The organism is Ilumatobacter coccineus YM16-304 (genome assembly GCF_000348785.1).
GTDB classification, from domain to species: domain Bacteria; phylum Actinomycetota; class Acidimicrobiia; order Acidimicrobiales; family Ilumatobacteraceae; genus Ilumatobacter_A; species Ilumatobacter_A coccineus.
In genome coordinates this window covers 1895851-2126536 of sequence record NC_020520.1, presented here as the reverse complement: position 1 = coordinate 2126536, position 230686 = coordinate 1895851, and the positions used below count along the sequence as shown (strand labels likewise).

Sequence of the window (230686 nt, the reverse complement as noted above, 5' to 3'; positions counted from 1 at the left end):
GAGCGTGGGCATCTCGGCGAACTGTTTCCGACGGGCCACGTTCGCAGCGTACGCGACACCTGTCGTGCAGCGGCGGTGGCCGGTGACCGCGCCTCGGGCCGGCGCCGTGGCGGAGCGCTCAGGCCATGGCGTGCACGTCGGCGCTGTCGAACTCGCGCTGGCTCACGAACACGGGGTCGTCGTCGACGAGCCCGGCTCGCCCGAACATGCCGACCGCTCGATCGACGGCGGAGACGGGCATATGGAGCGGCACCGGTTGGAGATCGATCGGACCGTCGTCGTTCGCCAGCAGGTGCGACACGATGCAGTCGGTGCAGGCCGTGGTGTTGGCGGCCTGGCAGGTGTGGCAATCGAGGGTGAAGTCGTCCTGGGAGAACATGCGACCATCATGCGCACGGGGGTGTCACAGAGTTGCGGGGCCCGTGTTACCCAGCGCGTCAGGCCAGGTCAGCGGCAGTGCAGGGGGCCGCTCGGGCGATCTCGAAGTCGACGGTGATGTCGAGCGAGTCGACGCCGTTCGAGACGACCCCCGAGTAGCCGAGCCGCCCCTCGCTCTCGAAGCTGAGCGCGGCAGGGTCGACGTACTCGGCCTCACCGGTGTCGGACCGGTAGGTGAGCGTCACCGTGTCGTCGCCGTTGGCCTGCGCGGTGAAGCGGCCGCCTTCGGATGCGGTGCCTGCTGCGAACAGGTCGCTCCCCTGCGACCCGTCCGCGCACACGAACATCACGATCTGTGTGTACGGGAAGGCGAACTGCGCCGGCTCGTTGGTGACGATCGAGTCGGAGCAATCGCTGTCGTGCTCGGCACCGGGGTTGACGGCGACGTCGACGGTGTTGCCGTCGGCGTCGCGGAACGTGGCCACGAAGGCCCCGTTGGATCCGAGGTCGTCGACGCTGACGAACTCGGCGTCGACACCGGTCAGCCGGGCACCCTCGGCGTCGAGTTCGCCGAATCGACGGTCGATGACTCGCTGTTCGCCGCTGTCGGTGCGGAAGAAGTACGACGACACCTGCGTGTCGGAGTCGGCCGGAGCGAGTGGGAGGTGCGTCGCACATCCGGATTCGATCGCGAACGCCGTGCCATCGATGCTGGCGAATCCCAGATCGGGCAGGCGTGGGTCGTCGAGCGAGTGGTCGTCGGCGGGGGCGCTGTCGGTGGGCTGGGCGTCGATCGGTGTCTCGGCCGGGCCCTGCTCGATCTCGACCGGGGTCTCGTCGACCGTCGTGTCACCGGCAGGCGTGTCGGACGCCGACTCGTCGGCTGCGGGCGCCTCGACGTTCGTCGGTGCGTCGGCGTCGGCGGTACTCCCGGTGGTCGCAGGGTCGTCGCGGGTGATGGCCACGGTGACGAGTCCCGAGATGAGCGCACAGAACGCGGCGAAGAAGATGCCGATCACCCAGGCGGGGCGGTCGTCGCCGGGCCGTTCGATCGCCCCGGTCTCGCCGGTGGCGACGATCGGGTGGACGATGAGCGGGTCGAAGCCGGCCGGAAGCTCACCCGGGTCGAACGGCAGCGGCGTCTGTTCGTACGAGGGACTCGATCCGCTCGCGGTGTCGTCGTCCGGCGTCTCGTCGTGCTCGTCGTGGGTGGGAGTGTCGTCGAGCATGTGTCGGAGAGGCAGAGGCGAGCGGCGGGAAAGTAGTGGCGGGCGGCGGGTGGCGGGTGGCGGGAAGGAGTCGGCGGGAGAGTTCGGCGTGGCGTCGTGTTGTGACAGGGCGAACGTCGATGTCAGAGGATGGCGATGAACGCGTTGCTCGGCAACGTGTTGGCACCCTCGGCTCGAACATCGCGGATGATCTCGTTGTCGTTGGTGACCACCACGACCGCACGGCTGGTCGGCAGACGCCGCACCTCGTCACGGATCAGGTCGTCGGCGATGACCCCTTCTGGTGAGTAGACGACCCGCACGAGTCGGCGGCGTGCGGCATGGGCGCCGACGATCGACGCACCGTCGAAGATCACGGTGATGTCGGTGCCGAAGCGTCGGGCCAGGTTCTCGACGGCGTCGAGCAACGCGTTGCGCTGCTGCTCGAGTGTGCGCGACTGCCACGCCAGTTTCGACACGTTGTAGCCGTCGACCACGATCGCCGCATCGGAGCGAGCGAAGTGCTCTCCCGCCTCGGCTGACGACGAGAGCACACCACCCGGCAGCGACATCGGCGTGCGCTGGGCGGGGCGGGCGATCGCCTCGGACGCGGCGTCGTCGGGTTGCTGAGGCAGGAGTGATTCGAGTCGGTTGGCGAGCGCTTGGGCCGCTTCGGCTGCTTCGGTGATCTGGGCGATCTCGACGACCGATCCGATCGAGTCGACACGGGTTGCCAACACGTCGTCGCGCACCGCCGTGGCGTCACGTCGATCGTCGAGCGCTCGATCGCGATCGCGAATGGCCGCTTCGAGTTTCCCCGCAGCAGCCCGCTCGCGATCACGCGCGTGACGGACCTCGTTGCGACTGTCGATGAGTTCGGCACGCAGTTCCGCCGCCTCCTCGGCGACCTTGGCCAACTCGGCTCGCAACTCGTCGATCTCGGTGGCGTGCCCCGCGATGATCTCGTCGCGCTGCACGAGTTCGGCACGGGTGCGCACCGCTGCCAGTTCGGCAGCGTCACGACGCTTCTCGGCACGCTTGAGCGCCTGCACCGCGTCGCGAGACGCCTTCGCCTCGTCTGCGGCAGCGATCAACGACGCGACCTCGACTTCCCAGCCGGCGGGCTGCGTGAGCCAGAGACGGCCGACCTCGTCGACGAGTTCGGGGATCGCACCGTGCGAGAGCACCCGTCGGAACTCTGCGTCGGACTCGATGGCGCGACGCACTCGACCGAGCGCCGACGTGGGGACGCGCCGCTTGTTGAAGAACGGTTTGAGTTCTTTGGGGAACGGAATCGGCGGGCGTCGCTTCTGCCCTTCGGCGGCGATCATGACCGCGAAGTCGAGCGCCGACCGCAGGTGGCGGTGCTCGATGTCCGTCATGACCTCACGCTACATGGTCGTTCACGCCGACCCCCGAGTTGATCTTGACGTGGGTACATCTGTTCGTGTTGACTGACCGGGATGCCAGTTGGGGCCGGTTCTCACCAAAATCTGCAACGTTCGTTCGATGAACTGGGCGTACCTCTCTGCGAGGTCACGTTCTGCGTGCTCGACCTCGAGACCACCGGCGGCAACCGCAACGACGACATGATCACCGAGATCGGTGCCGTCAAGGTACGCGGTGGCGAACGTCTCGGCACGTTTCAGACGCTCGTCAATCCGGGCAAGGCGATCCCGCCGCAGATCACGGTGCTCACCGGGCTCACGAACTCGCTCGTCGCACCGGCACCTCGGATCGAGAGCGTGTTGCCGTCGCTGCTGAGCTTCATCGGTGATTCGGTGATCGTCGCCCACAACTCGGCGTTCGACATGGGGTTCATCCGCGCCGCGCTCCGCCGGGCCGATCGACCGGCGTGGTCGGGCACGGTCATCGACACCGTGCCCCTCGCTCGTCGCCTCGTGCGTGACGAGGTGCCCAACTGCAAACTCGGCACGCTCGCCTCGCGCTACCGATTCGAGCACCAGCCCAGCCACCGAGCGCTCGACGACGCGCTCGCCACCGTCGACCTACTGCATCTGCTCATCGAGCGAGCCGCGGGTCTGGGCGTGCTCGGTCTCGACGATCTGGTCGCGCTGGGCAAGATCGGCGGGCATCCCAACGCGGCCAAGCTGAAGCAGACGGCGGCACTCCCCCGCACCCCGGGTGTCTACATGTTCCGCGATCCGGCCGACCGTGTGCTCTACGTCGGCAAGGCGACCAACCTGCGCCAGCGGGTGCGGAGCTATTTCGGAAGCGACGACCGGCGCAAGATCGGCCCGATGCTGCGCGAGATGAAGACGGTGACGCACATCGAACTCCCCGATCCGCTGACCGCCGAGATCGTCGAGACACGCATCATCGGCACGTCGATGCCGCGCTACAACCGGCGCGGCACCACGGCGGCGAAGTACTGCTACGTCAAACTCGACACCGAATCGCCCTGGCCACGGCTGTCGGTCGTGAAGAACCCGGCGAAGACCGGCGTCCACCTCGGCCCGCTCCCGTCACGCAAGATGGCCGCCCTGGTGGTCGACGGGCTGCACACGGCACTGCCGCTACGCCGGTGTACGCAACGGTTGGCGCGCGATCACCGGCCCGATCCGAGTGCCCCGGTGTGCAGCGCCGCTCAGTTGGGTGTGGCGCACTGCCCGTGTTCGGGCACGGCCGACGCCCGCGAGTACGCAGCGTGCGTCGAGCAGGCGAAGCGAGCGATGTTCGGTGATCCGGCGTACGTCGTCGACGCGCTCCGGAGCCGGATGACCGACCTGGCGGGCCAGCAGCGATTCGAAGAAGCGGCGATGACACGTGACCGCTTGTCGGCCGTGTTGGGAGCCATTCGACGAACCTCACTGCTCCGGGCGCTCGGCGAGATCGGTGATGCCGAGGTCACGCTCGGCGACACGACGTGGGTCGTGTCGGCCGGCCGGTTGGTCGACGTCCGTGCGGCCGGGCGCCTCACGGCTGCGCTCCCGATCGAAGCGCTCGACGTGATCGAGTCGGGCCGCCCCACGCCCCGCGTGCACGCCGACGAGGCGCTGTGCTTGGCCAAGTTCTTCGACAAGCGGGCCGAGCAGTTGCACGTCTCGTGCAGCGGCGCCTGGTCGTTCCCCGTCCACGCCACCACCGAGATCCCGCCCATCCCCCGCGCCGCCTGACCGCCCGCTTTGTCTCAGAGACAAACCGGGCGGACGGTTTGTCTCTGAGACAAAGCGTCCGTCAGGTGAGGAGGTGGGCGCCGTTCGGGTCGATGGGGAGCACCTTGGTGTGGCCGCCGTCGGGAAGGCTGGCAGCCACCTCGTCGGCGACCTCGGGGCCGGCCAGCATCCCGACCGTCGGCCCGCTTCCGGAGAGCCACGCACACCAGGCTCCCGCTGCGACACCGGTTGCGATGGCCTCGGCGGCGCCGGGGACGAGCGGGAGTCGCGCCGATTGGTGCAGGCGATCAGCGGTGGCGTCGACGAGCATCGCCGGGTCGTCGTGCGCGAAGGCGAGCGCGAACTGGACGGCCCGTCCGATGTTGAACACCGCCGAGGCCCGATCGACCATCGGCGCGAGCGTCTTGCGTGACTTGTCGGTCGAGGTCGTCACGTCGGGGATCCAGGCCACGAACCGGGCGGACCCGAGGACCGGCCCGACGGCGAACGGCCGTGCTTCGGGGTCGACGTAGGCGGTGACGCCACCGAACAGCGAGGCGGCGACGTTGTCACCGTGGCCTTCGAGTCGGGTCGTGACGTCGAGGATGTCGTTCGAGCGTTCGGCGACGGCCTGGGTCGGGTCGGCTGCGAGTTGGCACACCGCGAGCGCGGCACCCGCCACACGGACCGCACCACTGAACCCGAGACCGCGTGCCATCGGAATGTTGCAACGCAGCCAGATCGGCCCGGTGCCGCCGAGCAGCGCGAAGGCCTCACGGGCGGGATGGTGCTCGTCGATCTGCTGCGCTCCGTCGGGAGCGTCCCCCGTGCCGATGTCGGCATGGAGACCGACGGCCATGCCGAAGATGTCGAACCCGGCGCCGAGGTTGGCCGACGACGCCGGGGCCCTGACCGTGAGACCGGAGGTGGTCAACTCGCCGCCTGCGGTTGTGCCTGCGACACGGTGACGAATGCGTCGAGCGACCGCTGCGCCGCTCCGCTGTCGATCGCTGCTGCAGCTTGGTCGAGTCCGGCGACGAGATCGTCGGCGCGGCCCGCCACGACGAGCGCTGCCGCTGCGTTGAGGAGGACGACGTCGCGGTGCGGACCGGCGTCACCGGCGAGCACGCGGCGCACCGCCTCGGCGTTCTCCTCGGGTTCGCCGCCACGCAGATCACGAGCGGTGGCCGGGGCCAGGCCGAGCGCCGACGGGTCGACGGTGAACGACGAGATCTCGCCGCCGCTCAGTTCGAGTACGTCGGAGGTGCCGGCGGTCGTGAGTTCGTCGAGTCCGTCGCCGTGCACGACCCAGGCCGAGGTGAGGCCCTGTGTGCGCAGCGCTTCGATCATCGGTCGGGCGAACGCCGGGTCGGCGACGCCGATCAACTGCCGCTTGACGCGGCCCGGGTTGGCCATCGGGCCGAGCAGGTTGAAGACGGTCGGCACGCCCATCTCACGGCGCGGTGGGCCGGCGAAACGGAATGCCGGATGGAACATCGGCGCCATGCAGAACGCGATGCCGGCTTCGCGCAGGCACGCGGCCACGCCGTCGGGGGTCTGCTCGATGGCGACGCCGAGCAACTCGAGCACGTCGGCCGTGCCGCACTTCGACGACGCCGAACGATTGCCGTGTTTGCACACCGGCACGCCGGCGCCGGCGGCGACGATGGCCGCCATGGTCGACACGTTGATCGAATGCGATCCGTCGCCACCAGTGCCGACCACGTCGATGGCGTCGGCGCGTTCGGCTTCGGTGAGCGGCACGGCCGCACCGGCGACGAGTGCGACGCGCAGCATCGCTGCCAGTTCGTCACTCGACTCGCCCTTCGCGCGCAGCGCGACCACGAATCCGGCGATCTGTGCCGGGGTCGCCGATCCCGACAGGATCTCGGTCATCGCCGCACCCGCAGCATCGGCACTCAGGTCGTTTCCGGCGAGCAGGTCACCGATCAACCGCGGCCAGCCACCATGTTTCTCGAGTGCAGACATACGGGCAGATGGTAGGCCGCCGGAGCGGAGCCCCGGTGCATCGATTCGGGCGCGACGATGGGCAAGTTCGCGGGCAGTGCTGATCTCGACGGCCGGGCGAACGAGCGGTTCGACGGCCGGTGACTGGCTAGGCCGACTTGCGGCGCTGGCGCACGATGCGTCGGCGGTCGCGCTCGGTGGCGCCGCCCCACACGCCGGCCTTCTCCCGGTTGGCGAGCGCGTGCTCGAGACACGACACCTTCACGTGGCAGGATTCGCAGACGGCTTTCGCCGAGACTGCACTCTCTTCGTCATCTGGATAGAAGATCGCCGCTTCGAGACCTCGGCAAGCACCGAGATCGAACCACTTCGCTTCGTCCACCTGTTGTAGCGACACGTTCCAAGACCCCCATTGGTCATCTGGCTGTAGGTGGCGAGCACCCCCTGCTCGCCTTGATGAAACGCGACCATAGATCGCGATTCGCCCGCGCGCCAGAGGAAACTTTGAGACATTCTGACGACAGTCCGGCACTTGTCGGGGCGTCGCACCGACCGCGCTGAGCTGGGCCGACCGCCCGAGATGGCCCTGAGGGCGTCGGATGTCGGCGCCGTGCGGCCGCTCCGCTCGACCCGTTCGCTCCCGTCAGCCGACGCGGCGACGCCGCACCGATCACGACGTCCGGCGCGATCAGGAGGAGCCGGGGATGCCGTACGCGCGAGCGATGATCTGAATCGGGTGCACGGCGACGAGCTCGGTGTGTTCGGCGATCACCGTGTTGGCGAGATGGCAGTCACCGGCGACCGCGCCCGACTGTTGCGCGTGCACTCGTTCGACGGCGCTGATGAACCGTCGCGCCTGATCGCTCGCGATGGTGTCGTCGGCGGCCCGATACCCCCACAGGCTCTCGATTCCGGCGCTCTGCTGGATGACTGCGATGCGCGCCCCGGTGAGCCGCATGAGGTCGCGACTCGTGAGACCCGTCTCCTGCGAGCGGAGGTGACTCGGAGCGTGATACGTGATCGTCCGCGGGACGGAACCGGTGAAATCGGTGTCGAGCACGTAGTCGTCGCCGCGGTGCAACATCATCAGGTACTCGGCGGCGTCGTAGGTGTGCGCCGCGACGAGTTCGGCGTCGGCGCGTGACGACTCCGGCACGTGCTCGGCGTAGTGGTGTTTGACGACGTGGCTGCACGTCGGCTGCGGCACCACGATCGGGGTGCCCGAGCGGACCTCGTCGGCGAGGGTGGCGACGTTGTGCGCTGCCAACTTGGCGAAGCGGTCGACCTCGCCGGCGTGGAGCCACGGGGCTCCGCAGCACTTGGCGTTCGACACACCGCATTCGATGCCGTTGCGCTCGTACACCTTGACGAGATCCTTGCCGACGTCGGTCGCCTGGTACTCCACGAGGCAGGTCGGGAACAGCGTGACCGAGGCCTGCTTCTTCTGCATCGTGATGCGCGGCCGGCGAGCGAACCAGGTGCTGAAGCGCTCGGTGGCGTAGGTCGGGAGCCGTCGGGTCGCCGTGATGCCGGTGAGGCGGGAGTGCAGTCTGCGGAGCCACGAGCCGGCAGGGGCTTCGACGACCTTGTTGGCCGCCGCAGCGGTGCGGGTGTTGAGCCGACCCACGAGGTCGGCGCGCCCGAGGAACTGTGCGGTGATCTTGTCTCGGGTGCCTCGGTGCCCGTTGTCGAGTTGCATGGCCGTGGCACGGAGCATCAGCCGCGGCATGTCGACGGCGTCGTCGGTGCCGGGACCGTGCGGGCAGCCCACCGAGCACAGCGTGCACTGGAAGCAGGCGTCGACCACCGCGTCCTGCTGGGCGGGCGTCATGTTGCCGGCCGCGTGGTCGTCGAAGCGGTCGAGCATCTCGAACAGCGTCGGGAACGACGAACACAGGTCGACGCACCGGCGACAGCTGTTGCACACGTCGAAGACCCGCGCCATCTCGCTACGCGTCGCGGCCTCGTCGAGGTACAGGTCGTGGTTCGGGTCGTCGACCGGGGTCATCGGATACTCGCTGGTGGCACTGGCGATCAGCGTACGGCAGCGATGCCCCGAGTGTCACCGGATCACGGCCGGATCACCGCGAAATCGGCAACTTCTTCGTCACGAACCGTTGTTCGGGCTCGACAGCTTGCTCGCGTGGCGCTCGGCGGCCTCCGAGAGCGTGACGAACCAGTCCGCGACGTCGGCGAATCCCTCGTCTCGCGCGGTGGAGGCAGCGGCGGCGAGCGCGTCGCCGGCGAGTCGTTCGCCGGCGACACCGGCCGCGAGGTGTTCGTCGGTGTCGTCGATCGGGAGCCCGGTGAGCGGGTCGCCCACGTCGGCGAGATGTTCGAGGAGTCCGAACGCATTGCTGGTGACGTCGTCGGCAGTGGAGCGGAAACGACGCGCGTCGGCGGGTCGCCCCTCGACGTCGGCCTGCTGCGCGAACCAGAGCAGCCGGAGTGCGGTGACTCCGGCGGAGGCGAGCGCATCGGTGAGGTGGCCATGAGTGCGCGAGTCGGACAGCGGGAGATTCGGAGGGCGTGACGCGGGGGAACTCATCTGGTGTCGAGTCTGCCGGATTCCGTCAGGCTCCGACCGGCTCGGCGCCGCAGTGGCCCGCGTCGCGTTCGGGTGACACGCCGGATCGACGTGAAAGTTCGAGAGTTCGACGAGAAAGTTCGCTCCGGCGGTCTCGGGGTGACACGATCGGGGCGTGGACGACCCCAACGCCGAGTCCGAGCGCCTCGACACGATCCGATCGGTGATGCCCGGACGGTGGGATCTCGACGCGCTGCGCGCCGGGGCGATGGTGTGCGTCACCCTCGCGGTGCCGTTCCGCGTGTTGGCCGCGGTCGTCGGGAGCGACAGCGGCGGACTCAACGGTCTGTTCTTCGTGATCTTCCTGTTCTTCTTCGTGGTCGGCGCCGGATGCGCAGCATGGGTACAGCGCACCGGTACGCCGCTGAGTCATGCGGTGGTCACCGCCGCCGCCACGTTTCTGGTCGTCGAGGTCGTGTTCGTCGTCGTCCGACTCGCACGCGGCACCGAGGTGCCGTGGTTCGGCATCTTCTTCACCTTCTCGGTGGTGCTGCTGTGCGGCATCATCGGTGGGTTTCTGGGCAACCGACTGCAGATGCGCGGCGTGGTGCCGTCGTCACGCCGATGACGACGCCATCGGCCGCCCGGATCCTCGTGATCGACGTCGGCACCACGGGGCTGCGCGCCGCGGTGGTCGACGAGCAACTGCGCATCGTCGACATCGAGTACCGGCCCAATCCGCCGTCGGTTCCGTTCGACGGCCTCGTCGAGTTCGACGCTCGGCTGATGGCCGACAAGGTGCTCGAAGCGGCGCACAGCGTGCTGGGACGTCTCGACCGACCCGTCGACGCCGTGGGCATCACGTGTCAGCGCGCGTCGACCGTGGTGTGGGACCGAGCGAGCGGCGAGCCCGTCGCGATGGGGTTGGGGTGGCAGGATCTGCGCACGATCACCGAGTGCATCACGGCCAAGGCCGAACGCGGCTGGAACATCGCTCCGAACCAGTCGATCACCAAACTGGCGTCGATTCTCGGCGGGCTCGGCGACTCCGCCCCGACCGATCTCGCATTCGGCACGGTCGACAGTTGGATCGCGTGGGTCCTGACCGACGGTGCCGTGCACGTGTCGGACGGGACCAACATGTCGACCACCACCACCGGCATGCGCACGGCCGACGGGTCGTCGTGGGCCGATGATCGCCTCGACGCGTTCGGCATCCCGCACAGCGTGCTCCCTCAGGTGGTCGACTCCTCCGGTGTGATCGCCGCGGCGGCCGCGCTTCCCGGTTCACCGCCGATCGCGGCGCTCGTCGGCGACCAGCAGGGTTCGTTGATCGGGCAGGCGTGCACTCGTGCCGGGCTGGCCAAGTTGACGCTCGGCACCGGCGGCATGCTCGACATGTTCACCGGCGCCCCAGCTCCCACCGAGATCGCCCGCAACGACGCCGGAACCTACGCCCTGCCCACGTGGCAACTCGACGGCGCGCTCTCGTGGGGCGCCGAGGGGATCATGCTGTCGGCGGGCACCAACATCGAGTGGCTCCGCGACGACCTCCGGCTCATCGACACTCCCGCCGAGAGTCACGACGTGGCATCGGGTTGCGCCGATGCCGGCGGCGTCGTCTACGTCCCGGCGCTGCTCGGGCTGGGCACGCCCCGGTGGGACTACGGCGCACGCGGAACACTGCTCGGCCTCACGCGAGGGACCGAGCGGTCGCACATCGTGCGGGCCGTGCTCGACGGCATCGCTCAGCGCAGCGCCGACCTGCTCGACGCCGCCACCTCCGACACCGGCGTCGAGGTCGACACACTGCGGATCGACGGCGGCATGTCGGCCAATCCGACCCTCGTCCAGACCCTCGCCGACGTGACCGGCAGGCAGGTCGAAGTGTCGCCAGTGTCCGACGCCACGACCGTCGGAGCGGCATTCCTCGCCGGGCTCGCCATCGGCACCTGGACCGACGTCTCCGACATCGAATCACTGTGGAACCCGGCACACACCGTCGCTCCCGCCCCCACCGTCGACCGCGCGGCACTGCGCTCACGCTGGGGCGATGCCCTCGAACGGGCCGGCGAGTGGCATCCGGAACTCTCGGCGTTGGAGTTCTGATTCCCCTTGGATGAATCCCCTGATCCGACCATCGTTCACCCTAGAATTGGTCGACAGCCTCCCCAGGGGGAAGGCTGTCAGTCGCATGACCTCGAAAGGACCCTCCCACGTGGATCTCGAAATCGCTGAGCCTGCCGCCAACGCGGCCATCGGGCGACGCAACCTGATCGGCATGGCAGGCGTTGCCGGACTCGCCGGTGCCGCAGCTGCAATGCTCTCCGCTCAGACCACTCTGGCCGCTTCCGACCAGGCCAACCAGCCGACCGATGCCGACATGGCGCTGCTCGCCGAGGCACTGGGCCTCGAGCTCACCGCTCGTGACCTGTACCGGTCACAGGTCGCCGCCAACCCGTCGGGCGATCTCGCCTCCGCTGTGAGCATCATGGCCGAGAACCACGAGGCGTACGCACAGGCCATCGCCGGTGCCACCGGTCTGTCGGCCAGCGACGACAAGCGCAACGCCGAGGTCTTCGACGCTCTGGCCGCCGACTTCGCCGGGAGCGACTTCGCTGCTGCGGCGCACGGCCTCGAGCAGACCGCCGTGGCCACGCACACCGCGCTGCTCGGCGAGTACGAGAGCGCCGATGCGATCACCCTGACCACGTCGATCCTGGTCACCGAAGCACGTCATGCGACGGTGCTCGCCGCCGTGCTCGGCGTCGACGACCTCGACACGCTGTTCGGCAACGACCAGCCCGCTCTCGCACTCGGAGGCGACGCCTGATGCACATCTCGACCCCCACGACCCGCCGCGATGCACTCAAGTTCGGCGGACTCGCCGTGTCGCTCGGCGCGCTCGTCGCCGCGTGCGGCGAGAACGTCGGTGGCAGCGACGAAGCGGGCCGAGTCGGCAACGCTCCGGTCGTCGAACCGCTCCCCGACCTCGCAGTCGACGAAGCCGTGCTCCTCCGCACCGCGTCGTCGCTCGAATACACCGCGGTCGCCGTGTTCGAGACCGTCCTCGGTCTCGACGGTGCGCTGCCCGACGCCCTTCGACCCACCGTCGAGCGCTTGATCGAAGACCACCAGGCCACGGCCGCCGAGATGGTCTCGCTCACCGAAGCCGCGGGCGGCGAAGCCTGGGACTGCCCGAACGACTGGTTCATGGAGCGTCTCGTCGCTCCGCTCGTCGAGGCGCTCGGAGCGCACGACGATCCGGCCCTCGTGACCGCCGACGTCCTGGCCATCGCCACGGCACTCGAGAGCTTCGCTGCTGCGTCGCATCAGGAGTTGGCATCGTCGGCCGAGTCGGTCGAGGCCCGTGTCGCGCACGCCGAGGCCGCTGCGCTCGAAGCACGCCACGCCGCTGTGCTCGCCATCGCCGCCGACGGCCCCGACGCCTACATCTCGCCGGCGCTCGTCGGCGAAGACGTCGCTCCCGACGTCAACGGCCAGATCCGTCAGTTCGCGGTGCCGTCGACGTTCGCGCAGACCTCGCAGGTCGAGATCAAGGCCGGGCCTGCCGACGCGAACGGCGTTCGCACGAGCTATGTGTTCCAGACGCCGGCCGACAACAGCTTCGTCTACAACGAACTCTCCTGCTCCGCCTGATCCGCTCCTGACTTGGTCTGACCCGGCCTGACTTGCACAGCGCTGCCGGTACGCTCCGGGCTGCAATGGTGAGGTGACCGGGTGGTCGCGGCACGACGGTTCGTCGACGTGTCGAGGAAAGTCGGGGCTCCACCGGGCAGAGTGCTGGCGCGAGCCAGGTCGGGGCGACCTGACGGACGTGCAACAGAGAGAGACCGCCGATGGAATCGTTCGCCTTTCGAGGTGAACGGTTCACAGGCAAGGCTGAAACGGTGCGGTAAGAGCGCACCAGCGGCGTCGGTGACGGCGTCGGCTCGGTAAACCCCACTCGGAGCAAGGTCGAGCAGGAAGATGGGCGGCCCGTCCGTTTCTTCCGGGTAGACCGCACAGATGGATGGCCACCGGGCGCCGGACTTCGGTCCGACACCTACAGAACCCCGCTTACAGGCCACCTCGCCATTGCACTCACCGGACGGTTTGTCTCTGACAAAGCGTCCGGTCGCAACGCTCAGCCGAGCCGGTACGGTGAGCGTGTCGGCGGCCTCCACGGGCTTCCGGCCAGACCCCGGGCTGTTGTAGCAGCGCCGGGGTCACCTGTTCTTCCGGCGAGTTCGTCATCACCGCAGGTAGATGCCCGTTTCTCAACTCTGATACACCCATCGCGTACGTTGAGAACATGAGTTCGGTGGTGATCGGCAAGCGGGTGGCAAACGTGGCCGCGGTGCTCGCTCATGCAAATGCCGAGCGCGTGCAGGTGGCTGCGGCGTTGGTCGATGTGCGTTCGATTCGGGCATGGGCTGATGCGCACGAGGCGCGTCTGGTCGCCCAACTGTCACGGGTCGATTCGTTTCCCGAGGCGACTATTGCCGACACCAATCGATGTTCGGTCGGTGCTGCCACCAAGACCAAAGAGCGATCCGACACCTTGGCCGCCACACCCACGCTTGCCGACTCGCTCGCCGAGGGTGCGATCACCGCCGGTCATGTCGATGCGGTCACGCGTGGGTCGAAGCGGCTCGACGACGACGAGCAGCGCGCCGAGTTCCTGGACCGTGCTGATCAGCTCGCGGGGGTTGCCGAGCACGGCACGATCGAACAGTTCGGCAAGCGCCTCGATCTCGAGATCAAGAAACTCCAATCCGACGACGGCGACGATCGCCTCGCCCGCCAGAAGAAGAACACTCGACTGTCGACGTGGGTCGACCTCGACGGCATGTGGAACATCCGCGGCCGATTCGACCCCGTCACCGGAGTGTCGCTCGCCGCCAAACTCGACACCGCCACCCAATCCTTGTTCGCTGAGCGGGTGCCAGAGCACTGCCCGACCGACCCGGTCGAGAAGAACAAGTTCCTCGCCGCCCACACACTCGCACACCTCCTCGACGGCAAGGGCAGCCCCGCCGGGAGCGGTCGCCCCGGGTACGTGGCCGTCATCGACGCCGACGCCCCACCAGCAGGTAACGGGCCAGCCGTGGAATTCGCGATTCCGGTCGAACTCCCGCCGCGGGTGCTCGCCGAACTCGCCGGAGCGGCCGACGTCACCGGCATCGTCGTCCGCAACGGCGTGGTCATCCACGCACCCGGTCGCCTCGACCTCGGCAGATCCACCCGTCTCGCCAACCGAGCGCAACGACGGGCGCTGCGAGCGCTGTACTCGGGTTGTGCGATACCCGGCTGCGCCACGAGCTACGACCGCTGCAAACTCCACCACATCGTGTGGTGGCGCAACGGCGGCCGCACCGACCTCGACAACCTGCTTCCCGTCTGCGCCGTCCACCACACCAAGATCCACAACAACGACTGGATCGTCGAACTCGGACCGAACCGCGAACTCACACTCACCCTCCCCGACGGCCGGATCCAGACAACCGGCCCGCCAGGCCGACAAACCGCCGCCTGATCCACCACGGGTCGGGCAAGCAGGCGCAGGTTGTGAGGTGCAGATGAGATGTGATCAAGCATCGAGAGATGCGCGCATCTCGCTGTGTTCGCGTGCCAGCGACGTGGCCTCGTCACCCTCGACTCGACTCCGAATCGCCAGGGCACCGAACTGGCTCACCCTGGGTACGGAACGGTGTTCTGACGTACGACGCGGTTTTCGAAGGGAACGAGCCCTGCAGCGCCGGGCTGGCAGCCCCGGACAGCGTCAGGCGGTGTGGTTGAAGGTCTGCAGGATCGGGCGTCGACCGCGGAACCCGATGGTGCAGATGCTGGCGTGGTCGAGATGGCAGTTCCACGAGATGCCGATGTCGGTGCCGAGCGCCCAACCGACGGCCGACTTCATCGGCGACACGTGGCTCACCACCACGATGTTCTGATCGACGGCCCGCTCGATCAGGTCGTCGCAGGCGCCGCGCACCCGAGCGTCGAGCGTCGACAGCGACTCTCCCCCATCGGGCACGAAGTCGAAGTCGTTCAGCCAGGTGTTCCACACCTCCGACGGGACGTCGGCATGCGGCACACCTTCGTACACGCCGTACGAGAGTTCGATCCACCGCTCGTCGGTCTCGACCGGCTTGCCGAACGCCGCAGCGGTCTGCTGTGCCCGTTTGAGGGGGCTGGCGATCACCGCGTCGACGTCGGCATCACCGAGGATCTTCGCTGCCGAGCGCTCGGCCTGGAGACGGCCGAGGTCGTCGAGGTCTTGGTCGAGGCGACCCTGGAGCAGCCCCGCCTTGTTGGCTTCGGTTCGCCCATGACGCAGCAGGATCAACACATGTCGAGTGTGCCATATCCAGGAGCCGGCGCCGACAACGACGACCGATCAACCGAAGCGTTCGGGCACCGCCGAGAGCTGCCCGGTCGAGAAGAAGTGGCGCCGGCGAGCGGCGTCGCCGAGCTGGTTGTGACGAAGCAGCCACACGCACCCGGCGACTCCGAGCGCCTCGAGCACCACGCTCCACCAACCGCGGGCCGCGATCGGGAACTCGGCGTCGGCGAACTCGAAGCCGGTGAACGGCCACCAGAACGTGTCGGTGTCGTTCCAAGCGGCGTCGAACACGAGGTGCATGAACATGCCGATCGGGATGCCGAGCAGCATCTTGCGGATCGGTTTGCGGCCCGATGTGGCCAGCATCAGCACGACGAGGAGCGCGATGCTCACCGTGATCGAGTGCAGCGCCCGAGCGCCGCCGAAGATGCCATCGAGCAACGGCAGCACCGAGCCGACGATCAACAGTCGATTGTCAAACCTCGGGTCCCGGAAGACGAAACCGACCGCGAACACGGCCGTGGCGATGAACCAGAAGAACACGGCAGGCCTCGCTCAGACGACGAGCATGCGGCCGCACTGCGGGCAGTCGGCAATGCCGCCGTTCGCAGCCGCTTCGTCCTTGACATCGTCGATCTCGGCGGCCGACAGGTCGAGGTGGCATCCCTCGCACCGGTGCCCGCTGAGCGTCGCCACCGCGACGCCTGACGCGGTGCGAACCCGGTCGTAGCGCGCCAACAGCCCGTCGCTCAGCTCGGCGCGGGCGGCGTCACGGCGCACCGTGATGGCGGCGATCTCGGCGTCGATCTCGGCCACCACACCGGCGAGCACCTCGTCGGCGCGGCTCATCGTGTCACGATGCGCTGCCTCCAACCCGAGGTGAACCGTGAGATCGTCATCGAGCGCCGCTTGCTCCTCGAGCGCTTCGAGCTCGACGGTCTCGACCGCATCGCGCTGCTCGTCGAGCGTCGACATCTCGTGCATCAGCGCCTCGGCTTCGCGTGGGGCGATGACCGTCTTCATCTGGGCTTCGAGGCGTTCTTTGTGCTGTCGGAGTTCGGCGGCTTCGCTCTCGGCCTTCTCGATCACGCCGGTGAGTTCGTCGAGGCGGTTGCGCATCGATGCACGCTTCGCTTCCCACGCCTTCATCGCCGCCGACGCGGTCGCGAGCGACTCGCGTTCGGGCAGTCGTTCACGACGGTGGACCAGCTGGTCGATCTCGGTGTCGGCCGCCTGCAACGCAGCGATGCGCTCCGCCGGGCTGACCTCGGCTGCTGGCTCGGACGATTCGGTGGCCTCGGGATCGGTCGTCATCGCTCGCCATCATGCCAGGTCGACGGACGACCTGCGACGGCCGGTTGCATCAGAAGCAGGGATCGACCTGCTGCGAGGCCGGCACCGACGGGAGCGGGTGGTTCGGGTCGAGGATGTCGGGCGGGATGGTGGTGCCCAGATCGTCCTTGACCGTGATCGGCACCAGCTCGGGCTCGACCGGTTCGGCGCCTTCGACCGTGGTGGTCGGCTCGGCATCGGGGTCGACCTCCACCTCGACGGGCTCGAATCCGACGACGGTGACCGAGCACTCGGTGCCCGGAAGCACCAGTCGCGCGTTCGCCCGCTCGGGCGGTGCCGGGTCGTCCCAGTCCTCGACGGGCAGCGCGGCGTGCGCCGGGTCCATGAACGCCTTCCAGATGTCGGCCGGGAACGTGCCGCCCTGCACCTTCGGAACGCCGACCTGCTGGAACTCGGGAATGCCGACCATCGGCGTGTAGGCGTCGGGGTCGCCGACCCACACCGCCGTGGCGAGCTGCTTGGAACCGCCCACGAACCACGCATTGGTGTTGTCTTGCTGGGTACCCGTCTTGCCGAACGCCGGCCGGTCGAGTTCGAGCGCCGCATCGCGTCCGGTGCCACCGCGGATGACGCCCTTCATGATCTGCACCGTTTCGAGCGCCGCGTCACGATCGAGCACCGACGTACCCGGATCGAAGTGCGTGTAGCGACGCTCGCCGTCGGCGCTGTTGATGTACTCGACGAAGAAGGGCTCCTTGTGCACGCCCTCGTTGGCCACGGTCTGGATCCCCGACGCCATGTCGAGCGGCGTCATCTCGTTGGCGCCCGTTGCGAAACTCGCGAACGGCTCGATCGGAAGCCGCTCGTCGGCCGGCTGCCCGGCGTAGAGGTAGGCGGACTCGGCCATGCGGTACGTGGTGTCGACCACGCGGTTGAGGCCGACGATCTGCGACAGGCGAGCGAACCCACAGTTGATGGAGCTCGCCGTGATCTGGTTGAGGTTGCCGATGAACCCGGAGACGCCACCGTTGATCTGGAACACCGGCTCGTCGGGGTTGTTGGTCGGGAGGCGGCAGCCACGACGACCGTCGATGAGGTCGCCCGCTTGCGCGCCGGCCTGGACGGCCGCGGCGAGGATGAAGAACTTGATGCTCGAGCCGGTCTGGCGAGGGCTGAGCGCCATGTTGACCTCGCGCTCGTTCGGCTTGAAGCCGGCACCGCCGACCATCGCCCGGACCGCCCCGGTCTCGACGTCGAGCGACACGAGCGCCGCGTCGAACTGTCCGGCGGTGTCGGGCAGCTTGTCACGGCGAGCGATCTCGGCCGCCTGTTGCATCGAGGAGTCGAGCGTCGTGTGAATCCGCAACCCGCCGCGGAACAGCTGGTTGTAGCGCTCGGCGTACGTCTCACCGAGGATGTCGGTCTTGTTGAGCAGGTAGTCACGCAGCGCTTCGGTGAAGTAGGTGCGCTCGTTGGAGCGGGTCGGGATCGACTTGACGCGCGACGGGATGTCGAAGCTCTCTTCGAGCTCGGCGCCGAACTCCTCGGTGATGAACTGACCCGGAACCTCGGTCTCGACGCCCTCGTCGACGAGCCGATCGAGCACCTGCAACCAGCGAGCACGGCTGCGCTCGGGTTCGTTGATCGGGTCGAAGCCCGACGGCGACCGGACGAGACCGGCAAGGAACGCCGCCTCGACGAAGGTCAGTTCGGCGGCCGTCTTGCCGTAGTAGGTCTCGGCAGCCGCTTGGATGCCGTAGGAGTTGTTGCCGAAGAACACCGTGTTGAGATAGCGCTCCATGATGGCTTGCTTGCCCAGCTCGCGCGACCCCATCTCCTCGGTCATCTTCTTCTCGAGCATGCGCGCGTAGTGAGCCTGCAGCAGCTTGTAGCGGCCGTCTCGTTCGAGGCCGGCGAGGAAGTCGTTCTTGACCACCTGCATCGTGATGGTCGATGCACCCTGCTGCGGCGCATCGGAGGCGAAGTTCGACAGCGTGGCCCGGAAGAGGCTGCGCACGTTGACGCCGTCGTGGTTGAAGAACTCCTTGTCTTCGACGGTGAGGAACGCCCGCACGACGTGCTCGGGGATCTCGTCGTAGTCGATGGGCTGGGAGTTCTCGAGCTCGTACAGCGCGATCTCGATGCCGTTGGTGTCGTACACGTAGGTGCGCTGCGCCAGCGGTTCGAATTCGGGCAGCTCGACGGGATCCTCGGAGTGAGCGTTGGCGACCGCCCACAGGCGAGGCGCGATCGCGATCACGACCGAGGTCATCAGCAGCGCACCGGCTGCGATGATCAGGGCGAGGCGAGGGATCCAGCCGAGACGTTGCACAGTGCCCCGACGCTACATGCCGCGGTGGGCCCGACGAGGTCAAGCCCGCCGATGTTTCGAACCGGCGGAGGCTATGTTCGGCAACGATGAGCGACGCACACAGCCCCTTCCCGATCAAGCCGTTTCGCTTCGGTGTCCAGCTCCGGAACGCTCCCGACGGCGTTGCCTGGACCGAGCAGGCGAAACGCATCGAGAGCCACGGCTACAGCACCGCCACGATGCCCGATCACTTCGACGACCAGTTCGCCCCCATGCCGGCATTGCAAGCCATGCTGTCGGCCACCACCACGCTGCGCGTCGGTGCGCTCGTGTTCGACAACGACTACAAGCATCCGCTCGTCCTCGCCAAGGAACTCGCCACGATGGACGTCTTGTCGAACGGTCGTGTCGAGATCGGTCTCGGTGCCGGTTGGATGATCGCCGACTACGAGCAGGCCGGGATGCAGTACGACCGGGCGGGCGTGCGCATCGACCGCTTCGTCGAAGGCCTCGCCGTCATCAAGGGCCTCATGGGCCAGGAGCCGTTCTCGTTCGACGGCGACCACTACACGATCCGCGAGCACAACGGATTCCCGAAGCCGGTCCAGGCACCGCACCCGCCGATCATCATCGGTGGCGGCGGGCCCCGTGTGCTCGACATCGCGGCGCGCGAGGCCGACATCGTCGGGGTCAACGGCACGCTGCACGCCGGGGTGATCGGCCCGGAGGCGATCGCCACGATGACCCGCGATGCGGTGATCGAAAAGGTCGGCATCGTCGCCGACGCCGCTCGTGCCGCCGGCCGCCTCGATCACATCGAGATGAACGTGCGGACGTTCTTCGTCAGCGTCACCGACGACCGTGACGCGCAGACCGCGGCCATGGCCGAGATGATCGGCGTCGACGAGCAGATGGTCCGAGAGTCGCCATTCGCGCTCATCGGCAGCCCCGAGCAGATCGCCGACGACCTCGTCGCTCGCCGTGAGGAGTTCGGGTTCAGCTACGTGATCGTGGGCGCGAACGAGATCGACGACTTCGCCCCGGTCGTCGCCCGACTCGCCGGCACCTGATGGCGCGATCGAAGCGAACTCGGTTCGTGGTCGCCGGAGACACCGGCACCGCCATGTTCGCTGCGGCCGCCGATCGACTCGACTGGAAGGTCGCCGCCGCCGCTGGTGCCGACGCCGCCGAGATCAAGGCCGAGACCCGCGCCAAGGTCGTCGACCTCGATCGTGTCGTCGACTCGATCGACGCCGACGTCGCGGTCGTCGGCACGCCACCCGATCGGCGGCTGGCCGACGCGGCCCGACTCATCGACCGAGGCGTGGGGGTCGTGCTCGTCCCCGACGGCCTCGCCCACGGCCAGGCACTTCCGACGGCGAGCGGACGGTGGGTCCTCGGCGACCCGATTCCGATGGCACCGGCGGTCCAGCGATGGATGCAGGTCGTGCAAGCGTTCGGGCAGGTCGATCGCGTCTGGATCACCACCACGCCGTCGCGGACCATCTCGGCCGCGAGCCTGGCGGTGCTGGTGGCACGAATCGTCCGCTGGCCCGACCCCGATCGCGTCGAGATCCAAGTCGTCGACGACGCGCTCCCCCGCTTCGAGGCGCAGGCGGCCGGGCCGACCGATGCCGCCACGCTCACGCTGTTCCCCGACTCCCGTGTGGAGCACAACGGCGACGACGTGTCACCGCCGCCGATGCGACACCCGGCCGACGCATTCGGCGCCACCGATCTGTTGCGTCGGTTCGCCGCCGACCTCGCCGCGGGCACGACACCGATCCTCGGCGCCGACTTCCTCCGCTCAGCGCAGGCCCGTCAGCTGAACTTGTAGTCCTTCGGCAGCACGACGACGCCTTCATCGCTCACCGTGAACTCGGCGCGGTCGAGTTCGGCTTCGTGTCCGATCCGTCGGAAGTCGGGCACGGCGACGTTCTTGTCGACGATGCAGCGGTGCAGTCGAGCACCTGCACCGATGCGTACACCGGGGAAGATGATCGACTCGGTGACGTGGGCGTCGTGATCGATGTACGTGCCCGGCCCGATGATCGAGTTCTCGACGTGAGCTCCGGAGATGATCGATCCCTGGCAGAGCAGGCTGCCGTCGACGAACGCCGGCTCTCCACCCCGTCCCCGCGACACCTTGGCGGGCGGCAGCGCCTTGCGGGTGGTGAACACCGGCCACTTGTCGTTGTAGAGGTTGAAGTGCGGAACCGGAGCGATGAGGTCCATGTTGGCGTGGAAGAACGCATCGAGCGTTCCGACGTCACGCCAGTAGCCCCGCTCGCGAGCGTCTTGGCCGGGGATGACGTTCTTCGAGAAGTCGTAGACGCGAGCGTCGCCGGTCGCGGTGAGCGCCGGAATGACGTCGCCGCCGAGGTCGGTGAGCGTGCTCTTCTCGTCGGCGACCCCCTGCGGGGTGACGATGTCGATGAGCGTCTGGGTGTTGAACACGTAGTTGCCCATGCTCGCGAGACACATCTCGTCGTTGCCAGGCATGGTGGGCGGATTGTCGACCTTCTCGTGGAAGGCGATGATCTTGCCGTCGGCGTCGGATTCGATCACGCCGAACTCGCGCGCTTCGTGCTTCGGCACCGGGATCGCCGCGACGGTGACGCCCGCTCCGTTCTCGCGGTGTTCTTCGACCATCTGGCGCGGATCCATCCGGTAGATGTGGTCGGCGCCGAACACGCAGACGATGTCGGGCTTCTCGTCGTGGATGAGATTGAGGTTCTGATAGATCGCGTCGGCCGACCCCTGGAACCAGTACGGACCACGCCGCATCTGGGCCGGCACCGGCGTGACGTAGTCGTCGAGCATCGCCGAGAACCGCCAGGTCTGCGTGATGTGGCGGTCGAGGCTGTGGCTCTTGTACTGCGTGAGGACGACGATCTTGAGGTAACCGGCGTTGGCGAAGTTCGACAGGGCGAAGTCGATCATCCGATAGGTCCCGGCGAACGGGACCGCTGGTTTGGCACGGTCGTTGGTGAGCGGCTGCAAGCGTTTGCCCTCGCCTCCGGCGAGGACGATGACGAGAACGTTCGGGTCGGTTGCCATTGGCTCTGAACCTACAACGTGTCCACCGACCACGTCAGGCCTCCCGGCGAGATCAGCCTCGTTCGGCGACGAGTTCGTCGTACAGCGCGGCGTATTCGGCCGCTGGAGCCGTCCACGAGTGGTCGATCGACATCATGCGCTTCTGCAGTGCGGTGCGTCGTCGCTTGTTGGTCACCCGGCGAGCCGCTCGGAACAGCGCCGCGAGGAGGTGCTCGGACGAGACCTCGGCGGCGACGAAGCCCACACCGGTCGGCGAGGCATCGGCGTCGGGCACGGTGTCGACCAGACCGCCGACCGCGGTCACGACCGGGATCGTGCCGTATCGCATGGCCTGCATCTGCGTGAGACCGCATGGTTCGAACCGACTCGGCACGAGGAAGAGGTCGCCGCCGGCGAAGAGCAGGTGCGACAAGGTCTCGTCGTAGCCGTCGACGAACGCGAACACGTCGGGGAAGCGAGCGGCCAGTTCGGCGAGGCGGCTGGCGAGCACCGCATCGCCCGACCCGAGGATCGCCAGTCGCATGGGAATCTGATCGAGCAGCGGGATGAGCGGAACGAGCAGGTCGATGCCCTTTTGCTCGGTCAGGCGGGTCACCACGGTGGCGATCGGAGCGTCGCCGCCTTCGGCGGACCACCCGAACCGCTCGACGAGCGCGTCACGGCTGGCCTGCTTCGCGTCGAGGGTGGCGGCGTCGTAGTTGGCCGCGATGTGCGGGTCGGTCGCAGGGTTCCAGACGTCGGTGTCGATGCCGTTGAGGATGCCGACGAGTGCGTCGGCTCGGTTGCGCAGCGGGCCGTCGAGACCGAACCCGTTGGCGGCGGTCTGGATCTCCCCGGAGTAGTTCGGGGAGACCGCGACGATGCGGTCTGCCAGGGCCAACGCGCCCGACAGTGGATTCGTGTCGCCCCACCACTCGTAGTGCGAGGCGTTGAGTCCGATGCGGTCGAGCCACGCTCCGTCGGCGACGCCCTGATACGCCAGGTTGTGGATCGACACCACGCTCGGCGGCGGATCGTCGAGCGCGGCGAGTGCGGCGCCCGTGTGCCAGTCGTTGAGGTGCAGTACGTCGGGCTGGGTGCGCTCGCAGTACGCGGCGACCGCCCGGGCGAAGCGGAAGAACCGCTCGGCGTTGTCGGGCCAGCCGGCGCCGTCGGGCTGCAGGTAGGGATGCGGGCGAGCCATGCCCGGCACCCCGATGAGGGTGAGTGGCCCGACCGCCGGGTGGCGTCCTTGCCGGGCGACCGCGGCACCCACCCAGTCGGGAACGTCGAGTTCGACCGTGGTCTCGTCGACGAGCGCGATGTCGCCGTAGTCGGGCATGACGAGGTCGAGATCGACGCCCGAACGGCGGAGTTCGGCCCCGAGACCTGCGGCCGCCGCGGCGAGTCCGCCGACCGTTGCGACGGGAGACAGCTCAGCGGTGGCGAACAGGACGCGCATGTCTTCATCATGGCGCGGAATCCGGCGCTCACTCCGCAGCTACCGTCGACGGCGTGCATCGTCGCCTCGCCATCGCTTGTTTCTCCGTCGTCGCCCTGTCGGCGCTGAGCGCCTGCGGCGGCTCGGATGAGCCCACCGCGGCCGTCGCCGAGTCATCAGCCGACGCGACCGAGCCGACGGCGCAACCCACCACCGAACCAGCCGAGCAGACCGAGGCGAGCGAAACAGTCGCCGACGAACTGTTTCCCGACGTGATCGACGCAACGGCCACGCTCGACGGCGGCACCTGGACCGTGTCGGCCACGCTCTCGGCGCCGTACGACAGCCCCGAGCGCTACGCCGACGCGTGGCGCGTGGTCGGCCCCGACGGCACGGTCTACGCCGAACGCATCCTCACGCACGACCACGCGTCGGAGCAGCCGTTCACGAGAAGCCAGTCGGGCATCGAGATCCCCGACGACGTCGCGACGGTCACGATCGAAGGGCGCGATCAGATCAGCGGATACGGCGGCCAGACGTTCGAACTCGCACTCCCCCGCTGAACCGGGCACCGCCGCGTCACGAACAGTTCACGACGCTCACCCGCGGAGCCCGCTCACATCGTGTTGACTGGAACGGTGAGCACTCCTGACACGTCCGGATACGAAGAACTCGGCAACGACATCCGTCTGCTCGGGCGGCTGCTCGGCGACGTGGTGCGCGAGCAGGCGGGCGACGACACGTTCGAACTCGTCGAGTCGGTCCGCCAGATCGCCGTCGAGGGTCGACGCAGCGGCACCAGCTCGGTCGACGATCTCCAACGAACGCTCGGCGAGCAACCGATCGACCAGCAGCTCCACGTCATTCGGGCGTTCGACTGGCTCTCGCTGTTGGCGAACACCGCCGAAGACGTCCACGTCGAGCGTCGTCGTCGTCACCACCGGCGAAGCGGGAGCGGCCCACAGCCCGGCAGCCTCGAGGCAGCTCTCGACGCGATCTCCTCGACGGGCACGCCGATCGACGCCATCGCCTCGGTCGTCGCCGACCTCCAGGTGAGCCCGGTGATCACCGCGCACCCGACCGAAGTGCGCCGCAAGACCATCCTCGACGTGCTCGGCGTGATCGCCGACCTGCTCGAAGAACGTTCGCTGCTCGACGACAGCGATCCGGCCAGAGCCGAGATCGAAGCAGCGCTCGACGTGAAGATCCTCACGCTCTGGCAGACCGCGATACTTCGGCTGTCGAAGCTTCGTGTGTCCGACGAGATCAACGAGGCGCTGCGGTACTACGACGCCAGTCTTTTCGAGACGATCCCGACCCTCGAGCGAGATCTCGAACGCCTCGCCGCCGACCGTCTCGGCGTCGACGACCTCGACGCGTCGAGCGTGGTCAGCATGGGCTCGTGGATCGGTGGCGACCGCGACGGCAACCCGTTCGTCACCGCCGAGGTGATGCGCCTCGCGATCCAGCGTCAGGCCGAGACCGCCCTCGGTCACCATCTCGACGCGCTGTACGCGCTGTCGACCGAGTTGTCGATGTCGGCCCGCCTCATCACGCCGACGCCCGAGCTCGAAGCGCTGGCCGAGGCGTCCGAAGACGAGTCGCGGTTCCGAGCCGACGAGCCGTACCGGCGGGCGCTGCGCGGCATGTACGCGCGCCTGTACGCGTTTGCCGACCACGTGCTCGACGCCGGGGCCGGTGCGCTCGGCGGCCCGCCCCCGAGGGTCCCGCTCGAGGCGTACCCGTCGCTCGACCAACTGCTCGCCGACCTCGACGTCGTCGCCGCCTCGCTCCGCTCGCACGGGGCCCGAGACCTGGCCGAGGCATCGGTCGAACCGGTCCGCCGAGCGGTGGCGACGTTCGGCGCACATCTGTGCGGTCTCGACATGCGGCAGAACTCCGCCGTGCACGAAGCGGTCGTGGCCGACCTGTTCGCTCAGGCCGGGGTGTGCCCCGACTACCTCGAACTCGACGAAGACGCCCGGGTCGAGATCCTGAGCGCCGAACTGACGAGCCCTCGTGGGCTCCGTCACCGCACTGCGGTCTACTCCGATCAGACCCGACAAGAACTCGCCGTCCTCGATGCCGCCGCCGAAGCCGTGGCCGAACTCGGTGCGCGAGCGGTGCCGCACTACGTCATCTCGATGGCCACGGCCGTCAGCGACGTGCTGGAGGTTGCGGTCCTGCTCAAGGAAATCGGTCTGATGACGGTCGCCACCGACGACGCTCCGGCCTCGGCGCAACTCGACATCGTCCCGCTCTTCGAGACGATCGGCGACCTCGCGGCATCGGCCGCGACCGTCACGGCGCTCATGGAACATCCGACCTACCGCGACCTCGTGGCGTCGCGGGGCAATCGCCAAGAGGTGATGATCGGCTACTCCGACTCGAACAAGGATGGCGGCTACCTGTCGTCGCAGTGGAACCTCTTCCACGCGCAGGCCTCGCTGCTCGCTGCCGCCGACGACGCCGGTGTGCGACTGCGACTGTTCCACGGTCGCGGCGGCACCGTCGGCCGCGGTGGCGGCCCCGCCTATCAGGCCATCCTCGCTCAGCCGGCCGGTTCGGTCGACCGAGCGATCAGAGTCACCGAACAGGGCGAGATGGTCGCCGCCAAGTACGCGCAGCCCGCGCTCGCCCGCCGCAACCTCGAAACGCTCGTGGCCGCCACCCTGCACGCCTCGTGCCGCTCGGCCGACGCAGCCGACGCCCCCGATCCGAGATACGTCGCTGCGATGAACGACATGGCCTCGACCGCGTTCGACGCCTATCAACGGCTCGTCTACGGCGACGACCGGTTCGTCACGTTCTTCCGTCAGATCACGCCGACCAACGAGATCGCGACGCTCAACGTCGGCAGCCGACCGGCATCGAGGAAGAAGTCGCAGGCCATCGAAGACCTCCGCGCGATTCCGTGGGTGTTCGGCTGGACGCAGTGTCGTCTGATGATCCCCGCCTGGTTCGGGGCCGGGTCGGCGTTCGACACGTTCGCCGCAGCCGACGACGCGAACGCCGACCTCCTCACCGAGATGTACGGCTCGTGGGGATTCTTCCGAACGATCATCGACAACATGGGCATGGTGTTGGCGAAGGCCGACATCGACATCGGTCGCCGCTACGCCGACGTGCTGGTGGAAGACGACAGCACCCGCAGTGACATCTTCGGACGCATCGAGCAGGAGCACGCCACCACGCGCACCTGGCACGCGCACATCACCGGCTCGCCCGACCCGCTCAACGACAACCCGTTGCTCGCCCGCAGCCTGCGCAACCGGTACCCGTATCTCGACCCGTTGCACGTCATGCAGGTCGACCTGCTGCGGCGCTTCCGCGACGGTGACGACGACGAACTGGTGCAGCGCGGCATCCAGCTCACGATCAACGCGATCGCCACGGGAATCCGCAACTCGGGCTGACCGCCCGGCCGCTGGCCACCAAGCGACCCGGCTGCCTGGCTGCCTGGCTGCCCGGCCGCTGGCCGATCGGTACGCTGGGCGGCATGCACAAGCACGTGATCTCCATCACCTACTGCGTCCCTTGAGATTATTCGTCCCGCGCCGTGAGCGCGGTCGACGATCTGCTCTCGAACTATCAGCACGTCATCGAGTCGCTCACGCTCGTCACCGGGTCGGCCGGAGTGTTCGACGTCGTGGTCGACGGCGAGACGATCTACTCGAAGGCGGTCACGGGCCGGCATGCCGAGCCCGGCGAGGTGCTCGACCTGTTCACCGAGCGATTCGGTGACGGCGTTGCTCGCTACGGCACCTGACGACACTCCGCGGCCAGCGCGTCGGCGCAGGTAGACACCCCACTTCGCGACTTTGTGGACGTGCGTGCGCCACATCCAGCCGAGCACGGTTACGATTCCCGACTGAAAGCATCGGGATTAGGTCCCGCCACCGTGATGACTGCGATCGGAGCCTGCCATGGCCATCGTCGAATACTCAGAACTGCAGCCGCTCGACGACGTCGTGGAGCCGAACTGGTGGGCGGGTGAAGCCGCCGTCGACCCGGAGAGCTACACCATCGACTGTGCCGGCATGGGCCTCGGTGCCGCCGACCTGCGCCGCGGGAGTTCGTTCGCTCAGCTCGTGCGCGACACGTACGACCGCGTCGGGCTCGTGCACCTCACCAACACCGGCTTGACCGAGTTGGTCGACATGCGTGCCGCCGCCAAGCTCATCATCGACGACGAGATGTCGTACGAGGGTGGAGCGAACCCCCGCGGCAACATCGAGCCCAACGTCTACGAGATCGGTGCACCACTCTCGGCATGGCTGCACTACCACCACGAGATGGCCTACGTGGGCCGCAGCACGCGCGTGATCAGCTTCCTCGCCAAGGAGACCCTCCCGGTTCCGGACGACGGGTCGCCGAGCCGCGGAGCGACCTGGGTGTCGGATTCGGTCGCCGTCACCGACAAGCTGCTCAGCACGCCACTCGGACAGAAGCTGAAGGATCTCGGGGTCTGCTACCACCGCAACCTCACCGACCAGGAGCAGTTCCTCGGCAAGACCGAGTTCGGCGTCTACAACCACTGGCAGAAGTCGTTCGGCACCGACGACCCGAACCTGGCGGCGAGCCGGGCGCGTGATCAGCGTCTGGCCGTCGAATGGGGCGACAACCGCCTGCTCAAGACCCGCTTCTACTGCCCGGCGTTCGAGTACTTCCCAGGGCTCGATCGCAACGTGCTCTACAGCAGCCTCGCCGACCACGGCATGTGGTTCGACACCTGGCCGCTCGTGCAGCACCTCCCCTACGACGAACGGCCGCTGCACATGACGTTCGGCGACGACAGCGAGATCTCCCGCGACGAGATCCAGCAGTGGATCGACCTGTACGACGAGTTCGGCAGCCCGATCAACTGGCGCCAGGGCGACGTCGGCATCATCTGCAACTATCGCTTCGCTCACGGACGGCCCGGCATCAGCCTCCACGACGGTGAAGCACGCAAGCTCGGTGTCGTCCTCGGCAACCAGTACGACCGCGTCGGGGTCCGCACCGACGCCTGGTGATCACTGCCTCACGATCGTGTGGTAGCACAGCGCTGTGAACGCCTCGTCCGACTCCTCGTCACCTCGATTTCCCGAACTCGGCTTCTACACCCTCGCCGGTGGCGCCCAAGATCCTCGCGAGCTGCTGAGCGAGTGCCGCGACGCCGAGGACCTCGGTCTCGGAGCGGTGTTCATCAGCGAACGCTTCAACGTGAAGGAAGCGGTGACGTTGTCGGGCGCCGCTGCAGCGGCGACCTCGTCGATGCAGATCATCACCGGCGCCACCAACCACAACACGCGACATCCGATGGTGACCGCGTCGTATGCCACCACGATGCACCGGCTCACCGGCGGGAGGTTCGTCCTCGGCATCGGACGCGGCATCAAGCCGATGTTCGACGCGTACGGGCTCGATTCGATCACCACCGCACAGATGGAGGACTTCGCCGGCGTGATGCGTCGGCTGTGGCACGGCGAGACCGTGGTCGGACACGATGGCCCGATGGGGTCGTACCCGGCGCTCCGGCTCGACCCCACGTTCGACGAAGACATCCCGCTCGGCCTCGTCGCGTTCGGACCGAACTCGCTCGCGTTGGGCGGGCGCTGCTTCGATCATGTGATCCTGCACACGTTCTTCACCGACGAGACGTTGCAGCGGTGCGTCGAGACCGTGAAGCGTGCCGCCGAGAAGGCCGGGCGAGATCCGGCGAGCGTCACGGTCTGGTCGTGTTACGCCACGATCGGCGACCACCTGCCCGAGCCGTTGCGGCTGAAGAAGACCGTCGGCCGGCTCGCCACGTATCTCCAGGCCTACGGCGACCTGATGGTCGAGACGAACCGATGGGACCCGGCCGTGCTCGCAGCGTTCCGCTCCGACGAGATGGTTCGTACGTTCCCGGGGGCGATCGATGCAAAGGCCACGACCGAGCAACTCGAGCACATCGCCACGCTCATTCCCGACGAGTGGCTCGCTCCGGCGGCCAACGGGTCGGCGTCGGAGTGCGCACGTGCGGTCCGTCGACAGATCGACCTCGGCGCCGACAGCGTGATCATGCACGGCGCGAGCCCGGCCGAACTCGCGCCGATCGTCGACGAGTACGCCGCACTCCCCCGTCCCTGAGCAGCGTCACAACCGCTGTGCGAGCAACTTGCTTCGATGACCGACGTGGGTGACCCGTCCAGCGCACCGGTCCTTCGGGTCGGTTGCCCGATGTGGGCGCACCAACCGTGGGTCGGCACGTATCTGTCGCCGGGCAACAAGGGGCGGGAACTGGCGGAGTACTCACGACGCTGCAACGCCGTCGAGGGAAACACGACGTTCTACGCCGAGCCGAACGAGCGAACGGTCGCCCGATGGACCGAGCAGGCTCACCCCGACTTCTCGTTCGTGTTCAAACTGCCCCGCACGATCACGCACGAACACCGGCTGCGCGCCACCGACACGTTGGTGGCGTCGTTCCTCGATCGGATCGAGCCACTCGGCGATCGGATCGGCCCGGTCCACATCCAGCTCCCGCCGTCGCTGGGGCCCGACTCGATCGCCACGCTCGACGCCTTCTGCCGCTCGCTGTCGCGCCACGTCGCCTGGGTCGTCGAGTTGCGGCACGCCGGGTTCTTCGCCGGTGGGGCGCAGCGCGCCGTCGACGAGTTGCTCGCCCGTCACCACATCGGCCGCGTCGTGCTCGACACCCGTCCGCTGTACGCCGCTCCCCCACGCTCCGAGGCGTCGCTCGACGAACGCACCAGCAAACCGAAGCTTCCGGTGCTCGTCGACCACGTCGGGCGCTCCCCGGTGATCCGGGTGATCGGGCAGGACGATCCCACCGGCACGCTCGACGGGTTGCGTACGTGGGTCCCGCAGATCGTGGCGTGGCTCGATGCGGGCAGGGAGCCGTACCTGTTCGTGCACCAGCCCGAGAACCTCGACTCACCGCGCCTGGCCCGCGAGATCCATGCCGAGGTGGCAGCGCTCCGCCCCGACCTCGCTCCGCTTCCCGAGCCACTCCCGATCGCACCTCGATCCGAGATCGTCGGTCAGGATTCGCTCTTCTCGTGACGGCGAGTGGCCGAACCGATGCCGCCCCCTCGTCCGAGCGAGGCGGTCGGTCTAGCATCGCCGTCGTGAACTTCGACAGCAAGACGCTCAACCTCGCCGCTCCGATCCTCTGCACGATGGGCAGCCTCGTCGCGCTCCTCTCGGTGTTGCGACGCGGACCGCGCACGATGGGCACGCTGCTCTCGAGCGTGTTCGGTCTGGTCGGGTCGGCCGCGTGGGCCATGTCGGCCTACCAGGATTCGCTCGACGGCGACATCGAGCTCGATCTCGACGCCGCCTGATCGGGATCGGCCGCCTCGACCTCAGCTGCTCCCGAACACGAGTCGGGCCGCGGCCACGTCTTCGAGCGCGATGCCCGCCGACTTGAACACCGTGATCTGGTCGTCGTCGTCCCGCGCCGGGCAGTCGCCGACGATCAGCTCGCGTAGGTCGCCCCGGATCTCGTCGAGGTGCAGCACGCCAGCGGCCAACGGCTGGGCGAGGTCACCGGCGAGCACGCCGTCGTCGTACGAGTCGACCCACACCGCGCCTCGGCGGATCACATCGTCGTCGGTCTCGCGCATCTCCGGCGTGAACGAGCCGATGAGATCGACGTGCGTTCCCGGTCGGAGCAGCGACCCACGGACCAGTGGCGTCGTCGAGGCGGTCACGCACGAGATCACGTCGGCAGCCGCCACAGCCGCGTCGAGATCGGCACACACCGACGCCTCCACGCCACACCGCCGTGCTGTCTCGACCGCCGCTGCGGCCTTCACGTCGTTGCGCCCCCACACCTCGACCGACGCATAGTCGTGTACCGAGCAATGCGCCGCAGCCACCATCGGAGCGAGCGCTCCGGTACCGACGACGAGCAGTCGCTGCGCGTCGTGCCGAACCAGTCGCTTCGCGGCCACGGCACTCGCCGCCGCGGTACGGCGCGTCGTGAGCTCGTTGCCGTCGCACGCGCCGATCATCGTCCCGTCGACGCCGCTGAAGAGCACGACCCCGGCGTTCACGGTCGGTAGATCGCGAGCGCCGTTGTCGGGGAAGAAGGTCGCCACCTTCACCGCGATCACGTCACCGATGACCCATCCTGGCTTCAGGAGCAGCAGCGCCTCGGTGCCGTCGGTGGTCGCCACCGGGTGCACCGTGCGTTCCGGCGCTCGCGCACCCGGGTCGGCGACGGTGTGCTCGATCGCCTCGACCAGTGCGAGCCACGGCAGCGCGTCCGCGACCTGAGCGGGTTCGAAGAACTGCATCGGCCCAGTCTGCCGGACGCAGCGCCGCAGCCGGGGCCGGCCCGCGTCGCCTCGCCTCGGGTCCGTCGTTCAGATGTCGAAGAGGCTGGCCTGGCCCGGCTCGTCGAGCGGCGGGGCGTCGGCATCGGTGGGTGGCGGCACCTCGTCGATCGACGCCGGCTCGACCGCCGGGCTCATCGGTTCGGATGATGCGGTCGGTGCCGGGCGACTCGGATCGATTCCGGCAGCGACGGCATCGCGTACCCGCTGCTTCGCCCCGGCGAGGTCGTCGACCGACCGCTCGATCGCTCCGTTCGACTTGCAGAACACGAACCGACACTCGGCCACGTCGAGACCGGTGCTCGCTTCGAGTGCGACGGCGTAGGCCGCTCCCTGGAGTTCGTAGGCGGCGAGCTTCTCGTCGATCTCCCTCGGCGACGATGCGCTGTCGGACTTGTAGTCGACGATGACCAGCCCGTCGGGCGTCTCGACGAGCAGGTCGATGTAGCCCTCGACCATCACGTCGCCCAACGGTGCAGCGACGTACAGCTCTCGGTACGACCGATGTGCCCGCGCCAGCTCGACGGCATCGGAATCGAGCGCCGACGTCACCAGCGCCAGCACGACGTCGATGGCATCGGGAATGGCGTGCAGCTCACACTGACGGGTCGTGAGCGCGGCAAGTTCGGCACGCGTGTGGAAGTCGACGAACTCGAGCGTGGCGTGCACGGCGCTGCCGATCGCCGATCCGGCGCGGCCCTTCTTGCGTACGACCGCCGGCCCCTCGCCCGGGGACGGTTCGACGGTGTCGTCGTCGGTGTCGGCGACGGTGGCATCGACGCTGCGAGCGATCGCGGTGGCCGACAGGGTCCGCGGGCGGTCGAACGGCGCCACGAGCGCTGCCCGCTCGTCGATCCAACGCTGCCGCTCGGTCAATGCAGCGGTGGGGTCGGCGCCGGCCGCTGAGCCGGCTGCCGCATCGCTGGTCGTCGTGGCCCCCGTGGGAGATGTGGTTTCCGTGGAGGCAGTGCGGTCGCCTGGCTCATCGCGTTGTCGACCCGCTCCGTCGAGACCGGTGAGGTCGACGGTGCGGCACAGCTCGGGGTGTGTCGCACCGAACATGGCCATGCGGGTCGCGAACGACGCCTGCTCGTTGTTGCTCGCCTTGTGATGGCCCGACACGATCAGGTGATCGCGAGCGCGGGTGGCTGCCACATACAGCAAGCGCAGCTTCTCGTGATCGTCCATCTCCTCTTCGATGTCGGCGCGCGTCGAGTGTTCGGCCGTTGCGACGCCGGCGCGCAACTTCACCTCCGGCGGCCCCGAGGCTCCCCACAGCACGCTGACGCCGTTGCGGCGCCCCGCGGCAGCGGTGGTCATCCCCGACAGGATCGTGATCGGGAACTCGAGCCCCTTCGAACCGTGGATGGTGATGATCTGCACGGCGTCGTCATCGGTCTCGGGCAGCATCGGCTCGTGCACGCGTGAACCGTCGGACGACTGCAACGCCGCCCAGTCGAGGAACGAACGCAGCCCGCCACCGTTCGATTCTTCGAACGAGCGCGCCTGGTCGACGAGGAACCGAAGCCGTCGCCACACCTCTGCCGGCCGTCGTGTGCCGTAGCCGAGCAGGAACCCGTGGCGCTCTCGCAGGACGCGCTCGAGCATGTTGGCCGGGGTGATCCACCAGCGCTGTTCCCACAGCGTGCGCAGGTGCGCCAGGGCCGACACGACGGGATGGTCGTCGCCGAGTTGGTCGGGCGTGTCGTTGCGCAGGCTCCACCGGCGATGCGCCTGGTGGTACTCGTAGAGGTCGACGTCGGAACATCCGTAGAGCGGCGACCGCAACGCCGCGATGAGACTCAACGTGTCGTTGGGGTCGTCGATGGCCCGCAGCACGGCGAGCGCATCACGCACCTCCTGCGTGTCGTAGACGAGCGTGCCCGTTGCCAGGCGATACGGCAGCGAGCGTTCGTCGAGCGCTTCACGCAGGTAGGTGAGCGAGGTCCTCGTCGGGATGAGGATCGTCACATCGCTCAGGCGAGCCGGGCGCCACGTGCGATCGTGCTCGTCGAAGACCGGCCAGTCGCCGGGCGACGACTCGATGTGGGCGACGATGCCGGCGACGTCGGCAGCTTCGGTGGTGCGCAGTTCGCCCGCCTTGACCTTCGGATCGGGGTGCTCTCCGCCGAGCACGACGGGCCGGTGGTCGGCGTCCGAGTCGAACGAGCGACCGGCGTGCAGCGGCTCGTACTTCGGCTGCGCTCCCGGAACCTCCTCGGCCATGGCGTCGGAGAACAGACCGTTGACCCAGTCGATGATGGGCGGCACGGTGCGGAAGTTGGTGTCGAGTCGCACGGCTCCGTTACCGGCCTCGCCGTACGCATCTCGTGCTTCGAGGAACAGTTCGATGTCGGCTCGCCGGAACCGATAGATCGACTGCTTCGGGTCGCCGACGAAGAACAGTCGTCCGCCGTCGACGGCGTGTTCCTGCCACCGCGCCGGTTGCTCGTCGGCCGGGGTGGCGGCGATGAGCGACGCCAACTCGATCTGGATCGGGTCGGTGTCTTGGAACTCGTCGAGGAGCACGTGGCGGTAGCGCGCGTGCAGCGCTCGCCGGACCTCGGCGTTGTCACGCAACACCTGGCGGGCCAGCACGAGCAGATCGTGGAACTCGAGCCCGCCGTTGCTGCGGCGTTCTTGCGCGGCGTGGTGGACCTCGCGTGCCACCAACCGCATCAACCGATCGAGCACATCGTGGCTGACCTGATCGAGCACCGCGGCCAACGCATCGTTGACCTCGTCGATGAGGCCCTTCACCTCCTTGACGTCGGTCGACCACTTCCCCTTCGCTCCCCCCTTGCCGCGACCCCAGGCCGCTCGGCTCGCACCACGCCGGTAGGCGCCCGCCCGGTACAGCGCCTGGAGGCGCCGCAGCTTGCGATGCGGGTCGGCGACGGCGACCGCGGCCTGCATCTCGGGGAGCACGGCCTGGAGGTGTGCGTACAGCAGGTCGGTCGTGTCGGTGCAGTCGGCCGGCGCTGCGGCGAGCGTGGCGACCGCCCGGTCGAACGGCCCGAAGTCGATCGGACCCAGCGGCGCCGGGGTTTCGTCGATGAGTTCGCCGAGCCGGTCCCAGTTCTGCGCGAAGTTGGCGGCGACGTCCTTGAACGACGCCTGGCCGGCGAAACGCGGGGTCAGCGGCACGTCGATCAGCGCTGCCCGATACAGCAACTCGTCGTAGCTCGGCTCGGCGTCGAGCATGTCGACGAAACGGCCCCACCGTTCTTCGTGCGCCAGTTGCGAAGCGACCTCGTCGAGCACGCTCACCCGAGGCGGGAGCCCGGCCGCCACGGCGAATTCGCCGAGGATTCGGCTGGCGAACCCGTGCACCGTGGAGATGGCGGCGAGGTCGGCATCGGCGATCGCCTGCATCGCCCGGCTGCGAACGACCGGGTCATCGGTGTCGGCAGCTCGCTCGAACTGCACGCGGATGCGCGCCTGCAGTTCGCTGGCGGCGGCCTCGGTGAACGTGATGGCCGCGATCTCGGACAACGGCACCTCGCGTTCGAGCACGGTGCGCACGATGCGGTCGACGAGCTGTGTGGTCTTTCCGGTACCTGCACCGGCTTCGACGAAGAGGGTCTGGTCGAGGCCGGTCGAACTGATGAGGTCACGGGCGGGTTGGTCGCTCAGCACGTTGCTCATCGTTCGACCTCGTCGTCGTCGTCGTTCGGCTCGGGGGGCGTGAGGGCCACGCGCACCGCGAGTTCGGGCGCCGACGCCTTCGCAGCGGCGTGGTCACCGCGGTCGCGGACGCACACGCTGTCGAAATCGCAGTAGCCACAGTTGTCGTTGGTCAGCCGGAACGTGTCCCAGTCGCCCGGCGCCGCGGCGAACACGCCGGATGCGATGCCGGTGGTGATCGCCGTGAGCACCTCGTGGAATCGGGTGCGCTTCTCGTCGGTCCACTCGTAGCCGTGGTGCTGCTGCCCGGCTCGTTCGACCAACCAGTAGTGCGCCGATGCCGACGAGGCGCCGGTGGCCTGCATGGCGCCCTCGGCGTACATCCCCAGTTGCAGTGTGGTTCCCGCCAGGAACGGGTCGTCGGTCAGGTCGTCGTACTTCTTGCCCTTCCCCGACTTGTAGTCGTTGATGAGCACGCGACCGTCGGCGGTGGTGTCGACGCGGTCGATCATGCCGCGCAGCGTGATCGCGTCGCCGTTGGGCAACTCGATCGGCACCACCTCGCCCGACTTCACTCCGAGGTCGAGTTCGACGAACGCCGGGGTCGCTCCGTGGCTCGCTCGGTACGCGTTGTCGGCGTGGACGAACGCATCGAGCAGATCGTGCAGGTCGTCGCGCTGCACCCGCCAGTTCGCCCGTCGCCCGGTCCGGCCGATCGCCACGTACTCGTCGCACAGATCGTCGGCGATCTCGTGCAGGCGGACCACCGCCTCGGTTGGCCACGGTTCGGACGGAGCCGGCGGCCCCGACTCGATCGCTTCGCTGATGAACTGCTCGAGCGCCTTGTGGATGAGCGACCCACGGTCGAGCGCCGACAACTCCTCGTTGCGTTCCGGGTCGTCACGATCGCTGACCTCGAGGACGTAGCCGAGGAAGTATCGGAACCCGCAGCTCGCCCAGGTCTCGAGGCGGGAAGGCGACATCGCTCGGTCGCCGACGCCCGGGAGTGGGAAGTTGTCGGCTCCGACGCGCGCACCGAGGTTGCCGTCGAACTCGGTGAACGCCGACCCCGCCCGTTGCACTTGTGCGGCGAATCCTTTGCCCACCAGCTGAGCGAGCCCGTGCTCGACGGGATCGGCTCCGTCGGTGACGTCGGTGCCGAGCGTCGCCAGGTCGCGTTCGGCCACACAGCTGACACCGCCATCGCGGAGCGCCGAGGCGAATGAACTGACGTGACGCACCACGTTCTGGTCGAGTGTGTCGAAGTCGGTCGCGACGACGCGATGCCCCACCATCGCCGATGCCGAATCGAGCAACCAGCGCGAGGGCAGCGCTCGTCGATTGGATCGGAGGTCACCCCGCGCGAACGTGAGGACGCGACGCTCGGGCGGCGCTGCGGCGAGCGCGGCCAGGAACGCTCGATGCTGATGGTGCAGCCGAGCCGCCCGCGGTTCGAGCTGGTCGAGCGCACGCAGGCGCAACGCGTCGGGCAGGATCGCATCGTCACGGCGTGGAACCGGCAGGACGCCCTCGGCGCAACCGACCACGAACACGGCGTCGAGATCGTGCCCGACCGCCGTGGCGATGGGCCCGTACACGACTCCGTGGCCGAAACGACCGTGTCGGGCGCGAGCCACGTCGAGTTCGGCGCCGAGGGCTCGCTGGAAGACCGCGGTCGACGGCGTGGGTTCGATCTGATCGAGCGCGGCGAGACGAGAGAGGGCGTCCTCGACCCGGGCGAACGCCTCCTGCTCCTGGTCGGGCCACGTGCCATGCGTGCGTTCCGAGCCCAGGAGCGAGTGCAGCAGGTCGCGTGCGGCCGCGCACTTCTCGGTCCAGCTCGTGGCGATGTCGACCGCTCGGACCGAGCGATGCAGCTCGTCGACGAACTCCACCAACCGCTTCCCGTCGGCCACGCGGTCGCGAAGCCGTCGGAGGCGATACTCGGTGCTGTCGCTCGCAGGCTCGTCGGCGAGATCGGCAATCCACTGCTCGGTGCGGGCCTGATCGTGTTCGATCTTGCGGCGCCAGTCGGCGTGGTCGATCACGACGCCCGCCTCGCGTGAGAGCTGGTCCCAGATCGTCGGCCGGATGGGCTCGTCGGCGAAACGAAGCGGCCCGCCACTCACGACCTCCATCACCCGGTCGCGACGCCAACGTACGGCGGGCAGCCCCAGCGCGCCGAGCAGCGTTCGCCCGGCCACCGAATCGGAGAGGCGACGCGGGTCGGGCCCGTTGATCGGGATGCCTGCCGCCCCGAACTGCTGCTCGATGATGCGCACATACGGGTCGGGGGTGGGGAAGAACACCCCGATGCGATCGAGTGCGACGCCGTCGGCGACGAGCTCGGCGACCGCGCTGCACACCTCACGGATCTCTTCGGGGCCGTCGGTGACCGACACGATCGACGAGGCGACCGGCGCCGACACCTCCCCGCTGGTGCGTGGCACGCCTGCGGCTTCACACGCCCGCCACACGGGCTCGTCGGCAGCCTCGACACCCGTGAGACCGACGATGACCGACGACGACGATGCGGCTCGCAGCGCCTCGCCGAGGAAGCGGCCGATCGCCGGCGTGACCGGAGCGGGCAGATACCACACCAGGTGCCCCATCGGTGCGAGTCGTTCGGCCAGGTCGAGACGTTCGGCTGCCTCGGTGGCGAGGTCGTGTTCGGTGTGGAACGCCGCGAGCTTCTCGGCGATCCGCCGATGGAAGGTGACCGCCAGACGAGCGGCCGTGGAGCCCTCCTCCTCGATCGATTCGAGACCCGCCTCGTCGACGTTGGACAGCTCGGCGAAGAGCGCGGCCAGCGCCGCTTCGGTCGCTTCGTGTTCGGCGACCGCCCGGTACACGTCGGGGTCGTCGGCCAACACCTGTCGGACCGCGGCACCCAGCACCGGGTTGGTGATCGGTTGCCGATCGAGCAGCAGGTCGGCGGCGACGAGTTCGGCGAGACGGAACGGGGTGACGAACGAGACGTTGGCGATGCCCTGGCGGCTCCCGGCCCGCAGTTCCCCCGAACCGACCAAGCGCCGCGCCGAGAGTCCGACGAAGTTGCTCGGCACGATCACCGTGACCGGAGCGAGCGGACCCGACGCCTTGGCCTGAGCGATCGCCTCCGAGAGCGCCTCGGAGGCACGGCGCCCGTACTCGGTTGCTTCGATGGAGTCGATCACTACGTCGAACGTACTCAGCGGGTGTCACAGAGTTGCAAGAAGACAGGCCCCACCTCCCCCGGTGCCCCGGTTTGTGTGACCGAAACCGACGGAGGCTCGCGCAATCGGTCACACAAACCTCCGTGCGGACGGCCATCCCCGGTTTGTGTAACCGAAACCGACGGAGGCTCGCGCAATCGGTCACACGAACCTCCGTGCGATCGGAGTCAGGTCGAGTTGGTGGCGGAGACCAGGTCGTCGTCGCTCGCGAACTCGTCGTCGGCCGATTCGTCGGCGTCACGGTGCGCGCGGATGCGGGCAGCGCGATGATCGGGTTTGGGGGTCACCGCTTGTCGGCCGAGGGCGAAGACTCCCTTGAAGCCGATCTCGAGCAGGCGACGCAGCAACACCAGCGCCACCAGTACCGCCCCGGTCACCGCTGCGGGCACACCGATCACCGCCAGCAGCAGACGACGATCCTCGAAGAGCGGCGACAACAGACCGGAATCGACCGGGGTGCCGTCGAGGTTGAGCGTCTGCACCGGATCGTCGAGCGTCGGACACTCCACCTCGGTGTCTTCGAGCCCGACCACGGCGTCACCGCCGAACAGTGGCGTCTCCGGCGAGACCTTCGACGCGAGCACACCGATCGACGGGTCGACAGAGGCGCCGACGAGGTACTCGCTACCGATGTCGAGGTACTTCGAATCGGGGCCGTAGCGAACGTCGATCAGACCGTCGACCGAGAACGGACCGGCGGCTCCGGAGCGCACCTGGTCGATCTGGAAACGGACCGTGCCCTTCTCGATGAATGCGTCCTTGTCGAGCACGGTGCCGACGAACGCGACGTCGGCAGGCTCGGGCACCGCGCAGCCGACCGGCACGGGAATGAGCGAGGTGGGGGCGTCGTCGACGGGAACCGGCTCAGGGGCGGGCGTGGCGTGGGCCGGCGCTGCCGAGCACAGCACGATGCCGACGGCGACAGATGCAGTTCGCAAGAGCCTCCGGAGCATCTTGACGAGAGTATCGGCCGCGAGCCGCTGGCCCGCGGCACGCGAGCCGGTACTCGCCGCGACGCCGGAGCACCTACTGGCCGCGGAAGTTCGGGCTGCGCTTCTCGAGGAAGGCGCGCACGGCCTCGGCGGTGTCTTTGGTGCCGAAGTTGACCGTTTGCGACAGACCTTCGTCGTCGAGCGCTTCTTCGAGCGTGACGTTCATCGAGTTGCCGAGCAGGCGCTTGGTCATCGCCAACGCGATCGGCGGGCCGGCGGCGAGACGCGTGGCCCAGTCGTCGACGAACGCGTCGAGTTCGCTGCTCGGGACGATGCGGTTGACCAGGCCGATCGCCTCGGCTTCCTTTGCGTCGATGATGTCGGCGAGCAGCGCCAACTCCTTGGCCTTGTGCATCCCGACGCGTCGCGGCAGGAAGAACGAACCGCCGAAGTCGATGCTGAGTCCACGGCGGGCGAAGATCTCGGAGTAGCGCGAGGTCTCGTCGCCGACGACCATGTCGCATGCCAGCGCCATGTTGAGCCCGGCGCCCACGGCCACCCCGCGGACCTTGGCGATCGTCGGCTGCGGAATGCGATGCAGCGCCAACGCGATGTCGGTGATGTTGCGCATGGCCGCGAGTTGGTGCCGCGGCGGTTCGGCGCTGTCGGCTGCGTCGTCTGACTTCTTGTCCATACCGCCGACGTCGGCGCCCGAGCAGAAGTCGCCGTCGGCCCCCGTCAGTACCAGGACTCGGTCGGACGTGCTCGATGCGACCTCGCGGAATGCCGTGAGCAGTTCGCTCCACATGACCGCGTCGGCCGCGTTCTTGCGGTGTGGCCGGTTCAACGTGATGGTCACGATGCCCTCGGATCGGTCGACGATGATGGTCTCGTAGGTGTCAGACGCCATTCCAGCGACGATACTGACCTCGATGGGCTTCAATCCGTACCGGAAGTTCAAGGCCAAGCCGGCCGACTACGCGTTCGTCGCTGCCGGCATCGTGGCGGCCGTGAGCCTCACCGTCTGGGCGTTCTTCGGCTGACCGTCGCCCGAAGACGAGCGCGGCGCGAGCAACGAAGCGTCGACGCGGCGTCAGAACGCTCCTTCGTAGAGCTTGATCTCGACGCCGGTGATCGCCACGACATCGAAGCGCGTGGTGCGCCGGCCGAGACCGTGCGCGTGGAGCCAGTCGAGCCCCAGGAGCCGAATGCGCCGCTGCTTGTCAGGGCCGACCGCTTCGGCCGGACTCCCGTACCGGGCCGTTCGTCGGGCCTTGACCTCGCTGAAGACGATCGTGCCGTCGAGTTCGAGCACCAGGTCGAGTTCACCTCGTGGTGATCGCCAGTTGCGGTCGAGCACGGTGTACCCGCGACGCTCGTAGAACCGTGCAGCGAGGTCTTCTCCCCAGCGGCCGCGGGCGATCTTCGACTGGTCGGTGTGGGCGCGCATGAGCCCCTCCTCGGTGTGTTGCCGTGTGGAGGGGCCGCGTCAGGCCCGAAACAGGCGCCAGCGGCGCCGAACGCTCAGAAGTCGCGCTTCTCGCGGATCTTCGCGGCCTTGCCCTTGCGGTCACGCAGGTAGTACAGCTTCGCACGACGGACGTCGCCACGCTTCACCACTTCGATCTTCTGGACCGTCGGGGTGTGCAGCGGGAACGTGCGCTCGACTCCGACGCCGTAGCTAAGCTTGCGGACCGTGTAGGTCTCCTGCAGGCCGCCACCCTGGCGAGCGATGACGTCGCCCTGGAACACCTGGACGCGCTCCTTGCCGCCTTCGACGACGCGCACGTGCACCTTGAGCTCGTCACCCGCCTGGAAGTCGGGGATGTCGTCGCGGAGCGAATCGTTGTCGATGAGGTCGGTGGCTTGCATGGCGTCTACCTACTAGTGAGAGCTGTCGGAGTGAGAGCAGTGAAGGCCTGAGCGTCTGTGCTCGACGGCCTGCCCGTGTGGGCCGGTCAATGATACGGGTCCGCGGGGAACTCTTCCAACAAGCGTGTGTCATCAGCCGTGAGACCGCCGCGCGCCTCGATGAGGTCGGGACGGTCGCGCAGCGTGCGATGAAGGCGTTGGGCTTGCCGATATCGCTCGATGCGAGCGTGATCGCCGCTCAGCAGAATCGGCGGCACCTCGTGATCGCGGTACGTCGCAGGGCGTGTGTACTGGGGTTCTTCGAGCAGACCGGACGCGCCGAAGCTCTCGGTGACCGGGCTCTCGGCGTTGCCCATCGCTCCGTCGCGAAGCCGCGTCACCGCTTCGATGATCAGACACGCCGCGACCTCTCCCCCGCTCAGCACGACGTCGCCGATGCTGATCTCGTCGTCGATCAACTCGCGACGAACGCGGTGATCGACCCCTTCGTAGCGACCGCACAGCAGGCTGAAGCCGTCGAGGTCGGCGAGTTCGCGCGCCATCGCCTGGTCGAAGCGGCGCCCTCCCGGGCTCATCAGGAAGATCGGGCGAGGTGGGTCGGCTGCTTCCACCGACGCGAAGATCGGCTCGGGACGCATCACCATGCCGGCGCCGCCGCCGAAGGGGGCATCGTCGACCGTTCGGTGCTTGTCGGTCGCGTGGTCACGCAGGTCGTGGCAGCGCAGGTCGAGCAGCCCGTTGGTGCGGGCCTTGCCGAGCAGGCTCTCGGAGCAGAAGTCGTCGACGAGCGCCGGAAAGATCGAGAAGACCTCGATCCGCAGCGCGTCGGACGGGTCAGGCATCGTCGTCGAGTTGCACCGAGAACAAGCCGTCGGGCACGTCGACCGTGATGACGCCGTCGGTGAACGAGGTGACGAACGTCGAGGGCACCAGAGCGCCGCTGTCGAGTTCGATCAGGTCGGAGGCGGGGTTGGCGACCACGGCAGTGCACACGCCGTGAGCGGTACCGTGCTGGTCGACCAGGGAGGCGCCGATCATCTCGTGGACCCACAGCGCATCGGGGTCGTCGATCGGAGCACCGAAGAGTTCGACGTTGGTCAGCCGCTCGGCCGCGTTGCGGTCGTCGACGCCCTCGAGCTTGGCGATGATGCGTCCGTTGCCAGCGCGCCGACTCGATGCGATGACGAACATCCGGCCGTTGCCGAACAGCTCGGTGCCGGGGTCGGCTCGATCGGTTCGATCGGTCGTGAGCTGCAAGAAGATGTCGCCGCGCAGTCCGTGCGGGCGGCGGAGATGGCCGACGGTGAGCCAGCCTTCGGGGGGAGATGCGACGCGTTCAGCCATCGACGGCCTCCTTCACGATCTGCGGTGCTCGCTGCACGGATGGCGCCTCGGCGCCGGGCCGTTCAGTCGAGGAATTCGATGTCGATCTCGACATCGTCTTTGCTGGCAGCTGCACGAGTGACGGTGCGGATGCTGGCAGCGGTGCGGCCACGACGGCCGATGACACGGCCGAGGTCGCCATCGCCCACGCGCACGTTGAGCGCTGGGCGGTTGCCCGACTCGTCGACCTCGACGGTGACGGCGTCGGGATCGTCGACGATCGACTTGACGATGTGAGTCAGAACCGCAACAGCGGTACCGGCGAACTCGTCGCTCACTTGCCGGCTGCCTTGGCGGCCTCGTACTGCTCTTGAGCGCCCGAGATCTTGATGATCTTGGCCACGCGCTCCGACGGCTGTGCGCCTTCGGACAGCCACTTCACGATCTTGTCGTTGTCGACGTTGATGAGCGAAGGCTCTTCGCGGGGGTTGTACTGACCGAGAATCTCGATGAAACGGCCGTCGCGAGGCGAGCGAGCATCAGCCGCGACAATGCGGTACTGAGGCTGCTTGGTCTTGCCAACACGTGTGAGTCGCAGCTTTACTGCCATCTTTGATCGTCACTCCTGTATTCGATTTGAGAACGTCGCAAGACTAGCGCCGTCGTGGCCCGACCCCACCGAAATCGCCGTCACATACCGCCGACAGCGGAGGTGAGGTGGCGAACCGTGATGAGCGGGTCGGGGTGGATGTGCTCAGCGGGGCAGCCCGGGCAGACCAGGCATGCCGGGCGAGCCGGGCAGACCGGGAAGTTCCATACCGGACGGATCGAAGTCGACGCCGGGTCCGAGGCCCTTCGGCCGCTTGTTGCCGCCTCTCCCCTTCTTGCCCTTCTTGCCCTTCTTCCCCATGCCGCCACCCATGACGCCCATCTTCTTCATCATCTTCTGCATCTCGTCGAACTGCTTGACGAGGCGGTTGACGTCGCCGACCTGGGTGCCGGAGCCGGCAGCGATGCGCGCGCGGCGGCTGCCGTTGATGACCTTGGGGAACGTGCGCTCCTCCATGGTCATCGAGCGGATGATGGCTTCGATCGGCTTGAGCGAGTCGTCGTCGATGTCGGCGTTCTTCAGTTCCTTCGGAATGCCGGGCATCATCGACATGAGGTTGCCGAGCGACCCCATCTTCTTGATCTGCTGCATCTGGTCGAGGAAGTCGTCGAGGGTGAACTGCCCCTCCATCATCTTCGCCGCGGCCTGCTCGGCTTGATCTTGCTCGAAGGCGGCTTCGGCCTGCTCGATCAGCGTGAGCATGTCGCCCATGCCGAGGATGCGGCCGGCCATGCGGTCGGGGTGGAACTGCTCGAACTCGTTGAGCTTCTCACCCGTGGAGGCGAACGCGATCGGGCGTCCGATGACCTCCTTGACCGACAGGGCAGCACCGCCGCGGGCGTCGCCGTCCATCTTCGACATGATCACGCCGTCGATCTTGAGGGTCTCGTGGAACGCTTCGGCGGTCTGCACGGCGTCTTGGCCGGTCATAGCGTCGATGACGAGGAACGTGTAGTCGGGATCGACCGCTCCGGAGATGAGTCGAACCTGTTCCATCATCTCGGCGTCGATCGACAGGCGGCCGGCGGTGTCGACGATGAGCACGTCGCGACCGAGACGTTTCGCCTCCTCGAGCCCCTGGTGGGCCGTGAGTACCGGGTCTTCGGGGTCGGAGTAGACCGGGACGTCGATCTGAGCGCCGAGCGTGCGGAGCTGTTCGACGGCAGCGGGACGCTGCAGGTCGGCGCCGACGAGCAGCGGCTGACGGCCCTGCGCCTTGAACCACGAGGCGAGCTTGGCGGAGTTGGTGGTCTTACCCGAACCCTGCAGACCGGCCATGAGCACCACGGTCGGCGGCTTGGAGGCGTAGGTGATCGAGAGCGTTTCGCCGCCGAGCGCCCGGGTGAGCTCGTCGTTGACGGCCTTGACGACCTGCTGGCCCGGGTCGAGCGCCTGTGAACGTGTGGCGCCGATGGCGTGCTCGCGGATGCGGTTGCACACCGAGCGGACGACGGTGACGTTGACGTCGGCTTCGAGGAGGGCGGTACGGATCTCCTTCATCACCTCATCGACGTCAGCTTCGGTGAGGCGGCCCTTGCCGCGGATCTTCTTGACGATGCCTTCGAGACGGCCGGAAAGATTGTCGAACATGCGGTTCCGAGGTTACCGGCTCGACGTTGCCGACCCCGGGAACCTCCGCATCGGCGGTGTCAGCCGAGGCTGACCCACTCGATGATGCCGCCGCTCACGCCGAAGTTGACCCGGTACGGGACCAGGTCGGCGGTCATGGCGCCGTCAGGCTCGACCACTCGCACGATGTATCCGATCGACTCGAGTGCCCCTCGGGCGCTGTCGACGGGTTGGCCGATCCACAACGACTCGAAGGAGCGCAGCAGTTCCGCGCGTCCATCGGCATCGAGCCACTCATCGAGCGAGCCCTCCGCCGGGGTGATGGTCGGGTTGCTGGTCGTGGTCGGGCTGATGGTCGTGGTCGGAGGTGCGTCGGGCGGTTCCGACGTCGTGGTCGTTGTGCTGGTCGTCGTCGACGAGACGCTCGTGCCGGTCGTCGTCGAGTCGGCTGCTCCCGGGACCCACGGATCGGCGTAGACACCGGTGACGATCTCGTTGCGGTGCAGGACGTTGGCGCGATCCCAACGGAGGTCGGCATCGACGTTCTGGTCGAGGTCTTCGTCGAGGATGCGGACGGTCCAACCCGATCCTTCGAGGGTGTTGACGACCGACGCCAGGTCACGGCCGACGAGCACGTCGGCGAAGACCGAGTTGTAGTAGTCGGTCGATCCGGTGCCGTCGTACGGCGGCACGGGAATGGTGAGCGGCGTTCCGTCGTCGGCCAACAGCGTCGGCATCGGCTCGGGGGTGGGCACGTAGCCCTCGACCATCGTGGCGGGTGACGGCAGGGTGGTCGACGGTTCGATGAGCACCATCGCCGATGCATCGACCGCCACGACGCCGTACTCGCTGCCATCGTCGGCGACGAAGACGAACGTCGGCACCAACCACGGCCCGCTCGGCGACTCCCAGAACGTCTGCAGGCCGAGTTCGACACGGTCGATGCGGAGCCAGGGCGACTCGGTCCCGTCGACGGGTGGCTCCGCCCGGCTGCCCATCGGCGGTGTTCCCGGCAGGGTCGTCGGGGGCGACGTGACCCGAGGCGGCCCGAGCGACGTGGTGGTGGCGGCGGGGGCCGTCGTGGTGGCCACGAGGTCGCCGTCGACGGGTGGTGGTGGGAGTGCCGAACCCGGGACCGTGGTGGTGGTCGTGGTCGTGCTGGCCTCCGCCGGCGCCACGGGCGTCGACACCGGTTCGCTCGTGTCGGCGAGCATCGTGGTGGGCGGTGCGATCCCGCCGAATCCTGCGTAGCCAGCGTGGAGTCGATCGATCGCCGTGTCGATGTCGACCAGTGCGACGCCGACCGCTTCCTGCGGCGCGGTGAACGCTCCGTACGCAGCGGCCACCTCCCCGGATGACCCGACCGAGAACCCCCAGGTCACACCCGATCGCCAGCCGTTCGGGGCGAAGACGACGCTGAACTCGATCGACGTCGCTTGATCGAACCGCTCGACGACGTAGGCGTTCGGCTCGATGCCGAGCACGGTCATCGCGTCGGCGATCTGCTGCTCCGCTCGCTCGGTGGACGCCGGCGGCTCCGAGATCGCCACTTCTCCGTCGCAGAACCCGTCGGGAAGCGTGGGGCACGGCAGCATGCCGCCCCGCAGGTCGGACCCGCCCTCGAACCAGAACGACCCTCCGTCGCCACCGCGCGGCGCGTTGACCACCAGCAGACGACCATCGCCGTCCCCGACCTGCCAGTCGGCGTCGAGCCGTTCGACAGCGCCCGACACGCCGAAGATCGCGGCCAGCTCAGCGGCGCGCGCATCGATGACGGCATCGTCGACCGCCGCTCCTGCATTCAGATCGAAGATCGTGGCGGTGGACGCTGGAGCGACCAGATCCGTCGTCGCGAAACCGCCCGACCGCTCGACGGCGATCCCCTGTTGTTCGGCGGCGACGACCTGCCCGAACGGCGTGTCGGCAGCGACGTCGAGGAGAAACGAGCTGGTGAGTGGTGCCGGGAGCGCTTCGCCGCCCGGGTCCGGGGCACTGCTGCCGCACGCCGCGAGCATCGCTGCTGCGCCGACGAGCACGCCGATCCGAGCCGAACGAGAGCAGCGACGCGTCGAATCCATACCCATGAGACGTTTCAGCGTGGCCTTCGGTTCCCACCGCGCGCCGGACCATCGGTTCGAGGGGCCGGTGCGAACGCTGGCCCCATCTCGACGTTCAGCGCTCGAAGAGTGCGGTGACGAATTCGTCGGGGTCGAACGGGATCAGGTCGCCGATGGTCTCACCGATGCCGACCAGCTTGACGGGGATGCCCAGGTCGGTCTCGATCGCGAACACGATGCCGCCCTTGGCCGAACCGTCGAGCTTCGTGAGCACGACGCCGGTCACGTCGGTGGCGTCGTTGAACTCCTTGGCCTGGATGAGACCGTTCTGGCCGGTGGTGGCGTCGATCACCAGCAACGTCTCGGTGACCTGTCCTGCGCCCTTCTCGGCGACGCGGCGGACCTTCTTCAACTCGTCCATGAGGTTCGACTTCGTGTGCAGACGACCGGCGGTGTCGGCCATGACGATGTCGATGTTCTTCGATGCGGCACGCTCGACACCGTCGAAGATGACCGAACTCGGATCGCCGCCCTCGGCGCCGCGGACGAAGTCGGCGCCCGACCGCTCGGCCCAGGTGTTCAGCTGCTCTGCCGCTGCGGCACGGAACGTGTCGCCGGCGGCGAGCAGCACGGTGCGACCGCCACCGACCTGCTGGTTGGCGAGCTTGCCGATAGTGGTGGTCTTGCCCACGCCGTTGACGCCGACGAACATCCAGACGTTCGGCGCTCCTTCGTCGAGGGTCTCGAACGTGAGGTCCCGCTCACTCCCCCGCAGACGGCTGGCCATCTCCTCTTGCAGTGCGTCGAGCAGATCGCTGGGCTCGGTGATCTCCTTGGCCGACACCTTGGCGCGCAGCACGTCGAGGAGTTGGTCGGTGATCGAGACGCCGACGTCGGCGCGCAACAGTGCCTCTTCGAGGTCCTCGAAGCTCTCGTCGGTGATCGCGGAGCGTCCGAGAACTCCCGAGATCGCTCCGGCGAACGTCGACCGCGCCTTCGCGAGCCGGTCGCGCAGCGACGCTGGAGCGGGTTCCGGCTCCGGTTCGGGCTCCGGGGCCAGCTCGACGGGTTCGGGCTCGGCGGTGGTGCGCTCTTCGAGGATCGTGCCCGACTTGGCCGTCTTGGGAGGCGGTGCGGTCGGCGCCTTCGGCGTGACCGCAGGCGGTTGTCCGGCCTCGCGACGACGATTGAGGACCACCACGCCGACGCCGAAGACGACGACGAGAACGATCGCTACGAGCAGGAGAATCTCGACTACACCCATCACCGTCGGACGCTATCGCCACCTGGCAACGCTCCCCGGACCCATCCCCAACTCGAGGCGATTGCCGCCCAGTCCAGACATCACCCCCAAGCGACCACATCGAGCCTGGCCAGAAATCACCCTCACGCGTACACATCGAGCCTGGGCAGAAATCACCCTCACGCGTACACATCAAGCCTGGGCAAAAATCACCCTCACGCGTACACATCAAGCCTGGGCAAAAATCACCCTCACGGTCCGGGCGATCGCCGTGAGAGGGCTGGGGTCAGGAGCGGGCGGCGGCGGTGTCGGCTTTTTCGGTGACGACCTTCGACGAGCCACCGGGTTGCATCGACACCCCGAGCAGGCAGTCGCCCGCTTCCATCGTGCGCTTCTGGTGCGACACGACGATGAGCTGCGCGTCCTTGCGGAACTCTTGGATGAGCCCGAGGAAGCGGTGCAGGTTGACGTCGTCGAGCGCCGCCTCGACCTCGTCCATCACGTAGAACGGCGACGGACGCGAGCGGAACACCGCGAACAGGTAGGCGAGCGCCGTCAGCGAGCGCTCACCGCCCGACAGCAGCGACAGCTTCTTCACGTTCTTGCCACTCGGCTTCGCCTCGACCTCGATGCCCGTGTTGAGCAGATCGTCGGGATGCGTGAGCTTCAACTTGCCCGTTCCGCCGGGGAACAGCAGCGAGAACAACTCGGTGAAGTTGCCGCTCACGTCGGCGAACGCCGCAGCGAAGACGTTCTGGATCTCGGCGTCGACCGCAGCGATCACCCGAGCGAGGTCGCGGCGCGTGCTGCGCACGTCTTCGAGTTGCTCCTCGAGGAACGTGTGTCGAGTCTGCAGTTCGTTGAACTCTTCGAGCGCCAGCGGGTTGATCGGTCCGAGCAGACGCAGCTCGCGTTCGAGCTCGCGCACCCGACCGGCCGGCGTCGCGCCTTCGGGGATCTCGGGCATCTCGGCGGCCTCGGCGACCGCTGGTTCGATGTCGAGGTCGCGACGCAGCGTCTCGATCGCCGTCTCAAGTCGCAACTTTGCTTCGGCCTCGTCGAGTTCGGCCTTGCGAGCCCGCTCGCGGGTGACGTCGAGCGCCTTCTCGTTCTCGGACCGTTCGCGACGCAACGCTTCGAGTTCGGTGGTGAGACCACGGACTTCGTCGCTCTGCTTCCGCCGCTGCTCGGACAGCTCGGCGTGATGCGCCTCGACGACCGTGCGATGGCCATCGACCAGCGCGGTGAGCCTGTCGATCGCCCCGATCGCACGCTCGATGACGACCCGCTTGTCTTCGGCTGCGGCGCGAGCTTCGGCGTCGGCTTCGAGACGGCGTTCGGCCTCGGCGATGCGGCGTTCGAGGATCTGCTGGCGTTCGTGAAGACCGGCGTTGCGCACTTCGAGGTCCTTGCGCTTCGACGCCAGCGCCGCCGCACGCGATTCGAGTTCGGCGCGAAGCTCGCCGCGAGCTCGGGCCGCCTCGGCCTCGGCCTGCTCGTCGGATTCGAGCGCCGGGAGCAACGCTTCGAGCTCGGCGATGCGCTGCGCTTCACGGGCGCTGTTCTCGGTCGCTTCCTCGATGGTGCGGGCGAGCGATTCGAGTTCGGACTGGATCTCGCGGCGTTCGCCCTGGGCGCGCGCCAGGCCTTCGGACGCAGCGCTCAGCTTGGCGTCGTTCGCGTCGAGTTGGCGGCTGAGCGTCTGCTCCTTGGCTCGCGCCTCGGCGAGCGCCTTGTCGGAGGTCGCCACCTGCTCGTCGGCCTCGGCGAGGGCCAGCGTGGCCGCCTCCGACGCTTCCTGCGCCTGTTCGAGCGCGGCGGCAGTGGCTCCGCCTCCTGCCGCGCCGATCCGCCATCCGCTGAGGCCGAATCGGTCGCCCGACTCGGTCACCACGACGGCTTCGGGATGGGCGATGGCGGCGTCGAGCGCGGCGCTCACGTCGTCGAGTCGCACGGCGGAACCGAGCAGTCCGTCGAGCAGTTCGCTGACGTCGGAGTTGTTGGACCGGGCGTGTGGCCGCACCGATTCGCCGACGCTCGGCGCCTGGCCGGCGGCGGGGCGTGCTCCGAGTGCGATGACGGCGCCACTGGTGTCGGACGAGCGGAGCGCGTCGAGTGCGCTGCGAGCTGCGGCCGGGTCGGACACGACGACGGCGGTGAGCGACTCGCCCAGCGCGGCTTCGACCGCCGGCTGCCAGCCGTCGTCGATCTCGATGAGGTCGAGGAGCGTGCCGAGCACACCGTCGACGCCTTCGAGTCGTTCGGCTCCGGCACGGGCGCGTGCAGCATCGAGTGCCATCTGCAGCGCGTCGACGCGAGCCGCTGCCGACGACGCCGTTGCGGCGGCCTCGGAGCGGACGGAGCGAGCGGCCTCGACCTGAGCGATGGCTGCGGCGAGGGCTGCCTCGGCCGCTTCGACCTCGTCGTAGAGCGGTCCTTCGACCTGTCCGGCCTCGTCGCACTCGGTGCGGAAGCGGGCGGCTTCGTCTTCGACGAGCTGGAAGCGCTCGGTCAGCGACTCGTTGCGGCTGGTCGCACGACGGAGCTCGCCGTCGAAGCGTTCCATAGCTGCACGGACCGAGCGGAGCTCTCCGCGCACTTCGGCGGCAGCACTCGCAGCCTTGGCCGCCGGCTGGTCGGTACCCACTGCGTCGAGCACCTGCTGGCGTTCGGTCTTGAACGCCTGTTCCTCGTCGTCGAGCGCCTGGGCGGCCGGTTCGAACGTGCCGAGTTCTTCGATCACGCTCGCCAGTTCCTCACGGAACTTCGCTGCGTCGGCTTCGAGGTTGGCCACGACGCCGGCATCGAGCAGCTGGCCTTTGTCACGTTCGAGGGAGCGTCGACGTTCGACGAGCACGGCGTTGAGGCCACGGGCCCGCTCGCGAAGTTGCTCGACCCGCACGAGCCGGTCGCTGACGTCGCTGGCGCCGCGAGCCGAGAGTTGCGCTTCGATCGACATGACCGACGTGTCGAGCCCGGCGAGTGTCGTCTTGAGTTCGGCTTCGGCCGACGAGCTCTCGAGCTTGACGGTGGCGAGCGATTCGAGTTTCGTGCGCAGGCCCTTGATCTCCTGGCCGGCGACGAAGGTCTTGAGCGCGCTGAGTTCTTCGATCAGCGAGCCGTGGCGCTCGGCGGCCTTCGCCTGTCGTTCGAGCGGGCGCAGCTGACGGCGAACTTCACGCAGAAGGTCTTGGACCCGGAGCAGGTTGGCTTCGGTCGCGTCGAGGCGGCGCTCGGCCTTCTCCTTGCGCTTGCGGAACTTGAGGACCCCGGCGGCTTCCTCGATGATCGCTCGGCGCTCTTCGGGCCGGGCGTTGAGCACCGCGTCGATCTGGCCCTGACTGACGATGACGTGTTGCTGACGGCCGACACCGGCGTCGGACAGCATCTCTTGCACATCGAGCAGTCGGCAGGTGACGCCGTTGATCATGTACTCGGATTCGCCCGTGCGGAACAGGATGCGGGTGATCGTGACTTCGTTGAACTCGACGCCGAGCGTGCCGTCGGAGTTGTCGATCGTGATGCTCACCTCGGCACGGCCGAGCGCCGGACGGGCTGCCGTACCGGCGAAGATCACGTCGTCCATCTTCTGCGAGCGCACGGCCTTCGGCGACTGGGCACCGAGCACCCACGCCATGGCGTCGACGACGTTCGACTTGCCCGAACCGTTGGGGCCGACCACGACGGTGACGCCCGGTTCGAGCACCATGTTCGTCGAATCCGCGAACGACTTGAACCCTTTGAGGGTGAGATTCTTCAGAAACACAGCGTCCCGAATCTAACTCGCAGGAACGGCCGCTCCATCGTTTCTCGTTCAGTACTGGCAGACCGGGCAGTAGTGCGTGCCGCGGCCGCCGCTCACCGTGCGCCGGATCCACCCTCGACCGCACGTGAGGCACCGTTCACCGCCGCGGGCGTAGACACGGTGGTCGTCCTGGTACGAGCCGCCCTCGCCCATCAGGTCGACGTACTGGGCGTCACCCAGGGTGGAGCCGCCCGCGGCGATGGCCGCCGACAGCACGTCGACGATCGCCAGATGGAGCCTCGTGATCGCTCGAGCGTCGAGCGTGTTGGCCGGTCGATCGGGACGCAGCCGTGCCGCGTGGAGGATCTCGTCGGCGTAGATGTTGCCGATCCCGGCGATCTTGTGCTGGTCGAGGAGTAGCGGCTTGAGCGCTCTCGCCGTCGACCGAACGATGGCACTGAGCTGGGCCTTTGCGAAGGGTTCGGCGATCGGATCGATTCCCAGCTTGGCGAGTTCGGGGAGCTCGACGTCGACGCGGTCGGGAGCGAACACGACCACTTCACCGAACGTTCGGGGGTCGACGAACCACAGCTCGGAGTCGTTGTCGAGGTGCATCACCACATGCGTATGAGCGGGGCGGGCCGCGCCACCATCGGCGATGAGGACCTGGCCGCTCATACGCAGGTGGATCATCGCGACATCGCCCGAGTCGAGCGGCAACAGCAGGTATTTGCCGCGCCGATCGGTGCGCTCGATGCGGGTGTTCGTCAACCCGTCGACGAGCGCCTCTCTCGACGTGCGCCGCACGACTCGTTCGCGTCCGACCTCGACCCGCTCGATGCGGCGGCCTCGTGCGTGGCGGTCGAGTCCACGGCGGACTGTTTCGACTTCGGGCAGTTCAGGCATCGGCGAGCAGGGCCGCACAGGCCGCGGCAGCCGCCACCTGCTCGGCCGCCTTCTTCGATCGCCCGTCGCCGGTTCCGACGAGCCGTGATCCGACGAGTGCCCGGGCGGTGAAGACCTTGGCGTGGTCGGGACCGACCGAGGTCAACTCGTAGCGCGGCGGCTCGTCGCCCCGCTTCGCGCACAACTCCTGGAGTTGCGTCTTGTTGTCGAGTTCGACGAGTCGGTCGATGTTGCGAGCGAGTCGTGGTGCGACGTGGCGTTCGACCATGGCGTACGCCGCCTCGCTGCCACCGTCGAGGTAGACCGCACCGAGGATCGCTTCGAACGCGTCGGACAGGATGGACGGCTTCTCGGCACCACCCGCAGCGCCTTCGCCTTTGCCCAACAGGAGATGGGGGCCGACACCGATCTCTTCCGCGATCGATGCGAGCGCCGTGGCGTTGACGACACTCTTGCGGAGGTCGGTGAGTTGCCCTTCGGGAAGGTCGTCGAAGCGTCGATACGCGATGTCGGCGATCGCCCACCCGAGCACGGCGTCACCGAGGAACTCGAGGCGCTCGTTGCTCTCGGTACCGGGATGCTCGGAACACCACGAGCGATGCGCTAGCGCGCGTTGCAACAACGACGGGTCACCGAACTCGTGCCCCACCGCAGCGGCGAGCGACGCATGATCGGCTCCGGGGGCCGTGTCGGGGGAAGCCGCCGAGGTGCCTGGGGTGTCGGTGCTCGACACGGTGCGTCGTTGACTCGGTGTGGCGTTCAGCTCTTGCCGACGCGTTCGTGGACGTAGTCGACGGCGTCGCGAACGGTCTTGAGGTCTTCGAGGTCTTCGTCTTCGATGCGGAAACCGACGGTGCGTTCGCCGATCTCTTCTTCGAGGCCTTCGACCAGTTCGATCAGTGCGAGGGAGTCGGCGTCGAGGTCGTCGACGAACGAGTCACCTTCGTTGACGCTGGCTGGCTCGATCTCGAGGATGTCGGCCAACCGATCGCGCACGATCTGGAGGATCTCGTCTCGGCCGAGCGGGCCCTGTTCGACATGTGTTTCGGCTGGCATGACCGCCGAGCCTACCGCCGCCTAGTCGGGGCGAATTGCTCGGGCCATCTCGGCCACGAGATCGTGCTCGACCATTTCGCGAGCGACGCCGATGCCGTTGCGCATCGCTTCGGCATTGGACGAGCCGTGGGCGATGATGCACACGCCGTCGACACCGAGCAGTGTGGCACCGCCGTACGTGTCGGGGCTCAGCGCCGAGTAGAGCGGCAGCAACGCCGGCATGAGTGCGTCGGCGTGGGGCTTGAACTCCTCGGGTTCGAACGCCTTGAGCAGCGCACCGATCACGGCCTTCATGCCGCCTTCGAGGGTCTTGAGCACGACGTTGCCGGTGAAGCCGTCGGTGACGCACACGTCGACTTCGTCGCTCATGACGTCGCGGCCTTCGACGTTGCCGATGAAGTTGATGCCCGGGGTCTGCGAGAGCAGCGCGTGCGTGTCTTTGCGCAGCGTGTCGCCCTTCGACGCTTCCTCGCCGATCGACAGCAGGCCGACTCGGGGGTTGTCGATGTCGAAGCGATGGCGAGCGTAGATCGAGCCCATCTGGCCGAACTGCACGAGCCAGTCGGCTTGCACTTCGGCGTTGGCTCCGGCGTCGAGCAGCACCGTGGGGGTGGAGCCCGGCACGGGAATCGGCGTGGCGATGGCCGGGCGCTTGACGCCCTTGATGCGGCCCATCCGCAGCAGCGCCGAGGCCATGGTGGCTCCGGTGTTGCCGGCGCTGATCATGGCGCTCGCTCGTCCGTCACGAACGGCTTCGGCGGCGCGGACCAGCGTGGAGTCCTTCTTGCGACGCACGCCCGATGCCGGGTCGTCGTGCATGCCGATGACCTCGGTCGCCTCGATCAGGTCGAGGAGCGAACCATCGGCGGTCTCACGGCCGGCGAGGTCGGCGGGACCGACCAGCACGACGGGAATACCGTCGGCCGACGCAGCGTGCGCGGCGTCGACGTTGGGATTGGGCGCGAGGTCGCCACCCATGGCGTCAATGGCGACGGGGAGCATCGATCAGCCGATCTGCAGCAGTGTGGAGGTGTCGGTCAGGAGGACCGAACCGACTCAGCTCTTGACGTCGACGACGTAGCGATCGCGGTACCAACCGCACGATGAGCACACCGTGTGGGGGACCTTCGCAGAGCTGCAACGGGGGCAGATGCTGCGAGCCGGTGCGTTGAGCTTCCATGCGCTCGCACGGCGGCTACGGGTCTTGGATTTTGAAGTCTTCTTCTTCGGGACAGCCATCGTTTGCTCTCGTTCTCTTCAACCGACCGTTCGGGAAACCACTGGCCGGTCGTCAGGGCCGGGTTACGATATCGGGACCCGGCGTCAGTGCCACACCTCGCACCGATCGAGTCGCCGATCCCGTCGCCGACGGCTCCAGCCGCCGACTGGTTCGGGCGCTGCTGCGTCAGTCGTCGAGCTGGAGTCCGTCGAGCGCCGCCCACCGGTCGTCTTTGACCGTGGTGTCGCAGTCGCACGTCTCGTCGTTGCGGTCGATCCCGCACTTCGGGCACAGCCCGGCGCAGTCGGAGCGACATAACCGTTCCTGATCGAGTTCGAGCAGCGCCGTCTGGCGCGCCATCGGCGACAGATCGAGCTGGTTGTTCTCGATCGGATACGCCTCCTCGTCGATCACGTCGATCTGGTACAGCTCGTCGACCGGGACGCTGAGCTCGCCGCCGAGCTCTTTCAGGCAGCGTCGGCACACACCGTTCCAGGGGGCCGACACCGTGCCGCGCACCGAAATGCCGTCGTTCATCGATTCGAGGTCGACCGACACGCTGATGTCGCCGGTGAGCGATTCGTGCTCGACGTCGAGCGCCGACGCGGCGACCGTGGTGTCGATCTCTTTGACCGCGCCGGGTTGGCGGAGCAACTCCACCGCATTGACTCGTAGTTCGCGCAACCCGTCGTCAGCCATGGTTGCAGCCTACGAACCCAGCTCCGGCGATTGCATCCGGGCTCGGTCGAGCACACCTCGCGAGCCAGACCTATGGTCGACACGTGAGACGACCAGCGACGACCCGAGACATCGATGCCCCGGCGAGCGCTGTGTGGCGTGTCATCACCGACCTCGCCAGATGGCCCGACTGGGGTCCATCGGTTCGTGGCGCGACGCTCGACGGCGAGCGCTTCGAGGCCGGCGCGACCGGAACGGTGACGACATCGTTCGGCGTCACGCTCCCCTACGAGGTGACCGATTTCGTCGACGGCGAACATTGGGCCTGGAAGGTCGCCCGCGTGCCTGCGACCGGCCACTGGGTCGAGGCGATCGACGACGACCGTTGCCGCGCCGGGTTCGACGTCGCCGTGCTGGCGGCGCCGTACCTGGCGGTCTGTGCCCTCGCCCTTCGCCGCATCGAGGCGATCGCCGTAGATGATGCGAATCGCCACGAGACGGTGCGACCCGACGACACCGGCGCCCCCGACGGCACCGGCGTCGTGGAGGTCGGCCGATGAAGGTCGCAGTGATCGGAGCGACCGGCTACGTGGGCGGGCGACTCGTTCCCGAACTCCTCGAGGCCGGCCACGAGGTCCGCTGCCTGGCACGGACTCCCGCCCGGCTCGACAGCGTCGACTGGCGCTCCGACGTCGAGGTCCTCACCGCCGACGTGCTCGATCGCGACTCGCTCGACGGCGCCTTCGACGGCATCGAGGCGGTGTACTACCTGGTACACGCGATGGGTCAAGGCGGCGACTTCGAAGAGTCCGACCGCACCGGCGCCGACAACGCTCGATCCGCGGCCGAGGCGGCGGGCGTGTCGAGGATCGTCTACCTCGGCGGACTCGGCGAAGACGACCCCGAGCAACTGTCCGACCACCTCGCGAGCCGCCACGAGGTCGGCGCCGTGCTCGCCGCGGGCACCGTGCCGGTCACCGAACTCCGGGCCGCGATCATCATCGGCTCAGGCAGTGCCTCGTTCGAGATGCTGCGCCATCTCGTCGAGGTGCTTCCGGCGATGATCTGCCCGCGGTGGGTCACCCGCACCAAGTGCCAACCGATCGGCATCGCCGACGTGTTGCACTACCTGGTGGCCGTGATCGAGATCCCCGAGGCCGCCGGCGAGATCCTCGAGATCGGCGGGCCCGATGTGCTCACCTACCGCGACATGATGGATCGCTACGCGGCGGTCGCCGGGCTCAAGCGGCGACTGATCATCCCGGTTCCGGTGCTGTCGCCGCGGCTGTCGTCGCACTGGGTCAACCTGGTCACGCCGCTGCCGTACGGCCTCGCCCGCCCGCTCGTCGACAGCTTGGTCAACGACGTCGTCGTCAGCCCCGAACGCGACATCGCTCGACTCGTCGACCGCACGCCGTATGCGCTCGACACTGCGATCGAGCGTGCCCTGGCCGTGGTCGGTGACATGCGGTTGAAGACGAGTTGGATGGACAGCACCCGAGGGAGCATGTCGGCGTCACCGATGCCGCAGGATCCCGACTGGGCAGGCGGCACGATCTACGAGGCGACGCAGGAGGTGACGAGCGCGGCGTCGCCCGAGGCGCTGTTCGCCACCGTGTCGGGCATCGGCGGCGAGCGAGGCTGGTACGCGGCGAACTTCCTGTGGACGGTGCGCGGCGGCCTCGACAAGATCATCGGCGGCGTCGGCATGCGACGCGGGCGACGCCACCCCGATCAACTGCGCGTCGGTGACGCTCTCGACTTCTTCCGAGTCGAGGCGTACGAGCGTCCGAGCCTCTTGCGGCTGCGCGCCGAGATGAAGGTTCCCGGCGACGCCTGGCTCGAGTGGCGCATCACGACCGACGAGTCGGGGGACTCGGTGCTCCGACAGCTGGCTCGGTTCCATCCGAGAGGTGTGGCCGGGCGGGCCTACTGGTGGGTGCTGCTCCCGATCCACAAGGTCATCTGGAAGCAGCTCATCGAACGCCTGGCCCTCCGCGCTGCGTCATCGGGTGTCTGACACCGGATGACGTGCGTCATCGGGTGTCTGACACCGGATGACGTGTCAGATGTCTTGATCGAAGAAGGCGTTGGTGGGGTCGTCGTCGGCCTGCACCGCCGCGACCTCTTCTTCTCCCCCGCCGATCGACAGACGCTGCCGGCCGGCGTGCACCGTCTTCGACAGCTTGTCGAGGAGGATCTCGAACGATCCGAGGCGTTGGTCGAGGAAGTCTTCGGTCTCGTGCTTGAGGCGGCGGGAGTCGGCTTCGGCCGTCTCCATCACCTGGCGGGCGCGCTGCTCGGCAGCACGCACGACTTCGGTGCGCTGCACCATCCGCTCGGCCCGAACGCGAGCGGCTTCGAGCAGTTCGTCGGCTTCACGGCGCGTCTTGGCCACGAACTCCTGGCGCTCCTTCAGCATCCAGCGCGCCTGGCGGAGTTCGTCGGGCAGTCGGTTGAGCGATTCGTCGAGCAGTTCGATGATCTCGTCACGGTCGATGCGCGGCGACGACGACAGCGGCATGGTGGGCGCATTGAAGATCACGTCGATGGCACGACGGAGCAACGTCTCGGCGTCGCCGACGTAACCGCCCGGCGAACCCAACTCGGGGTAGCTGTCGTCGACCACGTCGTCGTAGTCGTTGTGGCCCCGGCTGTCGTTGTCGTCGTAGTGGTCGTAACTCATCGATACTCAGTTCTCGTCATTGCCGGCGTCATTGTTGCCGATCAGCGAACTCGGTCGCCAGTGCCTCGGCGACGACGGTTGGCACCAGGTGTGCAACATCGCCACCGTACTTCGCGATCTCACGCACGAAGCGGCTACTCACGAAGCTCAGCTCCGCGCTGCTCGGCAAATACACCGTCCGAACGCCGGCCGTCGAGTGGTTCATCTGGGCCATCTGCTGCTCGATCTCGAAGTCACCGGGTGTGCGCAGCCCCTTGACGATGAAGTCGGCACCGACGGCTCGCGCCGCCTGCGTCGTGAGCCCGGTGTGCTTCTCGACCGACACCGTCGGCAGGTGAGCGGTCGACGCCTCGACGAGTTCGACGCGACGATCGACGTCGAAGAGGCCCGAGTCCTTGGCGAAGTTGTAGAGCACGCCGACCACGACGCCGCCGAAGAGTTCGGCCGCCTGCTCGATCACGTCGAGGTGACCGAGGTGCAGCGGGTCGAAACTCCCTGGATAGAGCACTCGTAGATCTCTGGGTCCGCTCATCGGACTCACAACTTACCCATCCGCACGCTCGAGGAAGCTCACCCACGTGCGGCTGTACTTCTTCGTGCGCAGCGCGGTCCATCCGGCCGGAGGCGTCACCTCGCGGCCCGACTCGGTGACGACGAGCCCCGCGTGGATCTGGCCGAGCAGTTGGTCCCAACCGTCGAAGTCGTAGGGCGGGTCGGCGAACACGATGTCGACGTCGAGTGCGCTGGCCACCGACGTGGCATCGGACCGCATCACCCTCGATCTCGACGCGAGGTCGAGTGCCTCGATGTTGTCTTCCAACACGCGGAGCGCGTTGCGGTCGCGTTCGACGAACGTGCAGTGATCGGCACCGCGCGAGATGGCCTCGATCCCGACCGCTCCCGAGCCGGCGAACAGGTCGGCGACGACGGCGCCGTCGAGCACGCCGAGGCTGCCGAGCGCGTTGAAGATCGCCTCGCGGACCCGATCGGTCGTGGGACGCGTCGAGGTCCCTTCCGGGGAGATGAGCTTGCGCCCGCCGAGTTCGCCTGCCACCACGCGCATCAGGAGAGGATAGGGGGCCCATACTGGTGCGGTGCTCGCTCCTCCACCACAGATCACCTGCATCGATTGCGGCGGACGTTGTTTCGTGCTGACGCTGCCGCCCGAAGACGGCATCTGGGAAGTCGGCGACGCGGTCGCGTACCGCTGCGAAGACTGTCTCGATCGATGGGACATCGTGCTCGAAGACGCCGACATCGAAGCCGACGGTCGCCCCGACTGGTGACCTGCGGTCAGCGCCGCAACGAGAACCGCGACCGCGGGATCATCTCGGCCACCTCGGGCACGTTCATGTCGGAGCGCTCGTCGTCGCTCGCCTCGAGCGCTTCCGCCCAGCGTCCGTAGCGACTCGCTCCCCACGATGCCGTGGCACCGTGGAGGACCACCGACGCGGTGACCGTCACCCCGATCACGCCGAACAGATCGTCGCCGCCACCCGCGACCTCGTCGAAATCCTCCAGCAGCAACAGGCCGAAGATGATCGACGCGAGCCCACGCGGGCCGAACCAGCCGATGAAGAGTCGAGTCGGCCATCGCGTGCCGCTGCCGATCATGGCGATCCACACCGGCAACATCCGGCCGAGCGTCAGCGTGACGATCGCACACACGACGACGCCGGCCGACACGTCGTCGACCGCCTGGCCGAGCAACACGTTGCCGAACACGAAGAACGCGCCCAGAGCGAGGAGCTGCGCCGCGTCCTCGGTGAACCCTCCGAAGTACGAGGCGTGCGCGTCGTCGTCGGGCTCGCTCGCCGAGCCCGGCGTGTGCTTCGCATCGTTGCCGAACGACCCGAACGCCAGACCGGCGACGAACGCCGCGATGAACGAGTTGCCGGTCAGTGCCTCGGCCCCGAACAGCGCGATCACCGGCAGCACGAACGTGGCGAGCTGCTCGTAGCGCCCGTCGGACCAGCCCCGGTGGTGAGCGGCCCGCAGCACGGTGATCCCGACGCCGCCGACCACGAGTCCGAGCGCGACGCCCCACCCGATCTGGCGCGCCACGAAGCCGATCCAGCCGCTCGTCGACCGGTTCTCGTCGATGACCAGTGCTGTCATGATCGCCACGACCGGCACGACGAGGCCGTCGTTGACACCCGACTCGACGTTGAGCGCGAGACGGTCACGCGCCGGCACCACGGTGTCTTCGACGACCGCCGAACCGAGCGCCGCGTCGGTGGGTGCGAGGATCGCTGCGAGCAAGGCCACCTGTGCGAACGGCAGCTCGGGAAACAGCAGCGCGTTCACCAGGGCGCCGAGCGCGATCGAGAGCGGCAGCCCGATGCCGAGCAGACGCACGGGCAGGCCGAGATGGCGTCGCAGGCGTCGGAAGTCGATCCGAACCGCGTCGGAGAACAGGATCACGGCGAGCGTGAGTTCGGCGAGCAGGGCGATCGAACCGATTTCGGCGTCGATCTCGATCGCGTCGAACGCTGCCGTTGCCGCGCCCGCGGCCACGAACACCATCGGCATGGTGAGCGGCCAGTGCTCGATCCGCATCGAGACCGCGGCGAATGCGACGACCAGCGCCGCGACCAGGGTGATCTCGACCGGTCCCATCGCCGCAACCTACGTCAACGGGATTCTTCGGCGATGCGCTTCTTGGTCGCCGCCCAACTGCAGATCGGGCAGGCGGTCAGGTCGTGTCGCTTCGCCGGGCAGTACTCACGGCCGAAGTAGATGATCTGGAGATGACGATCGCTCCAGGTCTCCTTCGGGAACACCGCCTTGAGATCCTTCTCGGTGCGCTCCACCGTGGTGCCGTTGGAGAGCCCCCACCGAGCCGCGAGTCGGTGGATGTGCGTGTCGACGGCGAACGCGGGCACCCCGAACACGCCACCCATCACGACCGACGCGGTCTTGTGGCCGACACCGGCGAGTGATTCGAGGAACTCCCAGTCGCCGATGATCTCGCCGCCGGCGTCGAGGATCTGGTTGGCCATGAGCCACAGGTTCTTCGCCTTGGTCGGCGCCAGTCCGACCGTCTTGATGTAGCCGAGGATCTCCTCCGGGTCGAGCGCCGCCATCTTCTCCGGCGTGCCGGCCGCTTCGAACAACGCCGGGGTGACCTCGTTGACCTTCTTGTCGGTGGTCTGCGCCGAGAGCGCCACGGCGACGAGCAAGGTGTAGGGGTCGGTGTGATCGAGCGGCACCGGCGGGTTCGGGTAGAGCTCCTCGAGGATCTCGCCGATTCGATCTGCCTTCTCCTGACGACGCATGCGGCTGACCATAACCGCGGCGAACCGGCCACCGACCATGCCGTCAACCGTGCAATCACCTGCGCCCGGTCGCATCGAGCGCCGTACCGCCTGGCCGCATGCCGTCGCCCGGTTCACGCCCGGGTGACGGTCGACCTTCACGATCGACCACATGATGAAATCGCGCTCGATCGTCCTGGCCCTCTCGATGCTCACCGCCGGTACCGCCGTCGGCGTCGCTGCGCAGCAGTCGGCGTCGGCCGACGTGTCATCGGGTGACCGCCCGGTGCTGATCCAGATCTCTCCGTGCCGTCTCGCCGACACGCGCTCCAACCAGCAGGTGGGCCCGCAAGGCGGCAAGATCGGTGCCGGCGAGACAGTGTCGTTCGACGTGCAGCACCCGACCACCGACTGCGTCGGGCTGATCCCCACCGATGCGGTCGGGGTGTCGACCAACATCACTGCGCTCGGGGCGACCGAACTGTCGTACCTGACCATCTGGCCGGGCGGCGATCAGCCGCTCGCAGCGTCGCTGAACCCGGCGCCCGGCGAACCGCCGACACCGAACGCGGTGACGACCGGTCTCGGCGGCGGCTCGTTCAACATCTACAACAACGCCGGGGCGACCCACGTCGTGATCGACGTCAACGGTTACTACGTCAACCACACTCACGATGATCTGTACGGCTCGGGCGGAGCGACAGCCGGCACGTTCAGTGTGGGATCGGCCGCCTTCCAGCCGCGCAGCGATCGCCTCGGGTGGAGCAAGGACCTCTCACTCGGCGCGTCGTCGGGTGGTGCCTGGATCGTGTCGGACGCCGATGCCGGTGCCGCCGGTCCGCCGGCGTTGGCCGCCGAACTGTCGCTTCCCGACGGCGCGGTCATCACGGCAGCGACGGCCTACTTCAGCGACACCACCGCGTTCGGAGGTCTGAACTTCCAGATCCGCTGCGAGGAGTTCGACGGTGGATCGAAGATCGTCGCGCAGGGCGACACACTCTCGGCTCCGGCGAGCGGCACCGACGCGATGGACCTGACGACGACCAACGCCACGGTCGACAACTCGACGTGCAGCTACTACTTCATCGCCGAGGGCAGCAACTGGGCGACCGAGACCGACGACCTCCGAGTCCGCGGCGTCTCGATCACCACCGAGTAGCCGGTCCGTGACACGTTGTCGGTGGGCTTCACGACCTCGACCGCCTGAGTAGAAACTACTCAGGACTCCGTCGGCGCCGTTCGTCAGGATCGACGTCATGAGATTTCGTTCGATCGCCATCGGCATGACCCTGCTCGTCTCCGGAACGTCGGTCGGCGCGGCGACGCAGCAGTTCGCCACCGCTGGCACATCGAGCGGCAACCGGCCCGTGCTGATTCCCATCACACCGTGTCGTCTCGCCGACACTCGACCAGCGCCCAACACCGTCGGACCGCGCTCGGCACCGCTCGCTGCAGTCGACACGATGACGGTCGATGCCCAAGAACCCGGTACCGATTGTTCCGGGATGATCCCCGCCGACGCCAACGGGCTGTCGCTGAACATCACCGCGCTCAACGCCACGGCGTCGTCGTATCTCACGGTGTGGCCCGGCGGTGACCGACCCACCGCGGCGAGCCTCAATCCCTCGCCGGGGCAGCCGCCGGTGCCCAACGCCGTGACGACGGCGTTGTCGGTCGATCACGAGTTCGAGGTGTACAACAACGCCGGCAATGTCGACATCGTGGTCGACGTCAACGGCTACTACGTCGACCACGACCACGACGACCGGTACTACCCGCGATCGGAGATCGACGAGAAGTTCGCCGCGCAGGAGACCGATTCGATTCACCTCAGCAGCGCTGCGTTCACTCCCGTCGATGACGGCTGGGACATCGGGAGGTACGGCATCTACCGCGTCGACAGCGTGACCGGAGACAGGTGCGCCGTTGCGGACCTCCAACTGCCGCCCGGGGCCACCATCACGCGAATCGATGTCAGCTACTTGAACTTCGACGAAGTCGGGCCCGCCCCCGACCTCGACTTCATCGTCAGCGAACGCCGCCCTCTCGCCGACCGCACGATCATCGGAATCGGCATCGCGGGCGGAAGTATCAACCTCCCCGTCGAGCCCGATGAGCTCGAATTCGGAATCGCCGGACTCGACGTCCGCGGCCGCCCGGCGTTGCCGAATGCAGCCCACCAAGTGAGTATGTGCACCTCGGGCGTGAAGGTGTTCGTCGATTCGGTGCACCTGACTCTCTGATCCACTCCGACCGCCGCCAACCTGGTGATTTCCATCCCGGATGGGAATAACCAGGTTGGCGGGTCAGGACTTGGCGAGGAACTCTTCGTCGCGGTCGCTGAAGATCAGGTCGAGTTCGTCGGCGAGCTGCGGATGCTGGGCGAGCAGCGGATCGGCGTCGACGATCTCGAACGCCGCGTTGCGAGCGAGTTCGACGAGCTTGCGGTCGCGGCGCAGCGACGCCAGCTTCAGGTCGCTGCGTCCCTTCTGCGCGGTCGACATCAGCGTGCCTTCGCCGCGCAGATCGAGGTCGACCTCGGCGAGCGCGAACCCGTCGGTCGTCGACACCAGCGCTTCGACCCGCGGATTCTCCTCCTCGGTCTGTTGGGTGACCAACCAACACACCGACGCGTGCTCGCCGCGCCCGACGCGGCCGCGGAGCTGGTGGAGTTGGGCGATGCCGAACCGGTCGGCGTCGAGGATCACCATCACGGTCGCATTCGGCACGTCGACGCCGACCTCGATCACCGTCGTCGCGACGAGGACGTCGATGGCGCCGGCGCGAAACGCCTCCATCGTCTGCTCCTTCTCCCCCGGCGTGAGTCGCCCGTGCAACAGGCCGATGCGTAGCCCCTCGAGCTCGTCGTGCTGCAGACGTTCGAAGGTCTCCTGCGCCGATGCAACTTCGAGCTTCTCGCTCTCGTCGATCAACGGGCACACCACGTAGGCCTGTCGACCCGCTTTGATCTCGTCGCGGACCTCCTGCCACACGCCGGTCTCCATCAGCGGACCATTGGCCCAGTGCGTCTTGATCGGGGTGCGACCGGGCGGGAGTTCGTCGAGGATGCTCACGTCGAGGTCGCCGTACACGGTCATGGCGGCCGTGCGCGGAATGGGCGTCGCCGTCATCACCAGCGTGTCGGGGGTCGTGCCGTCGACGGTCTTGTCACGCAGTGCGGCCCGCTGCTCCACCCCGAAGCGATGCTGCTCGTCGACCACGACCACGCCGAGCGAAGCGAAGTCGACCTTGTCCTGGATCAGCGCGTGCGTGCCGATGGCGATGTCGACCGAACCGTCGGCCAAGCCGGCCATCACGTCCTTGCGCTCGGCACCGGTGACCCGGTTGGTGAGCAACTCGACCCTCAGCGGCCGATCACCGAACAGGTTGCCGGGATCGGGCACGGTCACGCCGGCCAAGAGCTCCGAGATTCCGGCCGCATGCTGCTCGGCGAGCACCTCGGTCGGCGCCATGAGTGCCGCTTGGTGCCCGCCTTCCACCGCGGCCAGCATCGTCGCCACGGCGACCACGGTCTTGCCGGCACCCACGTCGCCCTGCAGCAGGCGGTGCATCGGGTGCGGCGCGGCGAGATCGGCTTCGATCTCGGCGATCGTTCGCTTCTGCGCCCCGGTGAGGTCGTACGACAGCGCGGTGTAGAACCGATCGACCAGCTCACCACTGATCTGATGTGCGATGCCACGCTGCTCGCGTTCCATCAAGCGCTTTCGCAGCACCAGCACGAGTTGCACTCGGAGCAGTTCGTCGAACGCGAGCCGGCGGCGGGCGATCTCCTTCTGGCGGATCTCCTCCGGAAGATGGATGCCGTGCAGCGCCGTCGCACGATCCGCGAGACCGTGCTCACGGAGGATCGACGCGGGGACCGGATCGGCGATGCCGCGCTCGGCGCAGCGACGCAACGACTCCTCGATCCAGCCGGCCATCTCCCACGTGTTGATCTGAGCCTTCTCGCTCTGCGGGTAGATCGGGACGATGCGTCCGGTGCGGTCGCCGATCAGGTCGACGACCGGGTTCGACATCTGCAGCCCACCGCGGTAGGTGTCGGCCTTGCCGAACAACGCTATCTGCAATCCCTCCTTCAGTTGGCGTTCACGCCACGGCTGATTGAAGAACACGAGGTCCATCCGGCCCGACCCGTCGCCCACGTTGACGTTCACCATGGTCCGCCGATTGCGCGTGGTTCGCTTCGTCACCGATCGCACCGTGACGAGCACGAGCGCTTCCTCACCAGGAACGAGATCGGCGATACGCGCTTCGTTCGTGCGGTCGACCCATCGGCGCGGATACGTCGTGACGAGGTCGAGCACGTTGGTGATCCCCACCTTCTCGAGCGCAGCCTCCTTCTTGGGGCCGACACCCTTGAGCCGCCCGATCGGAATCGCCGCGAGGTCGCGCAGCGTGATCTCAGTCATCGCAGGTGAGAGTAGGCGACGGCGCTCGCCCGGTCGGACTCACGATGTCGGGCGTCGATCCCACGAGGTCAGTGAGTGCCGAGTCGCGTGCGGAGGAACGTGAAGATCAGCGCCTGCATGGTCGCCTGTTGACCGGCATCGGCTGCCCCACCGTGCCCTCCTTCGATGTTCTCCCAGTAGGTCACGTCGAGCTGGTGTTCGAGGAGACGGGCCGCCATCTTGCGGGCGTGACCGGGGTGGACGCGATCGTCACGCGTCGACGTGGTGAGCAGAATCGGCGGATACGCCGTGCCCGGCCGCACCAGGTGATACGGCGAGTACCCCTCGAGGTACGCCCAGTCCGCAGGATCGTCGGGATCGCCGTACTCGGCCATCCACGACGCACCGGCGAGCAGCAGGTGGTAGCGCTGCATGTCGAGCAGCGGCACCTGACACACGATCGCCCCGAACAGCTCGGGGCTGCGGACGTACATGTTTCCGACGAGTAGACCGCCGTTGCTGCCGCCCGACGTGCCGAGGCGCTCCGGCGACGTGAATCCTCGTTCGGTCACGGCTCGGGCGACCGCCTCGAAGTCTTCGTACACCCGCGGTCGTCGCTCGCGCAGTCCGGCGCGGTGCCAGGCCGGGCCGTACTCACCGCCGCCGCGGATGTTGGCCACCACGTACACGCCACCCGCCGTGAGCCACGACCGGCCGATCACCGCCGAGTAGGCGGCGGTGCGAGCGATCTCGAATCCGCCGTAGCCCGACAGCAGGGTCGGGACCGAGCCGTCGGTGCGACGCAGCGCATCGGCGTGCCCGACCACGAAGTACGGCACTCTCGTGCCGTCGGTGCTCGTGGCGAAGTGCTGCTCGATCAAGATGCCCGACGAGTCGAATCGATGCGGTGCCTGGCGCACTTGCTCGGGCGCACCGCCAGCGGCGGTCGATGCGAGGTAGAGCGTCTCGGACGTGACGAAGTCGTTGCCGTGAATCCACACGTCGTCGAGTTCGTCGCCGTCGACTGCCGACACGGCGAGCGACCAGACGTCGGGGGCGCCGTCGAGCGGATGGATCGACCACGCATCACCGATTCCGTCAGCCGCCGGTGGCTCCGCGACCCACAGTTGGTTGCGGACGTCGTCGAGCACGTTGACCACGACTCGGTTCCGGGTGCATGCGAAGCTCTCGAGCGCCCGGGTCGCCGTCGGCGTGAAGATCTGAGTCAGCGACGCATCCCTGGAGAGGAAGGTGTCGATCGGCGCAGCGAGCAGCGAGCCGCCGGGATACGTCACCCCACCGTGGGCGTAGTCGGATCGCGGTGTCACGAAGATCCAGCGTTCGTGGAACCGCACCTCGGCATCGTCGGGCACGTCGACGGCGACGAGTTCGCCGTCACGCATGATCCACGTCTTGGTCGTGAAGAAGTCGGGCGCACGCTCGAACACGTGGTGTTCGAAGCCGGCCATCTTCGACACGGCGACGCCGGCGGCCACGTCGGCGACGTCGCCTTCGAACACGATCTCGGCGTCGGCGAGCGGCGTCCCTCGTCGCCAGCGGCGAACGGTGCGCGGGTAGCCCGAACGGGTCAGGCTGTCGGGCCCGAAGTCGGAGGTGACGTACACGGTGTCGTCGTCGATCCAGGTGAGTCCGCCCTTGGCCAACGGCCGCACGAAGCCGCCCTCGTCCTCCGGCACGAAGCGCAGGTCGACGAGGTCGAACTCGCGGGTGACCGAGGCATCCGACCCGCCCGGCGACAGGTCGACGAGCGCCCGCCGACGATCGGAACGCCGGGTCGACGAACCGTGGAACACCCACGACTCCCCTTCCGTCTCGCAGAGCGCGTCGATGTCGAGGATCGTCTCCCATTCCTCCTCGCCACGCAGATAGTCGGCCCACCGGGCCCGCCGGAGAATGCCGCGCCGGTGCGACGCGTCGGTCCAGAAGTTGTGGACCAGGTCGCCGTGTCGCGTCGGGTAGGCGATGCGGTCATCGGCTTCGAGCACGGCCAACGTGTCGGCGCGGAGCGCTTCGAACTCTGGCCGGTCGAACAACTCCGCTTCCGAGTCGGCGTTGCGCTCGCGAACCCAGTCGAGCGCTCGGTCTCCCTCGACGTCTTCGAGCCAGAGGTACGGGTCGGCAACACCTTCGTCAGTCACGACGTGAACGGTACCGATGCGGTGCCCGGCCGGACGCTTTGTCTCAGAGACAAACCGTCCGGGCGGTTCGTCTCGAGCGGGAGCGCTATTCGACGCCGAAGAGGTAGGGATAGAGCGGCTGCCCGCCGACGTGCACCTCGACCGACACCGCGGCGTGGTGGTCGCGGAGCCACCCGGTGATCGACGCCGTGGTGGCGTCGTCGGCATCGGCGCCGGTGATGATCGTCATCAACTCGGCGTCGTCACCGACGATGCGATCGAGCAGGTTGAGCACCGCTTCGAGTTGCGTTCGGGCGGCCGAGGCGATGCCGTCGCCCTTGACGATCCCGATCCAGTCGCCTTCGTGGATCTCGCCGATGTCGGTCTTGGTGTCGCGAACCGCCTGCGTGATCTCGCCCGTGACGACCGACGCCGCGGCCTCGCTCATCTCGTCGCCATTGACGTCACAGCCGGCTTCGGGGTCGTACACGACGAGCGCTGCAAGACCTTCCGCCATCGAACGAGTCGGCACGACGACGACGCGCTTCGAGGTGAGTGCGTCGAGTTGTTCGGCGACCGGGATGATGTTCTTGTTGTTCGGCAGCACGATGACCTGGTCGGCGTTGACGTGTTCGACGGTGTCGAGCAGTTCTGCCGTGGACGGGTTCATGGTCTGGCCGCCGGTGACCACTCCCTGCACGCCGAGTTGCGCGAAGAGTTCGACGAGACCGTCACCGGTGCACACGCCGACGACGGCGGTGGTGACGGGCGGCAGACCAGCGCCGGCCGCGGCCTTGACCGGCTTCGACGGGGCAGCGGCACCGCCACCGTCGGACTGCATCTCGGCCTCGCGCTTGGCGTGTTCTTCGTCGACCTCTTCGAACAGGTCGCTCACGCGGATCTGCCGTGGACGGCCTCCGAGGTCGAGCGGTACTTCGATCGCTGCGCCGATGTCGTTGGTGTGGACGTGACAGTTCCAGAGCCCGTCGCCGCCGACGACGACGATGGAGTCGCCGATCGCTCCCCAACCCTGCTTGAAGTCGTCGATCATCGCGTCGTCGAGATCGAGGAAGTACATGACCTCGTAGCGCTGCTCGCTCACGTCGAGTTCGCCGTGTACGTCGGACGACCGGTGCGCCACCGCGTCGAACGCCGCACCGACCGCTCCCCCGGTGCCATCGTCTTCCTCGGCCTCGGGCAGCGGGTCACCGTCGACGACGTGCAACGCCGAGTCGAGCAGCAGCAGGAAGCCGGCGCCACCGGCGTCGACGACGCCTGCGTCTTTGAGCACCGGCAGTTGCTCGGGTGTGTTGTCGAGTGCGGTCTTGCCCGCCGCTCGCGCCGCGCGCACGACCTCGATGAGCGAACCGCCCTCGTCGGCCGAGGCCTTCGCGGCGTCGGCGCTCTCGCGGACGACGGTGAGAATCGTGCCTTCGATGGGCTTGAGCACCGCCTGGTACGCACCGGCCGACGCCGCTTGGAGCGCGTCGGCGAACCGTCGACCCATCGACTCGCCATCGGAGGGTTCGACCTTCATGGTCGACGCGATGCCGCGCATGATCTGGCTGAGGATGACGCCGCTGTTCCCGCGGGCACCCATGAGCGAGCCGTGGCTGATGGCGTCGCACGTGGCTTCGAGGTCGTCGACCGCCGCCGTCTCCATCTCGGTGACGACCGCTTCGAGCGTGCGCGCCATGTTGGTGCCGGTGTCGCCATCGGGCACCGGGTACACGTTGAGTCGATTGAGTCCGCCTGCGTGTGCCTTCACCGTGTCACGAAAGGTGACGACGAGATCCCGCAGCGCTTCGGTGGTGAACCGTTCCAGAGTTGGCACGAGGCGAGAGTCTACGGCGCATGGCGCCCGGGCGAGTCGCCGCCGCGCACCGGGCTGCGCCGCGGCACCGATCCGGCACGAACCGCCGGCATCGGCGCCAGGATCGACGAACGGAGTTCGAGCGCTGAATCGGCGTCAGGATTTGCGCGACCGCGTTGCGTTGGACGGCCCGATTGGGGCGATAGCGTAATCCGCCGTTCGGTGCGGCTGTCAGGTCGTCGCCGTCAGTAGGACTCGCAGGAGAATCATCATGGCAAGCAAGTGTGAAATGTGTGGCAAGGGCCCGTCGTGGGGCATGTCGGTGTCGCACTCGCATCGCCGCACCAAGCGCCGTTGGAACCCGAACATCCAGCGCATCCGCGCCTCGGTCAACGGAGCGACCAAGCGTGTCAACGTGTGCACCGGTTGCATCAAGTCCGGCAAGGTCGTCAAGGCCGGCTGAGCGCCTGACCTCGACGTCTTCACTTCTCACCACCCGACGCGGTACGTTCCTTTCTATGCAGGGCGTCATCAAGGCCTACGACCCCACCACCGGTGACGGTCTGGTCATGTGCGATACCGATCTCAACGACTACGAACTCGCGGCCGATGCGCTGCAGGGTTCGATCTTCCGCATGCTGCGCCAAGGCCAGCGTGTGTTGTTCGTCCTCGACGACGCCGGCCGAGCGACGCAGCTCAGCATGGGCTCCGAGGTCGACATGGGCACCCCCGGCCACGAACCGCTCAACTAGCGGCCAGCCCACCACACCGACTCCGACATCGCTCGACGGCCGCGTCTGCGCGGCCTCGAGCTCGGCGTCGGCGACCATGGCGCACCGCTGCTGACCTGGGGATTGCCGCGAACCGGCAGCCCGCTGCACGCCGCCAGCCGCAGCGATCACTCGTTGCGATGTGACCCCGACCGCCTATCGCTTCGAGAGATAGGGGTATGGGAAGGTCTGATGAAAGCGCTTGCAGCGCCCATCGGATTCCCGATCTCACCCGAATGTTGTTTACGGTGGGTTCACCTCGACGATCGGTTCGTCGCGGTCCATCTCAACGGGGAGCAACAACATGAGCGGTACGACGACGAATCAGCGCCTGAAGGACTGGGTGGCCGAGTGGGCAGCGATCATGCAGCCCGCCGACATCTACTGGTGCGACGGCAGCGCCGACGAGTACGAACGACTGTGCCAAGAGCTGGTCGATTCGGGCACCTTCACCAAGCTCGACGAGGCCAAGCGCCCGAACAGTTACTGGGCCCACTCCGATCCCGGTGACGTCGCCCGCGTCGAGGATCGCACCTTCATCTGTTCGGAGACCGAAGAAGAAGCCGGCCCGAACAACAACTGGTGCGACCCGGCCGAGATGCGCGAGAAGATGCGTGACCTCTACACCGGCTGCATGAAGGGCCGCACGATGTACGTCGTGCCGTTCTCGATGGGCCCGCTCGGCTCCCCCATCGCCCACATCGGCGTGCAGCTCACCGACTCGGCGTACGTCGCCACCAACATGCGCATCATGACCCGCATGGGCCAGGGCGCACTCGACGTGCTCGGCAACGACCAGTGGGTGCCCTGCCTCCACTCGGTCGGCGCACCGCTCGAAGACGGAGCGACCGACGTTCCGTGGCCGTGCGACGCCGAGAACAAGTACATCGTGCACTTCCCGCAGTCACGTGAGATCTGGTCGTACGGCTCCGGATACGGCGGCAATGCGCTGCTCGGCAAGAAGTGCTTCGCGCTCCGCATCGCGTCGGTCATGGCCCGCGACGACGGCTGGCTCGCCGAGCACATGCTCATCCTCAAGCTCACCAACCCCGAAGGTGAATCGAAGTACATCGCGGGCGCCTTCCCGTCGGCCTGCGGCAAGACCAACCTGGCGATGCTCGTGCCGACCATCCCGGGCTGGAAGGCCGAGACGATCGGCGACGACATCTGCTGGATGAAGATCGGCGACGACGGCCGGCTCTACGCGATCAACCCCGAAGCAGGCTTCTTCGGCGTCGCACCGGGCACCAGCGACAAGACCAACCACAACGCCATGGAGACGATGTGGGGCAACTCGATCTTCACCAACACGGCACTCACCGACAACGGTGACGTGTGGTGGGAAGAGATGACCGACGAGCCGCCGGCACGCGCCACCGACTGGAAGGGCAACCCCTGGAACCCCGAGGTCGACACCCCGGCCGCACACCCGAACGCACGCTTCACGGCACCGGCGTCGCAGTGCCCGTCGGCCGCACCCGAGTGGGAAGATCCCGCCGGCGTGCCGATCTCGGCGATCCTGTTCGGTGGCCGCCGCCGCACGACCGTGCCGCTGGTGACCGAAGCCGACAGCTGGGACCACGGCGTGTTCCTCGGCTCGATCATGGCCTCCGAGAAGACCGCCGCCGCCGAGGGAACGCAGGGCGAGCTCCGCTTCGACCCCATGGCGATGCTGCCGTTCTGTGGCTACAACTACGCCGACTACTTCGCTCACTGGCTGTCGATGAAAGACCGCACCGACGTGTCGAACCTGCCGAAGATCTTCTTCGTCAACTGGTTCCGTCGCGACGACGACGGCCGCTTCCTGTGGCCTGGCTTCGGCGAGAACAGCCGAGTGCTCAAGTGGGTGTTCGAGCGCGTCGACGGCAAGTCGGAAGCGATCGACACCCCGATCGGCAAGCTGCCGCCGAAGGGTGCACTCGACCTCGACGGTGTCGACGTCGACGACAAGGACCTCGACACGCTGCTGTCGGTCGACGTCGACGGTTGGAAAGCCGCCGTGCCGCAGATCCGCCAGCACTTCGCTCAGTTCGGCGACAAGCTCCCCAGCGAGCTCTCCAAGGCCGTCGACGACCTCGAAGCCGCACTGTAATTCAGCTTCGCGCACAGCGGAGTGCTCGCTGCGCTCGCTCCGCTTCGAGTGCCTGCGGCGCACCGGGGCGCGGGAGACAAGTGCCGCACCATCCAATGTGTCCAGGGAACTGGACCGAGGGAAACAATTCGACTTGTTTCCCTCGGTCCCGGTCCCAGGGAATCAAGCCGAACATAATCTGAAAACGAGAGAAGCCCCGGCCGTGAGGCCGGGGCTTCTTCAGTTCTGCGGGTGATCCCGATCAGGCGTCAGCGCTCTCCAGCGGCTTGACGTCGACCACCTTGCGGCCCTTGCGGGAACCGAACTTGACGCTGCCGTCGATCGTCGAGAACAACGTGTCGTCCTTCCCGATCTTGACGTTCAGGCCCGGGTGGAACCGAGTTCCACGCTGGCGGATGATGATCGAGCCGGCGGTGATCTTCTCACCGTCGAACGCCTTCACGCCGAGGCGTTGTGCGTTGGAGTCGCGCCCGTTGCGGGTTGAGCCGCCACCTTTGGTCTTTGACATGGGGTATCTCCTGTCTCAGCTCGTGATCGAGGTGATCTCGACCATGTGGTACTTCTGGCGGTGCCCGTACCGGCGACGGTTGTTGGTCCGGCGCTTGTAGGTGAAGCCGTTGATCTTCGGACCAGCGACACGGGCAACGATCTTGCCGGACACGGTTGCGCCCTTGAGTTCGTCGGGGGTGGAGAGCACGGTGTCGCCGTCGACGATCATGACAGGGGTGAGCGAAACTTCGCTTCCCTCGTCACCATCGAGCAACTCGACTCGGACCTGTTCTCCTTGGGCGACCTTTTCTTGCTTGCCGCCTGAAGCGATTACTGCGTACATAGCGAAAGACGATGCTAGCGCCGCCGAACCACCGTTACACCGGTTCGGCGGCCGTCACAGCCGATTCTTCCCGGACGGTTTGTCTCTGAGACAAACCGTCCGGTCAGCAGACGTTGCAGGAGCCGTCGTCGGTGCCGGGCACCGCTTGAAACTCGACCTTCAACTTCTTGCTCAGCCCACCCTTGGTCACCACACGCATCGACTCGGCCATGCCGATCAACTGCGGGGTGATGAGGATCTGAAACTTCTCGTGACGCAGCTTGCGGTACGGAGCGAGGTTCTTGCCTTTGACGTTGGTGTCGACCGACACCTCAGCGACTTTGCCTCAACCGGTGGGGCGGATGAAGTCGATCGACATCGTTCCGCCCTTCTTGGCCAAGACCTTCTGAGCGTCGTCGGTGATCTCGATCCGCATCAGACCAGCCTATTCGAGCATCGAGAAATCGACGCGCACGCCCCGACCGTCGCAGTCCGGGCAGATCTCGCTGTACTCGGTCAGCAAGCCCTCACCGATGCGCTTGCGGGTCATCTCGACGAGACCGAGCTCGCCGACATCGAACACCTGCGAGCGGGTCTTGTCACGAGCCAGCGCGTCGCGGAGCGCCCCGGCCACCTTGGCCCGGTTCTCCTTGATCTCCATGTCGATGAAGTCGATCACGATGATGCCGCCGATGTCACGCAAGCGCAGCTGCTTGGCCACCTCCTCGGCCGCCTCCATGTTGTTGTGGAAGACGGTCTCCTCGAGGTTCGACTTGCCGACGTTCTTGCCGGTGTTGACGTCGATGACCGTGAGCGCCTCGGTGTGCTCGATGATGAGCGACCCACCCGACGGCAGCCAGACCTTGCGGTCGAGCGCCTTGTGCACCTGCTCGTGCACGTGGAAACGCTCGAACAGCGACAAGCCCTCCTTGTCGGCGTCGTAGTACTCGATGCGATCGGCCAGCTCGGGGTTGAACGCCTGAACGTAGTCACGCACCTCCTCGTACAAACGCTTGTCGTCGATCATCACACCGCGGTAGTCGGCGCTGAACTCCTCACGGATCACGCGCACCGCGAGCTCGGGCTCCCGCGACAGCAGCGTCGGGCGCTGCGCCTTGGCCGCCTTCTTCTCGATCTCGTCCCACTGCTTGAGCAGGATCGTCATGTCGGCGACCAACTCGTCCTCGGTCGCGTGCTCGGCTGCCGTACGAACGATCAGGCCGTGCTGGTCGGGCTTCACCCGGTCGAGGATGTTGCGGAGCCGCTTGCGGACGTCGTCGGGCAGGCGCTTCGAGATGCCGTACGTCTTCGAGTTCGGGATCAGCACCACGAAGCGTCCCGGCAGCGACACCTCCTGCGTGAGGCGAGCGCCCTTGTGCGCGATCGGGTTCTTGGTGACCTGGCACAGGATCAACTGCTTGTTCTTGAGGATGTCTTCGATGCGCGGGTTCTTGCCCTTGACCTCGATGTCCTCGGGGTCGTACTGCACGTCACCGCGGTACAGCACCGCGTTCTTCGGCGTCGTGATGTCGACGAATGCGGCTTCCATGCCCGGCAGCACGTTCTGCACCTTGCCCACGTAGATGTTGCCGTGGATCTGCGCGACGTCGTCGGCCGGACGGCTCACGTAGTGCTCGATCAGGCTGCGACCTTCGAGCACGGCGACCTGCGCCATGCCAGGACGAACCTGGACGCACATGAAGTACCGGCCGATCGGCTTGCCGTCACGCTCACGACCCTTGCGCTGCTCGAGCAGCGCCTCGTCGAGCGCTGCGTCCTTTCCACGCCCACGACCGCGACCGCGGCCCTTCTTCTTCTGGCCGCCGCCGTCGCTCTGCTTCTGTTTCTTCTGGCCGTCGTTGCGCTGGCGCGACGATCCGTCACCCTGGCCACCACCGTTGCCACCGCCACGACCACCGCGACGGCGCTTCTTCTTGCCCTCACCGGACCCGCCATCGGCATCGCCCGATTTGGACGACGACGCTGATGCCGACGGTGGCGGCGACGTCGGAACCGGCATGGTGTCGCCGATGCGGGGGCGTTTCACCAGCGCCTTCTCGGCCGCCTCCTTCGACGCTCGCCCCTCGCTGATCTTCTCGGGCAGTTCGACGTCGTTGCGGGCATCTCCACCCACCGGGCCGTCGCCGTCGGGACGCGAGCGTTCCTGGCCGCCGCGGCGATGCTGTCCGCCGCGTGATCCCCGCTTGCTCTGTCCGCCACCGCTGCGCTTCGGCGCACCGCTGCCGCTGCCGCTGCCGCCGTCGCCGTTGGCCGGCGAGTCGCCGCTACCCGACGAGTCGTTGGTCGAACTCGACGATTCGGACGTGTCCTTCGACGGCCCGGACCCGTCTGAGGCGTCTGGTGCCATTCCCTGATCGTTGCTCATGTTGATGAAAGTCCCTTCTCGGAGGCGTGCCGAATCGGCCGTGCCCCACCACCCCGGCCGGGACACACAGGGTCCGGGTCAGGGCATTGATGTTCGTGCCGCCGCATCGGGTGATGGGGCGGGTCATGCGCTCAGACCCCTGTCGAGCGCGAGGTCGGCATCGAGCGGAATCACTTCACGCCGAACGCCGTCGGATTCGATCCACTGGTGTGTGCGCAACACGCGCACCCCGACCGCGTCGATCCCCGGAAACACCATGGTGGCGAGTTCCGCTGGTCGGAGAGCCCGACCGATCGTGACGAGTTCGGCGACCAGCTTGTGTCCCGTGTCATCGGGACGGAGGTCTCGGATCAGGGGTCGGACATCGTCGGTACGACGTTGCCCTTTGCGCTCACGTTCGACGAGCAGTTCGTCGGCGGCGAGCAAGCGCTGGGTGGCCGAGTCCAGCAGTTCGGGGTCGATCCCTGGCCCGGTCATCTCCCACGTGGTGGAAGTGACCTGTTCTTGGAGTGATCCGGTGGACGGATCACGATCCACGACTCTGGCGACGTCGATACCCACCGGCAACGCGTCACTCAACGACTCCCCGAGCGACGTGGTCCAGTCGCCCCAGTCGGACGCCGCCGGGTCGATGTCGGCGCCCTTCGCGAGATCGATGTCGATGTATTCGGCGACCGATTCGGCACCGGTCGGCAACGCGAGTCCGAAGCTCAACTTCGGACGAGGGGTGAAACCTTCGGTGTACGCCACGGGAAGATCCACTCTACGCAAGGCACGCTCCCACAGACGTGCACCGTCGCGGTGGCTCACGAAACGGACCTTGCCCAGCTTCGAGTACCGAACCCGCAGCCTCACCCCGACGTTCGATATCACCGCGCAGCACCTGTACTCGTGTGGTGTGCAACACCTGTACTCGTGTGGTGTGTCGTCATCTCGTGGCTCCGAGAGTGACGGGGACTTCGTGGCCGCGGGACAGATCCTGGCCCGTTCCCTGGCTGCCGCCGGCGGGAGCGACCGGCGAGGCCACGACGTGTTCGATGCCGTACCCGGTGCACACACCGCAGTCGTAGCACGGGGTCCAACGGCAGTCTTCGACACCGCTCTCGGCGAGCGCGTCCTGCCAGTCGTCCCACAGGAAGTCATGGTGAAGCCCTGCGGTGAGATGCGCCCACGGCAGCACCTCGTCCTCGTGGCGGTGCCGAAAGGCGTACCAGTCGAGCGACAGGTCCTCGGCGGTGAGCGCGCCGGTCCACCGATCGAGGTCGAAGTGCTCACCCCACTCCTGGAACGTGCCGCCCTCGCGCCACACGCGCTCGATCACACGGCCCAGTCGACGGTCGCCACGGCTCGCCACGCTCTCGGCGGTGCTCGCATCGGCGTCGTGCCACTTGAGGTTGACCGCACCGTTGCGGCGGGTGGCGTCTTGCAGCAGGCCGATCTTGCGACGCAGTTCCTCGCGGGTGTTCTGTCCGAACCATTGGAACGGCGTGTGCGCCTTCGGGACGAAACCGCCGACGCTGACCGTGACCGACGCCCGGTGCGTGTGGCGTTTGCCGATCTCGGCACAGTTCTTCGCCAGTTCCGCGATGCCGAGCACGTCGTCGTCGGTCTCGGTCGGCAGGCCGATGAGGAAGTAGAGCTTCATCCGCGTCCACCCTTGCGAGAACGCCGACTCGACCGCCCCGTAGAGGTCTTCTTCGAGGATCAGCTTGTTGATCACCTGGCGCAGACGCCACGTGCCGGCCTCGGGAGCGAACGTCAGCCCCGACCGGCGGCCCGAGTTGACCTCGCCGGCCAGGCCGACCGTGAACGCATCGACGCGCAACGACGGCAGGTTGATCGTGGTGCCGCATCCGATCGACATGGCATCGGGATGCGATTGGTGCGCCGCCTCTTGGTCGGCGAGCACGCCCTTGATCACCGGTTCGATGTCGCTGAAGTCGGCGGTCGACAGCGATGTGAGGCTCACCTCGTTGTACCCGGTGCGCTGCAGCCCGTCGGCGATCATCGTGCGCACCTGTTCGGCTGGGCGCTCCCGGACCGGGCGGGTGATCATCCCGGCCTGGCAGAAGCGACAGCCACGCGTGCACCCGCGGAACACCTCGACGCTGAGTCGGTCGTGGACCACCTCGGTGAGCGGCGTGAGTGGCGTCTTCGGGTAGGGCCACTCCCCCAGGTCGGCGACGGTGCGCTTGTCGACCGTGGCGGGCACGTCGTCGAACCGAGGCGTGACAGCGGCGATCCGCCCCATCGGTTCCCCATCGACCGGTTCGGCGTACGTGACCTCGTACAGCGACGGCACATAGACACCGGGCACCTTCGACAGTCGGCGCAACACCGACGCTCGATCGACCGCTCGACCGGCGGCGCGATCGACTTTCCACCCGTGCAGCACTTCGGTGATCTCGCTGATGACCTCTTCGCCTTCGCCGAGCACGGCGAGATCGATGAAGTCGGCGAGCGGTTCGGGGTTGAACGCACAGTGCCCGCCGACCACCACGAACATGTCGTCGTCGCCACGTTCGGCCTGGCGAACCGGTGCTCCGGCCAGGTCGATCATGTTGAGCACGTTGGTGTAGACGAGTTCGGCCGAGAGGTTGAACGCGAGGATGTCGAAGTCGCTCGCCGACCGATGGGTGTCGACCGAGAACAGCGGCAGATCGTTGGCCCGCAGTTCGGCATCGAGGTCGGCCCACGGCGCGTAGGTGCGCTCGGCGACCGCGTCGGAGCGTTCGTTGAGGATCTCGTACAGGATCTGCAGGCCCTGGTTGGGAAGCCCGATCTCGTAGGTGTCGGGGTACGCCAACAGCCACGAGACCTTGGCGGGATGGTGGTGCGGGTCGGCGATGCCGTCTTCGAGCCCGATGTACCGTGCCGGCTTCTGGACCCGAGCCAGCAACGGCTCGAGGTCAGCCCACACCGAAGTCATCGAACGATTCTACCGTCACCCCCTGTGCCGCAGGCCGGACCCTCCGTGCTCCACCTGGTTACGCCCATCCCGGATGGAAGTAACCAGGTTCACGCCAAAGTTGATGACATCGCTCCGGGAGCAACGTCATCAACTTGCTCGGCTGATCGGGTGAGGGTGGGGTGAACGTGTCGCACCACGACCAGGCCTCGGCGACGAAGTCGCCCCGCCGCCAGTCGCCGAGCGAAACACCGGATCTCACAGTCGAGCCGCAGGCGAGCGGCGGCGTCAGCCGTCGAAAAGGCGCATCCCCGACGCAGTCGGGGTGAGGCGACGAAGTCGCCGGGCGCTGACGGAGTCAGCGCATGCGCCGCATGTGGACGCTCTGGACGATGCCGAACATGGCGAAGTACACGATGAGACCGGAGCCGCCGTAGCTGATGAACGGGAGCGGCAGGCCGGTGACCGGCATGATCTTGAGCGTCATCCCGACGTTCTGGAACGTCTGCCAGAGGAGCATGACGAACACGCCGGCGCACAGGTAGGTACCGAGCAGGTCGCGCGACAAGTGGGCGATGCGCCAGATGCGGATGAGTGCGATGGCGATGAGGCCGAGCACCACGGCGCAGCCGACGAGCCCGAACTGCTCACCGACCGCGGCGAACGGAAAGTCGGCCCACATCACGGGGATGTCGCCATCGTTGGTGAGCGGCCCCTGGAGCCAGCCCTTGCCCCACACGCCCCCGGTGCCGAGGGCGCGCATGGCGTTGTCGGCCTGGTACGTGTCGTCGGCGCCGGCGGCCGACGGGTTGATCAGCGCCTGGATGCGAGCCACCTGATACGAGTTGACCAGGCGCCCGACGAACGCCGCTGCGACCGTGGCGATCGACAGGAACGAGATGGCGAAGATGTAGCGCACCTTCGCCCCGGCGACGAGCAGCACGCCCATCGCGATCGACACGATGACCGATGCCGAGCCGAGGTCGGGTTGCACGATCACCAGCACGGCTGGCAGCCCGACGATGATCAGCCCTCCGAGGAAGCGGGCATAGGAGACCTCTTCGCTGCGTTCTTCGGCGAGGAACGCAGCGAGCATCAGCAAGGTCGTGAACTTCGCGAGCTCGGCCGGTTGCACGTTGATGGGGCCGAGGTCGAACGAGATGCGGTCCTGTCCGCTGGCCACGCCGAGCAGGAACAGGAACACCAGGCTGACGACGGTGACGATGTAGAGCGTGCGGGCCCGCTCCTTCCAGAACTCGTAGTCGACGGCCATCACGCCGACCATCACCACCGCGGCGACGATGCCGAACACCACCTGACGGGTGACGAACGCGTACGGGTCGGACACGATGCGCCCACGCGACGTGGAGAACACGATGAAGCAACCACCGACGGCCAACACGACCTGCACGGTCATCAGGATCCAGTCGATGTTGCGACTGGGGTCGGCCGGACTCGCTTTGATGTTGCCGAGCCCGGAATCGGGCCTGCGCGTCAGGAAGGCGGTCACGAGGTCAGTATCGCAAAGCTGCGAAGCGTCGGAGGTGCCACTGGGTCACTCGGTGGTGCTCACGGCGGAGTACCGACCGGCGTAGCACGACTGATCGGTCAAGTCGTTCTCGGGCGCCGCGAAGATCGAGTTGGTGTCGAGCGGATCGGACAGCACGACCGGATCGGCCGGGGCGAGTCCCGACAACTGCATGAAGATGCACTTCACCACGGGGCCGGCGGCCTGCGAGCCGTAGCCGGCCTTCTCGAGGTAGGCGCTCACCGTGTACGGCCGCTCGGCGTCGGTGCTGTAGGCGGCGAACGCCGACGAGTCGTTCCACGGGTAGTTGTTGCGTCCCTGGGCCGTACCGGTCTTGCCGGCGAGCGGGATCGCCTCGGAGCCACGCGGGTAGTAGTAGAAGAGTTTTTCGCCGGTGGTCGAGTGGTAGTAGTCGCTGGTCGTGCCGGGGCCGTAGATCACGCGCTGCAAGCCGGTCGTGATCTCGTCTTTGAACTCCTGCGGGAATGGGATCTGTCGAACCAGATCGCCCCGCACGTTCGGTTCGACCGCGAACTGTGCCTGAGCGATGTCGGCGAAGCCGGGCTCGACGGAGTCGGGCACGCCTGGCTGGTAGATCGCCTTGACGATCTCGGGCTTCAGCACGAAGCCGCCGTTCGCGAGCGTCGAGTAGCCGGTGGCGAGGTGCAGCGGCGACGCGGACAACAAACCCTGTCCGATGGACAACTGGACGTTGTCGCCGGTGTAGTAGTCCTGACCTTCGGCCTCGGAGATCACGCCGAGCTCCGCGTAGCGCGCCTTGAGCTCCTTGTCGGGCACCGTGCCGTCGAATTCGAACGGTAGGGCGATGCCGGTGTCTTCACCGAACCCGAAGAGTCGCACCTGCTCCTGGAGGACCGGGCCGAAGTCGTTCTCGACCATGATGTTCTCGCCGATGCGGTAGAAGAACGCATCGCTCGACACCGCGAGCGCGGTCTCGACGTCGACGGAGCCGTAGACACAGGGTCGGCCGGTGCCGCTGCATGTGGCGTTCTTGAACACGCATCGCACCAATCCGGAGTTGCACCGGTCTTGGTCGATCGACGTCATTCGATACGTGCCCTCGTCGGTGTAGTAGTCGTTCACCCCCATCAAACCGGTGCTCAGCGCGGCGTACGCGGTGAACGGCTTGAAGGTCGAGCCGAGGTTGTAGCGACCCTGGATCGCTCGATTGACGAGGATCGACTCGTCGGGGTCGATCGGGTCGCCGAACTCGTCTACGGCCGGGAACAACTGCTCGAACTTGCCCCCACCGAGGTCGGACTCGAACCACCGGTTGTCGAACGTCGGGTAGCTCGCCAAGGCGACGATGTGCCCGTTCTCCCAGTTCTGGACCACGACCGCTCCCGCGGGCGCTTTGAACGGCACCTCTTCGGGGTACTCGGGGAAGAAGCGCTCGACGAAGTTCGTCTCGGGGTCGAGCCCATTGCGCGCCGTTGCCAGTCGTCGCAGCTTGAGCTGACTCTCGAGCGCCTGCTCCGCGTACTGCTGCTGGTCGAGATCGATCGTGAGTTGGATGTCGTTGCCGTTGATCGCCGGCACGCGCTCGATCTCTCGCACGATCCGACTCGACTTGTCGACCTCGTACACGACGTATCCCCACTGTCCGTGGAGCTCGCGTTCCATGCTCGCTTCGATGCCGAACTGGCCGACTCGTTCGTTGAGGAAGTAGCCGTCGCCGACGTAGGCATCTTTGGTCTCGGCGGTGATGCTGCCCATGTAGCCGACGACGTGACTGGCGAGCGGCGCATATGGATAGACGCGGCGCGCCTCTTCGATGATCTGCACGCCGGGCAGGTCTTCGACTCGTTCGAGCAGCGTTGCGGCGGTGCGCTCGTCGATGTCTTCGGCGACCGGCATCGGCAGGAACGGGCTGTAGACCTGGCTCTGGAACCGGCGTTCCATCTCTTCGACCGGCACGCCGACCCAGCCCGACACCCGGCTGAAGAGTTCGGTGCGGTTCGATTCGCTGCGCAGCACCTCCCAGTCGATGCCGACGGTGAGCACCCGCTCGTTGTCGGCGAGGATCCGTCCATCGGCGTCGAAGATGCGTCCGCGCTCGGGGAGCAACGGCACGGTGCGCCGCTTGGTCTGGTCGACCTCTTCTTGCAGCCCTTCCTGTTCGACGGTCTGCAAGAACCACAGGCGAGCACCGACGAGCCCGAAGAGCATCGTTGCGACGAGCGCCAGAACACCGAGGCGAGCGGCCCGCTTGTCTACTGCCATCGAACCATTCTGCCTGTCACACAACCGTCATACATGGCAGAACCGCGAAACTCTTCAGATCAGATCCTGGGTCGTCGGGGCGGTCCACTCGCTCCCCCGGACGCGCAGACACCATCGGGCGACCGGCACCATGATCGGACTGATCACCATCGAACTGAACGCGACGATGGGCACCACCTTCGCCATGTCGGCCGGCCACGGGTTGCGTTGGCCGATGAACAGTCGCACCACGGGCAGCAGCGCTTCGCCCGCTGCGGCGCCGAAGAACACGAAGATCGCGAGCAGCCACCACTGCGGGTCGGCGGCGATCAAGGCGAGCAATCCGGCCACCACGCCTGCGAGCGTGAACGCGATGGCCGTGGAGCCGAGCGGCGTTCCTTCGACGAGATCGAACATCATGCCGAGTGTGAACCCGGCGATGGCACCGCCTTCGGAGCCGCCGACGGCACCGGCTGCGGCGACGAGCGCCAACACGAGTTGCACGATGACGCCGCTGATCTGCAGGTCGACGAACAGCGTTCGCTGGAGGGCGAGCACGATCATCCCGACGGGGACGAGGCGGATCAGCGAACTCTGGTACAGCGCAGCGAGCACGTGCCGCTCACTGCTCGACTTCGGAGGCGGGTCGGTACAACACGACCTGCACGAAGTTGAGTCGGTCGAGGTCGGCGTTGAGCATGACTTCGAGGATGGGGCCGGCCACGCCGGGACGGTCGGCACGGTTGACGACCCGTCCGATCGGAATGTTGGGCGGGGCGAGGCTGTCGGCGCCGCCTGCCGTGGTGACCAGGTCACCCTCCTGCAGGATGGCGAGCGACGGGTTGTCTTGCAGGAACCTGATCTGCGGCAGGCGATCTTGTCCCTGCCCCTCCATCGCTCCGAACTCCTTCTGGAATTGCGGCAGCGTGGTGGTGGTGACGACGGGCGGGATCGTCGTCTGGACCGGGCTGCCGTCTGCCGGGATGGCCGGCGGGAGATCGAGCCCCTCGGGCACCGTCGTGGAGGTGACCGACGTCGTCTCGTCGGGGTCGGACGTGTCGGCCTGCGGCAATTCGAAGCGGTCGCCGAGCACGTCGAGCGCCGTCGTGGTGGTCGGTACGTCTGGGTCGACGATGTCGGCGATCTCGTCGTCGTCGAATCCCGATGGCGTGGTGGTGGAGGTCTCGTCGTCGGACCCGTCGCCGTCGACGCTGCCGGTACCGCCGAGGATCTCGACCGGCATCGCGAAACGCGGGTCGGTCACGAGCATGACCTGCGACGAGTTGAGGCGGACGCGGGTGACACGACCGATGAGCCCAGCGCGGTTGACCACCGGCATGCCGATCGCGACGTTGTCGAGGCTGCCCTTGTTGATCTCGATGATCTGGTCGATGTTGTTCGCCGAGGCGCCGACCACTTCGGCCTTCTCGGTGTCGATACCGGCGAGCGACGGCAGGTCGTTGAGCGCGAGCAACTGCTGGGAGTCGACGACGCTCGCTTCGGCCGCGGCTTGCGTGCCGATCAACTCGTCGACGCGCTGCTGCAGGATCTCGTTCTCACGTTCGAGGTCGTCGTAGTTGGAGTACGAGTCCCACGCCCGCTTCACCGGGTTGGTCACGACGTCGGCTGCGGTCTCGACCGGCGTCATCGCCACCCCGAACGCATCGCGGGCTCGGTCGAGCACCGCATTGCCCCGCAGATCGAGCGTGAGGATCAGCGCCGATGACAACAGGAGCGCGATGATGACTCGCCTCCGACCGACCGTGTAGATCGCCATGATGAATGACTGCTCCGGAAATCCGGACGGATCAGTCTTCGCCGCCCATCGACATGAGGCCGCGCATCGCGTCGATGTTCTCGAGCGCCCGGCCGGAGCCGATCACGACGCTGTAGAGCGGTTCGTGGGCGATTCGGATCGGCATGCCGGTCTCGTGGCTGAGCCGTTCGTCGAGGCCACCGATGAGGGCGCCGCCGCCGGCGATCATGATGCCGTCTTCCATGATGTCGGCAGCGAGCTCGGGCGGGGTCTTGTCGAGCGTTGTCTTCACCGCGTCAACGATTGCAGAGATCGGCTCGGCAAGGGCTTCACGGACGTGTTCTGTCGTGAGCTGGATGGTTCGCGGCAGACCCGAGATGAGGTCACGGCCGCGGATGTCGGCGGTGAGTTCTTCGTCGAGCGGCCAGGCCGACCCCATCTGGATCTTGACCTCTTCGGCCGTGCGATCACCGATCGCCAGCGAGAACTCCTTCTTCACGTACTGCAGCACCGCGTCGTCGAGTTCGTCACCGGCCACGCGGACCGATTGCGCCGTGACGATGCCGCCCAGCGAGATGACGGCGACCTCGGTGGTGCCACCGCCGATGTCGACGATCATGTTGCCCGACGGTTCGTGCACCGGCAGGTCGGCACCGATGGCTGCGGCCATGGGCTCTTCGATGATGTGCACCGGCTTGCGCGCTCCGGCGTACTCGGCGGCGTCTTGCACGGCGCGCTGCTCGACACCGGTGATGCCCGACGGCACGCAGCTGACCATGCGCGGCTTCGACCACTTCGACGCGTGCACCTTCTGGATGAAGTAGCGCAGCATCTTCTCGCACACTTCGAAGTCGGCGATGACACCGTCTTTGAGCGGGCGGATCGCCTTGATGTGGTTCGGCGTGCGACCCATCATCCGCTTGGCTTCCATACCGACCGCCACGGGGCGGCCGTCGTTGACGTTGATGGCGACGACAGACGGCTCGTCGAGCACGACACCTTGGCCGCGCACGTAGATCAGTGTGTTCGCCGTGCCGAGGTCGATGGCAAGGTCACGCCCCAGGCTGAGTGGGTTGTTGCGGGCCATGTTGTTGGCCCTCCTTCGCGAGCTGTTGATTCGAGAACTTCATTCTGGCACGCACGTTTGCGGCCGGAATTCATGATCGTTGAATGTTACAGATTCGGGAAGAAGATCCCGATTTCGCGGGTGGCCGACTCGAGCGAGTCGCTGCCGTGCACGAGGTTCTCGGTGAACAGGATGCCGAGGTCGCCGCGGATCGTGCCGGGGGCGGCGTCGCGAGGGTTGGTGGCGCCCATCATGTTCCGGACGACCTGCCAGGTGTCTTCGGGACCTTCGACGACCATCGCCAGGACCGGGCCGCGGCTCATGAACTCGACGAGCTCACCGTAGAAGCCCTTGCCGACGTGCTCTTCGTAGTGACGAGCGAGCGTGTCGGCGTCGAGCGTGCGCAGGTCCATCGCGACGATGTCGAGGTTCTTCGACTCGAAACGCGAGACGACCTCGCCGATGAGCTTGCGTTCGACGGTGTCGGGCTTGAGGAGGACGAGAGTGCGATCTGACATGGCCGAGAACGCTACCGCCCCACGAGCCCCGTCAATCGGTGTCAGACACCGATTGACGGAAGTGGCGCAGATGCTGCCCTCACCCGCCCCGCCCGTCATCCGGTGTCAGACACCGGATGACGCAGGCTCCACCTCGACGGCCAAGACCGACATGGCCCGAGCCATCAACTGCTGCAGCGATGGCGACGATTCCAGGCGGCGTTCGCACCGGGCTACGTAGCTGCGGGCCGCACCGTCGCCGAGTTCGCTCACGGTCGAGATCTCGTCGAACTCCAAGCCCGATGACCGGGCCACGAGGGTCTGGGCCGCGCGTCGCTCCGCGAGCGAGTGCACCTCCGGGCACGGCCCACTTGCCACGGTGACCGCCGCCTCGATCTCGCTGTCGCTCCAGCGGCCTGCCGCGTCGGGTTCGACGTCGCGCGCTCGCTCGACGAAACGATCGACGCGCGCTCCTCCGTGTCCGAAATGCTCGCGGACGAACGACTGGTTGAGCCACTCTCCGTCGGCGCGGTCACCGACGAGAATCCCGAGGCTCGACCATCGGTACGCCGCGAGTGGCGCATCCCAGCCCAGGTCGAGCGGGTTCGCATGGATGTACCGCACGAGCCACAGGCGATGTGCGTCGAGCGTGACCGGCACCGAATGGAAGCGACCACGGAAGACGGCGCCGTCGACCTGGCGCCGGGTGTTGGCCTTCCGAGTGAACTCGGCACCGAGCCACTTCATCGCCTCCGAGAGACGCCCCTCTCGAGATCGAACCAGCAGGTGAAAGTGATTTCCCATCAGGCAGTAGCAGTGGACTTCGAGCCCGAACCGCTCTTCGAGTTCGGAGACGAGGCGCACGAAGCACGCTCGATCGTCGTCGTCCCTGAACACGATCCGCCGTCCGGCCCCACGGTTCATCACGTGGTGCCAGGCACCTTCCCAGTCGATGCGTTGCGTTCGGCCCATGCGTCCAGTGTGACGACGGCGTGCCTCACAGTTGGCTGCGTCATCGGGTGTCTGACACCGGATGATGCGTCATCGGGTGTCTGACACCGGATGACGGGGTCAGTCGGAGAGGCGGCTCAGCGTGGAACGAGCGGCGCCGGCGGTGTAGAGGCTGCCGGTGACGAGGACGGCGTCGTCGCCGTCGGCGTACTCCATCGCTCGGACGCACGCTGCTTCGACCGACTCGAACGCCACCACGTGATCGCAGCCGAGTTCCTTGGCCGCTCGTTCGAGTTCGACCGCAGGAATGCCACGCGGCGTGGGCGCGGTGCACACGAACACCATGTCGAACTCGTCGGCGCGCAGCGCTGCCAGCATGCCCGCCGGCTCGCGCAAGGTACCCACCACCAGGATGCGGCGGCCCTCGGGATGGAAGTCGCCGAAGAACACCTCGGCACACGTGTCGGCACCCTGCGGGTTGTGCGCTCCGTCGATGATCGTGAGCGGCTGCCGCCCCATGATCTCGAACCGTCCGGGCATCGTGACCTCGCCGAACCCCTCGTGCACGACGTCGTCGGGCAGCGGAGCGGCGAAGAACGTCTCGACGGCCGCCAACGCCACCGCAGCGTTGGTCCCCTGATGAGCGCCGTTGAGCGGGACGAACACGTCGGAGTAGATGGTGGTGGGCGTGCGCAGGTCGAGCAGGCGACCGTTGACTGCGAGCGCGTTGCTGACCGCGGCGAAGTCGTCGCCGACGACCAGGCTCGTCGCTCCCCCGGCGTTCTCGAAGATCTCGATCAACTCGGGGTCGGTCTCGCCGATGATCACTGCGGAACCCGGCTTCACGATGCCGGCCTTCTCCTCGGCGACGTGACGCAACGACGGGCCCGCGAACTCGTTGTGGTCCATCCCGATGTTGGTCACGACCGCCACCTGCGACTGGACGACGTTGGTCGCATCCCACCGGCCGAGCAACCCCACCTCGATCACCATCACGTCGACGGCGATGTCGGCGAACCACCGGAACGCCGCCGCGGTGAGGATCTCGAAGTAGCCGGGATTCTGCCCGACCAGCGGCGCCACCTCGGCGACGGCCCCGATCTGCTCGCCCAGTTCTTCCTCGGTGATCGACTCACCGTTGCGCTTGAACCGCTCGGTGATGTGCTCGAGATGTGGGCTCGTGTACGTGCCGACCGTGAGGCCGTGCGCGGCGAGCAGCCGCGAGATCATCTGCACGGTCGACCCCTTGCCGTTCGTGCCGGTGACGTGGATGACCGGCGCGCTCAACTGCGGGTCGCCGAGTGCACCGCAGATCGCCGTGATCGGCTCGATCGTCGGAGAGTCGATGCGGCCCGTCTTCTGGTACGACATGTGCTCGTCGAGGTACGCGAGCGCGGCCTGATAATCCATGGGTGTCCTGTCGGGTGGTGATGCCGCGGATGGTGACGGTCACCATCCGCCGCGGGTCAGGAAGCAGCTTTTCGCTGGCGGGGCGCTTTGCGCGGCACGAGGGTCGGGTTGACCTTGTCGGTCACCGTCTTGGCATCGATGACCACTTTGCCGATGTCGGTGCGACCAGGAAGGTCGTACATCGTGTCGAGCAGCACTTCTTCCATGATCGCCCGCAGTCCGCGAGCACCGGTCCCGCGGAGCAGCGCCTGGTCGGCGATGGCATCGAGGCCGTCGTCGGTGAACTCGAGTTCGACGTCTTCGAAGCTGAAGATCTTCTCGTACTGCTTGACCAGGCTGTTCTTCGGCTCGGTGAGGATCGACACGAGCGCTTCCTTGTCGAGGCTGCGCACGGCGCCGACCATCGGCAGACGACCGATGAACTCCGGGATCATCCCGAACTTGACGAGGTCTTCGGGCAGCACCTGCGCGAACAGTTCGCCCGGGTCGCGGTCGACCTGACTGCGCACATTGCCGTTGAAGCCGACGCCCTTGTGACCGATGCGGCTCTCGATGATCTCTTCGAGACCGGCGAACGCCCCACCGAGGATGAACAACACGTTGGTCGTGTCGATCTGGATGAACTCCTGGTGCGGGTGCTTGCGACCGCCCTGTGGCGGCACCGATGCCTGCGTGCCCTCGAGGATCTTGAGCAGCGCCTGCTGCACGCCTTCACCCGACACGTCACGCGTGATCGACGGGTTCTCGCTCTTGCGGGCGACCTTGTCGATCTCGTCGATGTAGACGATGCCCGACTCGGCGCGTTTGACGTCGAAATCGGCCGCCTGGATCAGTTTGAGCAGGATGTTCTCGACGTCTTCGCCGACGTACCCGGCTTCGGTGAGTGCGGTGGCGTCGGCGACGGCGAAGGGCACGTTGAGCTGCCGAGCGAGCGTCTGCGCCAGGTGCGTCTTGCCGCAACCGGTCGGACCGAGCATCAAGATGTTCGACTTCTGCAGTTCGATGTCGTCGCGGGCCTTGCCCACCGATTGACCGGCATCGTTCTGGTGCTCGATGCGGCGGTAGTGGTTGTACACCGCCACCGACAGGATCTTCTTGGCATCGTCCTGCCCCACGACGTAGTCGTCGAGGTAGGCGCGCACTTCACGTGGATTCGGCAGGTTGTCGAAGCTGACGTCGGCCGTCTCGGTCAACTCTTCTTCGATGATCTCGTTGCAGAGATCGATGCATTCGTCGCAGATGTAGACCCCAGGGCCAGCGATCAGCTTCTTGACCTGCTTCTGGGACTTGCCACAGAACGAGCACTTCAGCAGTTCTCCGGTGTCACCGAATTTCGCCACGTTTGAATCCTCAGTCTCGCTCGTCGTCAGTCGTTCGTCGTTGGCCGGAGCCAGGCCTCACATTGTGCCTCACGAGGCGGCGCCGTGTGGGGACCGTGACGATCTTGTCAGTTCTGGAGCTCCGTGTCGCACCGTTTCGTGCGACTCGACCGTCCGATCAGCGGATCGGACCGCCGCGATCGATCGCTTCGCGAGCGGAGATCACTTCGTCGATGATGCCATATTCGAGCGCGGCCTGCGCTTCCATGACGAAGTCACGGTCGGTGTCTTTGTTGATCTGCTCGATCGGCTGGCCCGTGTGCTTCGAGAGGATTCCGTCGAGGATCTCACGCATACGCTGGATCTCGTTGGCCGCCAACTCGAGGTCGGTGACCTGTCCGTAGCCGACCTGGCCCGAGGGCTGGTGCAGCAACACACGGCTGTGCGGCAGCGCCAGACGCTTGCCCTTCGTGCCGGCTGCGAGGATGACCGCAGCCGCCGACGCGGCCTGGCCGAGACAGATCGTGGCGATGTCGTTCTTGATGAACTGCATCGTGTCGTAGATGGCGAACAGCGCTGTGATGTCGCCACCCGGGCTGTTGATGTAGATGTTGATGTCCTTGTCGGGGTTCTCCGACTCGAGGTGGATCAACTGCGCCGCGATGAGGCTGGCGACGGTGTCGTCGACCGGCGTCTGCAAGAAGATGATGTTCTCCTTGAGCAGCCGGCTGTACAGGTCGTAGGAGCGTTCGCCGCGAGCGGTCTGCTCGACGACGTTGGGAACCATGTAGTTGCGTGCTTCGAGATCCATCAGGCGTCCTCTGCGGTAGCTGCTTCTGTGGTTGCTTCGTCGGCGGCCGGTTCGTCGGCCGCGTCGTGGTCGTGCTCGTCGTGATCGTGCGTGTGCCCGATCAACGCGTCGGCGTCGATGGCATTGCCGGCTTCGTCGACGTACTCACAGCCGTGGACGAGGACGTCGAACGCCTTCGACTTGACGATCTGGGAGATCAGCTCGGGCACGGCGTCGTTCTGCTCGTAGGCCTTGCGGATGTCTTTGGCCTTCTGGTTGTACTGCATGGCCATGCGGGCGTATTCGCGCTCGAGTTCGTCGTCGTCGACGGTGATCTCTTCGGCAACGGCCACCGCACGGAGGGCGAGGTCGACCTTGACGGCCTGTTCGGACTGGCCTCGCATGCCTTCGATGAAGCTCTCGGGGTCTTGGCCCGTTGCCTGCATCCACTGCTCGAAATCGATGCCCTGCGACTGGAACTGCTGGATCGTGCCCTGCACCCGCTGGTTGAGGTCGGCGTTGACGAGCGACTCCGGCGGGTCGATGTCGACGAGCTCGGCGAGCGCATCGTTGATCTTCGTGCCGGCCTGCTGGCGGGCGACGCTCAGCTTCTGCTCGGCGAGGGATTCACGGAGGCTCTCGGTCCACTCGGCGACGGTGGCGAACTCGGTCATGTTCTCGTCGACCCACTCGTCGGTGAGTTCGGGGAGTTCACGGGTCTGGACGACCTGGACCTTGACCACGAAGTCGGCCGGCTCCTCGGTGCCCTTCGGCGTGGAGGTGAAGGTGAGCTCGTCGCCGGCGGAGGCGCCGGTGAGCTGCTCGTCGAAGTCGTCGGTGACCCAACCCTGGCCGATCTCGTACGAGAAGTCTTCGGTGTTGAGGCCGATGACCTCGTCACCGTTGCGTTCGGCGGCGATGTCGACGATGACGAAGTCACCCGACTCGGCGGGACGCTCGACGGGTTCGAGCGACGCCTCGCGAGCGAGTTCCTGCTCCTGGGCGGCGGTGATGTCGTCGTCGGACACTTCGACCGACGGCAGTTCGATGCGCAGGCCGTTGTAACCGGGGACGGTGATGATCGGACGGACCTCGCAGGTGGCGTCGAACTCGACCGGTCCCGATTCCTGGCCTTCGGTGATCTCGACTTCGGGCTGAGCGATCAGGTCGACGTCGTGCTCCTTGACCGCCTGGGCGAGATAGTTCGGCACCGCGTCACGCAGCGCCTGCTCGCGAGCAGGCCCCATGCCCACGCGGGCTTCGAGCACCTTGCGAGGCACCTTGCCGGCTCGAAAGCCCGGCAGGTTCACCTCCTTGGCGATCACCTTGAATGCCTTGTCGATGTCTTTGTCGAACTCCGACTCATCGACTTCGACGTACACCTTGACTTTGTTGTCCTCGAGGACTTCAACCGAGCTCTTCACAGATCCCCGAGGCTATCTGTGATGAGTGATTCGCCCTCCCGTGATCGTCATCGGACCCGAATGGGCGACGTGATCGACGGCTGTTTCGGACGATCGTGCGCCCAAATCGTGCATTTGCCACCGGAACGAGACAGAATGACAGCGATGGAGTACTGGAAGCCGCACAAGCTCGCCTCCCCGCACGAGGGTCAGATCTTCCTGAAGATCAACGACAAGGTGCGCTCGACCGCCGAGATCCACGGGGTTCCGGTCGGCACCGAGGGCAAGGTGCTGCTGGCCAACGGGTTCAACTGGCAGCGCTACCGCGTGCTGTTCGAGAACGGCGCCGAAGTCGGCGACCTCGACCACCGCAACATCGAGCCGATCGGGCGGACCGCCAAGCGTCTCGCCAAGCTCGCCGCCAAAGCCAACCGCTGACATCGCGCCAACAGGCGCCAAGAGGTCGCCGTCCAAGCGAGTCGACGCGCCAGCGGCCGTGAGCCGATCGTGACGTCGCTCAGCCGATCGTGACGACGTGCGGGAGCAGGCGTTCGAGCGCTCTGCCGTGTGCGTCGACTTCGTCGCTCGACATGTCCGGGCGCCCTTCGATCAGGATCGATCGACACCCCACCACCTGAGCCGACCAGCTCTCTCCGCCGCCGCCCACGAGCACGAGATCGCGATGGTCGAGGCCGACGGTCTCCGACCACAGCGCCGACCACCACGCCGGCGTGTTGGGCATCGACACCGTGTAGCCGAGCGGTTGGTGCACCCAGATCGTGAGGTCGGGACGTTCGTCGGTGATCATGCGCGTGATCGCCTGCGTCTCGGGCTCGGAGTTGGCCTCGACGCCACCTTCCGGGTCGAAGAAGCGCCACGGGAAGTTGCGGTTGAGATCGATGTCGTTGGCGTTGTTGCGAGTCCCGGCTTCCCAGCCGTCGGGGTTGAGGCGCGGGATGATGGTCAGGTGCAGGTCGGCGGGCACCTCGACTCGGCCGAATCGTTCGGCGAGCACGTCAGCGGCACGTTCGTCACCGTGGATACCGCAGATCACCACGACCCGACGGAGCGAACTCGTCGGCAGATGGTCGGGCAGCGCGTCCCACCGCTCGATCGGACGCCCCTCCACGCTCGTCCCCAGCAGGCTGCGCGACCAGCCGGTCGCTCCGATCGGCGCTCCGTTGCGGACGGCCGGCTGGTCGACACGAGCCCGGGTCCCGGCGCGAGACAACCGAGGTGCAGGTCGCGTCGTCGCCCGAGCGCCGGCACCGGCGATCACCGCCCCGACGACGGCGACACCCGACGCCACCACGTGGCGCCGTGTCATCGTCCGTCGTCTCACGGGAGCCGACGATATGGCACCCGAACGTCGACGACCCAGCCAGGACCCCGAACGCGGCACCGCCCGCTCTCGAGCACGAGAACGGGCGGCGTCGGTGTTCGGCTGACCGCGAGGTCACCTCATCGCAGGAACTCGATCAGCCCGGGCGCAACTCGGTACCGGCGACGAGGTCGATACCGGACAGCGACGGGATCACGTTGACGAGTTGCTCGCCGTCCCATCGCTCGATGCTGACTTCGGCGGCGCAGACCGCAACGTACGGCGTCGGTGCGGCGCTGCAGTTGAGAGGCGCACCGCCGAACGTCGAGGCACTGCCGTCGGTCGCGGCGAACGCATCGGCGATCGCCTGACCGTCGACGTCACCGTCGATGCCGTTGGCGATCTCCCAGATGTTCATGACCGCTGCGAATCCGGCGGCCCCGAAGCCCTTGTTCATGTCGGCTTCCGACATGCCGTACTGAGGCGCCTTCTCGCGATACGTCAGGACGTTCTCCAGATGGTCGCCCTCGAGACCCTCGGGGTTGGCCAACACGCCGCCGACGTTGCCGATCATGTAGAGCCCCTCGGCGAGCGGTCCGGCGGCGCGCATCGCGTCGAAGTCGATGCACGAACCCGACATCACCATCGGCGTCTCCTCCGGGCTCCAGCCGATACGACCCATCGCATCGACGAGGTTCCAGCAGTCGGCGCCCTGCGCCGAGAAGATGATCACATCCGGATCGAACGCGAGCACTTCGGTCGCCTGCGGTGTGAGGTCGGCCGACGCCGGAGCGACCGGCACGCCGATGTACGTCAGGTCGGGGCGCTCACCGGCTCGAACCGAATCACCCGGCTCGGTGCCGTTGATCACGTCGACCGGTTTCGCTTCGAGGTCGTTGTAGCAGACCACGCCGGGAGGCGTGTCGGCCCACGGAATACCGACTCGTTCGACGGTGATGTCTTCGAACTCCTCGATCTGGTTGGTCGCGAACTCGACGAGCCCGGTGTGGGCGCCGAGGCAACCACTTCCGATCGCGAACGCACCTTCGGTGGTGAAGTCGGCAATCGTGACCGGCGTGGTGACGATGACCGGGATGTCGGAGCCCTTGAAGATCTCGTAGAAGTTGCCGAAGAAGTTGATGGTCGAGATGACCATCTCGACCTCGCTGGCAGCGAGTTCGTTCGCGCATCGCTGCGAGTCGTCGGGCGAGATCACGCTCTTGCAGAGCTCGATCTCGATCGGTCGTCCTCCGATTCCGCCGAGCTCGGCGTTGACGTAGTCGGCGGCCGCTTGGATACCGAGCGACGCTTCCGGGAACGATCCGTTCGGGTCGCCCTCGGGGTTCTGCACACCGATCTTGATCGGTTCGCCGGTCGCTTCACCGGACGGTGCCGGCTCATCGGTTTCTTCGGCCGGTTCTTCCGCCGACTCTTCGGCGGGTTCGTCGGTTTCAGCGGGTGGCTCTTCGGCCGGTTCTTCTGCTGGCGTCTCTTCGACTTGCTCGGCTGCAGTCTCGGGCGGGTCGCCGCCCGCGTCGTCGTCGCTTCCGCAGGATGCGGCGACGAGTCCGAAGACGCACCCGAGAGCAATGAGCGCACGTGACGTACGCCGTGGTGAATGTTTCATGTTGAATCCCCTGTTCAGATGAAGCCATCGACAACTGGTGCTGCCCTGGCCGACGCGGACCCCCCGGTCCGTGTCGAGTGTCACACTATGTCGTGGCCTCGATCAGGAAAGCGTCAGACGAACTGACGTCTTTGGCGTGCCAACACAACCGACCCCGGACGCGACACCACCTGCCCTCGCGAACGAAGGCAGGTGGCATCGAATCCTGTCGGCGTGTTTGCCGTCAGCTCATGTTCAGCCCGGACGGAGTTCGGTTCCGGCGACGAGGTCGACGCCGGAGATCGACGGCACGACCGTCTCCAGCTGCTCGCCGTCCCAGCGCTCGATGCTCTGTTCGGCAGCGCACACCGCAACGTAGGGCTCGGGCGCCCCGGCGCAGTTGAGCGGCGCACCACCGAAGTTCGGCGTGCTGCCGTCGGTGGCCTTGAACGCCTCGGCGATGGCATCGCCGGTCACGTCACCGTCGACGGCGTTGGCGACCTGCCAGATGTTCATGATCGCCGCGAACCCGGCAGCGCCGAAGCCCTTCGTCATGTCTTCCGGCGCCATGCCGTACTGCGGAGCCTTCTCGTTGTAGGTCTCGACGTTGGCGAGGTGATCGCCGGTGAGCCCCTCGGGGTTCGCCAGGATGCTGCCGACGTTGCCGATCATGTAGAGACCGACCGCGAGGTCGCCGGCGGCACGCATGGCGTCGAAGTCCGTGCAGGAGTTCGACATCACCATCGGCGTCTCCTCCGGTGTCCAACCGATGCGACCGAGCGCATCGACGAGGTTCCAGCAGTCGGCGCCCTGGGCCGAGAAGATGATCGCGTCGGGATCGAACGAGAGCACTTCGGTCGCCTGCGGCGTGAGGTCGGGCGATGCCGGAGCGACCGGCACACCGATGTACGTCAGGTCGGGCTGCTCACCGAAGCGAGCCGAATCACCCGGCTCGGTGCCGTTGATGACGTCGAGCGGCTTGGCTTCGAGGTCGTTGTAGCACACGACGCCCGGCGGGGTGTCGGCCCACGGGACGCCGACACGCTCGACCGTGATTCCTTCGAAGTCGTTGATCTGGTTCGTCACGAACTCGACCAGTGCGGTGTGCGCACCGAGGCAACCGCTGCCGATGGCGAAGGCTCCTTCGGTGGTGAAGTCCGCGATCGTCACCGGCGTCGTGACGACGACCGGAATGTTGGAGCCCTGGTAGATCTCGTAGAAGTTGCCGAAGAAGTTGATCGTCGAGATGACGAGATCGACGCCGCTCGCCGACAGTTCGTTTGCGCACCGCTGCGAGTCGTCGGGTGAGATCACGCTCTTGCAGAGCTCGATCTCGATCGGACGACCACCGAGGCCGCCCAGCTCGGCGTTCACGTACTCCGCTGCTGCGAGAATGCCCGCCGACGCCTCGGGGAACGAGCCGTTCGGGTCGCCCTCCGGGTTCTGCACGCCGATCCGGAACGGCTCACCGGTCGCCTCGCCGGAAGGTGACGGCTCGTCGGTCTCGTCGGCTGGCTCGTCCGCCGGCGCATCGGTCTCCTCGGCCGGCGCGTCGGTCTCCTCCGCCGGCTCGTCGGTTTCCTCGGCCGGTGATTCCTCTGCCTGTTCGGCCGCGGTCTCCGGCGCCGACGAGTCGCCGTCGTCGTCGCTTCCGCAAGACGCAGCGACGAGCCCGAAGACGCAGCCGAGTGCAACGAGCGCACGAGACGTGCGCCGTGATGAGTGTTTCATGTGTGAATTCCCCTGTTCAGATGAAGACGACGACAGCTCCTGCTGCGCCTCCGACCCGGACCCCCCGGCCCGTGTCGGAGGTCACCCTAGAACGCGCCGCGGCCACGATCAGAGTCGGACGGACGGCCTCGCAACACCTCGTTCCATCAGGCGTCGATCATCTTGTCGGGGCACGATTCAGCGGCCGCGGAGCTCCTTGCGCAGGATCTTTCCGGCCGCACTCTTCGGAATGGCCTCGACCACTTCGAGCTGCTGGATCTGCTTGTAGCTCACGAGGTGCTCGCTGACGAGCGCCTGGATCTCGTCGAGGGTGATCGTCTCGCCGGGCACCGCGCTCACGAACGCCTTGGGCACCTCGCCGGCTTCGTCGTCGGGAACACCGATCACGGCGACGTCGGCGACCTTCGGATGCGTGATGATGAGCGCTTCGAGCTCGGCCGGTGCGACCTGGAATCCCTTGAACTTGATCAGCTCCTTCAGCCGGTCGACGATCGTCATGTGCCCGAACTCGTCGATGATCGCGACGTCGCCGGTGTGCAACCACCCGTCGTCGTCGATCGTGGCGGCGGTCGCGTCGGGGTTGTTGAGGTACCCCGTCATCACCTGCGGGCCGCGCACCCAGAGCTCACCGCGCTCGCCGACCCCACGATCCTCACCGGTGTCGGGATCGACGATGCGGCTCTCGGTGTTCGACACGGTGACCCCACTCGTGCCGGGCCGGTAGTCACCCTCGACCGTGCAGTGGCTCACCGGGCTGAGCTCGGTCATGCCGAACCCCTGCACCACTTCGCAACCGAGGCGGGCAGCGGCTTCGGCCGCGAGTTCGGCGCCGAGCGGAGCAGCGCCCGAGAAGATCTGGCGGATCGACGACGTGTCGTAGTCGCCGACGATCGGCGCTTTGGCGAGCCCGAGGATGATCGGCGGCACGGCGAAGAAGCGGGTGATCTTCAACTCCTGGACCGCGGTGAGCGCTTCGACCATGTCGAATCGCGGCATCGACACGGTGGTGACGCCGTTGGCGAGCAGACCGTTCATCAGCACCTGCATGCCGTAGATGTGGAAGAACGGCAGGGCGGCGAGCGCCACTTCGTCGTCGGTGTACTTGATCGCGTGGATGCACTGTTCGATGTTGGCCACGAGGTTGCGATGCGTGAGCATGACGCCCTTCGGCAGCCCGGTGGTGCCCGACGAGTACGGCAGCACCACGGTGTGCGTGGCCAGGTCGACCGACACCTGCTCGATCGGTTCACCGAAGACGTCAGCCATCCCGGTGGTACCCGGTGCGGCGTCGCCGATGACGATCACCTCGGTCACGTCGGTCCCTTCGATCGCCGACAGTGCGGTGTCGACGAACGGCCCGACGGTGAAGAGCAGCGTCGCTCCGGCGTCCTGGAGTTGGTGACGGACCTCCTCGGGCCCATAGGTCGGGTTGATCGTGGTGACCGCTCCCCCGGCGACGGCGACGCCGTGGAACACGACGGCGTACTCGGGGAGGTTCGGCGCCATCAGTCCGACGACCACGCCAGGCTGCACACCCCGCTCGGCCAGACCGCCGGCCAGCGAGTGGATCGCCGCGGAGAGTTGGGTGTAGGTGTACGAACTGGTTCCGGCCGCATCACGGATCGCGACTCGGTCGGCCAGTTCGTCCGCCCGCCGCAGCACGTGCTGCGTGATGGTGACCTCGGGGATCTCGACGTCGGGAAGCGGGCTCGGGTGAATGATGGTGGTCACGGTGTCCTCGATCTCGTGGCGGTGCCCGCGGCATCGGTGCCGGTGGCGTCGGTGCGACCGACAATACCTGCGACGACACGCCGATCGCCTCGACGACCGAACCGCGATCGCGCTACTCGGGCGACGCTCCGACCGCCCACGGGATCTCGCACGATTCCCCCGTGACGACCAGCTCGTGCACCACCGCGTTGCGGTGGGCTCCGGCTGCCCACGACGGGAAGACGGCGGAGTACAGACCACTTCCACCAGCGACGAACAACACGATGTCGTCGGAGCGTCGCACGGCGTGGATCGGGTCATCGTCGTCGCCGGGCCGGATGAACCCCGTGTTCAGCGACCGGAGATGGCCGCGCGTGTTCACCGCGAGTCGCTGGAGTTCGCACCGCACGTCGGCTCGCGACATGCCTGCCCCGGCGAGCACGTCGGCGTGTTCGGGGTTGAGCGCGACGGCGACGGCACCTGCACCGAAGTTGGCGTTGTTCGAGCCGGTGTTGGCGATGACGGCGGCGAGCGCTCGCAACAACCGGTTCGGCGAATCGGGGTCGTCGGCGTCGTTGGTGAACACCACCGAGTGCGGTGCCTCAGCGCCGAGGATCGTCACCGTCGAGTCATCCGGGCCGTAACCGAGCGTGTGCGACCACGGTTCCCAGGGCGACGACCGTTCGTCTTCCGCCAGGCACAGACCGAACTTGCCCGGGTGCCCCAGCAGGGCCATGTCGGACACACCCGGGCGAGCGTCTCCGATGTTCATCATGCACAACCGGATCGCACGGCCGATCGAGGCGTTGGCCCGGTGCCCCGGGCCGAGTGCGCCGAAGCCTCCGACGATGTCGCAGTGGTTGACGACCGGCCCGTTGACGATGGTCAACGGCGCGGTGCTGTGCGTCGTGGACTGCATCTCGCCGAGATCGAACTCGGGCTGCAACAGCGCTCTGATCGCTGCCACCACGACCGGAACGTGATCGGGGAGGCACCCGGCCATCACCGCGTTGATGGCGACCTTCTCGATCGTCGCCGCACCGCCACCCGGGCCCATCTCACCGAGCAGCGTGTCACCGTCGAGACCGGAGGCGAGCACGAGGCGCTCGACACGTTCGCGAGTCGGGATCACCACGGGGAGGCCGTCGGTACACCCCGACGCATGCAGCACCTCGAGCGCGTCGGCCTCGTCGGCAGCGGTCATGATCGACGCGCTCATGCCGGTTCGACCGCGTCGTTGTCGGGACGTGCGTCACCACGCAGCACGTCGACGATGCGTCGGGCGAACGCATCGGCGACCTGCCCCATCGCGTCGTGGCCGGTGCCGGCCACCGGGTGAGGGAGTCGAAGCCGCGGGATGTCGGGCATACCCGCCGACCGGGCGACGGAGTCACCCTGCATCCAGAACTGCTCGGTCACCAGAGCGACCGCTGCTCGACCTCGACGAGCCACCTCGATTCCGTCACGCACGGTGCCGGAAGTACAGCTGCCTCAATGCCCGTAGGCGGCCACGACCGCGGAACACGAGTCGGCGATCGTCGACAGGTGCTCCGGGCTGGCGAGCGCACTCGCATTGCCCTTGTTCAGGTGCAGGAAGCGAACACCGGGCAGCTCTCGGGAGAGCGACGACTCGACGTGCTCGAGAAAGGCCACCGAGTCCGGAAAGCCGTTGGCGAACAGGGCGATGGTGTCGCCGTCGACCAGGTCGGTGGTGAGATCGTACGACTCCATCTCGCGAGTCGGCACACCGCGTGGATCCAGGAACTCCATCCCCCCACGTTCGCATTCGGCCCCGGCACGCGACGAGTCGGCCCACCGCGGCCACCTGCCCGGCGACTCGGCCGACGGACGGCGCCGCGACGCACGCACCACGGACCGACGTCACCGTGAGACAGAGTTCACGAATAGTGAGATTCCAAGCGTTTGCACCGCTACCCTCGGTGAGATTCCCGTACGCTGTGTCGTAGGGAGGACCTGGATGCAAACGGACGCACACCCCGTGCTGCGAGCACGACGAATCGAAGCGCCCGTCGTGTTCCTGATCGTCTACGCGCTCTATGTCATCGGCGGAAGCCTCGCCTGGTGGACCATCAACGCGTCGGGACTCTCCGCGGTCTTCTTCCCGCCGGCAGGGATGACGGTCGTCGCCTTCCTCGCGCTGCCGCGCCGCGATTGGCCCGTCGTCGTCGCTGCGGTCGTCGCCGGCGAGATCACCACGGGACTGACCGTCGGTCGCTTCGACAACATGGCGTCGCTGCTCGGCTTCAGCGCGGCCAACTTCATCGGCCCGCTCGTCGGGGCGATCGTCGCCGGGCGCCTCCTGCATCGCTCCCCTGGTTCTCGAACGTTGCCCGATCTCGGACGCCGACGGGATCTCATCGTGTTCACGATTGCCGCCGTGGCGATCGGCCCGTTCGTGTCGTCGGTGATCGGCGCGCTCACGGCGTGGTGGCAGTTCGGCTCCCCGGTCACCTCGGTCGGACCGCAGTGGTGGTTGGGCGATGCGCTCGGCGTCGCGGTGGTCGCGCCCGCGTTGCTGGCATGGAACGCCACGACGGGCCCTCGGCCGTGGCGCGGCCCAGCAGCTCTGATACTGCTCGCCAGTGTGTGGATCGGCACGGCGATCACGCTCTTCGCCACCGATCTCCCACTGATGTTCCTCGTGCTCGGCGCACTGATCGTCGCTGGCGCCTCGTTCGACGTTCGAACCGTCGCCGTGATCGGCATCGCCATCGCCATCATCGTCGGAATCTCGCTGTCGACCGATCCCGACGGTCTGGTCGTGGGTCTTGCTCCCTCGACGGCACTCACCACGCTGAAGCTGCAGTTCCTGGTGTTCGCGATGACCGCCTACTTCGTGGCTGCCGAGACCAACGAAGCGGCGATCGCCACGGCCGACGTCAAGCGCCGTCTGGAGACCGTCGAAGATCTCCAAGGGCTCCTTCTCCCGCCGCGCACCATGGCCGGTCAGGGTTTCCGCGTCCGTGGCGTGTACGACGCCGCGATCCAAGACGTCGGAGTCGGTGGCGACTGGTATGTCGTGCGGCCGACCCAAGACGGCCGCCTCGTGTTCGGCGTCGGCGACATCGTGGGACACGACCTCAAATCGGCACGGGCGATGGTGGCCGTGCGCAGTGGTCTGATTCTCGAGGCTGCGATCAATCCGGAGCCGGCACGCCTGCTGAGCAAGCTCGACGGCTTCTCCCAGATCGAACCGTCGATTCGCTTCTCCACGGCGTGGATCGGGGTCTTCGACCCGGATGCTCGCACGCTGGAGTACGCCTGCGCCGGGCATCCGCCACCCGTGCTCGTTCTGCCCGATGGATATCGACGGCTCGATGGCGCGAACAGCGCATTGATCGGCCTGCCGCAGGGTGAGCGCTGCACCGCCACCGTGGAGGTGCCGTTCGGTTCGGCCCTCGCCATGTACTCCGATGGCCTCGTCGAGACCCGTGACGAGACGATCGACCACGGACTCGATCGGTTCGAGCAGGCCATCTCGACGCACGGCCTCGAGCCGGAGGGACTCATCGAGGCGATGCTGTCGGGCCGCAGACGCGACGACGACACCATTCTCGCGGTGATCGACCTCGACTACGCCCCGGTCGGCGACTGGGACGAGGGCGACATCAGCGGCGACAGCCAGAGCGACGTCGAGGGCCCGTGGAAGCGCACGTTCCGCGGCCGCGAGCGCCGCCCGACCCCCGCAAAGTAACTCCCCACGCGACCACATTTGGCCTGGGCAGAAATCACCCCCACGCGACCACATTTGGCCTGGGCAAAAATCACCCCCACGCGACCACATTTGGCCTGGGCAAAAATCACCCCCACGCGACCACACTTGGACTGGGCAAAAATCACCCCCACGCGACCACATCGAGCCTGGGCAAAAATCACCCTCACGCGACGACATCGAGCCTGGGCAGAAATCGCCGTCGGGTGGTGGGTTCCTGGCTCGCGAGGGTGATCACTACGCTCGCCGCATGAGCAGTCCCGACCTCGCCACCGCCACCACCGTGCAACTGATTCGGGCACTCGAGCGGCGCGAGGTGTCGAGCGTCGAACTGCTCGAGGGCATGCTGGCGAACATCGAGCGGATGAACCCCGCCGTCAACGCGGTCGTGGCGACGGACCTCGAACGAGCCCGTGCCGAGGCCACCGCAGCCGACAACTCGCGAGCAGCAGGCGAGAAGTGCGGTCCGTTGCACGGCCTGCCGATGACGATCAAGGACTGCTACGAAACGCTCGATCTCGTCACCGCAGCCGGCGATCCGCAACACGCCGACCACCTGGCCGACCGTGACGCCGACGTCGTCCGACTGCTCCGTCGGGCGGGAGCCATCGTCTGGGCGAAGACGAATGTGCCGTACATGGCCGGCGACCACCAGACCTACAACGACGTCTACGGCGTGACCAACAACCCGTGGGACCTCACACGCACGGCCGGCGGATCGTCGGGCGGCGCTGCCGCGGCGGTCGCCTGCGGGTTCACCACGGCCGAAGTCGGCAGCGACATCGGCAACTCGATCCGCCAACCCGCCAGCCTCAACGGCGTGTTCGGCATCAAGACCACCCACGGTCTGGTCTCGGGCCGCGGCCACATTCCCGGTCCGTCCGGCTCACTCACGTCGAGCGACCTCGGCGTGTTCGGACCGCTCGGCCGATCGTGCGGGGATCTCCGGCTGCTCCTCGAGGTGTTGACCAACTCGGTCACCGCGTTCGGTGGCATCCCCGGCGCCGAACTCCCGCGCTTCGAACAGCAGCCCGACATCGCCGACCTCCGCATCGGCGTGTGGTCGGACGACGAGATGGCACCCGTCGACAACTCGGTGAAGGACCTCATCGAAGCAGCGGCCAGTCGCCTCGCCACCGAGGGCGCCCGGGTCGACCCCGAGCTCCGTCCGTCGATCGCCTCTGCCGACCTCCATCGGACCTACATGCGGCTTCTCAACTCGACGTTGTCACCAGGAATCCCCGGCGCCATGTGGGAGAGCCTGGTGGCGAAAGCGGGAGACTCCGACGCGGTCGTCGACGACGATGGCGTGATGTTCGCCCGCGACACGACGCTGTCGCACCGAGGCTGGTTGTCGGCGAACGAGCAGCGAGCGCATGCGCAACGAGCGTGGGCCGACGTGTTCGACAAGGTCGACGTCGTGATGGCGCCGGTGCTTCCGGTGGCCGCGTTCCCTCACGACATCGAACGCCCCTACGGCAAACGCACGTTCAGCGTCAACGGCGCCGACGCGCCGTACCGCGGCATCCTGTTCTGGGCCGGCCTGGCGACGATGCCCCACCTCCCGTCGGTGGCGATTCCGATCGGCCACACCGACGACGGTCTTCCGGTCGGCGTGCAACTGATCGGGCCGAAGTGGTCCGATCACAAGATCATCAGCATCGGCGAAGAGATTAGCTCGGTGCTCGGCCAGCGCTTCGCTCCCCCGCCGCTCGTCGACGCCTGAGGTCCGAACGGCCGGGCACCGCTCGGCCCACTCACATCTCGAGACGCGCACGCCGACGCGCCTCGGGCGTCGGACGGGGCACCACCGTCAGGTTCGGCGTTCGATCGGACGGCGACGGAGCGGACGCCGGTCGCGGTCGCCTACTCGACACGGCGACGATCGGGCGGTCGCCCTGTCGCTCGCGAACGACCTTCTCGACGAACGGCGACGTCATCGCCCTGAGTACCGCCGAGTATCCGGGCTCGAACCTGATCTCGTCGCCGGGCACGACACGAGCCTCGGTTCGGACCACGAGATGGTCGCTGCTGGCAGCGAGCACGGTCACCCCGGTTGGGCTGCGAAGATCGTCGGGGTCGATGTCTTGACGGCCGGCGGCGACGATGGTCTGCCAGATGGCGGGTGGCGACACTACGACGACGTGGCGAAAAACGTCGCGGCACCTGGTCACATCAACCGCCGGTCAGCGCCGACGAGAACGTGATACGTTGGGCGCTTCACCGACTCACCGGGGACCTCTTCTGACGCTCGACGCGTGACGTCGACACGATGCGGTCGCCTCCTCTGAGCCCTTGCTCACAGGAGACGCAATGTCGCAACGACCTCACCGAACCGGGCCCGATTCCGGAACACCCAGAGATCCGGAGGTTCCCAGGACTCTCGAGACGAGCGACAGCGCCGTCGCGTCACGATCGACGATGATCGGCCATCCGTGGATCCGCCTCGTCGGCGAGCGGTCGGCGACCGACCTGACCGAGCGCGAGCAAGCAGCCTGACCTCGACGGCATCCGGCACGCCCGCATGCCGTCGCCCGGGCGGCCGACGCGCCGACCCGTTCCAGTCGAACCAACGACCAGGTCACCCGACCTCGAGTCGACAACGAAGGAGCACCTCATGGCCAAGTCACCACAACGTCGAGACAGCAAGAAGGTCGGCAAGACCCTCAAGGAGAAGCGGGAAGCGAAGCGGGCCAAGTCAGCGCCCAAGCCGCTCGAACGCTGAGAGGCGATTCGCCCATCGGCGAGTCGCCGCAACATCGATCCATCGACCCAGGAGAGAACCATGTCTGAGCCCACACCGTTCGTCCGACCGACCCCTCCGCCGCTTCGACAGTGCGCTCGTTGCCGACTGCACTTCCCGATGTCGGTGGCGGCCCCACCCGCTGGGGCACACGACCCGTGGTCGTGTGCCGGTTGCTCCGACGTCGAAGCGTCTGACCGTCGCGTCACCGAGGCCGCCGGCACGCCGGGCGGAGCGAGCAGCGCACGATGATCGCCGCCTATTGGAACGCACTCCGAGTCGGCACCGAGGTGCACGTCCACGACGATGACGATCGAGGATTCGCGCTCAGTACGGGCACCGTCTCGTCGATCGAGAGCCGACCGGGTTCGAACTCGGTCACGGTGCGCCTGTCCGCGGCCGACGGCACCACCCGCCTGGTCCGTCCGAAACGACTGGCGGTGCACCTCGGTGCTCGCGATCTTCACGACGAGTGCTGGCGGTGCGGCCTCCGGCAGTGACCGGCGGATTCCCCGCCCCCGTCGACATCTGACTTCTTTCCGATTTTGGTTGCATGTTGAAGTATTGCCCATAGTATTTACTTCACTGTTTAACCAATGGCCGACAGTCGTCGGTCGACGATCAGAAAGAACACCCTCATGAATCTCACCTTGTGGATCATCGCCGGACTGCTCGCCTTCGCCTTCGCCGGCGCCGGCCTGATGAAGCTCACCACGTCGAAAGCTGACCTGCTTCCGAAGATGCCGTGGGTCGCCGACGTCTCCGAAGCCCAAGTACGCGGCATCGGCGCCATCGAACTCCTCGGCGCCATCGGGCTGATCCTCCCCCCGATGGTCGACATCGCCCCTGTCCTCGCTCCAATCGCCGCCGTCGGTCTCGCACTGACCATGGCAGGCGCCGCCATCGTTCACATCCGTCGAGGCGACGGCGTTGCTGCTGCCGTGCCTGCCATCGTGCTCGGCGCGCTGTCCGTCTTCGTCGCCACCATGCGCTTCGGTGCCGAGTCGTTCTGACCGACAGCCCTCCGTTCATCCCGGACCGCACTCGAACAGGAGTCGACACATGACCACGCACCAACTCCCCACCTACTTCATCAACCATGGCGGCGGCCCGTGGCCGTGGCTCGACTCCACGGCCATGCCGGTCGACTTCGCTCGTCTCGCCGATTCGCTCCGAGCGATACCCGAAGAGATCGGCACGAAGCCGTCGGCGATCCTGGTCGTGTCGGCGCACTGGGAAGCGCCCGAGTTCACCGTCCAGACCTCGCCGAACCCGCCGATGATCTATGACTACTACGGGTTTCCGAAGCACACCTACGAGATCCAGTATCCGGCACCCGGGGCGCCGGCGATCGCTGACCGGGTCGTCGAACTACTGACGGCAGCCGGAATCGTGGCACACACCGATGACGCCCGGGGCTTCGATCACGGCGTGTACGCGCCGATGCACGTCGCGTTCCCCGACGCCGAAATCCCGGTCTTCCAACTCTCTCTCCGCGCCGGACTCGACCCAACTGAACACCTCGCGGCAGGACGCGCACTCGCACCGCTACGCGACGAGAACGTCCTCATCATCGGCAGCGGAGTACCCAGCTATCACAACATGAGGGTGAACAACGTTGCCGTCGAATCGGCGGCATTCGACGCCTGGTTGACCGAGACGATGGTCAACAGCAGTGCCGAAGCTCGCGTCGAGCGCCTGCTCGCGTGGGAAGACGCACCGTTCGCCCGCGTCGCCCACCCGCGCGAGGAACACTTTCTCCCCGGCATGGTCGTGATCGGCGCTGCCGGTGATGATCCAGGGCACCGCAACTATCACGAAGAACGCGTCATGGGCTGGCTGTGGAGCTCCGGATACCGCTTCGGTCCAACACGAGCGGCGTGAAGTCGGGGAGAATCAGGAGATGACCGACGGCGACGACACGCGATGGCTCGATGACGAGGAGCGCGCAGCCTGGATCGGGCTGATGACCGTGTTCTTCCGACTCCCGGCCGCTCTCGACCGACAGCTCCGACGCGACGCCGGCATCACGCATTTCGACTACCAGGTCATGGTCATACTGTCGCAGACCGCCGAGCGAACCCTCCGCATGAGCGAACTCTCGGCGTTGACCGAGGGGTCGCTCCCCCGCCTCTCGCAGGTCACGTCACGACTCGAGAAGGCAGGATGGCTCGCCCGTCGCCCCGATCCCGACGACGGCCGGTCGACCCTCGCCACCTTGACCGACGCGGGCTTCGAGGCACTCGCGGCCGCGGCACCAGGACACGTCGAGGAGGTCCGCCGTCTGGTCTTCGATCCGCTCACGCGCACTCAGGTCCAGCAGCTCGCCCGAATCACCGACCGGATCCTTCGATCGCCGGACGGCGTCCCCGACACACGCCCCCGCGACCTTCGTTGAGAGCTCGCCGTCCGGCGGCCCGCCGGGCCCGACGTTTCGAACATCTGTCGAAGTTGTAATCTCTGCAGATGAGCGATTCCGTGTATCGGGCCAAGGCAGAGTTCTTCAAGGTCCTGGGTCACCCGGTACGGGTCCGGGTGATCGAAGTGCTCGCCGGAGGCCCACGATCGGTGTCGGCGATGCAGCCCGACGTCGGTGTCGAATCGGCGCACCTCTCGCAACAGCTCGCGATCATGCGGCGAGCAGGCATCGTGGGCGCCGAACGACAGGGTTCGTCGATGATCTACTCGGTGCTGGATCCGCAGATCTTCGAACTACTCGGCGTGGCGAAGCAGATCATCATGACCCGCCTGGCGAACGACGGCGAACTGCTCGCCGACATGGACGCTGTGAGCTACGAGCAGCGCCGATGACCGCCGACGACTCCAGCGCGACCGGCCGGAACGGCGGGTGACCCTGAACGAGATGTCGAACAAGCGCGACCGGCTCACGAGACGACGCCAACGCCGTCTCCGGGAAGAACTCGTCGACGCCGGCATCGCACTCCCCGCTGCACAGGGGCTCCGACGCTCGCTCATCGAGGAACTCGACTACGCGAGGTTCCCACCACTACACGAGGGCGTGTTGCACGCGTACGGCGCCGTGCTCGTCGACCCGGAGATCGACGCCCCCGACTTCGACGGAACGTTCACCACCACCGAGGTCACCGAACCCGTGGTGCTCCGTCGCCTGGCCGACGGTCGCCACTCCTTCGTGCTGCGCCACGGCGAATCGGCATCGCTGCTCCTCGTCGACACGCCCCACGATCGCGAAGCCGAACTCGTTCGGCTGCGCAAGAAGAGCAATCACGCCTCGACTGCGGTGGTGCAGCGGCGGGACAACGGCACCGTGCGTGTGATCGGTCCGGACGGACTGTTCATCTGGGACGGCGCCCGTTGGTGGGCCAAGCCCTACGCCGCCCCGTTCGCTCGGGCCGTGCTCGATGCCGTCCCGAATGCTCCGGGTGAGATCCTCGACAGCCTCCTCGACTTCTGCGTCCACACCATGAGCCCCGCCGATGCCGGCGCCTGTCTGGTCTGGGCACTCGATGCCGATTCGCTCGACGGCGTCACCGGCCTCAACCCGCTGCGGCCGCCGACGCCGATCCCTCACCTGTCGTTCAGCGAGTTGGCGAAGCGTGCGGCGATCCGGCAGTTGCTCGCTCAGGTCGACGGCGCCGCGGTACTCAACCGGTCAGGCCATCTGGTCGCGATCGAAGCCCATCTCCGCTCGTCAGCGCAGAGCCACGTCAGCGTGGTGCTCGATCCGACGCACGGCACACGTCACGCCGCGGCGCGCCGCTACTCGTTCGACCACCAGGAGCGCATCGTGTTCGTGGTGTCGCGAGACGGACCGGTCACCGTGTACGTGGGCGGCGACGAGATCGCCGCGATCCAACAGAGCACCGAGGACCACGAAGCACCGCCCGACGTCGACGACTGAGTCATCGGCCCGGTCGCTGCTTCCCCACCCCCACGGAGCGCTACGCACCTGCGACGGGCCGCTTCGACGAGACGAGACTCCGGAAGCGACCGGTCGACACGGCGACGAAGATGGCGACCGTCGACACGGCGAGGACGCTCAGGCCGACGACACGCGCTGCGGTCGAGAGGTCGACGTCGGCGACGGCGAGCAACATCGCCCCGGCGCTGGCGACCCAACCGGCGGCAGCGACCGGCAGCGCGACCCGCTCGACGTGCGTGAGTTCGGGATCGCTCGCCACCGCCGTCGACGGGGCGCCGTCGTCGCGCATCGCCTGCTCGATCCAGCGAACCGGAGACGTGAGCGCGAGGACGAGGATCGGCGCCCAGACCAATCCGATGCCCGCCATCCACACCGAGTTGGTGACGCCGAGGCCCACCGACGAATCGAGTCCGCTGACGACCGCGTCACCGCAGTACACGGCGACCGCTGTTGCCAACACGGCGAGCACCGCCTTCACGTAGCGGAGCACGATGCTCCTGAGCCGCAGCCCGTGCCGCACCATGCCGTACTCGATCTTCGCGACCTCGTCGAGCAGCGGGCGGGGATGGGACGCCGCCAGTTCGAACAGCCCGTCGGCCCGCCCGAGGTCGTCTCCTCGGACGTGTGCCTGCGTGGCGCTGTACGCGTCGAGTTGACGGTCGATGCGCGCCCGCGACGTGTCGTTGCTCGGGACGAGCAGTTCGACCACCCACGGCGCACGACGCGACCGTTCGAGCTCTGCCGCAGCCGAAGGCCCCAGTTCGTCTCCGGGCAGTCGCAGGGCGGTCAACGTGAACCGTGGGGTGAACGTCTCGCGTCCGCTCCCGAGGTGGTTCGCATGGAAGTAGAACCGGGTCAGGTCGGCGAACAGCAGCCACAGCGCGAAGCCAGGCACGCCGAGGATCGCCAGCACCATGACACCGAGCAGTCCATCCGACAGCGTGAACTCGCCGACAGCGAGTGCGCGAAGGATGCCGGTGATCGAGTCGCGGGCCACCACGGGCAGCACGACGAGCAGACCGGCACCCGAGAGCAGGCCGACCGCGATGCGGTGGAACGTCGAGATGCGCACCTCGCAGCGGGCCACGAACGCCCGTGCCGCAGCTCGCTCGTCTGGGGTGAGCGCCGCGCGCTCCTGTCTCTCGCTCATCGTCAGCGAGCCTCCTGACCTTATGATCTGTCGATTTCATAAGATCATATAGACCGCAACCACAACCGAAGCAGATGACCACGACCGGCGAGCCGCGGTGACGGTGATGGTCGCCGTGATGATGAAGAAGACGACGGAAGCGAGCGACCTGTCGTGTCGATACGGTCACGGGCGTGAGCGACAACGGATGGCTGAAGCTGATCGACGAGAACCCCGGGCACTCGGCCTGGTACATCGAACGGTTCCGGACGATGGCCGACGAAGGACGGGACCTCGACGGCGAGGCCCGCCTGATCGATGCGATGGCCGAACGCGGTGCACGCATCCTCGACGCCGGGTGCGGGCCGGGACGAGTCGGCGCTCGGCTCATGGCCCTCGGGCATCAGGTGGTCGGCGTCGACCTCGACCCCGAACTGATCGACGCCGCCGAAGCAGACCATCCCGACGTCACCTGGCTCACCCGCGACCTCTCCACACTCGATCTGCCGAGCGACGGGATCGCCGAACCGTTCGACGTCATCGTGTCGGCAGGAAACGTGATGACGTTCCTCGACCCGGCGACACGACGCGACGTGCTCCGTCGCTTGCGCAGCCACCTGGCACCCGACGGGCGGCTGGTCGTCGGCTTCGGCGCCGACCGCGGATACCCGTTCGACGAGTTCTTCGCCGACGCCGAGGCAGCAGGGCTCGTGACCGAGTTGCGGTTGGCCTCGTGGGATCTCCGACCGTTCGACGCCGACTCGTCGTTCCTGGTCGCCGCGCTGCGCTCCGCCTGACGAGGAGATTCGCTCACGCCGCTCCGGCGCAACGGCGAACTCGAGCGGGGCTACATCATCCCGAGTTCGAGACGCGCCACATCGGAGAGGCGCGAGGCATCCCATGGCGGATCGAACACGAGGTTGACCTCGACCGACTCGACGTCGGGAATGGCGGCAACGGCGTCACGAAGGTCGAGACGCAGGATGTCGCCCATGCCACAGAACGGCGCTGTGACCGACATGTCGATCTCGACACGCCATCCGCCGCTGTCGAGCTGCTCGGTGTCGACCCGATACACGAGCCCCAGCTCGACGATGTCGACCGGAATCTCGGGGTCGTACACCGTGGTCGCAGCTTCCCAGACCTGGTCGACGCTGAACGGACCGCTGTAGTTCGCCGACGGCGCAAGGGCTGCATCGATGAATCCGAACTCGACGGAATCGGCCGGCGAGAGCCTGGCCATCGCCCCATCGCTGGTCGTGACCGTGGCGTTGGCACCGAGGGCCTGCTGCAGCGTGACGCGATCGCCGGCGGTGAGCACACGCCGGTGCCCGTCGGGCACCACCGTGACCTCGACATCGCGAGGCAGGGTGAAGCCCTTGGTCTTGCCGACGCTGACCGGCTGATCAGACATCGTCACGTCCGAGGCGACGCATGATCCACGAGCGCACCGCGGCGATCTCGACCTCGTCGACGACCTGGTCGGCGAACCCGTTGATCAACAGGCGCCGAGCCTCGTCGACCGCGATGCCGCGGCTTCGCAGGTAGTACATCGCCGTGTCGTCGAGCTGACCGACGGTCGCGCCGTGTTTGCAGGCGACTTCGTCGGCGAGGATCTCGAGACGCGGCTGGGTGTTGATCTCGGCCCGATCGGAGAGGATCAGGTTGTCGTTCGACTGCTCGGCATCGGTGCCGTCGGCTCCTGGCCGCACGTCGATGCCGCCGCTGAACACGCCGGTGCTCGAATCGTCGAGCACACCGCGATACGTCTGGCGGCTCGTGCAGTTCTCGGCCGAGTGGATGACGTCGATCTGCTGGTCGAGCACCTGATCGCCGGCGCCGAAGAACAGTCCGGAGAGGTCGGCGTGCGCACCGGCTCCCGTGAGGTCGACGTCATACGAGGCACGGCCGTACGAGGCGCCGAGGTTGAACGAGCGAGCGTTGAACGTGCTGCCAGCCGCCTGACGCACGGCGACGTGGCCGAGGTGCACGTGGCTCGACGGCACGTCCTGGAGCAGGATGTGCTCGAGCGTCGCCGCCTCGCCGATGTCGATGGTGGTGCGGATGTTGGAGCCACCGACGCCGTCACCGGCGCCGATCCGCGTCTCGACGACCGTGGCCGAACTGCGGGCTCCGAGTTCGATGACCACGCCGGTGCACGACGCGTTGTGCGACTCGTCGGGGACCTCGACGTCGACGATCTGGATCGGCACGTCGAGTTGCACGTCGTCGGCGATGCGCACGACGGCGCCGTCACCGCCGAACGCGAGGTTGAGCGCCATGTAGGCGTCGGTGATCTGGTCGGCGTCGAGGTCGAAGTGCGCAGCGACGACTTCGGGATGCTCGCGACGTGCGTCGGCGAGCGCGGAGAGGTGCAGACCGTCAGGACCGCTGGTGGTCGAGAGGGCGAGATCGACCACGCCGTTGACGATGACGATGCGTGGTCCGTCGAGCGCCGGCACCATCGCGTCGATGTCGGGGACGCCACCCGTGAGCGGGACCGGCGGACCGAACGACAGCGCGTCGAGCGAGCGGTGCGGCGCGTACCGCCACGCTTCGTCGCGACGTGTGGGGTATCCGTGTGCCTCGACCCAGTCGAGTGCGGCGGTCCGCACGGCCACGACGGGGTCGACGGCCGCTGGGGCTCCCGTCACGACGGGGCTCCGGCATGCGGTCGATCGGGCGCGTCGTCGAGTGCATGGTTGACGAAGTCGGCGTACCCGTGCTCTTCGAGGTGCAGCGCGAGCGTGTGGTCGCCCGACTGGACGATGCGACCGTCGACGAGGACGTGCACGAAGTCGGGCTTGATGTAGTCGAGGAGGCGCTGGTAGTGCGTGATGACGATCATCGAGCGCTCGGGACCGCGGAGTTCGTTGACGCCGCTGGCGATGATCCGCAGCGCGTCGATGTCGAGACCGGAGTCGGTCTCGTCGAGCACGGCGAGGCGCGGTTGCATGAGCGCCATCTGCAGGATCTCGTTGCGCTTCTTCTCACCACCGCTGAATCCGGCGTTGACCGCACGGTTGAGGAAGTCTTCCTTCATCTCGACGAGCTCCATGGCCTCGTTCGCGAACTTCAGGAAGTCACGTGCGCTGATCTCGCCGTCGCCACGCGAGCGGCGCACCGAGTTGAGGGCGGTGCGCAGGAAGTACATGTTGTTGACGCCGGGGATCTCGACCGGGTACTGGAAGCCGAGGAACACACCGGCGGCGGCGCGCTGCTCGGGTTCCATCTCGAGCAGGTCGGCACCGTCGAGGGTGACCACGCCGGAGACGTCGTAGCCGTCGCGTCCGGCCAGGGTGTGCGCGAACGTGCTCTTGCCCGACCCGTTCGGGCCCATGATCGCGTGGACTTCGCCGGCCCCGACCTCGAGGTCGATGCCGTTGAGGATCTGTTTGTCGCCGATGGCGGCGGTGAGGTTTTCGACGTGCAGCATCAGCCGACACTTCCTTCCAGGCTGACGCTCAGCAACCGCTGAGCTTCGACGGCGAACTCCATCGGGAGTTCGTTGAACACTTCGCGACAGAAGCCGTTGACGATCATCGACATGGCGTCCTCTTCGGTCATGCCGCGCTGTCGGCAGTAGTACAACTGGTCTTCGCCGACGGTGGAAGTCGACGCCTCGTGCTCGACCTGCGCGCTGGTGTTCTTGACTTCGATGTACGGGATCGTGTGCGCCCCGCAGTCCTTGCCCAGCAGCAGCGAGTCGCACTGGGTGTAGTTGCGGGCGTTGTCGGCCGAGCGGAGCACCTTGACGAGCCCGCGGTAGGTGTTCTGGCCGTGGCCGGCGGAGATGCCCTTCGAGATGATCGAACTCGTCGTGTCTTTGCCGATGTGGATCATCTTGGTGCCGGTGTCGGCCTGCTGGCGCTTCGACGACAGTGCAACCGAGTAGAACTCGCCGACCGATCGATCGCCCTGCAGGATGACGCTGGGGTACTTCCAGGTGATCGCCGAGCCGGTCTCGACCTGCGTCCACGAGATCTTGGCGTCGGTGTGCGCACGCCCTCGCTTGGTGACGAAGTTGTAGATGCCGCCGACGCCGTTCTCGTCGCCGGGGTACCAGTTCTGGACGGTCGAGTACTTGATCTCGGCGCGGTCCTTGGCGACGAGTTCGACGACGGCCGCGTGGAGCTGGTTCTCGTCGCGCTGCGGGGCGGTGCAGCCTTCGAGGTACGACACGTGGGAATCGTCTTCGGCGACGATGAGCGTGCGTTCGAACTGCCCGGTGTTCTGCGAGTTGATGCGGAAGTAGGTCGAGAGCTCCATCGGGCAGCGGACGCCCTTGGGGATGTAGCAGAACGAGCCGTCGGAGAACACCGCCGAGTTGAGCGCGGCGAAGAAGTTGTCGCGGACCGGCACGACGGAGCCGAGGTGCTCGCGCACCAGCTCGGGGTGGTCGTGCACCGCTTCGGAGAACGAGCAGAAGATGACGCCGGCTTCGGCGAGGGTCTTCTTGAACGTGGTGGTGACCGACACGGAGTCGACGATCGCGTCGACGGCGACGTTGCTGAGCAACTTCTGCTCATGGAGCGGAATGCCGAGCTTGTCGAACATGTCGCGGATCTCGGGGTCGACGTCGTCCATGCTGTCGAGCACGGGCTTCTTCTTGGGCGCGGCCCAGTAGCTGATGGCCTCGTAGTCGATCGGAGCGATGTCGAGCTTGGCCCAGTCGGGCTCGGGCATCTCGCGCCACGCCTCGTAGGCCTTGAGCCGCCATTCGAGCAGCCACTCGGGCTCGTTCTTCTTCGCAGAGATCAGGCGGACGACGCTCTCGTCGAGCCCGGGCGGTGCGATGTCGGTGTCGAGCTCGGTGCTGAAACCGAATTCGTAGTCCGCCGAGGTCAGCTCCTCGATGGTCTTGGTGCTCTCACTCATCGACGATGATCAGCCTTCGACGTCGATGAAGATGCACTCACCGGGGCATTCTTCGGCTGCCTCGATGACGCTCTCGAGGCCGCCGTCGGGGATGCGAGCCATGCCGTCGGAGCCGGCCGGGTTCGCGTTGCCGTCGAACAGCTTCTCGCTGCCGAAGTTCGCCGCGGTCTCCTTGACGTAGAACAGACCGTCGTCCATCCCGAAGAAGACGTCGGGTGCGATCTCTTCGCAGAGTCCGTCGCCGGTGCACAGATCTTGGTCAATCCAAACCTTCATGGGGTCTCCTTCCGACCGGCTGAACACGGACGTTCACCAGCCTTCGATGGGTCCGACGAAACACTCGTCGATGACCCCCATGTGTATCCAACTCAGACGCATTTACCAACTTCCGCCTTGCGGAACTGCGTCATCACGGAATCGTTGCTATTGTTGAAGATCATGACGAATGACGCTGAACTCTCGCCGACCCAGCGTCATGTCCTCGAAGTGGTCAAACGGCGCGGCGAGATCACGTCGAGCGAACTCGCCGAAGCGCTCGAGATCTCGTCGAGCGCGGTGCGCCAGCACCTCGCTGCGCTGCGCACCGCCGGCCTCGTGGTGTCGCACAAGGAAGCGCACAAGGACCACGGCCACGCGGGTCGCCCCGCCGACAGATACCGAGCCACCACGCTCACCGAACCGCTGTTCTCGTCGGCGGCCGACACCTTGCCGATCGAGTTGCTCGAACACATGGAGGCCGAGGAGCCGGCGCTCATCGGGCGGGTCTTCGACCGCCGTCGCCGCCGCATGGTCGACACGAACGAGCATCGCTTCGCCGGCAAGTCGGTCGACGAGCAGCTCGCCATCCTCACCCGGCTCCTCGACGAGCAGGGCTACCTCGCCGATTTCGAGTGTCTCGGCAACGGTCACTTCCGACTCAACCTCCGCAACTGTGCGATCTGGTCGGTTGCCAACCGGTACCCACAGGCCTGTTCGGCGGAGTTCGACTACCTCCAGGCGTTGATTCCCGAAGCGCACCTGCAACGGATCACGCACAAGACGCAGGGCGCCCACACCTGCGCGTACGACATCCACTTCGACGACGAGCCCCAGCTCTCCGTCGGCGCCTGACGCGCACTCCCGCGCCGAGGCGGCCCGTCCGCTCCCCCGGCTCAGGTGGGCTGCGGGTAGAAGCGTCCTCGTGCCCAGAGTGCGACGTACACGAGCCCGATCAGCACCGGCACCTCGATGAGCGGACCGACGACGCCGGCGAGCGCTTGGCCGGACGTGACTCCGAAGACGCCGATCGCGACTGCGATGGCGAGTTCGAAGTTGTTCCCTGCGGCCGTGAAGGCGAGCGTCGTGTTCTTCTCGTACGGCAGTCCGAGCCGGAGTCCGACGACGAACGAGACACCCCACATCAACGCGAAGTAGACGAGCAGTGGCACGGCGATGCGGGCGACGTCGCCGGGTTGATCGGTGATGGTCTCGCCTTGCAGTGCGAACAGGATCACGATCGTGAAGAGCAGCCCGTAGAGCGCCCAGGGCCCGATTCGCGGCAGGAACGTCTGCTCGTACCACTCGACGCCGCGGCTCGCTTCGCCCCATCGCCGGGTGAGGTAGCCGGCGGCGAGCGGGATCCCGAGGAAGATCAGGACGATCTTGGCGATCTCCCACATCGACACGTCGAGCGACGCGGTGTCGAGGCCGAGCCAGCCCGGCAGCAGTTCGAGATAGAAGTAGCCGAGCACGGCGTAGGCCAGGATCTGGAACACCGAGTTGAGGGCCACCAACACCGCGGCCGCTTCGCTGTCGCCACAGGCGAGGTCGTTCCAGATCAGCACCATCGCGATGCACCGGGCGAGGCCGACGATGATCAGCCCGGTCCGGTACTCGGGCAGGTCCGACAGGAACAGCCAGGCGAGGCCGAACATGAGCGCTGGACCCACCAGCCAGTTCAGCACGAGCGAGGTGACCAGGAGCTTGCGGTCGGAGGCGACCTCGTCGATCCGCGAGTAGCGCACCTTCGCCAGCACCGGATACATCATCATCAGCAGCCCGATCGCGATCGGCAGCGACACCGTGGCGACCTTGACCTCCTCGAGCGCGTCGTTGAGATCGGGGATCAACCGGCCGAGCGCGAGCCCGACGACCATCGCCAGGATGATCCACACCGGCAGGAAGCGGTCGAGTCGCGACAGCCGTTCGAGGACGGGGGTTTCGTCGGCAACGGTGGGGCTGGTCATCGGTCTGCTCGATTCGCCTCGTGGGTGTCGGTCATGTCGCCGCCGGTGGGCACGGCGCCGATGTTTTCGTCGTCATGTGCACGCCAGCTTTGCAGCCGCATGTCGCCGTCCCGCGGTCCGCGGCACGTCCGTTTGTCACACCTCGCACCCAACGCTTCAGTAGAGACGCGCGAGCTGCGTGAGATCGTCGACGGGCAGGTCGGCGTCGGTGGTGGCCGAGACCGACATGTGCCCGAGTTCGACGGCGCCTCGGAGGGTGGTGAGGAATGCGACATCGGAGGCGTCGGCCCCGGTTCCGATCCGCACCATCGAGCTGCGTGGCGCGAGCCGCGTCGGGTCGACCACGTACCAGGCGCCGTCGAGACACGCTTCGGTGACGACGTGGAAGTCCATCGGGTCGAGTCCGGGGGCGTACACCGACACGACGCGTGCCGCGACGTTGTTCGCTCGAAGCAGCGCCGTGGTGAGGTGCGCGAAGTCCCGGCACACGCCCTCCCGGGCGAGCAGCGTGGCGACGGCTCCGTCGATCGGCCGTGATGAGCCGGCGACGTAGGCGATGTTGAGGCCGACCCAACTCGACACACCGGCGAGCAGGTCGGCGCCGGCGAGACCGTCGAACTCGGCTCGGGCCAGCGGGCCGAGCCGGTCGGACTCGCAGTAGCGGCTCGGCCGGATGTATTGGAACACGTCGTCGATGGTCGCCGTCGCCGCTGGGGCATCGCCGATGATCGTCGCCTGATAGTCGACGAGGAGCAGGCCGGGAGGCACGCGTTCGAGAAAGCAGAGGTGACCGTGTACCGACGAGCTGATGGCGACGCCGTCGACGCTCACGAGCAGCTGCTCGTTCTGGCGTTCGTACCGGTTCGCTGCCGCGACCGAGAGCACGAGGTCGGACTCCTCGACCACGAACAGCTCGAGGTGGGCCGAGACCGCTCGCCGCTGGTTGAACGTCGGCTGGATGACGTCGTTCACGGGTGGCGCTGCTCGTCGGTCACTGCGCAGCCACGTCGACCGAGACGGTCAGCTTGCTCTTCTTGGCATCGGTGAAGATCACGCCCTTGAGCGGCGGCACGTCGGAGTAGTCACGACCACGGGCGGCCGTGACGTAGCGCGGGCCGGCCAGCTGGTCGTTGGTGGGGTCGACACCGATCCAGTGCCCGTCGCCCACGAGCACGCCGACCCACGCGTGCGTGCGGTCGACGCCGGCGAGTCGGGGTTGGCCCGGCGGTGGCTCGGTCTCGAGATAGCCGCTGACGTACGACGCCGGGAGTCCGATCGAGCGCAACGCCCCGATCATCACGTGGGCGAAGTCCTGACAGACGCCGCGGCGCAGCGTCATCACCTCGTCGAGCGGCGTGTCGACCTTGGTGGCGTTGGCGTCGAAGGCGAAGTCGGCATGAATGCGGCCGCACAGCGACATGACACCGTCGGCGAGCGACACTCCGTCTCCGAACGATGGTGTCGCGTACTCGGCGAGCAGCGGCGACCGGGCGACGAGGGCGGAGTCGAGCGAGAACTCGATCGCGTCGAGATCGTCGGCGGCGGCGCGCTCGGCGGTGTACGAGGTCCACGGGCGGCGGCCGTGCGTGCCGAACGTGGTCGGCCGCGCCGAGGTGTCGACCAGGCTCGAACTGGTCACGACGAGTCGCTCGTGTCGCTCGCGGATGACGGCGGTGGCGGTGAGGTTGCCGAAGTAGTCACGATGCTCTCGCTGGTGTTCGGGCCGCGGCTCGGTGATCACCTCGCGACGCACACACACCTGTCCGTCGACGTCATCGGGGAGTTGGCGCACCTCGGCGAAGCTCGTGGCAACGGGCGCGTCGTAGTCGTACTGCGTCGAGTGCGACACCTCGTAGATCACGACGAACTCCTCGGCTCGGCGACGATCGGGCTGACCATGGTCTGCTGCGAGTGCAGGCGCCGGAACGACTCGGCGGTGATCGCATCCGACAACCCGGCGAGCTTCGAGCGCATCAATGCGGAGAATGCCTCGAGACCGGGCCGTCGTCCGAGGTCGTCGACGTCGGCGAGCCGGGTGAAGTCGGTGGAGTCGAAGAGGTCGGCCACCTCGCCGATCAGCGCCGACGACGACATCGGACCACTCGCTCGTTCCGGGGAGATCGACGCGACGGTGTCGACGAGACGATCGACCTGGAAGCGCAACGATCTCGGGTTGCCGCCATCGGCGAGCAGCAGGGCGATGGTGCTGGGGACGAACGCTCGGGCCCGGTATCGCCGCCGCGACGTGATGATGCTCTCCCCCGCCGTGAGGACCGATTCGACCACCAGGCTCTCGACCGGGGCGCTGCGCTGGGTGCCGAGCGAGGTTCCGACCAGCGAGGCGACGTGGATCGCCCGCTCGACGCGGCGTCCGGCGTCCATGAACTGCCATCCGAGGTCGCGGACCATCGATTCGTTGGCGATGCCCGACAGCGACAGCAGCCCCTGCAGGAGTTGGCTGAGGACGTTGGTCAACCGGTCGTCGCGGTCGGCGGCCCCGAGGTCGTCGGCATCTCGTTCGATGCGCTCGAGTTCGCGCTGCAGCGAGCCGACGACGAGCCAGGTGTCGACCGACAGTTGGTCGCGCACGACGTCGAGTGCGTCGAACATGCGACGCACGGCGTGCGCCACGGTGCCGGGACGTCGATCGTCGACGACGAGCGAGAACAATTCGTCGGTCGGGTCGTCGAGCAGCGCGACGGCGTCGTCGCCGACGAAGCCCGGGTACGTGCCCGTGAGTCGAGTGAGTGTTTCGAGGAGCACGGTCAACGATGCGGGTCCGGGGCCGCTCGGCGTGTCGAGGAACTCGTCGCAGCGCGCGGTGACCGTGCGGATGAGCCGCACCGTGCCCTCGGCTCGCTCGGCGTAGCGCCCCAGCCAGAAGAGGTGTTCTGCCGCGCGCGCCGGCAGCGCCGCGGTCGAGGCGCCGGCGGCGGCGACGGGAGCGGTCGGCCAGAACTCGGCCGCGGGCTGCGACGACGAGCTGAGCACCCAGACGTCCTTGGAGCTGGCGCCGGCGCGAGCGGTGATCGGCCCCTCGCCGTCGCCTGCGGCCGTGCGCGCGAGCCCGCCGCGCATGGCGGTGTACGAGTCGCTCCCGGCGACGACGAACGAGCGCACCACGGTCGGCCGCGGTTCGATCGTCCCGTCGCGAAACACCGGCGTCGCTCCGGGCGTGATCCGCTCCTGCCCGACCCACTGCGCCGGCTCGGCCTCGATGCGGGCTCGCAGCCGCCGACGCTCGGCGCCGGTGAGCCGACGGGTGTCGATCGAGTGCTCGAGCGACACGCGTGAAAGCGGTCGGACGACGAGCGAACCGAGGTTGGCGAGGACGTGCGAACGAGCGGCCGGATCGCCGCACCACCACGACGGAACCGAGTCGAGCAGCAGGTCGGTTCCGAGAAGGTGCTCGGCGAGCGCGGGCATCAGCGCGGCGAGTCCGGCGTTCTCGAGGATCCCCGATCCGAGGGTGTTGACGACGCTCACGGTGCCTGCCCGGCAGGCGTCGACCAGTCCCGGCACGCCGAGGGTGGAGTCGGTACGAAGCGCCAGCGGATCGCAGAACCCGGCGTCGACGCGTCGCAGGATGACGTGGACGGGTGCCCAACCGCCGACGGTGCGCAGGCCGACACGACCGTCGCGAAGCTCGAAGTCGGATCCCTGGACGAGCGGACATCCGAGCTGGGCAGCGATCGATGCGTGCTCGAACGCCGTCTCGGAGAGGGACCCAGGTGACAGGATCACGATCGAGGGGTCGTCGACGCCGACCGGCGCTGCGGCGAGCAGCGCCGAGCGCAGTGCGTCGACGAACGAGCCGAGCCGTTCGACACCGGTCTGGCGGAACGCCTGCGGGAACACGCGTGAGAGCACGCGGCGGTTCTCCATGGCGTACGCCGCTCCCGACGGCGCCTGCGCTCGATGACCGAGGGCGAGCCAACGGCCGTCGCCGGCGCGAGCCAGGTCGGTGCCGAGCAACACCACCTGCTTGCCGCCGGGCAGCGAGATCTGGTCACACGCTCGGAAGAACTGCGGGTCGGCGAGCACCATCTCGGGCGGAATCACCCCGGTGCGGAGCAGGCGGCGTTCGCCGTAGAGATCGGCGAGGGCGAGATCGAGCAGTTCGGCGCGCTGGACCATGCCGCGCTCGATCGCCTGCCACTCGTCGCTCGGCACGACGAACGGGACCGGGTCGAGCGTCCACGGTCGGACCGACCGAGCCTCGTCACCACCGGCGTTGTAGGTGACGCCGTCGTGTTCGAGGAGCCGCTGGATCTCGCTCTGGCGACGCGCCAGCTCACCGTGACCGAGCCGCTGGTAGGCCTCCACCAGCCCCGCCCAGTGCTCACGGATGCTGCCGTCGGCGCTCCTGAGTTCGTCGTGGCCGCCTCGGAAGGGGTGGTGCGCGGCCGCCGAGAAGGCGGTCACCAGGTGCGGCGCCGGGCTGGAGGGGTGTGCTGCGCCGGTTCCACTCCTCCACCGTACATTGACGTCGCCCCAGGCAGCGCTTCTCGTCGACACCTGTGCCAGCAGATGAGTTGTGCACCATCGTTCCGTGACGCGCTCGTGCCTCGTACTCTCCCCCAGTGAAATGAACACCACCAACACCTACGAAGCCGATCAGATCCAAGCGCTCAGCGGTCTCAGCCACGTCCGCGCCCGTCCCCTCATGTATCTCGGGTCGGCCGGCGTCGGCGTGGCCGGACTGCATCACCTCATCTGGGAGATCGTCGACAACTCGGTCGACGAGGCGATGGCCGGTCACGGCGACCGGATCGAGGCCACGCTGCACCGCGACGGCTCGGTCTCGGTGACCGACAACGGGCGCGGCGTCCCGGTCGGCAAGATGGGCGACGGGCCGCACAAGGGCCGCTCCGCGCTCGAGGTCGTGCTCTGTGAGACCAACGCCGGCGGCAAGTTCGACTCCGACAGCTACAAGGTCTCCGGCGGCCTGCACGGCGTCGGTGCGTCGGTCGTCACGGCGCTGTCGAGCAAGGTCACGGCCGAAGTCCGGCGCGACGGGCACGTGCACCGTCTCGTGCTCGAAGCGACCGCCGACGAGAACGGCGTCGTCGAGCCCGGCGTGGCCGTCGAGCCCATCCACACCGTCAAGAAGTGCCCGAAGAGCGACACCGGCACGATGATCCGGTTCTGGCCCGACCTCTCGCTCTTCCACGACGAGAACGGTGGCAGCTTCGACGAGCCCCAGTGGTCGATGCGCATCATCGCCGACCGCTTCCGCCACAAGAGTTTCGTGCACCCCGGCGTGACGTTCGCCGTGGTCGACGATCGGGAAGGCGCCAAGGAACAGTTCGAGTGGTGCTCGAACGGCGGCGTCGCCGACCTGGTCGCCGAGATGACCGAAGACACGGGGCTCGTCGCTCCGGTGGTCTCGTTCCAGGGCGAAGACGGCGACATCACCCTCGACGCGGCGATCGCCTGGACGGTCGACGGCCGCGACACCAGCATCGGATTCGCCAACGGCGTCGCCACGCCCGAGGGTGGCACCCACATCAACGGCTTCCGCACGGCGGTCACCGAGTCGGTGCAGAAGTACCTCGTCGAGCGCGACATGCTCAAAGACAAGGAAGCCCCGCCGAACACGCGCGACATCTTTGCCGCCGGCCTGATGGTCGCATCCGTGATGCTGCCCGGCCCGCAGTTCGCGGGCAACTCCAAGTCGAAGCTGATGAACCCCGAGGCGACGTCTCGGACTCGGGCGATCGTCATGCCGGCGATGAGCCGCTGGTTGGAGGAGAACCCCGAGCCGGCGAAGAAGATCGCCGACCTCGCCATCGCCTCGATGCGGTCGCGCACCAAGTCCAATGCCGAGCAAGCCGCCGTGCGCGCGCTGCTCGGCAAGGGCAACAAGTCGCGCAACGGGCTCCCGGCCAAGTTGCGCGACTGCACGTTCAAGACCGATCGCCCCACCGAACTGCTCCTCGTCGAGGGCGAGTCGGCGGGCGGTACGGCGATCGACGCTCGCGACCCGTCGTTCCAGGCGATCCTGCCGCTGCGCGGCAAGCCGCTGAACTCGTATCGCGAGTCGATCAGCCGGGTGGTCAAGTCGATGGCCGACCTCATCTTGTCGATGGGGTGCGGTATCGGCGACGACTTCGATCTCGACAAGTTCCGCTACGACCGCATCGTGGTCCTCGCCGACGCCGACGACGACGGACTCCACATCCGTGCCCTCATCCTGGCGTTCCTGTACACCTGGTGTCCTGGCCTCGTCGAGTCCGGTCGCCTGTTCTACGCCCTCCCGCCGCTGTGGACCACCGTGCACCGCGGCGAGCGCATCTACCTCGAAGACGACGCTGCGATGCGCGAGTGGCGAGCCGACAACCCGACCCACAAGGCGCACATGGGACGCTTGAAAGGCCTGGGTGAGATGGACGCCGACGAACTCCGCTCGGTCATGGGCAACGACCGCAAGATCGGCATGGTCGACATCGACGACCCGGCCCGACTCGCCCGTCTTGCCGAACGGCTCTTCGGTTCGAAGTCCGAGCTCCGGCGAACGTGGTATCTCGAACGTTCGGGTGAGTCGCTCACCGTCGGAGGATCCAACTGATGGCCCGCAAGAAGAAGGCGGCCGCAGCCGTCGAGTTCACCGAGACGATCGTCGGCCTGTCGGCCGGCGACCAGCTCGATCGCGACTACTTCGCGTACGCCCGCGCCGTCGTCGAAGACCGCGCCATCCCGGCGGCCGCCGACGGCCTCAAGCCGGTGCACCGCCGCATCCTCTGGGACATGTGGACGCAGCGTCTGCTCCCCGACCGACCGTTCGTGAAGACGGCCCGAGTGGTCGGCGACACGATGGCGCTGTTCCACCCGCACGGCGACGCGTCGATCGCCGACGCCCTCGCTCGTCTCGCTCAGCCGTTCTCCAACCTGGTGCCGTTGCTCGACTTCCACGGCAACGTCGGCTCTCCCGACTTCGCTCCGGCCGCACCGCGCTACACCGAGACCCGGCTCGGCCCGTTCGGGGTCTTGCTGCTCGACGAGATCGACCTCGGGGTCGTCACCATGGTCGAGAACTACGAGGGCTCCACCGTCGAGCCGGTCGTGCTCCCGTCGGCCTACCCCAACCTGCTCGTCAACGGTGCCAACGGCATCGCCGTCGGGTTGTCGTCGTATCTGCCGCCGCACGACCCGCGCGAGGTCTGCCAGGCGGCGTTGATGTTGCTCGATCGCAAGTCGGCGAGCGTCGACGAGCTGATGACCGTGCTGCCCGGTCCGTCGTTCCCCTCGGAGTGCACGGTCACGAACGGTGACGAACTCAACGACATCTACCGCTCCGGTCAGGGCCGCATCGTGGTGCGCGGCGCATGGGTCGTCGAGCCGGTGGGTCGTGGGCGACAGCAGATCGTCGTCACGTCGCTGCCGTACGCCGACACCACCCTCGGATCGGTCGAGAAGTTCATCGCCCAGGTCGGCGACGCGCTCGACAACGGCGACCTCGCCGGGATCGTCAGCTTCAACGACGAATCGTCGAACGGATTGACCCGCATCACGGTCGAGCTCGCCGCCGGCGTCGATGCCGACATGGTGGTTCCGGGCCTTCTGCGATTCACCAACCTGCAGGTGACCAACAAGGTGCAGATGCACTTTCTCGACGAGCACGACACCGTGCGTCTCTACAACCTGCGCAGTGCGCTGCAGGCGTGGATCGCGCACCGCATCCGCGTGGTCGTGTCACGCTCGGAGTATCGCCTCGACAAGATCGCCGAGCGTCTGCACCGCCTGCGCGGCTTCCTGGCCGTGCTGGTCGACATCGACGAGACGATCGCCATCGTGCGCACGTCGAAGACCCGAGCCATCGCTCGCGAGCGGTTGGTCGAACGCTTCTCGATCGACGAGACGCAGGCCAACGCCGTGCTCGACCTCAACCTCGGTCAGCTCACCGAAGACGCGGTCATCGAATTCCAGACCGAGGCGTCCGACCTCGAAGACGAGCAGAAGAAGCTCGAGTTGCTGTTGTCGTCGGAGACGCGGCAGCGCACGCAGGTCGCGCGTGAGCTGAAGGAGACGATGAAGGCGTTCGACGACCTGCCGCCGCGGGTCACCACCATCACGACCGAGAGCGCGCCGAAGGTGTCGAAGGCACAGATGGTGCTCGACGTGCCGACGACGCTGCACGTCGACGCCGCCGGGTGGATGCAGGCGATCGGTCAGGGTTCGAAGGCGAAGCCGAAGATCAGGCCGTTGCACACCTTCGACACCACGACGGCCACGACGCTCGTGGCGATCACCGACAGCGGGCATCTGTTCCGGACGCTCGTGGCGAGCGTCGGCGAGAAGCCGACCGCGGCGGCGAGCGTGCTCCCCGGCTTGGCCGGCGAACCGATCCGCTGGTGGCTCGAACCCGACCTTCCCGAGGAGCTGCTGCTCGTCATGTCGGACGGTCAGGTGAAACGCATCGCCACCGCCGACTGCGAGGGCGGAGACCGAAAGGGCGGCATCTCGATCGTCAAGCTCGCCGGCGACGCACGTGTGGTCACCGTCGAGGCGTTCGACGACGCTGCCCCGATCGTCATCGCGACGTCCGAGGGACAGGGCATCCGCTTCTCGCCGGAGGGGCTGCGGCCGATGGGTCGAGCCGCTGCCGGGGTGCGCGGCATCAAGACCGACGCGACCGTCGTGTTCGGTGGCGTGCCGAGCGACGACGACGTGTTGTTGCTCACCACCACCAAGGGGCTGGGCAAGCGCTGCGACCCGTCGGAGCTGCCCGAGCAGAACCGTGGCGGCAAGGGCGTCCGCGTGCTGCCGGCCGGCAAGTGGGGCACGCTCCACGCCGGGGCGCTGACCGGCAACAGCGACGTCCTCGTACTCGACGGCAGCGACAGCACCGAGCCGATCTCCGTGTCGGTCGGGGCGTTCCCCCAGACCGCTCGCGACGCCAAGCCCGGCAAGATCCGCGGGCACAGCACCGTCATCAGTCGCATCATCGGTTGATCGCGAACGCTTGTTTCCCTCGGTCCAGGTCCGGGGGAAACAAGCGTGCGGTCACGAACCTCCCGTTGACACTCCGATGATGCATCTGAAGACGTCGGCGTCGCCGGTGTCGTCACCGTTGTCGTACACCGCGAACGAGAGCGAGAAGTCGAGCGGGTTGCCGATCCCACCCACCGTTCCGGTGGCCTGGCCGGCGACCGCCACGCCCGCGTCGTACATCGTGATCTCGCCCTCGCCGGTGTTCGACACCGACGCGCCCAGCGACGTTTCGCCGTCGGCCAGGAAGTCGGCGAACCGGACGAAGTACGGGCCCACACCGGTGACGGGGTCACCCGTCGACCGAATTCCTGTCTCCGTCGTGAACGTGAGCTGTGCGCCGTGACCGTCACCGTTCGGATCGCCGACCAGCACTCGACTCTCTCGTTCGGCCGAGTCGGACCAGAGGACGACGTCGCCCTCCTCGCCCACGACCTGCGTCGTTCCGATCGTGTACTCGAACGAACAGTCCCCGTCGGGAGTCGCCGGGTCGGGCTGCGGCTCCGGTTCGGTCGTGGCGGGAACCGACGTCGATTCCTCTGGCGCCGGTGTCGCGTCGGACGCGGTGTCGGGCGTGGTGTCGGCGGGCTCGGGCGCCGTCGAGTCGGCGACGTCCGACGACGCTGCCGGGGTGGACGCCGAACCCGAGGCGAGGCCCGAGTCGGCTGGCTCGTCGGACCCGCAGGCGCCCACGAGGAGGGACATCACGAGCAGCGGGGTGGCTCCCCAGCGATGCGACGCACGAACGAGGTCGACACGATCACTCATCCATCGGAATCTAGGGTCGCGTCGAACCTCGCTGCGGCGATTTAGCCCACCCTCCGGTCGACGAGCGTCGTCGGACGGTCGCTGAGGTCAGGCGTCGTCGTTGCGTCCGCCGGCCGCCCAGATGTGATTGTCGTAGTAGTCGGCGAGCCCGCGTTCGATGTCGTCGGCGGCTTCCTTCACGCCGAGATGACCGGCGAGGATCGCAGCACCAGACGGCCGCTGGTCGGCCGACTGCCAGGTGCCGGTGTCCCACATGCCGCTGCGTCGCAGTGCCGCACCGCACTGGATGAAACACTCGTCGACCGTGACCACCACGGCCGTCTTCGGAAGCCGACCGTCGATCGCGCACGCCGCCAAGGTCTCGTCGTCGCGCACCAACCGGGCGGTGCCGCTCACGCGCAGCGTCTCGAGCACGCCAGGCACGAGGAACAGCAGCCCGATGCTCGGATGCGAGATCAGGTTGCCGAACGAGTCGAGGCGGTTGTTGCCCGTGAGGTCACCCCAGGCCAGACGCTGACGGTCGAGCACCCGAACGAAGCCGGGTGGGCCACCACGGGGCGACGCATCCGTTCGATCGTCGCTCGACGTGGAGAGCACGACGAACGGCGAACTCGCGATGAAATCGGCTGCTCCCCCGTCGATGTGGTCGGTCGCCTTGTCGTACACCGTCTGCGTCGGCTCGCGATACACGGCGCGCAGGGCGGCCTCTTCGGTGATCGTGGTCGGTGAGTCCATCGTGTTCGAGTCCTGTCTGTGGTCCGGCCGGTTCATTGAAGCACGGCGCTGTACTCGTTCCCGGTTCGTGGCGGGCCGGGGCGTCAGCGCTCGTCGACGAAGAGCAGCGCCGGGGTCTCCAGCAGCGCCTTGATCCGTTGGACGAACGTCGCCGCGTCCCAGCCGTCGACCATCCGGTGGTCGAAACTCGACGAGAGGTTCATCACCTGACGTGGCTGCACGGTGCCGTCGCGCCACACGGGCCGGGTCTCGATCTTGTTGACGCCGATGATCGCGACCTCCGGCGGGTTGATGATCGGGGTGGTCACGAGGCCGCCGAGCGCGCCGAGCGACGTGACGGTGATGGTCGACCCACCGAGTTCTTCACGGCGGGCGGAACCCTCACGGGCTGCCGCGGTGACTCGACCGATCTCGCTCGCCATGTTCCGGAGCCCGAGCGACTCGCCATGGCGAACCACCGGCACCAGGAGTCCGTCGTCGGTCTGCGTCGCGATGCCGATGTGTACGGCGGCGAACGTCGTCAGCGTTTCGGAGGCGTGGTCGTAGTGCGCGTTGAGCCGTGGCTGATCGGCCACAGCGAGCACGAGCGCTCGTGCGAGGAACGGCAAGAGGGTCAGATGCACGCCGTCGTTCGTCGGCCGATCGTTGAGCTCGCGACGGAGCCGTTCGACCTCGGTGACGTCGACGTCGTCGACGTACGTGATGTGCGGGATGTCGTTCCACGCTGCCGACAGCCGCTCGGCGATGCGACGACGGAGCCCCCGGACCGGCGTGGAGACACCGTCGCTCGTGGCCGGGGCAGGGCGAGCGGCCGGTTGCCCGCCCGTGCTCGCGTCGATGCGCCGCAACAACTCCTGATCGAGGTCGCCGTGGACGACACGGCCGTCGGGTCCCGTTCCGGCGATGGACGACAGGTCGATCCCGAGCGACGTCGCTCGGGCACGAACCGCCGGCGCCGCGGCGGCGCGCTCACCGGGCGGGCGAGCCGGCACCGGCGCCTCGACTGCGGTGCCGCTCGCCGTGTCGCTCGCGGTGTCGTTCGGCATGGGGCCGGGGGTGTCGCCGCCGGCGCTGCTGGCGTGGCCCGGCTCCGAGCCGGCCTCTGCGTTGCCGGGCGTGTCGGTGTCGATCGCGATGAGGTCACCACCGACGGCGAGGACGTCGCCCGGTTCGCCGTGGAGTTCGGCGACCACACCGTCGACCGGTGCCGACACCTCGACGGTCGCCTTGTCGGTGAGCACCTCGGCGACGACGGTGTCGGGCGTGACACGATCACCGACGGCCACGAACCATTCGACGATCTCGGCCTCGGCGACGCCTTCGCCGACATCGGGAAGCCGCATCTCGAACCGGCTCATTGCGACACCACGTCTCGCATGGCCCGTCCGACGCGAGCAGGCCCGGGGAAGTACGACCATTCGTGAGCGTGTGGGTACGGCGTGTCCCAACCGCAGACCCGCACGATGGGTGCTTCGAGTTCGAAGAGACAGCGCTCCTGCACGGTGGCACACAGCTCGGCACCGAAGCCCGACGTGAGCGTCGCCTCGTGCACGACCAGACAGCGGCCCGTCTTGCGGACCGATGCCACGATCGAGTCGACGTCGAGTGGAACGAGCGTGCGGAGGTCGATGATCTCGGCGTCGATGCCCTGCTCGTCGGCAGCGGCCTGGGCGACGTGGACGAGCGTGCCGTAGGCGAGCACCGTGACCTCGTCGCCTGCGCGGTGAATGCGGGCGGAGCCGATGTCGATGGTGTAGTGACCGTCCGGCACCTCGCCCAACGGATGCTTCGACCACGGCACGATCGGTCGGTCGTGGTGGCCGTCGAACGGACCGTTGTAGACCCGCTTCGGTTCGAGGAAGACGACGGGGTCGTCGTCTTCGATGGCCGCGATGAGCAGGCCTTTCGCGTCGTACGGGTTCGACACCACGATGGTCTTGAGGCCGGCGACGTGGGTGAACAACGCCTCCGGGCTCTGTGAGTGGGTCTGGCCTCCGTAGATGCCACCGCCGGTCGGCATCCGCACGACGAGCGGCGCGGTGAAATCGCCCGCCGACCGATGCCGAAGGCGTGCGGCCTCCGACACGATCTGGTCGTATGCCGGGTACATGTAGTCGGCGAACTGGATCTCGACGCACGGCCGCAGCCCGTAAGCGGCCATGCCGACCGCAGCCCCGACGATCCCGGCCTCGCTGATCGGCGAGTCGAAACAGCGGTGGTCGCCGAAGCGTTCCTGGAGGCCCTGGGTGCATCGGAACACTCCGCCGAAGTAGCCGACGTCTTCGCCGAACACCACGACCTTGTCGTCGCGTTCCATCGCGACGACGTGCGCGTCGCGGATCGCTTCGATCATCGTCATCGCGGTCACGTCGACTCCTCCATCCGCTCGCGCTGTTCGCGGAGGTGACGTGGCACCTCGGCGTAGACGTCGTCGAAGAGGGTTCGTGCACTGCCGACGTCGCCGGTCTTCACCGAGCCGTGTGCGTCGGCTTCGGCGAACGCGTCGGCGATCTGTGTGTCGACCTCCGCTTGGAGCGACTCGTGGCGTTCGTCGTTCCACTCGCCGATCGACTCGAGGTGCCGACGCAACCGCTCCACCGGGTCGCCGAGCGGGAAACGTTCGGTCTCGTCGGGTGGCCGATACACGGACGGGTCGTCGGAGGTCGAGTGGGCGCCGACGCGCAACGTGATCCACTCGATGAGCGTCGGACCGAGGTTGGTGCGGGCACGTTCGGCCGCCCACTGTGACGCCGCGTACACCGCGAGGTAGTCGTTGCCGTCGACGCGCAACGCCGGGATGCTGAACCCGTACCCGCGATCGGCGAACGTCGCGGAGGCACCGCGGGCGAAGTCCTCGGGTGTCGAGATCGCCCAGTGGTTGTTGACGATGTTCAAGATCACCGGCGCCTGGTACGTGGAGGCGAAGACCAAGGCGGCGTGGAAGTCGGACTCGGCCGTCGCCCCTTCACCGATCCATGCCGAGGCCAGTTCGGTGCCGCCGCTCAGCGCCGACGCCATCGCCCAACCGACGGCCTGGATGTACTGGGTCGCGAGGTTGCCGGAGATCGAGAAGAACCCGTGCGACTTCGCCGAGTACATCACCGGCAACTGCCGGCCGTGCAACGGATCGAACTCGTTCGACAGCACCTGGTTCATCATGTCGACCAGCGGATACCCACTCGAGATCAGCAGCCCCTGCTGCCGGTACGTGGGGAAGTGCATGTCGCCGGGGCGCAGGGCGCGCTGTTGTGCACACGCGATGGCCTCCTCACCGAGCGACTGCATGTAGAACGACGTCTTGCCCTGGCGGTGTGCGCGCAACAGTCGGGCGTCGAACGCACGCGTCAGCATCATGTCGCGCAGGCCACGGACCTTCTCGTCGACCGTCAGGTCGGGCACCCAGTCCCCCACCGCCTGCCCGTCGTCGTCGATCACCCGAACGAGTTGCTTGCGCATCAGGGCGATGCGCTCGACCTTCTCGTCGAGCGCCGGTTTGTGCATCTCGCCGGCCCGACTGATGTAGCGCACCCGATCGGGCGGGTGCTCGCCTCGCGCCGGTGCCGGGATTCGCAAGCTCAGCTTCGTGCCGTCGTCGTCGCTCTGCATCGGTGCCCCTCGTCACCACAGACACTATGTGACACCGACGAGGCCCCGCGCGCGGCGCGACCGGTGGAGACGGTGCAATCGTTCGCGGTCAGGCAGCCGACATCGCGGCGGGGTCGGCGGTGGGCCCCGTCGTGGGCCGCCAGCCGGGACGGCGGACGACGTGGCCGAGCTTGTTGCGCCAGCCCGTGGCGCGAACCACGTCGCGGGCGATGTCGACGAACTCGTGATAGCCGATGCGGATCGGGTTGTACGTGCGGATGTTCTTCGTGAGGCCGTACTTGATGCGGCGCACCTCGGGTTCGAACGTGCCGAACAGCTTGTCCCACACGATGAGGATGCCGCCGTAGTTCTTGTCGAGGTACTGCGGGTTCGCTCCGTGGTGGACACGGTGGTGCGACGGGGTGTTGAGCACTGCTTCGAGCGGCCGGGCCAGCTTGTCGATGGCTTCGGTGTGGATCCAGTACTGGTACAGCAGGTTGATCTGACCGGCCTTGGCGACGTGATGTGCGGGGATGCCGAGCAGCGGCATCGGCAGGAAGGCCCACGACATCAGGTATCCCGACCACGGTTGCCGCAACGCGGTCGACAGGTTGTAGCGCTCGCTCGAGTGGTGCGTGACGTGGTTGGCCCAGAACAGGCGGATCTCGTGCATCCAGCGGTGGTTCCAGTAGTACATGAAGTCCCAGGCGACCATGGCGGCTGGTAGCGACCACGTGGTGGCGTGCAGATTCACGATTCGACGCTTGAACACGAACCTGCTCATGGCTCCGACCGCACCGGCGACGGCGAGGTTGACCACCACGTTGCCGGCGAGCATGGTCAGGCTCGCCTTGGTGTCGCGCCGTTCGTAGCCGAGTGGGACGAGCGGGTCGGCAGGCAACGTCGGGTCGGAGAGTTCGTCGTTCGTGGCGCTGTCGAGGTCGCCGAGTTCTCGCAGTTCGCGTCTGGCCAGCACACGCGACTCCCAGGCCATGGTCGCGACGAAGACCGGCAGCGACAGCAGGTCGACGGTGTCGATCGGGCGCGAGGCGAGCTTCTTCATCCAGATCACAGTCTGGCCGATCGGACCCCGGCGACGCGCTCGCCGACTCCCGATCGCCCGGCCCGTCAGGACCGGGCGACGGCGTCAGTGGCGGCGTGAGACGGTGACGATGCCGCCGCCGAGGGCCAGCAGCCCGATGGCGAGAAGCAGCAGGTTCGTCGTCTGTCCTCCGTCGCTGCCGGTCGCCGGCAGGGCAACGGTGAGCGTCGTCGTCGGGCCGACCGTCGTGGTCACGGCGGGCGCTGCCGTCGTGACGGGTGCTGCGGTCGTGGCCGGAACGGTGGTGGCCGGCGTCGTGGTGGTCGTCGTGGTGGTGGTGGCGACGGCGTAGGTGACCGTGATCACGGCCGACGCCGCGACCGAGCGGCTCAGCATGAACTCGTGGCCGACCGAGTCGGCGTCGGCTGCGGGTGCTTGCAAGCGACCCACCGCGTCGGCCGAGAGTTCCACCGTTGCGGTGTAGCCGTCCGGTGCCGAGACGCCGAGGCTGTAGGCGCCGACCGGCAATTCGAACTCGGCCGAGGCGTTGTCGACGCCCGGTTCGGGGTCGAAGCCGGTGGCGACGACCGCGTCGTCGCCATCACGGGTCACGCTGATGACGAAGTCGGCGGGTGCGGCCGGCCCCAGATCGCCGCCGTCGATGACGAGATCGGCGACCAGCGTCTGCACCAGGTACTCGTTGACCAGCACGCAGAACGTCGTTTCGCTCCAGCGATCGCTGACGACGAACGAGAAGTCCTCGGCGGGCAACATCTCGTTGCCACCGGGGCTCACGCTGACGCAGTACAGGTGCGCTGCCTCGTAGCCGTGGCTGGGCAGCACCTCGCCCATCGTGTACTCGCCGGGAGCCAGTGGCACGGCAACGCACAGGCTGTCGTCGACCGGGAGCAGCGAGGCGGTCGCCGCTGTGCCCGGGCCGAAGAAGTCACCGCCGAACTCGACGTCCGGCTCGCACTCGTCACGGTCGGGGTCGAGGACCGGGCTCTCGAACATCACCTGTTCGCCGTCCGCGTCGTAGATCTCCAGCGGGAAATCGGTCGAATCCCACGACAGGCCGAGCTCGCTCAGACACGTCGCTTCGTCCTCGAAGTCGTCGCACACGGCGTCGAAGTCGACCACCTTGTCGATGAACACGAGCGGCTTCGGCTCGATGCTGACGTAGCACTCCCAGTCCTCGCCGGGTGCGGGTGTCAGCGTCGGCTCGGTGTCGGAGAGGAACACGCTGTTCCGGTTCTCGAAGCAGTTGACCCGGCCGACGAAGAACCGGCTCGGGACCGCATCGATCCCGAAGTCGTACACCGAGCCCGTCGCGTCGACGTCACCACAGACGAGGTCTTTCTCGAACCTGCCGTCGGTACCGGAGTTCTCGCGCGCCGTCGCTTCTTCGATACACATCCCACCGTTGCTGATGTCGAGCGGCGCCGGTTCGGCACGCAGGAACAGCAGCGGGTCGGTCGCGTCGGCTTCTGCCTGCGTGAGGCTCTCGGCCGACGCTTCGCGCCCTTCGTCGAACTCGTACCGCACCGTGATCGACGCGGTCGTCTCGACGTCTCCGGCCTCCGCCGTGTGCGCGCCAGCCACGCCGGCAACGGCGATCGCTGCCGCGATCGTTGCCCTGAGCATCCCTGTCATGTTCGTCCCTCTTCCCGTGTAGACGCCGGACCGTACTCGCCTGGCGGTCGCCGACGTCAATCGCCCGCCCGTCGTCGGCGTTGCGCCCCCGTGAGGGCCTCGTTAGGTTTGCGTCCGATTCCGATCGAGACTCACGCTGCCGCGATGCCGGCCGACGTGCTCGGCAACCAACTGCACGGAGGCAACGCCATGAGCCGCCACGACGCTCCGTCTGCGTCCGACACGCGAAGCGATCCACACCTCGGCACCGTCGTCCACATCGTCGGTGCCCGTCAGAAGCGTCCCAACCGACCGTCGACCGGTTGCCCGTTCTGTGTCGGTGGGCTCGAGGCTCCCGAACCGTACGACGTGCGGTCGTTCGCCAACCGATGGCCGGCGCTCGACGGCGATCGGTGCGAGGTCGTGCTCTACACGTCGGATCACGACGCCACACTCCCCTCGCTCGGATCCGACGGTGTGCGGAGCGTCGTCGACCTGTGGGCGCAACGCACCGAGGCGCTGGGCTCGCGAGACGATGTCGACTACGTGCTGGTCTTCGAGAACCGTGGCCTCGACGTGGGGGCGACGATCGCTCATCCACACGGGCAGATCTACGCCTACGACCACGTCCCGTCCCGGCAGCGACGACGACTCGACGGCGGGTGGCGTCCCGACCCTGATCCGGGCGATCGGCTCGTCACCGCTGCCGGCGGATGGTCGGCGTGGGTGCCGTACGCCCCGACGTATCCGGTGTCGATCGACGTCGCGCCCGACCATCACGTCGCCGATCTGCCGTCCATGAGCGCCGACGACCGTGACCGCCTCGCCGACATGCTCGTCGACGTCTTCGATCGTCTCGACCGTCTCTACGACCAGCCGTTGCCGTACATGATGTGGCTCAACCAGCGACCGACGACCGCCGATGCCGATGCCTGGTTCAACATCGAGATCGTCTCGCCGTGGCGCTCGGCCGGGGTGCAACGCTTCATCGCCGCCGCCGAGGTGGCGAGCGAGGAGTACTTCAACCCCGTGGTGCCCGAAGAACTCGCCGAGCGACTGCGCGCCCTCCGCTGACCGCCGGACGGTTTGTCTCAGAGACAAACCGTCCGGTCGACCGACGCCCCGCCGGACGGTTCACACAACCAGACCCGAGCTTCGTGTCGGTCGTGGTCGTACCGCTCGATCACGTGCGAGGTGAACGACTCGGCGTCGGTGCGCCGCACGAGTGCGACGGCGCAGCCGGCGAATCCACCACCGGTCATCCGGGCGCCCAGGCAGCCGGGTGCCTCTCGTGCGATGTCGACGATCGCGTCGAGCCCTGGGCCCGACACCTCGTAGTCGTCACGCAGCGACTCGTGGCTGAGATCCATCAGCTCGCCGATCCCGACGATGTCACCCGAGCGGCAGCGCTCGACCACGTCGAGGACTCTCGCGTTCTCGGTGACGACATGCCGAGCGCGCCGCCGATCGGTGGCATCGCTGATGCGGTCGAGATCGTCGATGGTCGCGTCGCGAAGTGCCGCGACGCCGAGCTCGGCAGCCGCGCGTTCACACGCGGCGCGTCGATCGTCGTAGGCGACGTCGGCGAGCACGCGTCGTGTGCCCGTGTCCATCACGGCGATGACGGCGTCGTTCGGCAGCGGTGTGGGCGTCAGCGTCAGCTCGCGACAGTCCATGAGGCTCGCGTGCCCCGCCACGGCCCCGGCCGAGATGAACTGATCCATGATCCCGCTCTGCAGTCCGACGATCTCGTTCTCGACACGCCGGCCGAGTCGGGCCACGTCGATCGGCGCCCACGTCAGACCCGCCCGGGCGAGCAACGCGTTGATCGCGGCGACTTCGAGCGCTGCCGACGACGAGAGGCTCGCACCGGTCGGAATGTCGGTGTCGATGGTGGCCGACCAACCGCGGGCGGGCACCCCCGTGGCCTCGAGCAGTTCGATGACGCCGACGAGGTGCCGTGCCCATGCGGGCACCTCGCCGTCGCCCGCGATCACGAGCTCACCGAATCCGGTGGAGTCGATTCGAACATCGCCCGATTCGCGGTCACCGGTCGAGCCGAGCGCGATCGCCGTCGCAAACGGCAGCGCCATCGGCAGCGTGAAGCCGTCGTTGTAATCGGTGTGTTCGCCGATCAGGTTGACCCGCCCCGGGGCCGTCGACAGCAGATCGGGTGCGCCCCATCGCGTGCCGAACCGGTCGACGGCTCGCCTTCGTGCGGCGCGCTGTTCCACGACGCCCACGATACGAGCACGCACTCGCTACCCGGGACGTTCGCTGGGCTCCGACACCGGCGAGGCCGACGACGACGATCCCGTCCCGGTGTCGGGGCGCCCCGTCGTGGCGAGCGCGACGTTGCTCCATCGTGGGTCGTCGGTCAGTTCGCGCCCGAACCATGCGGGTGGAACGAACGCTGCGGCCGCCGCTTCGGAGTCGAACTCGACCTCGACGATCTGCAAACCGTCGAGGTCGATGTCGAAGGTGTCGAGCTCGGCGACGAGGCCGTGGTCGAGTCGGATGCGTTGCCGCAGCTTGCCGATGCGCCGCCCCAGCGTCAGCTCCCAGAGCTGTTCCCCTTCGGCGACGTCGAGATCACGTTCGACCTCGGTACGAACCAGACCGGACCCGCCCTTGATGCAGAGCACCCATCCGCGCTCACTGCGTCGGACCCGGACGACGGCTGCCCCGTCGATCGCCAGATACCCCTGCTCCAACCGTTCGTCCGACTCGACCGCCGTGCCACTCGGTACGTCGTCGACCAGGAACCTGCGCTCGATCTCGTCTCCCACACACCGAGTATCGCAGCGCGCCGGCGCGCCACACCCGTCTCGCCACACCCGTCTCGCGGCGCCGTGTTGTACCTTGGCGTGGCGTGACACCTCCCGATGCCGCCTCCACCATCTCCGACGACGTCGACGCCGGCCCCGGCGAGGCGACTCCCATCGCTCCCCTGGCGCCGCCCGACCAGTCGATCCTCGACGCGCATCCGACGCCTCCCGCCGTCACCACCACCATCGAGAGCGTGATCGAAGGTCACGATGCCGAGCTGTTGTGGGAGGCGTATCGGCTCAACTTCTCGCCGCTCGAAGAACTCGCGATCCTCCAGCACCTCTACGAGCGCGAGGAGGTGCTCGCCGAACTCGCGAACCCGCGCATCACCAAGCTCGTCGGCTGGGAGGGCGACACGCCGGTCGGGTTGGCGATGCTGACCAACCACCTCGAGTCGGTTCCGCAGATCTCGCCCCGGTATCTCCGGGCGAAGTACCCGGACCACGCGGCCGCCGATCGGATCTACTTCGGCATCCTCGTTGCAGTGTCGCCCGAACACCGCGGCATGACACTCTTCAACCGCCTGTACATGGAGATGTGGAACATCCCGGCTCGTGAGGGAGGCGTGCTGGTGTTCGACATCTGCGAGTTCAATCGGATGGCGTTCGACACCGACTCGCTCGTGCAACGCATCGGGTCCAACTTCCCGTCGGCCACGGTCGAAACGATCGACCGACAGACCTGGTACGCCGCCGAACTTCCGCACCCCCTGCCGGGTACCTGATCGAGACGCCGGCTCGCTTCGCCCGGCCTCCCCCGTCAGTTGCGGCAGCGCCGTTGCCCGCGGCGACGATCCGCCGCGTCTCCCGTCCTCGACGATGTCGAATCCGTCGTCGACCCTGCCGTCGACCCGGCCGCCGAGTCGGAGTTCGCGGCGAACGAACCATCGCTGCCTCGACGGGCGTAGTGCTCGATCAGTTCCGGTACGTGGTCGGCCGAGACGGGCTGGGCATAGAGGAACCCCTGGATACGCGTGCATCCGATCTTCGTCAGATGAGCTTCCTGCTCGGGTGTCTCGACGCCTTCGGCCACCACGTCGAGTTCCATCGACCGACCGATTCCGACGACAGCCTCGATGAGTGCCGCCGAAGTGGGCTGCGTCGTCATCTCGGTGATGAACGATCGATCGATCTTCACTCGATCGACGGGGAACGTCCTGAGGTACGACAGCGACGAGAATCCGGTGCCGAAGTCGTCGACGGCCAACCGAACTCCGAGCATGCGCAGGCCGTTCATCACCGCGATGGTGGTCGCCGTGTCGTCGAGCATCACCGATTCGGTGATCTCCAGCCACAGTGCATCACCGGGCAACTGGTACGACTCCAACACGCTCGCGACCACGTCGACGATGTTCGACGTCTGCACTTGGCGCGCCGAGAGGTTGACCGACATGGTGAGGTGCTCGCCGCCCGGGATCACCCGCCGCCAGTACGCCAATTGTCGGCACGCCTCGCTCAACACGAACTCACCGAGCGAGACGATGAGCCCGGAGTCTTCCGCGATGTCCATGAACTCGGCGGGCGAGTAGTCGACGCCGGCACTCGACCAACGCATCAGCGCTTCGAACCCCTCGATCTCGGGCACCGAGCGGTCGACGATCGGCTGGAACACGACCGAGACCTCGTCGTTGCGGAGCGCGCGGCGGAGACCCTGTTCGAGTTCGACGCGCCGGTTGACGCGCTCGAGCATCGACGGGTCGAAGACCGTCACATGGTTGCGACCTCGCGCCTTCGACCGGTACATCGCGGTGTCGGCCTCCTGCATCAGCACTTCGGCCGATGACGACGGGCCGGCCAGCGTGATCCCGATCGATGTCGAGACGAACACCTCGTTCAGCCCGATGAGGAACGGGGCGCGGAGTCGGCGACGGATCCGGTCACCGAGCGCACGTGCTCCGTCCGCGTCGAGGTCGACCGTGACGATGACGAACTCGTCGCCGCCGGTGCGCCCGACGATGTCGCCTTCGCGCACGACCGACGCGAGTCGATGGCTGACCTCCATGAGCAACAGGTCGCCGGCCGCGTGCCCGAGCGAGTCGTTGACGAGCTTGAACTCGTCGAGGTCGAGGAACATCACGGCGATGGGGCGGCCGTCGGGATTGTCGAGCAGCTCTCTGGCCCAGTCGATGACTAGCTCTCGGGAGGCGAGTCCGGTGAGCTGGTCGTGCGTCGCCCGTCGGACGAGTTGTTCGCGTGCGGCGTGTTCCGAGCGCGCTGCGACCGCGATGCGGGCGACAGCGAGAATCGCCGTGCAGCTCAGCAGACCGAGCTGGACCGCGCGCCCGGCACGCAGTTCGGTGCCCGCCGCCATCGCGGCGATCGGGGCGAGCAGGGCGACCCCGACCGCGAGCAGTCGTTTCGGATCGGTGGCCACGGTCTCGATGCGGTTGACACCGAGCGGACGGTGGACCTCCGGGCGCAGTGCGGCGCAGCCGAGGCACGCTGCGACTGCGAGATACGGGAGATCGAGGACATTGCGCGGCAGATCGATGCGGCCGATCTCGCCGAGAGCGAACAGCACATCGCCGATCAACAGGAATGCCGACCCCGCGATCACGAGGGAGAAGCCGCGCGGGTTTCGCTGGCGCACGAGCGCGAGCTGGACCACGGCCACCAGCAGCCACATCGAGAGGGCCGGGTACACGGCCACCGCGAGTCGAGCGGGCATCCAGGCCCCGTCGATCACCAGCGTCGGAGCGACCACGGTCGCGAACACCACGGCGGCCGAACCCACGGCGATGAGCACCGCGTCGATGATGATCGCCGAATCTCGGACGACGCCGCGGGCGCGCATCAACCCGAAGAGCCCGAACGCGAAGAAGACGTAGCCGGGAATCGCGAAGAGGTCGGGCAGCAACGGCCGGGTCGAGGTGAGATCGCCGGTCGAGTCGAGTGCGGTGCGCAGCGCTCCCGCCACGGTCCAGAGCAGCCCGGTCGCCACGAACAGGCGCCACGGACGACCATCGACCTCGCCCGCGCTGCGGATGCCGATGACGGCTGCGGCCGTCGCGGTCAACGTCACGACCGGATACAGGTGTTGCCCGGTCAGGCCGCTCGCGTGCACGGCGATCAATACCGCGAAGACGGCCGCCGCGACGCGCACGCGCGTGACGACGGGTCGGGCGATCGAGCCCGTGTCCCCCGCTGCAGCGAGCGGACTCGCATCAGCATTCGCAGAGACGTGCACAAGGTGTGTTCGGCGCGCCACCCGTGCCACTTGAGCGGCTCAGCCGCTGCTGTCGGAGAAGTCGCGTTGTCTGCCAAAACGTCCGGCGAGCGCGACCAGCACGACCACGGCGATCCAGAAAAGCGGATTTCCGAGGATGCGGAGGACCCACTCGGTGGGTGTTTCCAGCCACGAGACGCGTCGACCGACATCGGCGAGCGCCGCCGCGATCGCGGCGAGCAGGCCCACGACCAGGCCACAGAGCAGTGCTGCCTGAGCGACGACGCGGCGGTGGCGTCGAGCACCGACTTCCCCGGTCGTGACCGACTGCACGAGCACGACTGCGGTCGTCCCGAGGGTGAACACCACGACGGCCCGCGCCGTCCACGAGCAGTCGTTCCAGTTCGACGGGGGCCGACCGAGCCGGGACGTCAACCGCTGCCAGGCGGCCCTCGCAGTTTGGCCGAACGTGGCGAAACCGGCTGCCGCGGTCATCCCCGATGCGAACTGCTGACACGCGGTGAATGCGAAGCCGACGGTCGCGGCGGCGACGATCGAGGTCCAGCCCGACGACTCGCTGATGACCTGCACGATCAACCACGGGGTCACCGCTTCGTTGCCGGCACCCCATTCGTACGCGATCCACGCGAACGTCGCCACGAGCAGCGCCCGTCGCGTCCAGCTGGATCCTCGGAGGTCGTGCGCGACCGCCGACCGGATCGATCCGGTGGACGTCGGCGTCGTGATCTCGTTCGTCAGTGCTCCCCCAGTCGCACGCTCGCGAACGACGGTACTGGCTGGCCTCCACCTCGGGCGAACGGTGCCGTCCGCGAACGTCGCTGCGCTGAGTGAGTATTGTCTCACAGAGGGCGAATGATCCGTACGGCTCCGCATGTTGTTTGTGCGGAAACCGAGGTGGGTACGCCCGTTCGAAACAGCGCGGAACCTCATGGCAGACAACTCATCCACCGGGCCCGATGCCCATCCCCCCACCCACTCGCCTGAGACAGAACCCGTCGTCGCCGACCTCGCACCCGAAGCACTTCGTCGTTTCGTCTCGACGTGGTCGGGGATGGTCCACATCACCGATGCCCGCGGCGTGATCCTGGAGGTGACCGACGAGTGGCTCACCGTGCTCGGGTTCTCGCGACACGAAGTGGTCGGACAGCAACTCGACCGCTTCTTCACGGCCGCATCGGCAGCACAGCACCCCGACCTCGTGCAGCCGCGACGGGAGGTGGGCGGCTCCGATCACGAACGCCGGGCGCAGATGCTCGCCCGATCCGGCACGCCTGTCGACGTCGTCGTCGACGTGGTCGTGCAGCGGGGCGGCGACGCGGAAGCCGTCGGTGCGATCGGCATCGTCCGCGACATCACCACTCAACTCGAGACCGAACGGCGACTGCGCGAGAGTGAGAGCCGCTCACGGGTCCTGCACGAACTGGTCGAACGAACCCGTGACGTACGGGACCCCGATGAGATCCTGCCTGCGGCACTCGAGGTGCTCGGCCAGCATCTCGGAGCGTCGCGCTGTGCGTTCGCTCACGTCGACCACGACGGTGAGTGGTTCACCATCCCGCACGACTACACCGACGACTGCCCGAGCACCGCTGGGCGCTACCAGCTGTCACTGTTCGGATCGCAGGCGGTGGGCGAACTCTCGCAGGGCCGGACGTACGTGGTGGGTGACGTCGATGCCGAACTCGAACCCGGCGAGGGCGCCGACATGTTCAACGCGATCGGCATCAAGTCGATCGTGTGTTGCTCCCTCGTCCGCGACGGTGTGCTGCGCGCCATGATGGCGGTGCACCAGATCGAACCGCGGCAGTGGACCCCCGACGAGGTCGAGATCACCCAGGAGTTCGTCGAACGATGCTGGTCGATGATCGAGCAGCGCCGGGCCGAAAGCGAGCTTCGGCGGAGCGAGGCGCTGCTGCGCATCGCCAACCGTGCTGCGCAGATGAGCGAGTGGAGTATCGACGTGCGCACCGGCGTCGTCACCTGGCCCGACGACACCTGCGCCCTGCACGAGGTTCCCCCTGGCACGTCTCCGACGCAAGAGGAGGTGCTGGACTTCTTCGTGCCCGAAGACCGCGACACCATGCGAGCACACATGCGCCGCTGCATCGACGACGGGACACCGTTCGACGACGAACTCCAACTCGTCAGCGCGACGCAGCGCCGGTTGTGCGTGCGCGTGTTCGGGCTCGCCGAGCGCGACCGAGACGGCCAGATCGTTCGGCTCGAGTGCGCGTACCAGGACATCTCCGAACGCAAAGCCGCCGAGATGGCGCTCGCCGAGAGCCACGAGTCGTTGCGCGTCACGCTCATGTCGATCGGCGACGCGGTGATCACGGCCGACCCGTCCGGCGACGTCGAGTGGATGAACCCGGTGGCCGAACGGCTCACCGGTTGGTCGGCAGAAGAGGCTCGCGGCAAGCCGTTGCGACAGGTGTTCCACATCGTCGACGAGGAGACCCGGCAGCCGACAGAGAACCCCATGGCGACCTGCCTCCAGGAACAGCGGATCGTGGGCCTCGTCAACCGCACCCTCCTCCTGTCACGGACCGGGGAGGAGTACGGGATCGAGGACTCGGCGGCACCGATCCGCGACGAGTACGGCCAGGTGCTGGGCGTGGTGCTCGTGTTCCACGACGTCACCGAGCAGCGCTTGCTCAGCGGCGAGATGACGTACCGGGCATCGCACGACGAACTGACCGACCTGATCAACCGCAGCGAGTTCGAGAACCGACTGCGGCGGCTGTTGCAGCGCTCGCACGACGACCACTCGCAACACGCGATGATGTTCATCGATCTCGACCAGTTCAAGCTCGTCAACGACGCCTGCGGGCACTCGGTGGGCGACCAACTGCTCCAGCAGGTCAGCGCGCTGCTCAGCGAGGCGGTTCGATCGCACGACACGGTCGCCCGTCTCGGCGGCGACGAGTTCGGCGTACTGCTCGACCACTGCACCATCACTCAGGCCCAGCGCATCGCCGAGGTCATCTGCGAGCGCATGAGCGAGCACCGGTTCCAGCACGAGGAACACCGCTTCCGGGTCGGCGCGAGCATCGGTCTGGTACCGGTCGACGAGCAGTGGTCGACCGCGGCCGAGGTCATGCAGGCAGCCGACACCGCCTGCTACGCGGCCAAGGAGGCCGGACGCAACCGCGTCCACACGTGGTACGACACCGATGCCGCCATCCGCGAACGACAGGGCGAGATGCAGTGGACGACCCGCATCGAGCGGGCGCTCGACGACGACCGCTTCGTGCTCTACGGGCAGAAGATCGAATCACTCAATGAGCCCGCCACCGGTCTCCACGCCGAGGTGCTGCTGCGCATGTGCCGTAAAGACGGATCGCTGGTGCAGCCCGGAGCGTTCCTCCCCGCCGCCGAGCGCTATCACCTCGCGACTCGTGTCGACCGGTGGGTACTGCGCCACGCCACCGACTGGCTCGTCGAGTTGCCCGACCTCGCCGCCGTCGAGATGCTGTGCATCAACCTCTCGGGGCAGTCGATCGGCGACCGAGCGTTCCATCGCCACGCGGTCGAACTGCTCGACGCGCTGCCGCCCGAGGTGTGCCATCGGTTGTGCCTCGAGATCACCGAGACGGCGGCCATCACCAACCTCGCCGACGCCTCCAACTTCATCGAGCAGATCGGCGGCTTGGGGGTCAAGATCGCGCTCGACGACTTCGGTGCCGGAGCATCGTCGTTCGGCTACCTCAAGAGCCTCGACGTCGACATCTTGAAGATCGACGGCCAGTTCATCAAGGACCTGCTCGACGACCCGCTCGACGACGCCGCCGTGCGCTGCTTCGTCGACGTGGCTCGACTGGTCGACATGAAGACGGTGGCAGAGTTCGTCGACCGCCCCGATGTGCTCAACCGGGTGCGCGAGCTGGGCATCGACTACGGACAGGGCTATCTGCTCCACAAGCCCGAGCCGCTCGATCAACTGCTCGACTCGCTCGCGCCCGAGTCGGTCGAGTCGGCATAGACCTCACCGGAGGTTCACAGAGTCTCCACAAGTTCGGTTCGTACGTTGCGAACATGAACTCGAAACTGTTGAAAGTGCTCGCCGCGGCCACCGTCGCCGTGCTGTTGGTCGCCGCCGCCGGTGTGTGGTGGTTCTTCCGTGGCGATCCCGTCGACGAGGTGAGTCTCGAGGCAGCCACCGAATCGGTCATCACCGCCGACGCTGCAGCTGACGACGGCACCGCAACGCCTTCCGGCGAGGTCGCCGCGGTGACCGCGACCGACCTCAGCGGCACCTGGACGGTCGACACGACGTCGGGCGACTTCGACTACGAGTCGGCCACCGGATCGTTCGTCGGCTTCCGGATCGAGGAGGAACTGAGCGGAATCGGTTCGACCACGGCGGTCGGTCGCACGGGAGACGTCGAGGGCGGCATCGTGATCGACGGCACCACGGTGACCGACGTGACGTTCGACGTCGACGTCACCACGATCACCACCGAGGACTCGCGGCGTGACCACAACGTGCAGGACGCGCTCGACACCGGCGAGTACCCGACGGCGTCGTTCGCGCTCACCGAGCCGATCGAACTCACCGATGCCGCGCTCGCCGGAGAGCCGTTCGCAGCGACCGGAACCGGGCAGCTCACCATTCACGGCACGACCCGTGACGTCGAGATCGGCCTCGACGCACAGCTCGTGGCCGACACGATCGTGATCGTCGGCTCCACCGACATCACGTTCAGCGACTACGGCGTCGACGTTCCCGACAGTCAGATCGTCGTGTCGGTCGACGACTTCGGCGTCCTCGAGCTCCAACTGCTCCTGGTCCGCTGACCGCCTGCCGCTGGCGACGCGTCGATCAGTTCGTGTGGGTCAGCACGACACCTCGATGGTCGCCTCGACCGCAGTGGTCGCGGTCTCACCGGTCTCGCCATCGAAGGTGCCCGTCTCTTGGAGGGTCACGGTGCCTCCACCAGCGGCGCCACTCGACGGCGCAGCGATCGGGTCGCCTTCGTTGTAGCGCAGGAAGCGGTTGCCCAGGCTGAGTTGCACTTCGGCGGGGTCGCCGGTCTGCTCGTAGGGGCCACCCGGCTCGAGGAGAATCACCGACAGCTCACCGTCGACGGTGTTGCCTCCATCGTCGACCTGCCGCAGTACGGCTTGCAGGGAGCCGGCGACCACGGTGCAGAACACGTAGTAGTCGTCGTCGGGACCGGGCTCGATCTGTTCGAACCGATACGTCTCGCCCTGCATCGTCACGGTCGCCGATCCGGCTCCGGTCGGGGCGGCGGGAGCGTCCGATTCGGGCGCCGGCTCGGACTCGTCGGCGGTGGCTGCATCGTCGGCGGGTTCGGCAGAGGTGTCGGCCTCGTCGGTCTCCGCCTCGTCGGCGTCAGCGGCAGGCGTGGCGTCAGCGGTAGGCGTGGCGTCGTCGGACAGGGCGGTCGACTCGTCGTCGTCTCCGCCGCATCCGGCCGTCACCAGAAGCGCCGCTGCGATCGAAAGCATCACGGAACGTCTCATGCAATTCGACCGTAGTTGTCACGGCCGTGACGATGCGGCGAGAAACGCACCGGCGCGTGGCGGCTCGTCGATGGTCAGCTCTCGGCGAGCGCGGCGAGGAGGTTGGTCGGCGTGTCTTTGGGGCTGATCTTCGGCCACGCCTTGATCACCTTGCCGTCCTCGTCGAGCAGGAACGCCGAGCGCTGCACACCCATGTAGGTCTTGCCGTAGTTCTTCTTCTCGACCCACACGCCGTACTTCTCGGCAATGGCGTGGTCGAGGTCGGAGAGCAGCGTGAAGCCGAGGTCGTACTTGTCGTCGAACTTCTTGAGGCTGGCCGGCTTGTCGGGGCTGATACCGAGGATGACGGTGTCGCCGATCTCACCGGCGATGTCTCGAAGACCGCACGCCTGGGTGGTGCAACCCGGCGTGGAGGCCCGTGGGTAGAAGTAGACGAGGCGCTTGCGCCCGGCGAGCTTCGAGAGCTGCACCTTGGTCTCGTTCTGGTCGAGCAACGTGAACGCGGGCGCCTTCTTGCCCTCTGCTGGTGTTGCGGCTGGTGTCGGCATGCCCGGAGTGTATGTCGGACCGGTGCCCCCGTTTCGGCCGCAGCCCTTGGCTGATCAGGTGCCCGTGAAGGTGGCCGGGCGACGTTCGAGGAACGACGCAACGCCTTCCTTGTGGTCGTTCGACGAGAAGCACTGCTTGAGCGCGGCGACGTGTGCTTCCATGTGTGCGCCGACGTCGCGAGCGAGTCCTTCGTAGACGAGTTCTTTCATGCGTCGGTGTGAGAACGGCGAGCCGACGAGGAACGATTGGGCCAGTTCGCGAGCACGCTGTTGCAGGTCGTCGGCCGGGACGATCTCGGCGAGGTAGCCGATGTCGAGGGCGTCGTCGGCGCTGATGAACTCGCCGGAGTACAACAACTGGAGTGCCCGCTGATGGCCGACGAGGCGTGGCAGCAGCCAGGTGCCGGCACCGGTGTCGGGGACGAGCCCGCGGTGCGCGAAGTTCCAGGCGAAGCGGCTGTTGGGGGTGCCGATACGGACGTCGCACTGGCTGGAGAACTCGGCTCCCATGCCGACGGCAGGGCCGTCGATCGCTCCGATGACGGGCTTGGGGCACGAGACGAGCGGCCACCACACGTCGGCTTCGTCGGCTTCGCCGCGCACCTGTGGCTCGTCGTCGGCCGTGAGGCTGCCGGTCGCTCCGGCGAGCGCGGCGAGGTCGATTCCTGCGCAGAACACGCCGGGTCGCCCGGTGACGATCACGACTCGGACGTCGTCTCGCTCCCCTGCTTCTCGCACGAGCGAGATGAAGCCGTTGAGCATCTCGAAGGTCATCGCGTTGCGCTTCTCGGCACGGTCGATCGTGATGGTGGCGATCGAATCCTCGACGTCGAGGAGCAGGTGTTCGTGTTCGCTCATCGCGCAACCGTAGGCGCGCGCTGTTTGACCGACGGGGTCGAACGGGTACGGCCCTGCCATGTCACTTCTCGTCTCCATCGTCGGCGGCCACGGCCAGATCGCCCGCCAGCTGACCACGAAACTCGTCGATCGAGGCCATTCCGTGCGTGGGCTGGTGCGTTCGTCCGACCAGTTCGACGACCTGCGTTCCGATGGCGCCGAACCGGTCGAGTGCGACGTGGAGGAGGCCGATGCTTCGGCACTCGACGCCGCGCTGGCCGACAGCGACGTGGTCGTGTTCGCCGCCGGAGCCGGACCTGGTAGCGGGGCCGAACGCAAGCGTTCGCTCGACCGCGACGGCGCGATCGCGTCGGTGGAGTCGGCCGCTCGCGTGGGTGCCGGCCGCTTCGTCATCATCAGTTCGATGGGCGCCGATGATCCCCCGTCCGACATCGACGACGACGACACCTTCGGCATCTATCTCCAGGCCAAGCACGATGCCGACGTCGCCGTGCGTGTCACAGCGGAGCAGTCGGCGCTCGCGTACACGATCGTTCGACCCGGTGGTCTCACCGACGACGATGCGACAGGCGAGGTCACCCTCGCCGAGAGCGTCGACCGGGCCGAGATCCCGCGCCGCGACGTCGCCGAGGTGCTCGCCGAACTGATCGACTCGGGTACCGGCGCTGACCGAACCGTCGAGGTGATCTCGGGGTCGACACCGATCCCCGACGCCGTCCGCACCCTCGCCTGACCCACCGGACGGTTTGTCTCTGAGACAAACCGTCCGGTACGTGACGCGAATCGAGCGTTCGGTACGTTCGGGAACTTGCTCGTCGATGACACAACATCCGTGGCGGCCACACCGGTCCGACGATCTCGGATCCAGGTCGCGGCGCTCGCCGGCGCCTCCGTCGGCGGGCTCGAGGCCACGGCGTCGTTCGTCGTTTTCCCCGAGATCCGCGACACGATCGGCGGAGGAAACGGCGCGGCCGCGTCGTGGACGCTGACCGTCGCCGGGATCGTCGGAGCAGGCGTCCTGCTCCAGGCCGGGCGTCTGGCGGATCGGTTCGGTCACGAGCGGTTGTTCCGAACGGGCGTGACCGGCTTCACCGTGTTCTCGTTGATCGCCGCGGTCTCGCCGACGCTCTGGATGCTGGTTGCGGCGCGAGCCATGCAGGCGCTCTCGCTGTCGGTGATGTCACCGAGTTCGTTTGCGCTGATCCTGCGCGACGTGCCGCACCATCAGCGCAGTCGAACCATCGGCATCTGGGGTGCGGTGACCGCAGTTGCCGGGGTGGTCGGCGCTCCCCTGGCGGGCCTCCTCGTCGACGTCGGATCGTGGCGCGCGGCGTTCATCGTGTTCGCCACGCTCGCCGGCTCGATCGCTGTGCTCGCGTGGACGGCACCGAAGACCGCACCGGCGAGGACGGTCGCGACTCCGCTCGATCTGTTCGGTGCGATCACGATCGTGCTCGGCCTCGGCTTGCTGGTGCTCGTGCTCGTCGAGGGCAACGACTGGGGTTGGCTGTCGTCTCGGGCGTTGCTGGTCGCCGCATCGGCGGTGGCGCTGATCGCCATCGCCGTCCAACGCTCCGCCGGTCGGGTCGACCCGGTGATTCCGCTCGACCTGCTCTGTGAGCGCAACATGGCGCTCGCCTGTGTGCTGAGTCTCACGACGGCCATCGGGTTCTTCGCCCACTGGTTGATCGTCCTGACGCTGCTGACTGATCTCTGGGAACTCAGTCTGCTCTCGGCGGCGATCGCCGCGTGCCTGATGCCGTTGTGCATGTCGGTCGTCGTCGTTCCGGCCGGCAACGCCATCGACCGGTTCGGGTTCCGGCGGGTCATGGTTCCCGGGGCGCTCCTCTACGCCGCACTGTTCGCCGTACCGGCAATCGGACTGGGCGCCGACACCAACTGGTGGGTGCTCGGCCCGGCGCTGGTCGGAGCGGGTATCGGTATGGCGACCGTCTGGCCGCCGCTCACCGGTGCCGGTACGTCGCACGTTCCACCCGAACGACTCGCCACCGCGACCGCGCTGATCCACACGTTCCAACGGATCGGCGGTGCGCTCGGTTCGGCGATCGCCGTGGCCTGGATCGCGTCGGGCACGCGTGGCGAGGTGGCGACCAACCGCGATCCGATCTGGATGCTGGTGGTCGTCGGACTGTTCGGCGCACTCGGTTCGGCGATGTTCCGTCGCGACGCCGCGCCGTCACGCTGACAGGTGGCCGAGTCGCCGGCCTGCGCAGCGGCGTCGCGAGCTCAGATTTCGCGGTCTCAGATTCCGCGGTCTCAGATTCCGTAGAGGCCGGTGATGTTGGGAACGCGGGTCATCGTGTTCGGGTTCGGGCACGGCGTCGCCACCGGGCCACCCGGGTCGAGCGGTGCGGTGCACGCTCGGCCGTCGAGGTGAGCGATCCACCGCGAGATGTAGTCGGCGAGGCCGAACGCTCCCCTCGTCTCGAGGTGCACCCCGTCGGGGCTCATCCAGCCCGCCGAACGCTGGTTGTACGTCCGCCAGTCCGCGACGACGAGGTCGGGGTGGCGAGGAGCCGACGCCCACAGCAGACGGGTGTTCTCCTCGTACACACCGATCGCCGTCGCGCCCGACCCCGGCTGCTGACCGACGCTGAGCGTCAGCCAGACAACACGCGTCGCGCCCTTCGATCGGGCAGCGTTCATGATCGTGTCGACGAACGACCCGAACGGGTCGTGCCAGTCGTTGTGGCCCGACATCACGACGACCACGTCGAGCGGGCCGGGCGTGCCGAGGATCGCCTCTTCGACGGTGTTCGGTGTGCGCAGGTCGCTGTCGCTCCAGCACGACGGCCACACGAGCCGGCGGCATCCCTGCGCGTCGAGGACGGGGTCGAATCCGACGAGGAGCGCCTGCGACGCGGTGGCATTGCGCACGGCGGCGAGGGTCGAGTCGCCGACCATCAGCACACGCTGTTTCGGAGGATCGACGCGTGTGGCGGTGGCGAGCGCGCCGGCCGCCGTCCCGTCGAGCCCGGCGAGGTCGCGCAGAGGGTCGGTGGTTGGCAAGGCGCTCGATTCGGCCGCCGGTGGCGTGTCGTCGACCGCATCCGCTACGTCTTGGATCGACGCGGTCAGAACGGCGACGAGCGCGACGGCGCACGCGCAGAAGCGCTCGATGACCGTCCGACGTCCAGGCATGGTTCATCATCGACCGCTCGGCCCGTCACCTTGAAGGTCGGCGCGCACCGAGTGCCTGCCGCTCGGGCGCCTGCTACGTTCCGGCGATGCACCAGTGTGAGCAGCGAGTTTTGGCGTGAGCATCCTCGGAATCGACGTGGGCGGATCGGGTGTGAAGGGCGCGATCGTCGACACCCAGTCCGGCGAATTGCTGAGCGAGCGGATCCGCATCGAGACACCGACGCCGCCGACACCGGCGAACATCGCGGGTGTCGTGCAGCAGATCGTCTCCCATCTCGACTACAGCGGCCCGGTCGGCTGCAGTTTCCCGACGGTCGTCGTCGAGGGGAAGTCGCTCACCGCCGGCAACATCGACACCGCCTGGCGCGGCACGCAGGTCGATGAGCTCTTCGGCGAGGCGACCGGTCTCGAGTTCGTGGTGCACAACGACGCCGATGTCGCCGGGATCGCCGAGATGACGCTCGGCGCAGGGCGCGGGCTGTCGGGGACGACGATCATGATCACGATCGGCACGGGTCTCGGCTCCGGCGTCTTCTTCGACGGCATGCTGATCCCGAACATCGAACTGGGTCGGATGCCGGGCCACGACGGCGAACCGATCGAGTTCTATGCGGGCGACCGGGCGCGGAAGGCCGACGGTCTCGGTTGGGACGAGTGGGGTGAGCGGTTCAACTACTTCCTGCAACGAGTGGCGCGGGTGTTCACCCCGGCCCACTTCATCCTCGGTGGCGGTGCGAGCAAGAAGCTGCACAAGTTCGGCGACAAACTCGATGTCGATGCGTCGATCCACGTCGCGCACTTCCGCAACAATGCCGGCATCGTCGGCGCGGCGCTCGCCGCTCGCGACGGCGGCCTGCGCACCGGCACCGGCACGGGACTTCACTGAACCCGTCCGTCGGGTCCTCAGCCGCTCACTCGGCTTGGCGGCGACGCCGACGGGCATGGGCGTACACGTCGGAGAACTTGGCTTCGGCTTCGTCGGTGCCGACGAGGATCAGTTCGCCGCTCGCCGGGAGCGGAGCGTGAGCGTCGGGGTTGCCGCTGATCACGCCGTCGGTCTCGACCGCGACGACGTTGCACTGGGTGCGGCGGTACACGTGCGCCTCGGCGAGCGTTCGCCCGACGAGCTCGCGCGGGACGGGCGCCCGGAAGATGTTGAGTCCGTGGGCGACGAGCAGCGTCTCGTCACCGCGGAAGTGGTTCCAGATCGCAGCCGATCCGGTTCCGGCATACGACAGCACGGCGTCGGCACCGGCCCGGTAGAGCGTCGAGACGTTGCGGTCCAGCCGTGCACGAGACACGATCCGCACGTCGGGTCGCAGCCCGCGGCAGTAACGCGTCAGGTACACGTTGACGTTGTCGTCGTGGGTGGTGATCAAGACGGCGGCGGCGTCGTCGATACCGGCCTCTTCGAGGATCTCGCGGTCGGCGGCGTCGCCGATGACGTAGCGCACCCCGTCGCGCTGTCGTTCGGCCAACTTGTCGACGATCGAGAACTCGATGCCCTCGTCGCCGATGGCGCGCCCGACCGCTCGCCCGACTCGACCGCCCCCGATGATCACTGCCTTGGTCGCCTTGGGCGAGGCGGTGACGAACTCCCGGTCGTACGCGGCGAGCTGGTCGTCGGTGCCGGCGAGCAGCAGCATCGACGAGTCGCGCAGACGCGTGTCGGCCGTCGCCACCTCGAACTTGCCGCGGTCCCACACTCCGATGATGCCGACCCCGAAACGTGCCCGGAGCCGTGACTCGGCCAGCGTGTGATCGATGAGGTCGGTGCCGGCCGCGCCGGCCTCGGCGATCTGCAGACCGGCGAATGCCCCGATCCGGTGGCTGCGTCCGCCGACGCCGAGCGTGCGGGCTGCCATCGCCTCGCCGAGGATCTCGCCGAGTTGTACGACGCTGTCGGCGCCTGCGATCTCCAAGATGTCGACCGAGGCCGGCGAGTTGGCGCTGGCCACGATGTCGACGTTCGGCGCGATCTCGCGGACGGTGAAGGCGATGTTGGTGTTCGTCTGATCGTTCTGCGTCGCGACCACGACCGCGGCCTGGTCGACGCGTGCGTTGATGTACGTGTTCGGGTCGTCGAGCGCGCCGACCATCACCGTGCGTCCCTCGTCGTGGAACCGTCCGGCTGCATCGACGTCTTCGACGATCACGACGTAGGGAACTTCGGCCTGGTCGGCCCGGTCGATCAGTGCCTCCTCGACCGGTCCTGTGGCGGTGACGATGACGTGCCCGGTCGTCGACGACGGCAGCTTGCGCGGCGCCCGGCGTCGATCGCGTTCGTTCATCCACGGGATGAACACGAACTGGATGAACACGAATGGCAACATCACCAGCAGGAACGTCGACCCGGACAGCAGCACGACGACCGAGAAGATGCGCCCGGCGTCGGATTCGAACGTGATGTCGCCGAAACCGAGCGTCGTCATCGTGGTCAGCGTCCAGTAGATGCTGGTCGGCCACGAGAACGAACGGCCCTCGCGGTCCATCAGTTCGTGGAACAGGCCGCTGAAGACGCCGACCATCACGACGAAGACGACGGTCAGGACGATGAACGTCTTGCGTCGACGACGACGCTCGGTCCGGCGGGCCGCGAACTCGGCGCGGTCGTAGTGACCCGACCCGGACGGGCCGTCTTCGGGGCGCAGCCGCTGCGTCACTTGGAGCAGGGTCGCGCCGAGCGACTTCAGCATTGCGTGGCCCCAGCTGTTCTCACCGGCCCGATGTTGTCACAGCCGGTGCGCCCCGCACCGTACATCCCGGCGATGTGTGAGCATCGATGAGGCTCAGCGCTCGGGATACACGACTCGGAACCGCTCACAGACGACCGGCATACCGTCGGACGGTTCGCGTCCGAGGCGCTCGCACACGCGCCCGAAGTACGCCTCGTGCACCTCCCGCCAGTGTCGTAGCGAACCGTCTCCCTCCCCTTCGGCCGCGGCGAAGTCTTCGTCGACATCGTCGAATCCGGTGACATCGACTGCCGTGGTCTCGATGATGCACACCGGTGCCCCGGCCCAGGTCGTGACCACGCTGAGATCCCCGGGCATCGGAGCCCGCTTGCTGTCGTCGCCGTATTCGCACTGCAACGAGGCGGTCGCCCGCTTCGTCCCGCGCAGCACGAGTGCGGCCAGTTCGTCGGCGTCGCGCTCGTTGTCGTCGAAGTGGAACACGTCGTACAGCGGCGTGTCCTCGGCGCGCCCGGTCTCCGACAGGAAGTCGGCCCAGTAGCTTTCCGACGAGCGAGCGGTCTCCGTTTCGGACATCGGGAAGCTCGGTTCTGTCGATGTTCGTCCTGGTTGGCGGTGGCCCACTCTCCCACGGGCAGCACCTCCGGTCCAGGCTCCGACCGGGGGCGCCCGTGCACTGGCACGCATGAATCCTGGTTTTTGTTGTCGCGTCAACCTTCGGGAGATAACTTGACACATCAAGCAACACGACCGCAGCCCAAACCAGACGAGGAGCACTGACGACGATGTCACGACGAGGAAATCTCACCACTGATCAACTCGGCGACGCGATGCCAGCCCACGCAGATCCGCTCGGATTCGACTCGGCCTCGTTCCGGGGCCTCGATCTGCTGCGTTTCACGTACACCACCGACGCCGAGACGGTCGCACAGATCCTGCCCGCCGAACTCGAGATCGACGACGAGCCGACCGCCAACTTCGTGTTCGCTTCGTATCGATTCAGCACCGCTGGGGCCTTTCGGGAGGTCGTGCAGTCCGTCGAGGTCCGGTTCGAAGGACAGCCGTTCTCGTACGTGCCGCACATCTTCGTGCCGAACGAGCGGGCAATGCTCGCCGGACGCGAGCGAGAAGGGCTACCCAAGCTCACCGCGGCCATCGACTTCGACATCCACGCACCGTCACCGGACGGTCTGATCTCGGCCGAGCTGCGCCGGCCCACTCAGGTGCTGCTCGCCCAGGGCATCTTCCAGCCCGCAGAACTGGTCGCCACAGTGTCGCCGGAACAGCCTCTGCCACCGTCCCCGCCGATGCTCGGCTTGCGAGTCTTCGGCGGAGCGGTTCCGGGCCGCCCGCCAGCGGTCCGCGAACTCGTCCCGTCCCGGATGGAGTTCCGCACCGCCGAGATATGGAGCGGCGCCGGTTCTTTGAACCTCACCGGCGCCTCCGATCTCAGCCCGCTGCATCTCGTGCCAATCGTCGGACCGGTCGACGCGGTGCTGCTGCGTGATGTCGATGCGGTGCTGCACCGGGCGACCACGACCTATCCGATCTAGCAACACCACACCGCAAGGAGCACGTGAGATGTCGACCATCATCGCCGTCGAGCCATTGCAACGGCCTTGGCAGGCGCTCGACCCGTTCATCATTGCCGCCCACCACCCGGACGCCTACCCCGCCGCCAACGGCGAACTCGGACCGAGAGCCGACCTCTCCCAGCGAACGACCGGCAACGACTTCACGTCGACCGACGGCTGGAACATGTACTTCGGGCAGGACGTCCCAGGCTTTCCTCGGCACCCTCACCGCGGTTTCGAGACCGTCACCTTCGCCCGACGCGGGTGGTGCGACCACGCTGATTCTCTTGGAGCCACCGGCCGCTACGGGCACGGCGACGTCCAGTGGATGACCGCCGGGAGCGGAATCAACCACTCCGAGATGTTCCCACTCCTCGACGACGCAGCACCGAATCCGCTCGACTTGTTCCAGATCTGGATCAACCTGCCGGCCCGGTCCAAGTTCGTCGACCCCGGATACCAGATGCTCTGGCAGCGCGACATCCCCCTGGTTGATGACGGCAACGGTTGCGTGGTCACCGTCATCGCAGGCGACTTCGACGGGCACCAACCACCGTCGCCTCCAACCGATTCATGGGCGCATGCCGCCGGCAACGACGTCGCCATCTGGCACATCGAACTGCAGCCCGGCGCATCCTGCATACTCCCCCGAGCCCAGGCCACCAGCAACCGCATGCTCTACGCGTTCGACGGCGGCCCCCTCCAGATCGACGAGACCCCCGTGCCCGACCAGACCGCGACGAGGTTGCGGCCTGATGGCGACACGCGGATCGTCGCCTGCGAGGGCCAAGCGGTGTCGTGCTTCGTTCTGCAGGGTCGACCAATCGGGGAACCGGTGGTGGCCAGCGGACCGTTCGTTATGAACTCCGACGAAGAGATCGCCGAGGCCTACGCCGACTACCGCAAGACGTCGTTCGGCGGATGGCCCTTCGTCGAGCCCGGCCCCACCCACGGCACCAGCCCCGTCTCCTTCGCGCGGCATCCCGACGGTCGTTTCGAAACCATCGAGAGGCTGCCAGAGCTCACCAGCCGGCCGCACTGACTCGGAGTCGGAGATCAGCGGCGCGATAGGCGGAAGGCGTCGTGGTCGCACAAGGACGCGGCCAATTTGGAGAGGGCCGTCGCCAGGTGTTTCGCGTCCGTCGCTGAGAGGTGATCGAAGACGAGGCGTTGCACGTCTTCGGCGTGGAGCGGTGCCACAGTCTCCAGGAGTCGACGGCCCCTCTTCGTGAGGGTGGCGTTCTTTCCACGGCCGTCCTCGGGTGAGGTCGCGACCTCGACGATGCCCCGGTCGATCAACGTTCGCATCCGATGCGTCAGACGACTTTGCGAGAGGTTCGCGGCATCGGCAAGCTCCGAGAGCCGGAGCGTGTCGTCGGGAGCTGACGACAGCGCGACGAGGATCCCGTAGTGCACCGTCAACAGATCGTGCTCTTTGAACGTCCGCTCGATCTCGGGAAGCCCCCGGTTCACGAACACGAGGAGGGCTTGCCACGCCTGTTGTTGGGTTTCGTCGAGCCATCTCACATCCGTCACGTTTCTCAGTGTAGTGGTTGATGAGTCAAGCAAACTCCGATAGGTTGACCTCAGCTACTTGATATGTCAACTAAATAGGAGACACATGAGCAACACGATCGACAACGCAGCCGAAACGCCGGCTCGTGCCATGCCAACGAGGCGAACCGCGATCGTCACCGGTGCCGGAAGCGGCCTCGGAGTCGACATCGCCGCAGGCCTCGCCGCGAAGGGATACCGCGTGTTCGGCACGACGCTCGACAGCGACGAATCCAACGCCGACACGGCGGTGGAACTTGCGCACGTCGACATCACCGACACGACGGCCGTGCGGTCGTGGGCGGCTCACGTCGAAGAGGAGACGGGCGGCCGAGTGGACCTCCTGATCAACAACGCCGGCATCCTCACGCCCGGCCCGCTCGAGGTCGTGCCCCTCGACGCCATCCGCCGGGAGTTCGAAGTGAACACCTTCGCCCCGCTCACCGTTGTCAACGCATTCCTCCCCCAGCTTCGCTCGGCCGGCGGCAGGATCGTGCTGATCAGCACCATCTCGGCGGCGTTCCCCGTTGCTTTCAACACGGCGTCGGCCGCCTCCAAGGCGGCTGCCGAAGCGCTCATGATCGACTACCGCGCCGAACTGCACCATCACGGAATCGACGTCACCATCGTCCAACCCGGCAGCACGCTCACCGGCGGCCCGGCGAGGTCCGCAGCACTTCTCGATCGCGTGATCGGCTCGCTGACTCCGGACGAGCGCGACCTCTACGGAGACGCACTCGCCCGATTCGCCGACGTCTTCAACGAACGACAAGGAGCCGGTATGCCGTCGGCCACCGCAGCCGCCGAGGTCATCGACATCGCCGAACGCACGCCTGCCCCGAGCACCGCCACGATCGGCGACGACGCCGCAGCGCTCCACGCGCTGATCCAGTCATCCACCCCCGAGGAACTGGACGCATTGCGCCTCCAGTACTCATGACCCAACCCCAACCACACCCAATTTCAGACAGGAAGACACCATGATCGAAATTCTCGACCCCACCGATGAACGCGCGGTTCGCAACAAGGACAACCTCGTCGCCTTCTACGAGCAGGCCATAAACCAGAAGCAGCCCATCGAGGCAGCGAACAAACTCGTCCACGACGGCTACATCCAACACAACCCGTTGCTTCCCGACGGCGCCGCCGGCCTCGGAGCGACCTTCGCCGCCCTCACCCAGGAGCGTGAGAACGCCCGTGTCGTCATCCACCGGATCATCGCCTCGGGCGACTGGGTCTGGGCCCACGTCAACTTCTTGAACCTCTACACCGACCACCCCGACGATCTGGGCGTTGCCGGCGTCGACATCTGGAAGATGAACGAAGACGGCATCGCCCTCGAGCACTGGGACGTTCTCCAACCGGTCGCCGATGCCGTCAGCCCGGTGAACGGCCACGGAATGTTCTGACCACACGCCACGGCACGGCGACATCACCGCAAACCCGCTTGCCGGGCGTGTCGAGACGATCGCTGAGCTGGAATTCGCCAGCTCAGCGTGGTCGGGGTGGGGGATTCGAACTCCCGGCCTCTTGCTCCCAAAGCTGGAAATCAAAGCTTCTCGGGGGTTGCCGTGCGAAGCTATTCGCTTCTCCCTCCGCAAGGCGCTTCACTGCAGAAACTGCCGGATCACGGCAACAGGACCGGCTTGATGACCCGACCCTCGAGCGACGCATTTTCCGCTTCGTTGATCTGGGATAGCGGAAATGTCGTGACGAGCCGATCGACAGGGAAGCGCCCATCGCGATACAGGGCAGCGAGTCTGGGGATGAACTCATGGGGCCGAACCCCGCCCTCGATCACGCGTGTCAGAAACTTGCCGTTCAGGGACTTGGGTTCGAGCACCAGCTCGCCAACGGGGTTGCCGACCATGCCGAGCATGCCGCGCCAGCGCAAACACGCGATCGCGAGCTTGACCATCTCAGGCACCCCGGTTGTGTCGAATGCGAAGTGAGCCCCGCCGGTCGTGGCGTCCACAATCTTCTGACGCAGGTCCTCCTCGGTTGCCAAGAATGTCGCCGTCGCCCCGAGCTCGCAGGCAAGGTCGAGTCGGTGTTGGTGAAGATCAACCGCAACGATCGAACTTGCACCAGCCACCTTCGCGGCCATCAATGCAGAAAGCCCAACGGACCCAGCGCCGAAGACGACGAGAGATTGTTCAGGCCTCAGCCCAAACGTCTCGAGCACCGCTCCAGCGCCCGACTGGACGCCGCAGCCGAGGGGAGCCATCAGCGAGAGCGGAAGGTCTCGGTCGATCACCACTGCGTTCTGTTCCGTGACCAGAGCGTGGGTGGCAAAAGATGATTGGCCGAACCACCGAGAACCAATCTCATGGCCATCGTGTCCAGTGACTCTGGGGTCGCCGTCCGCACTTGTCCCGTCCACATTGAGCTCACGGAACTCGGCGCAGTACGACGGGAATCCGTCCCCGCACGGGTCGCACGCACCGCACGACGCGAACGTCAGTACGACATGGTCGCCTACCGCGACGGACGAAACACTGTCACCCACCGCTTCGACGACCCCAGCGCCCTCGTGGCCTGGGATGATCGGAAGCTCGGTGGCCACCGGACCACGCAGCAAGACATCAGTGTGGCAGTAGCCAACAGCAGCGATGCGAACCAAGATTTCGTTCGCTCGCGGCTCCGCCATCTCGACCTTTTCGAGGACATAGGGTTCGGTGCGACTTCGAAGCACTGCAGCGTCGATCAACATGATCTGCCACCTCGCGTGGTGGTGGTCTGGAATCGTCCGACCGTCGGGGTGCGGATGTGTTCGGTCGCGGGAACGACCGGCAACGTCTCGAATTCTCGGATTCTCGTAGACATCGTCGACTCAAGCCCGACGTTCCACGGTGATCGACCGTGACGGACACAAGAACGCTGCTTCCTCCGCCAATGCAATACCGTCGCCGAATACTTCGGGTTCGACAAGAACCACGATGCCATCATCGTCCTGGTCAAACGTCTGCGGTGCGACAGATACGCACTGACCACCGGCGACACAAATCTCCCGGTCAACGGACACCTTCAACTTCTCGTTCACTCTGAATCCTTTTCTCGTTCTCGATATGGCGAAATGTGTTCGACAGTTGCTACTACCATTTGATCGGCAGGGCCTGCACACCATTGATGTAATCCTTGTAGTCCAAGCTGTCGGCCGGTGTCGCCAACTGCATCGACGGCATTCGACTCAGCAGAGCGGCAAAAGCGAGCCGCAGCTCAAGGCGAGCGAGCGGCTGGCCGAGACACTGGTGGACGCCAAAACCAAACGCCACATGGTTTCGTCCTTCCCGATGCAAATTGAGACCGTCAGCACCCTCGAATCTCGCTTCGTCTCGGTTCGCAGACGAGAGCAACGCCACGATCCCATCACCAGCCTTGATCGTCTGCCCGGCAACCTCGAAGTCCTCGGAAGCAACACGACACGTTGTCAGATGCACAATGCTGAGATACCGCAGCAACTCCTCGACAGCGGAGTCGACCAGGCCCGGATCGCCCTGCAGCTCGCTCCGCGCCGAATCATCCTCGAGTAGTGTGAGCATTCCAAGCGAGAGCATGCTCGCGGTGGTCTCGTGTCCGACAACCAGCAGGAAACGAATCAGCTGAACGAGTTGATGGCGCGTCAACTCGCCGGTACGAAAGTGGTCCTCGATCACGCGGGTAACGAGGTCTTCTCCCGGAGCCTGCTCCTTCGAGGTAATCATCTCGTCGACATACTCTGTGAGGCCGACGGTCGCCGCTACCGCCTCATCCGGATCTTGGTTGAACGATCCCAAGCCGTGCAGGAAAGTTCCGATCTTCTCGGCATCGGTCTCCGGGATACCAAGGATCTTACAGATCACTCGCGTTGGGAGCGCAAGGCCGAAGGAACTCACAAAATCAGCAGACCGGTCGGCGGACGCCAGCATCGTATCGATCAGATCATCGATGACTTCTTGCACGAACGGCGCCATTTCATTGACCCGCGCGACGCCGAACTCTCGTGTCGCCATTCGACGATACTGCGTGTGTTCCGGAGAGTCCATGAAATGGAAGTACGGCACAGATTCATACCGCGCGAACACGGCGGCGCGGGCCTCATAGAGAATCGGGAACCCAGGATGCAGGATGTTGTTGCTGACTCGGCGATCCGCCAAGACCGAGCGCACGTCGTCGTAGCGAGAGATCAGCCATGCCCTACGTCCGTCCCAGAGCCGGACTGGCGCCACGGGTTTGTCCTCCCGCAATCCCTCGTATTCCGGCGGAGGGTCGACCGGGCAGGTTCGTTGCATTGGAAATTGTGGAAGCATCGCTTCGTCTAAATCGTACAGTGATACTTGCGAGGTCATCAGGACCGTCCTTTGGTAGTTGATTTGAGGTCAGTGCATCGACCGGTGCGAAAGAATTTCAGCACCCTGGCCTCGTGACCTGTCCTCTTTACATTGCTTCGATGCCTGCGGAGGGGCATCCGACCGCCTGCAGCACTGTTCGGGTTGTGTTCTCCAAGACCAGGTGCCGGCGCGACATCGGACCGCTCGCCGTCGAATCGAACACCACTGCGCGGTCGACTTGTCATCGGTACCTCACTGGTCATCGGCCACGAAACATCGGAGGGCGCTTGTCCCTGAATGCAGTGACGCCTTCACGATGATCACTCGATGTCAACGTGATGGTTTCGGCGGTCGCGGCGAAGTCGAATGCTGCGGCAAGGTCCTGGTTCATACACCGGTACACCGCCGCTTTCGCGAGTGAGATCGCAAGCGGAGGGCCGAGCGTCAGTCGTGCGCTGTACTCGGCGACCGTCCGATCCAGGGCCGCCCGGTCAGCATGCACCGATCGCACGATGCCGAGGGCATACGCCCGTTCAGCATCGAAAACCTCACCGGACCAGATGAGGTCCAAGGCCTGCGAAACGCCCACCACCTGCGGTAGCAAGAACGTGCCTCCGGTGCCTGGAAAGAGACCGATCCGTGCGAACACCTCGCCGAACTTCGCCCGACTCGAAGCGAATCGCACATCACACGCAAGAGCAAGGTCGAATCCACCGCCCACCGCAGGCCCGTCGATCGAGGCCAATACCGGCTTCTCGCATCCCCGGATCGCCTGAATCACTCGTTGGAGGCGCCGCAGCCGCTGTCGCCCCTCGAACTGGGCGTTCCGCTCATCGTCCGCAGTGCCAGGGCCTTGTTCCTTTTCCTTGGAGAGCGCACCGATATGGCCCCCGGCGCAGAAGGACGAACCAGCACCTTCGATCACCACCACGCGCGTCTCGCGATCATGATGCAGTTCATCGAACGTCGAAATCAGCTCTGCCTGCATCGGCGCTGTCAGCGCGTTGCGAATGTCGGGCCGATTGAGGCGCACCGTGGCGACGCCGTCGGCCCAGAGCCGTTCGATCTCGCTCATTGCTCCAACTCCGCCGCAGCGACAGCGGCCGCGTCGTCGGCGGTGTAGCCGAGTCCCATGAGGACCTCCATGGTGTGTTCACCGAGGCTCGGGGCCGGTGACAGATCGTGCGCAAGGCCATCGAAGCGCACGCCGCTACGCGGGCGGATCGTCGGACCGACGCTCGGATGTTCGATCTCTTGGAAGAAGTCGACCGACCGAAGGTGTTCATCGTCGAGCAGGTCATCGAGCGTGTTCACTCGACCGGCAGGAATGCGTGCGCCGACGAGCCGTTCGAGCCACTCGTCGGTAGTACCTTCGACGAACACCGTGTCCAGATACTGGAAGAACTCGTCGCTGTGTCGAACTCGGCTATCGACGTTCTCGAATCGCTCATCAGCAAGGAGCTCGGGCTTGCCGATCAACGCGGCGAACCTCTCCCATTGCACTTGGGTCAGAACGAGCACGCTGATGTAGCCGTCGCTGGTGCGGTAGGGGCGCCGGAACCTCGAAGCAAGGCGAGACTGCATGGGGCTCTTGGCGGGCACAAAGGCGCTTCCCCCGATGCGTTCTTGCAGCGCGTACGAGCACATGACCTCGAACATCGGCACCTCGATTGCGACTCCGACGCCGTTTCGCTCACGGCCGACGAGCGCAGCAGCAATGGCGAAGGCCGCCATGAGGCCGACCGTCTTGTCGGCTACTGGGCTCGAGATGTAGCTGGGCCGCCCCCCGTCACCGGAGTGCTGTGACGCCGCGAGTCCCGAGAGAGCCTGCATGATGTCGTCATAGGCGGGTCGGCCCGCGTACGGCCCTCCTTCGCCATATCCGTACGCGGCGCAGTAGACGATGCTGGGGCACTTCTCGCGGATGGCGTCGGGACCGATACCGAGTCGATCCGCTGTCGGCCGCGGCATGTTGTGAAGGAAGACGTCAGCGGTACTGGCCAGTCGGTAGATCGCCTGCAGGCCGGCCTCTGTCTTGAGGTCGAGTACGACGCTGCGCTTCCCGGCGTTGACCGTCAAAAACGTGCCCGTGAACTGGTGACTCCCGCCGGTCCCCTGCCGCGTCACATCGCCGACGGGGGCCTCGACCTTGATCACGTCGGCACCAAACTCGGCCAGTCTCAGCGAACAGTAAGGACCGAGCATCGTGGTGGTGACATCGACAACCTTGATACCCGTGAGGGCTGGGAAACTCACCCTACTCACCTACCGTGACGGATCGGAAGTCATAGTTCCCGTTCATGGGAACCACGAGTCCGTCGACATCGGTTCGCGCGACGAACGTTGTGTCGGGGATACAGATACCAACCATCGATGACCCAACTGACAGAACCGCGTCGGTGATCTCACCGATTGCTTCAGCTCGCAAGGCGGGGTCGGCCGTGAGACGAGCCCTTTCCACGAGCTCCGGCACCGTGGGATCGATGAAGGTCCCGGTGTCACCGACCTGGTAGTACTCGAGTGCGAACGACGACGGGTCGGGGTTGGCGGAGAACAGCGCTGATACGGCTATTTCGTAGTCGCCTTCGCGAACTCTGGTATTCGACTCGTTCACTGGAATGGCTTCCACCGTGACGTCGATGCCGATCTGGCGGAACTGCTCCTGCATCACCTCGGACAGGCCGACATAGTTGCTGACCGTGTTTGTCAAGATGGTGAAGGACAGTCCGTCGGGGAACGCTTCGTCGATGATGGCCGCGGCAGCGTCGGGGTCATAGGTCATGTAAGCAGCGTCGTCGACGTCATTCGAGTACGCCCAGTACTCCTCGGGGTAGAGCTGCACCGTGGGCGTACAACCACCGTCGTAGTAGAACTCGGCGATCGATGATCGGTCGACGGCCAGAGAGATTGCTTGCCGGACCTCGGGTTGGCTGAACACGTCGGACGCGGAGTTCAGATACATGCCGTAGATGAACACTCGGGGTCCAGTGACGATCTTGAGTCCGGCCGCCTCGGCCTCGAGCAACTGATTGGGACGGATGAAGGTCGCGTCCAACTGGTCGGTACGCACCGCATTCAGCCGCGCCGCGTCATCGGTGTAGATACCCACCGACATGCCCGCGAGATGGATGTTGTCGGCGTCCCAGTACTCCGCGAAGCGCTCATAGGTGGCCTCGTTGTCGTTGATCGAGGTCAGCGCGAACGGGCCGGCGCCAACTGGATGCTGGTCGATTGTCCCGTCGAGGATCGAGTTGGGGCTGGCCATCATCCCGGCGTACCCACGGAGGATCTCGGGGAGGTCGCCGCCGGGTCGATTCATGGCGATTCGTACCGTCAAGTCATCGACCGCTTCCATCGATTCGATCATGTTCAGCACCGGCGCCAGCAGACTGTCATCGCTGAGCGCATGCTCAAAGTTCGCGATGACGGCCTCGGCGTTGAATGGCTCACCATCGTGGAAGACGACGCCCTCGCGGAGGGACAGATCGAGCGACAGCGCGTCGTCGGCGAGTGTCCACGCGGTGGCCAGACCTGGAATCAGGTTTCCGTCGGCGTCGGCTCGAACGAGGTTGTCGTAGACCGGCAACATATAGGCAATATGAGAATCAGAGCCGACCCTGGTCGGGTCCATGGTGGCGGGCATCGTCGTCGTGCCCCATCGGAAGGTTCCGCTTTGCTCGGCGCTGGACTCAACCGCGGTCGCGGATGCATCATCGGCGTCGTCCGCGTCAGATGAAGCGGTACTCTGCGGCTCGGCGTCGGTGGGCGCACCGTCGGTGTCGTCGCCACTCCCACCGCTTCCGCACGAAACGAGTGCGAAAGCGAGGGCGATCGCGAGGGGAACTCTGGCTCGGAATCTCATGATGTTCTCTCCTTGGTTTGAAATGCATGGATAGGAATTGGTGTCGCCGCTGCTGCGTTTCATGTCGACGACACCAGGTGACAGGCGACGGTTCGGCCGTCATCGACTCGACTCGGCACTGGTGTGACTTCGCTGCAGATCGTCATTGCGTGGGGACATCTCGTTCGAAACGCGCATCCCGAGGGCAACTCGGCCGGGCTCGGCATCGGTCCCGTCAACTCGATGCGAGCACGGGATCGCTCTACTCTTGGATCCGCTACCGGTACCGATGAGAGCAACGCCTGCGTGTAGGGGTGTTTCGGTTCATTCGCGATCAGCTCCGCCGGGCCGTACTCGATGATCCGACCCAGATACATCACGGCGATGTGGTGCGAGAGGTGTCGCACCGTCGTGAAGTCGTGTGAGATCAAGATCAACGCGAGACCGTCGCGTTGTTGGAGATCGAGCAACAGATTGAGGATCTCGGACCTGGTGCTGAGATCGAGGGCCGAGGTCGGCTCGTCGGCAACGATCAACTTTGGTTCGAGCGCCAGCGCTCGAGCGATCAGTATTCGTTGCCGCTGTCCGCCAGAGAGCTGGTCGGGATATCGGTGCACCAGTTTGGGATCGAGCGCTACCTTCTCGGCGAGATCTTCTGCGAGGGCACCAATCGCTGACCGCCGCGCCAGCTGGTGTACCAGAAGCGGCTCGCCGATTGCGTGGCTGGCACGCTTCGTGGGGTCGAGAGCGCCATAGGGATCCTGGAAGATCATCTGAATGTGGCGCCGAATCTGTCGCAGCTCGCGTCCCTCGAGCGACGTGATGTCGATGCCGCCAAAGGTGATGGTGCCCTGGTCGATCGGCAGGAGCCGGGCGATGAGTCGTCCGAGCGTGGACTTGCCCGAACCTGATTCCCCGACGATCCCGAGGGTCTCATTGGCGTCGAGCGAAAGCGATACGTCGTTGACGGCGACAAGCCGGCGCCTTTTTGAGCTCAAGGACCGGCGGCCGAGTTCGAACTCCTTGCGGAGCCCGACTGTTCTCAGAATTGTGTTGGCTGATGCGTCAACTTGCTCGAGAGTCATCGCTGCACTCCTGGCAGGTGGATCTCATCGCGCCGAATGCATCGAACGCCGCTGCCGTCCGGTCGTTCGGTGAGCGACACGTGGTCGCTGGTGCAACGATCGGGGTCGACGAACTCGCATCGTGGAGCGAATCGACAGCCCGTGGGAAAGTAACCTGCCGGCGGCACCCGACCCGGAATCGTCTGGAGTGGTGTGCGTGATCGCTCCGCGCGCGGGACCGAGCCGATGAGCGCAGCGGTGTACGGATGTTGAGGCCGTTCGAATATCGAGTCGACGTCGGCCCGTTCGACGACATTTCCGGCGTACATGACGACAACGCGATCGGCTACGCCTGCGACCACGCCCAGATCGTGCGTCACGAGGAGCAGGCCCATTCCGAGGTCTCGTTGCAGGCCGAGGAGCAGTTCAAGAATCTCGGCCTGGACCGTGACGTCGAGAGCGGTCGTGGGCTCGTCGGCAATCAACAGCTTCGGCTCACACGCGATCGCTGCGGCGATCATGGCTCGTTGCTGCATGCCGCCGCTGAACTCATGGGGAAAGGACCGGCTCCTTTCCTTCGGGTTCGGGATACCGACTCGGTCAAGGAGTTCGACGGCGTGGCGTGACGCGACTGCTCGACTTTCCCCGAGATGCACTCGCCGAGACTCAACGATCTGCGCACCGACCGTCATCGTCGGGTCAAGGCTCGACATCGGATCCTGAAAGACGGCGCCGACGACTCGGCCGCGCGCAGACTCGTACTCCGTTGTTCGCCCGTCGAGAAGCTCGGTGCCGTCGAGCCGGATGGAGCCGCTTACTGGTCGTACCGCACTCGGAAGCAGGCCAAGTACGGCCAGTGCGGTCAAGGTCTTTCCGCAGCCCGACTCACCAATCAAGGCCACGGCCTTGCCCGGCGACACATCGAACGTCACATCGTCGACCAGGCGCTCCTGGCCCCGCCGCCCGAGCAGGTCGAGCCGCAAACCCTCAACGCTCAGAACGGACGCCGTCTCTGTTGCGGCCGCCGTCGTCGTCTGCGCGGTCATACGTTGCCTCGCTTGGCGAGTGCGTCGCGAACCACATCGCCCAGCACATTGAAGGCAAGGATGGTGACCGAGATCGCCACCCCCGGTGCCACGACGCCGTACGGTTTGCGTATCTGGTGCTGAGAAGCAGAGCGCAGCATTGAGCCCCACGATGCCTCGGGTAGCTGGACCCCAAGGCCGAGAAAGCTCAGGCTCGATTCCGCAAGGAGAGCAAAGCCCAGCATCAGCGAGATCTGCACAAGAAGCGGCGCAAGAATGTTGGGAAGGCAGTGCCCCCACAGGATGCGAGTAGACGAACACCCAATCGCCTTGGCCGACTCGACATAGGTTTCGCGCGCCACCGACATGGTTGCGCCACGCACGATCCGGTAGATACGTGGCGAATACACCAGCCCGATCGCCAGCATCGCTTTGACGAGCCCTGGGCCGAGCACGGCGATGATCGCGATGGCCGCAACGATCGGGGGAAGGCTGAGCAAGGTGTCGGCGATACGGTCGAAGACCGCGGTGAGGCGCGACTTGCGGAAGCCAGCGAGGAGACCCGTTGGTAGACCGATGGCCAACGCAACGGCCACCGCAACCGTGGGAGCGATGAGGGCGATCCGGGTTGCCGAGATCATGCGACTGAACACATCGCGACCCAGCTCATCGGTGCCAAGCCAGTGCCCAGCGCTCATGCCCTGAAGCCGGTTGCTGAGCGTCTGGGTGTAGGGATCGAACGGCATGAGCCGTGTCGCGAAGACAGCGACGAACAACAGCAAGGCGAGATAGGCCAACACCACCAACCCCGCTGGACTGCCCACGACATCTCGGAGCAGTTCACGCAAGGGACTACGAATCGTGTCGGCTTCGTCCGACACACCCTCTACGGACGAGTTATCGACTGCCATGGTCATGCTCCACGAACTTTTGGATTGATCAGCGAGTACGAGAGATCCACCAGCAGGTTGACAATCACGACGGCGAGAGCGATCACCAGCACATACGCCTGGAGGACGGGCAGGTCTTGCCGCCCGACAGCGCCGATCGCCATCGAGCCAAGTCCGGGAATTGCAAAGACCGCCTCGACCACAACAACGCCGCCAAAGAGTCGCGCTGCTTGCAGCCCAAACACGGTGACCACAGGGATAGCGGCGTTGCGAAGCACGTGACTTCGCACCAGCCGGGCTCCCTTCGCTCCCCGGGCCCGTGCGGCCCGGACGTACGGTCGTTCGAGCGCGTCCACGACGCCGCCCCGCGTCTGGCGAGCCACCTCGGCAACGGTGGCCGAGCCGAGCGCGATCGACGGAAGCGTGATGTGGCGCAGCCACTCGCCGAGCCCCTCAGACAACGGCGCGTAGCCAATCGCAGGAAACCACGATCGCTCGAGGGCGAACGCTCCGACGAGCAAGAGCCCGACGAAGTAACTTGGCACCGCGACGCCAGTCGTTGCTGCCAGCGACACCGCTCGGTCCATCCACCGTCCCGCCCGAAGGCCGGCCATCGTGCCCAGGGTCACCCCGAACACCGCCGAGAGAGTCAGCGCAGCGATGGTGATGGAGATCGTCGCCGGAGCGGCGTCTCGGATCGATTGCATCACCGGCCGGCCCGTGGTCAATGACGTACCAAAGTCACCGGTGAGGACCGACTTGACCCAACTGCCGTATTGCTCGACGAGCGGGCGGTCGAGCCCAAGTCCCCGTCGAACATTGTCGACCTGCTCCTGCGTCGCCTGCTCACCAGCAATGGTCTCGGCAGCGTCGCCCGGGATCATGTACACCAGCAGAAACGACAGCATGGACACCATCACGATGGTCGTCAGTGCACCCCCGATGCGGCGCAGGATCGCGACGGTCACGATGCTGCGACCCCGTCGACGCTGCTGCCTCGGCCAACGATCAATGTTTCGTAGTTCCCCAACTCAGCGGCCCCCCGGTCCTTGGGCACCTCCGGTGCCCGCTGTTGCGCAAACCTACGGTTGCTTCGACCTTCGGGGAAGCGGCCAACTGCCTATACACCTATAGGCGTAGCCTGTAGTCAGCAGGAGCGGCGTGATGCACTTCGTCCACGTCTCAATCACGACCGGGCACGTCCTCGATCGTTGACATCGGTGTCGACCATCCGAGTTCGCCGTGTGCTCGTGGTGATCTGACCGGATATCGCACGATCACTTCTGCGGTGGCGCGGTCACCTGAATCGAGACGACGGAGCCCTTTGGAGATCAAATGTTCTGCACGGTCGGGCCGGTTCGGCCAACTTCGCGACCGATGTGGCGGGCACCCCATCGGCGTTGTTCTCGCAACTGCATGATCCGGCGCCGGCAGTCCGGCGGCACCGCGTCACAACGAGCCGTCACACACCTCGAGGGCGCTGCGATGGGTGGCGTCGAACTCGGGCACCAGGGCCGATGCAACCGCCAAGAAGTGTCGCCGCTCGTCGGAGTCGACATCGGCACTGTCACTATAAATGACATAGTACGGGCGCTCGAACACCGGGGTCGTAGGGCGGACGACCGCACCTCGGGCCACGAGATCCGCCGCCTCGATCGGGTTCAGCAGGGAGGGCCCGGCACCCTTCAACGTGAGTGGCCCGATCGCCTGTCGATGGTCGGTGACCACGAGTCGGTTCTGTACGAGACCTCGGGCCTTGACCTGTTCATCGACGAGCTGTCGTGAGAAGAAGCCGCGTGGCGGCCCTGATACCCACGCACTGCGAGCAAACTCGTCGACGTCAACCGGACCCAGTCCCGGTGGCGTGCCGGGAGGAAAAACAGCCACGAGGCGATGCGTACCGAGAAACAACGAGTGAAACCCCGGCTGTCGTAGCTGAGTGACAAATCCGAAGTCGGCCGCACCGCTGGCGACCGCCTCCCACACCGCCTGCTCTGTTGGCGGATCACTCAGGCGGACATCGACCTCGGTGCGCTGCGCCAGGAAGGCCGACAGAAGATCGGCCATGGGATGCACCGCCAAGATGCCCGGCAAGGCAAGGTGCAAGTGCGCCCGCTTCGTTTTCGTCTCTGCACGAGCGTCGTGCTCGAGCAGTTGGAACTTTCGCTCGATCTCGCGCGCTTCGGCCAGCATCCGTATCCCGGTCGCCGTTGGCGTCGCACCCTTCGACGACCGATCGAAGAGCGCCACGCCCAGCCCTCGCTCGAGCTTGCGCACCGCATCGGACACAGACGGCTGGCTGACCCGAAGACTTCGTGCAGCTCTGGCGAACGAGCCATGGTCAACCACCGCCAAGAAGTACTCGATGTCGCGGCGGTCCATCAGAACACCATAGAGAACGCCTATAGCCGGCCGCCATTCCGGGTCTTCGCGCAAAGCTAGCGGTCTGCCTACCACTGGCGCCATTCGGTCGACCAGCTTCCGAAGAAATGCGCTTCTCAGCCGGTGATTGTGTCGAGTCCTGGGGTCAATGTCCGAGCTCGATCCCGTCGACGCGCACGACCCACCTCCTGCGCTGCTTACCGACCGTCGGCTGACCCGTTGCCTTCCACGCCATCGGCGCTCTCCTCGATATTCCGCCACCCAAGGACTGATACATCGATGACAGCAACGCGTGTCAAGCCGATCGCTGGGCTGGAGATCGCCAGCCCACGTGGTCGGGGTGGGGAGATTCGAGCTCCCGGCCTCCTGCTCCCAAATCCGAAAAATGGGGGTTCTCGGCGAATGCCGTTTCGTGCTGGATTTCGCCGATTTCTACCGGTCTAGCTGGGGTGACGTCAGGACAGAACACGAACAGCCGAACGAGGCGTCACAAGGCGGTGCACGCCGGATTGATACATATGCGATACATGTTCCGCCCGGGAGCCCGCTCGCCGCAGTCGCCTCAACGCACGTTGTTTGGCACGCCGTGCTTCGCCGCCTCTGGAGCTGCCTCGCTCGACGTCGCGGTCCTCGCCTTCGCAGCGGACTCCACTGCCCCGCCAGCCGCCGAGGCTGCCTTGAGGGCCGCCGTGATGAGCTCCATGGCGTCGATCGGCGCTGTCGTCGTTGCCGGTTGCCGTCCACCGACGTCGAGCGCCACGTCTCCACCGCGGAAGACGGCCTTGCCATACTCCATCAGTAACTCGTATCGGAGTTCGTCGGGCAGCGCCGAAGCGTAGGGACCGAGTGTCTCGGCCTGTATCGATGACAGCTTGCCCCACGCTGCGTGCCTTCGGCGGTGACCCGACTCTCGGACCAGCACTCCGAACAGCAGAGCACCGGTAAGCCAAACGCCGAGCTGGAAAACACCAGCTCGGAATGGTCGGGGTGGGGAGATTCGAACTCCCGGCCTCCTGCTCCCAAAGCAGGCGCGCTAACCAAGCTGCGCTACACCCCGTATGTGAGTGGATGAACCTACCGGGGTGACAGACGGGTCGGGCACGATCACCCGGCGAGGAGCGCGCCGACTCGATCCGGGCCTAGCTCGACTTTCGGAACGAACTCGCTCACCCCGCCGTCGAGCAGGTCGGCGGGCAGATCGGCCAGTGCCTCGGTCGAGGTCAGCACGACCCGCAGCGCCGGCCAACGCGCCAGCATCCGGTGGGCGGTCTCGATGCCGTCGATGCCCGGCAGGTTGACGTCGAGCAACACCAGGTCGGGGCACGAAACGGTCGCGAGCGTGTCGAGCGCTGCCTCGCCGCTCCCGGCGATGTCGCACACCGCTCCCCCGCCGGCCACGACCAGGTCGGCCATCAGCCGACCCATCGAGGGGTCGTCGTCGACGATCAGCACGCTCAGAACGCCAGGCACTTCTCGCCCAATCCGGGAAGCTCGACGCAGATCGCCGTGTCGGCACCCAACTCGACTCGGCCACCCGGCAACGCCGTGCACCGGTTGGGGCCGCAGAGCTCACCGCTGAACGAGCCGCCGATGCCGTCGGAGGCGAGACGCATCGCCACGTTGCCGCGAAGCGAGCCCTCGATCTCGAACAGTTCGGCCGTACCCCGAGCGAGTTCGAGCGCTCCGATCAGGCCGTTGCGGGTGAGGAGCAGCACCGCGACCTTCGGGTTGGTGTCGACCGGGAGCGCATCGAGTCCCGCCTGGATCAGGTCGAGTGCTTCCTGCGCTCCGGTGAGCACGCCGACGGCTGCGGGACGGTAGACGTCGTCGATGGCGAAGATCCGAACGTTGAGGGTCGCGATCTCACCCCGCCACACGGTCAGACGGGCCGAGTGAGCGGTCCACTCGAGGACCTTCTTGCCGGCGCTCAAACCGTCGTACCAGTCCTGCTCGTCGGCGATCTTGCGGCGCAGCTCGGCGATGCGAGCTTCCTTCTCAGCCGTCTCGCTGTCGAGCTCGTCGAGCGAATCGATCGCGTTCTGCAGGAAGCTCTTGGCACCGATGAACGCGTCGTCTCGGTTGCGCCGGTTCTCCCGAACCTCGGCCCGGGCACGGTCGATCTCACCGTCGAGTTGTTCCACTTCGGTGATCAGCGAGGTGATTCCTTCGGTGACCGAGCGTGACGCTTCGGCGAGCCCGTCGATCGAGAGGTCGATGCCCGCCTCGCCGGCCAGTTCGAAGCCGGTCGAGTCGATCGAGCCGCTGAGCGCCGCCCGAGCGAAGCCGAAGTCGACCTCGCCAGCCACGGCGATGCCGTCACCGCCGACCACCACGTCGGCAGCGGCGATCGTGTGGCCCGCCAACTCGACGTCGGCGACGAACTCGAGGCTGCTCTGCAACCAGTCGGCAGCGTCGATGCGCAGCGCATAGTCGGCTGCGGCTCCCGAGCGGAGCGCCGGGTGGATCTGGAGCTGCGACTGGCCGCGAGCGGTCACGCCGGTCGAATCGATGCGGAACGAACCCGACTGGCTGGCCACGTCGGACAGTTCCATCCCGATCAGCTCACCGAACTGTCCGAGACCGACGCCGAACTCGCCCGACACTTCGGCGTAGCTCGCCGGGTCGATGCGCCAGGTGCCGCTGCCGTCGTCGACGAACCCGAAGCGAGCGTCCCACTCGACCGAGCCCGTGGTCGGGATGGTGATCGGCATGCCGACGAGCGGCAGTTCGTAGGTCGGGTTCGATCCGCCGATCGCGCCGTCGTACGCCACACCGATCCGGGTGCTCTCGGCCTGGATCTCGACGGCGGCGTCGGCCAACGGGATCTGGATGTCGATGAGCGAGTCGATCAGCGGGACGGTGGCGAGCACGTCACCCCAGCCGACCGTGCGGACGCCGGGGTCACGCAGTGCGATCACGGCCGAACCGTCGAGCTCGATCCCGGCGTAGAGCGGGACGATGCCGTCGACCACGACGTGGCCGGTGAATGCGTCACCGAGGCCGGTGGCCGGCGCCGGGATGTTGCCGTTGTTCGAGATGCCGATACCGCACTCCTGCCCGGCAGGCAGGCTCGACGGCTCGATCGTGTAGTACGCCTCGCCCGACTCGTCGTCGTTCTGGCCGTCGTCGCTCTGGTCGCGGTCACGCTCGTCGCTCTGCTTCGAGTCGTCGCGGTCCTTGTCGTCGTTCTGCTCTGGCTCGTCGTCGTCCTTGCTGAGGTCGGGGCAGTTCGTGCCGACGTAGAAGTACGGGTCGGTCGGGTCGAGGACGAGGGCGGCCGACACGCCGGTCGGCACGGCGATCGTCGACGGCAGCGCCTCGTAGCCGGGCTCACCGGCGAACGGGAGCGACACGTCGAGGCCACCGTCGAAGGCGAAGAACAGGTAGCGAGTGTCGTCGTGCAGGTGCGCTCCGAGGTGCGCGAGGTCACGGCCGTAGGCGCTGCCCATCTCGCCGATCGGGAGCTGGTTGATCTCGGCGTCGGCGAACTTTCCCTCGGTCGGGAACGGCACGCGGGCGGTGCCGGAGATGCTCGGCTCGCCGTCGGGCCCGATGCCCACGGCGATGTCGGCATCGGCGAGTTCGACGTCGGCGCCGGCGGTCGGCACCGTGACGGTCCCCTGCACGACGGTTCGTCCGTCGTCGAGCGTCGACACGGTGGCATCGGTGTCGGCCGTCAGCTCGATCGCTCCGACCTCGAGGTCGACCGGCGCCGGATCGGCAACCGAGTCGCCGTCGCCTGCCCGGATGCCCGACGCCTCGCCGTCGGCCCCACCCTCGGCCTCACCGTCGGCCTCGTCGTCGACCGGCGCATCGACCGGGTCGCTCCCGGTGTCACCGTCGGCCCGGCCGCCGTCGCCGTCGCCGTCGTCGACCGGGTCAGTCGTGCTCGCCTGATCGTCGGCGTCGACCGAGGTGCCGCCCGACGACGTCGAGGCGCACGACGCTGCACCTGAGGCCACGGCGAGCGTGAGTGCCACGGTGCGAAGGGTCGTCGGGAAGGAGGTGCGAATCATGTCTCCATCGTCGAGCAATCGTCGATGTGAGGCGATGGTGGTGGATGGTGTTGTTGCAGGGGCTGAGGAAGGTCAGGCCGTGGGGGTCCCTGCACCCCCATCGGTCGAGACCGGGATCGACGCCGTGACCCGCACGCCGTTGCCCGGCGAGGTGTCGATGCGCAGATCGGCGTCGACCGCCGCGATCCGGTCCGTCATGTTCCGCAGACCACTTCCCTCACCGACGACCTCCGGGTCGAAGCCCGGTCCATCGTCGGCGATCTGCACCTGGAGGTGCTCCTCGGCTTCGGTGAGGTCGATCGTGACGGTGGCGTCGGCGCCCGCGTACTTCGTCGCGTTCGTGATCGCTTCGAGGCAGGAGAAGTACACGGCGGTCTCGACCGACTCGTCGTAGCGTCCGATGCCGTCGGCGTTCACGACCACGTCGATCGGGGACCGGCGTGCCGTCGCTCCGAGCGCTTCGCCGAGGCCGCGCCGTTCGAGCAGCGGCGGATACAGACCGTGTGCCACCGCGCGGAGGTCGTCGATCGCCAACTGCACCTCGTCGATGAGCTCGTCGACGCCATCGGCCGCATCGGGGTGCTTCGCGGCGAGCAACCGGAGCCGGATCGTGAGGGCGGTGAGCCGCTGCTGCGCGCCATCGTGCAGATCTCGTTCGAGGCGTCGCCGTTCGGCATCGGCCACCCCGACGAGGCGCGAGCGCGACGAGCGGAGCGCGGTGTTGCTGTCGACGAGTCGTTCGACGCCGGCGACGTGGCGGGCGTGCGTGTCACGCACCACTTCCCCGGCGACGAACGCGAACGCGCCCACGCCGACGATCAGGATCGTGTTGCGCATCCACGACGGCAGTTGCTCCTGGATCGGGCTCTCGAGGAACACGGCGAGCGCGGTCATCACGGCGATCGCCAGCGCGCACGCCCCGATGAACCAACCGATCTCGTGCGGGTCGACGAGCGGCGCCACCCCCTGCATCGGCACGAGCAGCATGAAGATCAGGATCGGCAGGGCGAACGGCACGAGCGGTGCGAGCACGATGCCGAGCACCCACAACGCAGCGGTGAGCACGATGCCGGTGGTGACGAAGTTGTCGGCGGTCAGCCTGGCGAGGAAGACCTGGACCAGCACGACGTCGGCGGCGAGCGCACCGAGAAACAGCAGCGACCACCAGGTGTCGACGATCGTGAACGCCAACACGGTGCCGAACACGAGCACGACGAGCGCATAGATCTGGTTGAAACGGAACTGGAGTCGCATCCGCTGGATCCAGATGTCGGCCTCCCCGTCGACGGTCGCCGGGCCGAAGAACGTCAGTGAGCGAGCCACGTGAGCACCGCGCGGACTCGCTTGTGCACTTCGTCGTCTTCGCCGAGGTCGAGCTTGGAGAAGATCGAGTTGATGTGTTTCGCCACGGCCCGCTCGCTCAAGACGAGTCGCTCGCCGATCGACGCGTTGTTGTACCCCTCGGCGATGAGCCCCATCACGTCGCGTTCGCGCGGTGTGAGCCGATCGACGGCCGAGGTACCCCCACCGCGAGCCGACAGCAGCACTTCGACGATCTGCGGGTCGACGACCGACCCGCCGGCGCCGACCGAGCGGATGGCTCGGCCCAGTTCGTCGGGGTCGCTGACCCGCTCCTTGAGCAGGTAGCCGACGCCTTCGGAACCGTTGTCGAACAGCGCCAGCACGTTCTCGGCCTCCGCGTACTGGCTGAGCACGAGCACGCCCGTGCCCGGATGGTCGGCCCGGATCGTGGCCGCGGCCTGGATCCCCTCGTCGGTGAGGGTGGGCGGCATGCACACATCGGTGAGCACCACGTCGGGACGATGCTCGGCCACCGCATCGAGCAGGGTCGGTAGATCGTCACACTCGGCGACCACCTCGACGTCGTCGATGATCGAGAAGAGGGCGACCACACCCTGGCGGATCAGCAGTGAATCGTCGGCGACGACGACTCGCAGTTTCCGCTCCCCCACGGCAGGTCACCATAGCCGCGGCAGTGCGAACGGTGCCTGACATCCATCATCTGGTGTCTGACACCGGATGACGCAGCGGTCAGAGGGCGATGGGTCCGCCGGCGTCGGGGCGCGGCCAGGTGCGGTCGGCGACATCGAGGCCCGCGGCGCGGTACGCGCCGGCGAGTTGCTCGACGTGGAGGAGCCCGCGCCTCGCCCCTGTTGCTGTGTTGGTGACGACCTCGACGACGTCGAGCATCGCCCGCCGGTAGAGCGCGTCGTGGCCAGCGTCGACACCGGCGAGCGCGTGCGCGAGTTCGTGTGCGGCGGTCGCCCACGTCGCCTGCGGCGTGGCGAGTCGGACTTCGACCCCGCCGGGAACCGTGCGAGCACACGACGACCGAGCGTCGGCGCGCATCGCCACCGCGGTGACGGTCGGGCCGGGCCACCACTCGCCTGCGACCACGGTGTGGATCAGCGTGACGACGTCGCCGAGCGGACGCACGACCTCGAGGTCGGTGCCGTCGAACGCGGCCAACTCGGCCGCGTAGACCTCGGAACGTTGACGATCGATCACCGTCGGCCTCGGCCGAGACCGCGTCGGCCACCGACCCGCTTACGCCCGACGTCGGCCCGTTCGGCTGCCTTGGCGCCGCTGTGCCAGCCGTCGGGACCCACCGAAGTCGGTGCTGCCGCCGCTCGAACGCGCCCCCACGACTCGCGGACGTACCCATCGACCTCTTCACGGCGCTCACGAATCGCCAGCGCCGTACTCGATGCCTGCGCCTGCACCACGGCCTCTTCGGCTCCGGCCTTCGCTTCGGCGAGGATCTGACCGACCCGGTCGGCGAACCCGAACAGGAACGACCGGCGATAGCGCTGGGTGGCGCCCCCACTCCCCCGCTTGATCTCGGCCATCTGCGCCGAGGCCTGCTGGTGGAGCGACTCGTAGAGCATCTCGACCACATCGAGATCACGCCGGAAACCGGCAGCGAAGCCGATGGTCCCGGCGGGCGTGGCCTGGTACACGACGCGCACGTCGTGCGGCTCGCTCACCGCCGCGAGCAGAGCCAGCCGGGCTCGCACGTACGCGCCGCGGCCGACGTTGATCTCCACGATGCCGAGCTCACCATCGCCACGACCCACCGCCTCGAGCCGCTCCGGTGAGATGCGATGCAGCGCGACGAGTTGCGCCGCCTTCTGCGAGAACGCCTCGGCCTCGTGCACGTTGGTGGTGGCCTCGGCCTTGTCGAGCAGTTTGCGGACGCGCTGGACGAGTGACTCGGGCACGTCGGAGGCGGGGCGGGAAGTCATGGCAACGTCGGATGCGAGTATGCGGGCGATCAGCCGATTCGCCCACATCCGAGCACACCCATGGCGAATCAGCTGCTGGCTGCGTGCGGCACCATCTGGCAATCTGGGTCGATGGTGCGTTTGGGAACGATCGTGATCGGGGCCGACGACGTCGACCGGGCCGTGGCCTTCTGGTCGGCGGCGATGGGCTACGACGTGGTGCGCTTCGACGGCACCGAGAACGGCTTCACGATCCTGCGTCCGCCGTCGGGCGAAGGGACCCGCCTGGCGATCCAGCACGCCGACACCCCGGCGAGCGAACACCCGCGGCTGCACATCGACCTGATCGTCGACTCGGCCGCCGAACAACGCAGCGAGGTGGAGCGACTCGTGTCGCTCGGGGCGCAGCGGGTCGACTGGGACTCGTACGACGACGACCCCGACTGGATCGTGATCGCCGACACCGAAGGCAACCGCTTCTGCGTCGTCGACGCCAGCCACGGCTGACCGGGTTCGCGGAGCGGGTCGGAGACCGAAACGAGACGTTGCGGAGTCGGCCCGCTAAGCTCTCTGCTACTTGCGGACGTAGTTCAACGGTAGAACCTCAGCCTTCCAAGCTGATGATGCGGTTTCGATTACCGTCGTCCGCTCCACGCGAAGCCCCTGGTCAGACACGATCTGACCAGGGGTTTCGACGTTTTCGAGCAATCCGGACGGTTTGTCTCTGAGACAAACCGTCCGGGTCAGGAGGTCGGGGCGGTCGGGGTGAAGCGGACCGGGAGGTGCTTGATGCCGCCGACGAGCGGGAGTCCCGCAGCATCGAGCGGCACGGCGTCGCCGACGACCTCGATGTCGGGAAGCCGCTTGAAGATCTCGCGGAAGGCCACCGCCAACTCGCGACGAGCCAGGTTGGCACCGAGGCAGAAGTGCGGTCCCGGCCCACCGAATCCGACGTGCGGGTTCGGCGAACGACGAACGTCGAACACCTCGGGCTGGTCGAACGCTCGCGGGTCGCGGTTCGCCGCCCCGTACAGCATCACGACCTTGTCACCCTGCGCGAACTGGTGCCCCGACATCTCGAAGTCGGTGGTCAGCGTGCGACGCATGAACGTGACCGGCGCCGAGTAGCGCACGATCTCCTCCACCGCGGTGCCCGTCACCCCGTCGACGTCGGCCTGCCACGCCGCGCGCTGCTCGGGGAACTGCGACAGCAGGTTCATCCCGTGCGACAGCGCCGTGCGGGTCGTGTCGTTGCCGGCAACCGCGAGCAGGATGAAGAACGGCGCCACCTCTTCGGGCGCCATCATCTCGCCGTCGACGTCGGCATGAACCAGCTTGCTGGTGAGGTCGTCGGTCGGGTTCTTGCGACGCTCGTCGGCCAACTCGTTCATCAGATTCGTCAACTCGAGCCCGGCGCCGAGGATCGCCGTCATCGGGTCGCCCTCACCCACGAACTCGGGGTCGCCGCCACCGAGGATGATGTTGGTCGCGTTGAGCACCGTGTCGAACTCGCTGCGCGGAATGCCCATCATGTCGCAGATGACGAGGAGCGGGAACGGCTGAGCGAGTGCCTTGACCAGGTCGACCTCGCCCTCCTCACAGAACCCGTCGATCACCTCGGTCACGATGGTCTCCACCGAGTCGAGCACGTTGGCCAACTCGGTCGGCGTGAACGACTTCGCCACGATCGCTCGCTGACGCTGGTGACGCGGGTTGTCCATGTTGATGAACGACCCGAAGAATTCGAGCGCGTCCGGCGGCAGATCGACGATCGAGATCGCACCCGACGCCGAGCTGAACGTCTTCGGATCCTTGCTGATGGCGACCACGTCGTCGTAGCGCGTGACGGCGAAGAACCGCTCCTGCTCGCCGGTGAACTCGTTGGTGAACGCCACCTCGGTGAACGGCTCCGCTTCGCGGAACGTGCCCATCTCGAGCATGCGGTCGTTGAGTGGTTGCGTCCAGAACGTCGGATCGGTGAGGCGATGCGTCATGTTCGGCAGCGTACGTGCCAGACGTCGCCGCGACCGCACCCGTCGGGGCCGGACGGTTTGTCTCTGAGACAAACCGTCCGGCGGCGTCACCAGCTACTCGACGAAGCCGAGGACGTCGAGTGCGAGGTGGGCCTCGGCGGAGGTGAACACGCAGACGTTGCCCTGGTCGGAGAGGCGAACGAGCGTTGCGTTGGAGATGTTCGACGACGCTTCATAGTTGAGCGACGACGCGTTGGGCGGCGAGTCGGTGCAGGGATACAACGTCGCGTAGCCCTTGCCGCCCGGCGCCACCGTGGCGAGGTTGACCAGCGCCGATTCGGCACCCGTCGGCACTCCCCCACGTCCGGCCACCGGCACCTCGATCACACCCATCGCTTCCACGCGGCCGGCGCCCACGCCGACACCGTCGACCGTCGTGATGTCGTCGCCGAATCGCGTGTCGAGCAGTCGGCCTGGCTCGAGCGTCTCGAAGTTCGACCCGGGCGGGACGAAGCCCGACACGTCGAGGGCGTAGTGCGCCTCGGTCGACGTGTACAAGCACACCGTGCCGGTCTCGCTGAGCTTCACGACCGTGGCGTTGGAGATGTTCTGCCCCGCCTCGTAGTTGAGCGCCGACACGACCGGGCGTTCCGGCGTGCACGGGTACAGCGTCGCGAACCCGCGACCCGACGGGGCGATCGCCGCCAGGTTGAGGATCGCCGACGTCGCATCGTCGGGCACCGAACCGCGGCCCGCCACCTCGACCTCGACGAACGCTCCGGCGAGCAGGCGACCGGCGCCGAGCGACTCGCCGTCGACCGTGGCGATGTCGGGCCCCGACCGCGTGTCGAGCAGACGACCCGGCTCGAGCGTGCCGACTCGCGACCCGTCGGGCGTGTACCCGACCACGTCGATCGCATAGTGCGCCGACGCCGACGAGAACAGGCAGATCGTGCCCGCATCCGACAGGGTGACCAGCGTGGCGTTCGAGACGTTGCTACCCGCCTGATAGTTGAGCGCCGACACGAGCGGCGGCTCGTCGGTGCACGGGTACAACGTGGCGTACCCGACGCCCGTCGGCGCGATCGACGCGAGGTTGAGCGTCGCCGTGCGAGCGTTCGACGGCACGCCGCCGCGCCCGGCGATCTGGATCTGGATGGCCGTGCCCGGATCGACTCGACCCCAGCCGAGGGCGAGTCCGTCGACCGTCGAGATGCCGTCGCCCGACCGAGTGTCGAGCAGGCGGGCCGGGTTCCGCGACACCAGATCCGACAGGACGAGGATCACCCGGTTCTGGAAGGTCTGCACCACGATGGCTCCGCCGGCGGTGACCGTTTCGACCGCCTCGCCGATGAGGTCCATACCGACCCCCGGGGTGCCGATGGCGCTGTTCTCGGCCGTGACCGGGCCGGTGCTCCCGCCGCTGCGTCCGACCGTGACCGCTCCGACGTCGGCCATGCCACCGTCGTCCCACTCGTCGCTCACGACCACGTAACGACCTCGCGGCAGCGCGATGACCCCACCCCCGCTATCGACCGAGCCGACCGCATCGCCGGTCGTCGAGCCGTGGAGACTGTTGCCGGCGGTGACCGGCCCCGGGCTTCCCGTCGAGCCGTCGACCCAGGTGATCGCGCCCGCGTATTGTTCGGCACCGAACGCCCACGCCGGGCTCACGACCACGTAGTTGCCGTCGGTCAACTCGACAGCTCCGTACAAGCCGATCCGATCGCCGGCCTGCGTGCCGTGCAGGCTGTTGTCGGTCGTGACCGGACCGGTCGTGCCCATCGCACCATCGGCGAGCACGACGGCCCCGGCGTCGACCAGCGCCCCGTTGTCCCAGTCGCGAGCCAACACGACGTAGTCACCGTTGGACAGCGAGGAGACGAACCCGACCGAATCATTGGCGGTCGTGCCGTGCATGCTGTTGGCGGTCGTGATCGGCCCGGTGATGCCCGTCGTGCCGTCGCCCCACGTGACCGCCCCGACATCGGGGGTCGCTCCATCGTCCCACGAACGCGAGGTGACGACGTAGTGGCCGTTGGCGAGCGCGACCGAGCGTCCGACGGAATCCTCCGCACTCGTGCCGTACAGGCTGTTGCTGGTCGTGACCGGACCACTGATGCCCGTCGTGCCATCGCCCCACACCGCGGCGCCGGCGTTGACCAACGCGCCGTTGTCCCACTGGTTGGCGTTGACCACATAGTTGCCGTTGGTGAGTGCGACGACGCCGTTGAGACCGACGAAATCGTTGGCGGTCGTGCCGTGCAAGCTGTTGGCTGGCGTGACCGGACCGGTGATGCCGGTGTCACCGTCGGCCCAGGTGGCGGCGCCCACGTCGGTCAGAATGCCGAAGTCCCAGAGGTACGTGCCCACGATGTAGTTGCCGTTGACGAGCGTCGTGATCCCGGCGCTGCCGACCCTGTCGCCGACCGTCGTGCCGTACAGACTGTTCGACGTCGTGACCGGCCCGGTCAGGCCCGTCGAACCGTCGACCCACGTGACCGCTCCGCCGTCGACGACCGGTCCGTCCCACACCGAATTCGTCACCACGTAGTTCGAGTCGCCGACCTGCCGTGCAGTACCGACCTCGTCGTTCGGGCTGGAACCGTGCAGGCTGTTCGATGTGGTGACCGGGCCGGTGAGGCCGGTCGTGCCATCGACCCACGTCGACGCACCGATCCGGCTCGTCACTCCGTCGCTCCAGCCGTGGCTTCCCACGACGTAGTTGCCGTTGTCGAGCGCGAGCACGCCGACGCTGCCGACACGATCGCCGACGTTGCTGCCGTGGAGGCTGTTGTCGGTGGTGACGGGTCCGACGACCCCGCCCTCCGCCGGAAAGAACACCACGGCGCCGACATCAATCGTCGCTCCATCGTCCCAGTCGGGGAAGCGAGCCGTGTAGTTGCCGTTGGCCAGCGGCACGATCGTGCCGCGCAGGTCGTCTGTGGCCGTACCGTGCAGGCTGTTCGTCGGGTCGATCTGACCGGAGAAGCCGAGCGTGCCGTCGATGTGGATCAGCGCCCCGGCATCCACCACCCCGCCGAAGTCCCACGACGATGCGAGTACCGCCACGTCGCCGTCGCCCACTTCGACTGGGGTTCGATTGCCGACTTCGTCACCGGCGGTCGACCCGGTGACGGTGGAGATGAGCTGATTGGTCTCGCCGTCGTACAGGTGCACGGCGCCGACGTCCACGATCCCATCGAGGTCGTATCCCGGATCGGTCACCACGTAGTTGCCGTTCGACAGCACGAGCACGTCTTCGCCGAACAACTCGCTGCCCTCCGGGCCGACGAGATCGAGCTGGGTTGCGACCGGTGGCTCGGCCTGACCGCTCGACGCCGGCGCCGCCACGAAGCCGGCGGCGAGTGACACGGCGATCACCGCGCGTCGAGCGACGCGGCCGCGGTGAGCGCGTCGCTCCCGACCGGGAGTGCGGTGGTGATTCGTTGCTGACGGTGTCATGTCGATCCTCCGAGCTCGGCCGACGTCGAGGTTCGTCGACGGCGCGCCCCACACTAGAACTGCCACGTTCCGGGCGCGACCGATTTCTCGGATCGCTCGCAGCCCGACCGCCGTCGTGCCCTCTCTCGCCCCCCCCCCCCCCCCCCCGAAGACTTGCGACAACGGAGACGAGCGGGTCCGACCGACCGAACCACTCTGCACTCGGTCAAGATCTTCTTGCACAGAGTGCCGATATGGTCACTTTTGGTAGCATTTGTTCTGCGGGGCGGTGAGCTCGGGGCAACCGGATGCCTCATGCCGGAGTGCATCCAGCCCCGAGGAGAGCGCCCGACATGTCAAATCCCCAGGTAGACGACGAATCACTCGAAGAAGAACGAGTCGCCGTCGTCGAGCGCATCGGACTGCTCGGAACGCCGCGTGAAGCCGCATTCGACGAGATCGTCGCCCACCTCGCCGCCGCCCTCGAGGTGCCGATGGCCGCCTTCTCCCTCGTCAACAAGCACCACGAGTGGGCCAAGTCGTCGTACGGATTCGACCGCACGCTGATGAATCGCGAGGTCGCGTTCTGTGACCGCGTCGTCACCAACGACGAGACGATCGTCATCGCCGACACGCTGCGCACTGAGCCGTATCGCTCCAATCAGTACGTCACCAGCGAGCCTCATCTGCGCTCGTACGTCGGCGTGCCCGTCCATGCGAGCGGCCTCGCGATCGGGACGCTGTGCGTGCTCGACGTCGAGCCGCGAGAGTTCACCGCGCAGCAACTCGACACGATCGAGTTCCTCGCACGGCAGATCGAACACCTCGTCGACCTCCACGCCCGCCGCCGCGCCGAAGCCCCACCGCACGTCGACGTGGTGACGCTCGCCGCGAACGACATCGCCATCGGTGCCCCGTTCGCCTCCACGGTCGCAGGGTTCGACCGGGTCACCTACCTCTACGACGACGAGACGTTGGCCTTCGTCGACGTCAACGACCTGGCGGTCGAGCGCTACGGCTACTCCCGCGAGCAGTTCCTGTCGATGTCGCTGCTCGAGATCCGCCCCGACAACGACGAACGAGCGATCGTCGAAGCCATGGTGCGCAACACCGGCAACGAGATCTACGCCGGCGACCGCTCCTTCCAGCACCAGCGCTCCGACGGTGAACTCATCGACGTCAAGATCGTCAGCGTCCCCACGGTCCATCGCGGTCGGCCGAGTCATCTCGTCGTCGTCACCGACGTGACCGCGCAGCTCTTCCTCCACGACGCCATCAAGCACGCCGCCGACAGCGACGGCCTCACCGGGCTCGCCAACCGTCGCGAGTTCGTCCGACTGCTCGGCACCCAGCTGAAGGTCAGCCCCACCGACTCGGTCGCCGTGTCGTTCATCGACCTCGACCGTTTCAAGCTCGTCAACGACTCGATGGGTCACGACACCGGCGACGCTCTGCTCGGCGCAGCGGCGGCGCGCATCCGCGAACAGACGCCCACCGCGCTCCTCCTCGCTCGCCTCGGTGGCGACGAGTTCGCCGTACTCAACCACGTGTCCGACGCCTCCGTGGCCTTCGAGCAGGCACAACGAATCCGCGAGTCGCTCGAGCGCCCCTTCCAACTCAAGGGCTACGAGCTCGTGGTGTCGGCGAGCATCGGCGTCGCGGTCAGCGAACCGGACTCGACGGCGCAGGGTCTGCTCTCGCAAGCCGACGCGGCCATGTACGCCGCGAAGGAAGCCGGACGCAACGGCTGCGTCGTGTTCGACCAGGCGCTTCGTGACCGCACCGCCGAGTGGGCCCAGGTGCAGCGCGACCTGGGACGGGCGATCGACGACGGCCAGTTCGAACTCCACCTGCAACGCATCCACCGACCCGGGCGCGAAGCGGAGGGCGCGATCGCCTACGAGGCGCTGGCGCGGTGGAAGCACCCCGAACGTGGCGTGCTGGCACCCGGATCGTTCATCGGCGTCGCGGAAGAGTCCGGTCTGATCGTTCAACTCGGCACTCACCTGTTGAAGATCGGTGCCGCACACGCCGCTGCGCTCGACGCTCCGGTGTGCGTCAACGTGTCGGCCCGCCAGTTCAATCGAGCGCTCGTCGACGATGTCGAACAGCTCATCGACCTTCATCGGCTTCGCCCCGGACAACTGGTCATCGAGATCACCGAATCGGCCGTCATCGACGCGGCGTACGCCCAGACGGTGCTGCACGGCCTGCGACGCGCCGGTGCCCAGATCTGGATCGACGACTTCGGCACCGGCTTCTCGTCGCTCGCTCGGCTCAGCTCGCTCACCGTCGACGGCCTCAAACTCGACCGCCGATTCGTCCACGACCTCGACTCCGAACGCGGCTGGGGAATCGCCACCGCCATCACGGGTATCGCCCGGGCGCTCGACATCATCATCGTTGCCGAAGGTGTCGAGACCGAGCGCCAACTCGAACGCGTTCGCGAACTCGGATGCCACGCGGTGCAGGGCTACCACCTCGGACACCCCGAGCCCGCCGAACACGAGATCGAACGTCTCGCCGCCGAGCCGCACCGCCAACTCGCCGGCTCCCACCAACGCTGACCGAGGCGCACCGCAGGACCGCGTCGCAACGGACTGCTCCCGACCGACTCGCACCAGACCGCTGGCGTGCTCTGGCGACGGGCCGAGCTCGGTCGGCCTCTGTCGTACGATGAACGCCATGGCGGCGTCGAACGTGTGCTGGGCGCGGCGGCGATGCTGATCAACGGGTATCGACGCGAGTACCTGCGCGGCGACCTCGTCGCCGGACTCGCCGTCACCGCGCTGATGGTCCCCCACGGGATGGCGTACGCCGAACTCGCCGGCGTCCCCGCCGTCACCGGTCTGTACACGACCGTCGCCGCAGTGCTCGCCTACGCGATCCTCGGGCCGTCACGACTGCTCCTGGTCGGCCCCGACTCGTCACTCGCCCCGCTGATCGCGGCGGCGATCGCGCTGACCGCCAGCGACGGCGACCCGGCGACGGCGATCGCCATCGCCGCGATGTTGGCGCTCATGACCGGCGCGGTCTGCGTGGCGGCCGGACTCGCCCGACTCGGCTCGATCGCCGAACTGCTCTCCCGCCCGGTGCAACTCGGTTACCTCAACGGCCTCGCCATCGTCATGCTCGTGAGCCAGCTGTCGAAGCTCGCGGGGTTCTCGGTCGACGGCGACATGCCGATCGAACAGGGCGCCGAGTTCGTGTCAGGCGTGGCCGACGGCCGGGTCGACGCCACTGTCGTCGTGCTCGGTCTGGTCGCACTGGCGACGATCGTCACCGCCGCACGAGTCTCTCCGAAGATCCCCGGCGTGTTGATCGCCGTCGTCGCGAGCATCGTCGCCGTGCGAACGCTTGGCCTCGTCGATGACGGCGTCGACGTCATCGGCGCGCTCCCGAGCGGCTTTCCCACCCCGTCGTGGCCCCGCATCGAACTCAGCACCGTGCCGTCGCTCGCCGTCGCCTCACTCGGTCTGGCGTGGGTGACGCTCACCGACACCACGGCGCTCTCGCGAGGCTTCGCGGCCCGCACCGGCGAACGCGTCGATCCCAATCGCGAGATCGTGGCGCTCGGAGCGTCGAATGTCGCCGCCGGTCTGTTCGGAGGGTTTCCGGTGAGCGCCAGCACGACTCGGACGACCACCAACATGGCGAGCGGCGGGCACACGCAACTCGTCGGTGTCGTGAGCGCCACGCTGGTGCTGGCGTTGCTCGTCGGCGGGAGCGGACTCGTCGAGCAACTCCCGTCGACGACCCTCGCGGCGATCATCATCGCCGCCGCCATCCACCTGTTCGATCTTCGCCAACTCCGCTGGTTGTTCGTTGCACGCCGCAGCGAGTTCGCCCTCTGCGTCGTGGCAACCGGCGCCGTGGTGCTGCTCGGTGTGCTCACCGGACTCGCCGTCGCCGTGGTGCTGTCGCTGGCCAACTTCGTGCGCCAACTGTGGCGCCCGTACGACGCCGTGCTCGGCCGCGTCGACGGACGGAAGGGCTACCACGATCTGACTCGCCATCCGGATGCTCGGCGCGTGCCCGGGCTCGTGCTGTTCCGGTTCGACGCTCCGCTGTTCTTCGCCAACGCCGATCACTTCGCGCGTCGAGTCCACGAGATCCTCGACGAGGCCGACGATCCGATCGACCGCATCGTGGTCGCAGCCGAGCCGATCACCGACATCGACACCAGCGCGGCGGCGATGCTCGAATCACTGCTCGACGACCTCGAACAGCGCGGCGTACAACTCGTGTTCGCCGAGATCAAGGGGCCGGTGAAGGACCGGCTCCGCCAGTACGGCCTGTACGACCGACTCGGCGAGCACGGATTCCCGTCGACGATCGGCCGGGCCGTGAAGGCCCACGTGAACGACCACGACGTCGACTGGACCAACTGGGACGACTGACCCACGCGACCACATCGAGCCTGGCCAAAAATCACCCCCACGCGACGACATTTGGCCTGGGCAAAAATCACCCTCACGCGACCACTTCTGGCCTGGGCAAAAATCACCCCCACGCGACGACATCGAGCCTGGCCGAAAATCACCCCCACGCGACCACATCGAGCCTGGGCAAAAATCACCCTGTGGGTGGTGGCTCGCTGGGCTCGTCGTGGCGTCGTGACGAGCGAGATGACCTTCTCCTCTGATGTCGGCTGGCGGCGTCGGCCAGACTGAGGGTCGAACGTCGAAGGAGGAACGCATGACCGCAGCGATCGCCGCGTCGAACGTGGTGAAGACATTCGGATCCGTGCGCGCACTCGACGGCCTCGACCTGCACGTGGCCACCGGCGACGTGCACGGCTTCCTCGGACCGAACGGAGCGGGAAAGTCGGTCACCATCCGCATCCTGCTCGGCCTCCTGCGAGCCGACAGCGGGACCACGACCGTACTCGGAGCCGATCCGTGGAACGACGCCGTCGAACTCCATCGTCGACTCGCGTACGTGCCCGGCGACGTCAACCTGTGGCCGAATCTGTCGGGTGGCGAGACGATCGACCTGCTCGGGCGCCTCCGCGGCGGGATCGACCAACAGCGTCGCGCCGACCTCATCGACCGCTTCGACCTCGACCCCAGCAAGAAGAACCGCACCTACTCGAAGGGCAACCGACAGAAGGTCGCGCTCGTCGCCGGCCTCGCGTCCGACGTCGAACTCCTCCTCCTCGACGAGCCCACGTCGGGCCTCGACCCCCTTATGGAATCGGTGTTCGAACAGTGCATCAAGGAGGTCGCCTCGCAGGGACGGACCGTGCTGCTCTCGAGCCACATCCTCGGCGAGGTCGAGAAGCTCTGCGATCACGTCACGATCATCCGCTCCGGTCGGACGGTGCGAGACGGAACACTCGGCGAGCTGCGATCACTCGCCCGCACGAGCATCACGGCCACCACCGAACGACCCGCCGACGACGTGGCCCGCATCGACGGCACACACAACGTGCGTCACGACGGCGAACGACTGATGTTCGACGTCGACCGTGAGTCGCTCGACGAAGCGATCCGACATCTCTCCGGGTTCGGCATCACCTCGCTGACCAGCCAGCCACCAAGCCTCGAAGAGTTGTTCCTCCACCACTACGACGGCACGTCGGTGGCACCAGACGCCGCCCCCGACACGCCCGAGCGATGACCTCGTACGGGCCGAGCACCCTCCTGCCCGACGTCGAGCGCACCGCGAGATCCGGGCCGGGCAGCAGCGCTCGCACCGGTGGACTCGCCGGACTCGGCTCGCTGCTGCGGTTGCAACTCCGTCTCGACCGATTCCGTCTCTCACTCTGGTTCATCGGCATCGTCGGGCTGACCGCGGCGACCTGTCAGAGCCTGGCCAGGCTCTACGACACGCAAGCCGAACTCGACGGCTACGGCACGCTCGTGCGAGACAACGCCGCGCTGATCGTGCAAGCCGGTCCGGGCTACGGACTCGACGATCCGACGCTGGGCTCGGTGACGATGAACGAACTCGGCATCTGGATCATCATCGCGTTCGCCGTCATGAACCTGTTCGGCATCGTTCGCCACACACGCACCGCCGAGGAGACCAACCGAGCCGAACTGTTGCGTGCAGCTCCGATCGGCAGGCACGCGTCGCTGACCGCCGCGTTCGCCGGGATGGCGATCAGCGACCTGGTGATCGCCGGCGGCATCGTCGCCACGCTCGTGGCCTACGGGCTTTCGACCGTCGGCTCGCTCGCGTTCGGGTCGACGCTCGTCGCGTCCGGAATGGTGTTCGCCACCGTCGCCGCCGTGGCCTCCCAGGTCGCCGAGCGGTCGCGAGCAGCTCTCGGACTCGGCGGAATCGTGATCGCCGTCTCGTTCGTGCTTCGAGCCGTCGGCGACGTCGGCGACGGCCGGCTGTCGTGGTTGTCGCCGCTCGGCTGGGCGCAGGCCATCCGTGCCTTCGCGAACGAGCGGTGGTGGGTGCTCGCGCTGCAACTCGGCGTCGCTGGGGTCGTCGCACTCGTTGCGGTCTCGCTGGAAGATCGACGCGACCACGGCGCTGGAATGCTCACGCAGCGAGCGGGGCGCCCGGAGGCGTCCGACCGCCTCGCATCACCGCTCGGCCTCGCGTTCCGGCTCCATCGCAGCTCGATCGTCGGCTGGTCGCTCAGCTTGGGCGTGTTCGGATTCTTCTACGGAATCGTGGCCGACCAAGCCGAATCGATCATCGAAGACAGTCCCGACATGGCCGACTTCTTCGCACAACTCGGCAATGCCTCGATCACCGACGCGTTCCTCTCGACCTCGGTGCTGATCCTCGCGCTCATCGCTTCGGCGTTCAGCGTCAGCTCGGTACTGCGGCTTCGGCGGGAGGAGACCTCGACGCACGCCGACGTGATCCTGTCGACGGCGACCTCGCGGCGTTCGTGGGCAGCGAGCCACCTCGTGGTCGCGTCGATCGGGTCGCTGGTGGTCATGACCGCAACCGGACTCGGAGTGGGGGCGGGCTACGCCGTCATGACAGGCGATCTCTCCGACGCTCCGCCGCTCCTGGCGGCCGCGCTGGTGATGACGCCTGCTCTGTTCGTCATGTCGGCCGCCGCGTTCAGCGTCGTCGCGATCGCTCCGAGGTTCGCACCGTCGGCGTGGGGACTCGTCTTGTTCGCGTTCGTGGTCGGCATCTTCGGATCGGTGTTGCACCTGCCGACCTGGGTTCACGACCTCTCCCCCTTCCAGCACGTTCCGGCGATGCCCGCCGAATCGTTCGATGCCGTCCCGGTCGTCGTCCTGCTCGCCGTCGCCACCGCGCTCTCGGCGCTCGCCTTCGCCGCCCTCGACCGACGAGACATCGCCCTCTCGTAACGCCAGCACCACCGCCCAAACGACCACATTTGGCCTGGGCAGAAATCACCCTCACGCGTACACATCGAGCCTGGGCAGAAATCACCCCCACGCGTACACATCGAGCCTGGGCAGAAATCACCCCCACGCGTACACATCGAGCCTGGGCAGAAATCACCCTCACGCGTACACATCGAGCCTGGGCAGAAATCGTCGCGGTGGTTGGGCTGCTACCAATGGTTCATGGACAGCAGCAGCCGCAACTTCCATTCGTCTCGACGACCGAGTACCGGTCACGGACCGACGCTCGGGTGGTGGTGACGTGTTCGCCGACTGGATCTGGACATCGTGGGAGCAGGCCGGACTCGTCGCGCTCTCGGCGGTCATCATGGTCACGCTCGTCATCGGCGCCATCCGTGTCATCGGGCTGCGCTCACTGTCGAAGATGTCGAGCTTCGACTTCGCCGTCACCGTCGCCATCGGCTCGATCCTGGCCAGCGCAGTCGCCACCTCGACCCCGGTCGCCAACGGCGTCGTCGGCATCGCCGCCCTGCTCATCGTGCAAGCCGTCATCTCGATCCTGCGCCGCACGATGTCGTTCGGCACGATCGTCGACAACACCCCGCAACTGCTCATGCGCGACGGAGCGTTCGACGAGGCGGCGATGACGAGGTGCCGGGTCACGCGCAGCGACGTCGTCGCGAAGCTCCGTGAAGCGAACGTGCTGCAACTGTCGCAAGTGCGCGCCGTCGTGCTCGAGACCACCGGCGACATCAGCGTTCTGCACGGCGAGGTCGACGTCGATGCCATGCTCCTCGACGGGGTTCGCGGCGCTCACCCGTAGCCGCCCGTCGCCCGACATCTCCCGACATCTCCCGGCCCCGAGTCGGCAGCCGAATCACCTGGCCTACAGCTCCCGCAGCATGTTGCCGATACAGCACCATGCGCATCGGCCCGCCCCTCCTCCTCGCCGGCGCGCTCACGCTCGGCGCCTGCGCGTCGTCGAGCGACGTCGAATCGACGTCGTCGTTCTCGAATCAGAGCGGCGAGCGACTTCCCGACGTCGACGAGGTGGCCACGACCACCACCGCCGCCGCCACGACCACGACGACCGCTGTGGCTGAGCCGCCTCCCACCGCGTCGAGCACGACCGTGCCCGGCACGCGTCCGGTCGACGTCGACTCGAAGGTCCTGCTCGCGAGCGACCTGCCCGGATGGGAGGTCGGGACTCCGATGAGCGTGCCGGCCGAGCCCACCTGGCAATCGATCGACTGCCCCGACATGAACACCGCGTGGGAAACGACCGGTCTCGCCGGCGTGCGCAGTCGCGGAACGAACGGCGGCGCGTCGTTTCGCAACACCGCCGTCGAACTCGACACTCCCGAGGCGGCCAGCGACGTGCTCGACGCCGTCGACCGGGTGTGGACCGACTGCCCGATGATCGCCGTCGACCTCGAGAGCAGCTTCTGGAGCGAGCCGATCGTCATGCCGAGGTCAACCCACACGACCGCCGGCATCGTCATCGGGAACGCCGACTTCCCGAGTTGGACACTCGCGTACTGGCAGGTCGACAGCACCGTGGTCGTGCTCGAGGTCGAGGGGGACGAGATGTGGACGTACGTCGACCTGCTCATGACCACGCTGTCGGAGCGCCTCGACGGCAACCCGGCACCGGTGTCCGACCCCGGCAGCGTCGACTCCGTTCCCGTCGCGACCAGCGTCCCCGGCACGCCGAGCGATGAGGCACCGCCGACATCTGTCTTCGTGCCGGCCATCCCCGTCACCACGACGACCGTCCCGGCCGGCGACGAACCGCACACCGAGCCCTCCGCCGAGACCTTCCCGCCTCCGCTCGCCGACTGGGCGGATCACCCCCTCGCTCACCTCGCACCGTCACCCGCCGAACTCGGCGCGGGCTGGAACTACGAGTACGGACGCCGCAACGAGGCGGAGCCCGCCGATCCCGAGGACGCGATCGATGACTGCGACGGACCGATCCCGCCGAACCTCGACGGCTTCGACATCGACTACCGCAACGCGTGGACCGACGAAGAAGTGTCGATCATGGTCGGCGACGGCGCACCGGCCGAGAGCCAGATCTGGATCGAGGCGTTCCGCGCACTCACCGAGTGCGACCTCTTCGCAACGGGCACCCCCAACACGTTCGACGTCGCCCAACGGGCGATCGCCGGGGCAGACGACGCGATCATCATCGCCGGCGACGTCGACTTCGGCACCGAACCAGCGGTCGCCCAAGCACTGGGGGCCGCGCGTGTCGACGGCGTACTGGTCGCCGTCTTCTCGGCCCGAACGATCGAGGACGAGCACAGCCTCGACGACGCCATCGACCGCGTCGACGACGTGTTGCAACGGCTCGTCGACCGCATCTGAACGGTCGGCAACAGACCGCCGCGGCGTGTGAGAGAGTGCCACATGGCGTTTGGTGAATCGTCCGGACCTCCGGCATCGGCACGGCAACTCCGTGAGCTCTTGGAGCTCCTCGAAGCCGCCGGGCACTCCGGCTACCGAGATGCCCGCGGCCCGATGGGATTCACACAGCGGCAGGCGGGCGGCAAGTTCACCACCTCCGAAGCCGACGAGTTCATCGAGCGTCTGCAGATCGAGATCCACGGCGACGGCCCACCCGCCGGATCACATGCCCCTCCCCCGTCCAGAGCACCCAAGCCGACGTCTCCGACCTCCTCGGGCCCGGCTGCCCCGCTTCGCCCGGCCGCGCGCCGCCCGGTCCCCCGCGCCACGCCGACGCCCGACACCGGAACGCCCTCGTCCGCTTCAGCCGGCCCCAGCTCGCTCGCCGACGTGCCGGTCGAAGAACTCGCCGCGGAGCTCCAACGCCGAGGCTGGATCGTGATCGAACCCTGAGCAGCAGCGCTCGGCGATTGCGACGCTCGCACCGACCGACACCGAAATCGGTCGTGTCGCGTGCGTGCTACGTTCCCACCACTGACGACACCGAGTGCCACGCCGCCGCGCCACTGCGGCGGCGCCGCCCGGGATGAAGGGGAAAGTGCATGCGGGCAGAAGACATCGCCTCCAGCAAACTGTTCGAAGGGCTCACCCGAGAACAACTCGAACGCTGCGCAGCGCCGTTCAAGGAAGTCGAGATGGTGGCGGGGTCGAGCCTCGCGAAGCAAGACGACTTCGCCTACAAGTTCTTCGTGGTCCTCGAGGGCGAGGTCGACGTCCACCGCGACTTCAAGTTCGTCGCCCGGCTCGGACCGGGGGATCACTTCGGTGAGATGGCGCTCGTCCGCAACGAGAAGCGCAACGCTCGTGTCACCGCTCACACTCGCTGCCGACTCGGCTGCATGATGGGCTGGGACTTCAAGGCCATGACCGACGAGCTCCCCACCGTGGCCGAGCGGATTCGCGCCGTGATCGCCGAACGCGACGACTGACCACCAGCGCCACCCGCACCACCGGCCGCAAGGCCCTGCGACTCAGCGGCCGCGGCGCAGCACGTCAGCTCGCCTCAGGCCGACGGCACCACGGCGATCGGGCACGGCGCCTCGTGGAGCAACCACGTGGTCACCGAGCCGAGCACGGCGTGCGCCACGCTGCCGATGCCGCGTGGACCGACCACGACGAGATCAGCGTCGCTGAGCGCCTCGGCCAACGCTTGGCGCGGGCCGTGCAGCACGAAGTTCCGAGTGGCCCGGCCGTCGGGATCGGCCGCGTCGGCGGCCGTGGAGATGCGGGTTCGTGCTGCCTCGACCTCGTCGGGGTGCAACTCGGCCACGCGCTCCGGGCTCAGCCACGGGATCACGTCGATCGCCACGAGCGCCTCGACGTCGCTACCTTCCGGAGCGATCGAGATCGCCCACCGGAGCGCCGCCGACGCCTCCTCGCTGCCGTCGAAGCCGACCACGATCCGCTGCAATCCCTTGACGTCGCTGTCGTCGGGAACCACGACGACCGGGCCGTTCGCATGAGTCACCAGGTATTGGCTCACCGAGCCCAACAGCCGGTGCTTCAAGGCGCTGATGCCACGGCGGCCGACGACGAGCGGCGAGCCGGGCCCCGACAGCTGGAGCAGCGCCGGCGCCGGATGGCCTTCGACCACGCGCAGGTCGTCGACCCGCTCGGCATCGTCGAGTTGCTCGATCGACCGCAACGCCTGGTACTCGACCTCGGCTTGCAGGCCGGCGCGGTCGAAATCGATCGGGCGGCGCCCGGCCATCGCCGCGATCGGCAGCGGAACGTGCCAAGCCGCCACGGGGGCGACTCGATCATCGTTGAGTTCTGCGACGCCAGCGGCCCAGCGCAGCGCGCTGAACGCACCGGACGAGCCATCGAGTCCGACGATCCATGTGTTGGCCATACCCACATCATGGCCGATCGGCGGGTGCAGGTGTCAGAGTCCAAAGACCCTCGCTCGACGTCGACGAGATCGTGGGACCTCTGGCCCTGACGCGCGGCAGCGACCATCGTCACCATGGTGGTGGAGCGGCGCCATCCGGAGTGCCGGCCGAGAGAGGAAGAGCAATGGTCCAACACCTCATCGTTCCCGTCGACGGGTCGAAGGAATCGTGGAAGGCGTTCGACGTCGCCCATTCACTCGCCGTTCGCTGCGACGCCGACATCCGAGTCGTGCAGGTCGAGTACGACCCGCTCGGCCGCAACCTGGCCGCGGCGCAACTTCGCGACGAGGTCGATCAACGCGGCCCGTTCGACGTCGAGGTCACATCCGAAGTCCGGCTCACGAACGATCCGGTCGCCGACGAACTCGACCGTCTCGTCACCATGCATCCGGGAGCGGTCGTCGTGATGGCCTCGCACGGCAAAGGCCGATCGGCGGCGATCCTCGGCAGCGTCACCGAGGGCTTGCTCCAGCGTTCGTTCGGACCGTGCGTGTTGGTCGGCCCGCATGTCGAGCCCGACGACTTCTCCGGTCCGGTACTCATCACAGTCGACGGTTCGGACGAATCGGAGACGGCGCTTCCACTCGGCGCGGCGTGGGCCACCGAACTGCGCGCCACACCGTGGGTCGTCACGGTGTCGGAGCCGAACAACGGAGGCCTCCCTCCCGGCGGCGACGTCCTCGATTCGAACTATCCCGCTCGGCTCGCACAGGAGTTGCAGACGGCATCGGGACACCCGGTCGAGTTCGACGGTCTCCACGGCAAGCATCCGGCGGTGACGGTCGCCGACTACGCCGCCCGCCACGACGCTTCGCTCATCGTCGCAGCATCACACGGCCGCAGCGGCCTCTCCCGATTCACGCTGGGAAGCGTCGTGTCGGGGTTCGTCCGCCACGCGACCTGCCCGGTGTTGGTCACCCGGCTTCCGCACCCGGCCACGGCCGACGGCCACGCCGCAGTCCCCGCCCGAGCCTGAGCCACGAGCGCTGCGAGGGGTATCCGGTCACGCCGGATGCCCCTCGTTCGCGTCCGCGGTCAGGGCAGCTGCGGATCGGGAGCGAAGCGACGGCCGGTCACGACGTCGGGGGTCAGCCGCACGTACGTGGGCTTGGGGCCGGCATGCCATGTGCTGATGTCGACGTCGAACGTGTCGACGATGGCGGAACGGCCACGGACCACGGCGACGGGACCTTTGAGCACGACGCTCCACACGAGTTGTGATGTGTCGTCGACGCGATCCGCTTCGAACGTCGCCCGCTGACCGTCTTCGGCGAGCCGCAGCTTCGTGCCGGCACCGGTACGGAACACGACCGAGCCGTGATCGACGACGAAGTTCACGGGAAACACCTCGATGTCGTCGCCGCCCTGCAGTGCAATCCGCCCGACCGGCGTCTGGCGGAGCAGCGACCAGCACGTCGAGTTGCCGAGGTCTTCGATGTCGTTCATCGATCACTCCATCGGGTCTGGTGCATCGAGGCTGGTGCACGCTCCTCGCCCATTGTGCGCCCGACCGCCACCATCCGCCAGGGCCTTTCGTCACCCACTGCGCTCACCCACTGCGATCACGGCGCGGCTCCGTCACCAACGCATGACTTTCGGCCCTGTCGATCGACGGCGAACGAGCGCACGATGGGCGGTGAGATCAACCAACAGAAGGTGAGCACGATGACGAACACGACCCAATCGACCATCCCACCGATCCACATCGACGGCGACCAGACGGCGACGAAGCTCGGCGCCGACCGACCGTCCCCGGCCGAGCGTCCGCAACGGTCGGCTGATCCGGCTCGCAGCGCCTGGCTCGATCGACTTCTCGCCGTGGCACGCCTGTCGGTCGGGTGGGTCTTCCTGTGGGCGTTCCTCGACAAGACCTTCGGTCTCGGGTTCGCGACCGAGTCCGATGCGGCCTGGCTCGAGGGCGGCTCACCCACCGAGGGATTCCTGACCTTCGGCACCAAGGGTCCGTTCGCCGGCTTCTACCAAGACATCGCCGGCGCCGCCTGGGCCGACGTGTTGTTCATGGTCGGCCTCCTCGCCATCGGCGCCGCCCTCATGCTCGGCATCGGCATGCGCGTCGCGGCCGTATCGGGCTCCCTCATGCTCGTGATGATGTGGACCGCCACCCTGGCACCCGAGAACAACCCGTTCATGGACGATCACCTGATCTACGCCATGCTGCTCGGCATCCTGGTGCTCACCAACGCCGGTGACACCTGGGGCTTCGGCAAGGCATGGCGAGCACTGCCGTTGGTCGCCCGCAACCGCTGGCTCGTGTAGCAGGCTGATTCCGATGCGCACCGACGCTTCGACCGATCGGTCGCTCGATCACCCGATTTCGACCACGAAAGTCCAGCACGATCTGGCACGACCACGACAAACGAAGGAGGATCGCACCATGGAACATGTCATCGGGGGGACCGAGGAGCTGCCGCAGGAAGAGTGCTGGCACCTCCTCGAAGGAACGAGTGTCGGACGACTGGCGATCTCGATCGCCGACAAACCCGACATCTTTCCCATCAACTACGTCGTCGAAGGCGGCAGCCTGTTCTTCCGGACCGGTGCCGGGACCAAATTGGCCGCGTCGGCACTGCTGCACAACGTGGCATTCGAGATCGACGGCTACGAGCCGGCGACGCGGACGATCTGGAGCGTCGTCGTCAAAGGACGGGCGCACCAGGTCGAGCACATGGAAGAGGTGTTCGCTGCCGAAGAACTCCCACTGTTCCCGTGGGCTGCACATCCGAAACCGAACTTCGTGCGCATCGACCCGACGAGCGTGACCGGTCGCCGATTCCACATCCTCGACGATGTCAACCCCGACGCGTCGATCGGCTGGGAGCCACCGCACGCGCCGCCTGCGCCGAGCGCCGTCGTCCCGCGACCCGGCGACGAGTACCACCCCGGCGCTCCGTACATGCGCCCCGATTGATGCCACGGCCATGCCCCGCCGGGCGCCGTGGCGTCCACGAACGATGAGCACGACCGGCCTCTACAGTCGCGCCATGCTCCGCCATCACGCATCCGGCGTCGACGCGCCCAACACCCCTGCTGACGTCCTCTCTCACCTCGGTCCGTCGACCGAGCTCATCGTGCCCCTCGCCAACGGCGAACCGACGGCGGTGCTCGACGCAATCGAGGCCGGCGTCGCCGCCGAACCCGACCGGTTCGAACATCTCCGTGTGCACCAGATGCATGCGATCCACGACCGGCCGTACCTCGCCGGAGCGCTGGGCGACCGCCTCCGGCACGTGTCGTACTTCCTGTCGCACATCACCCGCCCGCACTTCCGCACCGGCGAACTCGATCTCGTCCCGGCCCACTTCTCCGAGGTCTACGGCCTCATGGCCGACCGCACCGACGACCCGCTCGTGGTCGCTGCGGCCTCACCGCCCGACGAGCACGGCTACTTCTCCCTCGGTGTGTCGTCCGACTACACCTCGAGCTTCATCGGGCGTGCCCGCATGTTCCTCGAAGTGACCGATGCGATGCCACGCACGTTCGGCCGCAACCAGGTCCACGCCTCTCAGGTCGTCGGGTGGTGCCGCAGCGATCGACCACTGGTCGAGGTGACCCCCGTCGAACCCGGCGAAGCCGATCTGGCGATCGCCGCGCTCGTCGCCGAGCGCATTCCAGACGGCGCCACCCTGCAGACCGGCATCGGTGCGATCCCCAACGCGATCATGTCGGCACTCGGGAACCACCGTGACCTGGGCATTCACACCGAACTCCTGTCGGACGGGGTGGTCGACCTCATCCAATCGGGCGTGGTCAACGGGGTGAAGAAACGTCTCAACCGCACCAAGACCGTCGGCACGTTCGCGCTCGGCACCAACCGGTTGTACGAGTTCCTCCACGAGAACACCGCCGTCGAACTGCACGCCGTTCGTTACGTCAACGATCCACGGATCATCGCCAACGAGTCCGACTTCGTGTCGATCAACGCGACGCTGTCGGTCGACTTTCTCGGCCAGTGTGCCTCCGAGACCATCCAGGGTCGCTACTACTCGTCGTCGGGCGGCCAGAACGACTTCGCTCGCGGCGCGATGTACTCCGATGGCGGGCAAGGCTTCGTCGTACTCCACGCAACGACGTCACGCGGTGACTCGCGCATCGTTCCGACGCTCGACCCGGGCGACGTGGTGACCACCCCGAAGAACACGGTCGACAAGGTCGTGACCGAGTTCGGTGTGGCCGAACTGCGTGGCCGGTCGATCACCGAACGCACACGGGCGCTGATCGGCATCGCCGACCCGGCGCACCGCGAGGCGCTCACCGCCGAGGCGCGGCGGAGGTCGTACCTCTGACGCACGACGTGCCGAGTGCCTGGCAGCCGGGCAGCCTGGCAACGAACGTCCCGGCGGATGCCCGCACTCCGTCACGGTTCGACGAGGCGAACGCTGGTGATCGCGTCGGGCGAACAGTCGAGATCGACGCCGCGTTCGGCCGCTTCGTAGTGCTCGATCTTGCGGTCGAGGATCGCGAGCGCCTCGACCAGATCGTCCATCGCTCGTTGCACGCGCCGACGATGCTCGACCAGCACCTCGCGCCGTTCGGCCGGGGTGCCCTCGTCGTTGCGCACGAGTTCGGTGTAGCGGGCGATCTCGCTCACCGGCATCGCCGTGGCCCGGAGGCGACGCACGAACGTGATCCAGCCGAGATCGTCGGCGCCGTACACGCGTCGACCCGCTGCGTCACGTTCGACGTGCGGCATCAACCCGGCTCGCTCGTAGTAGCGCAGGGTGTCGATGCTCAGCCCGGTCAGCTCGCTGACGTCGCCGATCGAGAAGTGTGCGTCGTCAGCCGTCTCGCTGTGGCCGGCTTGCTCCACGGACATCGTCATGTCTCGACGTTACCCACTTGACCTGGAGCGCGCTCCAGGATGTTGAGTGGTCTCCATGACCGACCCCGCCTCCCCTCCCGTTCACTCGCCGACACCCTTCGGCGGCCTGATGCCCACCGTCGGGCTCGGCGCGTCCGGCCCGATCGTGTCGCGGTTGGCGCTCGGCACGATGACGTTCGGCGTCGAGACCGACGAGCGCGACGCCCACCGCCAACTCGACACGTTCGTCGCTGCAGGCGGCACGTTCGTCGACACCGCCGACGTCTACGGCGCCGGTGACTCCGAGCGCATCATCGGCCGTTGGATCGAGCGGCGAGGCGGGGCCGACGATCTGATCATCGCCACCAAGGGCCGCTTCGCTCCCCCGGCGGGTTCACACGGCGCCTCACGACGCAGCCTTCGGCGATCGGTCGACGCCAGCCTCCACCGTCTGGGCGTCGAGGCGATCGACCTCTACGTCGTGCACGGCTGGGACGAGCACACCCCGGTCGCCGAGACGCTCGGCACCCTCACCTCGCTGGTGCGCGACGGCAAGATCCACGCCATCGGCTGGTCGAACGTGACCGGCTGGCAGCTCCAGCAGATCGTGACGACGGCGACGCTCGGCGGCCACATCTCGCCCGTCACCGTGCAGCCCCAGTACAACCTGCTCGACCGTGGCATCGAGATCGAAGTGATGCCGTGTGCGCTCGACGCCGGGCTCGCCATCACACCGTGGTCGCCCCTCGGAGGCGGCTGGCTCACCGGAAAGTACGAACGAACGCGCCGACCGACGGGCGCCACCAGGCTGGGCGACGACCCCGATCGCGGCGTCGAGGCCTACGACCTCCGCAACACCGACCGGACCTGGCGCATCATCGACGAGGCCACCGCCGTCGCCGCCGAGCACGGCCGACCGGCGAGTCACGTCGCGCTCGCCTGGCTGCTGGCGCGGCCGGGCGTCGCGTCGGTACTGCTCGGTGCGCGCACGGTCGAGCAACTCGACGACAACCTCGCGGCGGTCGACCTCGTCCTCGACGCGACCCAACTCGACCGCCTCACCCGAGTGTCGGCCATCGACCTGCCGCCGTACCCCTACGGCATGATCGAGGACTTCTGCGATGTCGATGTGTGGCAGCGACTCGGCACCACCGACACACCCACCTGAAGGGCGCACCGGCGACCATTCGCATCCGTTCGATACCGAGCCGTTCGGCCACGCACGCAGCGGATAGGTTCGTCCGGTGCCCGACGCAGACCTCGACCTCGGCGTGATGCGCATCCCGGCGGTCCGGCGTTATCTGGCCTCGGCGGCGCTGTCGACGACCGGCATCTCGTTGATGCTCACCGTCCTGTTCAAGCAGGCGTTCGACATCACCGACGACGCCCTCACCATCGGCATCATCGGCTTGCTCCAGTTCGTGCCTGCGGTGCTCCTCGTCGTCGTGAGCGGCTACGTGGCCGACCGGTTCGACCGACGGCGAGTCACCGCACTGATGACGGTGGGGCGGGTGCTGTGCGCGGTCGCGTTCATCGTCTACAGCCGCGACGTGGGCGACGTGTCGGACGGTTCCGACGCGGCGATCTGGCCGGTCTACGTCATCACCCTGGCGTTCGGCTCGTTCGACGCGATCGCCATCCCGGCGCGTCGAGCGATCGCCCCGCTCGCCGTGGAGCGAGAGTTGCTGCCGAAGCTCGTCGCGTCTGCAGCGGTCACGTACGTGCTCGCCACCGTCGTCGGGCCGATCGCCGGCGGATTCCTCTACAGCGCCGGACCCGACCTCGCCTATCTCGTCGTCGCCGTCCTGTTTCTCGCGTCGATCCCGCCGATCCTGCGCACGCCGTACGCCAACCAGCCGACGAGGATCACCGAGCGACCATCGGTCAAGTTGGCCCTCGAAGGCCTCAGCTTCATCCGCCGCTCCCCCATCGTCCTGTCGGCGATCTCGCTCGACATGTTCGCCGTGCTGTTCGGCGGCGCCGTCGCGCTCATCCCCGTCATCGCCGAGGAACGACTCGGTGTCGGTGACATCGCCTACGGCTGGCTGCGCGCCGCCCCGGGCATCGGCGCCGGCATCACCGGCCTGGTCCTGGCCGCCCGCCCCGTCACGCGGCGCGTCGGCCCGACGCTCCTCGCCGTGGTCGCGATCTTCGGCGCGTTCCACGTCACGCTCGGACTCACCACGAACTACGCCGTCGCCTTCGTGTCGCTGGTCATCGCCGCCGGTGCCGACATGGTGTCGATGACCATCCGATCGACCCTGGTGCCCCTCGCCACGCCCGACAGCCAACTCGGCCGGGTCACCGCCGTCGAGAGCGTGTTCATCGGCGCGTCGAACGAACTCGGCGCCTTCGAGAGCGGCGTGGCAGCGCGGGCGATCGGTGCACCGTGGGCCATCGCCGGTGGTGGCATCGCCACCGTGGCCATCGCCGCGGGGTTCGCTGCCTTCGTGCCGACACTGCGCCGGATCGACACCTACGACGACGTCGACGCCGAGGTCGGCGAGCCGTCGGTCGCCTGATCGCTCGCCGGGCCCGGCTCGGCTCGGCTCGGCTCGGTTCGAGGTGGTCAGCCACCGAATCGGCGAATTCTGCCTGCAGCAGAACCGTGCTGTCCCGGCGGTCGGTGCGGCCACGATGCCGCCATGCCAACACTCACCGACGAACGACTGGCCGACCGGCTGCTCGAGCGGCGCATCGTGCTGCTCGGCGAGGAGGTGACCGACGAACTCGCCAACCGCGTGGTCTCCCAACTCCTCGTGCTCTCCGCCGACGACCCCGACTCCGACATCTCGATCTTCATCAACTCCCCCGGCGGTTCGGTCCTCGCCGGGCTCGCCATCTACGACACGATGCAACTCGTGCCCAACGACGTCGGCACGGTCGCCATCGGCCTCGCCGCGAGCAAGGGCCAGGTGTTGCTGTGCGGTGGGGCTGCCGGCAAACGCTTCGCCCTCCCCAATGCGCAAGTGCTGATGCACGAAGGATCGGCCGGGTTGGGCGGGTCGGCTGCCGACGTGGAGATCCAGGCCGCACAACTCACCTCCACGCTCGACCGCATGCGCTCGATCATCGCTCGCCACACCGGGCGCTCCGTCGACCAGGTGATCGACGACGTCGGGCGAGATCGCTGGTTCGACGCCGACGAGGCACGCGACTACGGCTTCGTCGACCGCGTCGTGTCATCGCTCGACGACATCCATCCCACCCTGCGGTCCCGCCCGGTCGGGCTCACGCCGACATCATGAGCAGCTACACGATTCCGTCGGTCATCGAACACACCGCCCGAGGCGAGCGGGTGACCGACATCTACAGCCGACTGCTCAGCGAACGCATCGTCTTCCTCGGCACGCCCATCGACGATGGTGTCGCCAATGTGATCGTCGCTCAACTCCTGCACCTCGCTGCCGACAAGCCGGCGGCCGACATCAGTCTCTACATCAACTCGCCGGGCGGCTCGTTCACGGCGATGATGGCGATCTACGACACGATGCAGTTCATCGGCCCCGACGTGGCGACCATGTGCGTCGGCCACGCCGCGTCGTCGTCGGCGATCCTTCTCGCTGCCGGTGCCGCCGGGAAGCGGTCGGTGCTCCCCCATGCCCGCGTGATGCTGCATCAGCCGCACACCGACGGCAGCCGGGGTTCGATCAGCGACCTCAAGCTCGAAGCAGCCGAACTGGCGCGCATTCGAGACGAAGCCGACGAGATCCTCGCTCGCCACACCGGCAAGACCGTCGACACGGTGCGCGCCGATTCGGATCGAGCGCTGGTACTGGCCGGCTCGGCTGCGGTGAGCTACGGCGTGGCCGATGTGGTGCCGACGGCGTCAGGCCGCCCGGAGCTGGATGCCCGAACCGCCCTGCGACCCGGTGCGTAGGCGTTCGACACAGCGTTCGAGCACCTCGATCAGCGACACGTCGAGGGCGTCGGTGACCGCAGCGAGCACGTCGGACGAGACCTCCTTGCGGCCGCGCTCGATCTCGGAGAGGTACGGCAGCGACACGGCGGCCTCGGCGGCGACGTCGGCGAGCACGCGTGCTTGGCGCAGACGTTCGTCGCGGAGCACGTCACCGATCACCGTTCGCAGCCGTGGTTCGTCGTGCGAGTCGGTCGCGGTGCGCCTCCCGTTCGACGGGAACGGGAGCACATCGGCGAGCACGTCATCGCCGCCATCACGCTCGGGCGCTCCCGGCACCGTGTCGGATTCGCCCTGCGGTTCTCCGGTCGACATGACGAAACCCTAGCCACCCCTCCCCCGACCAGAGTTGGTGACATCGCTCCCGGAGCGATGTGACCAACTTTGGCTCAGTGCCAGAGGCGGTTGCAGACGTCGAGCCACATCTGGGTGGTGAGTTGCAGCGATTCGATGTCGATGCGCTCGTCGTTGCCGTGGAAACGTCGGAGGAACTCCGGCAGGCTCACCTTGTTGCTCAGCAACCCGGCGCCGTACGCCTGCACGCCGCGCTGACGGAAGAACCTGGCGTCGGTCGCCCCGGTCACGAGGCTCGGGATCACCTTGGCATCGGGGTAGGCCATCCGGATCGAGTCGGCCAACGCGTCCCACATCGGAGTGTCGGTCGACGAGAACGGATTGCTCTCGGGGAGATCGGGGCGCATCGCCTCGACGTCGACCGACGGGGCGAGATCGTCGCCGATGATCTCGCGCAGCTGCCGTTCGGCGTCGTACTTGTTCTCGCCCGGTCGGAGGCGGATGTCGACCCACACCGTCGCTTTGTCGGGCACCGTGTTGCCCTTGCGCCCGGCTCGCATCACGTTGCTGCTGAACGTGGTGTGACAACACGAGTGCACGTTGCGCGCCAGGTCGGTCGGCAACTCCGCGAGGGCGTCGTCGATCGCGGCCGGGTCGATGAGTCGAGCCGTGAGGTCGTCGCCGAGGCCGAGCGACCGGATCCGCTCGGTGAACATCTCGTCGATCAACGGGTCGGCCTGGTGCTCGGCGATGCGACTCACGATCTTGGCGGCCTTGACCAACGCGTTGTCGGTCGCATAGGGCATCGAGCCGTGTCCGGGCGTTCCGTGCACGGTGATCTGGAACGGCGCAGCCTGCTTCTCCCCGGTCGTGAGCAACACCGTCGTGCCGTCGGCGCCGACCGACGGGGTCCCTCCGTACTCGGTCAGCACGTAGTCGCAGCGCACCGCATCCCAGGAGTTGGCGACGATGTCTTTCGCCCCGAGCGCACCGCCCTCCTCTTCGTCGGCGACCGCGAAGTACACCAGGTCGCCCGGGTGACGCTTGCCGGTGCGCACGATCTCGCGAAACGCCACGAACATCGACGAAGTGAGGTTGAGCATGTCGACCGCACCACGCCCCCACACCTCGGGGGTGCCGTCGGATGCGACGATGATCTCTCCGCCGAACGGATCGTGGCGCCACCCTTCGGGGCTCGCCGGTACCACGTCGGTGTGCCCCATCAGGCAGAGCGCCGGCGCTGTGGGGTCGGTGCCGGCGTGTCGAGCCACCAGAGAGGTGCGGCCCGGGGCGACCTCGATCAACTCGTGATCGATGCCCAGCTGTTCGATCTCGTCGCGGAGCAGCGTGGCCGTCCGGTGCTCGTGGCCCGACTCCGGCGTGCCGTCGTTGACGCACTGGTTGCGGATCATCTGCTGGAGCAGTTCGACCGTCTCGCCACCCAACTGCTCGATCGTCGCACCCATCCCACCACCCTCCCATACCCGTCATTCGGTGTCTGACACCGTTTGACGCAGTTCGCGTGGGGATACCGTTCGATCGGTGAGCGAGTGGTCGGTCGAGGTGAGCGTCGGCGAGGCCGGACCGTTTCACCACCGCGACCTCGCGTCGGTCACCGCCCCCACGGTGTGGATCCATCGGGTCGAACGAGCGGCGCTCGTACTCGGGAGTTCGCAGCGCGACGACATCATCGACCACGACGCCGCCGCAGCACTCGGCGTCGAAGTCTGCACGCGGCGTAGCGGCGGCGGGCTCGTGCTGGTCGATCCCGACGCGAGCTGCTGGATCGACGTGTTGATCCCGCCGAGCCACACGCTGTGGAGCGACGACGTCAACCGCGCCTTCCACTGGGTCGGCGACACCTGGCTGCGCACCCTCACCGGTCTCGGAGTCCCCGATCTCACGGTGCACACCGGCCGGCTCGAACACGCGGCCGAGGGTCGGTTCCTCTGCTTCGCCGGGCTCGGACCGGGCGAGGTCGTCCAGCACCGCGACGGCGCGAGCGACCCGAGCAAGGTGGTGGGGCTGTCGCAGCGACGCCAACGCCACGTCGCCCGTTTCCAGGGTCTGCTCGTCAACGGCACCGACGACGACATGCTGCGAGCCTGCGTCCGCGCCGACGCCTGGCCCGACGGACTCTCCCCCGAGGGTGTCGCCACCGGGCTCGCCGATCCGGTCGATCTCGGCGTGCTGCCCGATGCGTTCCTCGCCGCGCTCCCGGGGGCTGCGTCGTGATCGCTCGACCGACGATCGGCTTGCCGGCGCCCGACATCGACCTGCCGTCGAGCCGCGGCGGGCGATGGAAGCTCGCCGACCATCGGGGACGAGCCGTCGTGGTCGTCTTCCATCGCCACAACCATTGACTGCCGTGTGGAGATCACGCCGCCGCCGTGAGCGAGCGCATCGACGAACTGGGTGACGACACCGACGTGGTGTTGATCGTGTTCGGCGACGAACCGTTCGAGCAGTACGAGGCGCGCAACCCGCTCGCCTTCCCGATCCTGCGCGACCTCGACCGCAGCGTCTATCGGGCCTACGGGCTCGGTCGAGGCTCGTTCACCGACGTCTGGAACTGGGCGGCTGTGAAGAAGTACGCCTCGATCCTCCGACGCGGGCGTCGACATCTCGAACGCGCCACCGAAGACACCCGCCAGTTGGCCGGTGACTTCGTCATCGCTCCCGACGGCACACTCGCGTGGGGCTACTGGGGAGACGGCCCGGCCGACCGTCCCTCGGTCGACGACGTCATCGCCGCGGTCGCCGCATCGCGCTGATCACGGGCCGAAGCGTCGTCCGTTCGACGGGCGATCGAACGCGCCCTGCCGGAACGCCGCTGCGTCGATGGGCATCCCGTCGGGAACAGCCTGCGCCGTGTCGCCTTCGTGCACGCACACTCGATGCAGGATCCGCCACTCGCCGTCTCGCTGCTCGTACTCGTCGAGGTAGCGCCCGTACCAGGTGTCGAGCACTCGCTCGTCGGCGCGCATCAGGTTGGTGACGTTGTAGACCTCGCCGCGCCCGGTCCGTCCGTCTCCGCTGATCTCGACTCGATGGTTGAAGATCGAGTGCATGGTCCACGCCCACCGGGTGTGTCCGGTCATGCAGTGCTCGACGAAGTCGTGGGCGTTGCCGACGAACGTGCCGTGGTCGTCGGTGCCGTCGGGCCAGTACGCCGATCGCATCGTGTCGGGGTCGAGGCGATCGACCCCGTGGCTGTAGCGGCGGGCCGCCTCGCGGCACGCTTCGACGGCGAGCAGCGTCTCGAGGGTCGGCGTCGGATTCGAGATCGTATTCATCCCGCCATCCCTACATCGACGTCCGACATCGAATCGAGGCGGGCGTTTTTGTTACGGTCCGCCACGACCGACACACGTCGGTGTCATTCACTCCAACATCAGGGTCAGGGGAACCAATGGGAGCACTCGACGGCAAAGTTGCCTGCGTCACCGGCGGCACGCGCGGGATCGGCCGGGCCGCGGCCGAGGCATTCGTGCGCGAAGGCGCGAAGGTCGTCATCAACGGCCGAAGCGAAGAGAAGGGCAAGCAGGCGATCGCCGAGATGGATGCGGGCGACGACGTCCACTTCATCGGTGGCGACGTGAAGACCCGCGAGGGTTGCGAAGCGATCGTCAACGGCACGGTCGACCACTTCGGCCAGATCGACATCCTGTTCGCCAACGCGGGTGGAGCGTCGAACCACGCGCCGGTCGTCGACCTGACCGACGAGGCCATGCAGGATTCGCTCGTGTGGAACTTCTGGCACACGTTCTGGACGATGCAGACGGCCCTCAAGCACATGATCCCGCAGCAGTCGGGACGCATCATCACGATGAGTTCGGTCGAGGGCAAGATGGGCAAGCCCGGGCTCTCGATCTACGTCACGGCGAAGCACGCCATCAACGGCCTCACCAAGTCGGCGGCGCAAGAGGTCGGCACGATGGGCATCACGGTCAACTCGGTCTGCCCGGGAGCGATCGAGACCGACATCATGAAGGCCGAGGGTCCGCCCGCCGCCGCAGCGATGGGGCTCGACTACCAGGGCCTGCTCGACGTGTTCGCCGAGGAGTCGGCGATCAAGCGACTGAACGAGACCCGCGACGTCGCGGAGATCTGCGTGTTGCTCGCCTCCGATGCCGGCGCCGGCATCACCGGATCGATGATCTCGGTCGACGGCGGGACCTCGCCGTACTGATCGACGTTCGCCACATCACGACGCTGCACAAGATCAAGGACTGAAAGAGGAATCGACAATGGGAAAGCTCGACGGAAAGGTCGCCTGCATCACGGGCGGCACACGGAGCATCGGCCGGGCCATGGCCGAGGCGTTCATCGCTGAGGGCGCGAAGGTGGTCGTCAACGGCCGCAACGCCGAGAAAGGCGCGGAGTGTCTCGCCGAGATGGGGGCCGGTGACAATGCCGACTTCTATGCGGGCGACGCCGCCAAGCAGGATGCTGTCGAAGGGCTGATCGACTTCACGATCGAGCGGTACGGCCAACTCGACATCTGCTGCCTCAACTCGGGTGGTGTGCTGAACACCGCGCCGGTCGCGCAGATGAGCGACGAGGAATGGCAGCTCGAGATCGACTGGAACCTGAACCATGTGTTCTGGGGGATGCGGCGAGCGCTGCAGCACATGATCCCGCGTGAGTCGGGTCGTGTGATCGTCACGTCGTCGGTCGAAGGCAAGTTGGGCAAGCCCGGCATTCCGGGCTATTCGGCGACGAAGCACGCCGTCAACGGTCTGGTCAAGGCGGCGGCGCAGGAGGTCGGCACGCTCGGCATCACGGTCAATGCGATCCTGCCGGGTCTGATCGAGACCGACATCGTCCGTGACACCGGCCCGGATTCGGCGGTGGCGATGGGGCTCGACGGCTACGACGCACTCATCGAGATGTTCTCGGCGGAGTCGGCGATCAAGCGTCCGAACAAGGTCGAGGAGGTCGGTGCCGTCGCGCTGTTCCTGGCGTCCGATGCTGCTCGCAACATGACCGGGAACATGTTCCCGGTCGACGGTGGAACAATGCCGTACTGATGAGCACGCTCGACCTGGAAACCATCAAGTACCACACCGAGAACGGCGTCGCGCACGTCCGTTTCGATCGTCCGGAGGGCGCCAACGCCGTCAATCCGCAGTTCTCGAAAGATCTGCGCGATGTGATGATCGAGATCGAGTTCGACGACGACGTGAAGGCGGCGTCGTTCACGGCGGAGGGCAAGGTGTTCTGTGCCGGCGGCGATCTCAAGCTGTTCGCCGAGGTCGGGGACCAGGTGTCTCGCCTGGCGACCGACATGCTGGTCGATTTCCATGGCGCGATCTACAAGATGAATCGGCTGCCGAAGCCGTTCGTCGCCGGGGTTCGTGGTGCTGCGGGCGGTGCCGGTCTGTCGCTCATGGCGGCGTTCGATCTGGTCGTGTCGGCCGAGTCGGCCAAGTACACGATGGCGTACACCAACGCCGGGGTCACGCCCGACGGCACGTCGAGTTACTTCGTGGCGCGCCACATCGGTCTGCGTCGGATGATGGATCTCACGCTCACGAACCGTGTGCTCGACGCGGCGACGGCCGAGGAGTGGGGTCTGGTCAACCGGGTGGTTCCCGACGACGATGTCGACGCCGAGACGGCTGCGTTGGCACAGAAGCTCGCCGACGGCCCGGCGTGGGCGCTCGGTCATGCGAAGCGTGTGATCTACGAGGGTTACGAGCGGGCGCTCGAGTCGGCCGGCGAGTTCGAGGCGGTCACCATCTCGGCGTCGATGGACACCCACGACGGCCAAGAAGGCATCGCCGCCTTCGCCAACAAACGCAAGCCCACCTTCACCGGCAACTGATCCGAAACACCGAGCGCGATGCGCGTTCGTCCTTGGGACAAACGCGCATCGGCCGAGCCGTGGGTGGCGTCACCACAAGTGTTCAAGACGGCCGGCGCAGGGAGCGCCAGCGACCAAGCCTGGCTCGACGGCGATCAAGCTTCGACAACCCCCAACGTGGCGGTGAGCCGTCGAAAAGCGTTACGGCCGGCGGAGGGAGCGCCAGCGACCAAGCCTGGCTCGACGGCGATCAAGAATGGACAACCACCGACGTGCGGTGAGCCGTCGAAAAGCATCACGTCAGCCAGACCCCACCACGAGTGTTCAAGACGGCCGGCGCCGGGAGCGCCAGCGACCAAGCCCGGCTCGACGGCGATCAAGCGTCAAGAACCTGCGACGTGGCGGTGAGCCGTCGAAAAGCATCTCGTCGGCCAGACCCCACCGCCAACGTGCAAGACGGCCGGCGCCGGGAGCGCCAGCGACCAAGCCTGGCTCGACGGCGATCAGATTGTTAAAACCTCCGACGTGCGGTGAGCCGTCGAAAAAGCGTTACGGCCAGCCGGGGATGCCGTCGTCGAGTTGGACGCCGGCGCTGTTGAGGAAGCCGGAGACGAGTCGGTAGAAACCGGCGACGATGAGGAGTTCGATCTTCTCTTCGTCGTTCCAGCGTGTCGAGAGTGCTGCCCAGGTGGCGTCGCTGACGCAGTCGTCGGCGTGGAGGTCGTCGGCGAGGGCGATGAGTGCGGCGTCGTCGGCGCTCCAGTCGCCGTCGTTGCGGGTGAGCGCGGCGATCTCGGTGTCGGTGAGTCCGACTTGCTTGCCGATGACGGTGTGTTGGCCGAACTCGTACTCGGCTCGGGCGTTGTGGCCGACGCGGAGGATGACGATCTCGCGTTCGCGGGCTGGGATGAGGCCCTTGTTGAGGATGAAGCCGCCCATGAGGTTGAACCGCTTGAGGAGTTTGGGGTGGCGTCCGAGCACGCCGAAGATGTTGAGCGGGGTGCCGTCGTGCGTGAGGGCTCCGGCGAGGATGTCGGCGAGTTCTCCTTCGGCGCCGTCGAGCGAGACGGGCTCGATGCGTTCAGAGGTCGGGCGTGCCCCGTTGCTGGGTGTGGCGCTCATGGCAGGGCCACGATCTTGACGGCGCCGGACGATCCGTCGATCTCGATGGTGGCACCGTCGGGGATGCGGGTCGTGGCGTCGATGACCGAGACGGCGCACGGGATGCCGAGTTCGCGGCACACGATCGCGGCGTGGCTCGCCACGGCGCCGACGTTGACCACCACGCCTTCGGCGGCGAGGAACAGCGGGACCCATGACGGGTCGGTGGTCGGTGCGATCATGATGTCGCCGGGTCCGATCGCGCCGGGATCGGACGGGTCGGTGACGATGCGGGCGGTGCCGCTGACGACGCCGGGTGAGCCGGCTGCGCCTTGGAGGACGTCGCCGGCGGCGACGGCGGTACCGGAGCCGCTCCCCCGTGCCGGCCATTCCGACATCGGGGGGACGGGACGGTCGAGTCCGACGATGTACGGGGGTTCGACGTCGTGGAGTCGGGCGAAGGTCTCGTTGCGTTCGTCGATCGTGGCGACCATCGATGCCGGGTCGGCGAGGAATCCGTCGACTTCGTCGTCGAGGAGCATGAAGACGTCTTGCGGATCGGACAGCACACCGTCGGCGACCATCCGGGAGCCGACCTCCATGAACGCGAGTTTCGCTTCGTGGATGAGTCGGATGCAGGCGTTCTTGCCCATCTCTCGCATGGCGAAGAACAGGCCGGCGGAGGCGATGCCGGCCTGGAGTCCGCCGTGGGCTTCGGGGTCGCCTTCGACCATGGCCAGGAGTTCGGTGGTGAGGGCTTCGCGTTCGGCCTTGCCGCGGGCGTTCGCCTCGACGGGTGACTTGGCGTCGTCTTGGTGACGCATCCGCTCGATCATGCCGAGTGCGAGGCTCGGCTTGGTGGTCCAGGAGTGCGCTCGGAGGTCCCATTCGTTGGGTCCGCGGTGACCGTGGCCGGCGAGCAGGGCGTTCCATTCGTCGAGGAATGCTGCGGCGTCGGCGTCATCGCGTGCGGCGAGTCGGTCGAGGAGTCCGTCGACGCCGGTGTCGAACTCGCCCATGAGTGTCGGCGAGTCGTGAACGGTGCGGCTGAGTGCCCACATGGCGAACGATGATTCGGCGGACTCGACGGAGCCGATGGCGGTCATCACCTTGACGGCGTCGTCGGCTCGACCGATGGCGGCGCAGATCGCTTGGACGGCGCCGGGGCCGAGCGATGCGGCGAGTGCCGATTGGCAGTAGGCGGTCCAGGCATCGTCGAGTGCGTCGCCGGCCAGGGCACGTGCTCGTGCGACGAGTTCGGCGTTCGAGAGTGACGACAGGTCGGGTCGGGAGGCGACGTGTTCGGAGGCCATGACCGAGGCGGCGACCTGCGCTGGGAACTCGGTGGTGCTCATCACCCAGCCCATGGTCTCGGCGAGCTTGGCGCTCTGGGCTTCGTTCTCGTCGGCCGGGTTCGGTTCGTACACGGGGACGCCGGGGTGATCGCCGAAGTAGGCCTGGTCGATCGCTTCGGCGCTGGCGCCGGGCATCCGCTCGCCCATCACTCGGGGCAGCGACAACTGGTTGTAGAAGTAGCCACCCCAGTTGCCGAACACTTCGGGCGGGTCGACGGCGAATTCTTCGGGCTCGAGCACGCCGAAGGCGACGAAGCCGTTCGCCACGCCGGGGATGCACCCCTTCATCCAACCGAGGCTCCAGCCGAGCGGACTGAACGGTTCGGGGCCGACCTCGTCAGCGTTGGCCCGGGTGTAATACGGAAACCGGGTGCTGATCTCGGTGTCGGTGATCCATGTGTCAGTGGTGATGCCGTTCGCCATGCGCAAAAGATAGGCAACGGGCGAGGCCCAGCTCGTACCGACGTGACGGGGGCTCGTCGACATGGGTCGGCCGGGGCATCACGGGAGGTCGCTACGCCAGCATGCGACGGCAAATCGTCGGCTCGCTGAGCGACGGACTAAGAACGTCGCATGATCGATCTGACAGGCAAGGTGTTCGTGGTGACCGGGGGCAACGGTGGCATCGGTCTCGGCATGGCCGAAGGCATCGTGATGTCGGGCGGTGCGGTGTCGATCTGGGGTCGCAACGAGGAGAAGAACGCTGCCGCGGTCGCGGCGCTCGAAGCGCTGGGCGGCACGGCGTCGGCGTTCGTGTGCGACGTGAGCGACCAAGCGGCGGTCGACGACACGATGGCCAAGACGGTCGCCGGGCACGGCCGCATCGACGGACTCTTCGCCAACGCCGGACGCGGCGGTACGGGTACCCCGTTCTTGAAGCTGTCGCTCGAGGAGTGGCGATCGGTGATGGCGGTCAACCTCGACGGGGTGTTCATCACGCTGCAAGCCGCAGCGCGCCAACTGGTCGAGCAGGGAGAAGGCGGCAGCCTCGTCGCGGTGTCGTCGACATCGGCGGTCCACGGCGCGGCGAACAACGAGGCCTACGGCACGGCCAAGACGGCCCTCAACGGCCTCGTTCGTGCGCTCGCCGTCGGGCTCGCCCGTCACCAGATCCGCGTCAACTCGCTCCTCCCGGGTTGGACGATCACCGAGTTGGCGTCGGGTGGCTACGAGTCCGACGTGTTCCGCGAGGCGACCGTCAAGCGGACGCCGGTGCGCCGATGGGCCGACCCCTCGGAGTTCCGCGAGGTCGGTGCGTTTCTCGCCGACCCCGGGCAGACGTATCACACCGGCCAAGAGGTCTGCGTCGACGGCGGCTACACCGTCTTCTGATCTGCTGCAGACGGCAGGGCCCCGACGTGGGCGGCCGTCGTCTCAGCTCATTCCGCCGCGAGCGCCGCCGCTGACGACCATGACCTGGCCGGTGGTGTAGTCGGACATCGGCGAGCACAGGTAGAAGATCGAATCGGCAGCTTCCCGGATGGTCCCGGATCGACCCAGCGGGATCATCGGCAACGGCTTCGCTGCGTAGATCTCCTCGTCGGTCGGGACGTGATCTGGATCGATCGTGATCCCCATTCGCTCTGCTTGCTTGGGCGGCATACCGACCTTGATCGTCCGGCCACCGGTCTGGATGACCTCGGCATCGGATTGCGGGAGACCGAACCGCGTCTGGATCTGACCGAACGCCACGGCGTTGACGTTCACGTGGTAGCGACCCCACTCCTGCGCGAGGGTGCGCATCAGTCCCAGCATCCCCGCCTTCGCCGAGGCGTAGTTGCCCGCTCCCATGAGACCCCACTCGCCGGCGAGCGACGACACCATGACGGTCTTGCGGTGGCGCTGCACGCCGGCATCGGCGTCGGCACCCGCCGCGGCGCGGAAGATCGGTGCGCAGGCTCTGGCCAGGCGGAAGGGCACGACGAGGTGGATGTCGAGCATGGCCTGGAACTGGTCGTCGGTCATCGAGTGGATGCCACCGTCCCACGCATACCCGGCGTTGTTGACCACGATGTCGAGGCCGCCGTAGGTGTCGACCGTGTGGCTCACCAGGTCGTCGCAGGCATCTGGAGCGACCAGGTCGGCGACGAAGGAACTCGCCGTGTCGCTGCCGAACTCGTCGTTGAGTGTCTTGACGGTCTCGGAGGCCTTGTCGGCATCGACTTCGGCGATGACGACCTTGGCACCGTTGGCCGCCAGCGTCGTCGCGGTGGCACCGCCGATGCCGCGGGCCCCGCCCGTGACGATGGCGGTCTGGCCTGCGAGCAGTTCGGATCGCAGGGTGGGTTCGATCAAGAGGGACATCAGTGGCCTTTCCAGACTGGTGGACGTTTTTCGGCGAAGGCGGCGAGGCCTTCCTTGAGGTCGTCGGACTTCATGACCGGGGCGGCGAACTCCATCTGGTTCTTCCAACCATCGGCGTCGTCCCATTCATAGGCCTTCTGCACGATCTGTTTGCTGGCCTTCACGGCGAGCGGCCCAGCGAGCAGGATCTCGTTGGCCAGTTCGATCGCCCCATCGAGGGCTTCGCCCGGCTCGGTGAGCTTGTTGACGAGGCCGAGTTCGGCCATGCGTTCGGCCGACCATGCCTTGCCCGTGAGGGCCAACTCCATGGCCAGGTGGTACGGAATGCGCTTCGGCAGCCGGAACAGTCCACCGCCCACGGCGACGAGTGACCGGGCCGCCTCGGGAATGCCCATCGTCGCCGTCCGGGACGAGACGATCAGGTCGCACGACAGGCAGAGCTCGAGCCCGCCGGCGAGTGCATGACCTTCGACCGCAGCGATGATCGGCTTGGTCGGCGGCTTGGCCATGATGCCGAACCCGCCACGGTTGGGAGCGACACCCATGTCGCCGTACGCCGCGGCGATGAGGTCCTGGCCCGACGAGAACGCCTCCGGCGAACCGGCGAGGATGGCGCAGCGCAACGTGTCGTCGGCCTCGTAGGCGTCGATCGCCGCCTCCATCGCCCTGGCGGTGGCACCGTCGAAGGCGTTTCGCCGGTGCGGCCGGTCGATCCGGATCAACAGCAGGTGGTCACCGATCCGTTCGCTTCGGATGACGTCGACGCCGTTGGGGGCAGCGTTGGGAACTTCTGGGGGCGATGCCGCTGCGCTGTCGGACGCTGGGACTGACGGTTCATTGGTTGACACTGAAGCCTCCGTTCACGGGGTAGGTCTGGCCGGTGGTCCAGCCGGCTGCTTTGGAGGCGAGGAACGTGACCATGGCGGCCACGTCGCTCGGCTCGCCGAAGCGGCGGATGATGTAGTTCTTGAGCACCCGCTTGGCGAGGTCCTCGTTCTCGGTCATCGCCTGGATGGCCGGGGTGCGGGTCGCGGCGATGGCCACGTTGTTCGCCGTGATGTCGAAGCGGCCGAGGCTGCGGGCCAGCCCACGAGTCAGGCCGCCGGCTCCGGCCTTGGCCGCCGAGTAGACCTCGAGTCCGGCTTCACCGACGCGACCGGCGTCGCTCAACACGGTGATGATGCGTCCGCCGTTGCCGGCGTCGATCATTCCGGGCAGCACGGCCCGGCAGCAGTGCAGCACGCCGTACAGGTTGACGTCGAGGAACGGCGCCCACTCCTCAGGGTCCTTCTCCCAGAACGGCTTGCCGGTGACGGCGGAGGGGTTGGCTCCGGCGTTGCCGGCGTTGTTGACCAGCACGTCGACGGGCCCGAACGCGTCGCGGGCGGCGTCGACCATCGCGGTGACCGAGGCGAAGTCGGTGACGTCACCCTGGATTCCGATGGCCGTGCCGCCACCGTCGTTGATCTGCGTTGCCACCTCGGTGGCGCGCTCGGCGACGAAGTCGTTGACGACCACCTTCGCGCCCTGAGCTGCCAGATGGTGAGCGGTGGCAGCACCGACTCCCTGTCCGGCCCCGGAGACGAGGGCGATGCGCCCCTCCAGATCGAGGAGGTTGCTTCGTTCAGGTGGTGCGGCCTCAGACATTGCGTTCACGGTCCTTCCAGTAGGGCGCCCGCAGCTCGGTCTTGAGGACCTTGCCCATCGGGCTGACCGGCAACGCATCGATGAACTCGATCTGGCGTGGCTTCTTGTACGACGCGAGACGACCGTCGAGATACTCGAGGATCGCGTCCGCGGTCACCTCGTGCCCCTCGCGCACGACGACGAAGGCGAGGGCCTGCTCGCCGAAGTCGTCCTGCGGGATGCCGATGACCGACGCGTCCTCCACGTCGGGGTGTTCGACGATGGCCTTCTCGATCTCGGCCGGGTAGATGTTGACGCCGCCGGCCACGATCATGTCCTTGATCCGGTCGGTGATGAACAAGAAGCCGTCTTCGTCCAGGTGGCCCACATCGCCGGTCCGGTAGAAGCCGTCTTTGACCGTGTCCTCGCCGAGCGTGTCCTGGCCCAGGTATCGCTTGAGCACCATCGGCGTGTTGACCGCGATCTCGCCGGTCGCACCCGTCGGCAACCGATTCCACTGATCGTCGACGATGGCGAGCTCGACACCGTCGAAGGGAATTCCGCTCGTGCCGGGCTTGGAGATCTGGTGCTCGGGCGAGGTGTACGTGATCATGCCCGCCTCGCTGGCGCCGTACGCCTCCCACAGCACGTCGGGACCCAAGCGCTCGACGATCCATTCCTTCAGCGACTGGGGTACGGGTGCGGCGCCGGTGTTGAGCGCGGTGATCGACGAGAGGTCGTATCGATCGACCACGTCAGCGGGCAGCGCCTGGATCCGAAGCAGCATCGTCGGCACGGCGGTCCAGACGTTGATCCGATGCCGCTCGATCAGACGCAGGGCCTCCTCGGCGTCGTACGGGTCGAGCAGCACAGCGGTACCGCCCTTGCCGCACGCAGCGGTCGCCGCAGCAGGCCCGGCCCCGTGGTGGACCGGCAAGCTCATCAACACGACCGCGTTGTTCGGGTGCGGAGGCACGGCGCCGACCGAGGCGCCATAGGCGAAGAGGCGGTCGAAGTCGGTGACCGCTTCGAGATCGAGCGGCGGCACGCCCTTGGGAAGCCCCGTCGTACCCGACGTGTAGAGCACCATGTTCGGCCGGAGCGGCCCGAACCGCTCGACCGGGCTCCCGTTCGCAACGAGATCCTCGAACCGGACCCCTGGGGCGTCGGGTGATTGCCCGACCGTGATCAGCAGGCCGAGCTGCTGCTCGGCCCATCCCGACGCGTCAGGGTCATCGCACGCGAGCCCCTTGGCGTCGCTGTCGTCGACGATGTACATCGCCTCGTCGGGCGTCAGCTTCCAGTTCACCGCGACCTGGACGACCCCGAGCTTCTGCAACGCCCGTTGGATGACGAACCACGGAAGGCCGAGACGGAAGCGCATTCCGATCCGCTCCCCTGCAGCCAGCCCCATGCCCGCCAACGAGTCGGCGACCCGGTTGGCCTGGTCGTTCCAGTCGCCGTAGGTCAGCGACTCGTCGCCGGAGATCACGGCAACGGCATCGGGTCGCTCCCCCGCCCAGAATTCGAGCGAACCGGCTTCGGCTTCAGACAACATCATTCTTTCCCTTGTTTGTTGGTCGGGCCGAGCCCGGCGGTGACGAATCGTTCGCACTCCGAGCGAACCGAATGGAGGTCGATCGACGCCGGATCGGTCAGGCACTGAGCGATGACACCGCGCAGCATCGCCACGAGCGCCACGGCGAAGCCCGACGGGTCGACGTCGGCGCCGATCGAACCGTCGTCGTGGCCCTGCCGGATCATCCCGCTCACTGCCTGCCGAAACCGCTCGTCGGCTGCGACGAGCCCGGCGACCGATGACTGAGCCGGGAAGTTGGCGCCCCACATCACCAACATCGCTCGCGACTCCGCCGTCGGCGCGTCGAAGTGACCGAGGTATGCCCCGACGAGGTTCACGATGCCCTCGCGGCCGGTGCGTGCGCCGCCGGCTCCGAGCGAATCGGTGAAAGCGGTCTGTGTCCGGCGCGCCAATTGCTCGACGAGTTCGGCCTTGGAGCCGAAATGGTGGTTGGCGAGCCCGCGGCTGTACCCGGCGCGCTCACCGATCTGTGCCAGCGACGTCTCGACCACTCCTTGCTCGGCGATCAGTTCGGCGGCGGCGGCGAGCAGCGCGCTCTCGGCGGCGGCCCGCCGTTCGACTTGCGTGCGACCACCGGCCTCGCTCGGCGCAGATTCCTGCTGGACAACCATGAGGCCATCGTAGTAACTTGCTGAACGCTGAGCAAGTAACTTCTGCGATCGAGGGTCCGGCGCTGCTCGGAACCCTCGGCGCCGAGATCGACATGACAGGACGATTCGAATGACCACAGCACGCCAGCCCGGCCTCTACGACCCCGGCGAAACGCCACCGCAGCTCCGCGCGAGCCGATGCGGCGCCTGCGAGACCGTGGCGTTCCCGGCGATGACGATCGGGTGCGAAGTCTGTGGCGCACCAGCAGAGCGGTTGGCGGCCTCCCCGATCGCTGCGGCGGGCGTCCTGTACTCGGTCGCCACCGTCCACCTTCACCACGGCAAGGACATCGAGGCTCCGTTCACGATGGCGGAGATCGAACTCGACGACGGGCCGCTGATCCGCGCGACGTTGCGAGACGTCGTCGATGTCGCCTCGATCGGCCAGCGCGTCCACGCCGAGTGGTTCACCACGGGCGTCGACGACGACGGCAACGATGTCGTCGAACCGCGCTTCGTGGTGTCGGAATCGATGGAGACGGCGGGAACAGCATCATGAGCACGTCGTTGAACGATCTTCGGCCCGTCAGCGTCGTCGGAATCGGACTGCATCCGTATCAGCGCCCCAGCGAGACCCCGTACACGCAGCTCGGTGTTCACGCCATCCGCCTGGCATTGGCCGACGCCGGCATCGATTGGAGCGACGTCGAATCGGCCTACACCGGCACGGCGACCACGTCGATGGGCTTGTCACGGCTGATGTATCGCCACCTCGGCGCCAGCGGCATCTCGATGGTGCAGGTCGAGAACGCATCAGCGTCTGGGTCGAGTGCGTTCCGCCAGGCGTGCATCGAGGTCGCCGCCGGCCTCGTCGACGTCGCCATCGCGGTCGGTGTCGACAAGCCGTTGCAGTTCAGCATGCCGCAGCAAGCGACCGGTCTGAGCGATCTCGGTGGCAACCGTGTCGTGCCGTTCACGCACTTCGCCCTGCTCGCGAACCGCTACATGCACGAACACGGTGCGACTGCAGAACAGTTCGCCCAGGTCGCCGTGAAGAACAGCCGCAACGGAGCGCTCAACCCGAACGCGCAGCGCCAGAAGGAGCGAACGCTCGACGAGGTGCTCGCTCCCCCACAGATCAGCGGTCCGCTCACTCGGCTGCAGTGCTGCCCGATCGGCGAGGGCGCCGCCGTGGCGATCGTCGCGTCCGACGACGCCATCGAGCGGCTCGGGCTCGACCGGAGTCGAGCCGTGCGGGTGACGTCGTCGGTCGCTCGTTCGGAGACCGTCTACAAGAACCAGAACTTCGACGCCGCGCTCACGGCCGAGACCGCGGCCGCCGCACTCACCGATGCCGGCATCACCGCTGCTGATCTCGACGTCGTCGAACTGCACGACGCGTTCACCGTCGAGGAACTCCTCTACATCGAGGCCCTCGGCCTCGCCCCGGAGGGACAGGCCGCCGCGCAACTCGCCGACGGCCAGTTCGACATCGGCGGAAGGGTCGCCGTCAGCCCCTCGGGTGGCCTGCTCTCGATGGGCCACCCCATCGGCCCCACCGGCGTCGGACAGATCTGCGAGATCACCACACAGATCCGGGGCGAAGCCGGCGAACGCCAACATCCCGGCGCACGGACCGGCCTGGCCCACATGGTCGGCGTCGGCGCCGTCTGCGTCGTCCACGTACTCGGCGCGCCCTGACCGCTCGCCCGACGCTGCTTCTCGATTTCGGAGCGGGCGGTGAGCGTCGCCCATCTCGGTCGTCTCCGCTGCGGTGAACACTCGCGATGTCGGCGACGACCCCGATCAGGCGGCACCGAGGTCGTGTCGGTGGCGGGCTCGGTGGCAGGGTGCGCAGCGGGGTTCGAGTTCGTGTGTGACGGTACGGCGGGTGCGCTCGAACGGCGGGTTGTGATCGAGCTCGAGCAGCTCGGTGCGCTGGCAGTCGACGCACTCGTGGCCGTGTGTCTCCATGACCACCCGCTGCTGTCGGGTCGTCGGGTGGCGACGGCGGCCCGACGCATCGACCGGTCGGCGCTGCGCATCGTGAATCATCAGCCGAATGAACGAGTCGTCCAGTTGGCGCAGGACCGCACTGCTGGTGGTGGGCGTGCCGTCGTCGAACGTGATGCCGTCTCCGCGCACGTGCACGACGACCTCGGTGGTGAGCGATACCCCAGAGCCGAGGTACAGGGCGACGAACGCATCGGCCCGTTGCTGACCGAGGCTCGGAAACGTCCAGTCGTCGCGGCCATCGGGCTGCCACCGCCGACGCATGTCTCGGAGCGTGACCGACAACGGGTCGGGCGAGATCCCGGGCCCAGGCGCTGCTTCGACCATCGATGCTGCTTTCGGTGATGACTCGACCACGCTCTGCTCATCAGACGCGTCCGCGGACGCGTCTGGCGCGGACTCACTGGCGCCGTCGCCCGGCGCGGGCTGCTCCGCTGGGCCTCCTTCCAATGGTGTCATGGCGATGCGGCGCACCAACTCGTCGACTGCGGCCACGACCGGTTTGGCCACGGACGGCGGCAACACGATGCGCAGCACGGTGCTGCCGTCCGCGTCGGTCCACGTCGTGAACGAACGCTCGTCGTGCAGGCGCAGGTCGCGTTCGGCATCGGTCTCGCCCTCATCGGCCAAGAACTTGGCGATGGCGACGGTGAGCCGGCCAGCGGCGCGCTCGTGCGCCAGTTCCAACAAGTGTTCCTCGTTGTCGTCGTCAGCCCACCGAGTCAGGATCCGCACCTTCGCATACGAGATCATCTGCACTGCGAACGCCGCATCGATCGACGGCAGATGCCGGAGCGCCTGGCCGACCCGAATCCATTCACGCGCCGTCGACGTCTGGATCTGGAGCTTCGCGGCGATCCAACTCGACGCACTCGGGTAGCCGAGGCGAAACCACTCCAGTTCGTCGTCGAACCGGGCTGCAAGATGCACCAGCCGATACTGATTCGCGTTGATCTCCCAGCCCAATGCTGCGAGTTCATCTCCGGTCGACGAGACGGGAGTGGGGGTTGTCGATGGTGTGATGGTCGTACTCGCCGACATGTGAATCCTCCGAAAGACCAGCGCTGAGGCGCGTGAGTCACCTCACTCGACGCGGCGCAATGGAACCGAGAGGACCGCCGGAAAGGTGTGGCAATCGAACACCGCCGGCGCGAGCACCGGCACCCATCAATCTACGCGAGCCCTGTCACAGAGATCGGTGGAGACGAGCGACGAGGCACAGCGCGGCGAGGTCAGATGTTCGCGATGCAGAAGTCGTGGACGAGCGTCGAGAACGCCTCCGTCTCGAACAGCATGAGCTGGTGGACGCCGTCGGGGAAGATCTCGACCGTCACGGGTCCGCCGATGCCGTCGGCGATCATCCGAATCACGTCGGGGGTCACGTTCGGATCCTTCTCCCCTGCCGCGTACAGCACCGGCTTGGTGTTGTCGGCCAACGGCTGCGGCGGCTCGTACTGGAAGAACGAAGCCCACGACGCGAGGTCGTACGACCAGGTGTTGTACGGATCGAGCTTCTTCTGCTCGGCCGCCCCCTGGAAGCCGTAATCGACGTCGAAGTCGAAGAACGTGGGGATGTCGAGTCGGGCCGCTCGCCCGACCTGCTCGAGCACCGCCTTCACCTCGTCGCTGCGCCATGGAGCGGAGGGCCCCTCGAGCAGCGGGTGGCCCGGGACGGCGGCCGAACCCATCAGGATCGCGCCCGTCACGGCCGGGGCGTCGATCGCCGAGATCGCGGCCGACACGCCGAGGCTCGACCCGAGGGTGAAGACCGGCAGCCCGGTGAGCTCGTGGACATGTGTCGCCCAGTCACGGCTGGCCTGTGCCCACGCGTCCATCGTCCAGGTGCCTCGCGGCTGGTTGGGGGTGGAGCGGCCGTGGCCAGGGGCGTCGAAGCACCACAACTCCGCACCTCTCGCGGCGTGGTGCTCGCAGAACGTGTTGTAGATCCCGCCGTGTCCGCCGAGGCCGTGCGAGACGACGAGTGCGTACTTCGCGTCGGCGGACCGATAGCGGACGGCGTTGTATTCGTTCAGGAGATGGGTTTCGATCTGCATGGGAATCCTCGTGATTGCTGGTGATTGCTGGTCGGGTCAGTAGGCCCGCTCGAGCAGGCCGAGCAGGTCGTCGGTGGACGTGATCGGGACGGCGTTGCCCGTGATCCACGGGTGAGCGATGCTGCCGTCGGCGATCGTGGGCAGCAGCTCGCGTGTGGCGCCGGCGTCACGCAACCTGGTCGGCAGACCGAGCGCGCCGATCAGTTCGCCGACCGCCACCGCTGCGGGGACGTCGGGGCGACCCATCGCGTCGGCGATCAACCCCTGCGCCTCACGCGTCGCCGGCAGGTTGTGGGCCATCACGTGCGGCATCATCACGCAGCTGGTGTGACCGTGCGACATGCCGAACACCGCACCGAGTTGGTGCCCGAGGCCGTGGCTCGCGCCGTACGGCACCCGGTTCAGACCGGCGCATGCGAGGCCGACCGCCTGTTGACATTCGAGACGCGCGTCGAGATCGTCGGGATCGGCTCGGGTGGCGGGAAGCCCCCGGGCGAGCAGCCGGATCGCGTGGAGCGCCCCGGCGTCGGCGAGCGGCTCGGGAGCGCTGGAGCACAACGTCTCGACGGCGTGGTCGAGCGCCCGGATCCCGCTCGACAGCCAGAGGTCCATCGGGGTGTGCACCGTGATCGCCGGGTCGAGAATGATCGCCGCCGGCCCGATCTCGGCGCCGCTGAAGAGCTGCTTTCGTTGCGTCGGCTCGTCGACGCAACCGGCGAGGTCGCTGAAGTCGGCACCGGTGAGCGTGGTCGGAGCGGCGATCTGTCGAAGCGGTGGCGAACCGACCGACGGGGTGATCCGCTCGCCGTCGGGCCCGGTGCTGATGGCGAAGGCTTCGAGTTGATCGGAGTCGGTCAACCCTTCGGCCAGCGCGACGAGCGCCGTCTTCACGGTGTCGAGGGGCGAACCGCCGCCCACCGTGACGATGAGATCGGCGTCGGTCGCTCGAACGAAGTCGACGACGGCGAACACGCTGCTGCGTGGTGCGTGAGCGGCGACCGAGTCGAACCGACCGACGCTGCGCGTGCCCAGTGCCGCTTCGAGCTCGTCGATGACGGAGGTGGAACGCGACAGCGTGCCGGACGCGACGATGGCCACCCGCTGCGCGCCCCGCAGGTCTGCTTCGCTCAGCACCGCCTCGTGGAGCGGTGTGGCGATGTGTGTGCGATCGAGGCGGAGGAACTCGAAGGATCGGGCGACCGTGGCCATGACGTGCCTCGCGTCAGCGACGACCGAGCTGACGGGCGATGCTCCACCGATGGACCTCGGAGGGCCCGTCGTAGATGCGGAACGCGCGGATCTCGGTGGCGATCTGGCCGACGGCGGTCTCGTGGGTGAAGCCCAACCCGCCCAGGACCTGCTGGCAGCGGTCGACGATGCGGTCGGTCGCCTCGGAACACAACACCTTGGTCATGCTCGATTCGCGACCGGCAGCCTCGCCCTGGTCGAGCAACCAGGCGGTGTGCCAGATCGCGAGCCGGCACTGCTGGATGTCGATCTCGTTGTCGGCGAGCATGAACCCGACGCCTTCGTGGTCGACGAGGGTCTTGCCGAACGCCTGGCGTTCGCGGGCGTGCGCCGTGGCGATGTCGTGGGCCCGTATCGCCGCACCGAGCCATCGCATGCAGTGCGTCAGGCGGGCGGGAGCGAGCCGGACTTGGGCGTACTCGAATCCGCGTCCGGGCTCGCCGAGCACGTCGGTTGCGGGGATCCGCACGTCGTCGAAACGTACGACGGGGTGTCCACCGGGGAAGCTGCGGTCGAGGGTGGCGATCTCGCGCTCGATCGTGATCCCGGGTGTGTCCATGTCGGCGAGCAACATGGTGGCCCGACGCCCGGAATCGTCGTCGGCCTCGCGGGCCATGATGATCGCAAAGCCGGCGCCGTCGGCTCCGGTGATCAGCCACTTCGTGCCGTTGACGACGAACTCGTCGCCGTCACGAGCGACCGTCGTCTGCATCGCTCGCGGGTCGCTTCCGGCACCTGGAGCGGGCTCGGTCATGGCGAAACAGGAGCGGATCTCGCCGGCGACCAACGGCCGCAGCCAGCGCTCGTTCTGCTCACGTGTGGCCACCTTCGACAGCAGGTTCATGTTGCCTTCGTCGGGTGCGAAGCAGTTCATCGCGAGCGGGCCGAGCAGCGAGTAGCCGGCGGCGATGAACACTTCAGACATCGAGACGTGATCGAGGCCGAGGCCACCCCATTCGATCGGCGCGTGCGGGGCGACGAGGCCCGCCGCATGTCCGAGGGCGACCAACTCACGCCGGAACTCGTCGTCGACACGTGTCGGCTCGCCCGTGTGTTCGAGCGGGATGAGCTCGTCGCGGACGAACGCGACCGTACGGTCACGCAACTCCGTCTGTTGTTCGGTGAGTTGGAAGTCGATCACAGGGGCCCTCTCGGTCGCAGGTCGGTGACGGTGTGCCGCCGGTTGCTCACCGACCGCTCGGTTGACAACCACCGCATTGTCATACAATATAACCGAGCACACAAGCCCTGGACCAGAGACGCCGATGACGACCGACGACACATACGACGAAGTCTTCGAATGGGACGTTCCCGACACGTTCAACTTCTCGGCCGACGTGGTCGACCGCTGGGCCGACGATCCCGACCGACTCGCCTTGATCACGGTCGACGAGGCCGGTGACGAACGCCGGTACACCTACGCCGAGATCGCCCGAGCGGCATCGAGACTCGCGAACCTGCTCGCCGACCACGGCCTCCGCCAGGGCGACCGCGTCATCGTCATGCTCCCGCGGATCGCGGAGTGGCAGATCGCCATGGTGGCCGCCACGCGCATGGGCGCCGTGCCGATCCCCTGCATCACGATGCTCACCGCGTCCGACCTCGCCTATCGAGTGGAGCACAGCGACGCGACCGCGGTGATCTGCCCGAGCGACGACTGTGCGAAGTTCGACGGTCTCGACGCACTCACCGTGCGGGTCGCCGTCGGCGACGCTCCCGACGGCTGGACCAGTTTCGCGGCGGCCGACGAGTGTTCGTCTGAGTTCGAGCCCGCAACGGTCGCCGCCGAGGATCCGGCGATCCTGTACTACACGTCGGGCTCCACCGGGTCGCCCAAGGGCGTCACCCACCCGTCGAGATCCCTGTGGGCGTGGGCCAACTCGGCCGTCCACTGGCTCGGCCTCTCCCCCGACGAGCGGATCTGGTGCACCGCCGACACCGGCTGGTCGAAGGCCGGCACGAGCATCCTGTTCGGACCTTGGAGCCAGGGTGCATCGGTGCTGTTCTACGACGGCCCGTTCGTCCCCGCCGAGCGGTTCCGTCTGCTCGAACGATTCGAGATCACCTGCTTCTGTGCGGCTGCGACCGAACTGCGCCGCCTGATCCTCGAAGACGCGTCGGGCATCGACCTGTCGAAGCTCCGATCCACGGTCTCGGCGGGTGAATCGGTGAACCCGGAGATCATCGACCGCTGGCGCGAGATCAGCGGCACCACCGTGCTCGACGGATACGGCCAGACCGAGACCCTGATGACGGTCACGAACCGTCCGGGCCGCCCGGTCAAGCCCGGCTCGATGGGGCGTCCGCTGCCCGGGGTCGACGTCGCCGTTCGCCACGTGCACGACTCCGGCACCGAGACCGCCGACGCGAGCGGCTCCGGCGAGTTGCTGATCAAACTCCCCAACCCGCAGGTGATGCTCGGCTACTGGAACGACCCGGATCGCACCGCGTCGACCACGATCACCGTCGGCGACGCAGATTGGTTCGCGACCGGCGACAACGTCGAGATCGACGACGACGGATACGTGTTCTACACCGGCCGCGCCGACGACATCATCAACTCGGCCGGCTATCGCATCGGGCCACAAGAGGTCGAAAACGCGCTGATCCAGCACCGAGCCGTCCAGGAATGCGCAGTCGTCGGCGTGCCCGATCCAGAGCGAGGCGAACTCGTGAAGGCGTGGGTGGTCCTCAACGACGGCTACGTCGGCGACGACGATCTCGTCGACGAGTTGCAGGCACACGCCAAGGCGACGACCGCTCCCTACAAGTACCCGCGCGCCATCAGCTTCGCCGACGAGCTTCCCAAGACCGTCACCGGAAAGCTCCGGCGCAACGTGCTCCGGGCGCAAGGATGAGTCGATGAGCGACGCAGCATTCGAAACCCTCGAGCGACTTCCGGCCTACCGCATCGCCGAGCGGACCATCCGACGCAAGATCCTCGACGGCTCCCTCGCTCCCGGCACGCTGCTCCCACCCGAACACGACCTCGCCGAACAACTCGGGGTGACCCGTCCCACGGTGCGCGAGGCGATGCGGTCACTCGAGTCGGCCGGGCTGATCGAGCGAGGCGCTCGCCGTCGCATGGCGGTCACCGCGCCGGCCAAGAACATCGTCATCAACGCGATGCACGAGGCGATCGTCCTCCACGGCATCTCGTACCGCGAGCTCTGGGAGGTCCAGACCGCCGTCGAGCCGCTCGCTGCGCGTCTGGCCGCCGACAACATCACCGACGACCTCGTGGAGCGACTTCGCAGCAACCTCGACCGCACCGCCGACTGCTTGGAGGACCCCATCGCACTCGCCGCCGCCGACATCGAGTTCCACGACCTGGTTGCCCAGGCAGCTCAGAATCACGCCCTCCTCCTCGCCCGCGAGCCGCTCGGCGCGCTGCTCCTCCCGGCCTATGGCACGGTGATCCGACGAATCGGACCCGGACGCCGACTCTTCGAAGCTCATCGCCGCATCTTCCAGGCGATCGAGGCGGGCGATGCCGACACGGCGCAGGACTGGATGTCGAAGCACTTCGTCGACTTCAAACGCGGCTGCGAACTCGCAGGGCTCGACTTCGACGATGCCGTCGCCCCGAACCAGAACACGATCGACAACTCAACGAACGGAGACACGCCATGAGCACCAACAACGGAATCCACCACCTCGCCGTCGCCACGGCCGACATCAAGACCCAGATCGACTTCTTCAACGACGTGCTCGGCTGCGAACTCGTCGCCCTCTATTGGATGCACGGCGTCGAAGGCGCCTGGCACGGGTTCATGAAGCTGAGCGACACCTGTTCGATCGCGTTCGTGCAGACCCCCGACGTCCCCGGCATCGAACGCACGCTCGGCGTCACGCACGCCGGGAGCGGTGGCGGACCGTGCGCCGGCGGCGCGATGCAGCACGTCGCGTTCAACGTCGATTCGCTCGACGACCTGCTGGCCATGCGTGACCGAATCCGTTCGCGCAACATCACCGTGTTCGGCCCGCTCGACCACGGGATGTGCCACTCGATCTACTTCGCCGGCCCGGAAGACCTGAGCCTCGAGGTCGCCTTCTCCGAGCAGCCGATCGACGGTCGTGCCTGGATCGATCCCGAGGTCGTCGGACTGGCGGGCATCTCCGCCGACGAACTCGAGCGGTACCGCAATCCCGAACCGTTCGAGTCGACCGGCACGCCGGTGCCGCAACCCGAGTTCGACCCCAGCCTGCCCTGGCAGCGTGGGATTCCGCAGGAGCTGTACGAGGCGATCATCACCATGCCCGACGAGGTCCTCACCGAGACGATGAGCGAGAGCACCCCGCCCGTCCTGGTCGACGGCTGACGAACCGGTCGTGATCGACTTCACCGGGCGGCGCGTCCTCGTCGCCGGCGGCAGCAGCGGCATCGGACTCGGTATCGCTCGGCGCTTCCTCGCTGCCGGAGCAGACGTCCACATCACCGGCACCCGCGCCGACGCGTCCGCGTATCCCGACGGCGACCTCGACGGGCTGACGTTCCACCAACTCGACGTCGCGGCGCCGGATTCGGCGTCGTCGCTCGCCGGCGAGTTCACCACGCTCGACGTCCTCGTCCCCAGCGTCGGAACCGTCGCCTACGGCGGCGCCGAGTTCGACCTGGAGACGTTCCGCTCGGTCGTCGACGTGAACCTCAACGGCGTCATGGCGCTCTGCGCGGCATTCCGTCCGCACCTGACCGAGTCGGATGAGGCGAGCATCGTCGTCATCGGCTCGACGTCGAGCTTCATCGCGACGCCGGGTCAGCCCGCATACTCCGCCAGCAAGGGTGCACTCGTCACCCTCACCAAGTCGCTGGCGGTCGCCTGGGCGAAGCATGGCGTCCGCGTCAACGGCGTCGCGCCGGGATTCGTCAACACCAAGCTCACCAGCCGCAGCCACGACGACCCCGACGTGTACGACGCCACGATCAGCAGGATCCCGTTGCGCCGGTGGGGCACCCCCGAGGAGATGGGCGACGCCACTCTGTTCCTCGCGTCCACGATGGCGACCTACATCACCGGCCAGATGCTGCTCGTCGACGGCGGCATCACCCTGATGTGATGGGAGGACGTGATGGGAGCGCACCGATGAACGACGCCTCGAACCGTGCCTCGCTTGGCGCCCCGACCGGCGCCGACGACGACCGCGACACCGTGCCGGTCAGCGACGAACAGGACTGGGCCAACCTCGACGCCTGGCTTCGCCGCGAAGTGCCGACCCTCGAAGGACCCCTGCGCGTCGAACAGTTCAACGGCGGCCATGCCAACCTCACCTACTGCGTGTCGATCGGTGCCACCGAACTCGTCGTACGTCGGCCACCGTTCGGCGACATCGCGCCCGGCGCGCACGACATGGCTCGCGAGTTCCGGGTGCTGCACGGGCTCGCACCGGTCTTCGCCCCCGCTCCCGGCGCACTGGCATTCTGCGACGACGTGTCGGTGATCGGCGCGCCGTTCCTCGTCGTCGAACGTCGACGCGGACTGGTCGTGCGCGACGAGATCCCCGCCGAACTCTCGGACGCTCCCGATGCACCTCGCCGGATCTCGATGGCGCTCGTCGACGCGCTCGCTGAACTCCACGCCATCGACCCCGATGCGGTCGGACTCGGCGGGCTTGGTCGGCCGGAGGGTTTCGTCGAACGACAGCTCGCCGGGTGGCACCACCGGTGGCACCGGGTCTGCGGCTCCGCCGAGACCGGGCTGTTCGACGAGGTCCACCGACGCCTCGTGGCGACGCAGCCGATGTCGACGCGGGTGTCGATCATCCACAACGACTACAAGCTCGACAACGCCATGTTCACGGCGGGTGACCCGGACCGGGTGTCGTCGATCTTCGACTGGGACATGGCGACGCTGGGCGACCCGCTCGTCGATCTCGGCACCCTCATCGGGTACTGGAAAGATCCGTCGGACCCGACCGATCGGGCTCCGACGATCGACCTCGACATGACCGGCTTCCCATCGAGCCACGAGATCGTGGAGCGGTACGCACGAGCCGGCCACGACGTCGAACACATCGCGTGGTACGAGACGTTCGCACTGTGGAAACATGCCGTCGTGCTCGCCCAACTACACCATCGCTTCGTCGTCGGCGACAGCACCGACGACCGGTTGCGACGCCTCGGTGAGCACGTCCAACCGATCGTCGAACTCGCCGACTCACTCCTTCCATCCTGAGCTGCCAATCCTGAACCGCCAATCCTGAGCTGCCAATCCTGAACTGCCCATCCCGAAGGGAACCAGCCATGCCCGACGACACCAGTTCCAGCAAGCGCCCCAATGTGCTGTTCATCATCACCGACCAGCACCGCGCCGACCACGTCGGCTTCATGGACAACAACGTGGTGCAGACACCGAACCTCGACGCGCTCGCCGCTCGCGGCACCGTGTTCGAGCGCGCGTGGGTGAGCAACCCGGTCTGCATGCCGAACCGAAGCACGCTCGTGACCGGACGCATGCCGTCGAGCCACGGCGTGATCACCAACGACCGCTCGCTGGACTGGGGCGTGAACACCTACGTTCGCCGCTTCCGGGCAGCGGGATACCGCACGGGACTCCTCGGCAAGTCGCACCTCCAGAACGGCATCAGCCGACTCACTTCGCGCGACAGCGAGCTCGAACGAGCGGCGTCCGACCCGTGGCCCGACGGCTGGAACGAACTCGAATTCGCCGAGCACTATCTCCCACAGGACGGGCTCGGCCACGATGTCGAGCACAGCACGTTCGACTGGCCCGACGACTTCTACGGGTTCGACACCGCAGAGTTGTCGCTCAACCACGGCGCGGCGGTCGAGGGACACCACTACCAGTGGGCGATCGAGCGAGGGGCCCGCCACGACGACCTCGTCGTCCCCCAGACCGCCGACAACCCGAAGGCTCGCGGCGGCGACCCCTGGTGGCAGGTCTACGACCCTCCGTACGGCGAGGAGTTCCACTCCAGTTCGTTCGTCGCCGACCGCACGATCGACTTCATCGAGGGAGCCGCCGCGGAAGGTTCACCCTGGCTGGCGTGGGCGTCGTTCCCCGATCCGCACCACCCGTTCACTCCGCCGGGGCAGTGGTACGACCGCCACGACCCCGACGACATCGAGCTCCCCGCCACGTTCGACGACCCGATGGACGGCGCTCCGGGGTTCCTCAAGTGGATACAGCAACGGTCGGTCCACGACATGGGGAACTGGGTCGACCTCATCGGAGCGACGAGCCCCGAGGTCACACGCGCCGCCATCGCGGCGAACTACGGCACCATCGAGATGATCGACGATCGCATCGGCCAGATCCTCGCGGCGATCGAACGCCTCGGGCAGACCGACGACACGATCGTGGTCTTCACCGCCGACCACGGCGACATGATGGGTGACCACCACCTGCTCCTCAAAGGGATGATGCACTACCGCGGCTGCACCCAGGTGCCGATGGTCATCGCCGATCCGCGCCGCAGCCCGGGCCGCACCACGTCGCTGATCAGCAGCGTCGATCTGCCCTCGACCCTGCTGGAGATGTGCGACATCGACCGATACCACGGGATGCAGGGCGTCAGTCAGTTGCCGGTGCTCGACGACCCGACCGCGTCCGTTCGCGATGCAGTGCTGATCGAAGACGACATCGACATGGCGTTGCCGCCGATGTTCCCGACGTCGATCCGCACGCTGATCACACCGACACATCGGTACTCCCGCTACACGACCGGCGAAGACCAGCTCTACGAACTCGGAACCGACGACGACGAGCGCACCAACCTGTCGGACACCCACCCGGAGCTGCGCGCCGAGATGACGGTGCAGCTCGCCGACACGATGATGGCCCACGCCAACAAGGCCGGCGGCGTGTTCGCCTCGGCGAAGTGAGGAGATGCTGTGACCGGACACCCGAACGAGCACCCGAACGAACTCCCGAACGCCGGTACGGTCGCCGACGCCGTGTTCGACGCGATCGAGCGTGGCGACATGGAGGCGCTGACCGCACTGTGGGCCGACGACATCGAGGTCTGGCACAGCAACGACGGCATCGTGCAGGACAAGGCCCAGAATCTCGCGGTGCTCGCCTGGATGATCGACACGACCGAGTCCATCGAGTACCGAGATGCTGTCCGTGAACTCACTGCGGAGGGGTTCGTGCAGCGCCACGTGCTCCGGGTGACCTTCGGTGACGGTCGAACCGCCGACCTTCCGATCGCGATCTTCGCATCGGTTCGCGATGGACAGGTCACCCGGATCGACGAGTACGTCGACTCCGCTCACGCCGCCGCCGCATTCTCCTCCTGAACGACCAC

211 protein-coding genes, 2 tRNA genes, 1 other RNA gene and 1 pseudogene (1 of these 215 cut by a window edge) are annotated in these 230686 nt (G+C 67.1%); 81 read left to right on the top strand and 134 right to left on the bottom strand.

The genetic code is table 11. The features are described 5' to 3' along the window. The 4 genes from queG to YM304_RS09555 form a co-directional block, all read right to left on the bottom strand. Positions 1 to 39, bottom strand: partial view of a tRNA epoxyqueuosine(34) reductase QueG gene (queG, locus tag YM304_RS22340; protein ID WP_051071384.1) — the 5' end (the start) only. Its footprint begins 1035 nt before the window's first position; only the first 39 of its 1074 coding nucleotides appear in the window; its start codon is at positions 37 to 39; the stop codon falls past the left edge of the window. Between the two features lie 79 nt (positions 40 to 118). Continuing rightward, positions 119 to 379 carry a hypothetical protein gene (locus YM304_RS09565; RefSeq protein WP_015441473.1) on the bottom strand — a complete coding sequence of 87 codons (261 nt, stop codon included), beginning with the start codon at positions 377 to 379 and terminating at the stop codon, positions 119 to 121. Between the two features lie 58 nt (positions 380 to 437). Then, positions 438 to 1607 (bottom strand): hypothetical protein, encoded by a 1170-nt coding sequence (locus tag YM304_RS09560; protein WP_015441472.1) that lies wholly within the window; start codon positions 1605 to 1607, stop codon positions 438 to 440. Between the two features lie 122 nt (positions 1608 to 1729). Further along, a complete protein-coding gene (locus YM304_RS09555; RefSeq protein WP_015441471.1) occupies positions 1730 to 2968 on the bottom strand; it encodes an NYN domain-containing protein in 1239 nt (412 codons plus the stop codon). Between the two features lie 81 nt (positions 2969 to 3049). Here YM304_RS09555 and YM304_RS09550 point away from each other — a divergent pair, with 81 nt between their 5' ends. Next, positions 3050 to 4723 (top strand): DEDD exonuclease domain-containing protein, encoded by a 1674-nt coding sequence (locus tag YM304_RS09550; RefSeq protein WP_015441470.1) that lies wholly within the window; start codon positions 3050 to 3052, stop codon positions 4721 to 4723. 61 nt (positions 4724 to 4784) lie between these two features. Here the strand turns inward: YM304_RS09550 and YM304_RS09545 are convergent, their stop codons facing one another. The 5 genes from YM304_RS09545 to YM304_RS24695 all read right to left on the bottom strand — a co-directional run bounded on the left by YM304_RS09545 (position 4785) and on the right by YM304_RS24695 (position 9218). Beyond that, entirely contained in the window at positions 4785 to 5636 is an 852-nt protein-coding gene (locus YM304_RS09545) for a homoserine kinase (protein WP_015441469.1), read from the bottom strand. Beyond that, positions 5633 to 6691, bottom strand: coding sequence for an anthranilate phosphoribosyltransferase (gene trpD, locus YM304_RS09540; protein ID WP_015441468.1), 1059 nt, complete (start codon positions 6689 to 6691; stop codon positions 5633 to 5635). The genes YM304_RS09545 and trpD overlap by 4 nt, the downstream gene beginning before the upstream one ends. A 127-nt stretch (positions 6692 to 6818) precedes the next feature. Further along, the gene (locus YM304_RS09535; RefSeq protein WP_051071382.1) at positions 6819 to 7052 is read right to left on the bottom strand and encodes a WhiB family transcriptional regulator; all 234 of its coding nucleotides are present in this window, start codon (positions 7050 to 7052) and stop codon (positions 6819 to 6821) included. A 306-nt stretch (positions 7053 to 7358) separates the two neighbouring features. Further along, positions 7359 to 8678, bottom strand: coding sequence for a heterodisulfide reductase-related iron-sulfur binding cluster (locus tag YM304_RS09530; RefSeq protein ID WP_015441466.1), 1320 nt, complete (start codon positions 8676 to 8678; stop codon positions 7359 to 7361). A 99-nt stretch (positions 8679 to 8777) separates the two neighbouring features. Further along, positions 8778 to 9218 carry a ferritin family protein gene (locus YM304_RS24695; RefSeq protein ID WP_015441465.1) on the bottom strand — a complete coding sequence of 147 codons (441 nt, stop codon included), beginning with the start codon at positions 9216 to 9218 and terminating at the stop codon, positions 8778 to 8780. Between the two features lie 154 nt (positions 9219 to 9372). On the opposite strand from YM304_RS24695, the gene YM304_RS25035 reads away from it, so the two are divergent. From YM304_RS25035 to YM304_RS09500, 6 genes are all read left to right on the top strand, one after another. Then, positions 9373 to 9825 carry a hypothetical protein gene (locus tag YM304_RS25035; protein WP_015441464.1) on the top strand — a complete coding sequence of 151 codons (453 nt, stop codon included), beginning with the start codon at positions 9373 to 9375 and terminating at the stop codon, positions 9823 to 9825. Then, on the top strand, positions 9822 to 11306 hold the full coding sequence (locus YM304_RS09515; protein WP_015441463.1) for an FGGY family carbohydrate kinase: 1485 nt from the start codon (positions 9822 to 9824) through the stop codon (positions 11304 to 11306). The genes YM304_RS25035 and YM304_RS09515 overlap by 4 nt, the downstream gene beginning before the upstream one ends. 109 nt (positions 11307 to 11415) lie before the next feature. Continuing rightward, positions 11416 to 12030, top strand: coding sequence for a ferritin-like domain-containing protein (locus YM304_RS09510; protein WP_015441462.1), 615 nt, complete (start codon positions 11416 to 11418; stop codon positions 12028 to 12030). Then, entirely contained in the window at positions 12030 to 12857 is an 828-nt protein-coding gene (locus YM304_RS09505) for a ferritin-like domain-containing protein (protein ID WP_015441461.1), read from the top strand. The genes YM304_RS09510 and YM304_RS09505 overlap by 1 nt, the downstream gene beginning before the upstream one ends. Before the next feature lie 69 nt (positions 12858 to 12926). After that, an RNA gene (rnpB, locus tag YM304_RS23370) (RNase P RNA component class A) lies at positions 12927 to 13296 on the top strand. A gap of 216 nt (positions 13297 to 13512) precedes the next feature. After that, positions 13513 to 14736 (top strand): HNH endonuclease signature motif containing protein, encoded by a 1224-nt coding sequence (locus YM304_RS09500; protein ID WP_015441460.1) that lies wholly within the window; start codon positions 13513 to 13515, stop codon positions 14734 to 14736. A gap of 246 nt (positions 14737 to 14982) precedes the next feature. Here the strand turns inward: YM304_RS09500 and YM304_RS09495 are convergent, their stop codons facing one another. From YM304_RS09495 to YM304_RS09480, 4 genes are all read right to left on the bottom strand, one after another. Then, the gene (locus tag YM304_RS09495; RefSeq protein WP_015441459.1) at positions 14983 to 15552 is read right to left on the bottom strand and encodes a histidine phosphatase family protein; all 570 of its coding nucleotides are present in this window, start codon (positions 15550 to 15552) and stop codon (positions 14983 to 14985) included. A gap of 48 nt (positions 15553 to 15600) precedes the next feature. After that, on the bottom strand, positions 15601 to 16011 hold the full coding sequence (locus YM304_RS09490) for a metal-dependent hydrolase (RefSeq protein WP_154723384.1): 411 nt from the start codon (positions 16009 to 16011) through the stop codon (positions 15601 to 15603). 90 nt (positions 16012 to 16101) lie between these two features. Beyond that, positions 16102 to 16860, bottom strand: coding sequence for a zinc ribbon domain-containing protein (locus YM304_RS09485; protein ID WP_015441457.1), 759 nt, complete (start codon positions 16858 to 16860; stop codon positions 16102 to 16104). A gap of 49 nt (positions 16861 to 16909) precedes the next feature. Beyond that, a complete protein-coding gene (locus tag YM304_RS09480) occupies positions 16910 to 19171 on the bottom strand; it encodes a transglycosylase domain-containing protein (RefSeq protein WP_015441456.1) in 2262 nt (753 codons plus the stop codon). Between the two features lie 86 nt (positions 19172 to 19257). Here YM304_RS09480 and YM304_RS09475 point away from each other — a divergent pair, with 86 nt between their 5' ends. Both YM304_RS09475 and YM304_RS09470 read left to right on the top strand, forming a co-directional pair. Next, complete coding sequence (locus tag YM304_RS09475) at positions 19258 to 20220, top strand: TIGR03621 family F420-dependent LLM class oxidoreductase (RefSeq protein WP_015441455.1); 963 nt, start codon at positions 19258 to 19260, stop codon at positions 20218 to 20220. After that, positions 20220 to 20987, top strand: a complete 768-nt coding sequence (locus YM304_RS09470; RefSeq protein WP_015441454.1) for a hypothetical protein — start codon at positions 20220 to 20222, stop codon at positions 20985 to 20987. Before YM304_RS09475 ends, YM304_RS09470 begins: the two co-directional genes overlap by 1 nt. Here the strand turns inward: YM304_RS09470 and glgC are convergent. Together glgC and YM304_RS09460 are read right to left on the bottom strand one after the other, a co-directional pair. Next, complete coding sequence (glgC, locus tag YM304_RS09465; RefSeq protein WP_015441453.1) at positions 20972 to 22210, bottom strand: glucose-1-phosphate adenylyltransferase; 1239 nt, start codon at positions 22208 to 22210, stop codon at positions 20972 to 20974. The genes YM304_RS09470 and glgC overlap by 16 nt on opposite strands. A 52-nt stretch (positions 22211 to 22262) precedes the next feature. After that, entirely contained in the window at positions 22263 to 23651 is a 1389-nt protein-coding gene (locus YM304_RS09460; RefSeq protein WP_015441452.1) for a glycogen synthase, read from the bottom strand. Between the two features lie 53 nt (positions 23652 to 23704). On the opposite strand from YM304_RS09460, the gene YM304_RS09455 reads away from it, so the two are divergent. The 7 genes and pseudogenes from YM304_RS09455 (at position 23705) to YM304_RS09425 (ending at position 30961) form a co-directional block, all read left to right on the top strand. Next, positions 23705 to 24193 carry a hypothetical protein gene (locus YM304_RS09455; RefSeq protein ID WP_015441451.1) on the top strand — a complete coding sequence of 163 codons (489 nt, stop codon included), beginning with the start codon at positions 23705 to 23707 and terminating at the stop codon, positions 24191 to 24193. Between the two features lie 75 nt (positions 24194 to 24268). Beyond that, entirely contained in the window at positions 24269 to 27046 is a 2778-nt protein-coding gene (gene ppc, locus YM304_RS09450) for a phosphoenolpyruvate carboxylase (RefSeq protein ID WP_015441450.1), read from the top strand. Positions 27047 to 27186: 140 nt separating this feature from the next. After that, positions 27187 to 27399 (top strand): annotated as a pseudogene (locus YM304_RS09445) (Rdx family protein); the annotation flags it as partial. A 157-nt stretch (positions 27400 to 27556) separates the two neighbouring features. Continuing rightward, positions 27557 to 28645, top strand: a complete 1089-nt coding sequence (locus YM304_RS09440; RefSeq protein ID WP_015441448.1) for a TauD/TfdA family dioxygenase — start codon at positions 27557 to 27559, stop codon at positions 28643 to 28645. A 34-nt stretch (positions 28646 to 28679) separates the two neighbouring features. Then, positions 28680 to 29744, top strand: a complete 1065-nt coding sequence (locus tag YM304_RS09435; RefSeq protein ID WP_015441447.1) for a TIGR03857 family LLM class F420-dependent oxidoreductase — start codon at positions 28680 to 28682, stop codon at positions 29742 to 29744. Positions 29745 to 29780: 36 nt separating this feature from the next. Continuing rightward, a complete protein-coding gene (locus YM304_RS09430; protein ID WP_051071380.1) occupies positions 29781 to 30680 on the top strand; it encodes a DUF72 domain-containing protein in 900 nt (299 codons plus the stop codon). Positions 30681 to 30745: 65 nt separating this feature from the next. Then, the gene (locus YM304_RS09425; protein ID WP_154723383.1) at positions 30746 to 30961 is read left to right on the top strand and encodes a hypothetical protein; all 216 of its coding nucleotides are present in this window, start codon (positions 30746 to 30748) and stop codon (positions 30959 to 30961) included. Positions 30962 to 30982: 21 nt separating this feature from the next. On the opposite strand, the gene lhpI is transcribed toward YM304_RS09425, so the two are convergent. The 21 genes from lhpI to YM304_RS09325 all read right to left on the bottom strand — a co-directional run bounded on the left by lhpI (position 30983) and on the right by YM304_RS09325 (position 56030). After that, positions 30983 to 31918, bottom strand: a complete 936-nt coding sequence (gene lhpI / locus YM304_RS09420) for a bifunctional Delta(1)-pyrroline-2-carboxylate/Delta(1)-piperideine-2-carboxylate reductase (protein ID WP_015441444.1) — start codon at positions 31916 to 31918, stop codon at positions 30983 to 30985. A 69-nt stretch (positions 31919 to 31987) separates the two neighbouring features. Then, on the bottom strand, positions 31988 to 35605 hold the full coding sequence (locus tag YM304_RS09415) for a UvrD-helicase domain-containing protein (RefSeq protein WP_015441443.1): 3618 nt from the start codon (positions 35603 to 35605) through the stop codon (positions 31988 to 31990). After that, positions 35602 to 38760 carry a PD-(D/E)XK nuclease family protein gene (locus YM304_RS09410; protein WP_015441442.1) on the bottom strand — a complete coding sequence of 1053 codons (3159 nt, stop codon included), beginning with the start codon at positions 38758 to 38760 and terminating at the stop codon, positions 35602 to 35604. Before YM304_RS09410 ends, YM304_RS09415 begins: the two co-directional genes overlap by 4 nt. Before the next feature lie 206 nt (positions 38761 to 38966). Further along, positions 38967 to 39752, bottom strand: coding sequence for a hypothetical protein (locus tag YM304_RS09405; RefSeq protein WP_041298158.1), 786 nt, complete (start codon positions 39750 to 39752; stop codon positions 38967 to 38969). Positions 39753 to 39825: 73 nt separating this feature from the next. Beyond that, a complete protein-coding gene (locus YM304_RS09400) occupies positions 39826 to 40641 on the bottom strand; it encodes an enoyl-CoA hydratase/isomerase family protein (RefSeq protein WP_015441440.1) in 816 nt (271 codons plus the stop codon). A gap of 183 nt (positions 40642 to 40824) precedes the next feature. Beyond that, complete coding sequence (locus YM304_RS09395; RefSeq protein WP_015441439.1) at positions 40825 to 41181, bottom strand: YraN family protein; 357 nt, start codon at positions 41179 to 41181, stop codon at positions 40825 to 40827. 74 nt (positions 41182 to 41255) lie between these two features. Continuing rightward, positions 41256 to 41603 (bottom strand): 50S ribosomal protein L19, encoded by a 348-nt coding sequence (rplS, locus tag YM304_RS09390; RefSeq protein ID WP_015441438.1) that lies wholly within the window; start codon positions 41601 to 41603, stop codon positions 41256 to 41258. Positions 41604 to 41689: 86 nt separating this feature from the next. Beyond that, positions 41690 to 42424 (bottom strand): tRNA (guanosine(37)-N1)-methyltransferase TrmD, encoded by a 735-nt coding sequence (trmD, locus tag YM304_RS09385; protein ID WP_041299429.1) that lies wholly within the window; start codon positions 42422 to 42424, stop codon positions 41690 to 41692. A 13-nt stretch (positions 42425 to 42437) separates the two neighbouring features. After that, on the bottom strand, positions 42438 to 42947 hold the full coding sequence (locus tag YM304_RS22335) for a ribosome maturation factor RimM (RefSeq protein ID WP_015441436.1): 510 nt from the start codon (positions 42945 to 42947) through the stop codon (positions 42438 to 42440). Between the two features lie 62 nt (positions 42948 to 43009). Further along, a complete protein-coding gene (locus YM304_RS09375) occupies positions 43010 to 43264 on the bottom strand; it encodes a KH domain-containing protein (RefSeq protein WP_015441435.1) in 255 nt (84 codons plus the stop codon). Continuing rightward, complete coding sequence (gene rpsP, locus YM304_RS09370; protein ID WP_015441434.1) at positions 43261 to 43536, bottom strand: 30S ribosomal protein S16; 276 nt, start codon at positions 43534 to 43536, stop codon at positions 43261 to 43263. The genes YM304_RS09375 and rpsP overlap by 4 nt, the downstream gene beginning before the upstream one ends. 144 nt (positions 43537 to 43680) lie before the next feature. Next, positions 43681 to 45126, bottom strand: coding sequence for a signal recognition particle protein (ffh, locus tag YM304_RS09365; RefSeq protein ID WP_015441433.1), 1446 nt, complete (start codon positions 45124 to 45126; stop codon positions 43681 to 43683). Positions 45127 to 45185: 59 nt separating this feature from the next. Continuing rightward, the gene (locus tag YM304_RS09360) at positions 45186 to 47183 is read right to left on the bottom strand and encodes a hypothetical protein (protein WP_015441432.1); all 1998 of its coding nucleotides are present in this window, start codon (positions 47181 to 47183) and stop codon (positions 45186 to 45188) included. Positions 47184 to 47277: 94 nt separating this feature from the next. Next, positions 47278 to 48426, bottom strand: coding sequence for a signal recognition particle-docking protein FtsY (gene ftsY / locus YM304_RS09355; protein WP_015441431.1), 1149 nt, complete (start codon positions 48424 to 48426; stop codon positions 47278 to 47280). A 265-nt stretch (positions 48427 to 48691) separates the two neighbouring features. After that, on the bottom strand, positions 48692 to 52171 hold the full coding sequence (gene smc / locus YM304_RS09350) for a chromosome segregation protein SMC (protein WP_015441430.1): 3480 nt from the start codon (positions 52169 to 52171) through the stop codon (positions 48692 to 48694). A 48-nt stretch (positions 52172 to 52219) separates the two neighbouring features. Beyond that, entirely contained in the window at positions 52220 to 53056 is an 837-nt protein-coding gene (gene mutM, locus YM304_RS09345; protein WP_015441429.1) for a bifunctional DNA-formamidopyrimidine glycosylase/DNA-(apurinic or apyrimidinic site) lyase, read from the bottom strand. Further along, a complete protein-coding gene (rnc, locus tag YM304_RS09340) occupies positions 53049 to 53789 on the bottom strand; it encodes a ribonuclease III (RefSeq protein WP_015441428.1) in 741 nt (246 codons plus the stop codon). The genes mutM and rnc overlap by 8 nt, the downstream gene beginning before the upstream one ends. 26 nt (positions 53790 to 53815) lie before the next feature. Beyond that, positions 53816 to 54112 carry an acyl carrier protein gene (locus tag YM304_RS09335; RefSeq protein ID WP_015441427.1) on the bottom strand — a complete coding sequence of 99 codons (297 nt, stop codon included), beginning with the start codon at positions 54110 to 54112 and terminating at the stop codon, positions 53816 to 53818. A gap of 21 nt (positions 54113 to 54133) precedes the next feature. Continuing rightward, entirely contained in the window at positions 54134 to 55114 is a 981-nt protein-coding gene (plsX, locus tag YM304_RS09330; protein ID WP_015441426.1) for a phosphate acyltransferase PlsX, read from the bottom strand. A 54-nt stretch (positions 55115 to 55168) separates the two neighbouring features. Further along, a complete protein-coding gene (rpmF, locus tag YM304_RS23920; RefSeq protein WP_015441425.1) occupies positions 55169 to 55351 on the bottom strand; it encodes a 50S ribosomal protein L32 in 183 nt (60 codons plus the stop codon). A 166-nt stretch (positions 55352 to 55517) separates the two neighbouring features. Continuing rightward, complete coding sequence (locus tag YM304_RS09325; RefSeq protein ID WP_015441424.1) at positions 55518 to 56030, bottom strand: YceD family protein; 513 nt, start codon at positions 56028 to 56030, stop codon at positions 55518 to 55520. 83 nt (positions 56031 to 56113) lie between these two features. Here YM304_RS09325 and YM304_RS09320 point away from each other — a divergent pair, with 83 nt between their 5' ends. Both YM304_RS09320 and YM304_RS09315 read left to right on the top strand, forming a co-directional pair. Next, entirely contained in the window at positions 56114 to 56569 is a 456-nt protein-coding gene (locus YM304_RS09320; protein WP_015441423.1) for an SRPBCC family protein, read from the top strand. Further along, positions 56566 to 58029 (top strand): SDR family oxidoreductase, encoded by a 1464-nt coding sequence (locus YM304_RS09315; protein ID WP_015441422.1) that lies wholly within the window; start codon positions 56566 to 56568, stop codon positions 58027 to 58029. The genes YM304_RS09320 and YM304_RS09315 overlap by 4 nt, the downstream gene beginning before the upstream one ends. Before the next feature lie 45 nt (positions 58030 to 58074). Here the strand turns inward: YM304_RS09315 and YM304_RS22330 are convergent, their stop codons facing one another. The 3 genes from YM304_RS22330 to rsmD are packed head-to-tail and all read right to left on the bottom strand — an operon-like array spanning position 58075 to position 59758. Beyond that, a complete protein-coding gene (locus tag YM304_RS22330; protein ID WP_051071378.1) occupies positions 58075 to 58695 on the bottom strand; it encodes an ATP synthase subunit B family protein in 621 nt (206 codons plus the stop codon). A 28-nt stretch (positions 58696 to 58723) separates the two neighbouring features. After that, positions 58724 to 59227, bottom strand: coding sequence for a pantetheine-phosphate adenylyltransferase (gene coaD / locus YM304_RS09305; RefSeq protein WP_041298154.1), 504 nt, complete (start codon positions 59225 to 59227; stop codon positions 58724 to 58726). A 12-nt stretch (positions 59228 to 59239) separates the two neighbouring features. Beyond that, entirely contained in the window at positions 59240 to 59758 is a 519-nt protein-coding gene (gene rsmD, locus YM304_RS09300; RefSeq protein ID WP_015441419.1) for a 16S rRNA (guanine(966)-N(2))-methyltransferase RsmD, read from the bottom strand. A gap of 31 nt (positions 59759 to 59789) precedes the next feature. Between rsmD and YM304_RS24690 the strand changes: the two genes are divergently transcribed. Next, the gene (locus YM304_RS24690) at positions 59790 to 59981 is read left to right on the top strand and encodes a hypothetical protein (protein ID WP_154723382.1); all 192 of its coding nucleotides are present in this window, start codon (positions 59790 to 59792) and stop codon (positions 59979 to 59981) included. A gap of 7 nt (positions 59982 to 59988) precedes the next feature. On the opposite strand, the gene YM304_RS09295 is transcribed toward YM304_RS24690, so the two are convergent. Both YM304_RS09295 and YM304_RS09290 read right to left on the bottom strand, forming a co-directional pair. After that, entirely contained in the window at positions 59989 to 61314 is a 1326-nt protein-coding gene (locus YM304_RS09295; RefSeq protein WP_015441418.1) for a cation:proton antiporter, read from the bottom strand. Positions 61315 to 61328: 14 nt separating this feature from the next. Next, complete coding sequence (locus tag YM304_RS09290; RefSeq protein ID WP_015441417.1) at positions 61329 to 61973, bottom strand: endonuclease III domain-containing protein; 645 nt, start codon at positions 61971 to 61973, stop codon at positions 61329 to 61331. A 151-nt stretch (positions 61974 to 62124) separates the two neighbouring features. Here YM304_RS09290 and YM304_RS09285 point away from each other — a divergent pair, with 151 nt between their 5' ends. Both YM304_RS09285 and YM304_RS09280 read left to right on the top strand, forming a co-directional pair. Then, entirely contained in the window at positions 62125 to 63111 is a 987-nt protein-coding gene (locus YM304_RS09285) for a hypothetical protein (RefSeq protein WP_015441416.1), read from the top strand. Between the two features lie 97 nt (positions 63112 to 63208). Continuing rightward, positions 63209 to 64195 (top strand): hypothetical protein, encoded by a 987-nt coding sequence (locus YM304_RS09280; RefSeq protein ID WP_015441415.1) that lies wholly within the window; start codon positions 63209 to 63211, stop codon positions 64193 to 64195. 63 nt (positions 64196 to 64258) lie between these two features. Here the strand turns inward: YM304_RS09280 and recG are convergent, their stop codons facing one another. The 3 genes from recG to YM304_RS25380 form a co-directional block, all read right to left on the bottom strand. Beyond that, positions 64259 to 66382: an ATP-dependent DNA helicase RecG gene (recG, locus tag YM304_RS09275; RefSeq protein ID WP_015441414.1), complete on the bottom strand. Its 2124-nt coding sequence runs from the start codon at positions 66380 to 66382 to the stop codon at positions 64259 to 64261. Positions 66383 to 66450: 68 nt separating this feature from the next. Further along, on the bottom strand, positions 66451 to 68520 hold the full coding sequence (locus tag YM304_RS09270) for a prolyl oligopeptidase family serine peptidase (protein WP_015441413.1): 2070 nt from the start codon (positions 68518 to 68520) through the stop codon (positions 66451 to 66453). Between the two features lie 85 nt (positions 68521 to 68605). Further along, positions 68606 to 70333 carry a DAK2 domain-containing protein gene (locus YM304_RS25380; protein ID WP_015441412.1) on the bottom strand — a complete coding sequence of 576 codons (1728 nt, stop codon included), beginning with the start codon at positions 70331 to 70333 and terminating at the stop codon, positions 68606 to 68608. Between the two features lie 250 nt (positions 70334 to 70583). Here YM304_RS25380 and rpmB point away from each other — a divergent pair, with 250 nt between their 5' ends. From rpmB to YM304_RS09250, 3 genes are all read left to right on the top strand, one after another. Then, positions 70584 to 70775: a 50S ribosomal protein L28 gene (gene rpmB / locus YM304_RS09260; protein WP_015441411.1), complete on the top strand. Its 192-nt coding sequence runs from the start codon at positions 70584 to 70586 to the stop codon at positions 70773 to 70775. A 55-nt stretch (positions 70776 to 70830) separates the two neighbouring features. Continuing rightward, the gene (locus YM304_RS09255) at positions 70831 to 71064 is read left to right on the top strand and encodes a cold-shock protein (RefSeq protein WP_015441410.1); all 234 of its coding nucleotides are present in this window, start codon (positions 70831 to 70833) and stop codon (positions 71062 to 71064) included. A 322-nt stretch (positions 71065 to 71386) separates the two neighbouring features. After that, the gene (locus YM304_RS09250) at positions 71387 to 73174 is read left to right on the top strand and encodes a phosphoenolpyruvate carboxykinase (GTP) (protein ID WP_015441409.1); all 1788 of its coding nucleotides are present in this window, start codon (positions 71387 to 71389) and stop codon (positions 73172 to 73174) included. A gap of 241 nt (positions 73175 to 73415) precedes the next feature. Here YM304_RS09250 and rpmA read toward each other — a convergent pair whose 3' ends face one another. The 17 genes from rpmA to tig form a co-directional block, all read right to left on the bottom strand. Then, the gene (rpmA, locus tag YM304_RS09245) at positions 73416 to 73682 is read right to left on the bottom strand and encodes a 50S ribosomal protein L27 (protein WP_015441408.1); all 267 of its coding nucleotides are present in this window, start codon (positions 73680 to 73682) and stop codon (positions 73416 to 73418) included. A 15-nt stretch (positions 73683 to 73697) separates the two neighbouring features. Next, a complete protein-coding gene (gene rplU / locus YM304_RS09240; RefSeq protein WP_015441407.1) occupies positions 73698 to 74006 on the bottom strand; it encodes a 50S ribosomal protein L21 in 309 nt (102 codons plus the stop codon). Positions 74007 to 74109: 103 nt separating this feature from the next. After that, positions 74110 to 74316, bottom strand: coding sequence for a hypothetical protein (locus YM304_RS09235; RefSeq protein ID WP_015441406.1), 207 nt, complete (start codon positions 74314 to 74316; stop codon positions 74110 to 74112). Between the two features lie 114 nt (positions 74317 to 74430). Next, the gene (locus YM304_RS09230; protein WP_015441405.1) at positions 74431 to 76353 is read right to left on the bottom strand and encodes an Rne/Rng family ribonuclease; all 1923 of its coding nucleotides are present in this window, start codon (positions 76351 to 76353) and stop codon (positions 74431 to 74433) included. 141 nt (positions 76354 to 76494) lie between these two features. Further along, positions 76495 to 77226, bottom strand: a complete 732-nt coding sequence (locus YM304_RS22325) for a TIGR03936 family radical SAM-associated protein (protein WP_015441404.1) — start codon at positions 77224 to 77226, stop codon at positions 76495 to 76497. Positions 77227 to 77299: 73 nt separating this feature from the next. Then, a complete protein-coding gene (locus tag YM304_RS09220) occupies positions 77300 to 79300 on the bottom strand; it encodes a TIGR03960 family B12-binding radical SAM protein (RefSeq protein ID WP_015441403.1) in 2001 nt (666 codons plus the stop codon). A 337-nt stretch (positions 79301 to 79637) separates the two neighbouring features. Then, on the bottom strand, positions 79638 to 80789 hold the full coding sequence (locus YM304_RS09215; protein ID WP_015441401.1) for an FtsW/RodA/SpoVE family cell cycle protein: 1152 nt from the start codon (positions 80787 to 80789) through the stop codon (positions 79638 to 79640). Positions 80790 to 80834: 45 nt separating this feature from the next. Further along, positions 80835 to 83051 (bottom strand): penicillin-binding transpeptidase domain-containing protein, encoded by a 2217-nt coding sequence (locus tag YM304_RS09210; protein WP_015441400.1) that lies wholly within the window; start codon positions 83049 to 83051, stop codon positions 80835 to 80837. Positions 83052 to 83105: 54 nt separating this feature from the next. Then, entirely contained in the window at positions 83106 to 83645 is a 540-nt protein-coding gene (locus YM304_RS09205; protein ID WP_015441399.1) for a rod shape-determining protein MreD, read from the bottom strand. Between the two features lie 7 nt (positions 83646 to 83652). Continuing rightward, positions 83653 to 84807, bottom strand: a complete 1155-nt coding sequence (mreC, locus tag YM304_RS22320) for a rod shape-determining protein MreC (RefSeq protein ID WP_015441398.1) — start codon at positions 84805 to 84807, stop codon at positions 83653 to 83655. Positions 84808 to 84838: 31 nt separating this feature from the next. Next, entirely contained in the window at positions 84839 to 85873 is a 1035-nt protein-coding gene (locus YM304_RS09195) for a rod shape-determining protein (RefSeq protein ID WP_015441397.1), read from the bottom strand. Positions 85874 to 85959: 86 nt separating this feature from the next. Further along, positions 85960 to 86370 (bottom strand): nucleoside-diphosphate kinase, encoded by a 411-nt coding sequence (gene ndk, locus YM304_RS09190; RefSeq protein WP_015441396.1) that lies wholly within the window; start codon positions 86368 to 86370, stop codon positions 85960 to 85962. 105 nt (positions 86371 to 86475) lie between these two features. Then, positions 86476 to 87321, bottom strand: a complete 846-nt coding sequence (locus tag YM304_RS22315; RefSeq protein WP_015441395.1) for a transposase — start codon at positions 87319 to 87321, stop codon at positions 86476 to 86478. A gap of 99 nt (positions 87322 to 87420) precedes the next feature. Next, positions 87421 to 88710: a bifunctional folylpolyglutamate synthase/dihydrofolate synthase gene (locus YM304_RS09180; RefSeq protein ID WP_015441394.1), complete on the bottom strand. Its 1290-nt coding sequence runs from the start codon at positions 88708 to 88710 to the stop codon at positions 87421 to 87423. A gap of 56 nt (positions 88711 to 88766) precedes the next feature. After that, a complete protein-coding gene (clpX, locus tag YM304_RS09175) occupies positions 88767 to 90050 on the bottom strand; it encodes an ATP-dependent Clp protease ATP-binding subunit ClpX (protein ID WP_015441393.1) in 1284 nt (427 codons plus the stop codon). A gap of 157 nt (positions 90051 to 90207) precedes the next feature. Further along, entirely contained in the window at positions 90208 to 90840 is a 633-nt protein-coding gene (locus tag YM304_RS09170; RefSeq protein ID WP_015441392.1) for an ATP-dependent Clp protease proteolytic subunit, read from the bottom strand. Further along, entirely contained in the window at positions 90840 to 92243 is a 1404-nt protein-coding gene (gene tig / locus YM304_RS09165) for a trigger factor (protein WP_015441391.1), read from the bottom strand. The genes YM304_RS09170 and tig overlap by 1 nt, the downstream gene beginning before the upstream one ends. Before the next feature lie 144 nt (positions 92244 to 92387). On the opposite strand from tig, the gene YM304_RS09160 reads away from it, so the two are divergent. Continuing rightward, on the top strand, positions 92388 to 92660 hold the full coding sequence (locus YM304_RS09160) for a hypothetical protein (RefSeq protein WP_041298149.1): 273 nt from the start codon (positions 92388 to 92390) through the stop codon (positions 92658 to 92660). Between the two features lie 79 nt (positions 92661 to 92739). Here YM304_RS09160 and YM304_RS22310 read toward each other — a convergent pair whose 3' ends face one another. The 6 genes from YM304_RS22310 to YM304_RS25710 all read right to left on the bottom strand — a co-directional run bounded on the left by YM304_RS22310 (position 92740) and on the right by YM304_RS25710 (position 100360). Further along, positions 92740 to 93549 (bottom strand): M14 family zinc carboxypeptidase, encoded by an 810-nt coding sequence (locus YM304_RS22310; RefSeq protein WP_015441389.1) that lies wholly within the window; start codon positions 93547 to 93549, stop codon positions 92740 to 92742. Positions 93550 to 93700: 151 nt separating this feature from the next. Beyond that, positions 93701 to 95170, bottom strand: coding sequence for an ABC transporter substrate-binding protein (locus tag YM304_RS09150; protein ID WP_015441388.1), 1470 nt, complete (start codon positions 95168 to 95170; stop codon positions 93701 to 93703). Positions 95171 to 95404: 234 nt separating this feature from the next. After that, the gene (locus YM304_RS09145) at positions 95405 to 96880 is read right to left on the bottom strand and encodes an ABC transporter substrate-binding protein (RefSeq protein WP_015441387.1); all 1476 of its coding nucleotides are present in this window, start codon (positions 96878 to 96880) and stop codon (positions 95405 to 95407) included. Positions 96881 to 97057: 177 nt separating this feature from the next. Continuing rightward, a complete protein-coding gene (locus YM304_RS09140) occupies positions 97058 to 98611 on the bottom strand; it encodes an AMP-binding protein (RefSeq protein WP_015441386.1) in 1554 nt (517 codons plus the stop codon). A gap of 112 nt (positions 98612 to 98723) precedes the next feature. Then, positions 98724 to 99809: a hypothetical protein gene (locus YM304_RS09135; protein ID WP_015441385.1), complete on the bottom strand. Its 1086-nt coding sequence runs from the start codon at positions 99807 to 99809 to the stop codon at positions 98724 to 98726. Continuing rightward, on the bottom strand, positions 99806 to 100360 hold the full coding sequence (locus YM304_RS25710) for a UGSC family (seleno)protein (protein WP_278337385.1): 555 nt from the start codon (positions 100358 to 100360) through the stop codon (positions 99806 to 99808). Before YM304_RS25710 ends, YM304_RS09135 begins: the two co-directional genes overlap by 4 nt. 208 nt (positions 100361 to 100568) lie before the next feature. Between YM304_RS25710 and YM304_RS22305 the strand changes: the two genes are divergently transcribed. Both YM304_RS22305 and YM304_RS09115 read left to right on the top strand, forming a co-directional pair. After that, positions 100569 to 102305 carry a PP2C family protein-serine/threonine phosphatase gene (locus YM304_RS22305; protein ID WP_015441382.1) on the top strand — a complete coding sequence of 579 codons (1737 nt, stop codon included), beginning with the start codon at positions 100569 to 100571 and terminating at the stop codon, positions 102303 to 102305. A 268-nt stretch (positions 102306 to 102573) separates the two neighbouring features. Further along, on the top strand, positions 102574 to 104049 hold the full coding sequence (locus YM304_RS09115) for an amidase family protein (protein WP_015441380.1): 1476 nt from the start codon (positions 102574 to 102576) through the stop codon (positions 104047 to 104049). 31 nt (positions 104050 to 104080) lie between these two features. Here the strand turns inward: YM304_RS09115 and YM304_RS09110 are convergent, their stop codons facing one another. Then, positions 104081 to 104458, bottom strand: a complete 378-nt coding sequence (locus YM304_RS09110; RefSeq protein WP_015441379.1) for a hypothetical protein — start codon at positions 104456 to 104458, stop codon at positions 104081 to 104083. An 856-nt stretch (positions 104459 to 105314) separates the two neighbouring features. Between YM304_RS09110 and YM304_RS09100 the strand changes: the two genes are divergently transcribed. The 6 genes from YM304_RS09100 (at position 105315) to YM304_RS09075 (ending at position 108946) form a co-directional block, all read left to right on the top strand. Beyond that, positions 105315 to 105566 (top strand): hypothetical protein, encoded by a 252-nt coding sequence (locus YM304_RS09100; protein WP_015441375.1) that lies wholly within the window; start codon positions 105315 to 105317, stop codon positions 105564 to 105566. Between the two features lie 138 nt (positions 105567 to 105704). Next, positions 105705 to 106079, top strand: a complete 375-nt coding sequence (locus tag YM304_RS09095; RefSeq protein ID WP_015441374.1) for a DoxX family protein — start codon at positions 105705 to 105707, stop codon at positions 106077 to 106079. Positions 106080 to 106128: 49 nt separating this feature from the next. Further along, positions 106129 to 106950, top strand: a complete 822-nt coding sequence (locus YM304_RS09090; RefSeq protein WP_015441373.1) for a DODA-type extradiol aromatic ring-opening family dioxygenase — start codon at positions 106129 to 106131, stop codon at positions 106948 to 106950. Between the two features lie 19 nt (positions 106951 to 106969). Further along, on the top strand, positions 106970 to 107464 hold the full coding sequence (locus tag YM304_RS09085) for a MarR family winged helix-turn-helix transcriptional regulator (protein ID WP_015441372.1): 495 nt from the start codon (positions 106970 to 106972) through the stop codon (positions 107462 to 107464). 68 nt (positions 107465 to 107532) lie between these two features. After that, on the top strand, positions 107533 to 107877 hold the full coding sequence (locus YM304_RS09080; protein WP_015441371.1) for an ArsR/SmtB family transcription factor: 345 nt from the start codon (positions 107533 to 107535) through the stop codon (positions 107875 to 107877). A 52-nt stretch (positions 107878 to 107929) separates the two neighbouring features. Beyond that, positions 107930 to 108946: a diadenylate cyclase gene (locus YM304_RS09075; protein WP_154723380.1), complete on the top strand. Its 1017-nt coding sequence runs from the start codon at positions 107930 to 107932 to the stop codon at positions 108944 to 108946. Between the two features lie 40 nt (positions 108947 to 108986). Here YM304_RS09075 and YM304_RS09070 read toward each other — a convergent pair whose 3' ends face one another. Then, positions 108987 to 110117: a hypothetical protein gene (locus tag YM304_RS09070; protein ID WP_015441369.1), complete on the bottom strand. Its 1131-nt coding sequence runs from the start codon at positions 110115 to 110117 to the stop codon at positions 108987 to 108989. Between the two features lie 173 nt (positions 110118 to 110290). Here YM304_RS09070 and YM304_RS09065 point away from each other — a divergent pair, with 173 nt between their 5' ends. Then, positions 110291 to 110893: a class I SAM-dependent methyltransferase gene (locus tag YM304_RS09065; RefSeq protein WP_015441368.1), complete on the top strand. Its 603-nt coding sequence runs from the start codon at positions 110291 to 110293 to the stop codon at positions 110891 to 110893. Positions 110894 to 110943: 50 nt separating this feature from the next. Here YM304_RS09065 and YM304_RS09060 read toward each other — a convergent pair whose 3' ends face one another. The 5 genes from YM304_RS09060 to YM304_RS09040 are packed head-to-tail and all read right to left on the bottom strand — an operon-like array spanning position 110944 to position 115250. Next, positions 110944 to 111510 (bottom strand): iron-sulfur cluster assembly protein, encoded by a 567-nt coding sequence (locus YM304_RS09060; protein ID WP_015441367.1) that lies wholly within the window; start codon positions 111508 to 111510, stop codon positions 110944 to 110946. Beyond that, positions 111503 to 112750, bottom strand: coding sequence for a Fe-S cluster assembly protein SufD (sufD, locus tag YM304_RS09055; protein ID WP_015441366.1), 1248 nt, complete (start codon positions 112748 to 112750; stop codon positions 111503 to 111505). Before sufD ends, YM304_RS09060 begins: the two co-directional genes overlap by 8 nt. Next, complete coding sequence (gene sufC / locus YM304_RS09050) at positions 112747 to 113532, bottom strand: Fe-S cluster assembly ATPase SufC (protein WP_015441365.1); 786 nt, start codon at positions 113530 to 113532, stop codon at positions 112747 to 112749. Before sufC ends, sufD begins: the two co-directional genes overlap by 4 nt. Further along, positions 113532 to 114974 carry a Fe-S cluster assembly protein SufB gene (sufB, locus tag YM304_RS09045; protein WP_015441364.1) on the bottom strand — a complete coding sequence of 481 codons (1443 nt, stop codon included), beginning with the start codon at positions 114972 to 114974 and terminating at the stop codon, positions 113532 to 113534. Before sufB ends, sufC begins: the two co-directional genes overlap by 1 nt. A gap of 9 nt (positions 114975 to 114983) precedes the next feature. After that, positions 114984 to 115250 (bottom strand): ferredoxin, encoded by a 267-nt coding sequence (locus YM304_RS09040; RefSeq protein WP_015441363.1) that lies wholly within the window; start codon positions 115248 to 115250, stop codon positions 114984 to 114986. Between the two features lie 162 nt (positions 115251 to 115412). Between YM304_RS09040 and YM304_RS09035 the strand changes: the two genes are divergently transcribed. Then, on the top strand, positions 115413 to 116084 hold the full coding sequence (locus tag YM304_RS09035) for a helix-turn-helix transcriptional regulator (protein ID WP_015441362.1): 672 nt from the start codon (positions 115413 to 115415) through the stop codon (positions 116082 to 116084). Positions 116085 to 116125: 41 nt separating this feature from the next. Here YM304_RS09035 and arsB read toward each other — a convergent pair whose 3' ends face one another. From arsB to YM304_RS09015, 4 genes are all read right to left on the bottom strand, one after another. Beyond that, a complete protein-coding gene (gene arsB, locus YM304_RS09030) occupies positions 116126 to 117199 on the bottom strand; it encodes an ACR3 family arsenite efflux transporter (protein WP_015441361.1) in 1074 nt (357 codons plus the stop codon). A gap of 156 nt (positions 117200 to 117355) precedes the next feature. Then, a complete protein-coding gene (locus YM304_RS09025) occupies positions 117356 to 118171 on the bottom strand; it encodes a transglutaminase-like domain-containing protein (protein WP_015441360.1) in 816 nt (271 codons plus the stop codon). 19 nt (positions 118172 to 118190) lie between these two features. Beyond that, entirely contained in the window at positions 118191 to 119060 is an 870-nt protein-coding gene (locus YM304_RS25030; RefSeq protein ID WP_015441359.1) for a transglutaminase family protein, read from the bottom strand. Further along, the gene (locus tag YM304_RS09015) at positions 119057 to 121624 is read right to left on the bottom strand and encodes a circularly permuted type 2 ATP-grasp protein (RefSeq protein WP_015441358.1); all 2568 of its coding nucleotides are present in this window, start codon (positions 121622 to 121624) and stop codon (positions 119057 to 119059) included. The genes YM304_RS25030 and YM304_RS09015 overlap by 4 nt, the downstream gene beginning before the upstream one ends. A 163-nt stretch (positions 121625 to 121787) precedes the next feature. Here YM304_RS09015 and YM304_RS09010 point away from each other — a divergent pair, with 163 nt between their 5' ends. Both YM304_RS09010 and YM304_RS09005 read left to right on the top strand, forming a co-directional pair. Then, positions 121788 to 123770, top strand: a complete 1983-nt coding sequence (locus tag YM304_RS09010; RefSeq protein WP_015441357.1) for a DNA gyrase/topoisomerase IV subunit B — start codon at positions 121788 to 121790, stop codon at positions 123768 to 123770. Next, on the top strand, positions 123770 to 126154 hold the full coding sequence (locus YM304_RS09005) for a DNA gyrase/topoisomerase IV subunit A (protein ID WP_015441356.1): 2385 nt from the start codon (positions 123770 to 123772) through the stop codon (positions 126152 to 126154). The genes YM304_RS09010 and YM304_RS09005 overlap by 1 nt, the downstream gene beginning before the upstream one ends. A 51-nt stretch (positions 126155 to 126205) precedes the next feature. Here the strand turns inward: YM304_RS09005 and YM304_RS09000 are convergent, their stop codons facing one another. The 7 genes from YM304_RS09000 to YM304_RS08970 form a co-directional block, all read right to left on the bottom strand. Beyond that, positions 126206 to 126958, bottom strand: coding sequence for a hypothetical protein (locus YM304_RS09000; protein ID WP_015441355.1), 753 nt, complete (start codon positions 126956 to 126958; stop codon positions 126206 to 126208). 87 nt (positions 126959 to 127045) lie between these two features. Then, positions 127046 to 127693, bottom strand: a complete 648-nt coding sequence (locus YM304_RS08995; protein ID WP_015441354.1) for an MSMEG_1061 family FMN-dependent PPOX-type flavoprotein — start codon at positions 127691 to 127693, stop codon at positions 127046 to 127048. Positions 127694 to 127776: 83 nt separating this feature from the next. Further along, on the bottom strand, positions 127777 to 129051 hold the full coding sequence (locus tag YM304_RS08990; protein ID WP_015441353.1) for a dihydrolipoamide acetyltransferase family protein: 1275 nt from the start codon (positions 129049 to 129051) through the stop codon (positions 127777 to 127779). Then, the gene (locus YM304_RS08985) at positions 129048 to 130061 is read right to left on the bottom strand and encodes an alpha-ketoacid dehydrogenase subunit beta (protein ID WP_015441352.1); all 1014 of its coding nucleotides are present in this window, start codon (positions 130059 to 130061) and stop codon (positions 129048 to 129050) included. The genes YM304_RS08990 and YM304_RS08985 overlap by 4 nt, the downstream gene beginning before the upstream one ends. After that, on the bottom strand, positions 130058 to 131299 hold the full coding sequence (locus YM304_RS08980; protein WP_015441351.1) for a thiamine pyrophosphate-dependent dehydrogenase E1 component subunit alpha: 1242 nt from the start codon (positions 131297 to 131299) through the stop codon (positions 130058 to 130060). The genes YM304_RS08985 and YM304_RS08980 overlap by 4 nt, the downstream gene beginning before the upstream one ends. Positions 131300 to 131387: 88 nt before the next feature. Next, entirely contained in the window at positions 131388 to 132341 is a 954-nt protein-coding gene (locus YM304_RS08975) for a sterol desaturase family protein (protein WP_154723379.1), read from the bottom strand. Between the two features lie 84 nt (positions 132342 to 132425). After that, positions 132426 to 133964: a hypothetical protein gene (locus YM304_RS08970; protein ID WP_041298147.1), complete on the bottom strand. Its 1539-nt coding sequence runs from the start codon at positions 133962 to 133964 to the stop codon at positions 132426 to 132428. A gap of 153 nt (positions 133965 to 134117) precedes the next feature. On the opposite strand from YM304_RS08970, the gene YM304_RS08965 reads away from it, so the two are divergent. Next, on the top strand, positions 134118 to 135026 hold the full coding sequence (locus tag YM304_RS08965) for a galactose-1-phosphate uridylyltransferase (protein WP_154723378.1): 909 nt from the start codon (positions 134118 to 134120) through the stop codon (positions 135024 to 135026). Positions 135027 to 135043: 17 nt separating this feature from the next. Here the strand turns inward: YM304_RS08965 and galK are convergent, their stop codons facing one another. Beyond that, positions 135044 to 136186, bottom strand: coding sequence for a galactokinase (gene galK, locus YM304_RS08960; RefSeq protein WP_015441347.1), 1143 nt, complete (start codon positions 136184 to 136186; stop codon positions 135044 to 135046). Between the two features lie 27 nt (positions 136187 to 136213). Further along, the gene (locus YM304_RS08955) at positions 136214 to 136741 is read right to left on the bottom strand and encodes a CYTH domain-containing protein (RefSeq protein WP_015441346.1); all 528 of its coding nucleotides are present in this window, start codon (positions 136739 to 136741) and stop codon (positions 136214 to 136216) included. An 83-nt stretch (positions 136742 to 136824) separates the two neighbouring features. Between YM304_RS08955 and YM304_RS22300 the strand changes: the two genes are divergently transcribed. After that, positions 136825 to 137505, top strand: coding sequence for a hypothetical protein (locus tag YM304_RS22300; RefSeq protein ID WP_015441345.1), 681 nt, complete (start codon positions 136825 to 136827; stop codon positions 137503 to 137505). A 35-nt stretch (positions 137506 to 137540) separates the two neighbouring features. Here the strand turns inward: YM304_RS22300 and YM304_RS22295 are convergent, their stop codons facing one another. Together YM304_RS22295 and YM304_RS08940 are read right to left on the bottom strand one after the other, a co-directional pair. Beyond that, positions 137541 to 139883, bottom strand: coding sequence for a putative bifunctional diguanylate cyclase/phosphodiesterase (locus tag YM304_RS22295; RefSeq protein ID WP_015441344.1), 2343 nt, complete (start codon positions 139881 to 139883; stop codon positions 137541 to 137543). Between the two features lie 123 nt (positions 139884 to 140006). Beyond that, entirely contained in the window at positions 140007 to 140606 is a 600-nt protein-coding gene (locus YM304_RS08940) for a hypothetical protein (protein ID WP_041298146.1), read from the bottom strand. Between the two features lie 289 nt (positions 140607 to 140895). Between YM304_RS08940 and YM304_RS23905 the strand changes: the two genes are divergently transcribed. Both YM304_RS23905 and YM304_RS22290 read left to right on the top strand, forming a co-directional pair. Next, the gene (locus YM304_RS23905; RefSeq protein WP_015441342.1) at positions 140896 to 143949 is read left to right on the top strand and encodes an EAL domain-containing protein; all 3054 of its coding nucleotides are present in this window, start codon (positions 140896 to 140898) and stop codon (positions 143947 to 143949) included. 53 nt (positions 143950 to 144002) lie between these two features. After that, positions 144003 to 144764, top strand: coding sequence for a YceI family protein (locus YM304_RS22290; RefSeq protein WP_015441341.1), 762 nt, complete (start codon positions 144003 to 144005; stop codon positions 144762 to 144764). Positions 144765 to 144803: 39 nt separating this feature from the next. On the opposite strand, the gene YM304_RS08925 is transcribed toward YM304_RS22290, so the two are convergent. From YM304_RS08925 to YM304_RS08915, 3 genes are all read right to left on the bottom strand, one after another. Further along, on the bottom strand, positions 144804 to 145454 hold the full coding sequence (locus tag YM304_RS08925; RefSeq protein WP_015441340.1) for a hypothetical protein: 651 nt from the start codon (positions 145452 to 145454) through the stop codon (positions 144804 to 144806). A gap of 74 nt (positions 145455 to 145528) precedes the next feature. Then, positions 145529 to 146002, bottom strand: a complete 474-nt coding sequence (gene bcp, locus YM304_RS08920) for a thioredoxin-dependent thiol peroxidase (RefSeq protein WP_015441339.1) — start codon at positions 146000 to 146002, stop codon at positions 145529 to 145531. Between the two features lie 54 nt (positions 146003 to 146056). After that, on the bottom strand, positions 146057 to 146860 hold the full coding sequence (locus YM304_RS08915) for an enoyl-CoA hydratase/isomerase family protein (protein ID WP_015441338.1): 804 nt from the start codon (positions 146858 to 146860) through the stop codon (positions 146057 to 146059). Between the two features lie 58 nt (positions 146861 to 146918). Between YM304_RS08915 and YM304_RS08910 the strand changes: the two genes are divergently transcribed. Together YM304_RS08910 and YM304_RS08905 are read left to right on the top strand one after the other, a co-directional pair. Further along, positions 146919 to 147593 carry an NAD(P)H-binding protein gene (locus YM304_RS08910; RefSeq protein WP_015441337.1) on the top strand — a complete coding sequence of 225 codons (675 nt, stop codon included), beginning with the start codon at positions 146919 to 146921 and terminating at the stop codon, positions 147591 to 147593. 99 nt (positions 147594 to 147692) lie between these two features. Beyond that, entirely contained in the window at positions 147693 to 149066 is a 1374-nt protein-coding gene (locus tag YM304_RS08905) for an MFS transporter (RefSeq protein WP_015441336.1), read from the top strand. A gap of 71 nt (positions 149067 to 149137) precedes the next feature. On the opposite strand, the gene YM304_RS08900 is transcribed toward YM304_RS08905, so the two are convergent. After that, positions 149138 to 150022: an SGNH/GDSL hydrolase family protein gene (locus YM304_RS08900; RefSeq protein ID WP_015441335.1), complete on the bottom strand. Its 885-nt coding sequence runs from the start codon at positions 150020 to 150022 to the stop codon at positions 149138 to 149140. Between the two features lie 115 nt (positions 150023 to 150137). On the opposite strand from YM304_RS08900, the gene ppgK reads away from it, so the two are divergent. Beyond that, positions 150138 to 150908, top strand: coding sequence for a polyphosphate--glucose phosphotransferase (gene ppgK, locus YM304_RS08895; protein WP_015441334.1), 771 nt, complete (start codon positions 150138 to 150140; stop codon positions 150906 to 150908). Between the two features lie 25 nt (positions 150909 to 150933). On the opposite strand, the gene YM304_RS08890 is transcribed toward ppgK, so the two are convergent. Both YM304_RS08890 and YM304_RS08885 read right to left on the bottom strand, forming a co-directional pair. After that, positions 150934 to 152718, bottom strand: coding sequence for a potassium channel family protein (locus tag YM304_RS08890; protein WP_015441333.1), 1785 nt, complete (start codon positions 152716 to 152718; stop codon positions 150934 to 150936). A gap of 93 nt (positions 152719 to 152811) precedes the next feature. Continuing rightward, on the bottom strand, positions 152812 to 153291 hold the full coding sequence (locus YM304_RS08885) for an ASCH domain-containing protein (protein ID WP_015441332.1): 480 nt from the start codon (positions 153289 to 153291) through the stop codon (positions 152812 to 152814). A 254-nt stretch (positions 153292 to 153545) separates the two neighbouring features. Between YM304_RS08885 and YM304_RS08880 the strand changes: the two genes are divergently transcribed. Beyond that, a complete protein-coding gene (locus YM304_RS08880; RefSeq protein WP_162142053.1) occupies positions 153546 to 154268 on the top strand; it encodes an acetoacetate decarboxylase family protein in 723 nt (240 codons plus the stop codon). Between the two features lie 28 nt (positions 154269 to 154296). Further along, on the top strand, positions 154297 to 155331 hold the full coding sequence (locus tag YM304_RS08875; protein WP_015441330.1) for a pirin family protein: 1035 nt from the start codon (positions 154297 to 154299) through the stop codon (positions 155329 to 155331). Between the two features lie 14 nt (positions 155332 to 155345). On the opposite strand, the gene YM304_RS08870 is transcribed toward YM304_RS08875, so the two are convergent. Next, complete coding sequence (locus tag YM304_RS08870) at positions 155346 to 155825, bottom strand: MarR family winged helix-turn-helix transcriptional regulator (protein ID WP_015441329.1); 480 nt, start codon at positions 155823 to 155825, stop codon at positions 155346 to 155348. Positions 155826 to 155910: 85 nt separating this feature from the next. Between YM304_RS08870 and YM304_RS08865 the strand changes: the two genes are divergently transcribed. Together YM304_RS08865 and YM304_RS08860 are read left to right on the top strand one after the other, a co-directional pair. Continuing rightward, positions 155911 to 156783 carry an SDR family NAD(P)-dependent oxidoreductase gene (locus YM304_RS08865; protein WP_197536949.1) on the top strand — a complete coding sequence of 291 codons (873 nt, stop codon included), beginning with the start codon at positions 155911 to 155913 and terminating at the stop codon, positions 156781 to 156783. A gap of 40 nt (positions 156784 to 156823) precedes the next feature. Then, on the top strand, positions 156824 to 157252 hold the full coding sequence (locus tag YM304_RS08860; RefSeq protein WP_015441327.1) for a nuclear transport factor 2 family protein: 429 nt from the start codon (positions 156824 to 156826) through the stop codon (positions 157250 to 157252). A gap of 218 nt (positions 157253 to 157470) precedes the next feature. Here YM304_RS08860 and YM304_RS08855 read toward each other — a convergent pair whose 3' ends face one another. The 19 genes from YM304_RS08855 to YM304_RS08770 all read right to left on the bottom strand — a co-directional run bounded on the left by YM304_RS08855 (position 157471) and on the right by YM304_RS08770 (position 176637). Further along, positions 157471 to 158556, bottom strand: a complete 1086-nt coding sequence (locus YM304_RS08855) for an NAD(P)-dependent alcohol dehydrogenase (protein ID WP_015441326.1) — start codon at positions 158554 to 158556, stop codon at positions 157471 to 157473. 120 nt (positions 158557 to 158676) lie between these two features. Further along, a complete protein-coding gene (locus tag YM304_RS23900) occupies positions 158677 to 158886 on the bottom strand; it encodes a ferredoxin (protein WP_015441325.1) in 210 nt (69 codons plus the stop codon). A 52-nt stretch (positions 158887 to 158938) separates the two neighbouring features. Next, complete coding sequence (locus tag YM304_RS08850; protein WP_015441324.1) at positions 158939 to 160171, bottom strand: cytochrome P450; 1233 nt, start codon at positions 160169 to 160171, stop codon at positions 158939 to 158941. A 241-nt stretch (positions 160172 to 160412) separates the two neighbouring features. After that, entirely contained in the window at positions 160413 to 161228 is an 816-nt protein-coding gene (locus YM304_RS08845) for an enoyl-CoA hydratase/isomerase family protein (protein WP_015441323.1), read from the bottom strand. Beyond that, positions 161225 to 162409 (bottom strand): CaiB/BaiF CoA transferase family protein, encoded by a 1185-nt coding sequence (locus YM304_RS08840; protein ID WP_015441322.1) that lies wholly within the window; start codon positions 162407 to 162409, stop codon positions 161225 to 161227. Before YM304_RS08840 ends, YM304_RS08845 begins: the two co-directional genes overlap by 4 nt. A 1-nt stretch (position 162410) precedes the next feature. Then, a complete protein-coding gene (locus tag YM304_RS08835) occupies positions 162411 to 164078 on the bottom strand; it encodes an ABC transporter substrate-binding protein (protein WP_083908275.1) in 1668 nt (555 codons plus the stop codon). Then, positions 164075 to 165079 (bottom strand): ABC transporter ATP-binding protein, encoded by a 1005-nt coding sequence (locus YM304_RS08830; protein WP_015441320.1) that lies wholly within the window; start codon positions 165077 to 165079, stop codon positions 164075 to 164077. Before YM304_RS08830 ends, YM304_RS08835 begins: the two co-directional genes overlap by 4 nt. Next, complete coding sequence (locus YM304_RS08825; RefSeq protein WP_015441319.1) at positions 165076 to 166104, bottom strand: ABC transporter ATP-binding protein; 1029 nt, start codon at positions 166102 to 166104, stop codon at positions 165076 to 165078. Before YM304_RS08825 ends, YM304_RS08830 begins: the two co-directional genes overlap by 4 nt. Further along, complete coding sequence (locus YM304_RS08820; protein WP_154723377.1) at positions 166101 to 167000, bottom strand: ABC transporter permease; 900 nt, start codon at positions 166998 to 167000, stop codon at positions 166101 to 166103. Before YM304_RS08820 ends, YM304_RS08825 begins: the two co-directional genes overlap by 4 nt. Next, positions 166997 to 167941, bottom strand: a complete 945-nt coding sequence (locus YM304_RS08815; RefSeq protein ID WP_015441317.1) for an ABC transporter permease — start codon at positions 167939 to 167941, stop codon at positions 166997 to 166999. Before YM304_RS08815 ends, YM304_RS08820 begins: the two co-directional genes overlap by 4 nt. A gap of 481 nt (positions 167942 to 168422) precedes the next feature. Further along, entirely contained in the window at positions 168423 to 169355 is a 933-nt protein-coding gene (locus tag YM304_RS08810) for a LysR family transcriptional regulator (RefSeq protein ID WP_015441316.1), read from the bottom strand. A 562-nt stretch (positions 169356 to 169917) separates the two neighbouring features. Then, positions 169918 to 170151: a hypothetical protein gene (locus YM304_RS08805; RefSeq protein ID WP_041298142.1), complete on the bottom strand. Its 234-nt coding sequence runs from the start codon at positions 170149 to 170151 to the stop codon at positions 169918 to 169920. 183 nt (positions 170152 to 170334) lie between these two features. Then, positions 170335 to 170412, bottom strand: a tRNA-Pro gene (locus tag YM304_RS08800). Between the two features lie 47 nt (positions 170413 to 170459). Continuing rightward, positions 170460 to 170825 carry a response regulator gene (locus YM304_RS08795; protein WP_041298140.1) on the bottom strand — a complete coding sequence of 122 codons (366 nt, stop codon included), beginning with the start codon at positions 170823 to 170825 and terminating at the stop codon, positions 170460 to 170462. Beyond that, on the bottom strand, positions 170810 to 173371 hold the full coding sequence (locus YM304_RS25565) for a coiled-coil domain-containing protein (RefSeq protein WP_015441313.1): 2562 nt from the start codon (positions 173369 to 173371) through the stop codon (positions 170810 to 170812). The genes YM304_RS08795 and YM304_RS25565 overlap by 16 nt, the downstream gene beginning before the upstream one ends. A 72-nt stretch (positions 173372 to 173443) precedes the next feature. Next, positions 173444 to 174694 carry a sensor histidine kinase gene (locus tag YM304_RS22285; protein ID WP_051071372.1) on the bottom strand — a complete coding sequence of 417 codons (1251 nt, stop codon included), beginning with the start codon at positions 174692 to 174694 and terminating at the stop codon, positions 173444 to 173446. After that, entirely contained in the window at positions 174679 to 175344 is a 666-nt protein-coding gene (locus YM304_RS08780; protein WP_015441311.1) for a response regulator transcription factor, read from the bottom strand. Before YM304_RS08780 ends, YM304_RS22285 begins: the two co-directional genes overlap by 16 nt. A 79-nt stretch (positions 175345 to 175423) precedes the next feature. Further along, complete coding sequence (locus tag YM304_RS08775; protein WP_015441310.1) at positions 175424 to 175900, bottom strand: hypothetical protein; 477 nt, start codon at positions 175898 to 175900, stop codon at positions 175424 to 175426. Further along, a complete protein-coding gene (locus YM304_RS08770; RefSeq protein ID WP_015441309.1) occupies positions 175897 to 176637 on the bottom strand; it encodes a DUF2786 domain-containing protein in 741 nt (246 codons plus the stop codon). The genes YM304_RS08775 and YM304_RS08770 overlap by 4 nt, the downstream gene beginning before the upstream one ends. Positions 176638 to 176748: 111 nt before the next feature. On the opposite strand from YM304_RS08770, the gene YM304_RS08765 reads away from it, so the two are divergent. Both YM304_RS08765 and YM304_RS08760 read left to right on the top strand, forming a co-directional pair. Then, positions 176749 to 177123: a VOC family protein gene (locus YM304_RS08765; protein WP_015441308.1), complete on the top strand. Its 375-nt coding sequence runs from the start codon at positions 176749 to 176751 to the stop codon at positions 177121 to 177123. A gap of 72 nt (positions 177124 to 177195) precedes the next feature. Continuing rightward, positions 177196 to 177269, top strand: a tRNA-Gly gene (locus YM304_RS08760). A 90-nt stretch (positions 177270 to 177359) separates the two neighbouring features. On the opposite strand, the gene YM304_RS08755 is transcribed toward YM304_RS08760, so the two are convergent. Beyond that, the gene (locus tag YM304_RS08755; protein WP_154723376.1) at positions 177360 to 178610 is read right to left on the bottom strand and encodes a cytochrome P450; all 1251 of its coding nucleotides are present in this window, start codon (positions 178608 to 178610) and stop codon (positions 177360 to 177362) included. Positions 178611 to 178703: 93 nt separating this feature from the next. Then, positions 178704 to 182054 carry a hypothetical protein gene (locus YM304_RS08750; RefSeq protein ID WP_154723375.1) on the bottom strand — a complete coding sequence of 1117 codons (3351 nt, stop codon included), beginning with the start codon at positions 182052 to 182054 and terminating at the stop codon, positions 178704 to 178706. Positions 182055 to 182386: 332 nt separating this feature from the next. Here YM304_RS08750 and YM304_RS08745 point away from each other — a divergent pair, with 332 nt between their 5' ends. From YM304_RS08745 to YM304_RS08710, 8 genes are all read left to right on the top strand, one after another. Further along, positions 182387 to 184600 (top strand): putative bifunctional diguanylate cyclase/phosphodiesterase, encoded by a 2214-nt coding sequence (locus YM304_RS08745; protein ID WP_015441305.1) that lies wholly within the window; start codon positions 182387 to 182389, stop codon positions 184598 to 184600. A gap of 153 nt (positions 184601 to 184753) precedes the next feature. After that, a complete protein-coding gene (locus YM304_RS08740; RefSeq protein WP_051071569.1) occupies positions 184754 to 186433 on the top strand; it encodes a SulP family inorganic anion transporter in 1680 nt (559 codons plus the stop codon). 298 nt (positions 186434 to 186731) lie between these two features. Beyond that, positions 186732 to 187655 (top strand): ABC transporter ATP-binding protein, encoded by a 924-nt coding sequence (locus YM304_RS08735; protein ID WP_015441302.1) that lies wholly within the window; start codon positions 186732 to 186734, stop codon positions 187653 to 187655. Beyond that, positions 187652 to 189325 (top strand): ABC transporter permease, encoded by a 1674-nt coding sequence (locus YM304_RS08730; protein ID WP_015441301.1) that lies wholly within the window; start codon positions 187652 to 187654, stop codon positions 189323 to 189325. The genes YM304_RS08735 and YM304_RS08730 overlap by 4 nt, the downstream gene beginning before the upstream one ends. A 301-nt stretch (positions 189326 to 189626) precedes the next feature. After that, positions 189627 to 190148, top strand: coding sequence for a DUF421 domain-containing protein (locus YM304_RS08725; RefSeq protein WP_015441300.1), 522 nt, complete (start codon positions 189627 to 189629; stop codon positions 190146 to 190148). Positions 190149 to 190246: 98 nt separating this feature from the next. After that, positions 190247 to 191695 carry a hypothetical protein gene (locus YM304_RS08720; protein WP_015441299.1) on the top strand — a complete coding sequence of 483 codons (1449 nt, stop codon included), beginning with the start codon at positions 190247 to 190249 and terminating at the stop codon, positions 191693 to 191695. Positions 191696 to 191737: 42 nt separating this feature from the next. Then, on the top strand, positions 191738 to 192187 hold the full coding sequence (locus YM304_RS08715) for a hypothetical protein (protein ID WP_015441298.1): 450 nt from the start codon (positions 191738 to 191740) through the stop codon (positions 192185 to 192187). A 149-nt stretch (positions 192188 to 192336) separates the two neighbouring features. Continuing rightward, entirely contained in the window at positions 192337 to 192723 is a 387-nt protein-coding gene (locus YM304_RS08710) for a cyclic nucleotide-binding domain-containing protein (RefSeq protein ID WP_015441297.1), read from the top strand. A gap of 74 nt (positions 192724 to 192797) precedes the next feature. On the opposite strand, the gene YM304_RS08705 is transcribed toward YM304_RS08710, so the two are convergent. After that, a complete protein-coding gene (locus YM304_RS08705) occupies positions 192798 to 193646 on the bottom strand; it encodes a universal stress protein (RefSeq protein WP_015441296.1) in 849 nt (282 codons plus the stop codon). A gap of 164 nt (positions 193647 to 193810) precedes the next feature. On the opposite strand from YM304_RS08705, the gene YM304_RS24675 reads away from it, so the two are divergent. Further along, a complete protein-coding gene (locus tag YM304_RS24675; RefSeq protein WP_015441295.1) occupies positions 193811 to 194662 on the top strand; it encodes a universal stress protein in 852 nt (283 codons plus the stop codon). Between the two features lie 59 nt (positions 194663 to 194721). Here YM304_RS24675 and YM304_RS08695 read toward each other — a convergent pair whose 3' ends face one another. After that, on the bottom strand, positions 194722 to 195132 hold the full coding sequence (locus YM304_RS08695; RefSeq protein WP_015441294.1) for a pyridoxamine 5'-phosphate oxidase family protein: 411 nt from the start codon (positions 195130 to 195132) through the stop codon (positions 194722 to 194724). A gap of 219 nt (positions 195133 to 195351) precedes the next feature. On the opposite strand from YM304_RS08695, the gene YM304_RS08690 reads away from it, so the two are divergent. The 3 genes from YM304_RS08690 to YM304_RS08680 all read left to right on the top strand — a co-directional run bounded on the left by YM304_RS08690 (position 195352) and on the right by YM304_RS08680 (position 197990). Then, positions 195352 to 195963 (top strand): DoxX family membrane protein, encoded by a 612-nt coding sequence (locus YM304_RS08690; RefSeq protein ID WP_015441293.1) that lies wholly within the window; start codon positions 195352 to 195354, stop codon positions 195961 to 195963. Positions 195964 to 196081: 118 nt separating this feature from the next. After that, positions 196082 to 196615, top strand: coding sequence for a pyridoxamine 5'-phosphate oxidase family protein (locus tag YM304_RS23440; protein ID WP_015441292.1), 534 nt, complete (start codon positions 196082 to 196084; stop codon positions 196613 to 196615). A 73-nt stretch (positions 196616 to 196688) separates the two neighbouring features. Next, positions 196689 to 197990 carry an acetyl-CoA hydrolase/transferase family protein gene (locus tag YM304_RS08680; protein ID WP_041299361.1) on the top strand — a complete coding sequence of 434 codons (1302 nt, stop codon included), beginning with the start codon at positions 196689 to 196691 and terminating at the stop codon, positions 197988 to 197990. 71 nt (positions 197991 to 198061) lie between these two features. Here YM304_RS08680 and YM304_RS08675 read toward each other — a convergent pair whose 3' ends face one another. After that, on the bottom strand, positions 198062 to 198526 hold the full coding sequence (locus YM304_RS08675) for a MerR family transcriptional regulator (RefSeq protein WP_015441290.1): 465 nt from the start codon (positions 198524 to 198526) through the stop codon (positions 198062 to 198064). Between the two features lie 109 nt (positions 198527 to 198635). On the opposite strand from YM304_RS08675, the gene YM304_RS08670 reads away from it, so the two are divergent. The 4 genes from YM304_RS08670 to YM304_RS08655 all read left to right on the top strand — a co-directional run bounded on the left by YM304_RS08670 (position 198636) and on the right by YM304_RS08655 (position 202385). Then, a complete protein-coding gene (locus YM304_RS08670; RefSeq protein ID WP_015441289.1) occupies positions 198636 to 199673 on the top strand; it encodes an aldo/keto reductase in 1038 nt (345 codons plus the stop codon). Between the two features lie 76 nt (positions 199674 to 199749). Further along, positions 199750 to 201027, top strand: a complete 1278-nt coding sequence (locus YM304_RS08665; RefSeq protein WP_015441288.1) for an MFS transporter — start codon at positions 199750 to 199752, stop codon at positions 201025 to 201027. A gap of 123 nt (positions 201028 to 201150) precedes the next feature. Then, complete coding sequence (locus tag YM304_RS08660) at positions 201151 to 201753, top strand: ClpP family protease (protein WP_015441287.1); 603 nt, start codon at positions 201151 to 201153, stop codon at positions 201751 to 201753. Next, a complete protein-coding gene (locus YM304_RS08655) occupies positions 201750 to 202385 on the top strand; it encodes a ClpP family protease (protein WP_015441286.1) in 636 nt (211 codons plus the stop codon). The genes YM304_RS08660 and YM304_RS08655 overlap by 4 nt, the downstream gene beginning before the upstream one ends. Here the strand turns inward: YM304_RS08655 and YM304_RS08650 are convergent. Together YM304_RS08650 and YM304_RS08645 are read right to left on the bottom strand one after the other, a co-directional pair. Continuing rightward, positions 202335 to 202739, bottom strand: coding sequence for a helix-turn-helix domain-containing protein (locus tag YM304_RS08650; protein ID WP_015441285.1), 405 nt, complete (start codon positions 202737 to 202739; stop codon positions 202335 to 202337). The genes YM304_RS08655 and YM304_RS08650 overlap by 51 nt on opposite strands. Before the next feature lie 74 nt (positions 202740 to 202813). Beyond that, positions 202814 to 204184 (bottom strand): M20/M25/M40 family metallo-hydrolase, encoded by a 1371-nt coding sequence (locus YM304_RS08645; RefSeq protein ID WP_015441284.1) that lies wholly within the window; start codon positions 204182 to 204184, stop codon positions 202814 to 202816. 76 nt (positions 204185 to 204260) lie between these two features. Here YM304_RS08645 and YM304_RS08640 point away from each other — a divergent pair, with 76 nt between their 5' ends. Together YM304_RS08640 and YM304_RS08635 are read left to right on the top strand one after the other, a co-directional pair. Then, on the top strand, positions 204261 to 204953 hold the full coding sequence (locus YM304_RS08640; protein ID WP_015441283.1) for a lipoyl protein ligase domain-containing protein: 693 nt from the start codon (positions 204261 to 204263) through the stop codon (positions 204951 to 204953). Positions 204954 to 205108: 155 nt separating this feature from the next. Further along, a complete protein-coding gene (locus YM304_RS08635) occupies positions 205109 to 205492 on the top strand; it encodes an AhpC/TSA family protein (RefSeq protein WP_015441281.1) in 384 nt (127 codons plus the stop codon). Here the strand turns inward: YM304_RS08635 and YM304_RS08630 are convergent, their stop codons facing one another. Then, a complete protein-coding gene (locus YM304_RS08630; RefSeq protein ID WP_015441280.1) occupies positions 205493 to 206014 on the bottom strand; it encodes a nuclear transport factor 2 family protein in 522 nt (173 codons plus the stop codon). Positions 206015 to 206130: 116 nt separating this feature from the next. Here YM304_RS08630 and YM304_RS08625 point away from each other — a divergent pair, with 116 nt between their 5' ends. The 3 genes from YM304_RS08625 to YM304_RS08615 are packed head-to-tail and all read left to right on the top strand — an operon-like array spanning position 206131 to position 208548. After that, positions 206131 to 206910 (top strand): SDR family NAD(P)-dependent oxidoreductase, encoded by a 780-nt coding sequence (locus tag YM304_RS08625; RefSeq protein ID WP_015441279.1) that lies wholly within the window; start codon positions 206131 to 206133, stop codon positions 206908 to 206910. Positions 206911 to 206968: 58 nt separating this feature from the next. After that, complete coding sequence (locus tag YM304_RS08620; RefSeq protein ID WP_015441278.1) at positions 206969 to 207751, top strand: SDR family NAD(P)-dependent oxidoreductase; 783 nt, start codon at positions 206969 to 206971, stop codon at positions 207749 to 207751. After that, positions 207751 to 208548, top strand: a complete 798-nt coding sequence (locus YM304_RS08615; RefSeq protein WP_015441277.1) for an enoyl-CoA hydratase/isomerase family protein — start codon at positions 207751 to 207753, stop codon at positions 208546 to 208548. The genes YM304_RS08620 and YM304_RS08615 overlap by 1 nt, the downstream gene beginning before the upstream one ends. 528 nt (positions 208549 to 209076) lie before the next feature. Here the strand turns inward: YM304_RS08615 and YM304_RS08610 are convergent. Together YM304_RS08610 and YM304_RS08605 are read right to left on the bottom strand one after the other, a co-directional pair. After that, positions 209077 to 209649 carry a carboxymuconolactone decarboxylase family protein gene (locus tag YM304_RS08610; RefSeq protein ID WP_015441276.1) on the bottom strand — a complete coding sequence of 191 codons (573 nt, stop codon included), beginning with the start codon at positions 209647 to 209649 and terminating at the stop codon, positions 209077 to 209079. Further along, the gene (locus tag YM304_RS08605) at positions 209646 to 211406 is read right to left on the bottom strand and encodes a PEP-utilizing enzyme (RefSeq protein ID WP_051071370.1); all 1761 of its coding nucleotides are present in this window, start codon (positions 211404 to 211406) and stop codon (positions 209646 to 209648) included. Before YM304_RS08605 ends, YM304_RS08610 begins: the two co-directional genes overlap by 4 nt. Before the next feature lie 150 nt (positions 211407 to 211556). On the opposite strand from YM304_RS08605, the gene YM304_RS08600 reads away from it, so the two are divergent. After that, positions 211557 to 212315 carry an SDR family NAD(P)-dependent oxidoreductase gene (locus tag YM304_RS08600; protein ID WP_015441274.1) on the top strand — a complete coding sequence of 253 codons (759 nt, stop codon included), beginning with the start codon at positions 211557 to 211559 and terminating at the stop codon, positions 212313 to 212315. Positions 212316 to 212357: 42 nt separating this feature from the next. On the opposite strand, the gene YM304_RS08595 is transcribed toward YM304_RS08600, so the two are convergent. From YM304_RS08595 to YM304_RS08575, 5 genes are read right to left on the bottom strand one after another with little or no spacing between them, the layout of a single operon-like run. Next, complete coding sequence (locus tag YM304_RS08595) at positions 212358 to 213287, bottom strand: SDR family NAD(P)-dependent oxidoreductase (protein ID WP_015441273.1); 930 nt, start codon at positions 213285 to 213287, stop codon at positions 212358 to 212360. Beyond that, on the bottom strand, positions 213287 to 214135 hold the full coding sequence (locus tag YM304_RS08590) for a crotonase/enoyl-CoA hydratase family protein (protein WP_015441272.1): 849 nt from the start codon (positions 214133 to 214135) through the stop codon (positions 213287 to 213289). Before YM304_RS08590 ends, YM304_RS08595 begins: the two co-directional genes overlap by 1 nt. Continuing rightward, positions 214122 to 214934 (bottom strand): SDR family NAD(P)-dependent oxidoreductase, encoded by an 813-nt coding sequence (locus tag YM304_RS08585; RefSeq protein ID WP_015441271.1) that lies wholly within the window; start codon positions 214932 to 214934, stop codon positions 214122 to 214124. The genes YM304_RS08590 and YM304_RS08585 overlap by 14 nt, the downstream gene beginning before the upstream one ends. Continuing rightward, positions 214927 to 216474, bottom strand: a complete 1548-nt coding sequence (locus YM304_RS08580; protein WP_015441270.1) for a class I adenylate-forming enzyme family protein — start codon at positions 216472 to 216474, stop codon at positions 214927 to 214929. The genes YM304_RS08585 and YM304_RS08580 overlap by 8 nt, the downstream gene beginning before the upstream one ends. Continuing rightward, positions 216471 to 217124, bottom strand: coding sequence for a TetR/AcrR family transcriptional regulator (locus YM304_RS08575; protein WP_015441269.1), 654 nt, complete (start codon positions 217122 to 217124; stop codon positions 216471 to 216473). The genes YM304_RS08580 and YM304_RS08575 overlap by 4 nt, the downstream gene beginning before the upstream one ends. Before the next feature lie 109 nt (positions 217125 to 217233). Here YM304_RS08575 and YM304_RS08570 point away from each other — a divergent pair, with 109 nt between their 5' ends. Together YM304_RS08570 and YM304_RS08565 are read left to right on the top strand one after the other, a co-directional pair. Next, on the top strand, positions 217234 to 217662 hold the full coding sequence (locus YM304_RS08570) for a Zn-ribbon domain-containing OB-fold protein (RefSeq protein ID WP_015441268.1): 429 nt from the start codon (positions 217234 to 217236) through the stop codon (positions 217660 to 217662). Then, a complete protein-coding gene (locus tag YM304_RS08565; RefSeq protein WP_015441267.1) occupies positions 217659 to 218804 on the top strand; it encodes a thiolase family protein in 1146 nt (381 codons plus the stop codon). Before YM304_RS08570 ends, YM304_RS08565 begins: the two co-directional genes overlap by 4 nt. Positions 218805 to 218909: 105 nt before the next feature. On the opposite strand, the gene YM304_RS08560 is transcribed toward YM304_RS08565, so the two are convergent. From YM304_RS08560 to YM304_RS08545, 4 genes are all read right to left on the bottom strand, one after another. Next, the gene (locus tag YM304_RS08560; protein ID WP_162142052.1) at positions 218910 to 220046 is read right to left on the bottom strand and encodes a DUF222 domain-containing protein; all 1137 of its coding nucleotides are present in this window, start codon (positions 220044 to 220046) and stop codon (positions 218910 to 218912) included. Between the two features lie 302 nt (positions 220047 to 220348). Beyond that, positions 220349 to 221170: an alpha/beta hydrolase gene (locus YM304_RS08555; protein WP_015441265.1), complete on the bottom strand. Its 822-nt coding sequence runs from the start codon at positions 221168 to 221170 to the stop codon at positions 220349 to 220351. 36 nt (positions 221171 to 221206) lie between these two features. After that, complete coding sequence (locus YM304_RS08550) at positions 221207 to 222379, bottom strand: iron-containing alcohol dehydrogenase (RefSeq protein ID WP_015441264.1); 1173 nt, start codon at positions 222377 to 222379, stop codon at positions 221207 to 221209. 13 nt (positions 222380 to 222392) lie between these two features. Then, positions 222393 to 223556, bottom strand: a complete 1164-nt coding sequence (locus YM304_RS08545) for an acyl-CoA dehydrogenase family protein (RefSeq protein ID WP_041299342.1) — start codon at positions 223554 to 223556, stop codon at positions 222393 to 222395. A 127-nt stretch (positions 223557 to 223683) separates the two neighbouring features. On the opposite strand from YM304_RS08545, the gene YM304_RS08540 reads away from it, so the two are divergent. The 7 genes from YM304_RS08540 to YM304_RS08510 all read left to right on the top strand — a co-directional run bounded on the left by YM304_RS08540 (position 223684) and on the right by YM304_RS08510 (position 230678). Then, entirely contained in the window at positions 223684 to 225276 is a 1593-nt protein-coding gene (locus YM304_RS08540; protein ID WP_015441262.1) for an acyl-CoA synthetase, read from the top strand. 4 nt (positions 225277 to 225280) lie between these two features. Continuing rightward, positions 225281 to 226051, top strand: a complete 771-nt coding sequence (locus YM304_RS08535; protein WP_015441261.1) for a FadR/GntR family transcriptional regulator — start codon at positions 225281 to 225283, stop codon at positions 226049 to 226051. Next, entirely contained in the window at positions 226048 to 226740 is a 693-nt protein-coding gene (locus YM304_RS08530) for a VOC family protein (RefSeq protein WP_015441260.1), read from the top strand. Before YM304_RS08535 ends, YM304_RS08530 begins: the two co-directional genes overlap by 4 nt. A gap of 10 nt (positions 226741 to 226750) precedes the next feature. Then, entirely contained in the window at positions 226751 to 227476 is a 726-nt protein-coding gene (locus YM304_RS08525; protein WP_015441259.1) for an SDR family NAD(P)-dependent oxidoreductase, read from the top strand. Continuing rightward, positions 227476 to 228591 carry a phosphotransferase family protein gene (locus YM304_RS08520; RefSeq protein ID WP_197536947.1) on the top strand — a complete coding sequence of 372 codons (1116 nt, stop codon included), beginning with the start codon at positions 227476 to 227478 and terminating at the stop codon, positions 228589 to 228591. Before YM304_RS08525 ends, YM304_RS08520 begins: the two co-directional genes overlap by 1 nt. Positions 228592 to 228659: 68 nt before the next feature. After that, positions 228660 to 230261 (top strand): sulfatase family protein, encoded by a 1602-nt coding sequence (locus tag YM304_RS08515; RefSeq protein WP_015441257.1) that lies wholly within the window; start codon positions 228660 to 228662, stop codon positions 230259 to 230261. Positions 230262 to 230270: 9 nt separating this feature from the next. Then, on the top strand, positions 230271 to 230678 hold the full coding sequence (locus tag YM304_RS08510; RefSeq protein ID WP_015441256.1) for a nuclear transport factor 2 family protein: 408 nt from the start codon (positions 230271 to 230273) through the stop codon (positions 230676 to 230678). Positions 230679 to 230686 lie beyond the last annotated feature (8 nt).

Bases quoted from the DNA above. Each gene is read 5' to 3' on its own strand.
- YM304_RS09295 (WP_015441418.1), bottom strand. From the start codon at position 61,314: ATGGGACCGGTCGAGATCACCCTGGTCGCGGCGCTGGTCGTCGCATTC.
- YM304_RS08550 (WP_015441264.1), bottom strand. From the start codon at position 222,379: ATGGCCACGGTCGCCCGATCCTTCGAGTTCCTCCGCCTCGATCGCACA.
- YM304_RS09415 (WP_015441443.1), bottom strand. From the start codon at position 35,605: ATGAGCAACGTGCTGAGCGACCAACCCGCCCGTGACCTCATCAGTTCG.
- YM304_RS08975 (WP_154723379.1), bottom strand. From the start codon at position 132,341: ATGAAGAAGCTCGCCTCGCGCCCGATCGACACCGTCGACCTGCTGTCG.
- YM304_RS08865 (WP_197536949.1), top strand. From the start codon at position 155,911: ATGAGCAACACGATCGACAACGCAGCCGAAACGCCGGCTCGTGCCATG.
- coaD (WP_041298154.1), bottom strand. From the start codon at position 59,227: ATGAGCGGACCCAGAGATCTACGAGTGCTCTATCCAGGGAGTTTCGAC.
- sufB (WP_015441364.1), bottom strand. From the start codon at position 114,974: ATGAGTGAGAGCACCAAGACCATCGAGGAGCTGACCTCGGCGGACTAC.
- YM304_RS22305 (WP_015441382.1), top strand. From the start codon at position 100,569: ATGCAAACGGACGCACACCCCGTGCTGCGAGCACGACGAATCGAAGCG.
- rplS (WP_015441438.1), bottom strand. From the start codon at position 41,603: ATGCAAGCCACCGACCTCATCGACAACGATTCGCTCCGCGACGACATC.
- YM304_RS09530 (WP_015441466.1), bottom strand. From the start codon at position 8,678: ATGACCCCGGTCGACGACCCGAACCACGACCTGTACCTCGACGAGGCC.
- YM304_RS09430 (WP_051071380.1), top strand. From the start codon at position 29,781: ATGACCGACGTGGGTGACCCGTCCAGCGCACCGGTCCTTCGGGTCGGT.
- YM304_RS09000 (WP_015441355.1), bottom strand. From the start codon at position 126,958: ATGAGTGATCGTGTCGACCTCGTTCGTGCGTCGCATCGCTGGGGAGCC.
- YM304_RS22290 (WP_015441341.1), top strand. From the start codon at position 144,003: ATGAACTCGAAACTGTTGAAAGTGCTCGCCGCGGCCACCGTCGCCGTG.
- YM304_RS08970 (WP_041298147.1), bottom strand. From the start codon at position 133,964: ATGCTCAGGGCAACGATCGCGGCAGCGATCGCCGTTGCCGGCGTGGCT.
- YM304_RS09560 (WP_015441472.1), bottom strand. From the start codon at position 1,607: ATGCTCGACGACACTCCCACCCACGACGAGCACGACGAGACGCCGGAC.
- recG (WP_015441414.1), bottom strand. From the start codon at position 66,382: ATGACTGAGATCACGCTGCGCGACCTCGCGGCGATTCCGATCGGGCGG.
- YM304_RS08810 (WP_015441316.1), bottom strand. From the start codon at position 169,355: ATGGACCGCCGCGACATCGAGTACTTCTTGGCGGTGGTTGACCATGGC.
- YM304_RS08605 (WP_051071370.1), bottom strand. From the start codon at position 211,406: ATGGCGAACGGCATCACCACTGACACATGGATCACCGACACCGAGATC.
- YM304_RS08720 (WP_015441299.1), top strand. From the start codon at position 190,247: ATGCGCATCGGCCCGCCCCTCCTCCTCGCCGGCGCGCTCACGCTCGGC.
- YM304_RS08745 (WP_015441305.1), top strand. From the start codon at position 182,387: ATGTCAAATCCCCAGGTAGACGACGAATCACTCGAAGAAGAACGAGTC.
- YM304_RS09090 (WP_015441373.1), top strand. From the start codon at position 106,129: ATGACCACGCACCAACTCCCCACCTACTTCATCAACCATGGCGGCGGC.
- lhpI (WP_015441444.1), bottom strand. From the start codon at position 31,918: ATGCAGTTCTTCGAACCCGCTCAGGTCGCGGACGCGCTGCCGTGGCTC.
- YM304_RS08515 (WP_015441257.1), top strand. From the start codon at position 228,660: ATGCCCGACGACACCAGTTCCAGCAAGCGCCCCAATGTGCTGTTCATC.
- YM304_RS08580 (WP_015441270.1), bottom strand. From the start codon at position 216,474: ATGATGTTGTCTGAAGCCGAAGCCGGTTCGCTCGAATTCTGGGCGGGG.
- ffh (WP_015441433.1), bottom strand. From the start codon at position 45,126: ATGTTCGACAATCTTTCCGGCCGTCTCGAAGGCATCGTCAAGAAGATC.
- YM304_RS24695 (WP_015441465.1), bottom strand. From the start codon at position 9,218: ATGAGTTCCCCCGCGTCACGCCCTCCGAATCTCCCGCTGTCCGACTCG.
- YM304_RS09315 (WP_015441422.1), top strand. From the start codon at position 56,566: ATGAAGGTCGCAGTGATCGGAGCGACCGGCTACGTGGGCGGGCGACTC.
- YM304_RS08915 (WP_015441338.1), bottom strand. From the start codon at position 146,860: ATGAGCGAACACGAACACCTGCTCCTCGACGTCGAGGATTCGATCGCC.
- YM304_RS08995 (WP_015441354.1), bottom strand. From the start codon at position 127,693: ATGGACTCACCGACCACGATCACCGAAGAGGCCGCCCTGCGCGCCGTG.
- YM304_RS09080 (WP_015441371.1), top strand. From the start codon at position 107,533: ATGAGCGATTCCGTGTATCGGGCCAAGGCAGAGTTCTTCAAGGTCCTG.
- YM304_RS09150 (WP_015441388.1), bottom strand. From the start codon at position 95,170: ATGAAACATTCACCACGGCGTACGTCACGTGCGCTCATTGCTCTCGGG.
- YM304_RS08670 (WP_015441289.1), top strand. From the start codon at position 198,636: ATGCCCACCGTCGGGCTCGGCGCGTCCGGCCCGATCGTGTCGCGGTTG.
- rpmB (WP_015441411.1), top strand. From the start codon at position 70,584: ATGGCAAGCAAGTGTGAAATGTGTGGCAAGGGCCCGTCGTGGGGCATG.
- YM304_RS09555 (WP_015441471.1), bottom strand. From the start codon at position 2,968: ATGACGGACATCGAGCACCGCCACCTGCGGTCGGCGCTCGACTTCGCG.
- ndk (WP_015441396.1), bottom strand. From the start codon at position 86,370: ATGTCAGATCGCACTCTCGTCCTCCTCAAGCCCGACACCGTCGAACGC.
- YM304_RS08600 (WP_015441274.1), top strand. From the start codon at position 211,557: ATGATCGATCTGACAGGCAAGGTGTTCGTGGTGACCGGGGGCAACGGT.
- YM304_RS09285 (WP_015441416.1), top strand. From the start codon at position 62,125: ATGATGAAATCGCGCTCGATCGTCCTGGCCCTCTCGATGCTCACCGCC.
- YM304_RS09070 (WP_015441369.1), bottom strand. From the start codon at position 110,117: ATGAGCGAGAGACAGGAGCGCGCGGCGCTCACCCCAGACGAGCGAGCT.
- bcp (WP_015441339.1), bottom strand. From the start codon at position 146,002: ATGCCGACACCAGCCGCAACACCAGCAGAGGGCAAGAAGGCGCCCGCG.
- YM304_RS22335 (WP_015441436.1), bottom strand. From the start codon at position 42,947: ATGGCTGAACGCGTCGCATCTCCCCCCGAAGGCTGGCTCACCGTCGGC.
- YM304_RS09470 (WP_015441454.1), top strand. From the start codon at position 20,220: ATGGCGCGATCGAAGCGAACTCGGTTCGTGGTCGCCGGAGACACCGGC.
- YM304_RS09075 (WP_154723380.1), top strand. From the start codon at position 107,930: ATGTCGAACAAGCGCGACCGGCTCACGAGACGACGCCAACGCCGTCTC.
- trpD (WP_015441468.1), bottom strand. From the start codon at position 6,691: ATGTCTGCACTCGAGAAACATGGTGGCTGGCCGCGGTTGATCGGTGAC.
- YM304_RS08680 (WP_041299361.1), top strand. From the start codon at position 196,689: ATGCTCCGCCATCACGCATCCGGCGTCGACGCGCCCAACACCCCTGCT.
- YM304_RS09360 (WP_015441432.1), bottom strand. From the start codon at position 47,183: ATGGATTCGACGCGTCGCTGCTCTCGTTCGGCTCGGATCGGCGTGCTC.
- YM304_RS08610 (WP_015441276.1), bottom strand. From the start codon at position 209,649: ATGAGCGCCACACCCAGCAACGGGGCACGCCCGACCTCTGAACGCATC.
- YM304_RS09280 (WP_015441415.1), top strand. From the start codon at position 63,209: ATGAGATTTCGTTCGATCGCCATCGGCATGACCCTGCTCGTCTCCGGA.
- YM304_RS09220 (WP_015441403.1), bottom strand. From the start codon at position 79,300: ATGACTTCGGTGTGGGCTGACCTCGAGCCGTTGCTGGCTCGGGTCCAG.
- YM304_RS08735 (WP_015441302.1), top strand. From the start codon at position 186,732: ATGACCGCAGCGATCGCCGCGTCGAACGTGGTGAAGACATTCGGATCC.
- YM304_RS09550 (WP_015441470.1), top strand. From the start codon at position 3,050: ATGCCAGTTGGGGCCGGTTCTCACCAAAATCTGCAACGTTCGTTCGAT.
- YM304_RS08890 (WP_015441333.1), bottom strand. From the start codon at position 152,718: ATGCTGAAGTCGCTCGGCGCGACCCTGCTCCAAGTGACGCAGCGGCTG.
- YM304_RS08980 (WP_015441351.1), bottom strand. From the start codon at position 131,299: ATGCAGAGCGACGACGACGGCACGAAGCTGAGCTTGCGAATCCCGGCA.
- YM304_RS08520 (WP_197536947.1), top strand. From the start codon at position 227,476: ATGGGAGGACGTGATGGGAGCGCACCGATGAACGACGCCTCGAACCGT.
- YM304_RS09485 (WP_015441457.1), bottom strand. From the start codon at position 16,860: ATGACGACCGATCCCGAGGCCACCGAATCGTCCGAGCCAGCAGCCGAG.
- sufC (WP_015441365.1), bottom strand. From the start codon at position 113,532: ATGCTGCACGTCGAAAACCTCACCGCCGCCATCGGCGACAAACAGATC.
- mreC (WP_015441398.1), bottom strand. From the start codon at position 84,807: ATGGCGATCTACACGGTCGGTCGGAGGCGAGTCATCATCGCGCTCCTG.
- rsmD (WP_015441419.1), bottom strand. From the start codon at position 59,758: ATGCGCGTGGTGGCAGGCGAACTCGGCGGGCGCAAGCTCATCTCCCCG.
- rpmF (WP_015441425.1), bottom strand. From the start codon at position 55,351: ATGGCTGTCCCGAAGAAGAAGACTTCAAAATCCAAGACCCGTAGCCGC.
- YM304_RS08830 (WP_015441320.1), bottom strand. From the start codon at position 165,079: ATGACTCTCGAGCAAGTTGACGCATCAGCCAACACAATTCTGAGAACA.
- YM304_RS09160 (WP_041298149.1), top strand. From the start codon at position 92,388: ATGGAGTACTGGAAGCCGCACAAGCTCGCCTCCCCGCACGAGGGTCAG.
- YM304_RS24675 (WP_015441295.1), top strand. From the start codon at position 193,811: ATGGTCCAACACCTCATCGTTCCCGTCGACGGGTCGAAGGAATCGTGG.
- YM304_RS08565 (WP_015441267.1), top strand. From the start codon at position 217,659: ATGAGCACGTCGTTGAACGATCTTCGGCCCGTCAGCGTCGTCGGAATC.
- YM304_RS08655 (WP_015441286.1), top strand. From the start codon at position 201,750: ATGAGCAGCTACACGATTCCGTCGGTCATCGAACACACCGCCCGAGGC.
- YM304_RS08925 (WP_015441340.1), bottom strand. From the start codon at position 145,454: ATGAGACGTTCCGTGATGCTTTCGATCGCAGCGGCGCTTCTGGTGACG.
- YM304_RS08690 (WP_015441293.1), top strand. From the start codon at position 195,352: ATGACGAACACGACCCAATCGACCATCCCACCGATCCACATCGACGGC.
- YM304_RS08625 (WP_015441279.1), top strand. From the start codon at position 206,131: ATGGGAGCACTCGACGGCAAAGTTGCCTGCGTCACCGGCGGCACGCGC.
- YM304_RS08990 (WP_015441353.1), bottom strand. From the start codon at position 129,051: ATGAGCCGGTTCGAGATGCGGCTTCCCGATGTCGGCGAAGGCGTCGCC.
- YM304_RS09060 (WP_015441367.1), bottom strand. From the start codon at position 111,510: ATGTCTGATCAGCCGGTCAGCGTCGGCAAGACCAAGGGCTTCACCCTG.
- YM304_RS09395 (WP_015441439.1), bottom strand. From the start codon at position 41,181: ATGCGCGCCCACACCGACCAGTCGAAGATCGCCCGCGGCCGCTGGGGA.
- YM304_RS22330 (WP_051071378.1), bottom strand. From the start codon at position 58,695: ATGAGTTACGACCACTACGACGACAACGACAGCCGGGGCCACAACGAC.
- YM304_RS22315 (WP_015441395.1), bottom strand. From the start codon at position 87,321: ATGGGCCGAACGCAACGCATCGACTGGGAAGGTGCCTGGCACCACGTG.
- YM304_RS08675 (WP_015441290.1), bottom strand. From the start codon at position 198,526: ATGACGATGTCCGTGGAGCAAGCCGGCCACAGCGAGACGGCTGACGAC.
- YM304_RS08875 (WP_015441330.1), top strand. From the start codon at position 154,297: ATGTCGACCATCATCGCCGTCGAGCCATTGCAACGGCCTTGGCAGGCG.
- YM304_RS25565 (WP_015441313.1), bottom strand. From the start codon at position 173,371: ATGATTCGCACCTCCTTCCCGACGACCCTTCGCACCGTGGCACTCACG.
- YM304_RS08900 (WP_015441335.1), bottom strand. From the start codon at position 150,022: ATGCCTGGACGTCGGACGGTCATCGAGCGCTTCTGCGCGTGCGCCGTC.
- YM304_RS09135 (WP_015441385.1), bottom strand. From the start codon at position 99,809: ATGAGCGCGTCGATCATGACCGCTGCCGACGAGGCCGACGCGCTCGAG.
- YM304_RS09500 (WP_015441460.1), top strand. From the start codon at position 13,513: ATGAGTTCGGTGGTGATCGGCAAGCGGGTGGCAAACGTGGCCGCGGTG.
- plsX (WP_015441426.1), bottom strand. From the start codon at position 55,114: ATGCTCCCCGTCGCCATTGACGCCATGGGTGGCGACCTCGCGCCCAAT.
- ftsY (WP_015441431.1), bottom strand. From the start codon at position 48,426: ATGGGTGTAGTCGAGATTCTCCTGCTCGTAGCGATCGTTCTCGTCGTC.
- YM304_RS08585 (WP_015441271.1), bottom strand. From the start codon at position 214,934: ATGTCTGAGGCCGCACCACCTGAACGAAGCAACCTCCTCGATCTGGAG.
- YM304_RS08535 (WP_015441261.1), top strand. From the start codon at position 225,281: ATGAGCGACGCAGCATTCGAAACCCTCGAGCGACTTCCGGCCTACCGC.
- YM304_RS09100 (WP_015441375.1), top strand. From the start codon at position 105,315: ATGATCGCCGCCTATTGGAACGCACTCCGAGTCGGCACCGAGGTGCAC.
- YM304_RS08770 (WP_015441309.1), bottom strand. From the start codon at position 176,637: ATGACTTCCCGCCCCGCCTCCGACGTGCCCGAGTCACTCGTCCAGCGC.
- YM304_RS08805 (WP_041298142.1), bottom strand. From the start codon at position 170,151: ATGGAGTATGGCAAGGCCGTCTTCCGCGGTGGAGACGTGGCGCTCGAC.
- YM304_RS09170 (WP_015441392.1), bottom strand. From the start codon at position 90,840: ATGGATCTCGAAGCACGCAACTACATGGTTCCCAACGTCGTCGAGCAG.
- rpsP (WP_015441434.1), bottom strand. From the start codon at position 43,536: ATGGCAGTAAAGCTGCGACTCACACGTGTTGGCAAGACCAAGCAGCCT.
- YM304_RS09475 (WP_015441455.1), top strand. From the start codon at position 19,258: ATGAGCGACGCACACAGCCCCTTCCCGATCAAGCCGTTTCGCTTCGGT.
- YM304_RS08650 (WP_015441285.1), bottom strand. From the start codon at position 202,739: ATGTCGACCGGAGAACCGCAGGGCGAATCCGACACGGTGCCGGGAGCG.
- YM304_RS08820 (WP_154723377.1), bottom strand. From the start codon at position 167,000: ATGACCATGGCAGTCGATAACTCGTCCGTAGAGGGTGTGTCGGACGAA.
- YM304_RS08885 (WP_015441332.1), bottom strand. From the start codon at position 153,291: ATGTCCGAAACGGAGACCGCTCGCTCGTCGGAAAGCTACTGGGCCGAC.
- YM304_RS08645 (WP_015441284.1), bottom strand. From the start codon at position 204,184: ATGGGTGCGACGATCGAGCAGTTGGGTGGCGAGACGGTCGAACTGCTC.
- YM304_RS08555 (WP_015441265.1), bottom strand. From the start codon at position 221,170: ATGCAGATCGAAACCCATCTCCTGAACGAATACAACGCCGTCCGCTAT.
- YM304_RS08910 (WP_015441337.1), top strand. From the start codon at position 146,919: ATGTCACTTCTCGTCTCCATCGTCGGCGGCCACGGCCAGATCGCCCGC.
- YM304_RS08695 (WP_015441294.1), bottom strand. From the start codon at position 195,132: ATGAACGACATCGAAGACCTCGGCAACTCGACGTGCTGGTCGCTGCTC.
- YM304_RS09515 (WP_015441463.1), top strand. From the start codon at position 9,822: ATGACGACGCCATCGGCCGCCCGGATCCTCGTGATCGACGTCGGCACC.
- YM304_RS09085 (WP_015441372.1), top strand. From the start codon at position 106,970: ATGACCGACGGCGACGACACGCGATGGCTCGATGACGAGGAGCGCGCA.
- YM304_RS09040 (WP_015441363.1), bottom strand. From the start codon at position 115,250: ATGAAGGTTTGGATTGACCAAGATCTGTGCACCGGCGACGGACTCTGC.
- YM304_RS08755 (WP_154723376.1), bottom strand. From the start codon at position 178,610: ATGACGCATCGCCTCACCGATCCGACGTTCTGGACGCAACCACTCAAC.
- YM304_RS23440 (WP_015441292.1), top strand. From the start codon at position 196,082: ATGGAACATGTCATCGGGGGGACCGAGGAGCTGCCGCAGGAAGAGTGC.
- YM304_RS08540 (WP_015441262.1), top strand. From the start codon at position 223,684: ATGACGACCGACGACACATACGACGAAGTCTTCGAATGGGACGTTCCC.
- YM304_RS08730 (WP_015441301.1), top strand. From the start codon at position 187,652: ATGACCTCGTACGGGCCGAGCACCCTCCTGCCCGACGTCGAGCGCACC.
- YM304_RS08620 (WP_015441278.1), top strand. From the start codon at position 206,969: ATGGGAAAGCTCGACGGAAAGGTCGCCTGCATCACGGGCGGCACACGG.
- YM304_RS08530 (WP_015441260.1), top strand. From the start codon at position 226,048: ATGAGCACCAACAACGGAATCCACCACCTCGCCGTCGCCACGGCCGAC.
- YM304_RS08710 (WP_015441297.1), top strand. From the start codon at position 192,337: ATGCGGGCAGAAGACATCGCCTCCAGCAAACTGTTCGAAGGGCTCACC.
- YM304_RS08715 (WP_015441298.1), top strand. From the start codon at position 191,738: ATGGCGTTTGGTGAATCGTCCGGACCTCCGGCATCGGCACGGCAACTC.
- YM304_RS08765 (WP_015441308.1), top strand. From the start codon at position 176,749: ATGGTGCGTTTGGGAACGATCGTGATCGGGGCCGACGACGTCGACCGG.
- YM304_RS09405 (WP_041298158.1), bottom strand. From the start codon at position 39,752: ATGCTCCGGAGGCTCTTGCGAACTGCATCTGTCGCCGTCGGCATCGTG.
- YM304_RS09460 (WP_015441452.1), bottom strand. From the start codon at position 23,651: ATGCGCGTCCTGTTCGCCACCGCTGAGCTGTCTCCCGTCGCAACGGTC.
- YM304_RS09325 (WP_015441424.1), bottom strand. From the start codon at position 56,030: ATGGCTGACGACGGGTTGCGCGAACTACGAGTCAATGCGGTGGAGTTG.
- mutM (WP_015441429.1), bottom strand. From the start codon at position 53,056: ATGCCTGAACTGCCCGAAGTCGAAACAGTCCGCCGTGGACTCGACCGC.
- YM304_RS09145 (WP_015441387.1), bottom strand. From the start codon at position 96,880: ATGAAACACTCATCACGGCGCACGTCTCGTGCGCTCGTTGCACTCGGC.
- YM304_RS09115 (WP_015441380.1), top strand. From the start codon at position 102,574: ATGAGCAGTCCCGACCTCGCCACCGCCACCACCGTGCAACTGATTCGG.
- YM304_RS08880 (WP_162142053.1), top strand. From the start codon at position 153,546: ATGCCAGCCCACGCAGATCCGCTCGGATTCGACTCGGCCTCGTTCCGG.
- YM304_RS08595 (WP_015441273.1), bottom strand. From the start codon at position 213,287: ATGTCCCTCTTGATCGAACCCACCCTGCGATCCGAACTGCTCGCAGGC.
- YM304_RS08740 (WP_051071569.1), top strand. From the start codon at position 184,754: ATGCTGATCAACGGGTATCGACGCGAGTACCTGCGCGGCGACCTCGTC.
- YM304_RS08575 (WP_015441269.1), bottom strand. From the start codon at position 217,124: ATGGTTGTCCAGCAGGAATCTGCGCCGAGCGAGGCCGGTGGTCGCACG.
- rpmA (WP_015441408.1), bottom strand. From the start codon at position 73,682: ATGTCAAAGACCAAAGGTGGCGGCTCAACCCGCAACGGGCGCGACTCC.
- YM304_RS08860 (WP_015441327.1), top strand. From the start codon at position 156,824: ATGATCGAAATTCTCGACCCCACCGATGAACGCGCGGTTCGCAACAAG.
- YM304_RS09035 (WP_015441362.1), top strand. From the start codon at position 115,413: ATGACGAATGACGCTGAACTCTCGCCGACCCAGCGTCATGTCCTCGAA.
- YM304_RS08845 (WP_015441323.1), bottom strand. From the start codon at position 161,228: ATGAGCGAGATCGAACGGCTCTGGGCCGACGGCGTCGCCACGGTGCGC.
- YM304_RS23905 (WP_015441342.1), top strand. From the start codon at position 140,896: ATGGCAGACAACTCATCCACCGGGCCCGATGCCCATCCCCCCACCCAC.
- YM304_RS09440 (WP_015441448.1), top strand. From the start codon at position 27,557: ATGGCCATCGTCGAATACTCAGAACTGCAGCCGCTCGACGACGTCGTG.
- YM304_RS09335 (WP_015441427.1), bottom strand. From the start codon at position 54,112: ATGCCAGCCGAAACACATGTCGAACAGGGCCCGCTCGGCCGAGACGAG.
- YM304_RS08570 (WP_015441268.1), top strand. From the start codon at position 217,234: ATGACCACAGCACGCCAGCCCGGCCTCTACGACCCCGGCGAAACGCCA.
- YM304_RS09010 (WP_015441357.1), top strand. From the start codon at position 121,788: ATGAACACCACCAACACCTACGAAGCCGATCAGATCCAAGCGCTCAGC.
- arsB (WP_015441361.1), bottom strand. From the start codon at position 117,199: ATGACCAGCCCCACCGTTGCCGACGAAACCCCCGTCCTCGAACGGCTG.
- YM304_RS22310 (WP_015441389.1), bottom strand. From the start codon at position 93,549: ATGACACGGCGCCACGTGGTGGCGTCGGGTGTCGCCGTCGTCGGGGCG.
- YM304_RS09095 (WP_015441374.1), top strand. From the start codon at position 105,705: ATGAATCTCACCTTGTGGATCATCGCCGGACTGCTCGCCTTCGCCTTC.
- YM304_RS08855 (WP_015441326.1), bottom strand. From the start codon at position 158,556: ATGTTGATCGACGCTGCAGTGCTTCGAAGTCGCACCGAACCCTATGTC.
- YM304_RS09230 (WP_015441405.1), bottom strand. From the start codon at position 76,353: ATGGCACCAGACGCCTCAGACGGGTCCGGGCCGTCGAAGGACACGTCC.
- YM304_RS08660 (WP_015441287.1), top strand. From the start codon at position 201,151: ATGCCAACACTCACCGACGAACGACTGGCCGACCGGCTGCTCGAGCGG.
- YM304_RS09505 (WP_015441461.1), top strand. From the start codon at position 12,030: ATGCACATCTCGACCCCCACGACCCGCCGCGATGCACTCAAGTTCGGC.
- YM304_RS08750 (WP_154723375.1), bottom strand. From the start codon at position 182,054: ATGACACCGTCAGCAACGAATCACCACCGCACTCCCGGTCGGGAGCGA.
- YM304_RS09180 (WP_015441394.1), bottom strand. From the start codon at position 88,710: ATGGATTATCAGGCCGCGCTCGCGTACCTCGACGAGCACATGTCGTAC.
- YM304_RS08705 (WP_015441296.1), bottom strand. From the start codon at position 193,646: ATGGCCAACACATGGATCGTCGGACTCGATGGCTCGTCCGGTGCGTTC.
- glgC (WP_015441453.1), bottom strand. From the start codon at position 22,210: ATGGCAACCGACCCGAACGTTCTCGTCATCGTCCTCGCCGGAGGCGAG.
- YM304_RS08630 (WP_015441280.1), bottom strand. From the start codon at position 206,014: ATGAATACGATCTCGAATCCGACGCCGACCCTCGAGACGCTGCTCGCC.
- YM304_RS09400 (WP_015441440.1), bottom strand. From the start codon at position 40,641: ATGGCGTCTGACACCTACGAGACCATCATCGTCGACCGATCCGAGGGC.
- YM304_RS08965 (WP_154723378.1), top strand. From the start codon at position 134,118: ATGCCGGCCGACGTGCTCGGCAACCAACTGCACGGAGGCAACGCCATG.
- YM304_RS09250 (WP_015441409.1), top strand. From the start codon at position 71,387: ATGAGCGGTACGACGACGAATCAGCGCCTGAAGGACTGGGTGGCCGAG.
- YM304_RS09195 (WP_015441397.1), bottom strand. From the start codon at position 85,873: ATGGCCCGCAACAACCCACTCAGCCTGGGGCGTGACCTTGCCATCGAC.
- YM304_RS09210 (WP_015441400.1), bottom strand. From the start codon at position 83,051: ATGGCAGTAGACAAGCGGGCCGCTCGCCTCGGTGTTCTGGCGCTCGTC.
- YM304_RS08615 (WP_015441277.1), top strand. From the start codon at position 207,751: ATGAGCACGCTCGACCTGGAAACCATCAAGTACCACACCGAGAACGGC.
- YM304_RS09005 (WP_015441356.1), top strand. From the start codon at position 123,770: ATGGCCCGCAAGAAGAAGGCGGCCGCAGCCGTCGAGTTCACCGAGACG.
- rplU (WP_015441407.1), bottom strand. From the start codon at position 74,006: ATGTACGCAGTAATCGCTTCAGGCGGCAAGCAAGAAAAGGTCGCCCAA.
- YM304_RS09255 (WP_015441410.1), top strand. From the start codon at position 70,831: ATGCAGGGCGTCATCAAGGCCTACGACCCCACCACCGGTGACGGTCTG.
- YM304_RS09290 (WP_015441417.1), bottom strand. From the start codon at position 61,973: ATGCGTCGTCAGGAGAAGGCAGATCGAATCGGCGAGATCCTCGAGGAG.
- YM304_RS08850 (WP_015441324.1), bottom strand. From the start codon at position 160,171: ATGACCTCGCAAGTATCACTGTACGATTTAGACGAAGCGATGCTTCCA.
- YM304_RS08835 (WP_083908275.1), bottom strand. From the start codon at position 164,078: ATGAAACGCAGCAGCGGCGACACCAATTCCTATCCATGCATTTCAAAC.
- YM304_RS09565 (WP_015441473.1), bottom strand. From the start codon at position 379: ATGTTCTCCCAGGACGACTTCACCCTCGATTGCCACACCTGCCAGGCC.
- YM304_RS08825 (WP_015441319.1), bottom strand. From the start codon at position 166,104: ATGACCGCGCAGACGACGACGGCGGCCGCAACAGAGACGGCGTCCGTT.